This window comes from Vibrio sp. 397 (genome assembly GCF_033339395.1).
In the GTDB taxonomy this organism is placed as follows: Bacteria; Pseudomonadota; Gammaproteobacteria; order Enterobacterales; family Vibrionaceae; genus Vibrio; species Vibrio alginolyticus.
On sequence record NZ_JAWOUN010000001.1, the window covers coordinates 461,228 to 691,913 of the forward strand.

Genomic DNA, 230,686 nt, shown 5'->3' on the forward strand with positions numbered 1-230,686 from the left:
AAGTTGAAAGCGGTAATATCGTTCTTCATACCGATCGCACTCTCGATGAAGTACTGGGTGACGATATGGGCGTAACGGGCGTCCGCATTAAAGACGTGAACAGCGGTGCGACAGAAGATATCGATGTAATGGGTGCATTCATCGCAATTGGTCACCAGCCAAACACACAAATCTTTGAAGGCCAAGTAGACATGAAAGATGGCTACATCATCGTTCAATCAGGTCTTGAAGGCAACGCAACACAAACTAGTATCGAAGGTGTATTTGCAGCTGGCGACGTAATGGACCACAACTACCGTCAAGCGATCACCTCTGCAGGTACAGGTTGTATGGCTGCATTAGATGCTGAACGTTTCTTAGACTCACTTGGTGACAAATAACTTTTCACATTTGTGTCATATCCTTAAAGCCCAGCGGTATTCCCGCTGGGTTTTCTTTTGTATACTACCGCCTCATTAAAACAATTATCATTAAGCCTTCACGATGGATAAGAAAAAGCAAAGCAGCTTGAATAAGTGGCTGAAGCAACAAAGTAAGTTAGCCAAGCGCTGGCTTATGATTGCGATAGGCCTAGGCGTACTTTCAAGCGTGTTTTTATTGGCTCAAGCAGCCCTGCTCGCCTCCATTCTGCACCAGTTAATCATTGACCAAGTCGACAAAGCCGAGCTCATTTGGCATTTTGTTGGGCTCGGTGGCACGGTTATCGGTCGAGCTGCTTGTACCTGGGGTCGAGAGCTTGCCGGTTACCGTTGCGGGGAGCAAATTCGAGTTTATATTCGCCAACTCATTTTAGATAAAGTTCATAAGCTTGGGCCAGCTTACATCAAAGGCAAACCTGCTGGCAGTTGGGCAACGCTCATCTTAGAGCAGGTAGAAGATATGCAAGATTTCTTCTCACGCTACTTGCCTCAAATGTCATTATCGGTACTAGTGCCTTTCATCATTTTGGTTGTCGTATTCCCAGTAAACTGGGCAGCAGGCTTGATCTTCCTGGTCACTGCACCACTAGTGCCTATTTTCATGGCACTGGTTGGGATGAAAGCCGCAGAAGCAAACCGTAAAAACTTTAAAGCGATGCAGCGTTTGTCGGGTCACTTTTATGACCGCTTGCAAGCAATGACAACCATTCGCTTATTCGATAGAACAAAATCTGAAACTGAGACGCTAAAGGGTGCTTCAGAAGTCTTTCGTACTCGTACCATGGACGTTCTGAAAATCGCGTTTCTGTCTTCTGCGGTGTTAGAGTTTTTCACTTCCATTTCTATCGCAATTACCGCTGTCTACTTTGGCTTTAGTTATATCGGGGAGCTGGACTTCGGCTACTACGGCACAGGTGTTACGCTCTTTGCTGGTTTGTTCATTCTGATTCTTGCTCCAGAGTTTTATCAGCCATTACGTGATTTGGGCACGTTCTATCATGCGAAACAGCAAGCGGTTGGGGCAGCAGAAAGCATTGTCGAGTTTCTGGATTTGGAAGTCGATCAAATCAAAGATGGTACCCAAGCGTTAGATAAAAACAGCCCTATCCATATTGAAGCGAACCAGTTAACCATTTTTAGTCCGGAAGGTAAGCAGCTCGCAGGTCCCCTATCCTTCTCTCTTGAAGCCAACAAAAGTACGGCTTTAGTTGGACCAAGTGGCGCAGGTAAAACAAGCTTGGTAAACACCATCCTCGGTTTCATGCCTTATCAAGGTAGCTTGAAGATTAATGGTTGTGAATTGTCGCAACTGGATCTAGCCACATGGCGAGAGGCAGTAAGCTGGATTGGTCAAAACCCGATGCTATTACACGGTAGCATTCGAGATAACATCACACTAGGTAAGCACAATGTTCAGGATGCAGACGTACATTCTGTGTTGAATGACTCTCACGCTGCTGAATTTGTTGAAATGCATGGGTTGGATTATCCGATATCTGATCGTTCTGGTGGTTTATCTGTCGGCCAAGCGCAGCGTTTAGCACTGGCTCGCGCCATGCTACAAAATGGTCGTTTTTGGTTATTAGATGAACCAACCGCAAGCTTAGATGCTCGCAGTGAAAAACTCGTGATGGAAGGCATTAACAAGTATGCGCATGCCACAACGAATTTGATGATTACTCACCAACTTGCGCCTTTACAAAACGTATCGCAAATTCTTGTTATGCAGGACGGCCAGATTGTTCAACGTGGTGATTACGCCACACTGTCGACAGAAGATGGCTTATTTAAAGACATGTTGGAAGCGAACCTCGCACAACGTGAAACAGACAAGGGGAACTTAGATGCGTGATTTACTCCCTTATCTAAAACTCTATAAGAAACACTGGTTTGGTCTTTCGCTAGGTATGCTACTGGCATTTCTGACCTTAGCGGCATCTATTGGCTTATTAACGCTATCAGGTTGGTTTATTTCAGCCGCAGCGGTGGCAGGCTTGACGGTTGCTCGTGAGACCTTCAACTACATGTTACCAGGTGCCGGGGTACGCGGCGCTGCAATGGCTCGAACCGCAGGTCGATGGGGAGAACGTGTCGTTAGCCACAATGCAACGTTCAAGCTGCTTACCGATCTACGTATCTTCTTCTTTAAGAAACTTGCACCACTGATTCCGGGTCGTGTTTCTACGATGCGTGATGCTGATCTGCTCAACCGCCTAGTGGCGGACGTTGACGCGATGGATCACGTTTATCTTCGACTTATCAGCCCTGTCGTGATTGGCATTTTTGGCATATTGAGTTTAACGGCTGTCCTGGCGTTCTTTGATTGGCATCTCGCGCTGCTGCTTGGCTCGATTCTTACCGTCATGTTGTTTGTATGGCCAGTGTTGTTCTATAAACTTGGTAAAAGTAATGGCGAGAATCTCACTCATCATAAAGCGCAATTGCGAGTGGCGACTCTGGACTGGCTTCAAGGCTACAGCGAACTGAGTATCTTTGGAGCAGAAGAGCGTTATCGCAATCTCATTCTAGAGAAGCAAAAGCAGCTTTTGTCTAATCAGTTTGTGAACGCGAATTTAACGGGCATGGCTTCAGGCCTGCTTATGCTTGTGAACGGTCTTACACTGGTTGTGATGCTTTGGTTTGCTGCAGACGGCGTAGGAGGTCGTGCTCCTGATCCTTGGATTGCGTTGTTTGCATTTGCAACGATGGCAAGTTTTGAAATTTTGATGCCTATTGCGGGCGCGTTCCAGTACCTGGGTCAAACGTTGACTTCTGCTCGTCGTTTAAATGAAGTAATTTTGGCTGAACCTGACGTTGTCTTCCCTGAGCAATCAAAATATAAAGACACAACGTTAGACATTGAATTCGACAACATTGACTTCACTTACCCTGACGGTCAGCAAAAGGTGCTGAAAGACTTGTCACTCTCACTACCGTTGGGCACTAAAACAGCGATTGTAGGTCAAACAGGTTCAGGTAAATCAACACTGATTCAGCTTCTTTGTCGCTACTGGGATGTAAACCAAGGTGAAGTTCGAATCGGTGGTACAAAGCTACAAGATTGGAGCGAGTCTGACCTGCGAGAAGCAATGACAGTGGTAAGTCAACGCGTTGATGTACTGAATGGAACACTGCGTGACAACTTACTTATGGCCGCTCCAGAAGCAAGTGATGAGCGACTGTCTGAGATTCTTCAAAAAGTCGAACTTGGTGGCCTTCTTGAGGCTCCAGGGTTAGATGCTTGGTTAGGCGACGGTGGTCGTCAGTTATCTGGTGGTGAGAAACGCCGAATCGGTATCGCTCGCGCATTGCTACGTGATGCCCCAATCCTACTCTTAGATGAACCGACTGAAGGCCTCGATAAGCGTACGGAACAAAAAGTGATGGCGCTTTTCAATGAACACTTTGCTAATAAGACAGTAGTATTCATTACACACCGACTGATAGAGTTAGAAAGTATGGATAGCATCTGTTTGATGGAACAAGGTGAGATCATCGAACAAGGCGACCATCCAACGCTACTCGCTCAAAAAGGTCGTTACTACCAGCTATTACAATCTCTATAATTCGATTTTCAGTGACGAGAAGGGCTCATCAAACGATGAGCCCTTTTGTTATTCCTGTATTAATTAGTTACCTAATTAAGCACGTATACAGTGCTGATTTACCGACCAGATTTTTTGAGATAAGCCGCCATTTCATCTTCCGGAACCATGCCCCCACCAGTTGCCCAAACAAGATGTGTTGCGTTTTTGAGTTTTTCTTCGTCAAATTTCATTCGAGACTGATAAGCATGGTTATTCGAGACGTGCACTGCCCCAATCATACCGGCTAATGCAGAAGGCTCTAGATTAATACCTTCCAGTTCACTTAACTCACCCAAGTGGTGATACATACGAGCGTCATCAATGGTGTAAAAACCATCAAGTAGCCTTTCCATCGCTCTTCCGACAAATCCCGAGGCACGCCCGACTGCCAAACCATCAGCGGCGGTGATGTTATCGATACCCAAATCTTGTACCGAAATATCGTCATGCAAGCCTGTATGTACGCCCAACAGCATGCACGGTGAGTGCGTTGGCTCTGCGAAAATACAGTGGACATGCTCGCCAAATGCTACCTTCAAGCCAAATGCCACCCCACCAGGTCCACCGCCAACACCACAAGGAAGATAAACAAACAATGGATGATGCCCATCAACCACGATTCCCAAGTCATCAAATTGCTGCTTAAGACGCTCACCCGCAACAGAGTAACCTAGAAACAACGTCCGTGAGTTTTCATCATCGATAAAGAAACAGTTGGGATCTTTTTCTGCCTCTTTACGACCTTGCTCGACAGCAATACCATAATCTTCTTGGTGCTCTACGACATTAACACCATGTGACCGGAGCTTATTTTTCTTCCATTCCCGCGCATCCGCAGACATGTGGACTGAAACTGAAAAACCCAGCTTCGCACTCATGATGCCGATGGACATACCAAGATTGCCGGTTGAGCCAACCGCAATACTGTACTGCTTAAAAAACTGCCGAAACTCATTGCTGAACAATTTGCTGTAATCATCGCTTTCACAGAGCAAGCCGGCATCAAACGCCAACTTTTCTGCATGAGTGAGCACTTCATAAATACCACCTCTCGCTTTGATCGAACCAGAAATTGGCAAATGACTGTCTTTTTTGAGCATTAAATGGCCCAATATTGGCGTGTCGTATTGCTGCTCCAAACGCACTTTCATATTGGGAATATCCACCACTGCGGACTCAATAACGCCACGCGACGTTTCCGTTTCGGGAAACGCTTTCATCAAATAAGGCGCAAATCGTGTTAGCCGTTCACTCGCCGCTTGAATATCTTTTTCATCTAACCCGACATGAGGTAAGCCTTCCTCCAAGGAAGTGATATGGGGGTTGAACCAACAAACCTCTTCAAGATCAATAAGTGCTGCCAAGAGTGGGAACTGCTTAGTCAGCACTTCAATATTTGCCTTGGTCATTTTACCTTCCTGGAATGATGTGAGTTGAAATAAACAAAAGCGCCGCAATAGCGACGCTTTGGAGAACAACTATCAGTTTGAGCTTACGCGTAGGTTTTCTCAAACTCTTGCATGAAGTCTACTAACGCTTGAACACCTTCTAGCGGCATTGCGTTATAAATGGATGCTCGCATACCACCAACTGCTCGATGACCTTTTAGCGCTTTCAGCCCTTTAGAGTCTGCTAGCTCAAGGAAGGTTGCATCCAGTTCAGGCTTAGCAAGTTGAAATGGCACGTTCATCAAAGAACGGTTTGCTGAGTGCACGCCATTACGGTAGAAATCAGACTGATCGATGTAATCATACAGTAGCGCGGCTTTAGCGCGGTTCACTTGCTCAATCGCTTTTACTCCACCCTGTGCCTTCAGCCATTTGAAAACAAGACCAGACAGGTACCATGCAAAGGTTGGTGGCGTGTTGAACATTGATTCTTTTTCTGCCAAAACAGTGTAATCCAAGATACTTGGTAGTACCTGCTTCGCCATACCTAATAAATCATCGCGCACGATAGCAATAGCAATGCCGGAAGGACCAATATTTTTCTGAGCGCCCGCGTAAATCACACCGTATTTAGACACATCGATTTCACGAGAAAGAATTGTCGAAGACATGTCAGCAACAATCGGTTTGTCGGTGATAGGAAGATCGTTAATCTCAATACCATCAATGGTCTCATTTGGACAGAAGTGAACGTAAGCCGCTTCGGGAGCAATTTTCCATTCACTTGCAGGTAGAACCGCGACTTTCCCGTTGATTTCTGTTTTTGCATCAAACACGTCTGGTTCGCAGTATTTTTTCGCTTCAGCTACCGCGCTTTCAGCCCAATAACCACCATCGATGTAAGTTGCCGTATCGGCATCACCAAGTAAGTTTAGAGGAACAGCAGCAAACTGAGCACGAGCACCACCTTGGCAGAACAGCACTTTATAGTTGTCCGGAATATTCAGAAGGTCACGTAAATCCTGCTCGGCTTCTTCTGCAACTTTGATGAACTCTTTGCTTCGGTGGCTGATTTCCATGACCGAAGTGCCAAGACCTTGCCAATCGATTAGTTCCTGTTGTGCTTGCTGCATAACTGCTTTAGGCAGACCTGCTGGCCCTGCACTGAAGTTAAATACGTTGTCCGTATTTTGTTCCATGATGCTCATTGCTCCTGCTATGTAAATATTACGAAATTAATATCACGTTTTCGCAGTGATAAAAACAAGAAAAGAGGTCTTACGACCTCTTTTTAAAGACTAAGCGTTGAATTGGAACAAATTCGCAACAATACGAATTACTGTTGTTGCATCAAAGCAGGCATAAGTAGAGCCACCAATGGGAACTCATGCCCATTTTCGAACTTCAATTTGCCTTCACCAATTTCTGCTTTTAATTGATAACCGCCCTCTACTTTTTCGATCAACTCCATTATAAGGAGCTCATCAATCCCTTCTTGAATAAATGGGTAATGCGTTACTAATTCATCAGAGAAGTAAGTGCTAAGTTCACCAGTAGTGGCCGTCACCAACTTCATTGGATCTTGAGTAATATGCTCAGTACCTTCAGGGATGGATAGTTGCCACTCGTTGTGGAACTTGCCGTCACCGAATGCGAGTGAAAGCTCGTTCACGGATAAATCAAAACCTTTGCTAAACAGCGTATCGACATGCGGCAATAAATTCGCAATTTCCTGCTCATCTAACATAGGAGAGCCTTGATAGATAGACATAATTTGATCAAAAGACTGGCTATCCACATCTGCAATTGAGAAATCCAACTTAAAGTTATCGACATCCGTCCCATCAGTTAAACGCAGTTTCTTAGCATCTAGGTTCAGCTGACTGTTCAGCTTATCACCAGACTCATTCATCGTAGTGTTGCCACGGTAACTCGCATTCTCAATCAAAAAGACAGGCGTTAAGTTCGAATCAACCACATCCAGCTTCTCTAGAGAAAAAGATTGCTCACCCAGCCAATAGCCTTTTGCTTGCTTACCTTTACCCTGACCTGTCAATGCATTCAGATGAAGCTCTTCACCGTTTTCAAAATCCACTTGAACAGAAGGAACAGAAACTTGGTAATTGAGATCACCCAATACCGTCACATCCCCTGTCACTTTTGCAGGGCTTGTAGAAACAGAAACACCTTGCGCTTCGTTACGATAATGCCAACTGTCTAGGTCAAGGGTGAATGCCGTATTGCCATTTAGTTGAGTCTGACTATGCATCGTGAGAGGCAAAAAGTCATTGTCCACCAATTTTGAATCTGCTGTTAGGCTTGTTAGACCGTGGCTAACATCACTGGTTACGTCAAACGTCGTTGGCATACCATCACGCTCTAGCTGCGTTTTAAGCTCAGGGTCAACAACTGAATAACGAGTCAGCACGACTGAAGACAAATAGCCACGCTGATACTCGACCACTTCGCCTTTAATCATTTCATCATTCATATTGGTAATACCATCTTCAATGATGGACTGACCAATTTGTCCGACAGCCAATGGCCAACACAGCGCTAATGAGATAGCACCACCAATGGCGCCGATTTTTTTAAGATTTTGCATAACGTCACTTATTAGGTATTTTCGGTCAGTCTACCCCAAACCACCTGCGGAGAAAACATTGAGACAAATCAGACTATTGATGCTTATTCTAGTCCATTAATCAGGAATCATACTTGGCTCCCACTCATCATGTCCTTTTATTGTTAAAGTTTGCGTGGCGAAGTTTTAACCGGAGCTAAAACATCTGTGAATCGTTATGCTGTGTTGTGTCTCGACAACAACCCAATCAGTGCTGAACAGTTTCGATTGGAGCTGTCTGCCTTCTCAAGTAAGTTTGATATTTTTTCTGTCGAATCGATAGAAGAGGCTCAAAGCGCTTTAGAGTATCTGGAAGAAAGAGAACAGACTGTTGCTTTAGTCATAGCGAGCCATCACGCTCATTTTAATGGCGTGGATTTTCTTATTGGTTTAGACCGGATGCCGCATACCGAGCAAGCAAGAAAAATTCTTATTAGCTGCTCGTCTGATATAGAGGCAATTCTCACTGCCGTTAATGAGGGCAGGCTCGACCACTGCCTCACTAAACCTTTGCCAGATCACGTCTTATTTAACACAGTGCAAAAAGAGCTAACCCAATTTATATTGCGAAACGGTAAAGAAGACCTGCTAAGTTACAGTCAGATATTGGATCATCACAGCTTGTTGCGAGCGCACATCAATAATCAGATGAGCCATTATCAAGCGGGCTTTTTACACGACTACCACTCGATGTCTGATGCTGAGTTGGCCGAGCAAGTGATCTCAGCTCTCCAACAGTTTTTTAAAGACAATGACGAAACAAGAGCCTGCCGCACCTATTCAACTGAACACCTATTAACCGTAGAAGGCGAGCCAAATAGCTTCTTGTGGTTTATCACCGATGGTGAAGTGGCTCTGTACAAGCGCGATGAGCAAGGCATGCAGCGAGAGGTTGTACGCCATAACAAAGGTAATATTGTCGGAGGCATGTCGTTTGTTACTGGAGAATGTTCTTTCTCGACAGCCCTAACGCTGACAAAGACAGAGGTCATCAAACTCGATCGCAACGTATTCAATAAAGTGATGCAAAGCGACTCAAACTTGCTGCCTCTTTTTACAAACTTGCTCTTACGCCACTTCAACCGCCGATTACAAAGAAGCATCAATACCAAGTTGCAACTTCAAAAAACGCTCGAATCGCTGGAGTCTGCCCACCAGCAACTCATTGAAAGAGAAAAAATGGCGATGCTCGGCCAGTTGGTTGCGGGCGTGGCGCATGAACTAAATAATCCGATAGCAGCGATATTGAGGGGCGTAGAGAATTTAACGCATACGCTAGAAAGATTACTTAACGAAGTACCCAGTTCCGATATACAAACCAAAGGCATTGAGTTGTTGAGCAAAGCTCAAACCGCAAAACCCGCATCAACCGCAGAGCTCAGATCACGCGTTAAAGCACTTAATCATGCCCTTCCAGACCGAACACTGGCTAAGAAAGTGGTGAACCTTGGGCTAGAGTCAGATCACGAGTTACTCACTCAACTAACGAAAAAACAGCAAGTGTCTTCTCATGTTCTCGATACTCTTGAGCAATACCACAAAGCAGGTTCCACTCTTCGCTCGATTAACGTCTGTGCTGCGCGAATTGCAGATATGGTGAAAAGCCTTAAAGGTTACGCACGCTCAGATGATGAGACCCAGCACTATGCTGATATTCATGAAGGTATTGAAGACACCTTGGTGATCTTCGAAAACAAACTAAAAATGCATCAGGTTTCCACTAATTACGCGGATTTACCTCCTATCCTTTGTCAACCAATCGCACTCCAACAGGTATGGACGAATTTGGTCTCTAACGCCATTGATGCATTTCCGGAAAAAGGCGTTTTAAAAATACAAACACGTCTTGCAGAAAAAGATCATACACATTACGCCGTTATCTCGTTTGAAGATAATGGGTGTGGCATTCCTGAATCGCAAAGAGAAGCCATTTTCGAGCTCAACTTCACGACGAAAAAAGAAGGCAACTTTGGTTTAGGCATTGGGCTGTCCATCTGCCAGCAAATCGTGACAGCACATAAGGGATGGATTGACGTCGAATCAGAGCTCGACAAGTTCACACGAATGACAGTCTGGTTACCAGTCATCGAAAAAGGAGATGAAATATGACCAAGTATTTAATTTTATGTGTCGATGACGAACGAGAAGTCTTGGATAGCGTGCTCCAGGATCTCGCTCCCTTCGAGGAGAACTTTGTCGTCGAAGGAGCGGAATCAGTGACTGAAGCTCGGCAAGTGATTGAGGAGATGGCGGAAGAAGAAGTTCAGCTTGCGCTCATTTTATGTGACCACATTATGCCGGAACAAACTGGGATCAGCTTCTTAATCGAACTCAGTCAAAATGGTGACACAAAAGCAGCGCGCAAAGTTTTACTCACAGGACAAGCCGGTTTGGAAGACACCGTAGAAGCCGTAAATAACGCGAGTCTCGATTATTACATTGCCAAACCTTGGAAAGGCGAAGCATTGAGAAAGGCAATCGTGTCTCAGCTTACCGCGTTTGTGATTGAGAATGATGATAACCTGCTATCCTGGACTCAAATCCTTGATTCTGAGGCAATCCTCAACGCCATGGCAGATAGAAGAGCAAGCTTTGGCGAGTAATAAAGTGTTTGGTTCTAACTTGAACTCAACGATGCTCATTGAACCACCTAACCTCGATAGTCGAACGAGGTTAGAAAAATATCGTTACTTGTCCGAGTGAAATTCTCGGACACTAAGTATATGGCGTAGTTTTTGCTTAACCCAAGGAACTATTAAGTTAATTGACAAAACATCGACACATTTTTGTTGGTCGTCGACCTTCCTTTTTATTATGATGTCGGACAAATCAGATTACGGTTCAAGTGGTTGCTTGAATCCATGGAAATAATGAACAAGGTTTATCGTTAGTTATGCGTAAAACACTATTAGCCGCTGCCTTACTAGTGGCATCAAGCCATGCCCTAGCTGCAAACGATCGCAATGCGCCAGCAACTATGAGCAACTTTAGCTACGACTATTTCGAAGCACGTATTGGCGCAAGTCCTGTGACATTTGGTGCTGGATTCAGCAAATCAATTCACCCGAACGCGCATGTTATTGCTCGTATTGACTCTGAGTTTGAAAGTGATTTTGACTCAGCTGCAGGCTTTGGCTTCCATTCTCCGCTAAACAACTGGGCAGATCTTACTGGTGAAATGCTAATGCGCGTTGTACAACCTTCGAATGAGAGCAGCACAGATGTTGGTATGGAGCTTAACTTAGGTGTTCGCCAATGGTTAGGCCCTCAATTAGAAGTAGGCGGCAAAGTCGGCTACGTTTCTATCGATAACGATGACGATTGGACTGGCTCTGCCTACGCTCGATTCCACTCAACAGAGCTTTTCTCTTTGGGTGCTGAAGCACGTATCAACGATTTTTACGGTGATCAGGTAATGTTCACTACGCGTTTTAAGTTTTAAGATTTGTGCTGTAAGAAAAGAGCAAATTAAAAAACAAAAACCGAGGTCTTTGCCTCGGTTTTTTTGTCTAATTTAATGACTAACTCAATGAAGTGGTAAAAAACTTCAACGTCCTTTTTCCGCTTTTCACACTTGCCTTTACGACCCGCTAACTCCATCGAAACGAGTCAATCATTGTGCGATCAGCTTCGCTTAGTCACACAGTGCCAATAACTGTTTTTTACGCGGCTCTTGGATCAGTTTCCAATGTACGCCATCAGTTGCACCAGCAAATTTCCACAGTAGCTTTACATCAACATCATTACCGTAAGCCGTTTTAACTTTGTTGAAGACTTTTACAGGTCCAAGTTCTAAAAAGGTTTCTACGTCATCAACACCGGCTTTCTTGACCATACGTTCAAGGGTTAGTTGCATGTTGGGTAAGTCTCTTAAGCGTCTACTGGCAGAGGACTTTTGATATTTCCGTTCCTTAATTGAGTATTCAATTGATTTCTGTACCAGTTCATCAAGCCCTACATATCCGGATTCGAATAAATCGGTTACATCATAATAATTTACGGTTGCCGTCGTCTGTTTTTTGACGTGCTTATACTTCTCACAGCTCAGTTGAGTAAACACTTCATCTAGCCCATTACCACCACGTAAGTAGCAGCAATCATTGCTGACAAGCGCAAACATAGCATCATCGGTGAATAAACCAATACCACCGAACATAGAACGTTTTTGGTACTCACTGAAGGTGCGTACATATTTAAAAAAAGCTTGGTCTGTCATGTCCATTGACCTCTTTAATCTGAATAAATTACCCCGATTAGCGATGTCACCAGATAAACAGCAGCTTATAGCGAATTATAAATGTCGATTTGTTGGCGATATTTTTGTGAGTTGTGCTCACCAACTTGCTTAATCATACTTAACGTTGAAAAATAAGTTAGGACATAGGTCACATATAAAAAAGTATAAATTCTGCATACGTGATTAGTTTCACACTTATTGTTCGTGTGGTGATATTTTTTTGACGCATAGCATGCCTAAAACGCGCCATCATTATGATCTCGCTGGCAATTACGGGCACATAATACGCATTTAATTGATAAAGAATACGCTGTAAGGGTACACTGTACGAAAGATCTCAAGTACAGCGTCACAATGGAACATTTATCATTTTTTTGGCTGCCAAATAATAAAGATAAGCTTATAAACGCACTGGAATCCGAGTTTGCTCAGCTGGTAGAACAGTCCATCTCCACGGGTAAGATTTCGTTACCTCCTATTCCTGATGTCGTGCTTAAAATTCAGCAGTTATGTGTCGAAGAACACACCACGATTGCCGATGTTGCTAACTGTTTATTGGAAGATCCCGGATTAGCAGCGGTCGTTTTACGAGTCGCTAACTCTGTGATTTTCAATCGCAGAAATATCACCTGCAACGACTTAACTACAGCGGTATCTCGTCTCGGAATACTTCGTGTACGTGATATTGTTACCGCACAAGCGATTGAGCAACTTAAACACTCAGTTAATCTCACTAAAGAATGCAATGCCATCTTGGTGAAGAGTGCCGCGATATCTCGTGAGCTCGGTGCCGTCATGGTGATGTTGGTTCAATCGTTTCGTAGCCACGAGCCAGGCACTTATGGCCATCTAGAGCAAGAAAAGGCGTTATTGGTCGGTCTATTAGCCGATATTGGGTTATTTTGCCTAATTAATGAGTACCACTTGTACTTAGATAGGGGCAATTACTTAGACCCAGATATTGCATTGCAGATCTTCCAAACACGTTGTTCTGCCACAAGTAAACTGGTACTTGAGCGTTGGGGGTTTGACAACGACTTCAGAGAAGTATCCTCAAATGAAAAATACGAGTTAACGCGACCAGAAGTGAGTTATCTCGACATCGCTAGAATTGCGCATCATTTATTGATGTTCCGCAATCACGATGAACGCATTGACGAACATGAAGTTGAATTCAACTTAACTGGTGCAGAAGTCTTGTATGAACTTAGTAACATGAGTGATACTGACTTCAATGATCAAATCCGTGCTGTACTCAATGCTAGCGGTTTGTAATTTATCGTTTTCTGATAATACCTTATCCGTGATAAAACGATTCGCTCAAGGCTGAGCTGTATGTGGTGAAATGTCTCTAATTTCAACCGATAGATAATTTGATTTATGCGTGTTGATGTTATCTCAAAAAGGAATCATTGAGCTTTATGTTTTCAGGGATGCTATTTATTTTCGCTCCGCTTGTGGTGGGGTATCTAATTCCTATATCTCGATCTTCGTTATTGGAGAAGATCAATCAGTCAACGTCCTACCTTATTTACGTCATTTTGTCGTTGATGGGTCTTAGTTTGGCGGCGCTCGATAATTTAAGCAGCAACTTACAAAGTATTCTCCTCTATGCGAGTACGTTTTTTTTGTGTCTAAGTGCCTGCAACCTGTTGGCTCTGCCTATTATTGATAAAATTATTCCACTCCAGACCAATCAGAATCAAAAGAAACTACCGTTATCTTCGATGGCTTTAGAGTCTGTTAAGCTTATCGTGGTCGTTGGCGGAGGGTTAGTGGTTGGCCTGCTGTTACCCATTGATTTGAGTTGGGTAGATACAGCAAGCGAATGGATACTCTTTCTACTTCTATTTTTTATTGGTATTCAGCTGCGCAATAGTGGACTTACTCTGCGTCAAATCCTATTAAATAAACAAGGAATGGCCATTGCGGCTGTTGTCATCGCAACATGTATGCTTGGTGGCGTTCTTGCAGCGTTGCTTTTGGATCTTCCTCTTTATCAAGCACTCGCAATGGCTTCAGGTTTTGGCTGGTATTCACTCGCAGGTATTTTAATGGGTGACGCTTTTGGTCCGGTATTTGGTGGCGCGTCGTTCTTGATTGAATTGATGAGAGAGTTAGTCGCACTGGTTGCCATTCCTCTCTTTATTCGTAGCTATCCGTGCACCGCAATTGGTTACGCCGGTGCAACAGCAATGGACTTCACCCTACCCGTTATTCAAACCACCGGTGGTGTGCGTTGTGTTCCTGTTGCTATCGTTAGCGGCTTTATTTTGAGTTTATTGGTACCAGTTATGATGCTTTTCTTTGTATCACTTGCTAGCTAGATCTCAGGTTTTCGCTTTAACATCCATTACAATACGGCAAAAATTTAAATACCCAGTTAACGTCAAAGTGGTCAATATTTTTTGGCAAGACCCCTCTTTCTTTTCGTCATTCAGCCCAACGATTTGTCACGACCAAATAGAAAGAAGGGAGAAACATCAACTGATGTGCATTGCGTTAATAAAGGGATAACAACCAGAAGGAAGAAGAATGAAACGCTTTGTCGTTGCAGCGCTCCTCGCTACAAGCTCAACTTTTACGATTGCCGCAGATCAACAATGTCTTGCTAGCAAATACGATGGCTACGTCGATGCCTCACTACAGTGGTATCAAGATCTTGTTGATTTGACGGTTACCCAATATCCAGATCTGAAAGAAGTTAGTCAATGGTTCTTGGATGGACGTAAACATCACTTTGAATTAAACCGCGAAGCGGTTCACTACTTTTTAGAGAACGACCCTAGCCGCGTTGCGACGGAACAGCCAATCGAAGCATGGTTAAAACTAGAGCAACATGACGTTAAGCAGTTAGCGACCCGAAGCGATAAGTTAGGTGAAGTTGCAAAACAGACATTTAGCGACCGTCAATCAACTAACCACCCCAAAAACTACGAGCTTCGTTCAGCATTCGCTGATCTGCTTAGTCATCCCCAACAAATTGATACCGCACTTAATAAGTACAATCAGTCAATAGAAAAGATTGAAAAGCAGAAATGTGACTAAGGTTGCTCGCATTAGTCGTTGATTAGCATTCGAAAACACTAGAATGTTTTAACGTACTCAATCTAGAATTTTTTAATGTGAATATCGTAACCTTCACCTAAAATTTTCATTTCTACAACTTGGGTTTCAACAATTAAAACGGGACTTTGAGCCCGTTTTAGTTTAGATTGTGCCGCTCGCATTACCAAAATAACTACAAAGATTCTTTGCTATGGTTAAGGAACAAAAAACCGCTGATGTTAGCTTTGAGAGCTTGCTAAAGATCTTCACTGTCCCAGAAGGTCCGGACTCAACGTTAACTAAAATTGACGAGAGCCTCTCGCGAAATCTAAATCAATTTCTTCGTGAACACATCGTGGCAGAAGAAAAGCCTTTACGCGAAATCGAAAAAGACTTTTCTTCTGCTCAGATTCCTGAGCAGCCAGAGTTCGTGTCAGATCATACAGAGCACTTACTCGACACTTTGGTGTCGCACTCAGTTCACACATCTTCACCAAGCTTCATTGGTCATATGACATCGGCACTGCCTTATTTCTTGATGCCACTGTCAAAGATCATGATCGCCTTAAACCAAAACCTGGTAAAAATAGAGACTTCCAAAGCCTTTACGCCACTTGAGCGTCAAGTTTTGGGTATGCTGCATCGCTTGATATATGGTCAGAATGATACTTTTTACAATCAGTGGATGCACAGTGCAAACCACTCATTAGGCGCATTTTGTTCCGGCGGCACCATTGCCAATATCACTGCGCTTTGGGTAGCACGTAACAAAGCGTTAAGAGCCAATGGCTCATTTAAAGGCGTTGAGAAGGAAGGCCTTTTTAAAGCCATGAAGCACTATGGCTATGATGGCTTAGCGGTGCTAGTGTCTGAGCGTGGTCACTACTCCCTTAAGAAAGCAGCCGATGTATTAGGGCTAGGCCAAGAGGGTTTGGTTGCGGTTAAAACCGATACCAACAACCGTATTGTTATCGACGACCTGAAAGCGAAAATTGTTGAGCTCGAAAAACAAAACATCAAGCCTATTGCTGTTATTGGTGTGGCTGGCACAACAGAGACAGGTAATGTTGATCCATTGCCTGAAATCGCTGAAGTCTGCCAAGCTCACGGCTGTCACTTCCATGTGGATGCCGCATGGGGTGGCGCAACACTTATGTCTAACCATCACCGTCACCTTCTCAAAGGTGTGGAAATGGCAGACTCAGTAACTATTGATGCGCATAAGCAGCTCTACATCCCGATGGGCGCTGGTATGGTTCTGTTCAAAGACCCTGACGCAATGAAATCCATAGAGCATCACGCTCAATATATATTGCGCAAAGGTTCAAAAGACCTAGGCAGCCATACATTAGAAGGTTCACGTTCGGGTATGGCGATGTTGGTCTACGCCGCAATGCACATCATAAGTCGCCCAGGTTACGAGCTTCTGATTGACCAAAGCATTGAAAAAGCTCGATACTTTGCGGATTTAATCAAACAGCAAGATGATTTCGAGTTAGTTTCTGAACCAGAGCTTTGTCTGCTCACATACCGTTATTTGCCGCCATTCATCCGTGAAGCATTAGCACAAGCAGAAGGCTCACAAAAAGAACAACTGAATGAGCTGATCAATGAGTTAACACAGTTTATTCAAAAGCGTCAGCGCGAAACGGGCAAATCGTTCGTTTCACGTACAAGACTGAACCCAGACCAATGGCAACGCATGAATACGATAGTGTTTAGAGTGGTTTTGGCAAATCCACTGACCACAAAAGAAATTTTGAGCTCAGTGCTTGATGAACAACGCGAAATCGCCAAGCAAGCACCAAATTTGATGAAAAGAATTCAACAGCTGGTTGTCGATATTCAATCGTCTTAACAGCCAGATCGAGTTACATCAATTTGAAATTTTTTTTCGTTTTGATGTAACTCAAACATCATTATCGTGCGACTAGCGCAACAAAACTTCGTTTACACATCCAATTCTGTAGTTTTTACAACATTTTGTTTGAGGCCTGTCAAATTCTCACTAAATAGTACCCGTTATTGGTTTAGACTGATTGAAGATCAGGTTTATACTGATTCTATGGCGCTGGTTGTTTTCGTTAACGCCCCACTCTACTCCGGAATCTTCGTGTTTCCTTTCGTTAGCAGAGCCAGCGAGTTGTTCTCTATACCCTCGTGAACACTATGAATACATTAGAAAAAATTCAAAAAAACCTGGAGAATTTCAGTAAGTCAGAGCGCAAAGTTGCGGAAGTAATTATGGCGTCTCCACAAACTGCAATTCATTCAAGCATTGCAACGCTGGCTAAAATGGCCGACGTTAGTGAGCCCACTGTAAACCGCTTCTGTCGTCGTCTGGACACCAAGGGCTTTCCAGATTTTAAGCTTCACTTGGCACAGAGCCTAGCCAACGGCACCCCTTACGTTAACCGTAATGTGGAAGAAGACGATGGCCCAGACGCGTACACCCATAAGATTTTCGAATCGACGATGGCGTGTTTAGATGTCGCGAAAAATAGCCTAGATCCAATGCAAGTGAACCGTGCGGTCGATTTGCTAACGCAAGCGAAGCGCATTTCATTCTTTGGCCTTGGTGCATCATCTTCTGTTGCCCGAGACGCACAAAACAAGTTTATTCGCTTTAATATTCCAATTACTTGTTTTGAAGATATTGTTATGCAGCGCATGAGTTGTATCAACTGCAGTGATAATGATGTTGTGGTTCTTATTTCTCATACCGGTCGAACAAAGAGTCAGGTAGAAATAGCGAACCTTGCTCGTGAAAATGGCGCAACGGTTATTGCGATTACAGCGAAGGATTCTCCTCTAGAAAAGGCAAGCTCGCTGGCCATCACGCTCGATATTCCAGAAGATACCGACGTTTACATGCCAATGGCAAGCCGAGTTGTACAAATGACAGTGATTGATGTGCTAGCAACTGGCTTCACTCTTCGCCGTGGTACAGGTTTCCGTGAGAACCTAAAACGCGTAAAAGATGCGTTGAAAGACAGTCGCTATGACAAATTAAGCCAGTACTAAGCACTAAAGCTTAGTCAATACTTTATCTAGGGGAGCTCAAGGCTCCCCTTTTGTTTTAATGCTGCTAAGGGAGCAATCACCCTAAGTCGTTGACACTCGATAAGTCCGTTCTTGATTCCAGTACTTCAACAGAACTGACATGTTGTGCACTCTCAGCTGCGCACTCTCCGCTACAATCACAGACTTGCTGCAATATGTAAATCAAACGTTCCTGATTCAGGGGTAAAGGATTCCCTTTGATTGCCATTGACTTAAGCGCATCGTTCGCCACTTGCTCAAAAGAGGTTTGGCATACTCCAAATTGAGCCAGTAGCGGTAACGCTAACTTATCTAGCACCATATTGACCCAAAGAATTCCATCGTGTTCGTTAGCGTTTACTCGCTCGGTGACTAATTGGGCCAGCTTGCGATAACGACTTATCACATCATTCCTACCCGCGAGTTTAGCGGCGTTAATGTTCTCCTGCATCACGTGCGGAGCTAAGCGAGCCGTAATAACGCTATGGGGGGCGTCTAACTTGCCTCCTAACGCCGATGCTAACCCATGAGCGGCACCTAATTTGGCATTAGTAATCGCCATACCACCAAGCAATGCAGCGAACGATAAATCAGAGCGCGCCTTATGATTATCTTGCTTACAAGCGGCAATCACTGAACGGCTTAAACGACGTAGCCCCTCTTCGCAGACCATATCAGTAAGAGGGTTTGGCTCACCACACACATACGCTTCCATTAAATGAGTGAACGCATCCATTGCGCCACGTCCAGATGTGTATTGGTCGGTCCCGTAAGTAAGTGTCGGGTCTACAATGGCAACGTCTGCGAGCATATCAGGGCTTCGAAGACTCACTTTCACTTTATCTTGTCCAGATTTCAGCACAGCATTTCTGGTCACTTCTGAACCGGTGCTTGCTGTCGTAGGAATTGCAATAAAATGAAGAGGCTTTGCTTTTAAAGGGACGCTTCTTCCTACCACTTCTACGTAATCGTAAACATTGCCTTGATTGGGAATAATGGCAGCTAAGGCTTTGCCCATATCGATGACGCTGCCACCACCTATCGCAACCACCATATCAGGTTGGAATTTTCTACCGAGCACTGCGGTCTCTTCTACCATCGTGATGTATGGTTCTCCAACGATAGCTACGTGCTGGTAACGCATATTTTGAGCTTTAAGATATTGGATAATGGGGGCGGCTCGTTGGGTATCCTGCCCAGTAACCAGCAAAACACTGTAGCCAAATTGGTTAATAACGGATAATGAAGATTGAAGTGCACCTTCACCAAATATAATCCTTGTTGCAGTCATAAACTGAAACATACACACCCTCCCAAAAGAATATACCCAAATAACCTCTCGCCCTCTGATTTAACGCTTATGTAAGAGTTGAAGTTATTTGCGTATAGCCAAAATAGATTGCTATTTTTTTAAACAAAAAAAATTGACCAATTCCACCTTGCCATCATTAACCCTTTAGAATGTATGTTTTTTATGCGTCACTTCACATACTTCAGAGCCGTAAAATAAGCACGTGCGTTTAGTTTTTATTCGATAGATTTCACCTATAGAACCAAGAGGTAATTGCCGCTTTATTTCCGTATCTGGATCGGGCATAGTTACTCCAGCAAAAGAAAGCGCACTCAGCCGCTATGTTTTGTACGCTTTCAAAAAAGAATAGATTTAGGAGAAATAAGATTATGTTCGTTGTTATCTTTGGTCGCCCTGCATGTCCTTTCTGTGTTCGTGCAAAAGAGCACGCAGAAACGCTAAAAGCAAAACGTGATGACTTCAACTACCGTTACGTTGATATTCACGCTGAAGGTATTTCTAAAGCAGATCTTGAGAAAACAGTTGGTAAACCAGTTGAAACCGTTCCTCAGATCTTTATCGACCAAGAGCACATCGGTGGCTGCGACGAGTTCGAAGCATACGCGAAAGAGCACCTAGGTCTATTTGACGAGTAATAAAGACTGTTTTCAAAAAAGCCGCTTCATGCGGCTTTTTTATTATTTTTCAGCTGGTTATTACGTTAAGTCAACTAATGGTAAAACCTAAAAAAATTCACTTATCTTTTTGCTATATTTAGTTACAATTCACAGTTCTTAATCTTTTTTGGCACACACTCTACCGAGCCACACAGTGAACATAGACGTCGTATACCTTCTCGAGCAAAACCCTATCCTTCTAATCTTCGTCGTATTAGCCATTGGCCTTGCCATCGGAAAAATTCGATTTGGCAAATTACAATTAGGCAACTCTATTGGCGTTCTTATTACCTCTTTGGTAATGGGCCACCTTGGTTTCTCATTTAATGCAGAAGCTTTAACCATTGGCTTTATGCTGTTTATCTACTGCGTTGGCATTGAAGCTGGACCAAACTTTTTTGGTATATTCTTCAGAGATGGTAAGCATTATTTTATTTTAAGCATGACTGTTCTCGTGTCTGCGGTCAGCTTAACGTATGGCTTGAGTCACTATTTCGGCCTCGATTTTGGCTTATCCGCAGGTATGATGGCAGGCGCATTGACCGCAACGCCAGTACTGGTTGGTGCACAAGATGCTCTTAACTCTGGCCTTGCGACTATACCGCGGAATATGGAATTTTCTCTGGTATTAGAAAATCTATCCGTAGGCTACGCGATGGCTTATCTGGTCGGCTTAATTAGCATGATCATGTTTGCTAAATTGTTGCCAAAACTGCAAAAACAAAACCTTTCTGATTCCGCGCAGCAAATCGCACAAGAGCGTGGCCTTGGAAATTCAAGCCAGAGAAAAGTGTATTTACCCATTATTCGAGCTTACCGAGTGGGCCCAGAGCTAATTGACTGGACTGATGGTAAAAACTTGCGAGAACTGGGTATTTATCGTCAAACTGGCTGTTACATTGAACGAATCCGTCGCAATGGTATTCTCGCCCACCCAGATGGTGATGCTATCTTGCAAGAGGGAGATGAAATTGCACTGGTTGGCTTCCCTGACAGCCATGCTCGCTTAGACCCTAGCTTCCGTAATGGTAAAGAAGTATTCGACCGTAACTTGCTTGATTTGCGCATCGTTGAAGAAGAAATCGTCGTAAAAAGTGACGCTATCGCTGGTAAGCGTTTATCGGATTTGAATTTGTCTGAGTTTGGCTGTTTCTTAAACCGCGTAGTTCGCGCTCAGATTGAAATGCCTATGGACTTAGACATTGTGCTCGCTAAAGGGGACGTCCTTCAAGTGAGCGGCGAGAAAAGCCGAGTACATGGACTGGCGGAAAAAATCGGTTTCATCTCGATCCACAGTCAAATGGCCGATTTGCTCGCTTTTTGTAGCTTCTTTATTTTGGGTATTCTGTTTGGCCTCATCACAATGACATTCGGTCAGGTGTCTTTCAGTTTGGGTAATGCGGTGGGTCTTCTGTTATCCGGTATTACGCTTGGTTTTTTACGAGCAAATCACCCTACTTTCGGTTATGTCCCACAAGGGGCGCTGAATATGGTCAAAGATCTAGGGTTAATGTTCTTTATGGTGGGAATTGGTCTAAGTGCAGGTGGAAAGATGTTCGAGCACCTAACGCAAGTAGGTCCAAAAGTCATTGGTTTGGCATTTATTGTCAGTGTCGTGCCTGTAGTTCTGGCTTACTTAGTTGGCGCACACGTACTCAAGATGAACCGTGCCCTGCTCTTCGGTGCCATTATTGGCGCCCGTACTTGCGCTCCAGCTATGGATGTCGTTAACGACTACGCTAAGTCCACCATCCCAGCCCTTGGTTATGCGGGTACCTATGCGATTGCGAATATTTTAATGACGCTAGCTGGTACGATACTGATAATACTAAGTTAATACTCACTTTGGCTATGAAATACAAAAAGGCGCTCAATGAGCGCCTTTTGTTTATTGGTTATCTAGTCTGTGATTAGATTTGAATGAAGTCTGCTTCAACTGCTGGATTCACATCCGCTTCGTAATCTACGCCTTCAACGCCGAAACCAAATAGTTTCAAGAACTCTTCTTTGTACTCAACGTAGTCAGTCAGCTCTTTTAGGTTCTCAGTCGTAATTTGAGGCCATAGCTCACGACAGTGCTGCTGAATGTCGTCACGAAGTTCCCAGTCATCCAGACGTAGGCGGTTCATCTCATCAACTTCTGCCGCGCTACCGTCTTCTTTGTATAAACGTTGGCTGAACATACGGTAGATTTGTTCCATACAGCCTTCGTGTACACCTTCTTCGCGCATTTTCTTGAATACCATTGCGATGTACAGTGGCATAACAGGAATTGCAGAACTCGCCTGAGTTACAACAGATTTAAGTACCGCAACATTGGCACTGCCGCCTGTTGCTGCTAACTTGTCGTTTAGCGCTTTCGCTGCACGGTCTAGGTCCATTTTTGCTTTACCTAGTGCACCATCCCAATAAATTGGCCAAGTTAACTCAGTACCAATGTAGCTGTACGCGACGGTCTTACAACCTTCAGCAAGAACACCAGCATCAGACAACGCATTGATCCAAAGTTCCCAATCTTCACCGCCCATTACAGTGACAGTGTCTTTGATTTCTTCTTCTGTTGCAGGCTCAACGCTAGCTTCGATGATCACATCTTTGTTGGTATCAACAGCCGTTGATGTGTAAGTTTCACCGATAGGTTTAAGAGATGAACGAACTAATTCACCAGTTTCTGGCATTTTACGTACTGGAGATGCCAGTGAGTAAACCACCATATCGATTTGACCTAAGTCTTCTTTGATCAGCTCGATAGTTTTCTGTTTCGCTTCATTTGAGAAAGCGTCGCCGTTTAAGCTTTTTGCGTACAGACCTTCTTCACGCGCTAGCTTTTCAAAAGCAGCGGCATTGTAAAAACCTGCTGTACCTGGCTTCTTCTCAGTACCTTCTTTTTCGAAGAAAACACCGATAGTTGATGCACCGCCACCAAATGCCGCAGCGATACGAGAAGATAGACCGTAGCCACTTGATGCACCAACAACAAGAACACGCTTAGGTGCGTTTTTGATTGGACCTTGCGCTTTGGTGTACGCAATTTGTTCTTTTACGTTAGCTTCACAACCAACAGGGTGCGTTGTAGTACAGATAAATCCACGAATTCTAGGTTTGATGATCATATTCAACTTCCTTTAAAAAACCTTGTTAGGATAAAAGTTTCGTTGGGATTTCGCATCTAATTTCTGTAAAAATGCTCTTAAAAGGCAAGTGGTTGGAGCACTATCCCACCATCCACTCCCCAAGAATACAAAAAAGCACCTCATTGAGGTGCTTTTCTTAACATTAGTTGTCTATTATGCCGCCGGATTCAACTGCGACTTTTTTGGGCTATGAGTTCGCACTTCAGAAAAGTCATGACTAAAGTGGTCAACTTGAATCGCCTTGTAGCGCAATTTATCTGCAGCCATGATTTGATCAATTTCTTGCTCAGTTAACACGCCTGCTTCAAATGCTTGCTGCAAACGGTCATGCAGCAAACCTTTACGAGCCACTTTACCATCCTTCGCAGCCTTCATAAGTTTACGCTCCAAAGGTTTAATGTCGTACATTGCAAGGAATGCATTCTCCATTAAGCCTACGCTGTCATCCTCTGATTTTCCGATGTAGCACAGATGCGTGAGGCGATCACGTTGCGCGCCTGGTGTCATCATCGCTTCAGCCAAATTCACACACAGCTCATCACTTGGCTTATTGAAATGATTACCAAGCGGGAACAATAGCCCCTTAAGCACACCGCCAACGTATTTCACAGGGAAGTTGGTGTAAGCCTCATTTAATGACTTAGAAGCGTTATACAAACAGTGTTGAACAGCGTAATGAACGAAGTCTAGATCGCCTTGTTGACGGCCTTCATCTTCATACTTTTTCAAGGCAGCAGATGCCATGTATAGATAGCTTAATCCATCACCCAAACGTGCGGAGATCATTTCTTTACGCTTCAAGTCTCCACCTAAGGTTAACATCGCAAAGTCTGCACTTACTGCAAGTGCACGACTGAGACGAGTAATGTCTTTGTAGTATTGCTGCGTTGGGCCACTCATGTGCGCGTTAACAAATCGAGAACCAGTTAGTGCTGCACCAAATGCACCGAATGTATTACCGAGCGCGTGCTTGATGTGTTTAAAGAGTAAGTTGTCAAATTCTTTCGCACCTTGTTCAGAATCTGGATTCGCCGCGGCTTCCATTTCTTTTAGAACATATGGGTGACATCGAGTCGCACCTTGACCAAAAATCATCAGGTTACGAGTCAGGATATTCGCGCCTTCAACGGTGATAGCAACCGGGATACCAAGGTAATGTTTAGCAAGATAGTTCATTGGGCCATCTTGAATCGCACGACCCGCATGGATATCAAACGAATCATTTAGAATGGTACGCGCGATTTCTGTCATGTGGTACTTGGCAATCGCGGTTACAATCCCAGGTTTTTCTTTCATATCGAGAGAAGTCGTCGTTAGCGTACGCGTCGCTTCTAGTAGGTAAGTAAGACCACCAATGCGCCCCATCGCTTCTGCGACGCCTTCAAACTTACCGATCGACATTCCAAACTGTTTACGCACGTAAGCATAAGCACCTGTTGTACGTGTAGTAAGGTGACCAATCGCTGTGCCAAGCGCTGGAAGAGAGATACCACGACCAGCAGAAAGACACTCAACCAGCATACGCCAACCTTTACCTGCGTAATCAGCGCCACCGATCAACCAGTCCATAGGGATGAAGACATCTTCACCACGAGTTGGGCCATTCATGAACGCAGACCCCAGAGGATCATGGCGCTCGCCTATCTCGACACCTTCATGGTCAGCGGGAATCAACGCACATGTAATGCCAACCTCTTTCTTGTCACCAAGTAGCCCTTCAGGATCCTGCAGTTTAAATGCTAACCCGAGCACTGTCGCAACTGGCGCAAGCGTGATGTAGCGTTTATTCCAACTAACTCGCACGCCAAGCACTTCTTTGCCTTCATGGGTGCCGTAACAAACCACGCCTTGATCAGGTATGCCACCTGCATCAGAACCCGCTTCAGGGCCAGTTAGGGCGAAACAAGGGATGTCTGTACCATCAGCTAAACGAGGCAACCAGTAATCTTTTTGCTCTTGCGTACCATAGTGCGATAGCAGCTCACCAGGGCCAAGAGAGTTCGGTACCATTACCGATACCGCGGTACTGATACTTCGAGTCGCAATACGAGAAACAATGGTTGAGTTCGCCAAAGCGGAAAATTCACGACCACCATATGCTTTCGAGATGATCAAAGAGAAAAATCGCTCTTTACGTAGGTACTCCCATACTTCAGGCGGTAAATCCCTGTCTTCTTTGACAATCTTCTGGTCATCAAGCATTTCTAGCAGGGTCTCAAGCTCATTATCCATAAATGACTGCTCTTCTGCCGTCAGTGTAGGCGTTGGATAATGATGCAATGTTGTGAAGTTTGGCTTGCCTGAGAATAGTTCGGCATCCCACCATACACTACCCGCTTCCATCGCCTCTTTCTCGGTGCTAGACAGAGGTGGCAATACTTTTTTGAACACTTTAAAAGCCGGGTCACTAATCCATTTTCTTCGTAGAGAGCTCATAGTTCAGATCCTTTTGTTCACGTAACCGCTCGGGGTATAATCTTATTATTGGTTTAACTTTCTTATTTGTCTTATGCCAACTGCTTTGCTGACATTCCTGCTGACAAATATGGAATCAGTAAATCGACGACAGATTTCACATCGACTTCCTTTTCAAACTTACTTTCTGCCAGCTCCGAAAGAGCTTGGCTTGAAGCCATCGTAAATACACAGGTTCCTAACGTGAAGTGCAGTCGCCAAAACAACTGTTCTTCACATAGTTCCGGGTTCGCCTTCATTATCGAGAAAGTGAAAAGGTTCAGTACCTCTTCGTATCTGGTGGTAATGAACCAGCGTAGATGACCTTGAACGTCTGTATAACCGCGGCCAATTAACAACATAAATAGCGCAGTACCATTTGGGCGTACATCATTTAATGTACGTAAAGGTAATCGCAATGACTCAAAGACATCGTCCATGTTGTAGCTATCGCGCGTGTTTAACTCAATTAATGAAGTCTTAATGCTCGGCATTAGTGCTTCTAAATACCTATCTAAAACCGCTCTAACCAGCGTTTTTTTATCGCCAAAGTGATAGTTTACCGATGCTAAGTTAACGTTAGCTTTACCTGTTATCGTTCTTAGCGAAGTATCATTAAAGCCATGTTCAGCAAAGAGTCCTTCTGCGACATCGAGTATTTTTTCTTTTGTTGATGTTCTCGGGGCCATTTTAATCACTCGTATTAAACAACTGTTTGAAAATATACTCCCGAAACTTAAGATTAACAAATGATTAACATCACACTTTAACCAATTGGTCTGACCAGGCAGTAAAAGGTGTGATCTAATCTTTTGAAATTCAATCGAATACTCCAGTGAAGCTTGTCAGAAGAAAACGATCAAATTTCTCAGTCCATCGCAATTGAAACGCTAACAATAGCCATGGCGGCTCGGAGTGAGCGACGAGAGTATGAAATACATCTTCGGTTCTAGGGAAGATAAAATTAGAAACACAGAAGTTAGTAACTTCGCCAAGTTGGTAATCCATCTCGATTTTTCTATTACTTTCGGGTGTGTAAGAAGCTAGAAAGCATTAAGTAGAAATTTTTTGAAAAAAAATGGAACTGTTTGGAAAAGGCTCGGTCTGAATATACGTAACAGTTAGGGCATTTGAAGTTTCACTGGCCGTCAAACTTGTTTCCATCTAATTGTTACGTTGCTGCTTTTTTCTTATTAACTCCTATGTTTGTATCCGCCCAGTCAAATTTTCGGCTGGGCTTTTTTTCGCCTATAGATTTACCAAGCGCCTCTTTCGAAGATTTGCCCTAACTCCATAAGCTAGACCTTAGTTGGTCACAAAAGTAATCACCCTGAAGTGGTTGATGTGCCGATCTGCAGATATAAAAAAGCCTCCCGAATGGGAGGCTTTATTAAACAGTGTCTGTATCTTACGCTTGCGCTTTCTTAGGCAAAGAAAAGTGCAGTAACGCGTAGCCAAGTAACGCGGCTGTCGTCGAGCCCATTAAGATACCTAGTCGAGCATAGGTATCAAACTCAGGGCTTACATTTCCAAACGCTAAAGAGGAAATGAATATAGACATTGTAAAACCGATACCACACAACACAGATACCGCAAAGATATGCTTGAAGTTAATGCCTTCCGGTAGCTTAGCTACACCCATTTTCACAGCAGCCCAACTAAAGGTGAAGATACCTAGAGGCTTACCAACCAGTAGCCCCAAAGCAATACCTAATGGCAGCATTGAAGTTAGGCCTGACATCGATACGCCTTCTAGCGAAATCCCCGCATTTGCAAATGCGAATAGAGGTAAGATACCAAATGCCACATATGGATGAAGTGCGTGCTCCATGTGCTTAAGTGGGGAATGTTCGCCCTGTTTACCCTTAAGAGGAATAGCAAAGCCGATCACTACGCCTGCAAGTGTTGCGTGAACACCAGATTTAAGTACCGCAAACCATAAGATCGCGCCGACTATCATGTATGGCGTCAGTTTCGTTACTTCCTTCGCATTCAACATGAACAGGACACCAGTCATGATGAAGCCAACAAGCAGCGCCATGCTAGAAAGATCACCTGTGTAAAACAGTGCAATAATAACAACCACGCCTAAATCGTCGATGATAGCGAGAGCTAACAAAAACACTTTAAGGCTTACTGGTACGCGCTTACCTAGTAGCGCCATGATGCCTAGAGCAAATGCAATATCCGTCGCAGCTGGAATGGCCCAGCCAGAAACCGCCTCTGGGTCGTTAGCATTAAACGCAACGTAAATAAGAGCAGGGGCTAACATACCACCAACCGCTGCAATCGCAGGGAAAATTGCGGTTTCTTTTGATTTTAGCGCTCCTTCAAGTAGCTCTCGCTTCACTTCAAGGCCAATAAGTAAGAAGAAAACAGCCATTAGGCCGTCATTAATCCAGTGAGAAACTGACATACCGAATACATAAGTATGCAGTACAGATTGATAAGTTTCGCCCAGCGGTGAGTTAGCAATGGTCATCGCAATTGCCGCTGCAATTACGAGAAGAATACCACCTGCTGATTCCATTTTGAAAAAGTCACGAATGACATCGTTCATGGTTTCGTCCTTATATTTATTATCTTAATAAACGATTAACAAAGAGTGATAAGAGTGTATAGCTGTCGAAAACTTTAGAATAATCGCTTCTTCAGAGTATAAACTTCGGTTTTTTCGATGTTAAGTTTACTATACATCGTATTTTCCAACATGACACTCAATTTTGATCGGAGATCGTATTTGTTTTTGTCGCACCAAATATTTATCAAGATGATGAGAAAATCAGCATAACACGGCTTGTACCATCATGATAACCCCGTACTTTTGAGAAAAAGCTAGGAAGCTTCGCGCACTAAAAAACCACCCGTAGGAGGTGGTTTTCTTCACAACTCAATAGCCTGTCAGCTGCATAAAGCCCCAAGCCTCATTGGAGCCGGAAGCTAAAGTAGGCCCTTCCCAGTAAGGTATTACAAAGGGTAGCCACATATCTGACTTGATAATGCGGGTAGTCAAATTAATTTGATGCTTCGGAATATTGATAATCCACTGCAAAGGTAACCTTCTTCCATTGGATAAACTGGTCACTTGCATTGGTTTAATACTGATATCGTCGTCTGAGAGGTTGATGACTTTACCTGAGCGTGTCGACAACGTGCCAAACACGTGCTGTGTTTGCCCATGGTGACGATAACGGCTAACAGTTAATGCTCGACCATCATCTAAATTGAAAACAAACCAATCCCAGCCTTGTTGCCCCTCACCAATTAAGCCGCTGCCCCACTCTTTTTGCGCCCAAGCAGAACCCGTCACTGAGAATCGCTTACCATTTAAGCTTAAGCTGCCTTTTACTTTTAAAAATGGAGCACTGAAGCTGAAAGAAGCAACAGATTGCAACGCATGTTTAACTTGGAAGCCTTTGTCTCCATTCACGACAAAGGGGCCGCTTGTCATGGTATTGAGCTCAAGTCCAAACGTATCAGTATTCACATTCAAGTTGCCCGGGAAAGGCGTCGCACCGAGTGATCGCCAAGTCCAATTATCAATCCATAACCTGAAAGGACGATTGATCATACCAGCTTGGCCTATCCCACCTCTAGCTACCCGTTGCTCTTTCCATACATGCGAGCCATGACTGACGACAACATGTGAAATGTACAATTGAGGGTTCTGCCAACCGCTGGTTTCTCGCTCGTCCGTCGCAACCCTAAAATAGCTCCATTGAACATTGTAGATCTTGCCTTGCTCATCTTTTAGTTTCGCAAAGTAGTGCCACCATTCATGCTGATACTCGGGATGAAAGCGAAAGTCTGAGGGTAAAGAGACATGCTCATTAGGTAGTACAGGCTCGAAAATCGTTTGATTTTCACGCGTTAAGATAGAATCAAGTTCGCTTTCTCGTGTTGCTGTCGCCTCTAACCAAAAAGTTGAGTAAAAAGCAGCCCCAGTCAGAAAAGCGAACGTAACAACAATGAGCGTTGAAACCAACAAGCGTTTTTTAGAGCCCATTTTTTTCATTACAACGCGTCCCTTAATGACTTCATCGGTGTACTTTTGATCATTCTAATAACTGGCAATGCGCCAGCAACCATGATGGCAAGCATCGCCCAAGCAATGGTTTGAGCATACTCCCATGGAATCGTTTGAAGCTCTAGAGACCAGCCAAATGATTGCTTAATGATAATATCAACGATCAAATGTGCGAGCGCCAAGCCGAGCGGCACTGCAATAATCGCAGAAATGGCTCCGAAGACGAATAGCTGCAAACCACCTAATACGACAAGTTCTTTTCCGGACACACCCATGCACCTTAATAAGGAAAAATGCCGCTGCCGTGAAAGTTCTCCTGCCAACGTCGCAAAGAATAAACCAAACACGGCAATAATCAGCGTGATATTGCCCAAGGTTCCTGCTATCGCAAAGGTATGATCAAACACTCTCATTGCTTGGCTATAAATATTACCGTTATCAAACACACGATCTTGCGGGAGACGGAATACATTCTCTAAGCGATTTTTCAGCCCTTCTCCATTGACGTTATCTTTTAATACTACGCCAAGACCAACATTACCCGTACCTGCAAATGCATACAGCCAATTCCGGTGCGACATCATCACCTGGTTATATGGGTTTCCATAATCGTAGTAAACGCCTACGACTTGCCAATCACCACCAAGCGGTTCTTGCAAGTTAATGAAATCGCCAGGGCGGATATCCAGCTTCAAGGCCATCGACTCACTGACCATTAAGCTCTTGGTAGCGTGCAGTTGATACCAGTAATTTGGGACACCTAACTTGACGGTAAGTGAGTCTAACTCACCTTCAGAAGAGCCCGTACTCACAACTTGCAGAGCACCATGCTCGGTCGGCATATCTTTTTCCCAGCGCCACCAAACCGAGTTCACCTCTGGCTGATTCTGGAGCCATGCGCTCATCCTAGCGGCTGAATTGTTGGTCGGATAGATGTACACATCAGCCGCTAATCGCTGATTTAGCCACTTATCGGTTGTATCTCGAAAGCTTCCGACCATTGTTTCTACACCAATGTTTGCCGCCAGCGCTAACATAAACGCCATCGTAGCCACACCGCGATAGCTCATGCTCGCTGCTGCATCAGCAAAAAACCAACGGACACGAACCCATCGCATGGTATAAGAAAAACTTTGGAACATATGCCACATAATAAATGGCATAAACAACGCCACACTAACCAACATCAGAGCAATAATAGCAAAGCCGGTTTCTTGTGTTTTCGGGGCCTGATATACCGCTATTGCAGCGACACAAAACGCACACGCCGCAAGCGCCTGCCAAGAGAACTCTCTTCCAGCAAATCGCATTAGCGACAGTCGAGAAGAAAGGCGGATTGGTTGTGACTTCAGCAAACGGATTAATGGCCACAGACACGATATCAACGCACCCATCGCTGCCATGATTAGGCTATATAAGCTAGATTGCCATGACCATCCTATGGTTAAACCTACGTTGGCATCATACAAATCACTCAGGCTCGAAGACACTGCTGGGATAAGTTCATTCGCTAAGATCAAGCCAAAAAAGTTACCACACGCCCACGCAATAAAGACGAGCAAAGACAACTCTAGCAATAAGGCTTGCGCTAACTGTGTTCCGTTAACACCAGTCTGTCTCAAAATACCGACCAAACGTTGTCTCTGAATGAAAGACAGAGACATCGCTTGATAAAAAATAAACAACCCAACCAAAAACGACAGCATTCCCATCGCGGTGAGATTCATATGGAATGCGTTAGTTAGCGACTCAAGCTCAGTACGCGTATTCCTAACAAGCGTCATTCCATTTGGCAGCATGTTTTTCAGTGCTATTAGCTTTTCCTCTGGCATTTCACCACAAGAAATCGCAGACAAACCTGAGCTCCGCTTGAGCATACGCAACAACGATATATCAGTAACCAGCCGAGTACCCGAAAGCATCTTGTCCTTATCTACTTGAATAGGCCCAAGACGGCTTCCGTCATTCATCTCAATGAAGTCCCCATCTTGCCAACCCATGTAAGCGGCCAAATCTTGACTAACAAGAATAGGATAAGGAGGCTTCATTAGTGATAAAACAGGCATCTCACCTAGCGATTTTCCTTGTTGTAGTGGGATCATCGCGACAGGATCTATCCCCACCAACATCAGGCTCATATCGGTCTTGGCATCTAGATGAAGCACGTCAAACGGTGCACATTGGTTAAACCCAGCTCGACGTAACTGAATATAGAAACCTTGAGGAATTTTATTGGCAGAGTGCTTCGTTCGGATTCGGTATGGCAAAGGATTAGAGAAAAGTTTTTCCCCAGTAGCATAACTTTGTTTTGCATGCTGGTTGATAGAAGTAACACCAACAAGGAGGGACACGCCTAAAGTTAATCCCAGCCAGACAAGAATAATTTGTAGAGGGTAACGACGGTAATGACCGAGTAGTGCCTTAACTACGGGCCATAACATGTAACTGCCCTCCTTGAAGTCGAATCTTTCCTTCCATATGGGCGGCCACTTTTTCACTGTGCGTCACTAACAGCAAAGTACACTCCAATTGGCGAGCGAGACTCGTTAATAAGCGCATTACTGCTTCTGCATTTCGCTCGTCTAGGCTACCAGTTGGCTCATCAGCAAGCAGGATTTTGGGTTCCATATAAAGGGCGCGAGCAATCGCCGCACGTTGTTGCTGACCACCAGACGCCTCTTCCGGATAACGTCCTAGCAATGGCATTAAGTCCAAAGCAGAAAGAATTTGACGCCACAACTCTTTATCTTCCGGCAGACCTTTTAACTGACGACAAAAACGAATATTGTCGGCAATATTAAGTGTAGGAAGCAGGTTGAATTGTTGGAAGATATTACCAATATTGTTGCGGCGATAAAGGGTTCTTAAATGCTCCGGTGCTTCATGCATAGCAAAATTTGGAAACTGCACTTCACCAGAGTCGGCAGTATCTAATCCGGCGATTAAATTCAGCAGAGTACTTTTACCCGAACCACTTTCTCCCATCAGAGCGACTTGGTCACCTTGCTGCAATGTTAATTCTGCCCCTTGTAATACAGGGTGAAACTCTCCCCCGTCTACATAGCCTTTACATAGGTCTGACAGTTTTAACATTGATTATGCCGCTCGGATGGTGTTTAAAAATTGGGATCAGAATCTACACTAAAATCCTGTTAGTAGAAAGTATTTTGAATGCTTGATCACACTATGGAAGTACAAATGCAACTCGATTCACTTTCTGTTGCTAATTTTGTTGACGTTTTGAGCAGATTTTTGCAGCCAAAATAAACTCTGTTCCTCTTTACTGGCCAATCAGGTTTCTCATCCATTTTCGGCTAACCATTCTTGGCAAGCAAATCGCCCACTTCACAACTTCTTCCGTCAGAAAGAGTAAGTAAACCCATTGTGGGTCCCAATTGAGATAAATCGCTGCAAATGCTGCGAGTGGAATCCCGATCACCCACTGTGCCAAGATGTCTTGATACAAACAAAACTTAACATCACCGCCCGCACGTAATACACCAACAATCGCCATCATCGGCACCGAGCGTAGCACAACACCCAACGCAAGAATCACCATAAACTGTTCAGCTAGCTCGCGAGTGTCTGTTGTCAGTGCACTAAACGCATTAAGGATCCATTGATTTGACACTATCAACAAGACGGCGACCACAAATGCGATAAGCACATTCAAAATGACCGTAGCCCATGCTTGATAATAAACGGGTTCAAAATTACGAGCGCCGAGCTGGTTCCCGACTAGAACTGCAGCCGCATTCGATAAACCAATCATCATCGCCAATGCGATCGACTCAACAGGTGTCATTACGGAAAGTGCCGCCAAACCTTGTACGCCTGCTTGCCCCATGATGGCGTGATAAGCAAACAGCCCACCAGCCCACGCCAAGAAGTTAAATGTGGTTGGCAAAGAGAGGCTCAAGAAACGCGTAATTTTATCTAAGACCAATCCTGCGCGTATATCATCCCAACCAAATGCGATTATGTGTTTTTTCAACCATAGATAACCAAACAGGCAACCTACTTCGATCGCGCCACTGATTACCGTTGCGATCGCTGCTCCCGTAATACCCAGAGCAGGAAAGCCTAATTGACCAAAAATTAAAACCCAGTTAAGAAACACATTAGATAAAATGCCTATACCACTAAAAAAAGTGCTTAAGCCTGGTTGGTGCATCGCCCTTAGGCCCACCGACATACTGGCCACACATGCAACAGCAAACATGCTAACCGACGAAATAATGAGATAGCTGGCCCCTAGCTCAATCACTTCTTGTGAATCGGTAGTCAAACTCATGATGGGCTGTGGAAAAACAACAAACAAAGCAACAGCAATCGCAGCAAACATCATTGCGATCATCCATGTTAAAGCGGTACTGCGACGCACCCCAACTTTATCGCCAGCCCCCCAATATTGAGCGGTTAACAATGCACCACCCGTTGTCACCCCAACTAACATAATGGTGGTGACGAAAGTCGCGCGCGCAGCAACTCCAACTGCGGCAATTTCTGCTTCACCAAGTTGACCAAGCATAAGAACATCGACGAGGCTTCGGCTTGAAAACATCATGCTTTGCAGTGTAATTGGTAACGCGATTGCAAATAAACGACGTAAGAATGCTTTATCTGCGTGTATTGAGAGTTGAGAAAGAAAAGTCACAAGCGCTCCAACGACAACTTATTGATAGAATGGGGAAAGTGTCTCATGATTATACTCTGTGGTGTTTATTCCACCAACGATAAAAGGACAGATAATGAAAAAGGTGTTGGTGCTAGGCGCCTCGGGTTACATTGGCTCTCAACTTCTTCCGTTACTTTTAGATAAAGGTTACGCCGTCACAGCAGCGGCGCGACATATTGATTATTTAGAGTCAAGAACTCAGCCTCACCCTAATTTAACGTTAAGGTATCTCGACTTGGCTGACGCAGAGACCACGAAGGCTGTAGTGAGCGATTTTGATTTAGTATTTTTTCTCGTGCACGGGATGGCTCAAGGTGATGACTTTGTTGAGTACGAACTAAACCTTGCTTTGAACTTCAAATATGCGTTGGAACAAAGCTCCGTCGAGCATGTTATCTATTTGAGTGCCATTCAACCTCAAACCGGAAACTCTCGCCATTTAGCCGCTCGTAAAGCCACGGGAAAAATAATTCGACAGTCTGGTGTTCCAGTAACTGAATTGCGTGCTGGCGTTATCATCGGCCCCGGCTCTGCCGCTTTCGAAATCATGCGTGACTTTGTCTACAACTTACCTATTTTGATCGCGCCTAAATGGGTCGACTCAAAAGCGAACCCTATTGCCTTGCCCAATCTCAACCACTATTTGTTGAAGTTAGCAGAAGCCCCCTCTCCAGAAGAAAGTCAAATTTATGAAGTTGGTGGGCCAGATACACTTAGCTACCGCGAACAGTTCAAAGTCATTTGCCGAATCACGAACAAGCCGTATCGACTGTGGTCGACCCCGCTACTTACTCCGAAAATGGCATCGTACTGGCTAGGTTTAGTTACCTCAGTGCCAACTAGTATCGGTAAAGCATTACTTGCGGGCTTAGAGCACGACTACATTGCAAACTCCAAAGCGATTGAAGAACGATTTCCTCAAACGCTGATCAGCTACGAGCAAGCGGTAACTGATACCATTCAAGATGAAGGCACATTTGTACGCAGTAATGTCTGGGGGTTTGAACCCGCAGCGCTTCGTCGATGGCAACCAGGATATGGTTATTACCCAAAACAAGCTGGAGCGAGCATTAAAACTCATGCCTCCGCTGCGGAATTATGGAAAGTGGCGCAAAAGATCGGGAGTCGCGAAAAAGGCTATTACTTTGCCAACATCTTGTGGCGTACACGTGAATGGCTCGATATCTTTTTTGGTGGCGGAAAACCGATTCGCGTTTCTCCTCCTGGACCAGAGCTTAAAGTCGGTGATTTTATTGACTCTTGGAAAGTGATTCGCTGCGATAATAATCAGTTTCTTTCACTGTTTTTTGGTATGAAAGGCCCAGGCCTTGGGCGTTTAGAAATTACCATCAAAGATCTCGGTGACGAACGAGAGCTGGATATTACCGCCTGGTGGCACCCGCAAGGGTTTCTTGGGCTGCTTTATTGGTTTGCAATGATGCCAGCCCATCTTTTCATATTTAAAGGCATGGTCAAAGCCATCGCGAAAGAAGCAAACCGTTTAGAAAACAAAAAGCCCCAATAACAGGGGCTTCTAAACACTCAAAATGTCACTTTAGTCAGCTTTGAACGAGAGTGGAATTTCGGCTAACTGGTTACCTTCGTTTGCAGGAAAGATAAAGTACTCGCCGTGGTATTTCACCATCGATTTGTAGTCCGTCACTTTATGCACCATAAAGCCCGCTTGCGCTGCTTTCTCAACAAACTCAGCATGGTTGCCACGTACAAACCAGCTCATTGGTTTGACGAGCAGCTCGCCGTCGAAGCAGCTTTCGCATTGATCTGCACATAGCGCCAAAGAGTTTTGACCTTCCGTGAAGATTTGGATTTTGCCACAACCAACAAGTTGCTCAGACGTTGATACTTCCCAGCCAGCTTGCTCCATCAAATCAAGAAATGATTCAATATCGGAGTCTTTTATCACTTTGGACTCTTCACCTTCAGGAAAAAACTGAGCGTAAAAAGCGGAAATACGCTTGAAGATAAACAACAAACCAGCGTCATTACCCTTTGAACGACCCGCTTTTTGCCAACGTGTTAAGTCATCGCCTACGGCTCGACCGAAACGCTGAGATTTAAGTGCTTTGGTAACCCAGCGCACTAAATAATGGTTATTCGCAACAGGGGCATTGGCTAACTTACCTGAGCGATGCTCTTGATCTAACTCTTCAAGTGCTGAGTTAACTAAGTTTTGAATTTCTTTGGTGTAATTCGACATTACGCCTTTCTTCCTAAAGTCCAATAAAACAGTGCTGAAAGCACAGAACAAGCAAACATCACAATGATCATCGGCCACGCCACATTACCTGGTAGTGATGCCACCAGCGCGCCAACCAATGAGCCGATACCGAATCTTAACGTCCCCGCCAGAGACGATGCTGTACCCGCCATTGATGGGTAGCCACTTAAAAGCAGCGCCATCGCGTTACTACCTATCGTCGACAATGTACCGATAAACAGCACAACAAAAGGTACGATGCCCCATAATCCGAAGTCCATTAACCAACTTACGAATAAACCAATCCCCGCCAAAAGTTGCACTAACAACCCAAAACGAAGCATGGCATGAGAGCCAACTTTCTTCACCAAGCGACCATTAATACTGGTCATGATGATCATCGCAACAATGTTCAAACCAAATAAATAACCAAAGTGGTCTGGTCGAACACCATATAAATCAATGTAAACAAACGAACCCGCGGTCAGAAATGCAAACATTCCGGAAAATGAAAACGCTCCAGAAAGCATCAAACCTATCGCTTCAGGGTTGGAGCATAATTTGGCGTAGTTTCTCATCGTAGTGCGAAAACGAAGCGGCTGACGATTTTCTGGTTTCAGCGTCTCTGGAATTTTCCAAAGTACCAGTAGAATTACCACCACAGCGAAAATGGCTAATACCCAAAAAATAGAACGCCAGCCAAACCAGATCGCTAAGTGACCACCTATCATAGGCGCAACCAAGGGTGCCATGGTGATCACTAAGGTAACGAAAGACATTGCACGGGCAAAGTCTTCACGGTCAAACATGTCACGCACGACGGCTTGGATAATAACCGCCGCTGCCGCGCCAGCAAAACCTTGCGCTGTTCGCACATAAGTCAATGCATCAATGCCGTTTGTGGTCGCACTCACTACCGCCGCTAATCCAAAGAAAAGCACACCCAAAATCAGTACAGGTCTGCGGCCAAAACTATCGGCAAGCGGCCCATGAATTAACTGGCCAATCGCAAAACCTGCCGTATAAGCCGTCAACGTAATCTGAACCGCGCCAGGCGCAACACCCAAATCTTTCGCGATGGTTGGCATAGCAGGCAAATACATGTCGATCGCCAAAGGCGTCAAAGCACCAATCGCTCCTAATACAAGAAACAATAGAAAACTGATTTGGGATTGCGGAGCGCTTTGAGCTTTTTCTGTCATTCTTTTACCTCTTGTTGGAGCCCTTTCGTCAATACTTTCAGAGCAAAGTGAACGTAACGGACGGTTCTCATATCGCTGAATCTAGAAGCCAAAGGCCTGTTCTATCAACGTTCGAGAATCATAAGGGCAAATATGTACCAAGGTGTGACCTTGACGAACTCGACATAGAAAAGCGTGTGAAAGCGAAGTGTGTTTATGAGAAATAGACACAATGCAATGGAATTGATTCCACCATTTACTCACCACAGCCGAAGGCTTTGCAATAAGAGTATGCATGGCTCAGCTAAATGCAAAGGCATATCACTCAGATGAGTAAGCACACCGGAATTGTCTAGGCACTAATTTTGGTAGGAAAATTAATTTTGAGCCAATTCCTACCAAAAAACTAGTTCCAATTGGGAACTAAAGAATTTCCCATGCCGATAATTAATTCCAAATAGAATCAATTTCTTCCTGCGTGAGGTAGCGATAATCACCAGGTTCTAGTGCCTCATCGAGTTCAATCGAACCAATACGCTCACGATGTAAGTACTCAACTTTATTTCCTAACGCCGCAAACATGCGTTTCACTTGGTGATACTTACCTTCCACAATAGTTAATAATACTTCATTCTCTGCCTCGTTCACGATCTCCAAACGAGCAGGTAATGTTGCTTCTGATTCATTGCGCAAAATAATGCCTTGTTCGAGCTTTTCCGCGTAATCTGGCTGAATAGCATCGACGAGCCAAACACGGTACGTTTTCTCACACTTATGCTTAGGTGAGGTAATACGGTGAGACCACTTACCATCATCCGTAATCAACACCAAGCCAGTTGTGTCGACGTCTAATCGGCCCGCAAAGTGAAGGTTTTCAATTTTAGGCTCATCAAGCAATGCGAATGCAGTTTGGTTGTAGCCATCTTCATGTGAGCAAACAAAGTCAGCAGGCTTATACAACATAATGTAACGAGGACCAGGAGCACCAATAACGCGGTCTTCCCACATTACTTCTGCACCTTCAGGTACTTTAAATGCACCACTTTTTTGAACCTCACTGTCAACGGTGATGTCTCCACTTTTGATGATCTTTGTTGCCTGTTTGCGTGTTGCACCCAGAGCGTCACACAAATATTTATCTAAACGCATGAATACCTCATTGAATTATACCCAAGTAACCTCCAAATCTCGGTTTAAAGGTCACTTGGGTATAAAAGTCAGGTATTATAGCGTTCCTCGTTCGAATAGTTGAGCAATTTCACATATTTTCATGTACACACTTCGCCCTTATCAAGCCGACTCGGTTAAAGCAGTCATTCACTACTTTCGTAAACACTCGACACCAGCAGTGATCGTACTGCCTACTGGTGCCGGAAAAAGCTTGGTGATCGCAGAGCTTGCTCGCCTTGCGAAAGGGAGAGTGTTAGTCCTCGCTCACGTTAAAGAGCTGGTCGAGCAAAACCACGCGAAGTATGAAGGTTATGGTTTAAAAGGTTCCATCTTCTCAGCAGGATTGGGGCGAAAAGAAACTGACCAGCAAGTCGTGTTTGCTTCGGTTCAATCGGTCGTACGTAACTTAGATTCGTTCAAAAACCAGTTTTCTCTGCTCGTTATTGATGAGTGCCATCGTGTGCCGGATGACAAAAACAGCAGCTACCAAAAAGTTATTACTCACTTACGAGAACTGAACCCAGGCATTAAGGTGCTGGGACTAACTGCAACGCCCTATCGTTTAGGAATGGGCTGGATTTATCAGTACCATACCCGAGGTCAAGTACGCACCGAAGAGCCGCGATTCTTCCGCGATTGTATTTTCGAACTGCCGATCCGTTACTTGCTCGACGAAAACTTCCTCACTCCGGCCCGCATGATGGACGCGCCCGTTTTGTCTTACGACTTCTCGCAACTGAAACCCGCAAACACCGGACGCTACAAAGAAGCAGAAATGGACATGGTGATCGATAAAGCCAAGCGCGCCACTCCGCAAATTGTTGAGCAAATCATGCAATATGCGAGAGAACGTCAAGGTGTCATGATCTTCGCCGCGACTGTCCGACACGCACAAGAGATCCACAGTTTACTGCCTGAAGGCGAAACTGAAATCGTCATTGGTGATACACCTACGCCGGAGCGCGATGCGATCATCCAAGCGTTCAAGAATCGTCAAATAAAATATTTGGTCAATGTTTCGGTACTGACTACCGGGTTTGATGCGCCGCATGTCGATTTAATCGCGATTTTGCGACCAACAGAGTCAGTCAGTCTATACCAGCAGATTGTAGGGCGAGGATTACGCTTATCAGACGGAAAATCAGAATGTTTAGTGCTTGATTACGCAGGCAACAGCTACGATTTATACCAACCTGAAGTCGGTGACCCCAAACCAGACTCTGACAGTGAAATTATCACAATTCCCTGCCCGGCTTGCGGATTCAATAACAACTTCTGGGGGAAATTGGATAGTAACGGTTTCTTGGTTGAACACTTTGGCAGACGTTGCCAAGGTTACTTTGAAGATGAAGACACAGGCGAACGTGAACACTGTGGATACCGTTTTCGTGCCAAATACTGTGGTGAATGTGGTGCCGACAACGATATCGCTGCGCGCATTTGTCATGAGTGTGACGCAACGCTTGTTGATCCAGATAAAAAATTAAAAGAAGCCCTTAATCTAAAAGATGCATTGATATTTGAATGCACAGAAATGGACCTGTCAGTATTTAAGTCCAGTGACGGTAAATCTCAACTCAAGGTGACGTATTCTGGTGAACCATACCAAGGCGAAGGCAATGCGTTAGTTCATGAGTTTTGGTCATTGAGTACCAAAAAACAAAAACAAACGTTTAAAGACCAATTTGTGCGCCCTCACTTGGCAGACAAGCATCGCCCTTTTGAAGAGGCTTCACCGACACGTGTTGTTGCCAATCAACATCGTTTCCGTTTACCTCAGTTTGTTATTGCAAGGAAATCCGGTCGCTTTTGGAAATTGCGAGACAAAATTTTTGAAGACGAGTTGAAATAACGTCTGCAACATTTAGTAAAACTGAACTCGATGATTCACTCTCTGTTCATCTATATCCGATATACTGCGGCTAACGTTCTAGAAAAGGTTTGACTATGTATAAAGCAACGACTTCTCAACATTCTGCGTTACTTTTCGGCCTTATCACGACATTGATGTGTGCACCAAGTTTCGCCAAGCATGACGACTACTATGCCTCACAAAATGGTCACGCCATCGTGCAAGATGTCGAAAAGCCTGGAACACGTATTGAATTCGATGAAGATCAAGATGAGGTCTATCGCGCGGTTCAACAAGGATATATACGACCATTTTCGGACCTTTACGCCGCAGTAGAAAACGACCTATACGGCCGTATCATCAAGGTCGAGCTTGAAGAAGATGATGATGCTTGGGTGTATGAATTGAAAATTCTGTACAACAATAGCGTCCTGAAAGTTGAGTACGACGCCGCCACGCTGGAAATGCTTGAGATCAAAGGTCGCAGCTTTAATAAAGCGTTAAAGCCACAAAACAACTAAACTGGTCTAATGCGTAATCCCGACTCAATGCGTAGCTTACTTCGATAACACTCCAAACATAATAAGAATCACCAATATGAAAATACTTGTCGTTGAAGATGACCCTCGTTTAGGCGAGCAAATCATCGAAACATTAGAAAGTACCGGCTGGGTACCAGAATTATCTCAAGATGGCATAGACGCTCTGTATCGCGCGACATCGGAAGAATGGGACGCTATTGTTCTTGATCTAGGACTGCCGAAATTGGATGGCCTCACCGTGCTAAAAGGCATTCGAGATGAAAACATCAATACCCCTGTCGTTATCCTGAGTGCTCGCGATACCCTAACGCAGCGAGTTGAAGGTCTAAACGCAGGTGCAGACGATTACCTAACTAAGCCGTTTGAAATGGTTGAGCTTATCGCTCGTATTCGCGCGCAACTGCGAAGAGCATCAGGTAACGCCTCTCCTGTGATGCAAATTGGCGACTTGAGCTTGGATACGCGCACTTCTAAAGTAATGTGGCAAGGGCAAGCAGTAAGCTTAACGGCGCTGGAATATAAAGTGGTCGCTTACTTTATGCATAACCCAGAAAAAGTAATTTCTCGCACCGAACTCGTCGAGCACATTTACAAACAAGACTTTGATCGTGACTCCAACACAATCGAAGTTTTTATCGGCCGAATTCGCAAAAAAATCGCGCCAAAGATCATAAAAACTGTCCGAGGGTTGGGATACCAATTAAATGCCGAATAAGAACAGGCTACCGTTGAACGCAATAAAACGACTGAGTATCAAAAGTCGCCTCGTTTTAGCGGCGATCGTTTGGTTGACGGCAATGATCCTCGCAGCTGGTGTGACGATACCGACCCAAGTGTACAACTATATGGTTGACGACACTCGCTCACAGCTGAGCATTTTTATGGATGAAATCGCCGCTCAGTTAGAAGTCGATGAGACTGGGCACCTCTCACTCGCTGCTCTGCTCTCAGATCCTCGATTTAACCGACCTTACAGTGGTTTATATTGGAGTGCCTCTACCGAGACGAGTCTCGAGCGTTCTCGTTCTTTGTGGGACAAAAAAATCGAATACAAAGGTCTGGATAACGATGCTTACGGCGCGAGAGGCGAAAGGCTGATTACCATCGAAAAAGCTCTGTACTTACCAGATTACGATGGGCCTATTCATATCATTATTGGTATTGACGAAGAGCCTATCAAAAGCACCCTGCAAACGCTAATCGGTCAACTCTGGCTTATTTTAGGCTTATTATTCGCAGGGGTTCTTGCCGTCATTTTGTTGCAAATTGCATGGTCATTGAGTCCGCTTACGAAGTTACAAAAAGAGTTGGCCGAGCTGAAGTCTGGTAACAAAAAGAGTCTAGAAGAAACCTATCCGAAAGAGATTTCTCCTCTTATCTTCGACCTCAACGCTCTGCTTTTCCATTATCAGGAGTTGTTAGAACGAGCTAGGAATCATGCTGGCAATCTCTCACATGCACTAAAAACCCCACTTTCTGTCCTAAAAAATGAAGTACAGACGTTAGAACCTGATACGCAATCCCGTCTGCGTCCTCCGATCAATCAAATACAAGATCATATCGATTACCATCTGGGCCGTGCCCGCATGGCGGGGTCTATGAATATTTTATCAGTGAAATCGAACCCAGCAGAGCGTGTGGATGCTATCTCAATGGCGTTTGATAAAGTGTATGCGAGCCGAGATATCTCCTTAATTAATGAACTTGATTCAGAGCTGAATGTAGCGGTAGAGCAGACCGATCTCGACGAAATGCTGGGTAACTTGCTTGAAAATGCCTATAAGTGGGCCAACAACATGATTCGTGTGCACTCCTCTCAGGATAAAGACAATATACACATCATCATTGAAGATGACGGACCAGGCATCCCTAAAGAGAAACTGAGTCAAGTAATCAAGAGAGGCGTTAGATTGGATGAAGCAACCCCTGGGTCAGGTCTTGGTCTAAATATAGTTAGTGAAATGGCACACAGTTACCGAGGTCAATTAACACTGGAAGCGAGCGCTTTAGGTGGCTTAAAAGCATCTTTAGTCTTACACCTAAGCCGAACATAAAGCATATAACGCATAAACTTTGTTCTTCGGACCATGATTAGTAAACCGATGAAAATGAAGCCGATGTGAACAAAATCCAAGCAAAGCGTTAAAAGGGATAGCCTTCCACCCAGCTAAATCATACCTTTTTGTTGATTTGGATACGATTTGGGTTGCCCATTTATAAGTGGAATGATAGTATCCGCGCTCGCTTGAACAGTTCCTGTTTCAAGCTTTACCACGAACAACAAGGTCGCATTGTTGATTGTGAACATTTGATTTTTACTAATTTGAGAGTAAATACTATGAAATTCGAAGCAGTAGTACGTACTGAACTAGGTAAAGGTGCGAGCCGCCGCCTACGTCACGCTGGCAAATTCCCTGCAGTTGTATACGGCGGTGAAGAAGCAGCAGTAGCTATCGTTCTTAACCACGACGACATCGTAAACCAAATGGACAAGCCTGAATTCTACGAAGGCCTAGTTCTAGTTATCGATGGCAAAGAAGTTAAAGTTAAGCCACAAGACGTTCAACGTCACGCGTTCAAGCCAAAAGTTGAACACATGGACTTCATCCGTATCTAATTCCCTACCAAGGAATTAATCGGATTAAATCCAAACCTTTTGCATTAAAGATAATCGGACTTACCAACCGAGACATCTAAAAAATTTCAAAACCCCGGAGTCTTACCACCTCCGGGGTTTTACTATATGTGGCATATAACAATTGATTTACGAACGGGCAATATACTTCACTAAAGTAAGATCCGTCAGCGTCATACGGTCAATGATTTCCGCCTCTTCCTCTCCAGTACGCACAAAACCACACTTCTTGTAAAAGTTAAGCCCCTGTTTATTGGTATCCAGTGCTTTCAGGCTTATCTGCATAACGGGCGTAGAGAGTAGACTCGTTTCTAGTTCATCTAACAATGCACTCCCTGCCCCTTGCCCATAATGCAAAGGAGAGACATAGCAACATGTTACCCACGCCGTTTTATCTTCACAGCTGTGGTTAGGTAGTTCGTAACTTAAAAAGCCGACGATTTCCTCTTGTCTCTCAACGACGATCAATTGGGCCAGTTGCTCAGTCATGACTCGCGTCCACATCCTTTCTCGGCGCTCAATCGTAAACTGATCGATGTAGCTCTGTGGCATTAACCCTGTGTATGCTACCTGCCACGAATCAACATGTATCTTGGCGATTTGAGTTGCTTCCTCTCTGACTGCGTTCCTTACTGTGTATCTCATTACTATCCTTTCTTAAAATTCACCACTTACAAATTCTTTCAACCCTACTCTTTGAATCGAAGCTCAAAGCGAGCAGCCACAGATGCACGCTTTACATTACTCCATTTCATTTTCATTAATTCAATGATAGTGCACATCGTAATATTCGAAGAAAACTCCACGTTATTTACGTTTCACTTTCGCTCATTAGATTGAATCTATTTGTTTTAACATCCGGGTATCGAAAGCGGGATAAACACGGTAAGGTATCGAATAAGAATAAATAAACGATATCTAAGGCATAAGATTTCTAAACGGTCGCAATTATAGTAAAGAGAGAAATACCATTTCTGGTTGTATTAAACAGAGTAAGCCAAGCTCAAACGAGTTTGGGTTTTACAATGATCATTTTATATACAAAACATTTCCCTCATCATCAGAGCGAAAATTTATAACGATTTGTGTCATAGCTGCTAAGAAAAACATGAACTTGGCAAAATAATCACCAAAATCAGCGCTATACTTCGCAAAAATGCGCATTGATTCACACAAACCACATTCATTCAATTGGCCACTTCACAAAATAACCCCCTCCCTCTAATTTCAATTTACTAAAAACTATTTCTGTTTAATTGGAGACGTAGTTTGCAGGCTTATTAATTCATGTCTCCGATAGAAGTATAAATAAGAGATAGATCACTAAAGTTTCACATTAATTCCGTATATTTCACGCCGTAACAATAACAAAATCACAAAGAAAGGATCCCTTATGAAGTTTTCCAAATCTCTTTTGGTAATGGCAGTGGGCGCTGCGCTAGCAGGATGCGGCTCAGACAGCGATAATTCTCCAGTAACCTGCGAGACTGCAGATTCTTGCACTAAGTTCACCGTTCTCCACACTAACGATAACCACGGTCGCTTTTGGCATAACAGCGACGGCGAATATGGCATGGCTGCGCGTCACACTTTAATCGAATCTATTCGCGCAGAAGTCGAAGCAAAAGGCGGTGAAACCATTCTGCTGTCTGGCGGTGATATTAATACCGGCGTACCAGAATCAGACATGCAAGATGCGGTTCCAGACTTCGTAGGGATGAACCTACTTGGTTACGATGCAATGGCTGTCGGTAACCACGAGTTTGATAACTCACTAGATATTCTCGATATGCAAGCTGAGCTAGCTGACTTCCCTATGCTGGCTGCGAATATCTATAAGAAAGATACCAATGAGCGTTACTTCGACCCTTACAAAGTATTTACTATCAACGGCCTTAAGATCGCTGTTATTGGTCTAACCACCCAGGACACGGCGAAGCTAGTTAATCCAGACAACGTATCAAACATCCACTTCGAAGACCCTCAAGTTGAAATCAAAAAAGTACTTAAGGAAATCGAAGAAAACGAAAAAGTAGACCTAGTATTTGCAACGACGCACATGGGTCACTACCAAGATGGTAATAATGGTAGTGAAGCACCAGGGGACGTGAAGCTCGCTCGCTCTCTTGAAGAGGGACAACTAGACGCTATCATCGGTGGTCACTCACAAAACCCAGTGTGTATGGAGCCAGGTACCAATGAGTATGCTGATTTCAAACCTGGTGATGATTGCGCGCCAGACCAACAAAAAGGCACTTGGATTATGCAAGCGCATGAGTGGGGTAAATATGTGGGTCGTGCGGACTTCGAATATTACGACGGCAAGCTTCACTTAGCGAACTATGCACTGATTCCTGTAAACCTTTTGGACGACAACGATGAAGTTATCGGTGAACGCATTCAACAAGATGCGACGGTAAAAGCGTTACTACTGCCATACCAACAGCAAGGTCAAGAGTTATTAGATGAGAAGATTTCTAATACAACGGGTAAGTTAGAAGGTGATCGTAACGTAGTTCGCTCTCAGCAAACTAACCTAGGTCATCTGCTGGGCGAGGCATACCGTACTTACAAAACGGTAGGTGCTGACTTTGGTGTGATGAACTCTGGCGGCGTGCGTGATTCAATCCAAGATGGTGACATCACTTACCGTGACGTACTTACAGTCCAGCCGTTCGGTAACTTCGTGACTAAAGCGACAATGACTGGTCAAGAAGTAAAAGAGTACCTTGATGTCGTAGCAACGAAATCTGCAGGCTCTGGTGCTTACGCTCAACTGGATAACATCACTTTAGATGTAGATTGTGATGCTGGCTCAGTAACCATTACCGACATTAACGATAAAGGCTTCGATCTAGACGCAACGTACACATTCTCTGTAATCAGCTTCAGTGCTGCTGGTGGCGATAACTACCCAATCATCGATGTTCAATCTACCCAGCTAACCGATGCATACGTTTTACGTGAGTTCTTCGTAAATAACCCACAGATCTCTGCGGATAGCTACAACAAGAACTTAGAAAACATCAAGTACTTCAGTAACGGTCAAGCAGTGAAAGGTTGCCCTGCAACTAATAGCTAAAAACACCTTACACTCTGACGTGAAGAGCTTTTAGAAGTTGTTCCGTCAGAGCCACCCTAAAAACCGAAGCGTGACGCTTCGGTTTTTTTATTTTCGTTAAAGTGCTGAAAATTATCGCCCTTCATAAAGTGTTCAAAAATTATTCATTTGTGTTGTTGACGCCCATGTGCTGGGCTTCTATGTTTGATAAGGTCTTTCGAAAATACAGATTCATCAACTAACTTTTCGCTATGAAGTTTCGTAGCTTAGTGGATGATTCTAGGAAAGATGTGAATGGCGTTACAAACACTGCTCTCAAACAATTTGTCTTTTTGACCTAAAACGAAGGTGATTCGCCGCCAAGCGTTCACCAATGAGCAGCGATCTGGACGTCAATATGTTCAAACTGCTGCCATCGAGTTCAGGAGGTCAAAAATGAAACGAGCCAGCAATAGCTACAGACTTCAAATGATCAAAGAAGTGGTTACCCGTAGAGAGCGCGAAGCTTGCACGGATCCTATGGCGAGATACATTCATCAGCTGATGGATGAACGCCCGACAAGTAAATTAGATGTTGAATTCAATCATCGATTTTCAGGAAGCCACTTTGACGAACATGCTGGGGGATGGGTCAGTGACCGTTGGTCAATGAAGTAGCGCTAATTTAACGAGTTTGCCTTACACGCACCGCATAGTAAGAGCTAATACAGTCCCGGCTCATCATTGATTATTGCCGAGCCGGGATAATTCGAAATTTAAAAGAGATTTTGCTGTGGTGATAATTCTTCTTGAGACTCTTCTGCCTTTCCCTTCCCTGCCAATACCTTTCTTCTATAGCGCTGACGGCATAGCTTAATTACATGCAACTGTTGAGCAGGCGTATAAGTGAGCCAGTTAAATCGCTCTTCTCTTTTACGCATACATCCTTTGCAATACCCTTTTTCGTCCACACTACAAATACCAACGCAAGGGTTTGGGACGGTAAAAAACTCTAGTTGCTCCATGCTCTAACCGTTTTTTGCTCGCTGTGCTGTAATGATATTATAACGACTTCAATATACGCTCCCAACAGTGCTATACATCTTGCACCTTGAAGCCGTTTGAGTATATAAACTGGACTCTGTCACAGTAATACGAAACTATTACCTTATGCTGACAAAAACAGTGTTTTATTACCTATACTTACCACGTTTTCTAAAAACGGAGTCTATAAAATGAAGCTTAGCCTAAAAACGTTAGTTACAGCAATCTCTCTTCCTGTTCTTATGACTGCATGTGCTAGCAACGGTGACAATGTGAAAGAAATTACGGCTCAAGATTTACAGCACCATAATTGGGAGCTGGTTCAGATTGATGGTAAAAACATCGAATTAAAAGAACGTCAGCAAGCGCCTCGCTTAGAAATCGGTGAAAATCTAACCGCGAACGGCAACGCAGGTTGTAACAACTTCTTTGGTCAAGCTGAACTAAAAAACAATCAACTACGCATCGAAAAAATGGGAATGACCATGAAGATGTGTATGGATGACCAAATGAAAATTGAGCAAGCGATGTCTGAAACTCTTACTGAATGGAGTGATATAACGCTAACCAAAGAAGGGCTAATGCTTAAAAATGACGATCACGAACTAACGTTTCAGCTGCGTGATTGGGTAAACTAAGTCCCATTTCATATTCTAAGAGCAGCCATAAAATGGCTGCTTTTTTTATGCCTCCTAATCCATATCAAAGCAGGCAGGATGTCTGTTTCGCACGTTTCGGTTAGCAAAATCGTTCAAAACGACAAACTCTTTCCCTCTTTACGCCCTCAACGCGACGTCTACGACGCGGGTTAAGTCTTCCAAATCAACATATCGAAGTTGCTTGAGGACAATAATTTTCAATTACTTGAAAGAATATCGTCAAACAAGCGGTCCGATCTTGTATACCTAAAACGACACCAGAATTGTCCTTTCTTCGTTTTGCTTCACATTGAGAATAATTCTTTGAATCAATGAGTGATTCCGTTTGGGATTGCCATTGATAATAGAGAGAGATGGATTACTATCCTTGTAACAAAACGGAGCGACTTGTTTAGACGTCAATAACGCCGGAAACGAGAATAAAAAGACATAACACGGAATAGATATGAAAAAGCTACTCAGTACCGTTGGCATTTTAGCCACCACTTTCGCGACATCTTCTTTTGCCAACTCATCGGTTGCTAGTGAATGGCAAAAAATCGAACAACAAGCCGACGGACAATCCGTCTACTTTCATGCTTGGGGCGGAAGCCAAGAAATTAATCGCTACATCCAGTGGGCGAGTAGAGAGCTAAAATCGCGTTATAACGTGACGCTAAACCACGTTAAAGTCACCGATATTTCTGAGACCACCACTCGACTTATCGCAGAAAAAGCCGCAGGTAAAAACAGCGGTGGCAGTGTTGATATGGTTTGGATCAATGGCGAAAACTTCAAATCAATGAAGGATAACCAATTGCTGTTTGGTCCTTTTGTTGAAGGTTTGCCAAGCTGGCAATACGTCGATAAATCATTGCCAATTGATGTGGATTTTTCAGAGCCGACTGAAGGTCTGGAAGCACCTTGGGGTGTGGGGCAATTAGTGTTTATCCATGATGAGCAAACCCTGCATAACCCTCCTCGATCATTTGCTGAAATGCTGAGTTACGCAAAGGCGTTTCCAAATCGCCTAACTTACCCTCGCCCACCAGAGTTTCATGGCACAAGCTTTATTAAAGCATTACTCATTGAACTGTCTAACAACGCCCCTGCTCTGCAACAACCAGTTACCGATGACACGTTTGAACAAGTTACTCAACCGCTATGGGCTTACCTAGATGAGTTCCATAAAGTCGCTTGGCGCGGTGGTAAACAGTTTCCAGGCGGTACAGCAGAAACCCTTCAACTACTGGATGATGGTCAGACTGACCTGGCAATTACCTTTAACCCGAACGCGGTTTTCTCTGCGCAGTCGAGCGGTAATCTTGCAGAAAGTACCAAAGCGTATGCGATGGACGCAGGTGCACTCTCAAACATTCACTTCTTAGCGATTCCTTGGAACGCAAATGCCAGTGCTGGTGCGCAAGTTGCGATAAACTTTTTATTGAGCCCTGAAGCACAATCTCGCAAAGGTAACCTTAACATCTGGGGCGATCCTTCAGTGCTAAGCAGCCAATACCTAACAGGTTCGGCTAAACATACTCAACAATTCAAATCTATCGCTGAGCCGCATCCAAGTTGGCAATCTGCCTTAGAAAAAGAATGGTTGAAACGCTACGGGAATTAATAAAAGCCCATGTTAAGAGCGCTATATTTAGTCATTATCGCAGTTTGTATTTTACCTACCATTCCGGGACTACTCGGAGTGGTGGTCTCTGCGCTCGGTTATGTGCCTCCTATCGGCTTGCACCACTTTTCTTTAGATGGCTTTAACGCTGTTTTTGATTGGGAGGGTGTTTGGACATCCATCGGGCTGACTTTCTACTCTGCCATTTTCAGTAGCTACTTGGCTTGCTTGATCACATTTGCGATTTTGCAAGCATCGTGGGGCAGCAAGTTTTGGCGAAAAATTGAAGTAAGCCTCTCGCCACTTCTTGCCATGCCGCACGTAGCGTTTGCGATTGGCTTTGCGTTCTTGTTTGCCCCAACTGGTATGGGCGTTAGGGTTCTCAACCAACTGTTTGGTTACGATCCCAATGCGCAAACGGTGAATGACTTAGCATTGCTGATTAAAGATCCGCATGCACTCGGTTTGATCATCATGCTTGCGATTAAAGAAGTGCCGTTTTTATTGTTGATGAGTATTCCAATTCTTCAGCAATTGAAAGTCGATAAGATTGAAAAAGTCAGTCACTCAATGGGCTACAGTTCGGCGCAAGCGTGGTGGAAATGCGTGTTCCCACAGTGGATAGCAAAACTGCGCTTTCCAATGCTGGCGGTATTGGCTTACAGCTTGTCGGTTGTCGATGTTGCATTGATTATTGGCCCTACCAACCCACCAACGTTTGCGGTTTTAGTGTGGCAGTGGTTTAACGACCCTGATTTATCGCTACTACCAAGAGCTGCCGCAGGCGCGGTCGTGTTGTTTGCGATCGCTAGCCTTTTGATTGGATTTGCACGCTTAATAGAATGGTGTATTACCAAAGGCTTCAAACGCTGGCAGTACTCTGGTCGAAACGGGTTTCGTTTACCCGGTAAGACCCTGTTTTCACTGATTGCGCTACTCGCACTTCTAATGATTCCACTCATGGTGGTATGGAGCTTTGCTCAACGCTGGCGCTTTCCAGATTTACTACCGAGCCGCTATAGCCTGCGTTTTTGGGAATACGAATGGCACAGCATTCTTGGCACGCTGGAGCAGAGCATGCTGATTGCCGTTATCAGCGCGACCGTCGCTCTAGCCCTTGCCTTGATCGCACACGAGTATCGCCTTCGTTATCGCTGGCAGGTGCCCGGTTACATTATCGCCATCCCAATGCTGATTCCTCAGCTATCGGTGCTATTCGGTATGCAAGTAGTGACACTGTATTTTAACAGTAACGCGTATTTCTTTTGGGTATGCTGGGCGCATGTGTTCTTCGCATTCCCATTTATTTACCTCTCGCTAGACGGTCCGTGGCGCAGCTTCGACAATGGGTTAACTCGAGTCGCACTCAGCTTAGGCAAATCACCAATGCAAGCTTGGTTAAAAGTGAAACTGCCAATTTTACTACCTGCGATTGCATTCGCATGGGCGGTCGGTATTAGCGTAAGTCTGGCGCAATACCTGCCGACATTGGTGCTAGGTGCTGGGCGCATTAGCACCATCACAACCGAAGCCGTTGCGCTATCCAGTGGTTTTGACCGACGTGTCACCGCGATTTACGCCATTTGGCAAGCACTCTTGCCGTTCTTGTTCTTCTCTTTTGCGATACTACTAAGCCGCTTACACGTGAAGTATCGCCGCTTGTCTATAAAAGGTTTACTACTGAATGAGTCTTTGTCTCGAAAACCTCGCCATCCGTAAAACCAATGGCGACACGCTTTTCTCAGCGTTCAACATGACCGTAGAGAAAGGTGAAATTGTTACTCTGATGGGACCAAGCGGTTGTGGTAAATCCACTTTGTTGGATGCTATTGCTGGACATCTCTCCGCCGAGTTCAGCTACTCTGGATCCATTACGCTTGATAACGAAAAGTTGGATGCCCTCCCTGCCCATAAACGTCAGGTCGGTATTCTGTTCCAAGACGATTTGCTCTTCCCTCACTTAACGGTGTGGGAGAATCTTGCATTCGCGCTGCCAAACTCAATCAAAGGTGAGGAGCGTAAAGCACACGCCATGCAAGCACTGAAGAACATTGCATTGACCAAACTTGCCGAATCCTTCCCAGATCAAATCTCCGGAGGACAACGTGCCCGTATTGCTTTGACTCGTATGCTGTTGGCAAAGCCGAAAGTTGCGCTACTCGATGAGCCCTACAGCAAGTTAGATAAAGATCTGCGCGTGCAATTCCGTAGTTGGGTGGTCGAGCAATTGCAGCAAGCGAACATCCCTACTTTGATGGTAACGCACGATGAAGACGATATCCCCAATGGCAGCCGCTGCCTAAACTGGCCGTGGGAGACAAATCATGCTTGATAGCCTGAGTATAAAGCTCATCCGCAAACCGCTGGCACTCAGTGCGACATACCTCAACAAATGTAGCATCACCGCAAATCAAACGACAGTATTTGGTTTTGTGCTTGGCTGCTTTGCCCTACCGGCTTTGATCACCGAACAGTACTTGCTGGCGTTGCTTTTTATTTTGCTGAACAGAATCTGTGATGGATTAGACGGCGCACTGGCGAGAATTCAAGGCATTACCGATGCGGGTGGTTTTCTCGATATCAGCTTGGATTTTCTGTTCTATTCCCTGATTCCTTTTGGTTTTGTGTTGGCAAATCCAGAACAAAATGCCATTGCAGGGGCATTTTTGATTTTTTCCTTTGTCGGGACGGGAAGCAGCTTTTTGGCTTTTGCCATCATGGCAGGCAAACAAAGCATCGATAATCCAGTGTATAAACACAAATCTCTCTACTACATGAGCGGTTTAACCGAAGGTACTGAAACCATTGGTTGTTTGGTGCTATTTTGTTTGTTACCGCAACACTTTGCCGTCATTGCTTATATCTTTGGTGCAGCATGTTGGTTTACCACATTCACACGTATTTACTCTGGGTTTCATACGCTTAAAGGCCATTAAACCACTGAGAAGTTCACGTTTCCTTGAGAGAACAGCCGCTAAGCACCTGTTTTATATAACACTAAAGCATATATTAAATTGGGGTATATACTCTTTGGATGGAGAGAAATCATTCGGAGGCTATATGAAAAAATACGTCAAGCTAGGTATGCTGCTCATCATGTCTTGTATTGTTATGCTTAGCGGCTGTACCTCACCTAACCCGTACGGAGATGCATACGGCTCTTCAGACACGCGCAAAGTTCAGCAGGTTTACTACGGAACGATTGAAAAAGTTGAACCAGTAACCATTGATGCCTCTACCCAATCCAACGCCATAGGCACAATCGCTGGTGCCGCCGTGGGTGGCATATTAGGCTCAAAAGTCGGGGGCGGCTCTGGCTCGGATATCGCAGCTATTGGTGGTGGTCTGCTGGGTGGTTATGCCGGCAGTAAAGCCGCTGAAGCAACCGCGAAACGAAATGGTGTGAATCTGACCATTCGCTTAGAGGATGGAAAAATAATCTCTGTCGTTCAAGAAGCAAACCCAAACATGATTTTTCAGCCAGGCCAAGCGGTTCAAATCAACATGTCTGGTAATGACGCAAGGGTTGTACCTCGCTAATTTGAACACGATGACTCCGTTCCATTGGTCTGCTGTTTTGTTTCAAAGAGCTTAATCCGCGCAAGCGTACATTGCTTACTTATCGGCTTGCGCGATTCTATTTGTATCAAGTTTGATCGTCGTCAATGGAACATCAATCTCCCACACCTTTCGATGTTCAAATGACATCAAGTTGCTAGCATGAGCCCATTCCAGATAACTTTGGGCTTGTTATGACTCCGACTGTTGACCACGTACTCCTTAATATCGCGCTAAACCTCAGCTCTAATCGCTCTCACGAACAGCAATATCAAAACCTCATTGATGGGGTCGCGCAAGTATTCCCATGTGATGCTAGTTGCCTGTTTATCTTCGATGAGGATGGGTTTCTGACTCCTGTCGCGGTAAAAGGCTTATCCAGCTCGGTCTTAGGTCGTCGCTATTTCCCCAAAGCGCATCCACGCTTAGATGCCATTATTCATAGCCGCGAACCGGTGCGTTTCGATGCCGATTGTTCACTGCCTGATCCTTTTGACGGCACACTATTAACCGAAGACCAGTGCATTGATGTTCACGATTGCATGGGCTTTAGCTTGTATGTAGAAGGCCAACTTGTTGGCGCACTAACTATGGATGCTCTAACGGTGGGCGCGTTTGATGACATTGACCCTGTCGCTATCGAAACCTTTGCGGCTTTGACCGCTGCGACATTGCGTAACATTGCTCAATTAAAAGCACTCAAAGCGCAAAACCAGAAGCAAAAAAGCGTCACTCAAACCCTTATCCAGCAAGCCCGTTCTCAACATGGCGAAATGGTGGGTTTGAGTCCGCAGATTAACCAGTTACGAAACAACATTGCGACCGTTGCTCAATCAGATTACGCGGTACTTATCACAGGAGAGACCGGTACTGGTAAAGAACTGGTTGCGCACTCGGTGCACGCGCAATCTCATCGTAGCGATAAGCCGATGATTTACGTCAACTGTGCGGCCCTGCCTGAAGGTCTGGCTGAAAGTGAACTGTTTGGCCATGTCAAAGGCGCATTTACAGGTGCTAATAGCCACCGTGCCGGTAAGTTTGAACTGGCAGACGGTGGAACGATTTTCCTTGATGAAGTAGGCGAACTGCCTTTGATTTTGCAAGCAAAATTGCTGCGCGTAATTCAGCAAGGCGAGCTGCAACGTGTAGGTAGCGATCAGCATTTGATGGTCAATGTGCGCATCATCGCCGCGACCAATCGACAATTAGAAAAAGAGGTCGAATCTGGCACGTTTCGAGCAGACCTTTTCCACCGTTTGAACGTGTTCCCAATCCAAGTCCCCCCACTGCGTGCCCGTGACGGGGATATTCCCGTTTTAGCAGGATATTTGTTGGAAAAAGTACGCCAACAATTCAATGCACCCAATCTTCACGTTCATCCTAAAGTGTTGACTCAATTGGAATCTTTACCTTGGTACGGAAACGTGCGCGAGCTCGAACACACTTTAACTCGCGCGGCTTTACACGCCATTCAACAAGGCGCAAGCACGATCATGCTTAACCATTTCGACACCTCATTGGCTCTCGATGATGTAAAAAACACATCGCATTATCTGCCTAAAGAAAGCCAACCAATGCGGGAGCTGATAGAAAGCTATCAGCGTGATTTAATTGAACATGCTTTGAGCCAAACTGGTGGCGTTTGGGCAAAAGCAGCGGAGTTTTTACAAATGGATCGCGGGAACTTATATCGAATGGGTAAAAAGCTCGGGATCAATAAATAACCAACCACAAGAAGCCGATGTAATTAAGACATCAACTGCGTTGTCTTAATTACATCAACCACTCATCTAAAAACGATAAAATTAAATATAAATCAATAAGATAACAATTGGCACGCATTCTGCTCTCTAGTGCTCAACATCACGACTATTAAAATAATCACTGGAGAACCCAATATGTTCTGTATTCAATGTGAACAGACAATTCAAACCCCTGCTGTTAAAGGTTGTTCTTTTGCACAAGGCATGTGTGGCAAAACTTCTGAAGTATCAGACCTACAAGACGTGTTGGTTTACACACTGCAAGGGGTTTCTTTTTGGGCATCAAAAGCACTTGAATTCAATATCATTAACGATGAAATCAACCAATGGGCACCAAAAGCATTTTTCTCTACATTGACGAACGTAAACTTCGACCCTGAACGCATCTTAGAGTTAACTTCTCAAGCTGCAACGTACAAAGCATTGCTAAAAGAACAAGTGATGTCTGCCGCCACGCTCGCCGATACCGAAGTTGCTGACATTCCTGCGGTTGCTCACTTTGAGCTACCAAACAGCGCAGAAGCAATCTTAACTTTTGCTCCGCAAGTCGCGGTTAACCGTGGTAAAGACCAAGTACATGAAGATGTTATTGGCCTACGCCTACTTTGCCTATACGGACTTAAAGGTGCAGCCGCGTACATGGAGCACGCACACGTTCTTGAGCAAACCAACAACGATATCTATGCCGAATACCATGAAATCATGGCGTGGTTGGGCACAGATCCTGAAGATCTTGGCGAACTACTTGATTGCTCAATGCGCATTGGCTTGATGAACTACAAAGTGATGGAAATGCTCGACCAAGGCGAAACAACGACCTTCGGCCATCCAGAACCAACCACGGTGAACGTCAAACCAGTAAAAGGCAAATGTATTCTTGTCTCTGGCCATGATTTGCATGACCTAGAAAAAATCCTGCAACAGACCGAAGGCAAAGGCATCAACGTTTACACCAACGGTGAAATGCTGCCTGCACACGGCTACCCAGAGCTGAAGAAATACCCTCATCTTGTCGGTAACTACGGCAGCGCATGGCAAAACCAGCAGAAAGAATTCGCAAACTTCCCTGGCGCAATCGTAATGACGTCAAACTGTTTGTTGAATCCAAATGTGGGTCAATACGCAGACCGTCTATTCACCCGCAGTATTGTTGGCTGGCCTGGAGTGGCTCACATCGAAGGCGATGATTTTAGCCAAGTGATTGAATGTGCTCTAGCGCAAGACGGTTTCCAACACGATGAAATCGAACACCACATCACGGTTGGTTTTGGTCGCAATGCACTGATGAACGCCGCCCCTGCGGTTATCGACCAAGTGAAGCAAGGCAACATCAAACACTTCTTCCTAGTCGGCGGTTGTGATGGTGATAAAGCGGAACGCAGCTACTACACCGATTTTACGGCTGAAGCACCAGAAGACACGCTAATCCTGACGTTGGCGTGTGGTAAGTTCCGCTTCAACAAGAATACGTTCGGCGATATCAACGGTATCCCTCGCCTATTGGATGTGGGCCAATGTAACGATGCTTACTCTGCAATCCAGCTTGCACTTGCACTGGCGAAAGAGTTTGACTGTGACATCAATGAACTGCCACTCACGCTTGTGCTTTCTTGGTTCGAGCAAAAAGCGATCGTTATCTTGCTAACGCTATTTGCATTGGGCGTGAAAGGCATTTACACAGGCCCTACTGCACCGGCATTCCTAACGCCAAACCTAATCGCCATCATCCAAGAGAAGTTCGATATGCGCAGTATTGGCAATGTTCAGGATGATCTAAAAGCCATCCTAGCAGCCTAATAAACCTGCTTGTTACGCGCCTCCTTACGTGGAGGCGCTATCTATTTCGAACTAAAAATAGCCACAACCAAAGAGATTGTTATGTTTTTTGAATGGCAAGGTAACCAACCCGTCACACTCCGTTGCATCGACAAATACTTCGAAACACACGACACCGTCAGCATCAAATTGGCCGAACTAACCGAATCACTTCTGTTTCAGTTTAAACCTGGCCAGTTTATTAACTTGGGCGTCGAAATTGATGGAAAAATGGAGTTTCGTGCCTATTCAATCAGCTCGATCAATGAAGACGATCACCTTCAACTCACCATCAAACGAGTATCTGGCGGTAAAGTATCGAACTATATCGTTGACTCGCTGCTGCTCGGAGATACCGTTCAAGCATTACCACCAGCGGGCGAATTTAACTGCATTGACCACCCACCCGTTTTACGTGATGGCGAAACAAAAGCTTTGCTTATCAGTGCAGGTTGCGGCGTCACGCCCGTATTTTCGATAGCAAAACACTGGCTGAGTAATCACGATGAAAACGACAACGATGTGGACATCGCATTTCTTCATATCGCGCGCAGCCCAGAAGAGACGATTTACTACGATCAGCTAGAAACGTTCGACGCTGTGTATCCAAACTTCCATTTTAAGTTGTTGCTGAAAAACCGCGAAGGAACGTCACACCCACAAGGTCGTTTGAATGCCGACTGGCTTAAAGAGCTTGTTCCTGATTTCAAACAGCGCACCGTTTACCTGTGTGGTCCAAGCCAGTTTATGCAAGATGTTCACGGCTATTTGAATGACCTTGGTTTTGACATGACGAACTTCTACCAAGAGAGTTTTACGCCAGCGACTGGCGAAGAAACATCGGTCTCCGATGAAGTTGTTCGTGTTTCTGTTCCTGACTTTGCTCAAACTATCGATGCGCAAAAAGGTCAAGTATTGGCCGATGTGCTCGAAGGCGCAGGTTTACCATTAATCGTCGCTTGTCGAAGCGGCATTTGTGGCTCGTGCAAATGCAAGGTTCGTCAAGGCAACGTCTCTTCCACCAGCATAGAAACATTAACGCCAGAAGAAATTGAACAAGGCTATGTACTCGCCTGCTCATCAACCATCGAAGCGGATCTTGAAGTGCAGATCGGTTAATGCTGCTGGTATCGATCTTTTATTGTTTCCCGTCATTCCGACGAGCCTAGGCGAGATCAGAAACCTAATATCAGCGTGTTAGGAATAACTCATTCTGATAATAGACTCTGAATCACACTCGCGTCTCGCTATTCAGATTGACGGGGTATCGCGGAGATGCCAGCCGTACTCAAACGGCTGGTATTATAGATAGGTACAACTTTCGTTTCGTCGTCATTGCTTCTGGCTAAACAGCAACACTTTCAATGCTGCTTCGCTGTCTACGTCCATAAACTCTGGTGGGTTATCCAGACGCTCACGGAATGTCAACTCTGGCGCTTCTTCTTTCATGCTTTCAATCAAGAAGTCGCTTGTCACAGATGGCGAGTTCACACATGCCATCACTTGACCGCCTTCTGCCAACAAATCCGGCAATCGACGCAGAATCTTTTTGTAATCTTTAGTCAGCGCAAAGCTGCCTTTCTGGAATGAAGGCGGATCGATGATAATCAAGTCATACTGACCAGATTTTTTAATCTTACCCCACGATTTAAAGATATCGTGCCCCATAAAGCTTACCTGGTTGATGTTATGACCATTTAGCTTGTGGTTCTCACGACCTTTAGACAGCGACGCTTTTGCCATGTCGACGTTAACCACTTTATCTGCACCACCCGCAATGGCAGCGACAGAAAAGCCACACGTGTAAGCAAACAAGTTAAGCACGTTTTTATGCTTCGAATTTTCGCGAACCCAATCACGACCGTAGCGCATGTCCAAAAACAGACCGAAGTTTTGGTTGCGGCCAATATCCAATTGGTATTTCAAACCGCTTTCTTCAACGACTGGGCGAGCGTCTAATTCACCGACAAGCACTTCTGAAGGCGCACCATCGGCATAACGGTGCTGAAGAACCATAGTGCGGCCTTGCTTATTTGCCCACAGTTGTGATTGTGCCAACGCATTGAGGCCGCTTTTCAGCTCAGCGAGAAACGCGTCGTCGACTTCTTTAAACAAGTTGATAATCAACTGACCTTGTAACCAATCACAGGTGATTTGCTCTAAGCCCTCAAAACGGCGGCCACGACCATGAAACAGTCGACGAATTTCATTCGGAGCTTGCGCGAGCTCGGTTTCTAGATGCTGAAAGAACAGCGGAAGTTGTGATGCTTGCATCGAGTTCTCTTATTAGTTTTCTTTGTGACGGTTATTTGATCGTAGGCCAGTTCAGTTCCCAAGGGGAAAGCCAAGTATCCAAACCCTGAGAGACGATTTCACTGTGCCATTTGCTACCTAGCACTTGGTATTCTCGTGGATCGCAAACAAAGCGATATTGCTCATCTCGGTATTGGAAGCAAAGTGAAAATGCATGCAGATAACCGCGATCAGCCTCATTGCCTGCATTGTAAATAGGGTCACCAACAATACCTGAGCCAACCGATTTTAATGCCACGCGGATTTGATGCGTTTTACCAGTGTGCGGCTTACATAAAAATAGGCGTTCTCCGGGCTCTGCCGCAAGAGAGAAAAACTGGGTAACGGCTGGGTTATTTTTGTTGTTGACCAGCTTCCATGATGAACGGCGCGAACGCTCCATATCACCAACGACCAAACCTTGTTTCTTTTTCGGCTTTTTAGAGCCAATCGCCAGATAGAACTTTTCCACTTGGCGGTCAGCAAAGGCTTGCGATAACGCACTGGCCGCTTTGGCGTTGCGTCCGAGGAGCAGAATACCCGATGTCATTTTATCCAAGCGATGGATAAGATAGAGCTGCTCATCACCACTCTGCTTAGCCACTTCTTGCAGCAGCATTGTGTCGCCATCGTCTTTATGAACAGAGACGTTGGGATGCTTATTGATGATCAGAAAATCGGGATGGGTATGTAGAATATCGAACATAAAAAAACTGGCTCCACGTTTGGAGCCAGCAGTATACATAAGTTATCGGACAAAGCTATCGAGGCTTGCCCCAAGGCCTGAGCTAGAGCTTTCTAGAGAAAATACCAGCAAGACCAATGATTGCGATACCCAGCAGCATGATTTCACCTTTGCCACTGTCAAAGCCCGACTTAATCCCCATGAAGGCAACAATAGCAATCGCAACAGGAATCAGGTATTTAACTAGGTTGTACCACAATCCAAATAGCGGGAAGGATACTTCGCCGTCATTAGTGATCTCTTTTTCTAGCTCAGCACGGCTTAGGCGCCATCCTGCAAAGATACAAACCAACATACCACCAACCGCTAGGAAGATTTTGTCCGTTAGCAAGTCGAAGATATCAAAGGCACCGGTACCAAACAGCGTTGGTCCCATTCCACCTAACGATAGTGACGCAAAAATACATAATGCCGCCATAACTGCACTTGCAGACAGAACAGCGTTAGAGCGCTTCATGCCTTTCTCATCGATTAGGTAAGACACGACAACTTCCAATAGTGATACTGAAGAAGTTAATGCCGCCACCGTCAAGCCGATGAAAAATAGCAACGCGAATAGCAACCCAATCACACCGCCCATTTCAGCAAATAGTTGAGGAACGACAACGAATACAAGACCAGGGCCTGCTGCAGGCTCCATGCCAAAGGCAAACATAGCTGGGAACATAGCAACACCAGCAAGAATCGCGACACCTGTATCCATCGCAGTAACCATACCGGTTGTTTGAACTAGGTTCTCTTTCTTCTTCAGGTAAGAACCGTACGTCATCATACAACCCATACCTAAGCTAAGTGAGAAGAACGCTTGCCCTAGTGCAGCAAGAACCACGTTGCTGTCGACTTTAGAAAAGTCCGGCATGAATAAGAACTCAAGGCCAGCCATTGCACCTGGCAGCATTAAGCCCTTAACAGAAACAACGATTAGGATTAAGAACAGAAGCGGCATCAGAACCTTACCGGCTTTCTCAATACCACCCGAGATCCCTTTCATCACAATCATGACGTTAAGGAACAGGTAAACACCCATCCACATGAGAGGCTGAATCGGATCTGAGATGAAAGCGCCAAAGCTGTCGCCAATTGCTTCTGGCGCGCTGAGTAGACCACCGCCCACTTTAAAGATGTAGGCCAATGCCCAACCACCAACCACTGGGTAGAAGCCCATGATCAAAAGACCACTGAAGACTCCCATAACGCCAGTGAACGTCCAGCGTCGGTCAGTTGTTTTGAATGCACCTACGGCAGAAAGACCTGTCTTACGACCAATAGCGAACTCTGTCAGCATCACGCTAAAGCCGATAAAAATTACAAAGATAAGATAGATAGCAACGAATGCACCGCCGCCACTCTCACCCGCTGTGTAAGGGAATTTCCATATATTGCCTAAACCGACAGCGGAACCCGCTGCTGCCATTACGAAGCCTAGTTTAGACCCCCACGTATCACGTGGTGCTGCTGTATTAGTTGTAGCCACGCTTTTTCTCCAAAATTAGTTTGTTGTGTATGCATAGAGATAGGCGTCTAAAAAGTTTATGTAAAAATTATTGTACACTTATAAAATAAGCGTTCGACGCACTATATCTAGAAAGTAAAGCAGCTCCCCTTTAAAATTGGAACCCCAAAAAAGTACATTTATCGCACAAGTGTCGAGTTACGCAGGTTAAATGCTGCTTTTTTGTTCAAAAGTTAAAGAATGGCCTTATTTTTCACATTAAAATAACAGAATCAGCTGTTATGAAATTCGTTCCTCATATAAGGTCAATCCCACGTCTAAATGGGAAATCTATTCCCCTAACCCACTTTTATGCTTAATATCCTAGAAGGGCATATTACTCTGAGCGTATATGGACAAGTTTTATCACTTTCTTACTTTAGCTGGCATCGGGCTATATTGGTTACTGGTCGCAGGTGTGACCATTCGTGTCGTTTTAAAGCGCCGTGCAGTGAGCGTGTCTTTAGCTTGGCTAATGATCATTTATATCCTTCCCGTTCTGGGTGTCGCATGTTATTTCCTCTTCGGTGAACTGAACTTAGGCAGAAAGCGAGCCGAACGTGCGAAAGAGATGTTTACACCATTCGAGAAGTGGTTCAGTCAGCTTAACGACTGTAACGCGCACAACCCAGAAACGATGGGAAGGCACATCTACCGAATTGATGAACTTTGTAACAACCGCCTTGGTCTTCCCGCATTGAGCGGTAATACATTGTCGCTGCAACAGTCACCTAATGAGATTTTGCATTCCATTATTGAAGACATCGAAAACGCGCAGAGCAGTATTCGAATGGTATTCTACATTTGGCATCCGGGTGGTTTGGCTGACTCTGTCGCTTCTGCGCTTATTCAAGCGGCTAAACGCGGCGTAGATGTCAAACTATTGCTCGATTCAGCAGGTAGTCCACGTTTTTTCAGAAGTCCTTGGTATCGAATGATGCAGGATGCTGGAATTGAAGTTATTCAAGCGCTAGAAGTGAAGATGTGGCGTATTTTCTTACGTCGTCTTGATCTTCGCCAACATCGCAAGATCATCGTAATTGATGATGAAATTGCTTATACAGGTTCAATGAACTTGGTTGACCCGGCTTACTTCAAGCAAAATAGTGGCGTTGGGCATTGGGTGGATATCATGGTTCGCATTACAGGACCAACGGTAAACGTATTGAGTGCCATCCACTGTTGGGATTGGGAAGTCGAAACTGGCGAACGTCATTTACCAAGACTACCTGAATGCAAGATCGATGAGAGTGAATTCCAACACCCTATTCAGGTTGTGCCTTCTGGCCCAGGTATGCCGGAATATCTGATCTATCAAGTATTAACATTGGCAATAAACCAAGCCAATCGCTCGGTACGAATCACAACACCATATTTCGTGCCCAATGCTGATTTACTCGAAACGTTAAAGATGACAGCACAACGAGGCATTAACGTTGAACTCATTATTCCCCATAAAAATGACTCTATGATGGTGCAATGGGCGTCACGCGCTTTTTATAGTGAGCTCTTGAGTGCAGGGGTCAAGATTTATGAGTTTTATGGTGGTTTGCTGCATACAAAATCTGTCGTAATTGACGACCAATTCTGTTTAGTTGGCACCGTAAACATGGATATGCGCAGCTTGTGGCTGAACTTCGAAGTGACCCTCGCCGTTGATGACGAAGAGTTCACCAAGCAAATGTCTTGGTTACAAGATAGCTATATTAAGCAATCTCACACTGTTGTATTGGAAGAATGGGAGAAAAGGAGCCTATTTTCTCGGTTCTTAGAGCGAGTGTTCTATCTCTTCAACCCACTCCTCTAATACCTCAAATACACAGGCTAAAAAACCTCCAGCGCTACATGCATCCTGCTGGAGGTTTGTTCTTTTAGCTCCCTATCTACACGATACCTCTCGACATCATTACCTGTTCATCTTGGCTGTTATTGGCTGATAGTTGACTTTTCCCTTGCATAACCTACGTCGTCCATGTTTTAAATATTCAAAACCGCAATATTTAAGACAGGGAACTTTTATGTCAGAGGGAAAAAAAACCAAACTCATTACCGCTGGCCGCGATAAAAAGTGGACAAATGGTGTTGTAAACCCACCCGTTCAACGCGCTTCAACCGTGGTATTCAATACCGTTGCAGAAAAGAACCAAGCCACCATTAATCGTGCAAACAAAACGTTGTTTTATGGTCGCCGAGGCACCAACACGCACTTTGCTTTCCAAGACGCAATGGTTGAGATTGAAGGTGGAGCTGGTTGCGCGCTTTACCCTTGTGGAACGGCAGCAATTTCAAACGCCATCCTCTCTTTCGTTGAAACTGGCGATCACATTCTAATGGTGGACACTTGTTACGAACCAACTCGTGACTTTTGTAACACCATAATGAAGAAAATGGGCATCGAAACCACCTATTATGACCCAATGATCGGTGAAGGTATCCGAGACTTGATTCAGCCGAATACCAAAGTCCTTTTCTTGGAGTCTCCTGGTTCAATAACCATGGAAGTCCAAGATGTACCTACATTAGCGCGCATTGCCCACGAGCAAGATATCATCGTGATGCTTGACAACACATGGGGAGCAGGCGTGAACTTCTCTCCTTTCGAGCATGGCGTAGACATTTCCATTCAAGCGGCAACTAAGTATATTGTTGGACATTCAGATGTCATGCTAGGTACTGCTGTGGCTTCTGAAAAGTATTGGGATCAGCTTCGTGAACAAAGCTACCTGATGGGTCAGTGCGTTTCTCCTGACGACGCATACCTAGGTCTTCGAGGTATTCGCACGTTGGATGTTCGCCTAAGACAGCACGCAGAAAGCAGTTTAAAAGTCGCTCAGTGGCTCGCTTCTCGCCCAGAAGTTGATCATGTCCGCCATCCAGCTTTAGAAACAAGCCCTGGCCATGAGTTTTTCAAACGAGACTTCACAGGTGGAAACGGCTTGTTTTCATTTGTTCTCAAAACGTCTTATCCAAAAGCGACGACGGCTCTGCTTGATGGTATGAAACACTTCAGTATGGGTTACTCTTGGGGCGGTTATGAAAGCCTCATTCTAGCTAACGAACCTAAGAGCTTTAACAGCCTGAGAACCGTAGCTCACCCACACTTTGAAGGTACTTTGGTTCGTATTCATATTGGCTTAGAAGACGTAAATGACTTGATCGCTGATTTAGAGGCTGGTTTTGCGCGTTATAATGCCTTAATGCTTGAAAAAGAAGCCTCCCTATAACAATGATTGAATCGCCCTGCATTGCGGGGCGTTTTTATAACCCTCTGACTTAATTAGAATTAACTAACATTCGCCCGAACCATTAATTAATGTTAATCATTTGTGTTGTTTTTCAATTGAGCAGTCACAGAATGAAATAATGTGCCATAAATAGGCTTTTCAAATTTAGAGTTTCTCTCCTACTTTTTATCATTCATAAGAGGTCATACCACAAGGAGATAGTTTTGAAACTCAAATTTATAGCGCTAATGCTTTTTACCTTAGTTACCGTCCCAATAACCTCCGTATACGCTGCAACAGGTTATACCCAAACCAAGTATCCGATTGTCTTGGTTCACGGTTTGTTTGGTTTTGATACCCTGGCAGGCGTTGATTACTTTTTCGGAATACCACATTCCTTAACAAAAGATGGTGCTAAAGTTTATGTTGCACAGGTATCCGCGACCAATAGCAGCGAAGTTCGAGGGGAGCAACTGCTTGCTCAAGTAGAAACCTTACTTGCAGCTACAGGCGCAGAGAAAGTCAATCTCATTGGTCACAGTCATGGTGGTCCAACAACGCGCTATGTTGCCTCTGTCCGTCCTGACCTAGTCGCATCAGTTACGAGTATAGGAGGCGTTAATAAAGGGTCTAAAGTAGCCGATTTAGTTCGTGGCACCGTATCTGAGGGTTCGGGGAGTGAGCAGCTCGCGGTAAAACTGGCGCAAGGTTTAACCACTCTTGTTAATCTTCTATCAGGTGGTTCTGATCTCGACCAAGACCCTTTAGCCTCATTAGCAGCCTTGACCACGGAAGGATCATTGGCGTTTAACCAGCACTACCCAGAGGGAGTCCCTACCAGTGAATGTGGTAATGGCGACTTGCTAGCTTCAAATGGCGTTTATTACTACTCATGGACCGGATCATCCACTTTTACAAACGTTTTCGATCCGACTGACGCTGCCATGATGGTACTTGGCTTAGCCTTTGATGGGCCGAATGATGGCTTAGTTGGTGCGTGCAGCACACATTTAGGCAAAGTCATACGTGATGATTATCAAATGAACCATTTGGATGAAATTAACGGTCTACTCGGTATTCATCATCTTTTTGAAACCGATCCAGTCACGCTTTATCGCCAACATGCAAATCGTCTCAAACTTCAAGGTTTATAAGAGGTCATCACAATGAAGAAAGTCGCTCTCACCACTTTTATCCTGCTCTCGATATTTGGCGTGGGAGCGCTTTCTCTGTTGCAAAGCGACAAACAACAAGAGATAACCTCTAACCATTCGCCATCTCAGCAAGATATAGCCGCCGATGTCTCTTCCCCAAAAGATTTCTTCGAATATTCTCTTAGCCGGCTGGGCGAAGAAGATCTCGATACGATCAAAGCGGAAGTCAATGATGACACTTTAGCAAAGCAAACTCTGAATATTGATGCCAAACTTTTTCAAACCTACCTTTCCTACAAGCAAGCACTCTCTGCATTAGAGCCTTTTGAGCACAATCACCTAACGCTTGAACAGTTAACCATGCTGAATGAAGCAATACTGAACTTACAGCTTCAATACTTTAGCGAGGCGCAGATAACCCAATTGTTTGACGAAGAAAACCGACTTCACCAACTTGCTTTAGAAAAGCTGACGATTAAAACACAGGCATCGGATATCGAGAGTCAAGAACACCTTCTCAATCAAGCGTTATCAGAACAACCGGATTACATACGAGAAAGTGAACGCAATAACGCATTAGCAAAGCAGCTCGAGCAAGCTTCTCAGCTTGATTCACAAGACAAGTACATCGCCCGTGTTGCTCTGGTAGGAGATGCCGGAGCGCAGAGGCTGCAAAAACTTGATGAGCAAAGAGAATCATTTGAGACTCAACTCGCCACTTACTTAAAGCAGCGTCAAAATATTCTGAATAGAGATTTTCTAGGGCAAGACGAAAAACAGTCAGAAATCATTGCTTTAAGAAAACAAAGCTTCGATGCCACTCAATGGCGTCGAATCGAAGCTTTGGAACGTATTCATGATAGCCAGAACTAACAACATTAGCTTAATAGCCAAACGTTACTTATTCTGCTTTTTAGGACATCCAACGATATGGTCATCCACCATGCCGACGGCTTGCATGAAAGCATAACAGATGGTTTCACCGACAAACTTGAAGCCTTTCTTTTTTAGGAATTTACTCATGGCTTTGGATTGCTCTGTCGAAACTGGCACGTCACTCATATGTTGCCATTGATTAATGATTGGTTCGCCGTCCACGAACTGCCACAACGCGTCTGATAAACTTCCGTATTCAGCAATTAACGCTTTGGCCGCTTTGGCATTACTGAAAACCGAGTTAATCTTTCCGCGATGCCTTACAACATCGAAGTTTTCCACGATGTATTCAGCGCGTTCTTCATTTCTTTGTTCCAACGCATCTAGATCGTAATTCTCGAACGCTTCTCTGTAACCTTCGCGCTTTTTAAGGATGGTGATCCAACTAAGACCAGCTTGCGCACCTTCCAAAGTAATAAATTCAAACAGGACTTGGTCGTCATATACTGGCACGCCCCATTCGGAATCATGATATTCGCGCTCTAATGGGTGATTCATCGCCCACGCACACGTTTTTTGTTCTGTCATTATTCTTCCTTAAAAAGCGCCTCTAACTGATGAGCTAGAGGCGCGATATTTTTCATCGTTATATCAGTAGCACTAAGCCTGTTTCGGTACTGCCACTTTATGGAACAAACGATACAACACTGGCACGACAATCAGTGTCAGGACTGTCGCAAAACCCAAACCAAACATAATCGTAACCGCCATTGGTTTGAAGAAAATATCTGGCAACAGTGGGATCATACCAAGGATCGTCGTGATAGCAGCCATACAAACGGGACGGACGCGACTTACCGCAGCATCAACGACCGCGTCATAAGCCTCTTTACCGGACTTCATTTCAATTTCAATTTGGTCCAGTAATACGATGCCATTTTTGAGCACCATTCCCGATAAGCTTAAGAAGCCGAGCAATGCCATAAAACCAAACGGCGTGTTGAGTGCCAACAAACCAGTGGTGACGCCAATTAACGCCAGCGGTACGGTAAGCCAAACAATGAGTGGCTCTTTGATAGAGTTAAATAGGAATACAGTGATCAAGAACATGAACAAGTACCCCATTGGCATAGTAGTAAACAGTGACTCTTGAGCATCACCTGAAGATTCGTATTCACCACCCCACTCTAAGGAATAACCTGGTGGTAATTGAATCGCTTCGATTTGGGGCTGTAAGCGTTTTTGCAATGTCGATGCGGTTTCTTCACCTAGAATATCAGGGTCTGCCATCACAGTGAGCATACGCTTACGGTTCTTACGTACGATGATAGGATCCTCCCAACGCATGTCGTAACCCATTGTGACTTGTTGAAGTGGGATAAACTCACTCTGTGCTGGACTCCATATTTTCATGCCTTCAATGTTACGAATATCAATACGTTCATCTTCAGGTAAACGAGCCACGATAGGCATGAGCGTCGTGCCGTCTCGGTAAAGGCCTATCGTCATTCCAGAGAATGACATGGACAAGAAGTCATCGACATCTGATTTGGTAATGCCATAGCGACGTGCCTGACTCTCGTTAAACTGAGGTTCAAGAACTTGGGTTCGTTCACGCCAATCATGCCTGATATTTGTTGCCTGAGGGTCGGCGTACATGATGTCCTTGACCTGAGCGGCTATCGTACGAAGGACGGTTGGATCTGAGCCAATAATGCGAGCTTCAATTTTTGCACCACCACCAGGGCCTAACTCAATCTGTTTGAGCTTGTAATTGATTTCTGGGTAGTTGGCTTTTAAATACTCTCGAAACTTCGCCATTAATGGTTTTAACGCTTCGTAGTTTTCCATGCGAGTGGTTATCTCACCATAAGCCGCATAACTTTTCTCTGGCGCGTACGTTAACATGAAGCGCTGTAAGCCTTTACCCGCGGTCGTCGTGATATGGTCAACATGCTCTTGCTTAGCTAACCAACTTTCTAACTCTTTAAGCGTTGTGTTGGTTGCTCGAATATCAGTTCCTTCTGGCATCCATACATCTAACTGAAAAATAGGCGTTGTCGACGATGGAAAAAACGCTTGCTTCACAAAGGTGAACCCGTAAACACTTGCCGCTAATCCCGCAATCAGCACCACAACGGTAAACCAAGCACGACGCATACAAAACTGAAGAAACTTTTTATAAATAACGAAAATAACCCCGTTATATGGATCATTTTCTTCCCCTTCACCTTGTTTAATCTTCTGGCCTTTAAAGAAGATGTCAGCAAAGAATGGTGTCAACGAGATAGCGGTAAACCAGCTCAACATTAAAGAGATCAGCAGAACCGTAAATAAAGTGCCACAGTATTCGCCCGTCGAGTCTTCAGACAGTCCAATTGGCGCAAATGCAGTTACCGCAATCACAGTTGCCCCAAGTAATGGCCACTTGGTTTGGGTAACAATGTCGGTCGCTGCTTGGAGTCGAGTTCGCCCTTTTTGAGTACCAATCAAAATCCCCTCAACCACAACGATGGCATTGTCCACCAGCATACCCAATGCGATAACCAAGGCACCTAATGAAATCCGCTGTAAATCTATCGCGAGATACTTCATGAAAATGAACGTACCCAGCACCGTCAGCAGCAAGATTAAACCGATAAGTAGCCCAGAACGTAGCCCCATAAAGAACAGAAGTACGATAATGACGATACCGACAGCTTGAGCCAAGCTGACAACAAAACCGCTAACCGATTTATCCACCTCTTTAGGCTGACTGTAAATTTCCGAGATTTCGATACCGACAGGTTGTTGGTACTTTAGCTCGGCAAGGCGATGATCAAACGCTTTTCCGACTTCAACCACATTGACGCCTTCAGCAAAAGAAACACCCACGTTCAGTGCAAGGCTGCCGTTAAAATTAATAACATTACTCGGTACTTCTACATACCCGCGTTTTATTTCCGCCACATCTTTCAAGAAAATGAGCCCCTGAGCGCCCGACTCAGTAATTAACAAATCACCCAGCTCCTCCACACTCTGGAACTCGCCAGTCGGCTGAATTCTGATGTACTCGTCACCAATTCTGATCGCTCCTGCGTCAGAAACCACGTTTTGCGTCGAAAGAAGATTAAACACGGTATCCGGAGCAAGACCTATACTGCTCAGCTTTTTCATCGATACTTCGATGAAAACTTGTTCTTGCTGTTGCCCGGATACCGAAACTTTACTCACGCCATCAACCAGTTCGAGCTCTCGGCGTAAGTAATCGACGTAATCCAGTAGCTCTTTATAGCTATAACCGTCGCCAGTCACCGCTAACAAAATCCCGTAAACATCACCAAAATCATCGATCACTTGAGGTTCATTCACACCTGGAGGCAACGTCCCTTTAAGGTCGTTCACTTTACGGCGCAACTCATCCCAAATTTGTGGTAGATCATCAGGGCCATAATTGTTCTTCATCGTGACCGTGATTTGAGATAATCCCCGGCTAGAAATCGAATTTACTTCATCAACATAAGTAAGCTGCTGAATCGCTTTTTCGATTGGGTACGTCACTTCTTCTTCGACTTGTTGCGGTGTCGCACCAGGGTAAGAGGTCACTACCATCGCATCTTTAATAGTAAAAGCAGGGTCCTCAAGACGCCCTAAACCAAAGAATGCGGCGATACCACCAATCAAAAATATCAGTGCGACCATCCAACTGATGACGCGATTTCGGATGAAGTACGCAGCAATACCGGTCACATCATCATCACTTTGAGGCACTGATTTATTAAGATCGCTCATAGACCGACCTCCTGCGTAGCCATTTCCTGTATCACTTCCACTTTCATGCCATCCCTTAATCGAGAAACACCGGCAATCACGACTTTGTCTTTGAGCATGAGACCATCAAGGATTTGAATGGACGTTTTAGATGCCTTACCTGCTCGCACCTGTTTGCGCGATACCGTATTGTCGTCATTCAGTACCCAAACAAATTTGTTTTCGCGCCCCAGCTCGTCACCATCCGCATTAAAAATGGCTTCGATAGGAACATTAATTCCTAGGTTGAGATCAAGCCCAACATTCTCGTCTTTAGAAGTTACCTCAACAGCCATACCATCTAGGATGTACTCTTCTTCCGGCATAGGAAGCGACAGTGTGACAGTAAACGTACCTGTTGTTGGGTCGGGTTCGGTTGTAAATTCTTTTACCGTCGCGTTATATTCGTTACCACTGGGCACGCGCACTAATGCTTTGATCGCGGTAAGCCTTTCTTCCGTTGGCGGTTGGTTCACATAGAGGCGGTCAGGAAGCTGAATCAACACTTCGACTCGCTCCAAGCTGTGAATATTAACGATATGCTGTCCGACTTGAACATTTTCGAATTGGTCGATATTAACTCGCGAAATAATCCCATCCACGGGCGCTTTTAAGGCAGTAAATGATAGACGAAGTTTGGCTAACTGAAGCTCAACTAAGGCGATTTGTCGTTGTGCTGCAATTTCATCAAACTGAGACTTAGCTAATAGGCCTTTATCAACCAAAGGGCGTGAGCGGCGATACTGACTGTCGACAACAGAAAAACGCGCACTCGCATTATCTACATCCAACTCATAGTCAGTGGGATCTAGTGTTGCAATAACATCACCCTTCGTGACTTTGTCGCCCTCTTTTACCATGATGCTGCTGACTTCTCCTGCCACTCTAAAGCTCAAATGAGAGCGATCCGCTGCATTCGCAACCGCAGGGAAGTACAAGTTGTCGTCCACCTTGTTTCCCGCTAATGACGTAACCCTAACTCGTGGCGTTTCGAGCTCTTTTTCTGGCGCCTTATCCCCACAGCCGACGAGAAAAAGCGTTGAAAGTAAAGTCGCTAGAGAGATGATTCCTTTCATATTACAACCCTCTTTCCTTAATCCACGCTCTTACCTTAATTCCGGGTTCAATTACACTGACACCCGAGATAATGATTTGGTCGCCATCGTTAAGCCCAGCTAACACTTGATTTTTGTCATTCATCTCAATTGCGGCTTTGGACACAATGCCTTGCTCATCGACACGCCAAACGTATGTTTTGCCGTTCTCTACTAGCAGCGCAGAGTTAGGAATCTTTGTCGCTCCTGCACTTTTGGACAGGAGGTAAGCATTGCCAGACATTCCCGGCAAAAGGCCTATTTCTGCTGGCCGTTCCATGACCATCGTGACTTTGTAACTGCCCGTTTTAGGATCGGCTTCTGTATCGATTTCCTGAAAGGTTAAATCAAAGGCTCGCTCGGGGAACGCATCAAATATCATTCTGGCAGAGACATCGCTCCCCTGCGTGTAACGATTTAGAAGATAGTCTGGGATTTGGAATATCACTTTGAGGAGTTGGTTGGACTGAATATTCATCACCCCTTCTTTCGCGGCAACATATTCATGGTTTTCTGCTGGAATGTACGAAATGGTGCCATCATATGGCGCGACAAGTTTGGTATACCTTAAGTTTGCCTTTGCTTGATTCCATTGAGCTTTTGCCGAGTTGTGATTCGCTTTTGCCTCATCAAAATCTTGCTCAGATACTACTTGGTCTTTACGTAGCTTTTGGTATCGCTTGTATTGCACATCTGCGAGCAAAAAATTTGCCCGAGCTTGCTGTTCGAGCAGAGAATATTCATCTGGGTTTAATGACGCCAAAACATCACCTTTACTGACGACTTGACCTTCATTCACTTCTATCGTTTGAAGAAGCCCAGGAACTCGAAATGTCAGTACTGCTCTATCGCCAGCTTCCGTCGTGGCAGGAAAATGTCGCTCAAACTGGGCATTGCCAACAGATACTGTAAATAGCTTCGCAGGGCGCGATTCAGGTTCAGGAACAGGAGGAAGTTCTTTACCGCACCCCGACAAGACAGCCGAGATGGCAATAGGAATGAGCAATTTTCTCATTACATTCATCCATAAAAATTGGGGGATTATTTTTAAAGTAGATGAATTTTGAACGAACTTCCAGAGCAGAAAAGATTAATAGTGCTTTAAAATTAGTAATTTGTGATAAAAAAGCAGGCTTTATGCCTGCTTCAGTTAAATCTTCTTTGGATACAAAATGCCTAGAGCTTACTGAATTCTCTGTTCACCCTATATGTATCAGACGTAACATAAGCTTCCATGTTACGAATTTTGCCATCAAGACGGTCAAAATCCCTTTCCAACACACTGAGCAGTTGATCAGGGCTTTGCCCTTTCTGCCAAGGCTTACTTTTGAGCGTATGCTCTTGCTGAGCTCTGATATTTTCAGAATACGTTACTGGTTGCTTTTCTAACATAAACGCCATCGCGATGTACGCTAACAATACCAAAAACGTACCACCTAACAGCGCTGCAGAAATCACTACAATACGAATCAACCAAACTTCTGCACCAAAGTAGTTGGCAATTCCGGCGCAAACACCGGAGATTTTGCCATTTACTGGATCACGATACAGTTCTCGATTATTCATACTTTCGTCTCCATGTTGGTGACTCAGCATCCAAGATGCGCTCCAATGTATCAACTCGGGACTGCATCGCTTCCGCTTTTTCAGATAGTACCTGAAGGCGCTCTAAATCTTGGCTCGACAGTGCACTATCTGTTTTGCGTTTGCTGCGATAGTGTAAGAAGAGCCATAGTGGAGCGACAAAGATTAAAAAGACAATCACTGGTCCTGCTATAAAAAATGCCGACATAAATGGCTCCTTTCTTATTTATCTTTCGATGACATCTGTTCTTTCAGTTTTGCCAACTCTTTTTCAATTTCGTCTTGTGCCTGCAACTCTGCAAACTCTTGTTCTAGCGATTTAGCATTACCAGTTTGAGCATACAGGTCTGCTTCCGCTTCCATTTCATCCACTTTACGTGAGTACTGCTCAAATTTCGCCATCGCTTCATTAGTACGGCTAGTGTGCAGGTGTTTTTGCACATCACGACGGTTAGATGCAGTTTGGTTACGAATTGCTAGTGCTTGCTGTTTTGCGCGCGTTTCAGCAATTTTGCTTTCCAACTTACCAATCTCGCCAGTAAGCTTATCGATCGTTTCTTCCACTAAGGTTTGCTCAGTGTGGAGGCCCTTAATCACTTGCTCTAGCTTTTGCTTTTCAATTAACGCTGCACGAGCTAGATCTTCACGCTCTTTAACTAATGCTAAGCTCGCTTTTTGGCCCCATTCGCCAATTTGCTCTTCTAACGTTTCAACCTTACGAGCCAACTCTTTCTTGTCTGCAATCGCTTTAGCCGAGTTAGTACGCACTTCAACAAGTGTGTCTTCCATTTCTTGAATGATAAGACGGATCATTTTTTCAGGATCTTCCGCCTTGTCCAGTAATGCACTGATGTTTGAGTTAACGATATCTGCAAATCGAGAAAAAATACCCATAACGGAACTCCTCTTTTTTCCTATTAAAACTCGACAAGGTGGTGATTAACCTTGTGTCTCCCTGAATATATAACAAGTAACGTGCCAACTTATAATTTTCTTTTAAATCAGATTGTTATTCATTTTGTTGTCGTTACACACTATTGTGCTATGATGTTTTTCACCAACTGTTGGTGAAATTTACCAACTCTATCTCTAAATCATGGCTCGGCTGTTAAATAAGAAGGACTTTATGAAGCAAAACCTGATTGGTGAATCACCTGCTTTTCTCGCTGTACTAGATAAAGTATCACAACTTGCACCCATTGAGCGCCCTGTCCTCATCATTGGTGAACGAGGTACGGGTAAAGAACTCATCGCTCAGCGTTTGCATTATTTATCAAGACGTTGGGATAAACCACTACTATCACTCAACTGTGCGACATTAAGCGAAGGGCTAATAGATTCCGAATTGTTTGGACATGAATCCGGCTCCTTCACGGGCTCTAAAGGTAAACATAAAGGGCGTTTCGAGCGTGCCGAGGGCGGTACTTTGTTTCTTGACGAACTGGCAACCGCACCACTTTTAGTTCAAGAAAAGCTATTACGTGTCATTGAATATGGTGAATATGAGCGAGTTGGCGGTCATACCGCTCTAAATGCGGATGTTCGACTTGTTTGTGCAACCAATGCCGACCTACCAAAATTGGCAGAGCAAGGTGATTTTCGTGCAGATCTGCTCGACAGGCTAGCCTTCGATGTCATTATGTTGCCGCCTCTTCGCGAGCGCAAAGAAGACATTCTCTCTTTAGCAGAGCACTACGCGATGAAAATGTGTCGTGAACTGCAACTGGAATACTTTGTCGGTTTTACCCCAAAAGCGCAGCAGTCGCTTATTGAATATGAATGGCCCGGTAACGTCCGCGAACTAAAAAACGTGATTGAACGTGCGATTTACCAACATGGTCTGAATGCTCACCCAATTGATGAACTGGTTTTCAATCCCTTTGAAACGGTTTGGCACAGCGCGCTTGGCCATAGTGCAAAACAAGCAGAACAACAAGAAGAGGAAGCATCAAGCAACACCATCCAATTCCCTCTAGACTATAAACAATGGCAAGAGGAACAAGATATCCATTTACTCAATCGTGCATTGGAAGAAGCCAAGTTTAATCAACGACAAGCAGCCGAGCTACTTGGCTTGAGCTATCACCAATTACGAGGGATGGTTAGAAAATATGGTTTGGTCGGACAAAGCTAACTTGACCGAGAGTACTCAATCAATACACGAGCTCGTGACTGCGCTCTAATTCGCATGCATTTATGGCATAACACCTTACAGTGTATGGATTTTATGTTTGGAGCGAGTTCACAAAGGTGATAAATTAGCGAGATCATTTTCGCTTGTTAGCTTTGAAAGAGTAAGATCAAACGAAACGAGCAAGATCCAATGAACATTTCATATTATGAATGCTTTTATAAGATTATCGCTGAGCCTTATTGGGATTAGCCTACTGACCGCTTGTGGCGATGAAATTGACCACAATGATATTCGCAAAGCTGGCTTTGTGTTTTGCGGACAAGGTAAGCCGACCACGTTTAACCCTCAGCTTATTGATAGCGGTATTACCGCAGAGGCTCTGAGCCCGCAGCTGTACGATACGCTGCTCACGCTCGATCCTAAATCACATCAGCCCGTGGCAAGCATCGCCGAGAGTTGGTCAGTAAATGAATCAGGGACGGAATACACGTTTAAGCTTAAACGTGGTGTTAAATTCCAAACCACGCCTTGGTTCACACCCACTCGCCCATTGAATGCAAAAGATGTGGTATTTAGCTTCAAGCGAATCATCGATGTAGACCATCCTTTTCACCAAGTAGGTGGTGGTTTTTATCCATGGTTTGCAGGGTTAGATTTTCAAAACCTACTCCAAGACGTGGTTGCAATAGATGAGCATACGGTAAGGTTTACGTTATCTCAGCCAAACTTTTCTTTCTTGGCCAATATTGCCACCAGCCATGCGGTTATCTTGTCTGCGGAGTATGGACAGCAATTGGCAGCAAAAGATCATAAAGAAGAAATCGACCAACTTCCTATCGGTACCGGCCCTTATCAATTAAAAGAGTACCAAGTGAACGATTTGATTCGATTAGAGCGTCATTCTAATTACTGGAAGTCACCAGCAAAAATGGAACAAGTGGTGTTCGATATCTCTCACAGAGGCACGGGTACATTAGCTAAACTTTTAAGAAACGAGTGTGACGTACTCTCTTCACCTATTTCGAGCCAAATACCTGTCATTCAAGAAAATGACAACCTTGAGCTGACGGCTACACCAGCTAACAACGTTTCCTTTATTGCGATAAACACAGAAACCACCGCGCTGAGTGATGCTCGAGTTCGCCAAGCTCTTAACTTAGCGATCAACCGTCAAAATATTTTAGATTCGGTTTACTACGGAACTGGCTCCCAAGCTTATACCTTGCTACCACCAAATTCATGGGCTTATCAAAAAGACAGCGTAAAAATTCGTTATGACCGGAATTATGCATTGGCACTACTTCGAGATGCAGGCTACGAAGACGGCCTAGAATTGACCATGTGGGTACCACTTGAACCACGTGCTTTTAACCCAAGCCCTCGCAAGACTGCGGAGTTAATCCAAGCGAATTTTGCCGATATTGGGGTTAAATTAACGCTACTGACCGATGATAGGTTTGAACGTGTGGATTTGGAGAACATCAACGATATCGATTTACTTTTAACAGGTTGGATTGGTGATACCGGGGATCCTGACAACTTTTTCCGCCCTTTATTATCTTGCGAGTCTGACCGCGTTGGCCTTAACGTGTCCATGTGGTGTAACGATGACTTCGATTTCTTGCTCGATTTGGCGTTAGAAACTCAAGAACCGCGTTACCGTTTGAACCTATATCGCCAAGCACAGAACATTTTGAATCAAGAGTTCCCGGTTATTCCTCTGGCGCATGGCGTGCAGTTCCGTGTGCACGACAAATCGCTGACAGGCTTCAAATCAAGCCCTTTCAATGCCCAACCGTTTGATAGAGTTGAGAGAATTCACTGATGTTTTGGTATACCGTTCGACGCTTTAACCTATTTATCATCACTTTGATGATCCTTACATTAGTGGGTTTTTCTCTGCTTCGCCTTGACCCTCTCTCGCACTGGGCAAACGTTGATTTTTGGTCTGGTTGGCAAACTTACTTAATCAACCTTTCTCAGCTTGATTTTGGCATAAGTAAAAACGGCAACGCGATTTATGACGAGCTCGCCGTCGTATTCCCTGCCACTTTGGAACTGTGCTTTTTTGCCTTTTTGGTGTCCCTTTTGATCGGTATTCCACTTGGAACCGTGGCTGGGATGAAGCAAGGTAAATGGCTCGACACCAGCATTTCATTCATGTCGATGTCTGGTTATTCCGCCCCAATTTTTTGGGTGGCTCTGTTACTTATCATGGTTTTTTCATTAGAGTACCAACTCTTTCCCGTGGCAGGACGGTATGATTTACTTTACGAAATTGATCATGTAACCGGATTTGCCATTATCGACGCATTCATGGCGAAAGGTGAATACCGCGCTCACGCACTGCAAAGCGTCATTGAGCATATGGTGCTGCCATGTTTGGTGCTTGCTTTGGCTCCAACCACCCAGGTTGTCGGACTAATGCGCTCCTCGGTAGCGGAAGTGATGAGCCAAAACTACATCCGTGCAGCGAGAATCAAAGGTCTTTCTAACCGCGAAATCGTAACTCAACATGTATTGCGGAATGCGATACCGCCTATCATTCCCAAGGTTGGTGTTCAACTTTCGAGTATGATTACCTTAGCTATCATCACGGAGTCTATTTTTAACTGGCCAGGTATTGGTCGTTGGCTTTTAGATGCGCTAGCAAGCCAAGACTATGCATCTATCCAAGCTGGCGTGATGGTACTTGCGACTTTGGTTCTTACCGCTAACATACTCTCGGATTTGATTGGCGCGATGATTAACCCTTTAGTTCGAAAGGAATGGTATGCTAACAAATAACGTTTATCAGGAAGAGCGCATTCCAACACAGTTTGAGCGTTTTTGGCGAAGCTACCGCGCCAACGGACTAGCCATGTTTGGCTTGTGGTGCTTGGTGTTTATCGTCCTTATTACCATTTTTGCCCCCCTACTTGCACCATTTGACGCCCAAGCACAGTCAGGTGAGTTGCTTGTGCCGCCATCATGGGCTCCAGCAGGAACGGTTGATTACTTTTTGGGGACCGATGACTTAGGTAGAGATATTCTTTCGCGCCTGATTATGGGCTCTCAGCTGACATTTGGCGCTGCTGTCGCCATCACCGCAATTGCTGCCGTTGTAGGCTGTTTAATTGGCGTATTAGCAGGTATGACGAAAGGCTTACTGTCGAGTACTCTCAACCACTTGCTCGATACCGTCATGTCGATCCCGTCGCTCTTATTAGCAATCATTTTTGTGGCATTTCTAGGCTTTGGTGGGTTCAATATTTTACTCGCAATCTGCTTGGCTTTGATTCCGCGTTTTATTCGCTCCGTTTATATCGCAGTCCACACCGAAGTTGAAAAAGACTACATAATGGCAGCACGCCTTGATGGCGCTAATGATTTCTACTTACTGTGGAGTTCAATTCTTCCTAACATTCTGACGGTCATTGCCGCTGAAATCACACTCGCGCTCTCTGCTGCGATTTTAGATATTACGGCACTGGGTTTTCTTGGCCTAGGCGCACAGGCCCCAAGCACCGAGTGGGGAGCAATATTAGGTGACTCTGTCGAGCTTATTTATATTGCACCTTGGACAGTGACCCTACCCGGCCTGACCATCATGTTTACTGTTATTACCCTAAACTTAGTAGGTGAAGGTGTACGTCAAGCGCTTAATGCGGGGATCGAATAATGCCGTTGTTAGATATTCGACATTTGACCATTGAGATCGAAACACCTCAAGGGTTGGTCAAAGCCGTTGACCGAATGAGCCTAACTTTGAACGAAGGCGAAATTCGTGGTCTTGTAGGTGAGTCTGGTTCAGGGAAAAGCTTAGTTGCAAAAGCGATTGTCGGGGTAAGTAAAGATAACTGGCGCATCACCGCAGACCGTATGCGCCTTGGCAATATTGACTTGCTTCAGCTTACACCAAAAGAGCGTCGGCGCGTCATTGCTCGTGATATTGCGATGATTTTCCAAGAACCTTCAACTTGTCTTGACCCTTCAGAGGAAGTCGGGCGTCAATTGATTGAATCCATTCCATCTCGCGCATTTGAAGGGAAATGGTGGGAGCGATTTAAATGGCGTAAAAAACAGGCCATCGCGCTTTTGCATAAAGTGGGTATTAAAGATCACAAGCGTTTAATGGGTAGCTATCCTTATGAACTGACTGATGGTGAGTGTCAAAAAGTCATGATTGCCATGGCGATAGCGACCAAACCAAAGTTGCTGATCGCAGATGAGCCAACCAACGACTTAGACCCGATTACCCAATCGCAAATTTTGCGTCTGTTGAGCCGCATGAACCAACTTAATAACACAACCATTCTGCTTATCGGCCACGACTTAGCGACCATAACACAGTGGGCAGGACGTATTACGGTAATGTATTGTGGTCAGTCGGTGGAGTCTGCCGATACCAGTAAAATCATTGCGGCACCCAAGCACCCGTACACCGATGCCTTGCTTAAAGCGATGCCTGACTTTAATGATTGGGTACCACACAAGCAAAAACTCCAATCCCTACCGGGCTCGATTCCGCCATTGCAGCATCTACCTATCGGTTGTCGCCTCGGACCACGTTGCCCATATGCGCAGAAACAATGTGTAGAAATTCCACACACCAGACGAATTAAGAATCATAAATTTAACTGCCACTTTCCATTGAACACGGAGAAAAAGTCATGAGTGCGTTACTTGAAGTCGATAATTTATCGAAGCAATTTGTTACGCGCTCCCGTCTGTTCAAACGCCAGGTTAATGAGGCAGTAAAACCGGTAAGCTTTACTTTAGAGCCAGGGCAAACTATTGGTTTTATTGGTCAAAACGGGTCAGGAAAATCCACACTAGCTCGTATGCTTGCTGGCGTTGTTGAACCAAGCTCCGGAGAGATCCGTGTGAATGGCGAACGATTGGAGCACAAAGATTACGCGACACGCTGCAAGCTCATCCGCATGATTTTCCAAGATCCAAACACATCGTTAAACCCACGAATCCAGATTGGTCGTATTTTAGAAGGTCCGCTAAAGCGAAATACCAACATGCCGCCAGATGCGCGCATGCAGCGTGTAAAGAACACCCTGCTCCGCGTAGGATTGCTGCCTGAGCACGCCTATTTTTATCCACAAATGCTAGCTGCCGGTCAAAAACAGCGCGTGTGTTTGGCTCGTGCACTTATTCTTCAACCTTCCATCATTGTCGCTGATGAGGCGTTAAACGGTTTGGATATGGCAATGCGCTCGCAGATCATTAACTTATTCCTCGAGTTGCAAGAAGAGATGGGATTGTCATTTGTGTACGTGTCTCAGCATATTGGCATTGTTAAGCATATTACTGATAAAGTGATGGTGATGCATGAAGGTGAAGTGGTCGAGTTTGGCGAGACCAACCAAGTACTGACTCATCCCGAGCATCCTATTACTCAACGACTAGTCGAAAGCCACTTTTATAAAGCGCCAAGCCATCAAACAAAATAGCTTATCAAAGATGTAATCGTTCAAATGTAAAGAAGCCTGCTTTAACGCAGGCTTCTTTATTGCATGGGTACTAATCAAAGAACTAACGGCGGCTCGCTTGTTTGCGCAGTTCAAAATCAAACTCGTCAGGAAACAATACGACCCCTTCTTCATTTTGATTTGGGAATACAACAATCGATAGCTCGTCATCCTCTAGACCAGAGGTCCAACGGCTGTGCCACTTGTTTAAAGAGATCGCCTCAGGCTCGCAATCTTCCCAATCACCATTCGCCCATTGCAAAGCGAACTCTTCGTTTGGCCATACTGGTACACAATCATCATCTTCTGTATTTAACATGACACAGCCATGTTCGTCTTTCAGAATCCAAACCTTACGATTCGCCACAATCTCTTTTACGCAGTACTTTAAACGTTGCTCTTCGTTGTAGCGATTAATGGTATCCATCTGCTCTTGGGTCAGTTGCTCAGACATATTCGTCTCCTATTTCCCATAGAAAAATGCCCGCAGCTAGGCGGGCATTTAAAGTATATGCTAGAAAATTAAGCTAGCTCAGTTTGAAGCCAAGGCCAACCTTGCTTCTTACGGCTTAGCGTGTTTTCCATCATTAGCATGCCGTCTTTTTCGTGCTTAGCAAGCTTCTCAGCCCACTCACCTTTGTATAGAAGACGAGTTTGAGCAGTCGTGATGTCTGTTAGCATTACAGCAGCGAACGCTAGGTTATCTTTCTCACAACGAGATTCTAGGTCTGCTTCTAGTGCTTCGATCATACCGTCAACTTGCTCAAGAGTTGCAAGTTCAACTTGACCAACCACTACGTCACGACCGTTGAATGGGTAACCTTTAAGGTCTTTCTCAACAAGCTCAGCCGCTGATAGACCTTCGATGTTTGTTTTAGCAATTAGAAGATCTTTAGTGAACGCGTCAACATCTTGTACGTCTGCGATTGCCGCTAGTTCAGCAACGGCATCTTTGTCTTTTTGTGTACAAGTTGGAGAAGCAAAACCTACTGTGTCAGATAGAATTGCTGACATCATTAGCTTAGCAATTTGTGGAGTAATCGCGTGACCTTCAATCTTGAACATGTTGAATAGAACAGTGTTGGTACAACCAACAGGCCAGATCCATGCTTCCATTGGGTTTACTGTCATCACGTCACCTAGACGGTGGTGGTCAACAATACCCGCAATTTCAGCTTCTGCGATATCGTCTGGTGCTTGTGCTAGATCTGAGTAATCTACTAGCCAAACGGTCTCACCCGCAACTGATGTGCGAAGCTCAGGAACTTCAGCGCCAGCAACTTCTAGGATGTGCTGAGTTTCACGGTTGATTTCGCCTTGGCGAATTGGCATAGCTTCAACGCCACGCGCTTTTAGAAGTTCAGTTGCAACGAGTGCACTACAAATACTGTCACTGTCTGGGTTCTTATGACCTACAACTAGAATCATGTTTCTTCCTATTCAAGTCAATTTTATACGCCGCCTAATACAGTTAATTAGGGCGTGTTTGCTCACAAAGGCCGATACTTTACCTGATTTCAGAGAGTTTGACACGAAGAAAAATTCACAATGCTATTGCGAATAAATCTCATTTACATATAATGATAATTATTCCTATTTGCATTTGAGTAAACGATGAACGCGACCCAATTATTACACTCTGCACAACAGTTGTTTCAGCCTACTCAGTTTCGTTTAGCTTATAAGCGATTGCTGATCCCTATCGTCATGCTCATTTTGCTAGGCAATGAAAATACACGTGACGTAGCCGTACAGACGCTATCCGACTCATTCTGGGCAGTGTCATGCTATGTTGCTGCCACATTGGCTATTTATCATTATCTTTCAAACTTTATGTCGAAAACCAATCGAATTACCGAGCTATATCATCGCTCGCGTAATCATCAGGTTTTCTTTGCTTCTTTGTTGGGTGCTTTGCCTGGCTGTGGTGGCGCTATTGTTGTGACAACGCAATTTATTAGTGGCCGAGTGGGATTTGGTGCGATTGTCGCGGTACTTACTTCAACAATGGGTGACGCTGCCTTTTTACTTCTGGCCGCCAAACCAAGTGTTGGATTAGGCGTGGTTGGATTAGGCATTATCGTGGGTACTCTTTCAGGGTTAGTCGTTAATGCTTTTCATGCTGATAACTTTCTGCGACCAGAACCAAAAGAAGCACCTCAGACACATGCTTGTTGCCAACACCAGACAGACCGACACACGCCTCTTGAACAACGTGCAATCAATCTACAAGGCGCATTTTGGAAATGGCTTATTGTGCCTGCTAGTGTCGTTGCTGTGTTAATGTCTTTCCAAATAGATATTAATCAGTTGCTATCTTTGAAAGCCAACACCATTGAATGGCTGGGCGCTATCTTCGCGGTGATCACAATGTCATTATGGGCGATGACAAAAGAACTTGGCGATTATCAGTCAACGGTCTCTGAAGATGAAAAAATCGTGGACTCACACCCGATTCAAAAAGCAGCACAAGATACGAATTTCGTCAGTGCTTGGGTGATCGTTGCTTTTCTGGCGTTTGAGCTGACAACCTATTTTTCTGGACTCGACCTTGTAGAAACCTTTTCTCATTGGGGAATTTGGATGCCATTAGCTGGCCTAGCCATTGGTATGTTGCCTGGTTGCGGACCGCAAATTTTAGTCACTAGCCTATACATTTCTGGTGCAGCGCCACTTTCTGCGCAACTGGCCAATGCGATTTCTAACGATGGTGACGCCCTATTCCCCGCCATTGCTATGGCACCAAAAGCCGCTTTGGTCGCGACTATTTATTCGTCCATTCCTGCTTTTATCGTTGGATACGGGTATTACTTTTTATTCGAGTTCTAACGCTCAGAGCATCAAACGAGAAAGGAGCCGCAATAGGCTCCTTTCTTGTTCTTAGTATTGGGCGATTTGCTTCACGTTATGCCGTGACGATCGCTTTCGCATTTAGCCCTTTATCCACGCTCACCATTAATAACTGACAAGGTTCTTGGTTTAGCTTTTCCCCTGTCCAGTAATCATACCAGTCCACCGGTTGATCAGACGTCAGCGTAAATTCCATCGCTCCGTAACTCGCATAATTAAACAAACAATGGAGGTCATTCTTCGTCGTTAGTTTTAAAAACGCGTGATTTAAACTCAAAGCGGTAAACTTTGCAGATTGTTGGTTACGTTGTTGACGTAACATGAGCTTAGACAGTGTCTTCTTAGCAAACGGCGTAATCTCAGGGAGCGGGTCACCAGACAGCAGCAAACCACCACTCGCTAATAACACCGTGCGATGAAATTCATACTCTTCTCTGGATGCGGCTTGGTTAGCTAGTGAAGTGAATGTGGCGCAATCCGGGTCAATTTGCCACAGTTTTCGGTGCTGCCAACTACGGTAAAAGGTTTCTCTGGCTATCTGCTCGAATCGACGACTATGACGCTCTACATCGTCAGAAACACGCATTGCATCCACAAGTCCCAGAGATGGCCACATTGGCGCGTTACAGCCTAACAGCCATGCATCCCCTGCCCCTTTAGCGATCGCTTCCATACCCATGCGGTAGGCTTCTACACCGGTGACACCCGATTGGCTTCGTTTACCTTTTAACGTGCCCCAGTAGTTTGCGTCTAATTTGAATAGCTCAACACCCCACTCTTGACGCATAACAGAGACCACATGAGTTAGGTGCTCTTGCACTTCAGGGTTTGAAGTATCGAGAATGTACCAAGGCGTGCATCGCCAACCACCGTATGTGACATCTTCTGCTTTAAGTAAGCCATCATCCTTGTGGCGAACAAACCAATCTGGATGCTGTTTGAAGATCTCCGACTCAGGTTGAGCAATAAAGGGCGCCATCCAAATCGCCGGCTTTTTGCCTTTTGCACGGATACTATGAATGAGCTCTTTCACACCACCAGAAAACTTATCCGATGGGATTAACCAATCGCCCATAAAGGCTTGATAGCCATCATCCAGAAGTACCCACTCTAGGTCTTCGAGCTTATCTTGCATGCAATCAACGTTCTGCATGATGTTTTGCTCTGTCACGTCTGCGTAGTACGCATACCACGAACACCAACCAACAGGCGCATCTTGTGTCACACCTTGGCGAACAGGATGATGCTCTGCAATCATCTCGCCATAGGTTTGATAAAGCTCGGACAGCGATTGACCACAGAGTACCGCCACGGATTCAAGTTGATTACTTTCCCAATCCGCCACTTGAGTCAACTCACCATCAATTGCGGCTGATAAAACCCAATGCCCATCACGCAGTACAACATCAAAATAGCCAGCAAAGCGATGACATGATGTGAAGCCATACAATGTGTAGCCAGCCGAGCCTTCCACCACTAAATAGTTGTAATAACGCTTAGGGGCATCTTTAGGGTAGATTCGATAAGAAGGATTATTGTCTGGGCAGCGACCAATATCAACGGGGTGATTGATCGTTCCCGCCGTTTGCGCCAACATTTGAAAACCATCCCCAATTACGTTGGCCTCGTGCTCGTACAAAAACGGCATTTCGAGCAACACTTCACGGTCGGTAAAGGTTTTATTGTGAATACCAGCAAAAGAAAAATGTAATTGATTACCCTCGACTTCAACTTGGAAGTCATTGTTATTCACAGTGATCTCAGTGTGATTTGCTAATTGAATGCTCTGAGCCATAATGGGTCTACTCACTTAATTATTATTGTTTAGCTTGGCGCATTATCTCCTGCTTGTCTCACCCAATTCGTTACCATCATCACGAATACCAGTCTCGTTTAACGTTATGAAGTTACTATTGAGACAACGCTCACTGAAATTTTGATAAAAAATACCAGCCCTGAGGCTGGTATTTCGATTTATGCAAACTGCACTAATTAAGCAACTTCGATCGGACCACCAAATGAAGTGACTGGCGGCACTTTACCTGTGAACTTCTCGAAGTCTACGATACATGTGTTCGCAGAAGTCGCCTGTGCAAGCTCAGAAGAACCGATGTCTTGCGTTAGCGTGTTAGGATCACCGTAGGTACAGATTGCGCCTTCTTTCTCGTTTAGAGGACCGTACCATGCACCTTCTTCGATACGAATAACGCCACGTGGGTAGCTGTCAGTCAAAACAGCACCAGCTAATAGCTGACCACGACCGTTGAATACGCGTACCAAGTCACCGTCTTTGATGCCTTTTGCTTTTGCATCGATTGGGTTGATGTAAACAGGCTCACGACCTTGCACCGCGTATGTCGCGCGGAACTCTTCAGACTCACACATTTGAGAGTGCAGACGCTTGTCTGGGTGACAAGACTGCAACCAGAATGGGTATTTGTCTGAACCAGGGCCACCGTGTGAACGCTCTGATTTTTCGAACCACATTGGGTGCTCTTGACAGTGTTCGTAACCGTAACGGCCGATCTTACGTGATGTAATCTCGATGAAGCCAGACGGTGTACCTAGAGGGTTAAGCTCAGGGTCTTTACGGAAGTCCGCGTGACGAACCCAAGGTTTACCTTCACCGAAGTCTAGTACGCTCTTCTCCCAGAACTCATTGAATTCTGGCATTTCGAACTTACCTTCGTTCGCTTTCTTACAATCGTTGTATAGGCTTTCGATCCACTCCATCTCGCTCATACCACGAGTGTATTCTTCGCGGCGACCAAAACGCTGAGTTAGTTCACTCATGATTTGGAAGTCAGGCTTAGATTGGAACAATGGATCGACGAGACGATGCATCGCGATCAGACCTTTGTTCGAGTATGAACCGTACACGTCGATGTCGTTACGTTCCCATTGCGTACACGCAGGTAGAACGATGTCAGAGAAACGACATGTTGCAGTCCAAGCAAACTCGATCGTTACAACCGTTTGAAGTTTGCGGAACGCTTTCTTCATGCGGTTACGATCTTGATGGTGGTGCCATGGGTTACAACCCGAGATAACCATCATCTTGAAGTCTGGCAGTTTCACTTTACCGCCGTTGTAGTTGATCTCTTTGCCAGGTTCTAGCAGACAGTCGATCCAACGTGCAACTGGGATAGTACGACTGTAACCGTTAAAGTCGTTGTTGTCCCACTTCGGTTTCATACCTTGGTCAAGGTTACGAGGGAAACCACCAGGGCCCGCGAAACCAGTAGAAGGCACACCGATACTTGAGTAATGGTGACCGTAAGAGATACCACCGCCAGGTAGACCGATTTGACCAACCATTGCAGCAACCACAGCCGCTGCCCAGTATGGCTGCTCACCGTGCTCTTGACGCTGGATACACCAACCCATCAGGATCTGTGTACGACCGCTGACTAGCATGCGTGCGAATTCACGGATCTTGTCCGCTTTCACGCCACAAATCGCTGCTGCCCATTCAGGCGTCTTCTCTACTTTGTCTTTTGTCTTACCTTGAACGTATTGAATGAACTCTTCAAAGCCTAGACAGTAAGTATCAATGAACTTCTTATCGTACAGGTTTTCGTTGTACAACACGTGTGCCACAGCGAGCATGAACGCTACGTCTGTCAGCGGGTTGATGTACAAGTGATCGTTCTCTAAGTAGCGCTGAGTTTTGTTCTTCACTGGGTCTACAGATAGAACGTTGATCTCACCTTTCGCCACTTTTTCTTTTAGTTGTGCAAGGTACTTAAACGACTCATGCGTTTCACAGTTCCAACCTACTTGAAGGTTTTTCACTGGGTCGTTAGCCCAAAGAACGATGTTGTCAGAGTTTTCTAGGATCTCAGACCAAGACGTACCTTGTGCGTAAACTTCGGTTGAACCTAGCACGTAAGGCATAATGGTTTGGCCTGCACCCGTCGAGTAGTCACCTACTTTCGTGATGAAGTTGCCGTGCATACCCACTGCACGTTGCATGTGCGCGGTACAGTTGTTAAATGAACCCGTTTGGTTCCAACCTGTTTGACCTGCATGCAGCGCCCATGGGCCGTAGTCTTTTTGAATACGTTCTAGCTCACGGTAGAACAAGTCTAGCGCTTCATCCCAAGTTACTCGGATGAAACGGTTGTTACCGCGAGTATCTGCGCTGTATTTATGTTTCTTCAACCAATCTAGACGAACCATTGGATAACGAACACGTGAAGGGCTGTAGATAATACCCTTAATGCCGTTCAACATTTCTGTTGGGTTTTTGTCTAGCTCTAGCGGCTTGATCTCTTGAACTTTACCCGCGTAGATGTGGGCGCGGAACGCGCCCCAGTGAGAACCGGTTACTTTCCAAGTACCTGTCGTCTCAACGGCATTTGCAGAGGCGGACGCCAATAAGCTAGGACCAATTACTGACGCTGCACTTGTGGTTGCTACACCTTTAAGAAAACTTCTTCGTGTAATAGCCATTTAAAATTACTCCAATCCGACGCTTATTAGTGGTGACCTTCAGCATAATCTGAAGAGTGTTTCTGTAGATACTTCAAGATCAGTGCTTCACTGTCTGTATCTAGGTTAACGAACGCCAACATACCGTCGAACATACCTGGCCAGGTGTTCGCGTCGAAGTGCGCTTCCGCAGGTTGAGTGTGACATACAGAACAATTGGTCTTGTAGGCTTCACGAGATTTTTCCCAAACAGGATTGATGTCGTTCAGCATAGACTCTTTCTTAATCCATACTTTCGCCGCTACTTTTTCCCAAGGAAGGCCTGTTAACTCATCCACTTTTTTCTCACCAGTCGTCACAATGTTGCTGTCTGTTGCTGCTTCTTTCATCAGAGACGCAGTCGCAATGTTCTTACCGAAGTCTTCTTGAATTACACGACCAAAACCTTTTGCTTTGCGCCAACCGTCAATTTCGATCTCAACAAACTCGCCTTTGTCTTCAAGAACTTTAACGGTCGATGCAGGATTAAGAAGACCAGCTTCTTTACTGCCTTGCGCATCAAAGTAAATTGGTAGGTGACGAACGCTCACGAGTTGCTGACCAACGCCGTAATCAGTGTTAGAAGTCATACCCTCTAGATCACCCACGATACCGCCAATGCTGTCCATGCCTGCTGGTAGGTTGTGCGCAATACCCTTGTGACAGTCAACGCAGCTTTGATCTTTCTCAGCGGCTTGCTTCATTTGGATACGAGCCGTAGGAGACATTTGCTCGAAATCCATCGATTCGTAGTTGTGACAGTTTTTACACTCCAGAGATTTGTTTGCCGAGAAACGATCCCATTCGTGTTTAGCAAGTTCGATACGACGCTCTTCGAACACACCCGGTTCGTCGTAGTTGCCAAATACTTGTGCAAATACTTCTTTAGAAGCTTGCATCTTACGAGCGATCTTATCTGTCCAGTTATGTGGAACGTGACAATCAGGGCAGGTAGCACGAACACCAGAGTGGTTTTTCCAGTGCACCGTTTCTTGTAGCTCAACGTACACGTTGTCACGCATTGTGTGACAACTAATACAGAATTCTTCTGTGTTGGTTGCTTCTAGAGCGGTGTTAAAGCCACCCCAAAAGATAACACCAGCAATAAAGCCGCCCATAGTCAGCACACCTAGGCTGATATGTACAGCTGGGCGCGTCATAGTACGCCACAGTTTAATGATTAATGATTTCATTATTTGCTCTCTTAAAATCTTTTCAAAAGTGTGGTTATGAGCTCACTGGCTTACATGCCGTGCGCGCCTGGAGGTCCAAAGAAGAAGACTTGCAACATCCAAACGATGAACCCGTAGCCGCCAACAAAGGCCACACTCAGAATTGGGAAGAGAACAACTGCAATGAAGAGGAACGACTTCCACTCCAGGGAGCGTTTTTCACCACTCTCAATTTTATTAACATCACTCATACATTTGCCTATTTTGTATCTAGTGTTATTGAAAAGCCCGCGTAACCAAGCTTAAGTTTTTTACAATCTCTAATGGAAAATGTTAGACCATACTAATAGTAGGGTTCAATCAAATAAGCGACCTCAGACCTTGTAATTCAACACTTTTTTGAGCTCATCCAGAGATATGATGGATTGATGTTATTTATTAAAAAACATGAACAGATGTGACAAAATAAGTCTTTTAAGGAGTTGTTAAATAAACAACATTTAAGAAACATCGATCACATTTAAATCGTAATTACCATGCCATAAATCGACTTAAAAACTCCGAAAAAGATAACCACTTGTAAACAGAATGCTGCGTATTAATGTCTAAAATAGCACTCAAGGTTTACTTTAAGAACAGCAAAAAGTGCACATAGTGGTTCATATAAAGGGGAGGCTTAGATACAATTATTCGCGTATTTTCAAGGAGCGATTATGGATAACGTGGTGGATATAAGCTGGGTCAAACTGGCACTGTTTGGTTTGATTTTATTGGTCCCCTTCTTTATCAATGCCCGCTACAAATTAGGGATAGCAAAAGACACGATAATCAGTGTTATCCGAATGACATTTCAGCTCATATTGATTGGCGTGTATTTAGAATATCTTTTTCAATTAAACAGTTTACTTGTCAATATACTTTGGCTTGCCATCATGCTACTGATTGGTGCCAGCTCAATTGCGGGAAAAGCTCAGTTACCTAAAAAGCCACTTATGCGTCCGCTACTAACGGGCCTTACCTGTGGTCTAATACCACTTCTGATTGCAATTACAGCAGGCCTAGTGCAACCATCCCCTATTTACAATGCGCAGTACATGATCCCACTTGCTGGTATGTTATTGGGTAACAGCTTGAGTAGTAATATCATCGCTCTTCAGAACTTGTTTACGGCTTTTGAGCAGAGACAAGCAGAATATGAGGCTGCAATCTCACTTGGAGCCTCTCCTCGCTACGCATCCTTCCCCTTCATTCAGGAGGCTCTTAGAAAGTCCCTTGCCCCGACTTTAGCTTCTATGGCCACTACAGGGCTGGTTACCTTACCGGGTATGATGACCGGTCAAATTCTAGGTGGCGCGAGCCCGATGGTTGCGATTAAATACCAGTTAGTAATTATGCTGGCTATTTTCGTTATGTTGAGTGCCTCCGTAACCATAACGTTAGAAATGACATTGCGCTGGGTACAAACCAAAGAAGGCCGAATCAAGATAAAAATCGAGCAACCCGAATCGACCAAAACTCACGGTTAGTTGGCGCTTGTGGGTAAAGCCCGTTAAACAACTTATGGTGCCAAGTCGAACGTACTTATAACTGAATAACTCAACTATTCTTCGAGCACTCATCAAGACGCTTTCAGATGAAAAGTCAGGCAGAATTCTTTTTGATATAAGCCTCTAATTTTATGAAATTTTCTTTGCAAGTTTAGATACGCACGACCTTTGATACAGGTTATCCACAGAAAATGTGGATAAGCCCCCAAAACCCATACGCAACCAGAAACATAGCAACATAAGTGATCAATCGAATCGTCATGCATTGATCACGTGACTGACATGTTCTAATTTTAAAGTAAAGGCAGTGACCACAAACTTGGAGAGACGTACATGGATGTCTTAATGATCAAAGAAAATTACGATGAACTCCTGTCCGATGCACCTCTGGATTGGCTCGTTCAAGAACCAAAGGAAGTAACTTCTCATTGGCTCCCAACCGATTTTGGCATCAACGAAGAGTTGATTTAACATGACTCGACTTATTTGACATTTGCAGAGACAAATAAAAAGAAAGGCGAACCATCTGGTTCGCCTTTCTTGTGATCTTCTAAACTTATCGCAAATGGTTATCTTCATCGCGTAGATAAATCATCCAATACCACATGCCAACAAATACGCCACCACCAATAATGTTTCCTATCGTAACAGGAATTAGGTTGTTTACGATGAACCCCATCATGTTTAAGTCCGCGTAGTTTGCAATATCTGCCCCTGTCATTTGCCAAAACGCTTCTGGCGCAAAGTACTTAATACCAATCGCCATAGGTACTTGGAACATGTTCGCAATACAGTGCTCAAAACCTGCCGACACGAACATAGCCACAGGCAAAATCATGACCGCTATTTTATCTGTCAATGTTCGCCCACTAAACGTCATCCAAACTGCAATACAAACTAATACGTTACACATAATGCCAAGCGCAACAGCAGCAAAGAAACCATGATGTAATTTGTGTTGGGAGATCGCCATCGCGTTAAGACCAACTTGGCCATGATCAAACATATATTGCTTGGTAACTAGCATACAGGCCACGAGCAAAATGGCCCCAACCATATTGCCAAAGTAAACCACCAACCAGTTTTTGATAAGTGCTTGCCAAGAGATTTTTCCACTCGCACGCGCAACTAGTGTCAGCACAGAGCTAGTGAAAAGCTCGCCGCCAGTAACCACCACCAAAATCAAACCAAGGCTAAATGCCAGACCACCAATGAGTCGTGTAATGCCCCAAGGCAGCTCGCCTGCGCCTGTCGTTACCGTGGTATAGAAGATGAAAGCAATACCAATATGAAGCCCCGCAGAAATGGCGAGCAGAAAAGATTTGATTGGAGCTTTCGTTGCTTTGCCTACCCCCACTTCAGCCGCGCGTTCCGCAGCTTGTGGCGGTAATAGTGAGTCAAACTGATTAAAGTTCATTCTGGTGTAACATTTAGAAACATTTAAAGAGGCGCGGATAATCGCTCTATTTCCCTATTTTTTCAAGTGCTATTTGGCGTGTTTACTAAAATCGTTGTTATTGGGAGATCAAGCAATAAATAGCGCCTATCATTCGCTACCGTAAGTATCATTGATACTTAACAAGTATTCGGCCTTTCGAACAAAGATCCTGCGTTATATCAGCCTGATAGCGCCATACTTAACACTTCTTGTCGTTGAATGTTGCCCAACGCTACTTTTCAGACTAGCTTGGTAAAAAAAGCGCAAAGGAATCATTTATGAAATATTCAGCTGAACATATCGCCGAATTGAATCTACTTCTTCAGTTCGACCTAAGTAGTGCTGCAACTGGTATTAAAGTTCATACAGACGCGTCAGAAGAAATGCAGGCAGCCGTTGCTCGTCTATATAAGAAGCAACTTTGTACACAGCCTGACGGTGGTTATCTAACAGACGAAGGCATTGAAGTTGCAGAACATGCAGATAAGATTTTGAGAGTTCTGTCTGTGTAATTTGAACAAAAAACGCCACCGAACTCGGTGGCGTTTTTTAGTCCTATATTTTTCCTGTCGATGCCTGTGGCAATAATCGCTTTTTCATTTTGCTAAATGGTTGAACCTTGTCATACAACCAGTTAAAACCAGTGGCATAAAATAGGAAGAAAACGAGGAAGCCGGCTTCCAGCATCAGAGCTTGAAGAAGCGTAATTTCTAAGAACCAGGCAATCACAGGTAGAGAGATAAAGATTAATCCTCCCTCGAAACCAATAGTGTGTCCAAGCCGCATCGCTAAACTTCGCTCAGCTCGATTGTCACCAAACCACTTATCAAAATACAAGTTGTAGATGTAGTTCCATATCACGGTATACATGCTCAACCCGACCCCAACCAACGCGAGATCACTAGAACCCTTTCCAGTGATCAATGAAGCCGCTGGTACAATAATCGCGAGTGCGATTAACTCAAAAAGTACTGCATGAAAAATTCGTTCGTTACAAGTCATATTTCTCTGTCCAAATAGTTCTACTCAATGCTTAGAATTTTATCTATCATTTAGATAACCAAAAGTTAGATACCATCGGTTTAAGCGATATGTTTACCATCGAACAACTGCAAGCTTTCATTGCTACATCAGAAGCAGGATCATTTTCAGGAGCAGCTAGAAAACTGGGGCGAGCTCAATCTGTAGTGAGCCAGCACATCATGAATATGGAGATCGACTGTGGTGTTGAGCTTTTCGATCGATCAGGCAGGTACCCTAAATTAACTGAGAATGGCCTCGCGCTCGTACCTTATGCACAAGCAACAATCAGCCAACTCGACCGCCTAAACAATAGGGCATCGCAGCTCTTTTCCACGCCAACGAACAAATTAGTCTTAGCTATTGATGAAGGGATTCCTCTGACTCGCTTGCCGGATGTGCTAAAGAAGTTAGAGCAACGCTTTCCACACTTACAAGTTGAATGCTTAACGGCTTCAAGCCCTGATATCATTGAATTGGTTAAGTCGGAACGCGCCACGACTGGGATTATTTTGAGTGATTTACAAATGCCAAGACACATCGATTTCACCAATCTTGGCAATATTGCATTTGATGTCTATGTCTCTTCAACACATCCTTTAGCAAAGCAGCAAATCACTCACATTGATCAACTAAAACAACATCGTCAATTGGTCATACGATCCAAAAGTGCAGAGCCATGTGGTCTCAATCAAGCATTTAGCCCAGATATCTGGTACGCTGATAACTACTATATTTTGTTGGAATTGGCGAATAAAGGGTTTGGTTGGTGCTTTCTACCACAGCATTTAGTCGCGTATTCACCTAATACATTAAAAAAGGTTGGGGATGATTTCACAAAACTGGCTTGGCAAGTCAATGTTGACCTTATTCAGCACCAGAAATGGCATTCAGATCCCCTCCATCAACAAGCCAAAGCAGAACTGCTCAACCTATTCGGGCAGACATAAGTAAGTAGGAAGACCCAAATGGCAAATACATTGATCGTAGGTGCAGGCTGGCTCGGAACTCCGCTAGCAGAAACATTGATGAAAGATGGACACTATGTTGTCGTCACTCGTCGTAGCCAAACTCGATTAAAAGAGTTACCCACCTCATTAACTCACTCCGCATTGTTCGATTTCAATCAATTGAACGCCACAGCACGGCTAGATGAGTTGCTCAAACAGCATCAAATTACGCACGTTATCGGTGCTTTTCCTCCAGGGTTTCGTAAAGGACGCGGTCAAGAATATGCCCAGCAATGGCAAATACTTGCCAACGCAGCTAAGCAAAACAACGTTGAAAAACTTCTCATGATCAGCTCTACCACGGTTTACCCTAACCTTGCTTCCGATATGGAAGAAGCTGACGCGTCACTCTCTTTAGCAGCCGAAAGCCCTTATTTCTCTGATAATGCACGTATTATGCTTCAAGCAGAGCAGCATGTTATCGACTCGAATATTAGCTTTGTTATTCTACGTTGTAGCGGATTAATCGGGCCAGATAGACACCCATCTCGCTTTGCAGCAAGGCTTCAACAAGTTAGTCGTAAAGCACCAGCTAATATGCTTCATCAAGATGATGCTGTCTCGGCTGCGAAATTTGCCTTAGGCAATTTAAGCAACCAAGTCATTAATGTGACGACACCTCATACTGTCAGCAAGGCTGAGTTCTACCAAGCTGCCATAAACAAAATCGGAAGTGAGATACCTCTTCCACCCGTCACAGAGCAAGCTGACAAGCGTATTCTTGCTGACAAACTACTCTCACTTGGTTATCGATTTCACTTCAATTCAACTTTGGATGCGCTATGAGACTCTATAGACATATAGAAACGCTTTGGGATTACATGCAACTCAAACATAAACTGAAGCCTGCGGACTGTTTGTTTGTGATGTGCAGTAATGATGTGCGTGTAGCGGAGCACGCTGCCAAGCTCTACCACCAAAAGTTGGCACCTTTGATTGTATTTTCAGGGGGTGAAGGTCGCTTCACAGATGGACTGTTTGAAAAAAGCGAAGCAGAAACCTTTGCCGAGATTGCAAAGATGTCGGGCGTTCCAAGTGAAGCAATTTTGCTCGAAACTGAATCCACAAACAGTGGAGAAAATGTTCGCTTTACTGAGCAACGATTAAAAGAGGAAGGAAAACAGTGTTTCTCGTTTATTCTGGTACAAAAACCGTTTATGGAGCGTAGAGCAATCGCGACATTTGAAAAACAGTGGCAGTCACCCTACACTCAGCTCCAAGTAAGCTCTGCGGCTCTTCCATTTTTTGAATACATTAATGAAGACATGCCATTAATGATGGTGCTAGAAGCACTAATGGAAGATTTCTCTCGCGTAAAAAGCTATCCAGAGAAAGGATTTCAAACCAAGCAGAACATCCCTCATCAAGTTGAATCTTCTTACCAGGTTTTACTCGAGCGGTTTGGTTTTGACTTAGGCTAGCTTTTTCTAACCGACAACAAAAAGCCACCAAGTACGGTGGCTTTTCTGTATCAATACGGCTTATTTACCGAGCGCTTCTTTGTAATGTTGGCGGCATACGGAGACATACTTATCGTTACCGCCGATCGCAACTTGATCGCCTTCTTTAATTGCCACGCCGTGTTCATCGGTACGAATAACCATATTCGCTTTGCGGCCACAATGGCAGATTGTTTTGAGCTCAACCAGCTTGTCTGCCCAAGATAATAGATACTTACTGCCTTCAAAAAGTTCGCCTAGAAAATCGGTGCGAAGGCCGTAACACAATACTGGAATATGCAACTTATCAACGACTTCAGTAAGTTGATAAACTTGTTCTTTCGACAAGAACTGACACTCATCAACAAGAATACAGTGACGTTTTTCAACCTCATTCAGACCTGCGATCTCTTGATACAAATTGGTATCCTGACGAAATAAATGTGCGTCAGATTGAAGACCAATACGAGAGCTCACTTTACCGACACCAAAACGATCATCTAGCGCAGCCGTAAAAATAACTGGCGTCATGCCGCGTTCTTGATAGTTGAAAGAGGATTGAAGAAGCGTTGTTGATTTACCCGCATTCATTGCTGAGTAATAGAAATACATCTGAGCCACAGAGCATTACCTAAAGTTAAAGTTTTAATTTATGGAAATGGAAAATAAAAGGGCTGAATTATCAGCCCTTTAAAAATGAAAATTCAATTACTTACGACGCCACGTTGTGCCTTCTGGACCATCTTCCAGAACAATGCCCATTTCGGTCAGCTTGTCACGAGCCATATCTGCATTCGCCCAATCTTTCGCAGCGCGAGAGTCATTACGTAGCTTGATCAGAGCTTCGATTTCAGCCACTTCATCATCGTTACCCGCATCACCTTTTAGGAAGGCTTCAGGATCTTGGTGAAGAATACCGATCACGTCAGCCAGTTCACGCATTAGCGCACCGAGTTCGCTCGCTTTCTCTAGGTTTTCTGTCTTCAGGCGGTTAACTTCTCGCGCCATATCGAACAGTACTGAGTACGCTTCTGGTGTATTGAAGTCATCGTTCATCGCTGCTGTAAAGCGAGATACGTACTCTTCACCACCAGCAGGAGCAGCATTTAGATCCAAACCACGTAGAGATGTGTACAGGCGCTCAAGCGAAGCACGTGCTTGGTTTAGGTTATCTTCGCTGTAGTTTAACTGGCTACGGTAGTGACCAGACATTAGGAAGTAACGAACTGTTTCAGCATCGTAGTGACCAAGAACGTCACGGATAGTAAAGAAGTTACCTAGAGATTTAGACATCTTCTCACGATCTACCATTACCATGCCGCTGTGCATCCATGTGTTCACGTATTGTGTATCGTGTGCACAGCATGATTGTGCGATTTCATTTTCATGGTGTGGGAACTGAAGGTCAGAACCACCGCCGTGAATGTCGAAGTGGTTACCTAGGATTGAAGAGTTCATTGCTGAACACTCAATGTGCCAACCTGGACGACCTGGACCCCATGGTGACTCCCACGTTGGTTCACCCGGCTTTGACATCTTCCAAAGTACAAAGTCTAGAGGGCTGCGTTTTGCTGTTTCGATATCAACGCGCGCGCCAGCTTGAAGCTGATCAAGGTCTTGCTTAGAAAGCTTGCCGTATTCGTTGAATTTACCTACCTCAAACATTACGTCACCGTTATCTGCAACGTATGCAAAACCGCGCTCGATTAGCTTCTCAACCAATTCGATGATTTCAGCAATAAACTGTGTCGCACGAGGTTCAACGTCCGGACGTTTCATGTTCAGCGCATCAAAATCAGCGTGCATTTCACCAATCAAACGCTCAGTCAATGAATCGCAAGACTCACCATTTTCTGCGGCACGTTTGATGATCTTATCGTCGATATCTGTGATGTTACGTACAAACGTCAGATCGTAGCCCAAGTAGCGAAGGTAACGTGATACAACGTCAAAAGAGACGAAAGTGCGACCGTGACCAATGTGACAGAGATCGTAGATGGTAACTCCACAGACATACATACCGACTTTGCCAGCTGTAATTGGTTTGAATTCCTCTTTCTGTCTTGTGAGTGTGTTATATATCTTTAACATGATCTCTATCTATGATTGTGAATGAATAAAAGAAGATGAGTATATCAACTCCAACCTAGTTAGGTAATAGCAATTAACCGATAAAACGATAATCGGCTAAACTTCAAGCACAAAACGAAGAATTTCCTCTTCCTGAGTTTTTAAAGCACTAGAACTTAGGCTAGAATCTCGGGCTCAACACAACACAGTAAAGGAAAGTAGCATGATCACCCTTCACACTAATTTTGGTGACATCAAGATTCAACTAAACGAAGAGAAAGCGCCAGAGACAAGCGCAAACTTCCTTCAGTACTGCCGCGACGGTTTCTACGACAACACGCTTTTCCACCGTGTTATTGACGGCTTCATGATCCAAGGTGGTGGTATGGAGTCTGGTCTACGTGAAAAAGCGACTCGTGCACCTATCAAGAACGAAGCAAACAATGGCCTTAGCAACAAAGTGGGTACACTTGCTATGGCACGTACTATGGAGCCGCATTCAGCAAGCTCTCAGTTCTTCATCAACGTAAACAACAACACATTCCTAGACTTCCGTAGCGAAAGCCTAGATGGTTGGGGTTACTGTGTGTTCGGTGAAGTAATCGAAGGCATGGACATCGTAAATAAGATCAAAGGCGTTAGCACTGGTTCTTACGGCATGCACCAAGACGTACCTCTAGAAGACGTAGTAATCACTGGTACAACAATTGAAGAGTAATTCTTAGGAATTATTTTTAAAAGATAAGTTAATGGGGAGGCATAGCTTCCCCTTATTTCTATGACGACATTATTTATTTCCGATCTTCACCTTACCCCATCACGTCCTGATATCACGGAATGTTTTGTGACGTTCATGCGAACAGAAGCAACAAAAGCTGATGCACTTTATGTACTCGGCGATCTGTTTGAGTTCTGGATTGGTGACGATGACAACACCCCTTTTGCAGACCAAATCCGCGCAGAATTTAAAGCACTGACGGATGCGGGTGTGCCAACTTTTTTCATCCAAGGCAATCGAGATTTTTTACTCGGCAAACGCTTTTGCAAAGAAACCGGTATGACATTACTCGACGATGTCTGCACGATTGATCTTTATGGTCAAAAAGCCGTAATCCTACATGGCGATACGCTCTGCATTGACGATGTGAAATACCAAGAGTTTAGAAAAACCGTTCACAAGCCATGGCTACAATGGTTGTTTAACCGTATTCCTTGGTTCATTAAGAAGAAAATTGTCTCAAAAGTTCAATCCGATATTCGTGATGATAAAATGAGCAAGTCATTAGATATCATGGACGTCAACCAAAATGAGGTCGAGAAAGTAATGTCTCAGAACTGCGTCAACTTAATGATTCATGGTCACACACATCGCCCGAACACACATTTTTTTGACGTTGATGGCGTTAAAAAGACCCGAATTGTTTTAGGGGATTGGTATACGCAAGGCTCAGTTTTAAAAGTAAATTCTGATAGTTTTGACCTACAAACGAGACCGTTCATACAGAATTTGCGTTAAGCATGTAGAGCGTGTAGAAGATTCACGCTCAAGTCGTAGATATTTTGTAAAAAATCGCTATTATCATAATACTAAGTTAAACAGAACGAAGTACCTAATTGAAGTATTCTTACGTAGCTCGCCAACCGATTCTGGATAGAGAAAAACGAACCATAGGTTACGAACTCCTCTTTCGAGACGGCCCTAAAAATACCTTCCCTGAAGTAGAACCAGAGCTGGCTACTAGTCGACTGCTATCCGATCATTTTTTATCGACGCATTACAACACATTAGGAAACAAACTTGGCTTTGTTAACTTTCCGCATCAAAGCTTGGTGAACTTGGTCCCAACTTTGTTTCCTAAAGAATCTCTCGTCATTGAAGTCCTTGAAGACTGCGAACCGACAGAAGAACTGTTAGAAGCCATCAAGCACCTTCATGAGTGCGGATACAAAATTGCTCTGGATGATTTTGTTCCGACGAAAGCTTGGAAGCGTTTTCTTCCATACGTTTCCATGATCAAGTTTGATATTAGACTTGTGCCGATCAAGAAAGCTGCCATTTTTATTCAGGCGTTGAGCCCATTTAAAATCGACTTTCTTGCGGAAAAGGTAGAGACCTATGAAGAGTTTGAGCAAGCTCTAGAAGCCGGTTTTAACTATTTTCAAGGGTATTTTTTTAGCAAACCTGAGATGATCCAGAAAAAACGGTTGAACCCCGCGTTTCTTACCGTCATCCAACTTTGTAAAGAGATTGCAGATAAGCCCATCGACTTCAATGAGGTTGAACGTCTGTTTTCGATTGATGTGACGCTGTCATACAAGCTGCTTACTTACGTAAATTCAGGATATACATTAACGACTAAGATCAAATCGTTCAGACAGGCGCTTATTTATCTGGGTGAAGAGCGACTACGACGCTTTATTTCCTTAGTTGCAATTGCCTCCGTTCAAGAAGATAAACCTGACTCTCTTTACTCTTTAGCGATTCAGCGTGCACGAATGTGTGAACTGCTACTTAGTCAAATGAACACTAGGTATGACCCTGGGCAGGCTTTTTTGACAGGCATGTTTTCTTTGCTCGGATCTTTGCTCGATCAACCGCTCTCGGATGTCATTGAAGATATCCCCGTTGACGAAGATATAAAACTCGCATTAACCAGTCGAAAAGGCGTACTTGGTCACTTACTTTCGATGACGATCGCCTACGAACAAGCGGACTGGGAGTTAGCCGAGCGATATTGCACCGTTCTTAAATTAACCGAACCTCAATTAGCAGACGCTTTTAATCAATCGACGGAATGGGCTCAAGAACTGCTGTCTCAAACGCCCTAAATGGCTATAATGCCCCAAAGAATACCTGCGACCTCACTTATGTGGGGTTGTTTGTTTTTACCGCTTAATTAATCGAGATTTCATTTTATGGCTTCTTCTTGTCCTTGCGGCTCTAACCGCACCTACCAACAGTGTTGTGAAATTGCCCACAATAACCACGCTGACGTCACCACTCCGGAGCAGCTAATGCGCTCTCGTTACAGCGCGCATGTGTTAGGTCTAGTGGATTACGTGGTGAACACATACCACCCAAGCTGTAATGCAGAAGAGCAACGTGAAGGCATTGCCCAATCTATCGACAGCGATTGGTGCAAGCTTGAGGTAGTGAAAGCTGAAGCGGGTTGTAACGAGAATGAAGGTTTTGTTGAATTCAACGCTTACTTTGACGAAGACGGCAAACGCTACTGCATGACAGAGCGTTCTCGCTTTGTAAAAGAAAATGGGCTTTGGTACTACATTGACGGCACGTTTCCAGAAGAAGAGCTAGAAGAAGAACCAGAACAAGATCCTCGCCTAAACCAACCAGTGAGTAGCCTAAAAGTAGGTCGTAACGACCCGTGTATCTGTGGAAGTGGTAAGAAATTTAAGAAGTGTTGTGGGTAAGATCATCCACTCCTAGCTTATTGAGCTCGATTTAATTGGATTCTTGACTTCGCCTAGGTTCGTTGGAGTGACGTGAATATATGTACCTATTTGAAGTAAATAACTCTACTGCAAGTACCATTAGAAAATATACCGTCATTCTGAACAGCGAGGGACGAGCGTGATTCAGAATCTAATCGCCACCAGCACTATTGCCGGTTTTTGCCCCGAATCAAGAACACTAAAGTAAAAAGCCCCTAGGCTCGAGAGCATAGGGGCTTTCACTTATCGCAAGCTTACTTATGACGCTCTTTCAGTTTATTCACTACGTCATTCATCGATAAGCCTTGGTCTTGAAGCAATACCATTAAGTGATAAATCAAATCTGCAGATTCACACACTAACTCCGCCTTATCGCCCGACGTCGCCGCAAGCGCGACTTCAACGCCTTCTTCGCCCACTTTTTGCGAAATACGCTTGGTGCCACGGGCATAAAGACTGGCAGTATAAGAGGAATCTGGGTCGGCACTCTTGCGGGCAGCCAATAGCTGCTCAAGTTGATGAAGCCACACCATTTGTGACTCCTCTTGAGGGTCCACATCCCAGCAAGTTGTGTTACCCAAGTGACACGTAGGACCAATGGGATTCACTTTCACCAGTAGCGTATCGTTGTCGCAATCGAGCTGCATGTTCACTAGTTGCAATACGTTGCCGGAGGTCTCACCTTTCGTCCAAAGACGCTGCTTGGTACGAGAGAAAAACGTCACTTGACCTGTTTCGCCCGTTTTTGCCAACGCATCTTGGTTCATGTAACCCATCATCAGCACTTGGCTTGATTGGAAATCTTGTACGATGGCAGGTACCAGACCATCCACCTTTTCCCAGTTGATTCGCTCAGCTAGCGAACTTACTTCGGCGGCTTTCACACTCATAGTCGTACCTCAATGCCTTGTTGTTTCAAATACTGCTTTAGTTCACCAATATTGATGACTTGTTTGTGGAATACCGATGCGGCAAGCGCGCCATCCACATTTGCTTTTTGGTAGGCTTCTGCGAAATGCTCCATAGCACCTGCCCCACCCGATGCAATCAATGGCACGTTACACACTTCACGCACCATGTTAAGTTGTTCAATATCGTAGCCGTTACGTACGCCGTCTTGGTTCATCATGTTCAGTACGATTTCACCAGCGCCACGCTTTTGTACTTCTTGCACCCAATCACGTGTTTCCCATTGAGTTGCTTTGGTGCGTTCTTCATCGCCAGTAAACTGGTAAACCTGATACTTGCCTGTCTCTTTGTCGTAGTATGAATCGATACCAACGACGATACATTGCACACCAAACTTATCAGCAAGGTCAGTAATCAGTTGCGGGTTAGCCAATGCAGGTGAGTTAATAGACACTTTGTCTGCACCAAACTCAAGAATGCGCGCTGCATCTTCCGCTGATTTAATACCACCAGCGACACAGAAGGGAATATCAATCACTTCAGCAACGCGAGCGACCCAACTTTTGTCAACGACACGCCCATCACTTGAAGCGGTAATATCGTAGAACACAAGCTCGTCAGCGCCTTCTTCCGCATAACGCTGTGCCAGAGGAACGATGTCGCCAATGATTTCGTGGTTGCGGAACTGAACGCCCTTTACCACTTGTCCATCACGGACATCAAGACATGGAATTATTCGCTTTGCCAGCATGCAAATGCCTCCTCTGCTGTGAACTTACCATCTAACAGCGCGCGACCAACAATCACGCCAGCCACACCGCTGCCTTTTAGTGCTTCGATATCCGCTAATGAGCCGATGCCGCCTGAAGATTGGAACTGCACTTGTGGGTACTGTTTACATAGGTCGACATAAAGCTCTACGTTTGAGCCTTCTAGCGTACCGTCACGAGAAATGTCTGTACAAAGCACATGCTGCAAACCTACCGTCAGGTAATCGTTGATCAGAGCTTCGATAGTCACGCCTGAATCCTCTTGCCAACCAGAGATCGCTACTTTACGTGTGCCGTCTTGGTCGATGTTGATGTCTAGCGCGAGAACGATTTTCTCCGAGCCGTATTTTTCCATCCAACCTTTCACAAGCTCTGGCTGTTTTACTGCTGTAGAGCCAACCACAACGCGCTGAGCACCCGCTTCTAGCAGATCAATCACGTCTTGCTCGGTACGCACTCCGCCACCGATTTGGATGTTCGCTGGCGTGCTTGCTAGTAGCGTTGCAATCAAATCAAGTTGGCGTGCTGTCGTGTCTTTCGCGCCAGTTAAATCCACCAAGTGCAGCCAGTTAGCACCCGCTTGGTGATACAAGTTGAATTGCTCTGCTGGGTCGACTTTGTACTCGGTTACTTGGCCGTAATCACCTTGATAAAGGCGAACCACCTGTCCTTCAATTAAATCAAGAGCTGGAATAATCACACTAAATCCCTTTTATAATTCTAAGAAGTTTTGAATAAGCTTCGCGCCCGCTTTTGAAGAACGCTCAGGGTGGAATTGCACGCCGTAGTAGTTACCGCTTTGTACTGCTGCTGTGAACGGGTTGCCGTACTCGCATTCCGCAATCGTGTAATCCCCAACTGGCATCGCAAAGCTGTGCACGAAGTAGAAATACTCTCCTTCTTCAATACCTTTGAAAAGTGGATTACCTGCTTTTGCAGAGACCGTGTTCCAACCCATGTGCGGCAGCGGCAAATCGCCAGTTTGTAGTAGCTTCACTTCGCCATCACAAAGCCCAAGACACTCAACCAACTCGTCGGCTTTCTGCCCTTTCTCTTGAGACACTTTGCCCAACAGTTGCATGCCTAAACAGATACCTAACAGCGGCTTTTCTACTTGTTTTACCAAGCTGATCAGATCGCGCTCTTCTAGGTTTTTCATCGCTTCGCTGGCGGTTCCCACCCCCGGTAGGAATAGCTTATCTGCCGACAATACGACTTGCGGATCTTTTGAAATAGTTACGTCATAGCCTAGGCGTTCAATAGCAAACTTCACCGAAGATACGTTGGCACAGCCAGTATCGATAATGACAACTTTCTGTTCTGTCACTGTTTTTCTCCTTGCTAAGGTTAACCTTAAAGCACGCCTTTACTACTTGGTAGCTCAGTGCCTTCTACTTTGATTGCTTGGCGCAAAGTACGACCAAACGCTTTAAACAAGCTTTCAATGATGTGGTGATCATTGTTGCCCGCAGAAGACAGGTGCAGCGTACACGCTAGGGTGTCAGTCAGAGAGCGGAAGAAGTGAACTACCATCTCTGTTGAAAGATCACCCACTTGCTCACGGCTGAATTGCGCGTCGAACTTAAGGTAAGGACGACCAGATAGGTCTAGTGCGCATTGTGCCAAACACTCATCCATTGGAAGGCTAAAGCCAAAGCGACCAATACCACGCTTGTCACCCAGTGCTTCTTTCAACGCTTGACCCAACGCAAGAGCGGTATCTTCTACCGTGTGGTGATCATCAATGTGCAGGTCACCTTCCACTTTGCACACCATTTGGAATCCACCGTGCGTCGCGATTTGATCCAGCATGTGGTCGAAGAAACCAAGACCAGTTGAGATGTCATTGCCGCCATGCTCATCAAGGTTAACTAATACTTTGATGTCTGTTTCTTTTGTGGTGCGGACCACTTCAGCCACGCGCGCTTTCACCGTCAGATCTTTCAAGATCTGTTTCCAACCCATGGTTTCTGGGTTGTATTGAATGCCACGAATTGCCATGTTTTCTGCAAGTTGAAGATCGGTTTTACGATCGCCAATCACAACAGAGTTTTGGAAATCAACTTTGCCGTCTTGAAGGTACTCTTTTACTAAGCCCAATTTAGGCTTACGGCAAGAGCAGTTGTCTTCATCAAAGTGAGGACAAATCAGCACATCATCGAACTTCACACCTTGAGATTCAAAGATCTCCATCATCATGTTGTGTGGCGCATCAAAGTCTGCTTGTGGGTAGCTGTCGGTACCTAAACCATCTTGGTTCGTTACCATCACTAGGCGGTATCCTGCATCCTGCAACGACAACAGGCTTGGGATAACAAATGGTTCCAGTTTTAGTTTATCTAAACGGTCTACTTGAAAATCAATCGGCGGCTCGACAATTAAGGTGCCATCACGATCAATAAAAAGGATTTTTTGTTGTTTGCTCACTCGAACTTCCTTATTGCTATTCTTTTGGCGCTCCCGCTATTGAGCGAGAGCGATAAATTCTGTCTCTATTTATGCGTAGTAGTTTCTGATAAATCCAAGCGTTTTTTCGCACTCGTCACGGTTACCCACACTGATACGCACACAGTTTTCAATTGGCGAGTTACGCAAAATAATGCCCGTATCCCAAGCCGCTTTGAAAAGGTCATCGCCATCTGGGAATTTCACCAATAGGTAGTTCCCCCACCCTTCAAACACTTCCAAACCCGGAATCATTGAAAGGCCAACTTGCAAGTAAGCACGGTTTGCATTCAAATCGAGAACTTGAAACTTCGCTCGTGCTAAACCAGCTTCCGAAAGCGCCTGAGTCGCAATTTCTGCCACTGGAACTGGGACTGGGTAAGGTGCGATAACTTTAAGAAGTACATTAATAAGCTCTTCGTTCGCAAGCGTAAATCCACAACGCAGACCTGCAAGCGCAAAAGCTTTCGACAGAGTACGCAGAATCGCAAGATTCGGGTATTGCGCCAGTAGGTCTACCGTTGACGCTTCTGGACAAAAATCGATGTACGCTTCATCCATCACCACAATTGCACGGTCTTTTGTCATCTCAAGCAGAGACACAATGTTTTCACGCTTAACCAAGTTACCCGTTGGGTTGTTTGGCGAACATACAAAAACCAGCTTCACGTTATCCAGATTAGCTTCGATGCCTGCAAGATCGAGTTGCCAATCTGAGGTTAGCGGCACGGTTTTGCGCTCAACACCAATGGTTTCAGCGCTGATGGCGTACATACCGTAAGTCGGTGGGCAGTAAAGAATCGCATCTTCACCCGGATCACAGAATGCACGAATTAACAACTCAATACCTTCGTCTGCGCCACGAGAAGTCAGTGTTTGTTCTGGTTTAACACCCGCATACGCTGCGTAAGCGGAAATCAGTTCTTTCGGTTGGCATTCGCTGTAACGATTAAGACGAGCAAAGTCTGTTTTGTATTCATTGTTAAATGGTGATTCGTTGGCATTTAGCCATACGTCACCCGTACCACCGATTCGGCGAGCCGACATATAAGGGGTAAGCTGTTGGACTTGTTTACGCGCTAGCTTTTCCATCTCATTACTCTCTTATTCTTACTTACTTGCTAATTTTTCTACGCGGATAGTAACAGCACGTTTGTGAGCGTCCAGACCTTCCGCTTCAGCCATCGTGACTACCGTTGGTGCAAGGTTCTTTAAACCATCAGCAGAAAGCTCCTGAACCGTCATTCGTTTAGAGAAATCCGCCAAACCTAAGCTTGAATAAGTACGTGTGTAACCGTAAGTAGGAAGGACGTGGTTAGTCCCCGATGCGTAATCTCCCGCAGATTCAGGCGACCAATCTCCAAGGAAGATAGAGCCTGCATTATCAAGTAGAGGTAGAAGCTCACGAGGGTTCTTAGTCTGAACAATCAAGTGCTCAGGACCGTAGTAATTGGAAATAGAAACTGACTGCGTCATCGACTCGGAAATAATGATCAAGCTTGATGCCAGAGCCTTTTCTGCGATGTCTGCACGAGATAGCTCCTTAAGCTGACGTTGAACCGCATCCGTCACTTGATCAGCAATCACAGGAGAAGGAGTCACAAGTACCACTTGAGAATCAGGACCGTGCTCTGCTTGGCTCAAAAGATCCGCAGCGATAAAGTCTGCATCTGCGGTTTCATCGGCAATCACAAGCACTTCAGACGGCCCTGCAGGCATATCAATCGCAGCACCGCGGAAATCATTACTTACCTGACGTTTTGCTTCTGTCACATAAGCGTTACCTGGACCAAAGATCTTATCAACTTTAGATACAGTCTCTGTGCCGTAAGCCATTGCAGCAACCGCTTGGCCACCGCCGACGTTATACACTTCATCAATACCGCACAGTTTCGCTACGTACAAAATCTCATCAGCGATTGGGGGTGGAGAACAAAGAACGACTTTACGACAACCTGCAATTTTTGCAGGAACGCCGAGCATCAAAACAGTCGATGGCAAAGGCGCACTGCCACCAGGAATGTACAAACCCACTTTTTGAATTGGGCGTGTTACTTGTTCACAAAGGACACCTGGCTGGGTTTCCACCTTGATCGGTTGCGGCTTTTGCGCTTTGTGGAACTTAGAAATATTGGCGTAAGCTTGCTCTAGTGCGCTCTTCATTGACTCTGACAAACGCTCTGACGCTGCCTTAATTTCCTGAGAAGAAACACGAATGGATTCAGGCTTAACACGGTCAAACTTTTCGGTCAGCTCAATAAGAGCAGAGTCACCTTCTTCTCGAACTTTAGCAATAACTTCGGCCACAGCAGTGGTGATATTGGCACCTTCTGCAATAGCAGGGCGCTCCAAAATAGAGTCTTGCTGATTCTCACTTAATGATTGCCAAACGACTGTTCTCATGATGCTTACTCCATCATTTTTTCAATTGGTAGAACGAGAATTGAACTTGCGCCCAACTCTTTCAGCTGTTCCATTGTTTCCCAGAACAGGTTTTCAGAACTCACCAAGTGAACAGCCATTTTCTGCTTATCTGCAGAAAGAGGAAGAACAGTTGGGTCTTCAGCACCTGGCAGTAGTGCTTTAATTTGATCTAACTTCTCTGCTGGGGCGTGAAGCATAATGTACTTAGATTCTTTCGCTTGCTGCACGCCTTGCATGCGAGTTAACAGCTTTTCGATTAGCGCCACTTTGTCTGCGTCGAACTCACCTGTGCGTTGAATCAATGTCGCTTTTGATTTAAAGATAATTTCAGCTTCTTTAAGGCCGTTCGCTTCCAGTGTTGCACCTGTAGAAACCAAATCAGCGATAGCATCAGCGAGACCCGCGCGAGGGGCAACTTCTACAGAGCCTGTCAGCATACATGTAGAGAATGGAACGCCGGCTTCATCCATGTACGCTTTTAGAAGTTGAGGATACGTTGTAGCAATACGCTTGCCAGCTAAGTCTTGTGGACCGTTGTACTCTTCGTCCTTGTCGATTGCGATAGATAAACGACAGCCACCAAAATCAAGTCGACGAAGCTGAACAAACTCGCAGGGTTCACCTAATGCTTTGCGGTCAAGGCGAACTTCTTCTAGTTCATTTTCGCCAATAAAGCCAAGGTCAACCACGCCATCCATAATTAAACCTGGGATGTCGTCGTCACGAACCAAGAGTAAATCAATTGGCATATTTTCAGAATGGACAACTAAACGCTCGCCCATTACGTTGAACTTTACGCCGCACTGTTTTAGTAGAGCTTGACTCTCTTTGCTAAGACGACCTTTTTTCTGAATTGCGATTCTTAAACGTTGTGTTTGCATTGCTTTGTCCCTATGCAAGATTTTGATATCTAAGTATTTTTCAAACTAATAAAACTAAAAAACCCTCGGGAGATTGAGGTCTCCCGAGGGTTTAAAATCTGCTTTTACTTTGATTTTACCTCCGGGAGTTTCCTGCCTCCCGGGTATGCGTACATCGCCCGAAAGACTAGATTGGGTGATGATGGTGATGAATGTTCATTACAAAATTACGCATACTTATTTCAAGGCTCTTCTCATTTGCTTTGTTACCAACAACACTAACCAAGCTGATTACTTTTTTCAACCCTTAATTTTAAAAAAATTCGAATTGTATAATACAAATAAAAAAGGAGGCCGAAGCCTCCTATAAATTTACTTTTTAAATCAGTGAATTACGCACTCTGGCAAGACGCTATTTTAGACTTTGAAAGCCATGACAAAATAGCGCAAACGATAATGAATGTTATCGACGCTGCAATGAACGAGAACGCTATTGAAGCAGTCATACCAAGGGCAATAAAGCCGACGCATGAAACAAGCGCGACTGATAATGCATAAGGTAGCTGTGTTGATACGTGATCAATGTGGTTACAACGTGCACCCGTCGATGACAAGATAGTCGTATCTGAGATTGGTGAACAATGGTCACCGAATACCGCACCAGCTAAAACCGCACTCAGCATCGGTAGCATTAGCGCTACGTCTGTTGCGCCAGCCATGTCTCCAGCGATTGGAAGCATGATGCCGAACGTACCCCATGAAGTACCTGTTGAGAACGCCATCAGGCCAGACAGCAGGAATAAGATAACTGGGAGCCAATGAGGGTTGATATTTCCCTGCGCCATTGTCGAAAGGTAAGTACCAGTCTTCATATCACCGATAACAGAGCCAATGGTCCAGGCAAATACTAAGATTAGAATCGCACCAAACATAGACTTAGCACCAATCCAAAGTGTACGTGCGATCTCAGCCATTGGTAGACCTTGCTTCACAACAGTAAACAGTGCAACTGCTAAGCCAAGCAAGCTACCGTAGATTAGTGATGTACCTACATCTGTATTTTCAAAAGCACCAAGAAGCGCAAACTCCTTACCATCAGCAGCCAATGCTTGGCCACCCGTGTAAAGCATTGAAGCGATAGTCGCGATAATCAGCGTCACGATAGGAAGTATCAAATCTGACACTTTACCCTTTTCACTTTCACGGATATCTAGCTCTTCGTTTAGGTCATGCGCTTCTTGCGAGTCATTTTCTTTGTCTTTATCAAAGCCACGACCTTGCGATGCAGAGATCTCATGCTCACGCATTTTACCAATATCAAGACCAAACCACGCAACAGCGAACACCATTAGCAGCGCAAAAACGGCGTAGAAGTTCATTGGGATAAGACGAACATATGCGCCAAGAGCCGAATACTCTGTGATCCCATGTGAGACTAAGATCCCGCCAATAATAGTAATAATGTAAGCACCCCAGCTAGAAGCAGGCATAATTACACACATTGGAGCAGCGGTTGAGTCTAGAATGTACGCAAGCTTAGCGCGAGACACATAAAAGCGATCGGTTACTGGGCGAGAGATCGCACCAACAGCAAGGCTATTAAAGTAATCATCGACAAAAATGAATACGCCTAAAAAGGCGGCAAGAAGTTTGGAGCCGCGTTTACTCTTCACTCGAGATTGTGCCCATTCAGCAAAAGCACGAGTACCGCCAGATAGCGTTAATAAAGCTGTTGTCATACCTAATAAGATTAGGAAACCAACAATGCTCATGTTCCAAGTGTTAATTCCGCCATCTTCAATAAAGACAGAAGAAACTTGAGAACTGACGTAACCTGCGGTGTCGCTGATAGACCAGCTATTAAGTAGCACCGCACCTAGCACGATACCTACACCCAAGGAAACTAATACACGTCGAGTCAAAATCGCCAAAGTCAAAGCGACAATAGGTGGCAATAATGAAACAGGAGAACTAGAAAAATCTATTAAATTCATGATCTTCAAAAACCAAAGTTTGGCTAGAGATCTACTGCAGACAAGTCACGTAGCATACGATACGTGCTCATGTTGAACTTAGCGACAGGGAAGCGAACACTCCACCCAACCCTACAGTAGCGCTCCATAGTTTAATGTGAATATATACTATGGCAGTGTTGTTCCTTTCAGATACAACCCCAGCAAGTAACTTTGATGAGTTACTTACTTCGGCAATCTTCGCCTTCCACTATTATTCATTGGCATCACCCCAATAATAGCTACTCTTCGAGACCGCGCCTCTACGGCAACAACAAACAATTAACCACTAACTGTACAAATTAACAACAAATTGTCTGCAATATTGCATCAGGTGGCAGCCATTGTACTTATGATGAGAGTCAATGCAACACATCAAACTAAATTAAACAAATAAATAATGACTGAGATAATTTATAAACCTTGCCTACTTCCATAAGTTTTGTGCAACTGAAATCACATCAATCATGTTATTTATGAAACATTATTACTACCTTAGAAATATCATGGTTTATCTTATATCAATAAATTAAGGATATATGACACACCATTAAAGATGGAGGCTTCATATTTTTAAGTAATAACTCAAATTTTTTTATAAAAAACCAAGCTGTCGCTCTCTCTATACAATAATGATTGTTGATTTTAGTTCTCATCTAATAATGATTTATTTCGAGTGTAATAATATTAATTGCTTTAAAAAATAGTCAAATTTAAACAAAATCTTGATTTAGCATTTGCACATAAGGAAAAGATAAAGTTAAATATAAGGACTCTTTGTTTATTTATAGATTGGCATTATTTAATCGTAACGATAAAAAGTGCCCAACACATTAACCTTTTAATAGGAATCGTTATGTCAGAGCTGACTAAAACCCTTCTAAATATCCGTAGCCTTCGTGCATTTTCTCGTGAGCTGACTCTAGAACAATTGGAAGAAGCTCTAGATAAACTCACTACTGTCGTAGATGAGCGTCGTGAAGCAGAAGAAGCAGAACGCGCAGCACAAGCAGAGCAAGAAGCTAAGCTTGCAGAGATTGCTGAGAAAATCGCTCAAGACGGTATTGACGTGGAAGCACTTATTACTGCGCTATCTGGCGAAACTAAGACGAAAGGCAAAGCGAAGCGCGCACCTCGCCCTGCTAAATACAAATACACAGATTCAAACGGTAATGAGAAAACTTGGACTGGCCAAGGTCGTACACCTTCGGCAATTCAAGAGCAACTTGATGCAGGTAAATCTCTGGATGAGTTTCTAATCTAGATCCGTGCTATTTTTAAAAGGCTCCCATAGGGAGCCTTTTTTATTTAAACCATTACAAATAAAAAAGGCACATTTCTTAATGCGCCTTTTACTTTAGTTACAGAATAGTTAATTAAACCGCTTCGTATTAACGTTCCCAGTATGCTTCTTCTAGGCTATCTTCTCGCTCAGGAAGTCCGCGCGACAATCGTGGTGAATGTTGCACGAGAACTTCGTAGCTCGCGCGGTTTGCGTATTTGCAGACTTGAGAAAAAGAAGAGTAAGTTAAATACTCGTTACTGTGCTTGCTTGAATTAGGCACATTTTCTTTATGGTATTTATTTGCTGCCATATCATGAAGAACCGCAGATAACGCGGCATCACCTGCGCCATTTGTATTCTTAATTTTTTCTGGGCCACCCATATATGGCGAGATATGCGAGTACACTTTTATTGGCGTCTCGCATGAGTCTTTTTTCGCCGGACGACTAAATTCATAACGATTAAATTCAGCAATTGACCCTGGAAGCAATGGCAAAGAAGTTTCGCGCTTCGCGCTATCTTCTGTATACCCAGCCATAAATAGACCTACAGGACCCGCCGTGCACAATACTAGATCAGCCCACTCCAATGTTTTATCAGACGCAGCAAGTGGATCAGATTCCCCCGTCAGTGCTTCTGCTTCATCTTCATTCATCGCAACGACTGAAACGTTATCTCGAATGAATTCTTGCCAATATTTAGGGTCATCTTGAATAACAAACTTTGTGCCTAAAGTCAGAACAACAGGCACATCATTCTTTTTCGCGTACTCAATTGCTTTCATTGTTGCTTCCGGCATTGGGTCGCCGTCTTTGCAACGTACTAGATATGACGTCAGTACAAGTGCTGATGCATTTTTAAAGATTTTCTCTGGAATGCTATCAGGATGGAGTTGGTTCATTTGCCCTTCGCTGATAGCAAAAGTACGTTCACCGTCTTCTGTGATAAGAGCAAAACAACGGCCAATTGCACCATCTACACCTTGTAGGTAGTTCAAGTCCATGCGGCTTGATGTATTACAAAGATAACGGTAACCGTAGCTGCCAATCTTAATATCCTGGCTCATCACTCCAAGTAGTGTGGAGCGGTCATCCGCTAGCACGGAGTAGTTATGTAGCGTGTTACCAATTGTACCGCCCGCATACTCATTGGTAATCAAGTTCTCTTCTTTCAGTTGCTGGTATAACTCTTCTGCTCTTTCGTCATCGATAACCAGAGAGTGACCTTTACTCAGACCGTACTTTTCAATCACATCCGTTGTAACTTTTGCTTCAATATCAACCAAGGTTTGGTCAATACCAATGATGTGAGTGCGCGTCATCTTCTTGCTTTCTTGTGCTTGGCTCACCAGCGGGTCACGAGCATGAACAGGAAAATAGTGCTTCGATTTGCGTTGTCCAGGAAATTTCATATTGTCAGTCTGAGTAAGGGGATGAAAAGGAGAGCGGATTCTATACCGCTAATAATAAAGCAGCAATAAAAGCGATTATAGCAAACGTTTGCTGACTACTTTTTTCTTTTAGGTGGCTTATTCACCTTCCATAAAGCTGAGATCTGGTAGTTGCTCAAGGTGCTCGCTATAACGCTTTAGGTTGAACTCACCTTCATTCTTCATCACATCAAAAATCTCAATTGACATCGCACATGCCATCATCGCAACCGCATCTTCACGTGGTGTGCCAGTCATCATTAAACGCATAAGGGTTTCTTTTACTTTAAGCGGGTTGCCATCTTCGAGCTGATTTTCAACAATTTCAATCAACTCACTTTCTTGCATAAATTGGTTTTCTTCTGTCATTTGGTGTTTCCTCTTGGATTTTGGCCAACTATGCCATATATACCTCTTCTATACTTGCGAAATTACTCGTTCGAATCTTTGTTGAAGAAAAATCCAGCGAAACGAATTGTGATTTCGATCTCGGATCTGTCACCGGTCTGTGGATTCTGATAGAATCTGCATCCCGTTTATTTAAGTGGTGTTTAGTAATGTCTGATAACAGCCAAAAGAAAGTCATCGTCGGTATGTCCGGCGGCGTTGATTCATCTGTTTCCGCGTATCTTCTAAAGCAGCAAGGCTACCAAGTAGAAGGCCTTTTCATGAAGAACTGGGAAGAAGATGACAACGAAGAATATTGTACAGCGGCAGAAGATCTTGCTGACGCTCAGGCAGTATGTGACAAGCTAGGCATCCACCTACACACTATCAACTTTGCTGCCGAATACTGGGATAACGTATTTGAGTACTTCCTTGCTGAATACAAAGCTGGCCGTACTCCGAACCCTGACATTCTTTGTAACAAAGAAATCAAGTTCAAAGCATTCCTAGAATTCGCTGATGAAGTACTTGATGCTGATTACATTGCAATGGGCCACTATGTGCGTCGCTCTTTCCCAGAAAACGGTGAAAAACCACAGATGCTACGTGGTCTAGATGGCAACAAAGATCAAAGCTACTTCCTGTACACATTAAGCAACGAGCAAATCGCACGTAGCCTATTCCCTGTTGGTGACCTAGAGAAGCCAGAAGTACGCCGCATCGCGGAAGAGCAAGATCTAATCACGGCGAAGAAGAAAGACTCTACGGGTATTTGTTTCATCGGCGAACGCAAGTTTACAGAATTCCTAGGTCGCTACCTTCCAGCTCAGCCTGGTAATATCGAGACTCCAGAAGGCGAAGTGATTGGTCAACACCAAGGCCTGATGTACCACACACTTGGTCAGCGTAAAGGTCTACACATTGGTGGCCGTAAAGGCGGCGGTGGTAACGAGGACCCATGGTTCGTTGGTGAGAAAGATCTAGAACGTAACGTTTTGATTGCCGTTCAAGGTAAAGACCATCCAATGTTGAAATCAGAAGGTCTACTTGCATCACAACTTCACTGGGTAGATCGTGAGCCAATTCGCGATGTTATGAAGTGCACAGTGAAAACTCGTTACCGTCAGGAAGATATTCCTTGTACAATCATCCCTATCGATGATGAAAACATTAAAGTTATCTTTGACGAGCCACAAATTGCTGTAACTCCAGGTCAATCAGCAGTGTTCTACAAAGGTGACGTGTGCCTAGGTGGCGGCATCATCGAGCAACGCATTAAATATTCTCAAGCTTAGGAGTCGTTACGTGGCGAATACACTTTATGACCGTACTATCGCTTTCGCTGGGATTTGCCAAGCTGTTGCTTTAGTTCAACAGGTAGCGAGAAACGGACATTGTGATCAAGATGCTTTTGAAACATCAATCAACGCTATTTTGAGCACTAACCCTGCTAACACAGTTGGCGTATTCGGTCGCGAAGCCGATCTAAAGCTCGGCCTAGAATGCTTGGTTAAAGGGATTGATAGCACACCATCAGGCAGTGAAATTACTCGTTACATTATTAGTTTAATGGCGTTAGAACGTAAGTTAAGCTCTCGAAACGATGCTATGTCTCAGCTTGGTGATCGTATTCAAATGGCCAAGCGTCAGTCAGAGCACTTTGAGCTACTAGACGATCAAATGATCAGCAATTTAGCGAGCATCTATCTGGATGTCGTTAGCCCTATTGGCCCACGCATTCAAGTAACGGGCACGCCATCTGTACTGCAGCAGACGGCAAGCCAACACAAAGTTCGTGCGCTGTTGTTATCTGGCATTCGTAGTGCAGTTCTTTGGCGTCAAGTTGGTGGTAAGCGTCGCCACCTAATCTTCGGGCGCAAGAAGATGGTAGAGCAAGCACAAATCCTTCTTGCTCGTCTGTAGTAAAATATCAAATAAGCAGCTCGCGTTTATCGCGAGCTCATTTTTTTCGACTAAAACAAATCTCGCGCAAACGTTTGCGCAATATTCGTGACAATTGCCACAGTTATTGGTATAAAGCTCACGAAATTTAGAAACCCAATTCAGGAGAACATCATGGAACTGTCAGCATTGACTGCTGTTTCACCAGTAGACGGCCGTTACGGAAGCAAGACAATTGCGTTACGCGAAATTTTCAGTGAATACGGTCTACTAAAGTACCGTACTATCGTTGAAATCCGCTGGCTACAAAAGCTTGCTGCTACTGCTGAAATTGCAGAAGTGCCAGCGTTTAGCGCAGAAGCAAACCAATTCCTAGACGACCTTGCTGCAAACTTCTCTGAAGAAGATGCACGCCGTATCAAAGAGATCGAGCGTACAACTAACCACGACGTAAAAGCGGTTGAGTACTTCCTAAAAGAGAAAGTAGCAGACGTTCCTGAACTGCACGCAGTAAACGAGTTCTTCCACTTCGCATGTACTTCTGAAGACATCAACAACACATCACACGCTCTAATGCTTAAAGAAGCGCGTGAGAACGTGATTCTTCCAGAAATCCGTAACCTAATCGACGCTATCAAAGCACTAGCAGTGGAATACCGCGACATTCCTCTTCTATCTCGTACACACGGTCAGCCTGCTTCTCCATCTACTATGGGTAAAGAAATGGCAAACGTGGCGTACCGTATGGAGCGTCAATTCAAGCAAATCGAAAACGTTGAGATCCTAGCGAAAATCAACGGTGCAGTAGGTAACTACAATGCACACCTTTCTGCTTACCCAGAGCTAGATTGGCACAAGTTCTCTGAAGAGTTCATCACAGAGTCTCTAGGCGTAACTTGGAACCCTTACACAACTCAAATCGAACCGCACGATTACATCGCTGAGCTGTTCGACGCTATCGCTCGTTTCAACACTATCCTGATTGACTTCGACCGTGACGTTTGGGGTTACATTGCACTAGGCCACTTCAAGCAAAAAACTATTGCTGGTGAGATCGGTTCTTCAACAATGCCTCACAAAGTTAACCCAATCGACTTTGAAAACTCAGAAGGTAACCTAGGTCTTGCGAACGCTGTATTCGGCCACCTAGCACAGAAACTGCCTATCTCTCGTTGGCAACGTGACCTAACTGACTCAACGGTTCTACGTAACCTTGGTGTTGGTGTTGGCTACGCTATCATCGCTTACACTTCGACACTTAAAGGCATCAGCAAGCTAGAAGTAAACCGTGAAGCGCTTCTTGCTGAACTAGACAAGAACTGGGAAGTACTAGCTGAGCCAGTACAAACCGTTATGCGTCGTTACGGCATCGAGAAGCCATACGAGAAGCTGAAAGAGCTAACTCGTGGTAAGCGTGTAGACGGCGAAGCAATGCGTAACTTCATCGACGGTCTTGAGCTTCCTGAGCACGAGAAAGCACGTCTGAAAGAGATGACACCAGCGAACTATATCGGTCAAGCAATCGAGCTGACAGATAAGCTGTAATACTCCTGTAACGACCAGATACTTAAAAGGTTGACGCGAAAGCGTCAACCTTTTTTAGTTAGGAGAGTTAGGTCGGGAGAAAATAATTTTAGTTATATGGAATGGATTATTAATTGAAGATCAGCCCCATTTGTTATGGCAGCTTTTGGAAGAACAAGGTTATTGTTCCTACTTCCACACCAAACTTTTTTATTTTCGTTAGATTGAAAACGTGTCTGTCATCCTGACGATAAAGCCAATCATCAAAAGCAACCGTCACTGATGAATCCTCCATTTGTAGCTCAAAGTCATATTGCCACTGTAGCGCATTGCCCTGCTCTTCCCCTGTTGCCACACCTATAATATCGTCTGCCTTACCTTCATAACGACCATCTTCTAATCTAGTGATAACCCAAATTCGCTGGTCCACCTCTCCGTCATCAAACACGAAGTCTTCCACCAGCGTCAGCGTATCACCCGCTACAGTACCCACTATATCGACTTCAAAGCGACGCGTTTGCTGTCCGGTATAATCTTGCACCATCCCCCACGCCTTTATGTCGCCTTCGAAATAACCGAATACGTCAAAAGTCGGTTTAGAAGAGCGGTAATTATCAATGTCTGCGGAACATGCCGAAAGAAAAACAGCTGCCACTAAAGTCGCTGATTTAAAAATTCGTTTAAACACTATCTAACCTGCCCTATCAATTGTTTTCGGAGTTTCGGAAATTCTGTGTTGGGTGATAACCATATAGCCAAAAATGCATCGTTCATTCGTTCGTCTTCAATGATGCCAACGTTCTTTACTTGCACGTCCCCAACCTGCTTATAAAAAAGCTGACCAGATTTTCCATCTGTTAGATAAGTAAGCTCGTCACCTTTTTGAATATCAGGAAACATACGATCGAGCTCGCTGATCCAAGCTTTTCGATATGAGTCCGTAAAACCCAATTTCGCCCACTGCTCATCCGTCACATCAAGCAGCTGTTGCTTACTGATGTCTCTCTTGTAATTAATTTCCAACGCAAGGGGATGTGGCGATACGTCATCGCTTACGATGAACTTTCCATCAGGCGCTTTTAATCTTGAGTGATAAATATCGAAGATGAACCAAGTAAGTTGGGCTTCTCCAACAGTTTTCCATCCCTTCCAATTCGCAATGTTGCTAGCAGCTTCGCTGTTTCCAACAGGTTGAGCTTGCAGAGCAAAAGAGCCAGTTACTATTACCAACGCAAGCAGCCTAGTCAGTCTCTGAGTTAAGTCTCTCTTCAAGCTTTTCATTTCCGTACACCTTGAGTATCAAGAGCATCATGACGCACCATTCGACAAACAACATTGCCAGTGTAGCGCCAGTGCTAAATCCAAATTCAACGGCTTGGAGCTTATAGCCAGCAAAGTAGCTCGCCGTTCCTCCGAGTCCGCCTACTATTGATACGTAGGTTTTTGGGAAACGGTACAAAATTGACTTGAGTTGATAGGCATACCAGGCGAACAGAATCCAAAGGCACAAAAGCCAAAGGGGTAACCATTGAGTGGCAAACATGAAAATTGAAAATTGCTGATTTAATGTATCAAGCACGAGACCAATCGTGGCGATAACACCAATACTTTTGAGCGAAGATGCGTCAGTTTTCAAACAATATAGTAGGGTTGCCAAAGTAAGGAATAACGTCACCCATTGCCATTGATAGGTTCCAAGCACCGCTGCAAACCAGCAGAGTTGGAACCATGTCGAAGCAAGAAACACCTTCATAACGAACTACGGGCGTTGAAACGTCATGTGAACGGCACTGATCGTGCGAGCCAAAAAGCCACCTTCACAGTAGCTCAAATAGTAGCGCCACATACGCACAAAGCGGTCGTCGTAGCCAAACGAGCGCACTTCATTCTCTGCTCGATTAAAACGTAAGTGCCATTCGTTCAGCGTCTTGGCGTAGTCCAAACCAATATCGAACAAGTCTCGCGTCACTAAGTCACTGTACTTTGTTGTTGCTTGGGTTAGTGAGGTTACCGACGGTAAAAAACCACCCGGGAAAATGTACTTTTGGATAAAGTCGACGTTGTTACTGTAGTAATCGTAACGCTGATCGGCAATCGTAATCGCTTGAATCGCCATCAAGCCACCAGACTTCAATAAAGACTCACAGACCTTAATGTACGAAGGCAGGAATTGTTTGCCCACAGCTTCAATCATTTCAATAGAAACGAGCTTGTCATAAGTGCCGGTTAGGTTTCGGTAATCTTCTTTGAGTAGAGTGATTTTGTCTTCTAAGCCACGCTCTTTGATTTTTTGCTCCGCGTACGCGTGTTGCTCTTCAGATATCGTTGTTGTGGTGACCTGACAACCGTATTGTTCAGCCATGTAAATCGCCATAGCGCCCCACCCAGTGCCAATTTCAACAACATGATCAGTGGGCTTCAGCTCAAGTTGCTGACATAGACGATCCATTTTGTTGATTTGAGCCTGCTCTAGAGAGTCATCCGCATGATTGTAAAGCGCCGACGAGTACAGCATATTGGTATCAAGGAACGCTTCGTATAGGTTGTTACCCAAGTCGTAATGCGCATGGATATTTTTACGTGAGTTCTCTTCAGAGTTTCTGTTTGACCAATGACTGAACTTGTACAGTATTTTAGTCAACCAACTGCCTTGCTCTTCGAGTTTATCTAGAGCACGCATGTTAAGGGCCATCAGTTTCATTAATGAGGTTAAATCGGGGCTATCCCACCACCCATCCATATAAGCCTCACCAGCAGCAATACTGCCGCCCTGCAAGATCCGTGAATAAAAGCCTGGATGTTTTACCTCTATAATAGCGACAACAGGTTGACCACTGTACTCCCCATTTGGCGCACTAAAACGCTCGCTTCGCTCTGTCGTTTCCGTCTTAAAACTTTCAATAACTGTTAAGCAGCCGATTTCCATTTTTTGCAGACATTGAAAAATAACTCCGCGAGCCGCTTTTTGCGTTGTCGTCAATTTACGCGGCAATGTCATAGAACTAGTATTTAACATGCAGAATTCTCCTTATGCTTTTTATTTTTTTTGTCTGTTTTTTCAGTATCGGCTTCTATTTCTTCATGCGTTGAATATTTAGGATGAGAATAAAAAGGTGCGCCTTTCACCCAAAGTTTTAATGCGTGCCAATAAATACCAACCATTACTTTTACCGTTTGTATTGGTGTAACGATCAAACACCTCAATAAGGTTTTGCTTGAAAGTGGCTTGGCTTTCATAACCATGGTGGCATCAAAGTGTTTCTCTCCTTTGTGACATTCAAGATGAATATTCAACTTGTCTGTCAAAGGTTTAATTCTCCAGCGGTAGAGTTGGTCAATCGGGTTGAATGGTGAAACATGGAATGCTTTATCTTGTTCCCAACCAAACTTTTCTTCTTCTTTATCTGCTGACACCACGTAGTAATGTCGTTCATTCCAAGGAGTGTTACTCACCTCTGCGAGGAGATACTTCCATTCTCCTTCCGCGTTATAAACGTAGTAGAAATTAACGGGACTGAAATAAAGTCCTAGATAACGCAAGTGACAGACTGCGATTACCTTGCCGGTACAGCGGACACCTGTCAGTTCTTCAATTTTGCTGTGCACTGCCGACTTGACGCTACCTTCACCAATGTAATCACTGCGCTTGAAGCGAGCCCAATGCCACCAACGCGAACCAAAACCCCATACTTTTTTCTCTAAAGCATCGATCTCGTCTACATCAATGGCGGGCATAAATAAAGAGTAGTTCAACTCATGATTCACAGGCGTGAATCGACGGTGACGAACGTTGCCTATAAACAATCGGCTGTTCATTTGGCTATCCATATCACGCTGCGCCTTTTTCGAAAGGAACCACATTTTGTTCGCGGTACTTTTCTTCTAGTTCTTTCACAACATCAAGCGCGCTACGCACGCCATCTTCATGAAAACCGTTGTACCAATAAGCGCCGCAGAACCAGGTACTTTGTTTACCCTGTATCTCATTTTTGCGCTGCTGCGCTGCAATAGACTCAGTGGTGAATACTGGATGATGATAAGTGAACGAACGCAAGACTTTATTTGAGTTAATTTGCTCAGTACTATTCAACGTTACACAAAACGTGTGTTCTGATTGAATATGCTGAAGAATGTTCATGTTATAAGTGAGCGAAGGGAGGCGTTGCTGTTCCTCCTCACTGCCTTCCAATAGGTAGTTCCATGATGCCCATGCTGCCTTACGTTTTGGTAGTACGGCAGAGTCGGTATGAAGAACAACTTCATTTGCTTGGTATGTCATATCCCCCAAGATTTCCTGCTCAATTGGGCTGATATCCTCTAGCATTCTCATTGCTTGATCACTGTGACAAGCAAAGATAACGTCATCAAACCAATGCGTTTCTCCGCGAACTTGAACGCCAACCCCTTTTTCGTTGCGAACCACTTTTTCGACAGGACTATTAAGACGAATATTCTCCGCAAAGCCTTTGGTCAATGGTGGAATGTATGAACGTGAACCACCTTTAATCACATACCATTGTGGTCGGTTAGTCACATCTAGCAGACCGTGGTTGAGGAAGAAACGTAAGAAGAACATAAGAGGGAATGCGCGCATGTCAGCTAAAGTCGACGACCAAATCGCAGCACCCATCGGTAATATGTAGTTATCGGTAAAGAAAGCACTGAATTTGTGTTCATCAAGGAACTCACCTAACGTCTGAGAGTGCGAGGATTGCTCGCTAGCGAAGCGCTTGGCAAGTTTATTGAAACGAAGTATCTCGAAGATAAATCGATAAAATTTAGGGTTTGCCCAGTTGCGTTTTTGAGCAAACAATGTCGACACTGTGTGGCCGTTGTACTCTAGTCCGTTCCCATCGTTTCTGACACTGAAGCTCATTTGAGTCGGCAGACCTTCAACGCCAATCTCGCTCATCATTTTAATGAAATTAGGGTACGTACGGTCGTTATAGACGATGAACCCAGTATCTATCGCGTATTCTTTACCATCAAGGCTCACATCAACGGTTGCAGTATGGCCACCGATGTAATCGTTCGCTTCAAACAGCGTTACATCATGTTCTTTATGCAAGTAATAACCACAAGTAAGGCCAGAGATTCCCGTTCCCACAATCGCTATCTTCTTTCTTCCTGCTGTTTTCATTTTTATTCCTTCTTATGATACGAGTTTAGCAGTTAGGCGAGCTTGCCAACTGTATGGAAGTAACGAGATAAAACGTAAAATACTGGTAAATCTCGCTGGGAAATAGATATAGGTCTTGTTGGCGGCTAACTGCTTCCTGATAGAGTCCGACGCTTGCTGAGTAGAAATGATCATTGGCATTTCGAAGTCGTTTTTGTCAGTCAACGGCGTTTCAACAAAACCAGGAAACACCGTTACCACTTTGATCCCTTTCTTTTTCAAGTCGACGGCGAGCGTGCGTGCAAAATAACTGACTGCCGCTTTGGATGCGCCGTAAGCTTCAGCACGAGGCAGTGCCACTTCTGATGCGATAGAGCCAACAATAACAATGCGGTGCCCTCTCTCTAAATGCACTTGGCAGCCTTCGACGCAGTTAGCAACACCGACAACATTTACGTTCATCACACGCGCCATGAGTTTCGCGTCGACCACTCCCTCATCCATGTACTCACAATCGCCTGCGTTAAAAACCCATGTGTTTGGCGTAAAGGGCAAATTAGAGAGCGCCTGCTGAGTTTCCTCATAATTTGTCACATCAAACTGCAATGTATGAATTTTGGAGGAAACTGCCTCCAGTTCTGCAAGAACATCTTGATTCCGACCACAAGCAATCACATTCCATTCTGAGTTCGCGTAATCTAGGGCAAGCTGTCTTCCTATTCCGGAGGTGGCGCCTGTGATTAAGATGGTGTAGTTCATTGTCCTAACCTCTGCTTGATGGTTTTAACGACTGAACCAAGTAACGGTAAATGCTCATAGAGCATCTCTCCGAGATCAAAATAGTCTCGGTGATAAATGACCTGACCTTCGCTAAATTTGAGGTGCGAAACACCATTGACGAGAATAGGCGCCCCCTTCTGAAGTTTGGGATGCTGAAGGTCCATTGTCCAAGTTAGGAAGCCTGTATCTCCGACTTGTTGATGCTCATGGATTACAAAATCACAACTGATGACGTTGGCATATAATGAGGTGAAATAATCCGAAAGTGCTGGCCATCCTTCTAAACGATGCGCTGCGTCCTCAAATACTACATCTTGGTGATATATATCCTTAAGTAGATGTAAGTTCGCTTTGTTGAGCTTTTGATAGATATTGCCAACAGACTGTATGTCCATTTTTTACTCCTACACGCCCATTAAGTTGTACAAAATTATTATATGTACAAGATAGTTCATTCCACCAAAGTTGTACAAAAATAATTTTGTATAACTTTATTTCTGTAAGTAGTACGTGATGAAGTTCGCACGCGATCAATCGGCGAAAAAAAAGGCTTGGTCAAAACCAAGCCTTTTCAGCAGATTAACAATTATTTAAGTAGGAACAATTAGTATTGCTGGCCTCGCAACGCTGCAATACGTTTATCTAGCGGAGGGTGGCTCATTAATAGCTCAGTCAGCGACTGCTTGCCATTGATACCAAACGCCATCATGGTGCCATCCAGTTGAGATTCATGACTCACCTTCAAACGCTCTAGAGCCGCAATCATTTTTTCTTTGCCAACGAGGCGCGCAGCACCTGCGTCCGCGTGGAATTCGCGATGACGGCTGTACCACATAGTCAAGAAGCTAGCTAGGAAACCAAATACCAGTTCAAGCACCATGGATACGCCAAAGTAAACCATCATATTTGTACCTTGGCCTTCTTCATCATCGTTCGATGCCACGATATTGGCAATAAAGCGTGATAGGAAGATAACAAACGTGTTCACGACACCTTGCATCAACGTCATCGTGACCATATCACCATTTGCAATATGGCTCACTTCGTGTGCAAGTACTGCCTCTGCCTCATCACGAGTCATATTGTGTAAAAGACCAGTAGAAACGGCGACAAGAGAGTCATCTCGTTTTGCACCTGTCGCAAATGCATTGATATCTGGTGAATCATAAATAGCCACCGTTGGCATACCAATACCCACTTGTTGAGCTTGACGACCCACAGTTTCGACTAACCAATGCTCCGTTTCGTTGCGCGGGCTTTCAATGACCATACCACCAACCGAGCGTAGCGCCATACCCTTTGACATCATCAACGAAATAAATGCGCCACCAAAACCAAATACAGCAGCCATTACAAGTAAACCTGACAGACTGCCTGGTTGCATTCCAGTTACAGCGTAAACAATATTCAGAACAACACTAAGCACTAGCACGACAGCTAGGTTAGTTGCTAGGAATAACATAATTCGCTTCATTACTTTTCTCCGAGGAAGCTTATCGTTTTTTTAAAACGGATTGTTATAAGGAACAAATGGTAATCGCTATAAAAGCCAATTCCGTTGATTTTCATGTTCCGTGCGTTATAGATATAGTCTATCCGCGATAAAAACAAGGTTAAGCAATAAATTGCAACATTTGTTTTCGGGACTGAAATATTTGATTCAAGCGATTTCAAAACATGCTTTGGTAGGAGCCGGAACCTCCGTTCATATACATTTATCAAAATGATAAAATAAGCTCTGAGCTACCCATCATCTATTGATAGATGATCTTGGTGTTAAATCTATCACCTCTTAGCAACTTAGCTAGAAATTTTTTAATAGACCAAAAACAGTACGTTAGCTCTGCTATAGACTTTGGTCTTATTGTGCGGCTACATGGACATGCTAAATTCGAATGAGATGAACAAAACAGAGCCACTCTAAGTACATTGCAAAAAGTGCATTGGGTGAGCTCAAAAACTCCATGTATTGAGGGAAAAACCATGGTAGAAACTAACGACTATCAAATGGCTATTGATTTACTGCGTTGTCACCTAGGCATCTCAGAGGACGAGGCAAAGCAACAACTTGGTATTTCAACCGATCATCATATGTCTCAGCGTGTTGCAGAAACACAACAAGCATTGATGGGGCTCAGCCAAGATAAGTAATCTGACTTTTTAGGTTACACCAACAAGAAAGGGCTGCATTGCGCAGCCCTTTGGTTTTTTAGTCTTTTACCCTAAACACCATTAGTCAGTGTTTAGCAACGGCTCTACATTAATGTACTTGCCTAGCTCTTTACGTTTAGCACTTGGAATATATGGAATTTCCCCAAGCTTAGGTGCATCGATACGTGCTTCTAGCATCTCGATAATGTCAGCGTAGTGCTCTGTGCCTGGGTTGACGCGGTTTGCCACCCAGCCAACAAGATTCAAACCATCCGCTTTAATACTCTCTGCTGTGAGTAAAGCGTGGCTCAAACAGCCTAATTTAATGCCAACCACCAGTACAACAGGTAACTGCTCTTCTTTTACCCATGTAGATAAACAGTCCGTATCGGATACTGGCACACGCCAGCCTCCAGCACCTTCAACGAGAACAACATCGGCTTGCTGCTTATGTTGAGCCAGTTTTTGACTCAGAACATCGTAACTTATTTCGACATATTCATGCTTCGCTGCAATGTGGGGAGAAGCAGGCAACTCTAAAGCGTATGGGTTCACATCATCATAGGCCACATCGAGTGTTGCGGCGTCTTGTAAGTGTAAAGCATCAGAGTTACGCCATCCGGCTTCAGTCTTGTCACTCCCTGCTGCCACTGGCTTATAACCAATAGTGTTTAGTCCTTTTGCGGCGATCGCTTGCAAAATGGCTTTAGACGCTACCGTCTTTCCAACATCAGTATCCGTACCAGCAATAAAAAAAGCATCAATCATAGATGTATTACTCCAAAACAAACCTGATAACTTGCAGGTAGAAGACCTTGATCGTTTTTAAACGCTTGGTACGCATGCTCAACTTTTAACAAAGTCTCGCGACTAGTTAAACCGTGTGAGCGCCCGCTTACGTGATTTGCACCTATACCTTTGAGGTCACGCATAACTGAAAATGCAGAGTCGTACCAAACTGTGATGGTGGTCAAGTCTAGTTGATGGCTGTCACATCGAGATTGCGCTAACGCAATTTTTACCTGATTGAGCGTTAGAAAGTTATTGACGTGTTGATATGCATCAATTTTTTCCCATGATGCACGCAGCTCATACAGTGATCCATCAACCAGTGTAGAGAACCACGCTTTCCCACCATTTTTTAGCACGCGGCGCACTTCTTTTAGTGGGTAACTTAAATCTGTACACCATTGCAGCGCTAAACTTGAAAACACGTAATCGAAGCTATCATCGTCAAATGGTAAGTTTTCAGCATCAGCAACTTGGTAATGCATTCGTACTGCACCACAACGCTGCTCTGCTTTATCTAACATGGCTTGAGAGATATCGCCGCAGACGACTTCCGCACCGCGTTGTTGAAGTAGTTGGGAGAAATAACCCGTGCCACAACCTAAATCCAATACACGTTTTCCCGTCAAGTTTTCAGGAAGTTTATCAAGCAGCTGATGCCCGACATCACGTTGAAAAGCCGCATGTTTATCGTATGTTTCTGCTGCTTTACCAAACGAAGAGGCAATCGCGTCTTTATCTTGATGGAAACTCTCTAACGCGAGCGTTTGCGCTAATGCGGTAGTTGCATTATCCATTACAGCGCTCCTAATGCTTGCTTCAATGCGATTGAAAGCGTTTTAACTTGTTCATTAGTGTGATTGGCAGTGAGTGTGATTCGAAGACGAGACGTTCCTTTAGGCACCGTCGGAGGGCGAATAGCAGTCACCCAAATACCGTTTTGGCGACAAGCACCTGCTACTCGCAAAGCCAATTCAGATTCACCAATCAAAAAGGGCTTAATCGAAGTTTGAGTCTCAACAAACCCCTCAAGGTCGCTAAGGCTATCTCGATACACTTCACTAAGCTCAGAGAGCTTTTCACGTCGCCAAGACTGCTCTTGAACCATCGAGACTGCATGAGTCAACGCATACGCTTGTGCTGGCGGTATCGCCGTGGAATACACATGGTGACGAGCAAACTGAGTTAAAAAGTCCCCCGTTGCGTGGTCACATAAAATAGCCGCGCCAGACATACCAAACGCTTTACCGAAGGTAATGACCAATAACTCAGGCTTAACCGTTGCCAACTCGCAAGAACCACCACCGGATTGACCGAGAACACCAATTCCATGAGCGTCATCGACAGCAAACCATGCATTGTGGCTATCAACGACAGCAGCGATATCAGCGAGTGGTGCACAGTCACCGTCCATGCTGAATACCCCTTCAGTCACAACTAGATGGTTGCCTTCGCTATTAATCAGCGACTTCAGGTGCTCGATGTCATTGTGCTTGAAACGCTTCATCTTAGCTGGTGACAACATCCCCGCTTCCATCAGTGAAGCATGATTCAAACGATCTTGGATCAATACGTCTGTTTTTTCTAACAAGGTGAACAACAAGGCTTGATTAGCACTGAATCCAGAACCAAACAGAATTGCTCTGTCGTAGCTCAACCATTCAGTTAGTGCGGCTTCTAAATTGCTGTGTGCTGCACTAAAGCCAGTCACCATTGGTGATGCCCCACTGCCACTGCCGTATACGCTTAAACCTTGCTGCCAAGCCCGAACAAGCGCTTGGTCATTGGCCAAGCCCAAATAATCATTACTTGAGAAATTAATGTAGCGTCTGCCTTCGTGTTCCAAAACGGACTGGTTACCGGCAAACACCACATTCATAGAACGATTCAACCCTTGCGTTTTACGCTCAGCAAGGGCGGACTCGATACGAGATTTAAACGCTGGCATCGTAGAAAAGGTCGTCTTTTGTTGGACGAGCAGCAACGCGCTCTACGACGCGATCGAGTAACTCGTTTTCTTCGATTTCATCAGGTTTTTGAGACACCTCTTGGCTGTTAATACCGAGCTTGTTGAACAGCATCATGTCCTTATCTTCAGAAGGATTTGGAGTCGTCAGAAGTTTGCAGCCATAGAAGACTGAGTTTGCACCCGCCATAAAACACAGCGCTTGCATTTGTTCGTTCATGTTTTCACGGCCAGCCGATAGACGAACCGCTGATTGAGGCATCATGATGCGCGCAATCGCAATCAAGCGAATGAAATCGAATGGCTCAACATCGTCCACCTCTTCCAGTGGTGTGCCTTTCACCTTCACGAGCATGTTGATTGGCACACTTTCAGGATGCACTGGCAAGTTAGCTAATTCAACCAACAAACCTGCTCGGTCGTTAGCACTTTCACCCATACCGATGATGCCACCGGAACAGATCTTCATGCCAGCATCACGAACATGAGACAAAGTATCTAAACGGTCTTGATAAGTACGTGTGGTAATGATGTTGCCGTAAAATTCAGGAGACGTATCTAGGTTGTGGTTGTAGTAATCCAAACCTGCGGTTGCCAGTTGTTTTGCTTGATCTGGTGTCAACATGCCTAATGTCATACACGTTTCTAAACCCATGCCCTTCACGCCTTTGATCATGTCGGTCAAATGCGGCATGTCACGCTCTTTTGGATTTTTCCATGCTGCGCCCATACAGAATCGAGTAGAACCAGCATTTTTGGCTTTTTGCGCAGCATCGAGTACGCGTTCTACTTCCATCAGACGCTCTTTCTCGATGTCTGTGGTGTAACGAGCACTCTGAGGACAGTACTTACAATCTTCTGGACAAGCACCTGTCTTAATCGACAGAAGCGTGCTTACTTGAACATGGTTGGTTTGTTGATATTGACGATGTACAAGCTGCGCTTCGAATAGGAGATCCATGAATGGTTTTTCCATGAGATCGCGCACTTCAGCATGCGTCCAGTTATGACGAACTTCCACGTGTATTCCTTTAGTCACTTTTGTTGTTGTGTTGACAGTCTACTGAGTCTCGATAAACTGTCAACACAACGCAAAAGATCAAAGTTTACACCTGTCTGTTTTTTAACCTCAATTATTATTGGAATCGCACATGGATCTCGCCTTCGACCGCCAGCATATCTGGCATCCTTACACTTCGACATTGACACCTCTGACCTGCTACCCAGTGGCATCGGCAAATGGTGTTCATATTAAATTGGAAGACGGTACTGAGCTGGTCGATGGCATGTCTTCTTGGTGGTCGACGATCCACGGCTACAACCATCCGCATTTAAATCAAGCCGCTCACCAGCAAATCGATCAGGTCTCTCACGTGATGTTTGGCGGGATTACCCACCAGCCAGCAATCAGTTTGTGTAAAAAGCTATTGTCCCTTGCACCAAATAACCTTGAACATGTATTCCTTGCCGATTCAGGCTCCGTTGCCGTAGAAGTCAGCTTAAAAATGGCACTGCAATATTGGCATGCAAAAGGCGAACGCCGACCGAAGTTTCTTACTTTGCGACACGGTTATCACGGCGACACCTTTGCGGCTATGTCGGTTACCGATCCTGATAACTCAATGCACTCTCTTTACAAAGGCTTTTTGCCTGAGCATATCTTTGCGGAGTCAGCAACTTGTGGTTATTGGGATGAATGGAAGCCAGAGGACCTTACCGACTTCGAGCACAAGATTGAAACGCACCATGAAGAACTTGCTGCGGTGATCCTAGAACCTATTGTTCAAGGCGCAGGCGGCATGCGCATCTACCATCCAGAATTTCTCAAAGGCGTGCGTAGGCTTTGCGACAAATACGGCTTGTTATTGATTGCAGATGAGATCGCTACCGGATTTGGTCGTACCGGTAAGTTGTTTGCCTGCGAACATGCAGACATTCAACCAGACATTCTGTGTGTCGGGAAAGCACTCACTGGAGGCTACATGACCCTCTCTGCGACCCTGGCGAGCAAACACGTAGCAGACACCGTTTGTGGTGGTGATGCAGGCTGTTTTATGCACGGTCCAACCTTTATGGGGAATCCACTCGCCTGTGCTGTTGCCACCGCAAGTTTGGAATTGATTGAGCAAGGTAATTGGCAGCAACAAACCCAACAAATTGAAACGCTGTTTTCTGAGTTACTACCAAAACTTGAAGAATACGAGTTGGTGAAAAACACCCGTTGGCTAGGTGCCATTGGCGTAGTGGAGACGCATCGCCCTGTGAATATGGAAACCATCCAAGCCTTGTTTGTTGAACACGGAGTTTGGATTCGTCCATTTGGCAAACTGATTTATATGATGCCGCCGTTCATCAGCAAGCCGGAAGATATTGAGAAGCTAGTTAACGCGATTGATGCGGCGTTGCAACGTAAAGACTGCTTCGCTTCATAGTCCAATTCAATACGAAAACGGTTTGAGTATGAGACTCAAACCGTCTCATTATTTATTAGAACAGTAAAGTTATCGGAGTTGACTGTCTTTACTCGCTCGTCGATTGAACAATGCTTGGCGTTGAGACACCAATTCGATTGTTGACTGACATTCGATACACAAACGAACGCCTTTCATAGCAAAACGACGTGCTTCTGGGATCTCATCACCACACTCATCGCAATAATGGGCGCTTTCACCCCTTGTGATACTGCCACGAACACGGGAAATCTCGTCGTCTATTGTGTTTTGAATTTGTTGGCTGACGCTATCGTCATTTGCCCACCCTACGGCCATAAGCCCTCCTCGTTACTTGAATGAGAAAATCTACTTACCGTGGTAGGGTGGATGATTATATCGATTACAAATAACAAGATAATTAGGGTAAATTCGAAAACACTATTGCAGCTTAGTAATAATCAATTTTCACTCGACGCAGATAACAAAAAACCCAGCACTAAGGCTGGGTTTTGGTGTTCTAGTGGTTAATGAATTAACCGATGTGCGTTGCGCCCGCCATGTACTTCTGAAGTACTGTAGGGATTGCAATGCGGCCGTCTGCTTCTTGGTTGTTTTCTAGGATAGCAACCATTGTACGACCTACAGCAAGACCAGAACCGTTTAGCGTGTGTACAAGCTCAGGTTTCTTCTCGCCTTTACGACGGAAACGTGCTTGCATACGACGAGCTTGGAAATCCCACATGTTAGAACATGAAGAAATTTCACGGTAAGTTTCTTGAGCAGGAACCCAAACTTCTAGGTCGTAAGTCTTACGAGCGCCGAAGCCCATGTCACCTGTACATAGAACCACTTTACGGTAAGGAAGCTCTAGAAGTTGTAGAACTTTCTCAGCGTGACCTGTTAGCTCTTCTAGTGCGTTCATTGAATCTTCTGGCTTAGTGATTTGTACTAGCTCAACTTTGTCGAACTGGTGCATACGAATCAAACCACGAGTATCACGACCGTAAGAACCTGCTTCTGAACGGAAACATGGCGTGTGAGCTGTCATCTTAATTGGTAGATCCGCTTCGTCAGAAATCGTGTCACGAACTAGGTTCGTTACAGGTACTTCTGCAGTAGGGATTAGAGACAGTTTACGTGGCTCTTCGTCGTTTACTTTTTCTACTAGCGGCTCAGTGTGGAAAAGATCTTTACCAAACTTAGGAAGCTGACCAGTACCGAATAGGCTGTCAGAGTTTACTAGGTAAGGTACGTACATTTCTGTGTAGCCGTGCTCTTCAGTGTGAAGATCCAGCATGAACTGAGCGATTGCACGGTGTAGACGAGCAAATTGGCCTTTCATCACGATGAAACGTGCGCCAGTGATCTTAACTGCACTTGCGAAGTCTAGACCGTCGCCCATTTCGCCTAGGTCAACGTGATCTTTCAGTTCGAAGTCGTAAGACTTTGGCTCACCCCAACGAGAGATTTCAACGTTGTCGTTTTCATCTTTGCCATCTGGCACTTCATCTGCTGGGATGTTTGGTACAGAAAGCGTGAATTCGTCTAGTTGAGCCATTACTTGCTCAAGTTCAACTTTCTTCGCATCAAGATCGCTACCTAGCGTACCGATTTGTTTCTTGATCTCTTCTGCGCCTTCTTTGTCGCCAGCCGCCATTTTTTGGCCGATTTGCTTGGAGATGGAGTTACGCGTGGATTGTAAATTTTCTACTTCTACTTGAATGGACTTACGTTGTTCTTCAAGTTTACGAATAGTATCTACGTCTAGCTTAAAGCCACGACGCGCCAGTTTAGCAGCTGTTTCATCCAGCTCTGTACGAAGTAATTTAGAATCCAGCATTGTTAATCCTATGCTTTTTGTTGTGAAATCACGCGCACTTTCCAAGCGTACGCGTTAAAAAAATTTACTAAACAAATGTATCCAAAAACGCCTACTTTTCATAGCGCTTTTGTGGGCTATTTGCGTCTAAAGTAGCCAAGTAATCTAACTTTTCGCCGATTTTGGTCTCCAGACCACGATTTGTCGGCTGATAGTACCTACGATCGCCCATTTCAGGCGGCAAATATTGCTCACCTGCTGCGTAAGCACCAGGCTCATCGTGAGCATAACGATACTCAGCCCCATAACCCATGTCTTTCATCAAACTGGTTGGCGAATTTCGAAGGTGATGCGGCACTTCATATTCAGGTAAGTTATGAGCGTCCGCTAGCGCTTGTTTCCACGCCACGTAAACAGCATTACTTTTTGGCGCACATGCTAAGTACACGATCGCCTGTGCAATCGCACGTTCACCTTCTGCTGGGCCAACGCGTGTAAAACAGTCCCACGCGGAGAGTGCCACTTGCATGGCTCTAGGGTCCGCATTGCCGACATCTTCTGATGCTATCGCAAGTAATCGACGGGCAATATAAAGAGGATCACAACCCGCAGCAATCATACGTGCAGCCCAGTAAAGCGCCGCATCTGGGTTAGAGCCACGAATGGATTTGTGGACCGCAGAGATTAAGTCATACCAGATATCACCTTTGTTATCGAAGCGAGAGACTTTCTCCCCTGCCACTTCAGCCAGCAACTTAAGCGTGATCTCTTTTTCACCTTGCGCATTGTCTTCTGCCATGTCGTAGAGCAGCTCAAGATAATTGAGAGACATGCGAGCATCACCGTTTACCAGTTCTGCTAGGCGGTCTAATACGTTATCAGCGAAGTGTGCGGGTGTATTGCCCAAGCCACGCTCTTTGTCACTGATCGCTTGATTCAGCGCCAGTGAGATTTCATCTTTATCGAGAGACGTTAGCTTGTAGACACGTGCACGTGACAGCAATGCGTTGTTTAACTCAAACGATGGGTTTTCTGTCGTCGCACCAATAAAGGTAACCGTGCCATCTTCGATATGCGGTAAAAACGCGTCTTGTTGAGATTTGTTGAAGCGATGCACCTCATCCACAAATAAGATGGTGCGGCGGCCCGCCATTTTGTTCTCACGTGCTTTCTCGATTGCAGCACGGATTTCTTTCACACCAGACGTTACCGCAGACACACGTTCTACTTCAGCATTGGCATAGTTTGCAGCCACTTCCGCTAATGTCGTTTTGCCTGTGCCTGGTGGTCCCCAAAGGATCATAGAGTGAATGTGACCCGCCTCTAGCGCACGGCGCAGTGGCTTACCGGGGCCTAAAATGTGCTGCTGTCCGATGTATTGTTCGATCGTTTCCGGTCTCATACGAGCAGCAAGGGGACGAAAATCTTCGTCCCCCGAGAAATCTAATGTGTAATTACTCACTACCAATTAATTCCTTTGGTCATCCACTTCCACACCTTTTGGAATTGTGAATGTGAATCTGTCTGCTTTTGGTTTACCCAGCTTCACGTTGTTAAAGGTGAACAAACCTTTTTGACCGTCTTGCTCAACCACGTTGAAGCCTTTCACCACACCTTTGGCATCAATATTAATCTGGAATTGACCTTGTGTGGAGTCTACTGCGGTAGGAATGAGAGTGAACTGGTCACCTTTTTGAGATATTTTGTAGTTATTCCAATCACTTGCTCGGTTACGCGTTAGCAAAACAAATGGCGTTTGCTCTGTTGCTTGCTCTTGCCAGTAGATGCTCACTTGCTCGATGAATGGGCTGTAGTACCACAATGTCTTACCGTCAGAGACCAATAGGTTCTCATCGGGGAATGTTGTACTCCAACGGAACAGGCTTGGGCGAGCGATTTCAACCGTACCTTCTCCTTCCATCACCGTTTCGCCTTCAGGGCTGATAACCTGCTGAGAGAAATCCGCACTGAAGCCATCATTCATAGAAAGGCGTTTGTTTAATTCATCTTTAGGAGATGCTGCGTGTGCGGTAGAAAAGAGGGAAAAGCTTAAAACAAGCGCAGAGAAAAGTTTCGCTGAAAATAGTTTTTTCATTCAGATACCTATTATTAGAACCACTCACCTCAGTTGGACTGAGGTGAGTAACACAAGTTCATTAATCTTTTGGTGGCGCAGGTGCCAGTACTTCACGGTTACCGTTATGACCCGGAGCACTTACGATGCCCTGCGCTTCAAGCTGCTCTACAATACGGGCGGCACGGTTGTAACCTATCTTAAATCGGCGCTGAACACCGGAAACCGAACCTCGACGTGATTGAACCACGTGCTCAACAACTTGATCGAAGAGTGGGTCTACATCTTCATCCGCTTCCATTTGCTCACCTGGCAATAGACTTTCTGGAGTTTGATCTCCACTGATGATCTCTTCAATGTAGCTCGGTTTACCACGCGCTTTCCAGTTGTTTACAACAGCATGAACATCATCATCTGATGCAAATGCACCGTGAACACGAGTTGTATGACTTGATCCCGGCGGTAGATACAACATATCACCCATACCAAGTAGTGATTCTGCGCCGCCTTGATCTAGGATTGTACGAGAGTCCGTTTTAGTCGATACCGTAAACGCAACACGAGTTGGAATGTTCGCTTTAATTAGACCGGTAATAACATCAACCGATGGACGCTGAGTCGCAAGAATTAAGTGAATACCTGCCGCGCGCGCTTTTTGCGCCAAGCGAGCAATCAGTTCTTCAACTTTCTTACCTACCACCATCATCAGGTCAGCAAATTCGTCAACAACAACGACGATGTAAGGCAGCTTTTCTAGCAATGGCGGTTCAGTATCCATGCTGTCGCCTTCCTGCCAGAACGGGTCATGGATTGGGTGGCCCGCTTCTGCTGCCATCTTCAATTTTTCGTTGAAGCCCTTCACATTACGTACACCTAATGCCGACATCAATTTGTAACGACGTTCCATCTCGCCCACACACCAACGTAGAGCGTTTGATGCGTCTTTCATATCAGTCACAACTTCAGAAAGAAGATGAGGGATACCTTCATAAATAGAAAGCTCTAGCATTTTCGGGTCAATCATGATGAAGCGTACATCTTCTGGGCCTGCTTTATACAGCATGCTCAAAATCATCACGTTCACACCCACCGACTTACCAGAACCTGTTGTACCTGCTACTAGCACGTGAGGCATCTTCGCAAGATCTGCCACCACAGCTTCGCCCGCAATGTCTTGACCTAACACAACCGTTGTTGGTGACGTTGCTTGCTCAAACTGAGGGCTACTGATGACATCAGATAAATAGACCGTCTGACGACTCATGTTTGGCAGTTCCAAACCGATGTAAGGCTTGCCAGGGATTACTTCCACAACACGTACCGCCATCGCAGACAATGCACGCGCTAAGTCAGTTGAAAGACCAGAAATACGACTTACTTTCACCCCCGGCGCCAAATCAAGCTCAAAACGAGTGATCACTGGACCAGGATAAATACCAACCACATCGGCTTTGATTTTGTAGTCAGCGAGTTTGCTCTCTACCAATCGAGCGACCTGCTCTAGCGCATCACGGTCGATAAAGTTTTCACGTTTTTCTGGATGATAAAGCAACTCGAGCGTTGGGAGTGGCTCTTCCGGAACTGGCAAGTTTTCTTCTTTCTGTACCAAAAATGGGTTCTGTGTTGCAGCGACTTTGGCTTGTGCATTGGAAACCATATCTTGGAATGCGGTAACGTCTTGGTCGTTGTCTTGGACCTCTTCTACTTCCACTTTTTGAGGAGCAGGTTCAAATGTTGTTGAAGGTGTTGCTGCTTGCTGATGAGGCGTTGTTGGCTGTACTTGCTGCGCAGGCTGAGACTCCACTTCGTCTTCATCATCTAACACATCAAAGTCAGAGATCGTAGGCTCAATATGTTGGCTCGACTCTGTTTGCGCCGTGATGCTATCTAATACAGCAGAATCAATTGCAGGCTCTTCATGTACAGGATGCTCAATACTTGGCTGCTGTACTTGCTCTGCTTCAAATTGTTCGTACTGCGCATAATCTGGTTCAACACTGATCGGTTCTTCTGTAGCTGTATGTTGCTCTACATAGGAAGAGTAAGTGTCTGCAAGTGATGGGGCTGCCTGCTCTTCAGTTCCCCAGTCATCTGCTTGTTGCGCCGCTGCTTCAAGCTCTTCTATCGTAACATTCAGTTGCTTGGTGCGTTCCAAGAGCGGATCAACGTTATCAGTGTTAACCGTATGGATAGGTTGTATTTGAGGCTCAGGTTCAGAATAAACTGGCGCAGCATTAACCGTAGCCTTGCGTTGTGGTGACGTCGGTTCTACCATCGCCTGTTCCGCAGGCTTATCAGGTTTAGCTTGCGGCATATAAATAGGATACTCATGCGCTGGCGCTGGCGCCGGCTCTTTCGGTTCATCGACATCGTACGCCGTTAAATGAGGAAGCGGCTCATCATCAATTTCATGGTCTACATTATGTTTAGGCGTAGAGACTTTATCTTCTACAAACTCATCAAGCTGAGGTTCTAAAACTTCCTGCTCTGAACCTCTTGCCTTATTTGCAAGCGCGGCAATTAGTGCTAACGCACGATCACCAAGCCATTCCACGATGTTAAGCCATGAGATGCCAGTGAAGAGCGTAAAGCCCGCTCCCCACAAGAACAGCAGTACCAATGTGGTACCGAGTACATTCAATGTAGGTAAAGCGAGGCTAGACAACACATCCCCGACCACACCTCCGGATGAAAAATACCAAATGTCATCAAAATTAATATCGGCAAGACCGCAACTGGTCATAATAAGGACGACAAGACCGAGCAGCCTTGTACCCCATAGCATGAAATCAATGGGCTCATCTTCTCCTCGTTTACGGCAAATCACCCATGCAGCCGCCGCTAGCAAGAAAGGGATTGGGTAAGCGAGAGAGCCAAATGTGAAGAATAGAGTATCGGCTAGCCAAGCGCCGAAAAGGCCACCAGCATTATCGATATCCCCTCCCCATGCGGTTTGGGACCAAGAAGGATCGGCCGGGCTGAAGGTAAATAGTGCAACCGCAAGCAATACCGAGCTAAGAACGCCAACGATAAAGCAGCACTCTTTTAAGCGTTGGAAGCCATTTAGGCGTGAAGACTGGGGCTCTTCACTGGTTTTGATAATGGTTTCGACTTTCTTTGCGTTCTCTTTGAACATAAATCAACTTGAATATGGAAATGAAATAGGAAATTGCAAAACATTCCGAGCGGCATCAAGCCGCTCGGTAAATTGATTTAACCATATCAAGGAGAAAAACCCAATTACTCTCTGGCGAAAGCGGAAGCATATACCGCTTTCTTTGCAAGAAATTAACGAGTTTTGATCACAAGCTGGTTAGATTGTTTCACTTCTTCCATAACAACGTATGTGCGAGTGTCATTTACGCCAGGTAGACGTAGTAACGTATCGCCCAATAGTCGGCGGTAAGCACCCATATCTGATACACGGGTTTTAAGAAGATAGTCAAAGTCACCTGAAACAAGATGACACTCTTGTATGTCGTCTAGCTTTTGAACAGCTGAGTTAAACTGCTCAAACACATCCGGCGCACCACGGTTTAGCGTAATCTCAACGAATACTAATAGTGATGCATCCAGGAACTGCGGATTCAATAATGCAGTATACCCTGTGATATAACCCTGACGCTCTAAGCGACGTACACGCTCCAAACATGGCGTTGGAGAAAGTCCCACACGTTTTGAAAGCTCAACGTTTGAAATACGACCGTCTTTCTGCAGCTCATTAAGAATGTTGCGGTCGATACGGTCTAGTTCCTTGGACGGCTTTTTATAGTTGTCTGCCATTTTTTATTCCACCTTATTACTTCCTTGCAAAAAAATATACTACAACTTTTTAATATTTGGTGCCAAATTTTACAAATCTATAACTATACTAGTTATTAATTCGACAATAACACCCTACTAACAGTTAATACAACCATTATAGAAAGAGGATACAGGATGATCATTGGCGTACCTAAGGAAATCAAGAATCACGAATATCGTGTTGGTATGATCCCAGCTAGCGTGAGAGAACTCATCTCACATGGTCACCAAGTTTTAGTTGAGACCAATGCAGGTGCCGGCATTGGTTTTTCAGACGATGATTACATCGCTGTCGGCGCATCCATTCTCCCTCATGCTGCTGACGTATTTGCGCAAGCAGACATGATTGTAAAAGTAAAAGAACCCCAAGCAGTAGAGAGAGCAATGCTCCGCGAAGGGCAAATTTTATTTACTTATTTACACCTAGCACCAGATTTTCCACAAACTGATGAGCTAATCAAGAGCAAAGCTGTCTGTATAGCCTATGAGACTGTAACAGATAATATGGGTCGTTTGCCACTGTTAGCACCAATGTCAGAAGTGGCAGGTCGGATGTCTATCCAAGCTGGTGCGCAAACGTTGGAAAAATCGCATGGCGGTCGTGGTCTACTCCTAGGCGGCGTACCTGGTGTTGAACCTGCAAAAGTCGTTATCGTTGGTGGTGGCGTTGTTGGTGCAAACGCCGCTCGTATGGCGGTTGGCCTTCGCGCTGACGTCACTATTCTAGACCGTAACGTAGACACACTTCGTAAGCTTGACGAAGAATTCCAAGGTCGCGCAAAAGTGGTTTATTCTACTGAAGACGCTATCGAGAAGCATGTTCTAGAAGCGGACCTTGTTATCGGTGCCGTTCTAATTCCTGGCGCAGCAGCACCTAAACTGGTCACTAAAGAGCATATTGCTAAGATGAAGCCTGGTGCGGCAGTGGTTGACGTGGCAATTGACCAAGGCGGTTGTTTCGAAACTTCACACGCGACAACTCACGCAGATCCAACTTACATCGTTGATGAAGTGGTTCACTACTGTGTAGCAAATATGCCTGGCGCAGTTGCTCGCACTTCAACATTTGCACTCAACAACGCTACACTTCCATACATCGTGAAGTTAGCAAATAAAGGCTACCGCGAAGCACTTCTAGAAGATAAAGGCTTCCTTGAAGGTCTAAACGTTATTCACGGAAAAGTAACATGTAAAGAAGTAGCAGAAAGCTTTGACTTGGAATACGTTGAACCAACTCAAGCTATCGCTATGTTTAATTAATGACAAAATAAAACATAACTTGTCACGTTTTGTTTACAAAAGCCCACTCATAAGTGGGCTTTTTCATATAGAGCGTTTGGCTATAAAGAATAACTAAATCTTATATGCACAAATTAAAATATTTCTAGGTGTGACCGATTTAGGGCAAAACTCTGACAATCTAACACGGTAACCACGTTCTTCAAGATAAAGCACTTTATCTAATGCGAGCCAGATCTCCAACGGACGTTGAAAAACAAGTTGCACTAAGCTCATTCTCTCCATTTGCCAGAAGCGTTGTTCGCTTAACTTTTCAAAATGAGAGAAATCGATTTCTTGAGGAAGAACAATGCCTTTTTGCTCCGCTGCCCAGCGACAGAACGATTCAAAACCATCACTTAATTGCGACTTACGGATACTCGGCACAGGCTGATACTCTGCCATTCCCAAAGCTTGTCGCGTGATCAAATCAAACCCAAGACGAAACATCATTTCCTGCTGACGATGACGACGCACGCGCTCTCCTCCCGTCACCGTTTGTTGTAATGGGATACGCAGTTCTTGCTTAGACAATGAGAGAGAAGAAGCCCTGCCCGATTCCGACATCGGCTGGTATTGTTCCGACTGAATCAAGTGGTAACAACAAGGTGATATGGTCATCGCAGCAATCCCATTTTCACTGCCGTACTGCATTAGACGAACGTGAAGGTCACCGCATGCATGCAGTGCTACTGCGTGTTGCGTTGGCTTAAACACGGCTTTCGCTTTGCTATCAAACGCGTCGCCTTGAATAAACGTCATCTTCCAATGATGTTCATTGGCTGCTTGTTGTCCCGAATCGCACAGTGCTTGTTGGTATTCAAAGCTGGTTACAGGCTGATCGGTTTGCGTGGTCAGGATTCGCCCCAAGTAACCTTTACCTGAGCACCATTCTAGCCATTCTTCGCCACAGTGTTGTTGAATTGCAGCTTCACCCATCGAGCTAATTTGCTCCAACTTACGTCCCGGAATACCGTTATCTAAACCACGAGCGAGTTCCAAGCCGTTTAACGACAAAAGCTCTAAATGAGTCAGTTTTGCGAGTTGTTCAAGCTCAGGCAAAAACGGACTAAGTGCTTTTAACGCGAGTTCTGGTGCTGCTTTGTATTCTTCGATTTGAGAGGGAGTAAGAGACGCTAGCCATTGGCACAGTCGAGGATGTTGCTCCTGCCAAGGTAATGATGTGTGAATGCTGCTTTTAAAAGGCTCGAATCGCCACAAAGATTGGTTTTCGATTAAGCAGTCATTAATAAATTGAAATTGCGTTTTCATAGCTCCCCCTACAACGAGCGCATTGTAGAGGGAATCGAAACATCAATGAAGTGTTATCTCACCGGAAGCTCGATGTCTTTAAACATCTCTTCGATTTCTGCATTAGACTTCAACGAAATCGCCTGCTCAACCACTGGACGCGTTAAGTGCGGTGCAAAACGCTCCATAAAATCGAACATGTAAGAGCGTAAGAATGTACCACGGCGGAAGCCGATGCTCGTGGTGCTCGCACCAAACAAATGGCTCGCATCTATTGCAACCAAGTCACCGTCCTGCTCTTCATCCACAGCCATGCTTGCAATCACACCCACACCAATACCCATACGAACGTAAGTTTTAATGACGTCTGCATCAGTTGCAGTGAACACCACTCGCGGGGTTAAACCTTCGCGGTTGAATGCTGTATCCAGCTCTGAACGGCCAGTAAAACCGAACACGTAAGTGACTAATGGGTAAGCGGCAAGATCACTGATCGTTACTTTGTCTTTCTTCGCTAGTGGGTGGTCTTTAGGCACAACTATTGAACGATTCCAGTGATAACAAGGCAGCATGATGGCATCTTGATATAAGTGAAGCGCTTCTGTCGCAATCGCAAAATTCGCTGTGCCTTTAGCTATCGCCTCAGACATTTGTGACGGTGTACCTTGGTGCATGTGTAACGACACTTTTGGATAACGAGAAGTAAAACCTTTGATGACATCTGGCAGTGCATAACGAGCCTGCGTATGTGTCGTGGTGATATTCAGCGTCCCCATTTCTGGATGGGTGTGCTCTCCAGCCACCGCTTTGATACTTTCTACACGAGCGAGAATTTCTTGAGAGATACGTACAATTTCTTCACCAGCTGGCGTCACTTGCGTTAAGTGCTTACCGCTACGTTCAAAAATCTGAATGCCTAACTCATCTTCCAGCAACCGAACCTGTTTACTGATACCTGGCTGAGAGGTATATAAGCTTTCCGCCGTTGCAGATACATTCAGATTATGGTTTACAACCTCAACAATATACTTCAGCTGCTGCAGTTTCATCGTAATCCCTTACTTATTCATGAGAGAGTTTATTGGCCACTCAAGCGAGCGATATAATAATTAGTTATAACGCGTTCAAATCGAAATGAACAGCAATTTCTAACTTATACCTCAATCACATACTAATAATCTTCAAGAAAGAAACAATATGCACAAAGTTGAGCCAATAAATGACCGAAGTTTTATGATGTGACTTCTATCAGTAACTAAAACGTGGGAGAGACAAAATAATCAAACAAATAAGGTGCCGAGTAAGATAAGATTCATGTATTCTTTAACGCTAGCCGCAGAAAAGTAAAGCAGACGCAAAGATATGAATATTGGTTTAATAATCGCTTTGGTAGCCATCCTACTGGTGTTAATCCTAGGCTATAACATTATGTTGCAATATAAGGTTAAAGTTGAAACCGCAAAAAGGCAGGAATCAGCGCGATATGTAGCCTTGATAGATGGTACTGAAGAGTTGATTGGTCATGCGCACCATATCCCTTTTAGTAAAGAGCTGTTGCTGTGTCTAAACAATCGTATTCTTGACGCGCTAGAGAGCATGCATGAGCTGGATCCGAAGAACAAGCAACTTGCTCAACGTATCGAAAATATGAAGCAGCAGATTACGCAGCTAAAAGAGAATGGTCCTACTGGCGAGAGTACCACTTTCAAGATGCCGAGTAGTGATAAACAAGCTATCATCATGCTTAAGCTGGTTAAACGACTTCGCGACACTATCCGTAACGAGCACAACAAAGGCCGATTGGATACCCAGACTTACGTCACCGAAAATGCGCGCTTGGAAACGATGCAAATTCGCATCAACATTGAAAATGTCATCAAAAGAGCAAACGACTCTATCGCTCGTGGCCAACCAGGCACCGCGCTTCAACTGCTGCGTAAAGGTATCGATGCTTTGAGCACTAAGAGCGATCCTTATTCTATTCAAGCGAAACAAAAGCTTGAAGAGATGTTAGGTGACTTAGATAAAAAGCGCCAAGATAAAAGCGATGCCGAAATGCAGCAGATTGCTGACAAAGAGCGTGACAATGACATGGAAGCTCTCTTCGGCGAGAAGAAAAAGTGGTAACATTCACTTCAGGTCAAAAAAGGCTGCAATTGCAGCCTTTTTTCTATCCGCAAGACAACGGATATGCCCAATAAAAATGTGAAGTACTAAAACTAAAATGATGAATCTAGACGCCTATCAAGATCTTCTTGCTCCCATTAACCAATTTCTGCAATGCAGTACACCTGATGAATGGGTAGAGGAAGCAAAGAAACCAGAGAACCTTCAAACCATTTTGTTAGACCACCTACTGTGCGAACTAAAAGCTGGCCAATCTGCCATGTTTTTAATTCGTAAGTATGCCGTTGATCAATCCAGTTCACATGCTCTACTTGACTGGTTTAAGCCCTACGAAGATTTTGCTTACCGTAACGTAGGCTCATTGGAAACTTTAAAAGGCAAGAGCAATATTTCTAAGGCAATCATGGCTAAGTCCGACTCACCATATAGCCAAGATTTGATCGATAAGATGGTGCTTTTGATAAAAGAGGAGTTACACCACTTTTATCAAGTTTTAGAGATCATGGAAAGTCGTGGAATTGAGTACAAAAATATTCCAGCAAGTCGTTATGCTAAAGGACTGATTTCGCATATGAAGACTCATGAGCCGGAAACGCTGATCGATAAACTCATCATTGGTGCGTACATCGAAGCTCGATCTTGTGAGCGTTTTGCCAAACTAGCACCACATATGGATGACGATATCGCAAAGTTCTACATTTCTTTATTACGTTCAGAAGCACGCCATTACCAGGATTATCTTGTATTAGCGGAGCAAATCGCAGGCAAAGATATCAGCGAGCGCATCGCCTACTTTGGACGTATAGAGGCAGATTTAATTTCTACGCCAGATACAGATTTTAAGTTTCACAGTGGTATCCCAGCCTAGCGAGCATATTCTCCCAAGGTTGAGCATACTCTGAACTTATATAGACAGAGAATAAATAAGCCGGACATTTCGTCCGGCTTATTTATTGTAGCAATGAGGTTAGGAATAAAGCTGAAACACAACAACTAGAGCTGGAATGAACCCATTCGAGTTTTCAAGTTGTGCGCCAGGCTACTAATCTGCTGACAAGCCACAGCCGTTTGTGAAGCTCCCTCAGCCATCTCTGTTGAAGCACTATTAATATGCTCCACACTGCGATTCAGCTCTTCGGATACAGAATTCTGCTCACTGCACGCCGTTGCGATTTGTGTGCTCATTTGCGCTATGTTATCGACAGAATGTTCAATTTCTTTTATCTGGCTATCAGCGTCATTAACTTGCTCAACACACTGAGAAATACCCTCCTGACAATCACGGCTTGAATGCCCTATTTTACTGCTGCTCTCTTGTAGCTGATTAACAATTTCCACAATTTGTGAAGTGGAGTCTTGAGTGCGTTGCGCCAGAGAACGAACCTCATCTGCCACAACAGCAAACCCACGTCCTTGTTCACCAGCCCGAGCGGCTTCAATTGCGGCGTTCAGTGCTAACAAGTTTGTTTGCTCGGCAATCCCGCGGATCACATCGACGACCACATTGATATTGTTTGAGCTCGATTCAAGCTCACGTGCCAGTTCATCTGATTCTTGGATCGTATGTGATACACGCTCAATTACTGCGATAGTTTGTTGTAACGTCGCCGTTCCTTGCTTTGCCACTTCCGCAGCCGAATAAGCAGAGGTTGCGCCAACTTCGGTATTTTGTGCCACTTCACTTACAGCAGCTTGCATCTCTGTCATCGCAGAAGCCACCGAGCTAAGTTCAATTTGTTGATTTTGCATACCAGAGGCGGTCTGAGAAGAAATAGCACTCACTTCCTCTACTGCTGCCGTTAGCTGAATCGTTGAGTCATTAATCTCAGAAACCAGCGAATGTAAGTTTGTTTGCATACCGACAAGCTCTTTAAGCAACGTTCCTAACTCGTCTTTGCTCAATTCACTTTCGTCGATTTGATTATTCAATTGACCCTTGGCGATTTTAGAAGCGAATTCCAATGCTCGATCAACAGGCCCGCAAATGACTCGAGAAAGCAGCATGGCAGACATTACCATGACCAATGCGACGACGAGCGCACCAACAGCAGCGCTGTATTGTGTAAATGCCGCTTCACTTTGTACTTCTTCACCAATCAAATTCACCAACTCATCGTTCAACGCGAGGGTATCATCCAAGCTGCTCAACGCTTTTGAGTAGGTATCGAAACTCGATAAAATCACATCATTTGCACTTTCAGCATCACCTTGGCTTAGCAGTGCGTTGTAAGTCTTCGTTTCTTTGATGTATTGATTCCAAGTTTCTTTAAAAACGCTAAAAGACTGCGTTTCACGCTTATTAAGGTCGAGCTTTTCGTATTCTGCAATACCAGCCTGCACATCAGAACGCCATTGGTCGAGGCCTTTTAACCACTCACCAATTTTGGGGTGATTTGCGTTTGGCAATAAAGAGAACTCATCTTTACGCACTTTAGTAATATCAACTTGGATACCTTTCAAAATCTCAACAGAAGGTAAACTTTTATCTGTTAACACTGAGATGTCTTTATTCAGTGTTAACAAACCTTGCACCAACATTACTGACACTAAACCAAACACGGCAAAAACGGTTAAATAACTAACCGATATTTTCTTTACGACACTTAAGTCTTTAATACGCATGCACTTTCTCCCCGCAGCCTTTCCAAACCTCTCACTTAAGTGAAAGCTTAACCTCTAAAACACACTGTTTTTTCGCTCGATATCATTGAACGCTCTTATATACATCGGCTTGAGAGATCAAATCTTGACCAGTAATTGATAGTTTTATCACATGCTATTTTAGAGATAGGCTCGTATGCTCCTTATTGTGTCTACATCTTTTCATGAGCGCTTCTCGGCGCAGATCCAAGATCTCATCGATGAGCTTTTCTTTCGCGTTTATCCCAAAATGCTGGGCATAATTTTTTACTTTTGCTATCTCATTAGGCTGCAAGCGGTACACCTCTTTCTTTAAACGCGCTTCTGCTTCACTTCTAATCAGACCTTGCTCTTGTAACAATTTAATGATGGTTTCATCGGTTGGATTTACTGCTCTAGCCATGGTGCTCCATCTATCAATTTGAGTTCTAGCCATATGGCTAGATGAATGACGCCGCACAACTTATAGAGCAAAGATGACAGCTTGATTGCAGTGAATGCAATTCGTTGACTGTTGGTATTATTTTCCACCGCTTCAACGGCAACACACTCAATACCTCCACCCTCACCATTGAATAAAGATCACATTCTGATAACAATTTTCAACACTGGCTTAGATGTCATCCATATTTAACATGCAAGTAACATTTATAAACAAGAATGATTACTCTAGTTCAAATGATGGAAAAATAAGATGAAACTTTCGCAGTGGAGCCTTTTATTAAGTAGCTTGATAGCGTTACCCAGCATTGCAGATACCGACGTTTACCTAACGAATAACTCTGATCAACCGTTAACTATTCAAGTAAAACATGAAGGTAGTGATTTGCTTCAATACGGAGACGAGTGGCAACAACATGTGCAGGTACTTGGTCCGTGGGAAACTAAATCTGTATTAAGCTTCAACCGCTGGGAGGGCGTGAAATCAAATCAAACTTACCGTTTTGAAACGGTGGTTTCTAGCCCCGAAGGTGAAAGCATAACACTCAATCAAATAATGGAAGGCCATTGGTACAATTCGACCATTGAATACGGCTTATCCGCAGCCGATGTCGAGTTATCTCTCAAAGATGATCGTAACATTCATCGTGCCAACACTAACGCTTTTGGTACGAGAGAAACCGAACTGGCATTTAAGTCAGACAGTACCGCTCGATATGATGATCTTTACTACACCATCACGCCAAGCAAGGTAGCGAAGTCTGTCGACAACGAAGAACAAAACCTTAAGTTGATGACTTATAACATCTGGGCGTTGACGGCTATTGCATCGCACATTGGAGATCGTTACGAACTGATTCCTCAACATGTAAAAGGTTACGATGTTTTGGCGCTGCAAGAGGTGTTTGCCAGCGGTCGTGAAGCATTCTTACGTGAGTTAGCCAAGGAATATCCTTACCAAACAAAGATGTTAGATAAAGAAGGCGTTAATATTCATGATGGTGGCGTAATCATAGTTAGTCGCTACCCTATCGTGAACGAAGCGCAATATGTCTTTCCCGATTGCTCTGGTACAGACTGCTTTGCCGATAAAGGCGTAAATTATGCGGAAATAATTAAAGGTGGTCAGGCTTACCATGTGTTTGCTACCCATACCGCATCTTTCGATACAGACACCGCCCGTGAGTATCGTCAGCGCCAGTTCAAACAAATCCGCGCACTCGCCCAATCTCTTGACATTCCTTCAAGCGAAACTGTGGTATACAGCGGCGACTTTAACGTCAACAAAAGAAAGTTCCCTGGTGACTACCAACAAATGATCGCTAACTTAAGTGCCATAGAGCCTCACTACTCTGGTTACACGGAGTCAACCTTTGATCCCCGTATCAATAACTTCGCAGGTGAAGCGTTATCAGGTGGCGAAAACGTGGAATACCTTGACTATGTTATGGTGAGTAGTGAATACGGGGTGAAATCATTCAATGACAACCGTGTAGACGTGCCGCGCACAACCGCAGAGAGTTTATGGAAACACTATAACCTTTCTGACCATTTCCCAGTAAGCGCAACAATCAAGCCATGAAGAAAATCGCTTTGATAATCATGTCCGCCATTATGGCGGGCATGATATTTTTAACTTTCAGTCACGATGTTCAAAAAGAAGAGCTCGCTTCCTCTCCTTCCCCTAAGACAAAAAATCAGAGTGTCTCCAGTACATCACCACAAACAAGCAGCATCGTTCCCGATACAGATACTTCACCACAAACAGCTAAGCTCCCTTCCACAGTTCAAATAACGACTGAGCGATTAACTCAACTCAAAGGCAGGAAACTTGTCGCTGAACTTGAGACGTTTTGGCATGAGTGTATGTTGAACCGTAGTTGTGAAGAGCAGATCGCCTTGTTTGAGGCGCATTTATCTTTAGCTCGATTCCAGCTTTTGGCGAACTACCCTCAGCTCAGCAGCCAATGGCAAGAGAGTGTAGGAAATTTGTTATTTGATGAGCAACAATCACTGGCATCGCGTATTGCACAGCTGAAGAACGAAGCAAGAAGCATCTGGGGAGAATTGGCTGATGTTGTTTTCGCGGATGAGTTCGCGCTGTACGATTTCAACTTAGAAGCCCAAAAGCTGGACACTCAAAGCCCAGATAACTTTTTGCGAGCTTTCGAGCAACTCACCATTGACTGGCAAGAACATGCAGGTGCTATCGGGCTAACAAGCGACCAGGAAAAATATGAGCGTGCGGTCACCCTGATTCCTAATAGTATAAGCCTACCAGATCGCTTGGCGCTCATCGCAGAGCTAGAACGAACTTACTTAACGAAAGAAGAAACTAAAAACATTCATGCTCGTCAGCAGCAAATTACAGAACAAAAAAAACAAGTCAAAGATTACCAACAAGCATTACAACAACTTGAGTCCAAGCTAAGAACGCAAAGAGCTTCTAGCCATTCAAATTTGTCAGAACCGGAATGGCAAAGCTATTACCAACAAGAAGTCGCGGATTTTCGTCGTGAATTTTTTTCTTCTTAACAATGCGCTTTGACTGACTGGGAACTTAAAAAGGCACGTTGCTAACCAGCCGTCGTGCCTTATGTTCAACTCTCTACTTTTAATTCAGAACAAATTTAAACCAAATACATCTTTCACATCAAATAGCACTTTTTCGGTTTTCTCGCGAGAACGCTCACTACCTTGTTTTAAAATATCAATCAGCTGCGCTTTATCATTCAAATACATAGCGCGCTTTTCTCGAATAGGGCGAAGCATCTCTTGTAAGCATTCTTCTAACACTTTCTTGGTCAAACCATCACCTAATCCACCTCGTCGATAATGGTCTTTTAGCTGTTCGACATAATTTTTATCAGGATGAAAAGCATCGAGGTAGATGAATACAATATTCCCTTCGACTTGGCCAGGGTCCTCAATTTTCAGATGATTGGGATCGGTATACATAGATTTCACTGCCAAAGAAATCTCCTTTTCGGAGGCCCCTAAGTTGATTGCGTTCCCCATGCTTTTAGACATCTTATTTTTACCGTCAGTACTCGGCAAACGAGGTGCATCGCTGAGTAATGGACGGCATTCTCTAAGAACCTCTTTTCCACCCAGATGGTTTATTTTTCTCACGATTTCATTAGTTTGCTCCAACATCGGCAGCTGGTCATCACCCACTGGTACTAGCGTCGCATGAAACCCCGTAATATCAGCAGCTTGAGAAATTGGATACGTTAAAAAGCCTGCGGGAATAGAGCGTTCAAAGCCTTTACTTTGAATCTCATTTTTAACCGTGGGGTTTCGCTCTAATCGTGCGATAGAAACAAGATTACTGTAATACATTGTCAACTCGGCTAACGCTGGAATTTGGGACTGCAACGTGATCGTAGTTTGAGCGGGGTTGATACCAACAGCCAAATAATCTGCAACGACATTGAGAATATTAGAGGATACCTTTGATGGATTATGCGCGTTATCCGTCAACCCTTGCATGTCCGCGACCAAGATCGTTTGCTCGTGCTCCGTTTGCAATTTGACTCGTTGTTGCAATGAACCAATATAGTGCCCGAGGTGTAATGGACCTGTTGCTCGATCTCCGGTAAGTATAATTTCACGCTGAGATGTATTTTTATGGGTATTCATATTTGTCTCCAAGTATTTAATAGATCGCTACTGGAGATAAAAAGACCAAACACTCTTAGCTACCATCCAGCAGCTTAAGAATGTAAGTATTCCGCGCCGCTCTATTTAGAGCGCCACCAAGAGAAGGTTGTTAATGAAGGGCGAACGTGTATTTTCATGTTTTTTAAACTAACAGCACATACCGCAGAACTCAATCTGTTTTGTACTGAATTAGAGTGAGTGTTCCAACAGCCAATTAAGAGGATTACATTGGTAAAGACATCGCAATGACCAAAACCGCACCAAATACCGAACCAGAGACAAACGCACACAGTACAGTTTTGTTGTGTTTCCTTTTCATTGATGAACTCCTATCCATAACTACGATGACCAGCCCTCACATCTAATACGCATGTGGATGCATCACGACAACGAGTTAACCAACATATCTCACGTAGGACCAGTACCGCTTTGTTAAATTGGGACCTCGTCCATAACTTGGAGTGTAAATGACTCCGGAACCTACAACAGAAGAAAATTTCATCACGTTACTGTCCTACCCTCCGGGTTTGTGGCTTAATAGGCAACAGGAACACTTTTTTCTTTTGCTGCGGATACTTACATGGAAGCTGTTTTACATCAGTTGCAATTCTCTTTGTCGATAACCGGACCTATCTGTTTGATGTTGGTACTTGGCGTTCTTTTTAAGCGCTTTGGTCTAATCAACGATAATTTTATCGAAGTAGGATCTAAACTGGTGTTTCAAGTTACCTTGCCTGCAATGTTATTTGTCAGCATTGTGGCTTCAGAACACGACTTTTCCGCGGCAAGTGGATTCGTCAATTTCGGCGTCATCGCTAGTATTTCGTTTTTCATTTTCACCTACCTTTCCGTCAAACTTCTGTTCAAAGCATCGCCTGACCAAGGCGTTCTCATCCAAGGTGGGTTCCGAGCAAATACAGGTATTATTGGTATCGCTTACGTTGCCAATGCGTATGGTTCTCAAGGTGTGGCGCTAGCAGCGCTCTATGTCGCGGTCACCACATTTATTTATAACGTCCAAGCGGTAATTTGCTTATCGCCCAAGGGGGCAACGTCTGCCTCGCAAGCAGCAAAGATGATGGGCCGAACACTGACTAGGAATCCGCTCATAATCTCCATTGTTCTAGGAATGGCTTTTTATTTACTCGCTATTCCAGTACCGAATGTGGTTATTGACGCAGGAGACTACTTGTCCAAAATGACATTGCCTTTGGCGCTGTTGTGTACGGGTGGCTCACTTGACTTTAGCTTGATGAGAAAAGAGAAAGGTCCATCTTGGTTTGCGAGCAGTTACAAGCTCATCGTAGCGCCAGTCATCATCACCATGGGAGCTTACTTAGTAGGATTTCGAGGAATTGATCTAGGTATTCTTTTCTTTATGAACGCCTCTCCAGTCGCTGCTGCCAGCTATGTCATGGCGCGTTCCATGGGAGGCAATGCCACGTTAGCTGCAAATATCATCGCACTCACTACGGTGCTTTCTACCGTGACCTGTACGTTGGGCATCCTATTTCTTAAGTTCTACAACTTAATATAATTGGCCAGCGATAAAATAAAGACGCTAGACGGCATTGATGTAAGTTACTGGTCGTGATTCGCAAAAGTGAGCTTTCTTACCAGACGAAAAAATTCACTCGCTTCAGATTCCGACAAACAAGAAAAAAACTCTTTCTGTAAATTCGTCATGATTTGATGAACTTGCTTTAAAGCATTTGCCCCCTCTTTTGTCATGCTTAGCATTTTAAGGCGCTGATTCGATTTACTTTTAGAAACTTGAACAAACCCTCTCTTTTCCAGATTGTCCACCATCCGCTTTGCTACACTTCGCTCAGTTCGAACCGCATCAGCCAACGCTTGCTGGCTCATAGGTTGAAATTCTTCTAAAGCGGCCAGTGCACTTGCCATTTCTAGTGTCATCAAATTTTGCCGAGAGAGCTCGGCTTGGGCACGATTGCGGTACATGCGCTGCATCACACCGCAGACAAACATAGGGCTTTGATCCAAAACGGAAATTGGGGAAATTTTCTGATCTTTCATCGTCGTTTTTCTTCTTTAGGCTTTCATTCGGTCGAAAAGGCTGTGCTGATACTGCACACAACACGCCGTCTTTCAGGCTCGCGTCATAGACGGTAACCACCAAGTGAAAACATAAAATAAAGAGCGCCGAAGCGCCCTTTAATCGTGTTAATTATCACTAGTATAACTCAGTTAAAACAACCAAGTCCTACTCGCTTTGCTGAGTGGGTTTAGTGCTGGTCTCAGACAACTCTGCCTCCGACTCTTTTCTCGCACGTCGATCAAACAATCGCTCAACCACTACAAAGAAGATTGGGACGAAGAATATACCCAATATCGTGGCACTGATCATGCCACCAAGTACGCCGGTACCTACTGCGTTTTGACCTGCCGATCCCACACCTGAACTGATAGCAAGTGGTACCACACCCAAACCAAAAGCAAGCGATGTCATGATAATTGGGCGCAGACGAACACGAACGGCATGCAGGGTTGCTTCGATAAGCCCAGCGCCTTTCTCATAGTAGTCCTTTGCAAACTCAACAATCAGAATCGCGTTTTTGGTTGCCAAGCCGACCGTCGTTAATAAACTCACCTGGAAGAATACATCGTTGTCCATACTTCGCGTCATTACCGCGAGCACAGCACCGAGCACACCAAGAGGCACAACTAACACCACGGCGAAAGGTACTGACCAACTTTCATACAAAGCGGCGAGAACTAAGAATACGACGAGGATAGACAGCGCATATAACATCGGCGCTTGGTTTCCGGAAAGGCGCTCTTCATACGAAATACCATTCCAGTTCACCGTGAAACCTTCTGGTAGCTTTTCTACCATTGCTTCAATTTCTTCCATGGCTTCACCAGTACTTACACCAGGAGCTGCACCGCCTTGAATATTCATTGCTGGCAAACCATCAAAGCGCTGCAAAAGAGGAGACCCATAGGTCCACTCGCCACTCGCAAAAGCAGAGAAAGGCACCATCTCTCCTTTAGCGTTGCGTACGTACCATGAATCGAAGTCTTTTGGCTGCATGCGGTATTCCGCATCACTTTGCACCATCACTTTCTTCACACGACCGCGATCAATATAATCGTTAATGTAAGCTCCGCCCCATGCAGCTGACAGGATTTGGTTTACGTCATTGATACTGACATCCAAAGCACGAAGTTTGACGTGGTCAATGTTCACTTTGTACATTGGCGCATCTGCCTGACCGTTTGGACGAACACCGACAAGTTTCGGGTTTTGTGCTGCCATGCCCAGAAGTTGTCCTTGAGCCGCAACTAATGCATCGTGCCCTTTATTCAACGAGTCTTGGAGATAGAAATCGAAACCTGTCGAGTTACCTAGCTCTTGAATCGCTGGAGGGGCGAACGCAAACACCAAAGCTTCTTTAATGGTAGAGAAGTACCCCATCGCTCGGCCCGTAATGGAAGCCGCATCAGCGCCAGGCGCTTCACGCTCAGACCAATCTTTCAGGCCGATAAATGCCATCCCCATGTTTTGGCCTTGACCTGCGAAACTAAATCCAGCAACGGAGAAGACAGATTTTACATTGTCTTTTTCGTCTACTAGGTAAAAGTCACGCATTTTCTCAAGTGTTTTTTCCGTCTGTTCTTGTGTTGAGTTAGGCGGCAAAATGGCCATTGAGAATACCGTGCCTTGGTCTTCATCTGGCAAAAATGACGTCGGAAGGTTCATAAATAACCAGCCAGCACCTGCACTCATTGCCAAAAATACAACCAACATGCGACCTGTGCGTTTTAGAAGTTTAGCAACACCGGTTTCATAGCCAGCTGTCATCGCATCAAACTTGCGGTTAAACCAGCCAAAGAAGCCTCTCTTTTCTAGAAGCTCAGCATCGCCTTTTTTCAGCAACGTAGCACACAATGCTGGAGTCAGAATTATCGCAACCAAAACGGAAAGCGTCATAGCCGCCACAATAGTTATCGAAAACTGACGGTAAATAACCCCGGTAGAACCAGACATAAACGCCATAGGGACGAATACCGCTGAAAGCGTCAATCCCACACCAATCAGGGCACCAGTGATCTGCCCCATCGATTTTTTGGTCGCTTCTTTGGGCTCCAACCCATCTTCATGCATCACACGCTCGACGTTTTCCACCACAACGATGGCATCATCCACCAGCAAACCGATAGCCAGAACCATCGCGAACATGGTTAACGTGTTTACGCTAAATCCAGTCGCGTACAAAATAGCGAAGGTTCCGAGCAATACGACAGGCACTGCGATCGTTGGAATGATCGTCGCACGGAAGTTCTGCAAGAACAGGTACATGATTAAGAACACAAGAAGAATAGCTTCTAATAGCGTTTTAACCACTTCTTGAATCGAGGCTTTGACGAATGGCGTTGTTTCAAATGGGTAAGCAATCTGCAACCCTTCTGGGAACGTTGCACTCAGTTGTTCTAAGCGCTCTTTTACCGCATTGGCTGTCTCAAGCGCGTTTGCGCCAGTACCTAATGAAATACCTAACCCCGATGCTGGGAAGCCATTATATTGGCCTCGAATATCATAACTTTCTGCACCACGCTCAACGCGAGCTACATCTTTCAAATAAACATTCGAACCACTGGCGTCGGACTTAAGAATGATGTCTTGGAACTCTTCTACACTGCTCAAACGACTTGCAGAAGAAATCGTAGCATTCAACAACTGACCCTCCTGCGCAGGTGCCGCACCAAGTTGACCTGAAGAAACTTGCGCGTTCTGTTCACTGATTGCATTTGCTACGTCGATCGCGGTCAAGTTGAACTGCGTAAGCTTAAAAGGGTCCAGCCAAACTCGCATTGCATACTGCGCACCAAACGCCTGCACTTGTCCTACGCCAGTTACACGACTTATCGGGTCTTGAATATTCGTTACAACAAAGTCGCCGATATCGTTTTCTGTAAAGTCAGGATCTTCAGAATAAACTGCGACAACCATGAGAAATGCCGTATTGGATTTATTGACGACAATACCTTGGTTTTGTACCTCCATCGGCAATGAAGTCAATGCCAATTGCAGTTTGTTCTGCACCTGTACTTGCGCGATATCAGGGTCAGCTTCGCTATCAAACGTCAGGGTAATTGTCGCATTACCAAATGCATCACTGCTCGATGATAGGTAGCGAAGGTAATCTAATCCTGTCATGTTTTGCTCGATAACCTGCGTTACCGAGTCTTCAACGGTTTTTGCTGATGCACCTGGATAGCGAGCACTGATGGTGATCGTCGTCGGTGAAATCGTTGGGTATTGCGAGACGGGTAAATTGAATAATGACATTACCCCCGCCAACATCGTTAGAATCGCGAGAACCCAAGCAAATACCGGACGATCGATAAAAAATCGTGCCATGATTACTCCTGTTCACCGTTTTGGATAGTTACCGAACTGCCTGGCCCTACCTTTTGTAAACCGGCGGTAATGACTTTATCACCCGCGTTCAAACCATCAATAATGCGCCATTGGCTATTGATCGCTTCGGCAGTCTTCACTGGTTTAGCTTCCACTTTGTTCTCGCCATTAACCGTCATCACTGTCGCTTTACCTGTCGCATCACGAGATACCGTATTTTGTGGTATTAGAATCGCATCAGGGTCGACACCAGTAATGACCGTCGCACGAACAAACATTCCAGGTAGCAACAAACCGTCAGGGTTTGGGAATTCGGCACGAAGCGTCACGCTGCCCGTACTTTCGTTCACATTGACCTCAGTAAATTTCATTGTGCCTTTGTGTTCGTAAGTGCTGCCATCTTCAAGCATCAATGTAACTTGCGCAGAGTCATCTTCTTGCATATGGCCTTGGGAGAGTGATGCTTTCAAACGCAGCAGTTGCGCGGATGATTGCACAATATCAACATTGATAGGGTCAAGCTGCTGAATGGTCGCTAATTTGGCAGCTTGGTTAGCCGTAACCAACGCACCCGCTGTCACACTCGATTTACCGATCACCCCGCTAATCGGAGCTTTGACTTGCGTATAATCTAAGTTGATTTTTGCTGTGTTGATCTTGGCTTTTGCGACTAGGACCTGCGCTTTCGCTTCTTTGTATGCCGCTTCTGCTTCATCCAAGTCTTGTTGGCTGATGGATTTTTTGGTGATCAAGGTTCTGTAACGCTTCACCGTGGCATAGGTCGACTCTGCCGCAGCTTGCGCACGGATTAATTCCGCTTCAGCGCTCAGCAAATCCGCCTGAAATGATGAATCATCAATTTGATATAGCGACTGTCCTTGTTCAACAAGGCCACCTTCAACAAAATTTCGCTCCGAAATAATGCCAGTGACTTGCGGACGAACTTCTGCTTCTTTGAATGCTCTGCTACGACCCGGCAACTCTACTGTCAATGCTTGGCGCGTTGGCTGCACTGTTAACACTTCTACTTCGGTTACGGGCGCAGGCCCCCCACCTTGGCTCGATCCTTCTTCGCTAGGTTGACATCCAACCACAAAAAGGCTCGACGCAATCAGCAGAGATAGCGTGGTTTTACGTCTCATTAATTTTTCTCTCTTATCTACCGACAAGCCTTCAAGATTCCTTATTAAAAGCTTCTAGAATGACTTAATAATGACTAATGGATGTATATCCAGAACAAATTAATTAGGATGATAAATACCCAGTGTTGTACATACAACAAAATTTACAGTTCTATACGCTTACGAAAAACGTTTATGGTAAAGGTGTTATGAAGTTCTCAAATTTGAAGATTTTGGGTTGGAAATCACATTTTCCTGTGTGCAATTGCAATGGTTAAAAAGCAGCAAAAGTGATGATAAAAGCATCATCACGCTGTACAGAGTTTGTTACCGCTGTCTAGGGTTATTTGCCCACTCTGGTATACGAACTAAAGTGAGAAAGGAATGTAAATATAGTCGAAATTTCACAAGTCAGGTTCGCCACTTATCTAAAAAATAACCCGCTAAGAAGCGGGTTATTTCGTCAGTGAGATTGCTGTTCTCAAGCTTATACTTTGAACTGACTGACCTGATGATCTAAACGTTGAGTTTGCTCTGACAACATGGCTAAAGAAGCTTGCGCTTGGTTTACGATTTCCACAATTGAAGTGCTACTGTCTGCAATGCCTTGTACGTTGCTATTTACTTCGTCACTTACTGTACTTTGCTGGCTCGCAGCCGTTGCAATGTGTGTATTCATCTCGTTCATACGTGAAATCGCGTTCAAGATTTCAGAAAGGGATTCACTCGCTCGGCCAGCGGACTTGATCGTTTCATCACTGCTATTTTGGCTACCGCGCATCACTTCTACAGCTTGTCCTGCACCAGATTGTAGCTTTTCAATCATGGTTTGGATTTCTCCCGTACTCTGTTGCGTACGACTGGCTAAAGAACGAACCTCGTCCGCTACCACAGCAAAGCCTCGCCCTTGCTCTCCAGCGCGAGCCGCTTCAATGGCTGCGTTAAGCGCTAATAAGTTTGTTTGCTCGGCAATACCACGAATTACATCCAGTACGGACGCAATGTTACTCACATCATGATCCAATGTGTTAATGACGTGGCTTGCGCTTTCGATTTCACTTGCGAGGCTACGAATTGAGCTAACCGTTTGATCCAAAATAACATTGGTATTGGTAAGTTCATCATTCGCTGTTTGGCTCGCAACCGCAGCTTCGTTAGCGCTATCGCTTACATTTCTGCTGGTGACTTGCATTTCATGCACTGCCGCCGCTACCGCCTCGCTATCTTTTTGCTGAGAAACGGTCGAATTCGCGATGGTCGTGGTCAACGAGCTAAGATTTGCCATTTCGTTACGTAAGGTATTTGAGCTTTCAATTACCTGAGCGACTGTCATTTGAATTTTGGACACAAACTGGTTAAATGCGTCTGCTAAATTGCCAATTTCGTCTTGTGTTTTTACATCGATTCGCTGACTTAGATCACCTTCACCGGACGCAATTTCTATCATCGCATTTTTAATATCATTGATAGGCTTCACAACCGTTTGCAACAACAAAAACGCCATCGCAATAGCGGCCAGAATAACAATCACAATGCCCGCTTCAAGAATGAGTTCTGCTCTTGTTGCAGCCGCTGATATTTCGTCCTTCAATTGGCTTTGCTTTTCTTCTATTGCATCTTTTACAACGTTAAGCTGCGCTCTAACCTCGATAAATTGGTCTTCAAAGGTATGTTTGTGCTCATTGTAGTAACCACGCCATTGAGATTGAGGTAAACGTAGCATCGCCTCATAACTTGCTAACCATTTTTCACCCAAAGAGACAAGCGTTCGAACTTCATTACCATGTGTAGAAGGCGTCACACCGGCTTGCGATAGCTCAATCATTTGTTCCATACGCGGCAGCGCTTTGTATGCGTTGTCTTTGTATTCACCGATGTGGTGATCAATATCGGTTTGAGTATCAGAAAGAGCAACACCTTGGATTGCAGATGTAGCTTGGTAAAGATCGCGGTAAGCATCCTCAATCGTTAATAAGTTCGGCACGATCTGTTCGTTGAGTGTCTCACTCAATTCAGATTGCTTCCAACTTGTCATAACGTTTAATACAGAGCTCACAATAAACAATCCAATAATCAATGACAGCGGAATCACTATCTTCTGCTTGATCGTTAAGTTCTGGAACATGAATAGACTCTCTTTATTTATGGTATACAAACTGCCGGAAATTATATCAAACAAATAGAGTATACTATTAGGTAAAAGAGGCTATTCAACATGAAATCTAATGACTTTTTGACAAGGGTTCTAATTTCAACAATTAGTTGATTTTATACAAAATTTAACAAAGAGATCTTTTCAAAAGATGCAAATTAAAATGCTCTTTCAAAACGAAAAATATGTAACAGAAAGTGAATTAAAAGGGACCACATTTTGAAGAATAGATCGACTCAATGATTTACTGAGAACACATACAAAACACAGTTCTTGGATTGAGCACCACCGCGGAATATGCAAAGGTCCGAACATTTCTTCTAAAGCTCAAAAAAACCATTGTTTATCTGACGTATTTAAGGGTACTCCTTGATGATGTTAGTCGTGATGTTGGCAGACAGGATGCTTACAAGTTTTCGAAGTTAACCAGTAGCACAGTGAACGATTCAGATTTTCTTGAGCGCCAAGGCAATAAAAAAGTTTGCTATTTTCCTCTCAAGAGACGCATTAAAGAAAATAATGCAACCTAGTCACAAAGTCTTGCTACATCTTCAGAAAAGAATGATGTTGCTAAACAAATCTGGTGCAGCATACACATTGAAGCTAAACTCGTTTAAGGAACTTTTTCATATCAATATGAGAAAACATAGATTTCTCAAAGTTACACCGACCATTCAACGATTAAACTAATGTTAGCGTACCGGTACGTCCAAAAACTCCATGCATGAACCATTTGAAAGAGCCAAAATGTTCCAACCCAACTTCGCCTCAGTGGAGTGGCGAGTAGTTTCGCTCGCTCTCCTACTCTCTCTTCCTAACACAGCTCAAGCGGATCCACTAGATAAGGAAATTAGCAACCTTCTCCAACAACGTTTTTCTATCGCGGTTTTGCTGTCCGACACTGACGCAATTGCGTTTGGTATTGGCGACTTTGATCCGAATGCATTATTTGATACCGCCAACCCAGAGTTCGGGACTGACGAGTCAATCAATGAACGTCGAAGCAAATCCGTATATGTTCTCCCTTACACGACTAACTTTGACATAGAGGGCAGCGAGGACTTACATGAGCTGTCGTTTAAGGCATTTACGATACAAACAGAGAATGATCTCAAACTATTCGGCACAAGTAAGGATCTTCTCAAGGAAAGGACATACGGTGCATCGATTGGTTATGGGTATCTATACAAAGCAAGTGAAAACGTCACCCTTAGCACCAGAACGACGACTCACCTTATGCGTTATAAAAACTCATTCTCTACCGATAATAAACTTTCATCCATCATTGGAAGAATCCTAGACGGCCGTGCCGTTAACGTTTCAGCATGGGCGGCAATAGTTCAACCATCCATTAAAGCCAAATACACGTCTCCCACAATTTGGGGGAAATGGCATGCCAGTTCGACATTGAATTCATTCATTGGGCACAGCTGGGGAAGCGCAAATAACGGCAATATAGGCAACCCTAAAGGTTGGTACCTATCTAATGAAATCACCGGTTACTACAATATTTATCACGGTGAGCAGGCTTTATTTACCGGGATTAAAAGAGTCGACCTTTCGCATGATTTAAGCGATGAACTGGGAAGTCCGCATTACTACGAAGCTTCTATAGGATGGCTATTTTATGCACCAAAGCCCTTTGATTGGTTGGACAATTTCGGCATAGGCGTTAACTTCAACTACGGCTCGACTCTCAGAGGCGGCAGCATTCAGCTTTACTACAACAAACAATAAAGCCGTCAATACAGGAACCAGTTGGTAGCATATATAACAAGAAGAACGAGAAGACACAAAAGGAATGGCAGAGTTAGCGTCTTCGCAAACTTTTTCATGAGACTTGGGTTATCAAACACCACACCTTCCGCTTCTCTTACCCTTCGCTCTTCGTCAAAATGCCATTTAATGGCTAAGTAGGCTCCTATCCCTAATACAATAAGCTTAAAAGCTCCAGCAAAGTAAGGAAAGAAATTAGCCCAACTGTCATTCATTATCCATCTCCATCAAATTCAATATCAGCTTTGCGGTGGCAGAATCCAAAATTCATGTAGAATGCCCCCCTCAAAGTCAGACTCTCTGGCTAGCGCCAGTCTACTGCTCGAGATAGCTGTCCACAACTCTCTTTACCATATCGGCATCTATTAATTATTTAATAAATAATAAGAAAGACACTAGCACACTTGCTGAAAAGTAAGTGTCAGTTTGGATTGAAACTCATCAGAAATCGAAAATGCTCCGCAGTCGACTTGTTGGTCTAGTGAAAGCCGAATTACCTAGCGCCAAATCGTTCGCTAGTATAAAAATGTAGCCTATCGCACTTCTGGTCGAGTGCTAACGAACTTATGATGCATATGTCATTAGCAGTGCAATTTTAAGTTTATCAATTAGCTAAAGTTTCCCACCTTAACTGCCAGTAAGTTTGCTGTGTTTGAGATGATCTCGACATGACTAGTGTATAAATAGTATGGAGGTTCAAAGTGAAGGCAAGGCAATTTTCCTTACTAAAAATATTGTTTTTGTAATTTTATTTCAGGATTATCGAAACCATCATAAGGATAATTCGAACTAATCTTAATCCATGCTCCTTCAGTTACATTTGCTTTCTTTTACTCACTTCTCGCGACTATTAGTGGCATTTTGAGACAATTTCCTACACTCCTTTCTTTCCCTTAGTTGATATAAATCATGGTTAGAAGAAAACAGAATCACCTGTATTTCTCGATACATGAATCCAAACTGCCCGACTTTTCGTAACTAAATTACAGATAGACACGATTTTTAGTATGGCACGTTTTTGAGGAACCAAGATGTTAGATACCCTCATGCTGTCGCGGATCCAGTTCGCGGCCAATATCAGCTTTCACATTCTCTTCCCGACCATAACCATCGCGTTGGCATGGATGTTGGTGTTTTTCAAGTGGCGATATAACCGCACCCAAGCCCCCGTATGGCTCGATGTTTATTACTTCTGGGTCAAGATATTCGCTCTTACTTTCGCCTTAGGTGTGGTATCCGGCATTACGATGAGTTTCCAGTTTGGTACCAACTGGCCAGGCTTTATGGAACGAGTCGGTAACGTAGCAGGACCATTGCTCGGATACGAAGTGATGACCGCCTTCTTTATGGAAGCCACCTTCCTTGGCGTGATGCTTTTTGGACGAGGAAGAGTGCCGGAATGGGTTCATACTCTCGCCACCGTTCTGGTTGCTGTTGGGACAAGTATGTCCGCGTTTTGGATTCTAGTGCTTAACAGCTGGATGCACACACCAAGTGGCTATGAAGTGATTGACGGAATTGTACATGTAACCAGTTGGAAGGAAGTTATTTTCAATCCTTCTTTACCTTACCGTCTTCTGCACACGCTATTAGCATCGGCGCTGACTGCCAGCTTCTTGATTGCGGGTATCTCAGCTTATCAAATAATGAAAAAGCCAGATCACCGCTCAGCCATACTTGGCCTAAAAGTCGCGCTGTTCGCGGCGGCTGGATTCATCCCAATTCAAATCTTTGTCGGTGACCTTCACGGGTTAAACACGCTTGAACATCAACCTGCAAAAATCGCAGCGATGGAAGGCGTGTGGGAGACCGAGCAAGGCGCGCCTCTTCTTCTGTTTGCGATGCCAAATGAAGAAACTCGCAGCAATGATTTTGAAGTGGGCATCCCAAAGCTGGCGAGTTTGATTCTTACGCATGACTTAGATGGGGAAATCCAAGGACTTAACGAGTTTGCACCTGACCACCCGCCAGTGAAGCCCTTGTTCTTTGGTTTCCGCGTGATGGTTGGTGTTGGTGTCCTTATGTTGCTTGTTAGCTGGTATGGCGCGGTGAAGCTAGCACGTAAAAAAGCGCTACCTAAACCTTACCTGTACACGGTATTAGCCATGACGTTCTCTGGTTGGATAGCCACACTGGCGGGTTGGTATGTTACTGAGATTGGTCGACAACCTTGGTTGGTCAGCGGTGTATTGCGAACATCCGAAGCCGTCACCACGGTTGCGAGCAGTAGCGTGATGACTTCGCTCATTATGTACTTAGCCATTTATGCTGCATTGCTGGTTGCGTACATCCATACCCTATTCTATTTGGCGCGCAAAGACGTTGCAGCCCATGAAGTCCCACTGACACAACAAGAGGCCTAATCATGCTCGACTATCTACCAGAAATTTATCTTCTGCTGCTTGGCTTCTCGGTCTTTATGTATGCCGTGCTCGACGGCTACGATCTTGGCGTCGGTATCCTTTTACCGAGTGATAATGAAGCGCAACGTGACCGAATGATAGCGTCTATCGGCCCTTTCTGGGATGCGAATGAAACGTGGTTGGTGTTAGCCGTCGGTATTCTGCTGATTGCCTTTCCTACTGCTCATAGCTTGATTTTGACGGAACTTTATATGCCGACCGCGATTATGCTTATCGCACTGATCATGCGTGGCGTGGCGTTCGACTTCCGAGCCAAAGCGAACTCGGATCATAAACCTCACTGGGATTGGTGCTTCAGAATTGGCTCGTTAGTCACCGCGCTAACCCAAGGCTACATGGTGGGTCGTTACATCATGGGATTTGAACAATCAACCGAAGCATTTGGCTTTGCTTGGTTAAGCGCACTTTGTGTAGCGGCGGCGTACGTTTACATCGGTGGCGCATGGTTAGTACTAAAAACGGAAGGTGATTTGCAAATACGCTCGGCCCGTTGGTCTCGCCGTGCTGGTTGGTTAGCAGCCTTAGGAATCTTGGTGGTTAGCGTTGTAAACCCAATTGTAAATCAACAAGTTGCCTTGCGTTGGCTCAGCTTCCCAGAAATCTTGTTGCTTGCCCCAGTTCCGTTAATTGTATTGGCAACCATCTTCCTAGTTGATCGCTATTTGCGTCAGGTTCCAATGGTGAATGATCTGGGTGTGCGCTGGCCTTTCTTTGGTGTCACTGTCATTTTCGCGTTGAGCTTTCTCGGGCTTGCGTATAGCTTCTTCCCAGAAGTTGTGCCGGGATTAATGACCGCACAACAAGCTGCCTCCTCGCCTGCGACGTTAATAATCGTGGGCTACGGTGTGATGATTGTTATGCCGGTGATATTGCTTTACACCTTTGTGGTATACCGGATCTTCAAAGGCAAAGCGACAGAACTTAGCTACAAGTAGGAAAGGGAATTCCTCAACAAAGCGCCGCTGCTCATGCGGCGTTTTTTTGCAGTACTCAACGACTAAAGTATCTACCCAAGGCGACTGAGTGGGAACGCTGAGAGAATGTAGCGGCAGCCAGTAGTTTGTTCCTAACTAGAACGAGATAACCGTTTCTCAACTATAGCGATACAGGCACAAAACAGAAAGAATATTTGATGTTACAAAAGGTAGACCGCCACTTTAAAACGCTTTGAGTATTTTTTGCGCTCAATGAGGTGCAAGTATACTTATGCTTTTTATGACTTGTGAACACTCAATTGCATGTTATGTTGCTGTTGAAATCGTACATGAAATAAGGACAAGAACATGAAGATAAGATGCAAAACGACGCAAAGCATTGAAAAATTTAACCCTGATGACCTCAATCTAAACACAGATCTCTTTGGTATGATTGCTGTTGTATTCGTGTTCATGGCTGTTTTGCTTAGCATCTAGTAGCACTACGTTCATTCTTGTGGCCGTATTCATACCTCATGTGATATGGGTGCTAAATTCTAGATTAAAGCGGATGTGCTAACCCGCACCAATCAGATTATGGCTGCCTCTGTATAGCATCTTCAATTTTGGCGTTGTATAGAGGTGAGATGTGAATAGTTGGCTTGTAGATAGAATGGCGCTTGCACCTTGAGCACTCTTGTGTACTTTCAATGACGCATTACTTTAGTGTAGATACGAAAAAATGCCTAATAAATCAGACCTTTTATAATGTGGCGGTGAGTGAGAAATTCGAACTCTCGATTGCTAGCTACCAAGTTTAAAACAATTAAAATCAACAAGTTAACAATACACCACTTTAAGAATTTGTACCAGTTTTTTGTACCATCCCTTATCAAGTTGAAGGGGCACACTTGGTAACTCGACCCCTTATAATACAGGCTATATTCTACTACTCATCCAACCATGGATTTCCATTACATCGCCTATTAATGGCTAGTTAAATAGATTTCTCCATCTTGCAGGCCTATACCAAACAGTTCTGTAGTCTATCTGGTCTACATCGGGATAATAGATGGAGTAGCTATCTCCTCGATACAATCGGTTATGTGGGTAGATTAACACTGTACTCTTCATGTCATTATCAAAGAGCAAAACACTCAGATAATCAATGAAGGAAAGAGCTGAGCGAAGGTTGTCAATTTCACTTTGTACTTCTGCTTCATACTTGTCTTGAAGCTCATCTAGGTTTTGAGATGAGATAGCGCTAATATCTAAATCATAGTCTTGTAGTTCTGATGAACTTGAACTTACACTTACCTTGACATTTATCGAGTACGCCACTCTATATGTAACTGTTGCATGACCCTCAACCTCAACACTTTCAACCACTTCAGTTTCATACAAAATGAATGGCTCATCTATTCCTAATGTTACAGAAGGGTTGATGACTGGGATATTGTATGTCACATAATCTGCTGCACCAGCGCTACTGAACTTCCTCGAAAAGGCACCATCTACAATCGCTCCAACAGCTTTAAATTCAAGGTATTCTAGATTTTCTCTATCTAGTATTTTGTTGTACCGAAAGGTTATATAAGTATTTTCTAATTTGTCATCACCTGCGTTTTCTATACCTATAGTATATGGAGCAATCACTAAACCACTCTCTACCTCATCTTTCTTGACCCCAAATACAATTTGTTGACGCCTGTTAGGTAACAACTCAGCTTGACCTAGAAATACATGAATGTCTGCTTTCTTCAAAGAGCCCGATTCAACAGCAATAGACCTGCTCTGGCTTAACGCTGCCAAACTGAGAACTGTTGATATCACTATCCCTAAAGCAGATATGACTATTCCTGCAACTGCTAGTTTTCCACTAAATTTCACAATATTTCCTTTAATACTCAATTTGATCCACATTATTTATTAAAACACTAATTTTTATAGAAATTAATACTGTATAGAGTTTTAAGAAAGAGAATTTCAATAACTGCATATTGTTAAACTCTCAGGCACAACGAAACTGTCAGCCTAACTAGTTATGGTTAGCTAACCGTGTAGTTGTTAGGTATACCCAAACGACTACGGTCAAACCTTGATCAAACAGTACCCAATAGGGTTGAATTTGCATTGTGACCACAATAAAATTTCTAACATCTAAGAGTTAAACGGGTACACCTAATGGCACACATAGCTTATCTGCGAGTTTCGACCACAGACCAAAATACAGACCGTCAACTTACAGATTCTGGTATCACCTTTGATAAGAGCTTTACAGATAAATGCAGTGGTGGCTCAACTAAACGGCCAGCGTTAGAAGCTCTTAAAGACTACGTTCGAGAAGGAGATACAATCCACGTTCATAGCATCGACCGCCTAGCGCGTAATTTGGTTGATTTAAAGCAGCTAATAAACGACTGGACTAACCAAGGTGTTAGCGTGAGATTCCACAAGGAAAACCTAAGCTTTAATGCTGGTGGAAGCGATCATATGTCTGAGCTCATGCTGAACATGCTAGGAGCTGTAGCTCAATTCGAGTTAGCAATGATTCAGGAAAGACGTCAGGAAGGCATTGAGAAAGCTAAAGCAGCAGGGAAGTATAAAGGTAGACCAACTAACACAACTAACCACCAGCGTATCGCTGAGCTACGTTCACAAGGAATGTCTTTAAGAAAGATCGCCTCCGAAGTGGGAGTCTCCTTATCCACAGTCCAAAGAGCCTTGGTAAAAGCTTAAAATACCGTAATCACAAAAAAATGAAAAAACGATCCGCTCATTTGGTGTAAAGATTACTACTAGCCGCAATCATATTCGATATGTATTACCCCGAACCCTCCCCCCTCCTAGGGTTCCAATCAAACCAAAAAGAGAAACATTAATAATCAGTCATAGACCTACAGGTACATAACACACTATGAATCAATTCATGGCAGATAGCAGATTTGCGTATTTAGACCCTCGAACTCTCATACTCGATCCCGCGATGCAAGCCCGTGACGTTGAGCTCATTAAAGACAAACGAGTACGTTCAGCGCAAGAGATTAAGCAAGAGAGTCAAAGCAAGGAGATTCTTGAAGACCTTCGTAATGGACAGCCTATAAGGCAGCCTATCACTGTTTTTGTGGTTGATGATAAGTATTACGTAGTGGATGGTTTCCACCGCACTGGAGCTTGTTTGAAGTACCTTGAAGAAAACCCTGATGCTGAATTGATGATTAACTCGTTGATCATAGAAAACCGTACTTACGCTGAGGCATTCTCAGCAGCCCAAGATGTCAATCAAGCGCATGGGGTTGGAGTTACTAAGGATGAAGTAATGCAAGCTCAGTTTCGCAAGCTAATTGTTAACCGAGAGTTTGACCTGAGCGTCTCTCAAGTATGTGAGCTTGTTGGATGTAGTCGTGGTCAGGCTGCACACATTGCTAACGGCTTAAAAGCTTGTAAAGAAGCATTAGGGACTGACATCGAGATGAACGACTTAGAGAGCTTTGTTGAAGGCCTCCAGTTTGGCTTGGAGTCACGTTATTACCTACCCCAAAGCTGCTGGGACTCTAAGGGGTTTCCGAAGATTAGACGCCTCTCAGATGCTTTTAAGGGCAAAGATAATATATCTGACAAAGATGATGAGCAGTGGGAGCAAAAGCAAATTAAAGACGTCTCAAATAGCATCAGCCGCCTCATTGAGTTCTTTGGAGAGGATATCTTCAGGGAAGGTTTAAGAAAGGTCACTAGGGGATCTCAATTAGGTATCTCGATATCTCAACGGAGTAAGTGGCTGGAACAAGCTGGGACTATCGAAGGGAGTATTCAAGATAAAAATAGTGGAAATAAAGCTCCTAACGTAACCGAAAACTACGACTTTTAGAAATGACATTGCGAGCTCGTAAGCCTTATACCACAAGGCCTACGGGCTATTTAAGACCAAAGTGTACACGTGTGAACAGTGGGGAGACTTTAGGTGTACACAACAGTGTAAATACATTAACGAAAAGCTACCAAAGACGTGGGACAGCCAACCTAGGCAAACAGTCTATTGCTTTCTTCTTAGCCTTCATATCAACCGTACCGTATGCTGCACCGATATTAGCCGGAGCGTGACCAGTGATAGCATCACTAACAGAATCAACCACTCCTAGACCACGCAAAACTGTTCTCAAAGAGTGCCTAAACGAGTGTGATGGCTGCTTGGTTATGCCTACCGTCTTGACCTGTTTACTCCACCATTTACCAATAGCACCAGACCTTTTACCGTGTTTGTTTGGCTTGTGCTCAGGGAATAGAAACTCTCCACAGGACGCCACATAATCCAAAAAGCCTAAATCAATGAGGTGCTCATGAATCGGTACTTGTCGAACAGACTTAACGTTTTTTACGTTCTGCTCTTCACCCTCACGAACATAAATAAAGTGAATATCTTCGTCTGATCGTTGTATATCTGAACTTCTAAGTTGAACCATTTCTTCAATCCGAGAACCCGTATACCTGCATAGAAGAGGCACCCAATAACAAGCCATGCCATAAGGCTTACTAGCAGTGACATCAGTGAATATATCTAGCTTAAATAACTGATTGATCTCACTAGGAGTAAAACCTTTAGCTTCCGCTACCGCAGACTTATTCTGTACTTTAGGAAGTGTTACGCCTTTGTACGGGTTGACGTCTATCAGACCAAGCTCAACAGCATAGCCAAATACAGGAGAAGTCTTTCTGAGAATAGTCTTAACGGTTGAAGGAGAGATTGTCTCAAGCCCTTTTGTTTTAACAAGCTCAAGCTGCTCAGGTACTGATTTGTTTCTAATCTCTTTAGCTTTAGACTTAGGCAATTGTAACAGGGTATCTTTGTATTTTGAGATATGACCTCTCGTTACATCAGCAACATCTAGATCCCCTATTATCTCTATAAGACGCTCTATCTGAGACTCAACCTCTGCCAAGGATTGAGAAGCTTTGCCATTAATAGATGCAGACTCAAGGTAACGCTTCAATAGGCTCGAAATGGAGTTCTGAGATGGTTTCAAAGCCCTAGACGGTATCTTATCAGGCTTAGACACTGAAAGGGACTCACTAGCGATTGGAGTGGTCACTGGCTCATACCCAAAGTCTCGCTTGTGACGAGCCAAACAGAGAGACTCAACTCGACGGGCGTAATCGTAAAAAGCGTAAACCAAACGTCTATATGAAGCGCTTGTCTCACATACAACTAAACCTTCTATCTTTAGCTGTTCTTCAATGAAATCTTTCAAGCCTTCCAAAAGCTCTTGGTATTCCTCTTCAGTAGCTTTTGACGCATCTAGACCACTAAACTCAAATGTGTCAGATAAGCCGAATACGTGGAGACGCTTATCGCCCTCAACGCCATACCATTCATATCGAAGATAGCAATCATAGTTACCATTACCATCAACCTCATCTTTGACACGCAGATACCAACGCTCGGCAATGATCGCGCAATCACGGACATTAAGCTCAATATCAGATGAATTAGATAGCTTTAAATTAGCGAAGTCGATTTGCTTGAGCGCATCATCAAGATGCTGAGGAAATCGCTGCTTTGCTTCAGAAAGGTTTTTCGTTTGAAGAGATTTCTTGAAGACTGTCTTACCGATTATAGGAACCAGCTTTTTGGGGACAGCCATTCTAAAGTAGTAAACACCAGTTTGAGGATGCTTATAAGGACTTGCCATGATGTTCGACATTGTACCTACTCTTTGTACCAGTAGGCAGCTTACATTAAAACACCAAACCCCTGTATTATAAGAAGTTCTTACACGACAAGGGCTTATAGAATGTGGCGGTGAGTGAGAGATTCGAACTCTCGATACGTTGCCGTATACACACTTTCCAGGCGTGCTCCTTCAGCCACTCGGACAACTCACCGAATCAAATTTTGGTTAGCGTCATTGGCTAACGAGGCGCTAATTTAATGATTATGTGCCTGATGGTCAAGGCTAAACATAAAAAAAAGCGCCCTTTTCGAATCGATTGCTCACTAAGTAACTAAATTGAGCAAAACTGGGGCATTTACATGCTTTGAGAATAACCGGGAACACGGAACCAACGGCGGCACATGTCCAAGAAGTACCCATACAACACACCCATGCCACAAGAAATAACAGCGTTACTTGCCACTGCGGTCACAATTTGATCTGTAGACGCGCCAACTGCGAATAAAATACCCGCATAAACTGGAGATTGAAATAGTACATAAGCGACCAGATCAGAGATGTTCTTCATAAAGGAAGACGGTGACACCTTACTACCTTGATGCAGCATCCAATCACGAAAAACCCCATACGGCCAAGCAATGGCGATATTCACTGGAATCGATAGCGTACGCGATGCTAGAGATTGCTCAAATGTCATCCCTGAAATCAAAATCTCGACAATCATCCCTGTGATAAAGCAAAAAACAACCATAGCAAAGGTATCCGCTGCGGCGTGACGAATACAAAATGGTCCACGAGACTTCATTTACAAAACCCTTAAAATCAAACACTGCAATTAATAAAGATAATAAAACTATTAACCACTAAAAAGACATCAAGCCAGTTAATGATGCAATTAGAACACACAAAAACTAGCTTATGGCTCTGTATTTAAAATTAAGTTGTAAATTTATAACCAACTTTTAAAGTAAAAGTAGTTTTTTTCACCAATGGCGAGTAAAAACGCCTAAAATTACGTAAAAATGGTACAAAAACACGGATTTCACTTACATAAAAAGGGGTTACGATAATTATTTTGACGTAAAGTTAGAACAAAACTCGGACTGTAAACAGTCACTCCTATAGCTTATGCTACCAAGCTGCGAAAATTCAGAGTATTACCGATATAATCACAGTAGAAGGTCTTGCTGCTTTACTCGTAAAAGTAAAACTGCAAGCCTGTTCATTGCAGGTTAGAAGAGTTTGTGACGACGCTGGATGACGTATGAATAGTAAGAACAATTCACAGTTGCGCCATATTGATTCAGTTATGGTGAGGCCAGCAAAATCGTTAATGTATCGATATCATCTTGGTCCGGGGATTGCTGACGCTTTAAGTTACTTCTTATCCGTTCGGCGACTGAAGAAACGTCGCCACTGAGTTCAAGGGGAGCCTCCGCAATGATCGCTGAAATAGCCTCAAGTGCTTCATTAAGATGTCCATTATCTAGAGCGACATAGAAGTTGAGTAACCACTTTTCAGCATTAAAGCTATCTGCTGCATTTCCATCAAAGTCCGATTGGTACTGATATAACTGTGTCGCATGAAGATACAGTGCATCATTTAATTCAGACTCCACTATTGGTTTCGCTATTATGTGGTCTGCTCCTACATTAATCATACGCTCTTGTGTTTCTTTGAACACATCCGCTGTACAGCCAAAAATCAGTACCGACTTAGCAGGTGAACTCATTGCTCGAATGGCTGATATGGCCCCAACGCCATCTAGAACAGGCATATGATTATCCATCAGTATCAAATCAAATGGTTTGATCGCAACCTCATCGACTGCAAGCTGACCATTTTCGACACTTGTGCACTCAAAGCCCTTGGCTCGGAGGAAAGTTTCCATAATGATCGCATTTGTTCGGTTGTCTTCAACAATGAGTGCTTTCAACCCTTTACAGTTCAATTTATGTGTATTGATTGACTCTACTTTACCCTGCTTGCAAGGTGTAAGGGCAATTTCGACAGTAAAAGTCGTTCCAGCGTCCTCCTGACTCTCTACAACCACTTGCCCACCCATATGTTCCGCGATTTCTTTGACTATTGCTAAACCAAGCCCTGTACCACCAAACCGTCTAGTCGTTGATGACTCTGCTTGCTCAAAAGGACGAAAAATGCGTTTTTGTGCCTCTTTTGAAATACCAATCCCTGTATCTTTTACCTTTAGTATCAGCTTGGTGCCAGCCTTACTCGATTTCTCGGCTAGCTCTACCTCTACGATGCCACGATCGGTGAACTTAACAGCGTTATTGAGTAGATTGAACAGTACTTGACGCAAACGGGCTTTGTCATTGTTGTACCAACGACCCGTTGGTAAATGCGAGACTACTCTAAAGCGAAGACCTTTTTCTGCACATAGCGTTTGATAAACACTCTTGATACTGCCGATAATCGACTCAATTGGGAAAGGCTTATTTTCAAACTCAACATGCCCTTGTTCAATTTTTGAGTAATCTAAAATCTCATTGAGTAATGTCATCATGTGATCACCTGAATCATAAAGTGTTCTCAGGTGCTTACGCTGCTCATCGGTAAGTGGTGTTTTTAACAGTATCTGGGCAGTTCCTAGTACACCGTTCATTGGTGTGCGAATCTCGTGGGACAATGTGGCTAAGAATGCCGTTTTAGCGTTTGTCGAAGCCTGAGCTTTTATTCTCTCCTGCTCTAAATAGATCGTCTTTTCATTGAACTTCTCGATAAGCTGTCCGATTTCGTCATCGCTATCGTAGTCAATATCTATGATCCCACCAGTTTTCGAGTCATCAATCTTAGCGGCAATGCGAACAATTGGTTCAACAATATAGCGATTCAGTAAGTAGTAACCGACCAAGACACACAAGAGCAAAAATGGAATGATCCTCCCCTCAACGCTCATCACTTGTTCAAACACTTGATCGGCGACTTTAGCTTTTGCGTTGACAACTTCCATGCGCCAATCGAACTCTCCGAAATCAAGCTCGCTGACATAAATTTCGTCCGTCAGTTGAAAGTTGTGTTCAATAATCACGTTTGAGTCAGCATCGCGAACCACTACCCCCAAAGAATGCTGGTTCGTGTGCTCTCGAATAAACTGAAAAAGTGCATCAAGTGATAGGTCTACCGTTACAACTCCAGCGAATCGACCGTTTTGGTAGTACGGAGAAGACGCGGTAATCATCTGGACCTGAGTAAAGGTATCGATGTAAACCGTAGACCAACTAACAGAACCTACCGGAGCATCGGCGGCAGCGACATACCAGGCTTCATTATCATAACCGCCAGATTCGGGGTTATTGTAGGAGTGAATTTGGTCAATACCACTATCACTGTTTTTATTGAAGAATAGACTTTTATATCTCCATTGTTCTGCTTTGAGTTCGGGTTTAGGCCATACGCCACCACTAACAAGCATCTTGTCACTCAATTGAAGTATATGTGGAATTATTGTGTTGAGAGATTGAATATTTTCAGTCCCTTGGGCTAGCCCTACTAAGCTGCTCAATACACCTGTAGAACTGAGGAGGGGCTCTTTTATCTCAAGAGCCAGGAGTTGGGTACGTAACTCTAGGTTTTGCTCTAGCTTTTGTCTAACCGGTGGCTCAACAACCAAATAGGCGACAGAACCGATAGTGGCGATAAAGAAGCACAGGTAAAGTGTTAGGGCGAGAATGCTTTTTTTTCTAAGTGATGAGCGAATTTCCATAGATGTGTGAATCATTCCCTAATATCGATTTATCACTAATTGATTGGTAAGATGAGCGCAATCAACCAGCCCATTAACAAATGGTATTCTATTTTGAAACTACAAGACATCCTTTCTCTCCCAGAACTTGACGGTAAACTACTAAACCTAGCAAAAACTCAAGGCTTTGTAACAGCGATGGCTGCAGCGCCAAACGTATTAATGCCTCAAGAGTGGTTGCCATTCTTATGGGGTGGAGAAGAAACAGCGCCATTTACTGACGGTGAACAACTAGAGCAGTACATTGACGAGATTGTACAAATGTGGAACCAAACTCGTCCCGCTCTCCTAGAAGGCACTTGGCAGTGGCCTGCAGGGTGCGCGCTAGATGAGCAAGACATTGTAACAAGTCAGGCTCGCGATTTCTGTGAAGGTGTATTACAAGGCTGGCAACTTGCGCGTGATGACTGGGAAACGTTGATGCCTGAGGATAGCGAAGATAATGCCCTACTCGGTGGTGTTTTACTTTCTCTTACTATGCTTTACGACCCAGAAACAACCATTGAAACATTGGCCGAACAAGGTATGGAAGGCTTAGAGCAGTTTGAAGAGATCTTCAATGCAATGCCAGTGATGTTATGTGGTCTTACCCAGCGCGGTGTTGCATTAGCTGAAGAACAATAGACGCAACGCTGTCGACCATCAAGATTGAACGGCTGAATAGACAAAAAGCTCTCCAAATGGAGAGCTTTTTTGATCATGTTAAAATTACATGTGGAATATACCGCGCCATATCTTGAGTCACTAAGCTACTGTCTTCCCTAATCGAAATACCGGCAGCTCTATCATTGACCAACCAACTGCCAATTAACGTATGGTTTTGCCCAAACTTAGGTAGTGGATGGTATTGCTGGACGATATTGAATTTAGATTCATAAGGCCCTGACGTTTTAACAAAACGTTTTCCATCGATGACGATCTCGATGTTCGCGCCCTCTCGAGAAAATAGTGGCTTGATGACACAATCTCTCATAGTGTTCGCTTTTGAATCGTTAGCAAAATAAGCGGGCAAAAGGTTCGGGTGATTAGGAAAGCGCTCCCACAATAACGGTAAAAGTGCTTTATTGGATAGAATCGACTTCCACATCGGTTCTAACCAGTTTACGTTCGCAGTCGCTAAGTACTTCGCATATTCCTCTTCAAACATAAACTCCCAAGGGTAAAGCTTAAACATCCAACGAATCGCTCTGTCGTCAGCATCCACAAACAGACCATCTTCCGCCACTCCAATATCTTCGACATGCACGAATGCCGTTGCTAACCCTGCCTCTCGCGCGCAATCCTCTAAATACTGGACAGTCCCTTTATCTTCTTCAGTGTACTTGCAGCAGCTAAAGTGAAGTGTTTGTCCTGGTTGGTATTTTGCTATTTCGGCAAAGCGCTCGATCAAAAAGTCTTGAAGAATATTGAATTGATCCGCGCTCTGGTGAACTCGACCTTTATTTACAACATCTTCTAGCCACACCCACTGCCAAAAGCCAGTTTCAAACAAGCTGGTTGGCGTATCCGCATTGTTTTCCAGTAATTTTGCAGGCGAGGTCCCGTTGTACGCGAAATCCAGCCGCGAATAAAGCGAAGGTTCGCTTCGTCTCCATGAAGAAGCGACCTGCTCCCACATAGATTCAGGGATCGCACATTGCGTCAGCAACCGCTCACTCCGAACGACTTCATCCACAATAGCCAGGCACATCTGATGCAGCTCTTCAGTGGGCGCTTCTATATCGCGCTCAATTTGCTCCAGCGTGAATTGATAGTAAGCACTCTCATCCCAATACGGTTGGTCATACATGGTATGGAAACCAAAACCAAACTGGCGTGCTAATTCACGCCAGTTTTCGCGCTCTTGTATTTCTCGTCGAAACATAGTTCTTTTTAACCGCCTCGACTGACCGACACCGCTTTACCAAACCCGCCTCGAGACATCGCCCTGCCAATGGTGCCGCCACCACGTTTATTAAGGCTATTCGTCGCAACTTTGGTCGGCTGATTTCGGTAGGAGCCAAAGAATTGTCCTGCTCCATTATAGAATTTGGATTTATAACGGTACATCGGCTCTGAGTAATAGCTCTTGTTATAACCTTTCAACCCGCTTAATGAGCGACTGTAAAAAAAACCGCCAAAGTTAGGTACATAAGCTCGGGAACTGGAACTGTAGTAACAATCATCCTCGTAGAAATCATTCTCGCATTCGAACTCGCTGCGGTAGCGAGGGGCATTTTGTTCGGCACGAGCTAAAGCTTCTTGGTATGCAATGTCACACTGTTCACTAAACTCAGGCGAGTTAGATTTACACTCATCGGCATCAGAAAAAATGTACCCTTCTGTTTTTGACTCGTACGTAGCAAAGAAGAAAATACCACCAAAGGCAGCAAAGGGAAGAATTTTCCCAAGCTTTAAGCTTTTGTCCATGGAAGAACGTTTAACGTTAGAACTCCGCTTCATCGTTCCTCCTAGTAGGTCATGCACGCGGCATTCAATACGCCAACCGAAACAGAAACTGCTGCTAATACGATACCGGCTGGCAGTTCATCTTTTTCGATACGCTCTGCCACTTTCGGAAGTAAAATAAAGCGTACAATTGCAAATGCGATAATTTGAGCAAGCATTGCAACAACGCCCCACACCATAAAATCGACGATATTGACCGAGTTTTTTGCCGCCCCCGAAATCGCGAGACAGTAACCAAGGAAAGCCCCACTTAGCGCAATCGCTGCTGCTGTATTTTGTTTTTCTTTAATCAGATGCCACTCATCGTATGGCGTCAACTTGACGTAGATGAACTTAAACGCCAATACAAAAATAATAGAAACAGAGAAATAGAGTAAAAAGTTTGGGAAGCCTGCTAACAGGCCGGCAATCATGTGCATTATTGTTCCTTGTTCATTTCTTTCCAGGCAAAATCTTCAATACGTTCATCTGCAATGTAAAACAGCTTGGTACTCGCGGGTACTTCAGCATCTAAATCTGGGTTGAGTTGAATACCATCGCCAATATCAAAAGCAATCAGCGTGGCATGATGGCGTCTTTTGAGAAAAACGAAGAGATTCTCAATAGTGGTGGCAGACTGACCCTCAGGATAAATAACTGAGTATTGCGTCATACCTCGTGTTGAAGCCAAAAGCTCCTGATGAAGCGCACTTGAGCCCGGGTCAACCGCCGCTTTTGCCAACATTTCTGCGCCAACAGCAGGTATGCATTCCGCTTTCGGGCAATGCTGACTTAGAAGTCGGCCTAGCGCTTCATCTTTAAAGTAAGCGACCAAATGAGCGGAAGGGTTTACAGATGCGCAGTATAGAGCGGCTGACAAGGTAATGTCGTCCGAGAGATTATCCACAATAATGCAAGCGGCTTCGGCAATATTGGCGTTTTTCATTTCTTGCGAATCGGTATAACTGGTCACTTTGATAAAACTGATTTCGCCAGGTAACGGGTTCTCTATTTCTGAACGGCTGCATAAAACAATCGGACGCTTTCCCTCTTCTTCATGTTGTAACATGCGAATAAGGTGCATCGTTCTCGATCCATTCCAGCCCAACAATACAATATGGTTTTCCACTCTTACTCTCCGTTTTCCTAAAATACCCGCTCGCCAATAGTCCATCGCTGCTCCAGCGACACGCCCCAATAATGCGGCGAATAAGCTCAAACCGCCGGGGATTACAAATAGTACGACAACCCATTTACCCAAATCTGTTACTGGAGAATGGTCGCCATAACCCACCGTACTCGCCGTAACCATGAGGTAATAGATAAAGTTAGCGAAACTGTCTGTTAATGCGGTTTCACCAGCGAGAACCAGCAGCCACCATGAAAGGCTCACATATAAGCCACTAAAGATGAGAAGGCTTCGGTTGCTCAATTTAAAAAGGTGTGAACTAAGCCACTTTTTAACTACTAACCACACCGCCATAAATTTATGACCTCGATATTCATTGATTGCATCAATAGTAACTCATTGATAGTAAGACACAAAAAAACCAGCCATATTCGGCTGGTTTTTGAGATTTACTTTCAGTTACGCCTACTTTTTAAGCATTACCTTTCACTTGCATATTTAGCTGCTCAGCAAAATCTAGCATGCGGTTAAGCGGTATAAGGGATTTAACACGCAGTTCTTCGTCAACAAAAATCTCGTGCTCTTCACCACCTTCACTAAGCGCTTTCTCAATTGCTTTCAAACCGTTCATTGCCATCCAAGGACAGTGTGCACAGCTGCGACATGTTGCGCCTGCACCTGCGGTTGGCGCTTCGATAAGTTCTTTCTCTGGCACAAGTTGCTGCATTTTAAAGAAAATGCCTTTGTCTGTCGCAACGATCATTTGTTTGTGAGGAAGCTCTTTCGCTGCTTTGATCAGCTGACTCGTTGATCCAACGGCATCGGCAAGTTCTACGACGCTTGCTGGTGACTCAGGGTGAACCAAAATAGCCGCATCTGGATACACGCTCTTCATTTTTCGTAGCGCATCAGCAGAGAACTCATCATGAACCACACACTCACCCTGCCAAAGCAGCATATCTGCGCCAGTTTTGTTAGCGATGTACGATCCTAGGTGACGGTCTGGTCCCCAAATAATTGGCTTATCTTCAGCGTCTAAGTGTTCCACGATTTCAAGCGCAATGCTCGATGTAACGACCCAGTCAGCACGGGCTTTAACCGCTGCTGAAGTATTTGCGTAAACTACAACCGTATGATCAGGGTGAGCATCACAAAACTCGCTGAACTTATCCGCAGGACAGCCAAGGTCGAGCGAACATTCCGCTTCCAACGTTGGCATTAGAATGCGCTTTTCTGGTGTCAGAATTTTGGCCGACTCGCCCATAAAGCGAACACCACCAATAATCAATGTACTTGCAGGGTGACGATTACCAAACTTCGCCATTTCCAACGAGTCACCAACAAACCCGCCAGTGTCTTCAGCTAGGGCTTGAATCTCAGGGTCGGTATAATAGTGCGCGATAAGTACCGCATCTTTTTCTTTGAGTAACTTTTTAATACGCTCAATGTAAGATGCTTTTTCTTCTTCGCTTAATGGAACTGGTTTCGGTGGGAATGGGTAAACAGTGTCGATTTTATCTAATATATGGCTCATTGCTCTTACTCTACGCAACTTCCTTTAATCCGAGTATTGTAACCTCGTTAATTTTCAAAAACCAACTTGTCGCGGGGATTTCTAGCGGTCTAGCCGTATATCTTTGTTACAGGTAGCATTTCCGAGTAGCGAAATTCGGTGCAACACAAGGTCAGAGGCTCTGCATCATTGCTATCGACTTAGCCGTTCTGCACCAACAGAAAATGGAAAAGAAAAAGGAAGCCGAAGCTTCCTTTTCAAAACATAACGTCTTACAGCTTAGAGCTGGCAAGTTTTGCAGATGCACTACCTGGGTATTCATCAACCACTTGTTGGTAGTACTTTTTCGCTTGAGCTGCATTGTTATTACGCTCAGCGATTTCGCCTAATTTAAGCAACGCATCGGCTCGCTTATTGGAGTCTTTGTAAGACACCACAGCGGCAAAACTTTTCACTGCATCCTCATCCTGCTTTTTAGCGAAGTACAACTGACCTAGCCAGTAGTGAGAATTCGCTGAATATGTAGAATCAGGATAATCTTTCTGGAACTGCTGGAACGCTGCAATTGCGCCAGTGTAGTCACGTTTCTTGAGGATGAGGTCGACTGCATTTTGGTATGCCGTTTGCTCATCAACATTTGGTGTGTACTGACCACCTGTTTTAGCCGGTTTCGCTTCTTGCGCAGGCGCGGATTTTATCTCTCCACGAACACGATCCAGCTCGACAAACAACTCTCGTTGACGTTGCAACATTTGCTTCATTTCGTAGCTATTTCGCTCTAATTGACCACGTAATTCACTGATCTCTTGTGACATTTGGTCAATTTGCTGTTGCATTTGGAGCTGAACGCGATTGCGGTTTTGTAGCAAGCGCTCTAGACGCTCTACTTCCGTTTCAGATGAACGGCTCTTAGAGACGGATGATGTGCTGTTGAGATCGGATACTGGAGCTGGTGCAGCGAACGCAAAGTTCGCTGCACTTGCCAGTAACGTAAGCGCAACAGCGCGCTTAGTGTTACTGAACATGAGGATTACCTCGAATTAGTATACTAGAACCGCGCGACGGTTTTTAGCGTAAACTTCATCTGATTGACCTAGAAGAAGTGGCTTCTCTTCACCGTAGCTAACGATTGAGATTTGGTCAGCTTGAACACCTAGTGCTTGTAGGTAGTTCGCTACTGCTTGTGCACGACGCTCACCTAGAGCGATGTTGTACTCAGGAGTACCACGCTCATCAGCGTGACCTTCGATAGTTACGTTAAGTGCTGGGTTCTTGCTTAGGTAAGAAGCGTGAGCCGCTAGCATCTCTTCGTAATCTGCTGCAATTGTTGAGTTGTCAAAAGCAAAGTAGATTGTTTGAGTTTCACGTAGCGCTTGCTCTTTTAGCTCTTGCTCTGTCAACTGACCGCTTTGATCAATTGGCGTAGCTACTGTTGTTTCCACTGCGCCATTGTTGTTTGTTGCTGCACCAGTGTTAGAAGCAGCGTCGTCGCTTGAACTACACGCTGTAACAGCCATTACAGGAAGCGCGATTAGTAGCCCTTTTAGAACCTTGTTCAGTTGCATCTTATTTTCCTTTATTAATCAAACTTATTACTACAAAAACGGTGACCATGCAGGCGCTCGAACACGCCCATTTGTTGCCGGTAATCTAGCTTTGAATCGACCATCAATTGACACCATCGATAGTACGTTTTTCTTGTTGTAAATCGAGCTATACACAACCATGCCACCGTTTGGGGCAATACTAGGAGACTCATCAAGCAAGGTCTTAGTTAAGACTTGAAGAGCACCAGTTTCCAAATCTTGTTTCGCCAAATTAAATCCTGCGTTGCTGCGGTTCACCATAACTAGGAATCGCCCATCAGGAGTAATCTGACCACCCAAATTTTGGCTGCCTTGCCAAGTCAAACGGTCAATAGAACCGCTGCCCAAATTTACTTGATAAATCTGTGGTTTACCACCCCTATCCGATGTGAAAATCAACGATTTTCCATCCGGATGCCAGAACGGTTCCGTATTATTTGATCTGCCACGCGTAATTTGCGTCAGCTTACGAGTGTTAAGGTCAAACGTATAAACATGAAGCGAGCCTGTTTTAGAAAGAACAATCGCTAACTTATTGCCATCTGGCGAAAATCTTGGCGCACCATTGTGACGTGGGTATGAAGTAATTTTCTCACGTTCACCGGTGTAGATGTTCATGATGAAGATTTCTGCTTGGCCATTTTGGAAGCTAACATATGCAAGCTTTTTACCATCGGGGGACCACGCTGGTGACATTAATGGTTGTTTAGAGCGTAAAACCAGACGCTCATTGTAGCCATCGTAATCAGCGACTCGAAGTTGGTAAGGGAAACGGTCTTTATCGTTCACTACCACATATGCGATACGAGTCATGAAAGCGCCACGGTCGCCAGTTAACTGCTCATACACCAAATCAGAGATACGGTGAGCGTACTCACGCATACGAGGCCCTTGAACAGTGGCTACTTTATTGAACAGCACATGATCTTTTGACAGGACTAATTCACCGTCACTACCAAGCGCCTTACTCTTCCCACCTGTTAACTGACCACGCACAATATCAACAAGTTGATAGTTGATAACGTAGTCACCTTGGTCGTTTTGCTTGATTGAACCAGTCAATAGCGCATCCACACCTAAATTGGTCCAAGCATCAAAATTAACTTCTGATTCACTGAACGGTGTTTGTGGCATTTTGCTCGTTGGAACTGGGCTGAATTTACCACTACGTTGTAAATCCGAGGCGATAACAGCAGAAACATCCGTTGGAAGCGCTTGTGTGCCCTCCCACTTAAACGGAACAACAGCAATTGGTCGTGCTGAATCAATACCATCGGTAATGACCAACTCTAATGCGGCATTCGCCACATTTGTCATACTGCTAAACAGTACAAACATTCCTAGTAAAAGGCGTCTAATCACGTCTTATTCCTTATTCTAGTATTCAACGGTTAAGTTGATATCTCTAACTTTATCAATAACATCTCTATCTTTAGGCATCGGAAAGTTGCCAACTTGGGCTACTGCACTTTTGGCTGCACTACAAAGACGAGAGTCACCGTTTAACACAGTAACATTACTCACAATACCATCAGTCCCAGTTGGAACTAGCTTCACATTAAGCCTACACGACTTTCCCACAAGATAATCGTCCTTAATGATACGACTCTCTATTAATTGTTTGTAAATTGCACCATAGCGGTCAACTTCAGATTGCACATGTTGATTTTTCGCTTGCTGATTCTGTTCTGACTCACTCTCGAGACCCGCAAAAATATCATCTAACGCGGCTTCTTGAGCTTTACGCTCACGCTCGGCACGCTCAGCTGCTTCTCTCGCTTTACGCTCTCGCTCCGCTGCCTCTTTTGCCGCTTTCTCTTTTGCAATGCGCTCTTGTTCAGCTTTTTCAGCAGCTTCACGCTCACGACGTGCTTTTTCTTCCGCTTCTTTTGCTGCTTTTTCACGAGCTAAACGTTCTTGCTCAGCTTTTGCTATAGCCGCTTCTTTTGCTAAACGCTCCTGCTCAGCTTTACGCACGGCTTCTTCTTTTGCCTTGCGCTCTTTTTCTAGCTTAGCAGCTCGCTCTTTTTCTTTGCGAACACGTTCTTCTTCCTGCTTGCGCTCTTGCTCTTTTTTCTTACGTGCAGCTTCTGCTTCTCGTGCCGCTTGAGCATCTTTCGCTTGCTGCTCTTTCAACTTGCGAATTTGCTCTTCTTCAGCTTTGCGGTTTTTTTCTAGCTGCTCTGCTTCGCGTCTCAGTTTATCAAGACGCTCTTGTTCTTTTTTCGCTGCCTTTTCGCGTTGCTGGCGAATTTCTTTCGCTTGTTGCTGCACAAGTTTTGGATCGATGACAACAGCTTGAACCATTTGCCCTGTAGGCTCTGGTTTAGACATGTTGAAGTCCGTCCCCCAAAGCAGGGCTGCAACTAGAATTGCATGCAAACCAACCGATATTGCTATCGGTTTGGCGTATTGGTTGGGTTTCTTCTTGTGATCTTTCATAGATAATTGATGTCTATTCCCTGATATCGGTCATTAGACCTACCTTAGGGATACCAGCTCGACTTAGTTCATCTAGCAATAGAACAACATCGGCATATGGTGTTGCCGCGTCGCCACCTACCGCAACTGGTGAATCCGGCTTAACCTCTCGCTCCGCTTTCACTCGCACAATAACATCTTGCAACGACAAACCTCGCTGAACTTCTTCATCATTTACGCTTAGGCCTAAATTACCCTCGCTATCAATTTCGATGATAATAAAGCTACTGTCAGTCTCGCCAGCAAGGTCTTGCATAGATTCTGCGGTCGATGTTTTCGGAAGATCAACGTCGACGCCTTGAGTCACAAATGGAGCGGTCGCCATAAAAATGATCAACAGTACGAGCATTACGTCGATATACGGAACAACGTTGATCTCCGCTGTCATTTTTCGCTTTTTAGGTTGATAACCCGCCATGCTTTATTCCTTATCCGCGCTGTCTCGGCCAGCCATCGCTTGACGATGAAGGATGCTGTGGAATTCTTCAGAAAATGTTGCGTAAGTGTGCTCTAGTTTACTCACTTTATTGCTTAGGCGGTTGTACGCCATTACTGCCGGAATAGCCGCAAATAGCCCCATCGCTGTCGCGATAAGTGCCTCGGCGATACCCGGTGCAACCATAGACAACGTAGCTTGCTTTACTTCACCCAGCGCAATAAAGGCGTGCATGATGCCCCAAACGGTACCAAATAGGCCGATATAAGGGCTTATAGAACCGACTGTTGCCAAAAACGGTAAGCTTGTTTCTAGCTCATCTACTTCACGAGAAACAGCAACGCGCATTGCGCGGCCAGTGCCTTCCATGATGTAAGCTGGTGAATTTGCGTTGCTCTTACGTAGGCGAGCAAACTCTGTAAAACCTGCGTAGAAGATTTCTTCTGTGCCTTCAATTTCGTCTTTACGCGCTTTTACTTTTTGGTAAAGCTGAGAAAGATCAGTACCCGACCAAAATTTGTCTTCAAACTGCTCTGCATTTTTTGATGCTTGAGAAAGCACTTTGCTGCGCTTGATGATCATTGCCCATGACACAATTGACATGCCAAGCAACGTCAGCATCACAAGCTTTACCAACAGACTGGCCTGAAGAAAGAGATCTAAAATGGAAATATCAGCAGTCACTATTTGTTAGCTCCGAATTTATAAAGGTTGGAATAGCTATTGGTTTCATTTTCTTATTATCGATACATGCTACCTTAACCGAGGCCTTGCACAATATCTTGCCTTGATCATTGACCAACTCTTGACAGAATTGCAGAGAAGCACGTTTTATTTCTGACACTCGGGTTACGACTGTCAGATGCTCGTCCAGCCTAGCCCCTTGGTTGAAATCGATATCCATGTGTCGGACAACAAAGCCGATATTTTGTTCCAGTAACACATGTTGAGAAATGCCTTTAGCACGTAACATCTCTGTCCGTGCGCGCTCAAAGAATTTTAGATAATTAGAATGATATACAACACCGCCCGCATCAGTGTCTTCATAGTACACGGTGATCGGCCAGTGAAAGAGATTTGATGTGCCTTGCAAGGGAGTACCAATATATTCAATTCTTTAAAGTAATTACTATAACTGAAGCGACAGCAATTGGTACCGAGCTAAGGAAATATTTTTGAAATTTGTAGAAAAAATAAAAGCTAGGCGAGATACCTAGCTTTTATTCGATGATTTAGTAACCGACTTTATTACAGCATATTTCAGCCTAAATGAAATAAAGTGCCGTTAGATAAATTAAGATAGCTAACGAGAAATAAGGACTAAACAAAACTTGCCAGTACCAGTTTCTTGGCTTGAAGCCCACCCCATACACCATGCTTGAACATACAGACCAAATCAGTGCTGGTGCGATGATTGAGTTAAAACCACCAATTGCTTGATGGTAGGCTTCAGGGTCCCACATCACCAATCCTACGTGCATAAAGCCAAGGATGAGAGATAAGACTCGTAGCAGAGTCTTATCCATTGGTGCGTGAAGTTTCGCTACCTTATCAGCGAGGTTACTCACTGTCTTTATCCATCATTTCTGAGTGCTCTAGCCAAAGAGCGTTGATGATACCGAATGCACAAGCAAGTAGTACACCTAGAATCCATGCGAAATACCACATAGTAAATGCTCCTTAGTAAAGTGAGTTTTTGTTGTCTTCAATGTACTGGTCATCAAGGCGACCAAACATCTTGTAGTAAGTCCAAGATGTGTAACCAAGGATGATTGGCACCATAACAAACGCAACGCCTGTCATTAGGTTCAGAGTCAGCTCAGATGACGTTGCATCCCACATTGTTAAGCTGTGGCTTGGCATTAAGTCTGAAGGCATGATGAATGGGAACATCGCAAAACCTGCAGTAAAGATAACACCAGCAACACCCAAGCTTGAAGTAATGAACGAAATCGCACATTTTTCAAGACGAGATGCCAATACAGCGAGAAGCGGCATTGCAACACCTAGTACAGGAGCAGCCCATAGTAATGGGTAGTTTTCAAAATTCTTCATCCACGCACCAGCTTCACGGATAACCTCTTTGTTTAGAGGGTTAGAAGCAGCGTTAGTGTCGATACCGCCAACAATGACGTAGCCATCGATATTTTGGATCCAGAAACCAGCCGCTACAAACGCAGCAACCGTCAGTAAACCAGCCAACTGAGCAACGTTGCGCGCACGCACATGCACTTCGCCTGTTGTTTTCATTTGTAGCCAAGTAGAACCTTGCATCAAAATCATGAACAAGCTTACTAGACCACACAACAGTGCAAATGGGTTTAGTAGACCAAAGAATGAGCCATGGTATGTTGGCATCAAGAACTCACTCAATTGGAATGGTACACCTTGTAGAAGGTTGCCAAACGCTACACCAAAGATGATTGGCGGAACAAAACCACTGATTGAGATACAGATATCCCAGCTATTGCGCCATTTTGGATCTTCGATTTTAGAGCGGTAGTCTAGGCCCAGAGGACGAAGCCATAGCGCTGCTAGTGTCAAAATCATCGCTAAGTAGAAGCCTGAAAATGACGTTGCGTAAACCAAAGGCCAAGCTGCGAACAGTGCACCACCAGCAGTGATAAGCCAAACTTGGTTACCATCCCAGTGAGGAGCAATTGAGTTAATCATGACACGGCGTTGCGTGTCGTTTTTACCGATGATAGGTACAAGCGCGCCTACACCCATATCGAAGCCGTCTGTTACTGCAAAACCAACTAGTAGAACACCGATTAGTACCCACCAGATGAGTCGCAAGATTTCGTAATCAAACATCTTGTTATCTCCTTACCTTACGCTTCTACTTGGCGACTAACTTTGTCTTCAACAGAGTCAGCATTTTGCTCGAAGTGGTAGCGACCCGTTTTCAGGCTACTTGGGCCTTTACGAGCGAATTTCAACATTAGGTAGACTTCTGCAATCAGGAATACCGTGTATAGCGCCAGAATTGCGAAGAGTGAAGTCCAGATTTCACCTGCAGTTAGCGTAGAAGCAGCAACATGCACTGGTAGAATTTCACCTACAGCCCAAGGCTGACGGCCGTACTCAGCGACGAACCAACCCGCTTCAATTGCAATCCAAGGTAGTGGAATGCTAAATAGTGCAGCTTGTAGAATCCATTGTTTCTGTTCAATCTTCTGACGACACGTTTGGATAAACGCCGCACCAAAGACAAACAACATGATGAAGCCACAAGCAACCATGATACGGAATGACCAGAATAGCGGCCATACTGTTGGGATTGAGTCGTCCGCAGCAGCTTGGATTTGCTCTTCTGTTGCATCAACAACATTGTCTGTGTAGCGCTTTAGAAGTAGGCCGTAACCTAGGTCACCTTTCACTTCATCAAACGCAGTCATGTTTTCTTCTGACTTGTCGCCCGCACGAAGCTTCTCTAGAAGTTCATAAGCGTACATGCCGTCACGAATACGATCGACGTGTTCATCACGTAAATCACGAAGACCTGTTACTTGCTCATCAAAAGAGCGTGTCGCGATAATACCCATTACGTAAGGGATCTTAATTGCGTAATCGGTATGCATCGTTTCCTGGTTAGGAACACCAAATAACGTAAATGCGGCAGGTGCAGGTTCAGTGTGCCACTCTGCTTCAATTGCAGCGAGTTTCACTTTTTGAACTTCACCAAGCTCGTAGCCAGATTCGTCACCAAGAACGATGGTAGATAAGATAGCTGCAATACCGAAAGAAGCAGCAATAGCAAACGAACGACGAGCAAACGCAATGTCACGACCTTTTAATAGGTAGTATGAACTGATGCCTAGAATAAACATTGCGCCACAAGTGTAACCAGAAGCAACCGTATGCACGAACTTAACCTGAGCAACTGGGTTTAGTACAACTTCAGAGAAGCTTACCATTTCCATACGCATGGTTTCGAAGTTGAAGTCCGCGCCTACTGGGTTTTGCATCCAGCCGTTTGCGATAAGAATCCAAAGAGCAGAGAAGTTAGAGCCCAGCGCCACAAGCCAAGTAACAGCTAAGTGTTGGCGTTTAGATAGACGATCCCACCCGAAGAAGAATAGACCAACAAAAGTTGACTCCAGGAAGAATGCGACAAGTGCTTCGATCGCTAGCGGTGCACCGAAGATATCACCTACATAGTGGGAGTAGTAAGACCAGTTCGTACCAAACTGGAACTCCATGGTAAGGCCAGTCGCCACACCAAGTGCAAAGTTAATACCGAATAGCTTACCCCAGAACTTGGTCATGTCCTTATAGATTTGCTTGTTCGTCATTACGTACATCGATTCCATAATGGCCAGAAGGAAGGCCATACCAAGGGTCAATGGTACGAATAGGAAGTGATACATCGCTGTCAGTGCAAACTGCAACCGCGATAGATCAACTACGTCAATCATGGTAACTCCTATGTGTCGGCTGAATGACACTCTCTACATATTGCAATCCATATTCAGGTGTTATTTACACTTGAAAAATGTTGAATTATCACAACTCATTGTTGCAAAAATGTGCTTCATTGGTTAGTTAATTGTTAAGCATCAGCTAATATAGCTGGGGCTAATATTACTTGTAAAAACAGATTGTTTCAAAAGGTTTATAGCCGTAACGCGCTTTGATATACATCAATGTTTATGCGCGGAATTTGCACAAAAATCCATCACATTGATCTAGATCAACCAGTATTGGATACGGATGTTAAGAGAGAGTAATCAGGAGAGAAATTAACCAGTTGCAAGCAAACATCGAGTTAACAATCAATGCTTTTTACTTACTAAACCAGTATGAGAAAAAATTCAAAAAATGTGAGTTTGGTCAACTTTAATGAAGCGCTGGGCAACAAAGGCCCAGCGAGGGAATCTTATTTTTCAATTCCGAAATGCAAATACGCACGATCTGTCGCGATTCTTCCACGCGGAGTGCGTTGTAAATAACCTTGCTGAATAAGATAAGGTTCAAGAACGTCTTCAATAGTGTCCTTTTCTTCACCTATCGCCGCTGCCATGTTGTCGAGCCCGACCGGACCACCACCAAATTTTTCCATAATCGCGAGTAGTAGCTTACGGTCCATGTAATCGAAGCCTTCGGCGTCCACATCAAGCATATTCAACGCCTTATCGGCAACATCGGCACAAATGTGACCATTGCCTTTTACTTCCGCATAATCACGAACACGGCGTAGCAAACGGTTAGCAATACGTGGTGTGCCACGCGCACGTCTTGCCACTTCCAATGCACCTTCAGGTTCCATTGATAAACCTAAACAATCCGCGCTTCGCTGCACAATATCTTGGAGGTCTTTTATCTTATAAAACTCAAGGCGCTGAGTAATACCAAAGCGATCGCGCAATGGTGACGTCAAAGAGCCCGCTCGGGTCGTCGCACCAATTAACGTAAACGGTGGTAAATCGATCTTAATAGAACGAGCGGCCGGACCTTCACCGATCATAATATCCAGTTGATAATCTTCCATCGCCGGATACAGCACCTCTTCAACCATCGGGCTCAAGCGGTGAATCTCATCGATGAACAACACATCGTTTTCTTCGAGGTTGGTTAACAGCGCGGCCAAATCGCCTGCTTTCTCAAGTACAGGGCCTGAAGTAGTGCGAATGTTCACTTCCATTTCATTGGCAACGATGTTCGCAAGTGTGGTTTTACCCAAACCTGGGGGACCAAAAATCAAAAGGTGATCAAGTGCTTCGCTACGTAACTGAGCAGCTTTAATGAAGATCTCCATTTGGTCACGGACATGGTCCTGACCTTGGTAATCCGCTAATTTTTTTGGCCGAATAGCACGATCAATGACATCTTCATCACGAAAGGCAGGGTTTTCTGGCGCGATTAAACGATCGGCTTCAATCATCTTTTTACCTTGAAAAATGGTTACCTGAGAGAATAATGCCGCTCGTTTAACAGCAAGTGGCATATTTCTATATCTCGTCATCCTGTACAGCGACGAAGGAGCGTGATACAGGATCTTCTATCCGAGCGATTTATGGTCAAATTGTTTCATTAACCGCTCAGCGTGCTGCTATTAGATTCTCAGTCTCGCCAGGCTCGCTGGAATGACACAAAAAACATCGTTAAGCGATTGGCATTAACCTTAGAGAATGAGTTATCTTGAACAAATGTTCACTGTGCAACCAGCGTTACACCATTGATTTTAGAGCTTCACGGATCATTTGCTCACTGCTCATGTCCGGTTTAGCGATCTGAGATACCACTTTCGACGCTTGAGTCGGCTTGTAACCTAGAGCTAGAAGCGCACTGATTGCTTCTTCTTCCGCGTTGTTGGATGTCGCACTAGAATCCGCAGGAGCAGCATCCGTAAATGGTGTAAATAGATCGCCAGCGCCCCACCCTTTCAAGCGGTCTTTCATTTCAACAACCAATCGCTCTGCGGTTTTCTTGCCAACGCCTGGAAGCTTAACCAGCGTAGAAACGTCTTCATGTTCCACACAAGTAACAAATTGCGTTGCTGTCATACCAGAGAGAATACCAAGACCGAGTTTAGGACCAACGCCATTGGCTTTGATCACTTCACGGAAAAGTGCTCGTTCTTTTACCGTGTTGAAACCGTATAGCAATTGCGCATCTTCACGGACAACAAAGTGAGTATAAATAATGGCTTCTTCGCCAACATTTGGCAGTTCGTAAAAACAGCTCATTGGCATCTGGACTTCATAGCCAATGCCATTAACTTCAATTAATACTTCAGGTGGTTGCTTTTCAATCAGTATGCCACGAAGACGTCCAATCACTATAAATACTCTTTGGAAATGAATTTGCGACAGGATAATAAAGAACTGGATAGACATCCAGTTAATTTTAACGGTAGCGCCCTTTTCTAGCACTGGTTGCTTTGCCCGCTAATGCAACGAGAGTCTTGTTAGTATTGGCATGACAAATCGCCACACCTAAAGCATCGGCTGCATCCGCTTGAGGCTTGGCGGGCAATTTAAGCATCTGCTGAACCATATGCTGAACTTGCGCTTTGTCCGCGCCACCAGTGCCGACGACAGCTTGCTTAATAAGACGAGCCGCGTATTCAAATACCGGCAACTCCGCATTCACCGCAGCAACAATTGCACTGCCACGAGCTTGGCCAAGTTTTAGCGCTGAATCCGCGTTTTTGGCCATAAACACTTGCTCGATCGCGAAAACGTCCGGTTGAAACTGGGTAATGATTTCCGTGACGCCTGCATAAATCTGTTTAAGCCGACCCGGAAGTTCTTTTTCTGAAGTACGAATGCAGCCACTACCAAGGTATTGCAAGTGGCGTCCATTTTGACGAATGACCCCATAGCCGGTAATGCGCGAACCTGGGTCAATGCCCAAAATAATTGACATGAATGTTCCTAAAAATGAGGCCTAATTCGGCCTCAGTCTTTTTATTATTACTTGCTAACTTCGGAGCAAATACCGCTCTCGACACCTTGAGTTTAATCTAGCGTAGCCGCAACGTCGTCAGAGATATCACCATTGTGATAAACCTCTTGAACGTCGTCCAGATCTTCCAAAGCGTCAATCAAACGAAGTAGTTTTGGCGCAGTATCCGCGTCCAAATCTGCTTTCGTAGATGGGATCAGCGACACCTCCGCGTTCTCTGCCTCAAACCCTGCGGCATCAAGAGCATCTTTTACGAGTCCAAAATCGCCTGGGGCCGTGTAGACATCAATCGAGCCATCTTCTGCCGTTTCAATGTCATCAGCACCACTTTCTAATGCTACTTCCATTACCGCATCCTCATCTAAACCTGGGCCATATGAAATCACGCCTTTCTTGTCGAAAAGATAGTTGACGCTACCATCCGTCCCCAGATTACCGCCTGACTTTGAGAATGCATGGCGTACGCCAGATACCGTACGATTTCGGTTATCCGTCATACATTCAACCATGACCGCCGTACCACCTGGACCATAACCTTCATAGATCACGGTTTCCATGTTGTCGTCGCCTTCACCACCAGCACCTCGGCTGACAGCGCGGTTGACAGTGTCACGTGTCATGTTGTTAGACAGTGCTTTATCAATTGCTGCTCGCAAACGTGGGTTATTTTCTGGCTCACCGCCCCCCTCTTTTGCCGCAACAACGATTTCACGGATTAATTTAGTAAAAATTTTGCCGCGCTTCGCATCTTGCGCTGCTTTACGGTGACGAATATTCGCCCATTTACTATGACCAGCCATAATTCACCTTTTAATGTATTTTGACGCTTAATAACAAAACATGTTCTAAAAGCGTTGCTTGGGAAATTGCTTTGGAAGTTTCTTGGGTTTATTTAAACAAAAACTCCCGCAGTTGCGGGAGTTTTCTTCAAATGTTGTGCGCTTATTCTGCGTCTTTTTCTTTCGCTGCAGTTACTGCGATTGCTAGCTCTTCTAGCGCTGCTGGGTTCGCAATACTTGGTGCGTCTGTTAGTAGACACGCCGCTGCTGTTGTTTTAGGGAACGCGATAACATCACGGATGTTCTCTGTACCACATAGCAGCATTACTAGACGGTCTAGACCAAATGCAAGACCAGCATGTGGAGGCGTACCGAATTTCAGCGCATCAAGCAGGAAGCCGAACTTAAGCTGTTGCTCTTCAGGTGTGATGCCTAGAATATCAAATACGGCTTCTTGCATATCTGCGTTGTGGATACGAACAGAGCCGCCGCCCACTTCGTAGCCATTTAGAACCATATCGTAAGCGTTAGAATTTGCCGCAGCTGGGTTTGCTTTTAGCTCTTCTGCAGTCACACCTAGAGGCGATGTGAATGGGTGGTGCATCGCGTGTAGGTTGCCTTCGTCATCTTCTTCGAACATTGGGAAGTCTACAACCCATAGTGGAGCCCATGCAGACTCATCCGTTAGCTCTAGGTCTTTACCTAGTTTCAAACGTAGCGCACCCATTGCTTCTGCAACGATGCCCGCTTTATCAGCGCCAAATAGGATAATGTCACCAGATTCCGCTTGAGTACGATCTAGAATGCCGTTGATCACGTCTTCATTTAGGAACTTAGCGACTGGAGATTGGATACCTTCCATGCCCGCTGCACGGTCGTTAACCTTCATCCAAGCTAGACCTTTCGCACCGTAGATGCCAACGAATTCACCGTAGCCATCAATTTGCTTACGAGTCAGAGAAGCACCACCTGGAACGCGAATAACGGCAACGCGGCCTTTTTCGTCGTTTGCTGGACCTGAGAATACTTTGAACTCAACGTCTTTCACTAGGTCAGCAACGTCTACTAGTTCCAGTGGGTTACGTAGGTCTGGCTTGTCAGAACCGAAACGACGAATCGCTTCGCTGAACGGCATTACTGGGAATTCACCTAGGTCAACGTTTAGTAGCTCTTGCCACATTTCACGAACCATTTTCTCAGTCGTTGCACGAACTTGGTCAGCCGTCATGAATGACGTTTCGATATCGATCTGAGTGAATTCTGGTTGACGGTCAGCACGCAAGTCTTCATCACGGAAACACTTAACGATTTGGTAGTAACGGTCAAAACCAGACATCATTAGAAGTTGTTTGAATAGCTGTGGAGACTGAGGAAGCGCGTAGAAGCTGCCTTTGTGAACACGGCTAGGTACTAGGTAGTCACGAGCGCCTTCTGGAGTCGCTTTTGTTAGGACTGGTGTTTCGATGTCTAGGAAACCGTTGTCATCTAGGAAACGACGAACAAAGCTAGACGCTTTAGCTCGTAGCTTGATGCGGTCGCTCATTTCTGGACGACGTAGATCTAGGTAACGGTACTTCAGGCGCTGCTCTTCAGAGTTCTTTTGGTTGAAGTCTAGAGGCAGAACATCAGAACGGTTGATGATTTCAAGACCTTTCGCAAGGATCTCAACTTCACCTGTTGCCATGTCTTTGTTTGCTTGGCTCTCTGGGCGAACGCGCACTTCACCCGTTAGTTTGATACAGAATTCATTACGAAGTGTGTTCGCCACTTCATACGCATCCGCCATATCTGGATCAACAACTACCTGAACGATACCTTCGCGATCTCGCATATCAATAAAAATAAGACCGCCTAAATCACGACGACGGTTAACCCAGCCGCAAAGTTCTACAGTTTGTCCTGCAAGGGACTTGTTCAGGTGACCACAGTAATGGGTACGCATAATGAAATTCCCAATCTCTCAAATGTTGTTAACTACGCTCTGTCAGCCTCATTGCTAAGCAGAGTAAAGATTCAGTTATACGCTGAATGTCCACGAAAATCGACTACTCAACATACAATTACGTGTGTTTTATCATTCACTGGTGCTTTTTAGTACAACAAATGTTCAAAAGCGCACCAAAGCGAAAAAATTGGGGAGGATTATAGCGTGAAATTACCTATTTCAGCAAAACTCTCGTAAAGTATTCACACGAGTAGCAAGCAGTAAAGAATAATGGATAACTTACCTCTTCGACTTGGATTGACGATGTGGTCGCACAATCAATGGCAACAAAGTTTTTACGGCAGCGGGACAAAGCCCGCTGAACGTTTAGAAAGGTATGCGCAAGTGTTTCATACCGTGGAAGGCAACACGACATTTTATGCCACACCGACGCTCAATACAGTGCAAAACTGGAGAGCCGCAACCCACGATGATTTTCGCTTTACTTTCAAACTTCCTAAAGCCATTACTCATGAGCAAATGCTAAGAGGTTGCAGCGAACAACTGAGAGACTTCATGAAAGTCATGGAGCCTTTGCATGACCGTGTAGGCCAATGGACAATTCAATTACCAGCCGCATTTGGTCCTGAGCACCTTGATCGACTGAAAAAGTTCTGCGCGAGCTTTCCACCTAACTTCCCTCTCGGTGTTGAGGTTCGCCATATGGCATTTTTCTCCAAAGGCGAAGAAGAGCGAGCACTTAACCAATGGTTAGTAGAGAATAATATTGACCGCATTATTATGGATAGCCGCCCAGTCTTTGCCGCTAAGCCCGACAATGAGGCGATTATTGATGCACAAATGAAAAAACCACGAGTCCCTGTTCACGCCATTGCTACCGCTTCACATCCTTTGATTCGCTTTATTGGTCATCCAGAAGAACAACAAAATTACGAGTTTTTTAAACCATGGCTCAACAAGTTGCCACAATGGATTGCCGAAGGTAAACAGCCATATGTCATGATCCATACCGCAGACAATATAATTGCGCCAGAGTTGGCCGCAAACCTATATAAAGACATACAAAAGCGTATCACACTCCCTGAGTTATCACCTTTCCCAGCTGACGATGGCAACTCGCAGTTACAGATGTTCTAACGCAACACATGACAGAGGCGCGAAATTCCCATAAAATACGCGCCTTTTTTGGTGCCTGACATTTTCAGGCGGCTTGTATGCAGAGACTTAGTTATGAACCCTAAGAGCAATCCAGATACTATTTTTTCGGCTCCAATCGATAAAATTGGGGATTTCACGTTCGATGAACGCGTAGCGGAAGTATTTCCTGACATGATTCAACGATCGGTACCGGGTTACAGCAATATCATTTCTGCAATCGGTATGCTGGCAGAGCGTTTTGTAAAACCTCACTCAAACATCTATGACCTTGGCTGTTCTTTGGGTGCTGCAACATTGTCTATGCGTCGCCATATCAAACAAGAAGGTTGCCAAATCATCGCAGTGGACAACTCTCCTGCAATGGTTGAGCGTTGTAAACTTCACGTCAACGCTTACCGCAGTGACACTCCTGTGGATGTAGTAGAAGCAGACATTCGCAATATCGAAATTGAAAACGCGTCAGTGGTGGTGTTGAACTTCACTTTGCAATTCCTCTCTCCAGAAGATCGTTACTCCTTGCTCGAAAAAATTTACGCTGGCCTTCGTCCGGGCGGCATTTTGATTCTATCTGAGAAATTCGTCTTCGAAGATGAAGTGTCGAATGAACTATTAATTGACCTTCACCACGACTTTAAACGTGCGAATGGTTATAGCGAACTAGAAATCAGCCAAAAGCGCAGCGCGATAGAAAATGTAATGCGCCCAGATTCAAAGAAAGAGCATAAAGAGCGTTTCGCTAAAATTGGCTTTTCTAGCTACGATGTTTGGTTCCAATGCTTTAACTTCGGCTCCATGTTCGCGATTAAATAGACCATGCATACAAAGCCTGAACCATGCCGATTTCGGCTTTTGTTAATAATTTATACCCATCAACTCAGCGATTAACTAACTATGTTTAACTTTGCAAATTTCTACCAATTGATTGCACAAGACACCCGTCTTCAACCTTGGCTTAATGTGCTTCCACAACAGCTAACGGATTGGCAAAATGCAGAGCACGGTGACTTTGGTCGCTGGTTGAAAGCCCTGAACAAAATCCCAGCGGGTAGACCGGACAACATCGACATTGTTGATTCTGTCACGATTTCAAACAATGAGCCGATGCCTCAAGGGGAACTTAAAAAGCTAGAAAGCTTACTTCGTACATTCCATCCTTGGCGCAAAGGCCCATACCACGTACACGGCATCCATATTGATACTGAGTGGCGCAGTGATTGGAAATGGGACCGCGTGCTTCCGCATATTTCACCATTAAAGAATCGCAGCGTACTCGATGTAGGTTGTGGTAACGGCTACCACATGTGGCGCATGCTAGGCGAAGGTGCACGCTTAACTGTCGGTATCGATCCATCTCACCTGTTCCTGATTCAGTTCGAAGCAATTCGTAAACTAATGGGCGATGACCAACGTGCACACCTACTGCCATTGGGCATTGAACAACTACCTAAGTTAGAAGCGTTCGATACGGTATTCAGCATGGGCGTGCTTTACCATCGCCGCTCGCCTCTCGATCATTTAGTGCAACTAAAAGATCAATTGGTATCTGGTGGTGAACTCGTATTGGAAACACTCGTGATTGAAGGTGATGAGAATGCAGTACTGGTCCCGACTTCTCGTTACGCGCAAATGCGTAATGTCTATTTCTTCCCTTCAGCAAAAGCCCTAAAAGTGTGGCTAGAATTGGTCGGTTTTGAAGATGTTCGTATCGTTGATGAAAACATCACGTCCGTAGACGAACAACGTACCACAGATTGGATGACGCATAACTCTCTACCTGACTACTTAGATCCGAACGACCCAAGCAAAACTGTAGAAGGCTATCCTGCCCCTCGCCGCGCGGTTCTTGTCGCTCGCAAATCATAATTCGCTGAGATTCCTGACATTGTCTTAACTCATTTTACGAGTTAAGACATTACCCTCTTTCCTCGTAATGAGCGAGTTTGTTTTTTGAATCCATTTTTCACGTCAAAATATAAGCACGCTCTAAATAAGGATGCGCTTTTATGTCCTTGATTTTTGGCTTTTCATCACTATTCCTCAAACAATAAGTAATAGAGAAACATTCTTACTTGTGAGGCTTTATCGATATAAGCTAAACTCCTAAAAAATAAACAACTTAATCCAATCCCAAGGTTTTCAATGTTATTACGATTGACCCCGATTGTTGCCATCGCCTTACTATCTGGATGCTCACTAACCAAAGGCGAACAGTACCACCAAGAAACGTTAGCGGCGATTCAAAATTCAGAAGCGAATGTCAATAATCGCATTACCAACCTAGAGCTACAGCTCAGCAACCAATCGGACTATATCGACAGCCTTGAAGAACAAGTCGATAAACTACAGGTTGAACTTCTTACATTTCGCGATGAAGCAATGGCAGAAGTAAAAAAACCGAAAGAGCCGATTATTGTCCAATCTCCCGCTCCTGTGGAACCAACCCCAACTCACGATATTGTCCTTGGCTCTATCGAAAAGGTCACTGTAGAGTCGATTAAGCAAACTTTTGATGCACGTATCGACACTGGTGCCGCGACGTCGTCTTTAAATGCCGTTGATATTGAAGAGTTCGAAAGAAATGGCAAAAAATGGGTCCGATTCCACTTAGCAGACACCAGTAAATCCGAAGAAGAGAAAAGTACTTGGATCGAAGCTCCTGTCATTCGCTACGTCAAAATCCGCCAGGTTACCAGTGAAGAGTTAGAACGCCGCGCTGTGGTAGAACTTTGGGTGCGCGTTGGAAAAATTCATGAAAAAGCGCAATTTACGTTGGCAGATCGCTCACATATGAACCATCCTATTTTACTGGGTAGAGAATTTATGCGCGACATAGCACTTGTCGATGTAAGTCGTACCTATATCCAAACGGACGAAGATAAAAAATAATAAGGTAGATTATGACGTCAAAAATACCGTTTTACCTTTCTATCATCTTATTGGTGATTGCGGGCATTGCTCTGAGTGTTTTCAGACATGAAAACTACGGCGTGCCTTGGACGCCAGGCGAAACTCGCCAGGTATGGGATGTAGAAGCTCGTATTGAGTTCAATGCTAACGGCAACGAAGTAAAAGCGTCACTTGCAGCACCTCATACACAAAGTGGTTACACACTTATCGGTGAATCTGCTTCCTCATCAGGTTATGGCGTTTCCTACATCAATGACGATTCAGGCCGTCGTGCAGAATGGTCAATTCGCCAAGCTCAAGGGCCACAAACCATATACTACAAAGCCCAGTTCTTAGTAGACCCTCAGGCTAAAGTCACTCCTTTACCGCCAACGGAAGACATTACGCCACCAACGCTTTCAGCGCCACAAGCAGCAGCGGCAAATGCCCTTATCGAACGTGCGATGAGTCGCTCAGCCGATAATGTGACGTTTACTCGTGAGCTTATCAAAGCGCTTAATGACCCTGATAGCCAAAACTCGTCGCTACTACTGAACGATTTCAGCCGTACTGATGCACTGCATAACATTTTGCTTACCGCAGGTATACAGAGCAAAACCGTCGGTGTTATCGAACTAGAAGATGGTCGTCGACGCCAAACAATTCAACCAATGGTTCAGGTTTGGTCAGGTAAAGATTGGGTACTGTTTTCGCCAAAATCCGAACAAAAAGCAGTGAAACCCAACTTGTTAGTGTGGGATGAATCAAACGTATCCTTACTTGACCTTGTTGGTGGTAAAAATAGCCAAGTGCATTTCTCGATGATTAAGCAAGAAATGACACCACAACAAGCTACAAACAACAAAATAGAAGCAGATGGATTACTGAATATTTCAATTCATAGCCTACCTTTGGAAGAGCAAGCTATGTTCAAAACCATCATGCTCATCCCTATTGGTGCTCTGATCGTTGTGTTCTTGCGTGTGATTATCGGCCTGAAAACATCCGGTACCTTTATGCCTGTGTTGATTGCCGTTGCTTTTGTTCAAACTCAACTATTAACGGGTATTGTCGGTTTCTTGCTAATTGTAGGTACAGGCCTGATTATTCGAAGCTATTTGTCTAGGTTGAACTTATTGCTGGTAGCAAGGATATCTGCGGTCATTATTACCGTTATTATGATCATCTCGGTGTTCACCGTTGTTGCGTTTAAAATGGGCTTAACAGAAGGCCTAACAATTACCTTCTTCCCTATGATCATCTTGTCTTGGACGATTGAACGTATGTCAATCCTATGGGAAGAAGAAGGTGCGAAGGAAGTTGCTCTGCAAGGTGGTGGTTCATTGCTGACAGCGGTATTAGTTTACCTTGCAATGACGAACTCATACATTCAACACTTAACCTTTAACTTCATTGGTCTACAGTTGATTGTTCTGGCCGGTATTCTATTACTAGGTACTTACACAGGTTACCGCCTCACTGAGCTACGACGCTTCAAACCACTAGCGGAGGACTAAACGATGTTCGAAAGTTTTACTTCGCCGTCTAAGCTTCGCCATAAAGGCATTATGGGGATGAACAAGCGTAACCACAGCTATATTGGCCGTTACAATGATCGTTCTAAATACCCACTTGTCGATGACAAGCTAAAGACCAAAATTATTGCACAGGCAGCAGGAGCAACAGTTCCTGCCCTGATCGGTGTCATTCATAACCAAGCTGAAGTTAAGACTATCCACAAAATGGTTGAGAACTGGCCTGGTTTTGTAATCAAACCTGCACAAGGTAGTGGCGGTAAAGGCATTCTGGTTGTTACGTCTCACAAAAACGGGGTATATACCAAACCCTCCGGCTCTACAATTGGTAGGGATGAGGTCGAGCGTCACATTAGTAATGCGCTTGCTGGCCTTTTCTCTCTTGGTGGTAAAAATGACGTTGCTGTGGTTGAAAACTTAATCAAGTTTGATGACTGTTTTGATGGCTTCAGTTATGAAGGCGTACCAGATGTTCGGATCATCGTATTTAAAGGTTATCCAGTTATGGCGATGATGCGCTGTTCTACAGCGGCTTCCGACGGCAAAGCAAACCTTCACCAAGGTGCGGTAGGAGTAGGCATTGACATCGCGACAGGTAAAGCCGTCAGAGCGGTGCAGTTCGATCATCCAGTGACTCATCACCCTGATACAGGTAAAGACCTTTCGACCCTTCAAGTACCGCATTGGGAGCGCTTGCTGGAGCTTGCGTCAAGTGCCTGGGAAATGACAGGTTTGGGATACATGGGTACGGATATGGTGCTGGATAAAGATGAAGGGCCTATGGTTTTAGAGCTTAACGCTCGCCCTGGTCTGGCAATCCAAATCGCTAATGGTGCAGGCTTGCTTCCTCGTTTGAAACACATAGAGAGCCTTGGCACACCTGCTGAGTATCCAAAACCGATTGAACGCGTCGCTTACGCGGCAGAGCAGTTCGGTGTGAAGCCGTTGTTCTAACCCTTCGACATAATGTTCGTTATTACTCGCCAGTAATTGTCATGATTACTGGCGTTTTTGTTCCCGCATCCAAAAACCTTGCACTTGCTCTCCTTATTAAACACATCCTTCTCATATATAAGTTGAATCAATGATCGAGCTAACAAAATCAACATAGATCGTTTCTTTTCTACTTTGCCTTTTGAGTATGATGAGAGCTCCCCTTACTCAACTTGAGAGGTTGAGAAATGCTAATAAAAGAAACAAATAATGATGAACCAGAGCTTGAAGAACAAGAGAGCTTAGACCAACACCTACAACGCTTGTCTGAGCTTTCTGTCCAAGCACTTGAAGAGCTTGCTGAAATGATCGAAGTCAGGGACGATATTCCAGAGGAATAAACGTCGCTTCCTCATTAAGTTCCGCTAATAAGCCGAGACTGCCGTCCTACAGTCTCGGCTTGTCTTATGTTGTTCGAAGCCTGCCTCGCAAACAGATACAAAAACGCCCGCGTTCATTGCGGGCGTTTTGTTAGATTCGAAGTTTACGATTCAAACTCTTCAATCATCTCTTGTGCTTCAGTCTTAGGCTTATCCGTTTGACCAAAACCACGCAGACCAACCACGTGTACGTGTTCGTGATCTTTAAACACCTTACGCACCAGTTTGTAGGTCGTACCTTTCTCTGGGCTGATGTTTTCAGGCGCCGCGATAAGAAGCTGCATATCCAGACGGTCACACAATTCGAACAATGTCGCGATCGATTTCGCATCCAGACGCGCTGCTTCATCCAAGAAAAGCAAACGACAAGGCACAATGTCTTTGCTGCGTAGACGACGAGACTCTTCTTCCCAGCTTTGAACAACCATCAGAAGGATTGACTGACCGGTACCGATCGCTTCACCTGTTGATAGCGCGCCAGACTCAGCCTGTAGCCAACCATCTGTACCACGGTTCACTTCTACACTTAGCTCTAGGTAGTTACGGTAATCCAGTAGCTCTTCACCCAGAACCTGAGGAGAACGTTGACCCATATCGATGTGTGGGTTCACGCGTTGGAACAGCTTCGCCATTGCTTCAGAGAAGGTAAAGCGAGTCGATTCAAACAGATCTTTATGCTGCTCTTGTTGTGTCGCTAGGCCGTTCAGTAGCACTTCGTGACTTTCGCGGATCTTCACGTTTAGACGTACGCCCTTCACCTGACCAAACGAAATGTTCGACAGGCCTTGGTTCAGCATACGAATACGGTTTTGCTCACGCTGAATCGTCTTCTTGATGATGCTCGCTACCGACTCAGAGCTGATCGCTAGGCGGTTTTCACGTTGCGTTAGCTCTTCTGTTAGACGCGCTAGCTCCACTTCCATCTCTTCGATCGCTTCAACTGGATCATCAGTACGGATGATATCCTGACGAATGCGCTCGCGAAGATGTTGGTAAACCGCGATGTAGAACAGAACTTTACGCTCTGGACGTGCATTGTCTTCTGATAGACGCAGCGCATCACGCAGGTCGTCATTGTTCGCAACAGCTAGACGCAGCGCACCCAATGATTTATCCGACATTGAACGCAGTTCATCCGCAGACATGTAAGCCAGTTCACGCTTGTGTAGACGACGCTCAACATCGTTCTCGCGCGCCAGACGAAGTACTGAACACCAGCCAGCTTTCGCAGCAACCACGAACGTACGCAGCTCAACGTATTCTTTCTGAACTTTCTTCAGACGTTTTGCCAAGCCTTTCATCTCTAGTTCAGTAGAGGTGATCGTGCGCTCGTATTCGCTCTTACGGCTGCGAGACGTGTGTAGACGCTCGTGCAATTCGTCACGACGACGCATTGCGCGCTCTTCTGCACCTTCGTCAGCGTTCACGCCAAACTCTTGAAGCTCTTGTTTGAACTCTTGAACCGTTTCCAGTTTCGCTTGGTGTGAACTCTTCAGAGAAGCCAATACTTGGTTGTATTGGTTCATTTGACCTTGCGATTGCTTCAACTCTTCACGAGAGCGAGTACGCATTTGTTCAGCTTGAACCAGTTTAGCTTTTAGCTGCTCACTCAGTTCGCTACTCTTGTTCAGTAGGTCTACTGAATCTGAGTAAGCGAAGTAGTGACGACGTTCAACGAGATCCGAGAGTGCAAAGATTTGCTTCTTAAGATCTTGTAGCCGCTCGTCTGCCGCTTTGTATTCTGCTTCTAGTGCATCGAATTGCTCTGGGTCAGCATCAAGCGCAGACGCAATATTCTCTAATTGCGTGACGGCTTTTGCATGGTTGTTTAAGAAGTTCTTTGCCTCTGCAAGCTGAGCGATTTTCTCTTCTAGCTCATCAAAACGCGCTTGCAATGACTCATCTTCAACAAGCACCATGTGTGACGCTAGCTTGTCCAGAGAAGACAACGCTTGCTTGCTGGTTTGAAGCTGAGAACGTTGTTGTTGCTCTTTCGCATCCAGATCCGCCAACACGCGAGCAATTTGGTTACGCTTATCACGAATAGTTGCCAGTGCTTGTTCTGGATCGGCGTCAAAAGCAACCTGAATGTGGTTAGACACAAATAGGTTAAACGCTTGGTACAAGCGCTGCATTTTCTGAGAATCAAACGCCGCTTTCGCGTGTTTCTCTACCACTTCTTCTCGTTCGTTACGCAGCAACTCTAGACGCTGCTCACGTGCCGCACGGCCAAACAATGGGATCTCAGGCAAGCGAGAGTAACGCATTTGGCGATCGTTCATACGAACGCAAACCGCGCCCTCTAACTCTTCTGCATCGAACGAGCTGTCATCAAAGGCATCGATGTCACCTTCAATGATGTACAAGTCTTCTGGACAGTCGTCTAGCTCTACCAGTTTTTCTTCGATGCCTGACAAGTCAGAAACAACGATAGCGTGACGAGCCGGACCGTACATCGCACTGAAGTAAGGCGCGTCATCAATCGTGATGTCATCGTAGATCTCAGACAGCAATACACCGCCCAGCGTATCTGCCAAACCTTTCAGGCGAGGGTCGTTTGAACCACCAGGAGAAGCTAGGCGCTCAATCTCAGCGTCTAGCTGGCTACGGCGCTCAGCAAGCTTATCTTTAGCTAAAGACAGCTCCCTTTCTTGTTCAAGGACAACTTGCATGTGGTTCATTACCGCATGGCGATCCTCAAGCTCTTCACCGCTCTGCTCTCTCAGTTTCTCTAGCGCATCGTTCGCCGCAATCCAAGCCGGTGCTATTGCTTCAAGCTTACTGATTTCTGCCGCCGCGTTTTGCTCTAGACGGCGCTGTTCACCACGCTGATCACGAACTTCTTCTTGAGCTATCTCTAGTGATTCGATTTGCGTCGCATGACGTTCACGTTCTTGTTCAAACGTAACCTCATCGGTTAGTTCAACGTGATATTGCTTTTTGTATTCAGCAACCAGTTCACGTGCTTGACGCTGTTGGTTAAGGCTGCGTTCGAGATCACGGTGTTGTGCTCGCCATTGTTGTTCGCTTTGTGCAATTTGTTGTGACTCACGCGCTTTCGCAATTGCGGTTTTCGCATGTTCAGACGCGTCTTTGCGCTCAACTTGACCAACGATGCTTTGTACTAGTTTAAGCGCGGTTTCAAACTGCTCTGCCGCTGCAGAAGACATGTCCAGCTTGTGCTTAACCGATAGCAACGCATTGGTGTTTTCTGATTCTTTGCTCTTAAGCTCAGAGACAAGCGCTTGAGCCGATTCCGCCGTTAGGCTGTCATCGCCAAGTAGCTTCTTCGCTTTCTCCAGCGCTTGAACTGCTTGTTGATATTGAAGGGCGCGAGTTTGCTGAACGTCAAGAGCTTGCTGGTAATCAGCAAGTTGCGTCTTAAGGCTATCCACCTCTTCTTCTGCAACGGTAGCTTGCTCTTCAGCCATCATCACGCGTTCTTGCGCTTCTTCCACTACCATCATTTGTTCTTCAAGACGCTCGCTCAGCTCTTCAAGATCTTCTTGGTAGCGTTCGATCTTCTCTTGCTGACGCAGCGCGTTTTGCACCAGTTGCAAGTGATCAGAAGCCGCTTGGTAGTCTTGCTCTAAAGAAGATTCTGATTCGATCAGCAGTTCCAGCTCTTCTTGAACGCGGTTAAGCAGATTGTTTTGCTCAATCAAGGTCTCGCGAGAACCAAATAACTCTGAACGCAAAGACAATGTCTGTTCTAGTTTTTTACGGCGCTCGTTGGCATGGCGCATATAGTCCGCTGCCACGTAGTTGGTCGACTCTGTAATCAAATGTTTGAACAAGTCACGGTCTGCTTGCGTGGTTTTGATCGCTTCTAGCGTCATGCGGTTTTCACGCAGCGCCGATTCCATATCTTGGAACGCTTTCTTCACGCCGCCGTTTTGTGGCAGAAGGTAGTCACGTAGCGAACGGGTAATCGCACTTGAGATACCACCGTAAAGCGATGCTTCGATCAGGCGGTAGAATTTAGAACGGTCACCAGAGTTACGCAGTTTCTTCGGAATCACACCGAATTCAAACATTTGTGCGTGGTAATCCACGATAGAAGAGAACGCTTTGAACTGAACGCCTTCAAATTCCGCGATCGATTCTTTTACTTCGTTGATTTGACGTACACGAGCTTGAGTCGCAGATACGCTTTCAACCAAGATATCCGTTGGTTTCACATGGCTTGGAAGACCTTGGATCACAAACGGTTTGATGTCTACTTTCTTATCACGACCCGCAACTTGCTGTAGTTTTACTGCAAACAATAGGCGTTGGTTACGTGAGTTCACCACGTCTAGCGCCGCATAACATGCGCCCGGCTGTAGCTTACCGTACAAACCTTTGTCGCGAGACGATTGGCTGCTGCCTGCTTCTGTCGTGTTACGGAAGTGCAGCAGCGTTTGGTCAGGAATCAATGCGGTGATGAACGCCGCCATTGTGGTTGATTTACCTGCACCGTTACCACCTGATAGCGTGGTGACCAGACCATCGATGTCAAACGTACGGGCAAAGAAGCCGTTCCAGTTGACCATGGTCAGCGATTGGTATTTACCGCGTTCAATCATGCTCATGCTTCACCCTCTTCTGTTGTTTCTTCTTGGGCTTGGTCGTCTTGATCTTCTTCAGACAATAGGCTGCCTTGGCTTGGCTCTTTGGTGTGCACTACCGCTTCACCATCACGGATCAGACGCAATTGCGCTTCACGCATATCATCGCCAATACGTACATCGGCACCAAAGCGGAATACCGCTTCACTGATGCTGAATTTACCGGTCTCACCGATGTTGATGATCATGCCTAGGCGACGCAGACGACGAAGTGACGTACGTACTTTTTCAAACAGCTTTTCTTTATCAAGGTCAGAACCGGTAGCACGGTTCGTCACTAGCTTCATCAGCTTATTTTCATCTGCTAGAGCAAGCAGTTCGTCGTACAGCTCTTGGTTAGTGAAGATGCCTTCGTGCGCAAGACGCTCTGGGCTTAGGTAAAGGAAACACAGTACCTTACCCACCAGCATATCCAGTTCAGAAAGAACACTACGGCCAATCAGAGATGTTGAACGTGGACGAAGGTAGAAGAAACCTTCTGGCGCTTTCACCAATTCGGTGTTGTAGCGTTGGTAGAAAGAAGAAAGCTCAAGTTCGAAATCCGACAACAACGCGTGGTTGTCTAGATCTTCACTTGAGATATGACGCCCTGCTCGAAGCATGCTGTCTAGCGCTGGGAACAGAGGGTTAGAAATTGCTTTTGCCAGATTCTCTGACATGTATTCATTAGTATCGGTCGATGACATTCGCTTGTACCTTTGCCCCAAATTCGTTGATTGCTTTCCAGTCTGGTTGAATCGCTTGGTAATCCGATTCTGAATACCCTAGACGTACAGCTTGATCGACGATAATGCGAGCTAAATCAAAATGATGAGTGTAAGGGTGCTGTGCAAGGTAATCTCGCAGTACCACACTCAAGTCGATTGGTGTGCCTTGATCTTTATGCGCTTTTAGCATGTCACCAATTCGTTCAGACAGCTCATCATTGACTTGTTGAAACTCTTCGTATTCTACTTCCATCGGAACTTGACCCGTTACCTCGTCATCACGCAGTACTAGGGCCTCATCACGAAGGTCAGAAAGCCTCTCCGCATCTGCATAAGTCAGATACCAAGGCGCATCGAAGTAATCTTTGACGGATTGACGCAGACGCGAGCTAAACGCACGGTTCTTATCCATATCGATTGCAGTACGAATAAACTTATGCACGTGTCGGTCATAACCAATCCAAAGGTCGATCGCTTGCTGGCCCCAGCTTGTGATTCGGTCTAGTTTCATTTGCAGACCAAACAAGGCTTCTTCGATAAACTCCAGCTCAGGGTCACCGTAAACAATTTCTTGAATATCGAGGATCTGAGTTTGCAGTTCATCACTGGCGGCTTGCAGCGTATCTTGAAGTTCACGCAACGTGCTTGATGTTTCTGACAGAAGTGCTTCACAGTTGTTGATCGCTTCACGCCAGTCTTTGTTAAGCAGGTCAGCAATCTGTTGTTTCACTGACTGTTGCTGCTCATCCATAACACGTTGGTTGAGATCAATTTGATCGAAGATTTCGCCTACAGAATATTTTAAAACACCGTATACGTTTTTCTTCCAGTGACCCGGTGTGCCACCTTTTTGTGCTGCCTCAATTGCTTTCGCCATTTCATCCGCTACCATGGATAGCTGGATAGATAGACGCAGTTTTGAGAACTCACGGTGACGCACGTAGTAGTCGGTTATTCCTATCGCTAATGGCGACAAGCGGTAAATGCTCGCTCCGTCAGTAATCTCACTGACAAAACGGCTCATAAGACGCTGCTTAACCATCTCGTTGATCGCATTGTTCGCACGAAAAGCGGAGGCTTCGCCGGTCTCATCAAATAGTCGAGTGACGATGGCAAATGCATCATGCAGTTCACCTTCACCCAGTTCTTCATCGAACCTTTCATTACTCAGTACGGCAATGGCTATCAAAAATGCCAATCGCTCTGTGGTCAGGTTCAACGAGAAATCGTGCTGCTTAACCCAGCCAACCAGCTCATCGATTGGTTGCTCTGCAGCATTGAGAGTCATCTCACTCATTGTTATTCCTGTTTATCGTTCTTTTTAGCCCACACATGAATGTAGCGGCCTAATGAGAGGTATGGCTCTTGTCGACAAAGTTGTTTTTCTAGCGCCAACACATCTTCAAACTCGTAATCACCCATGTATTCCATATTGCCTATGTAATCACTAAATGAGCGAATACCAGATTTGCCACAAATATTAAAACCTGAATTTTCTATCCACTGGTAGACTTCTTCAGGTTTTAAGCCTTTTTGCGGCTGTAGTTTAAATCTTTTTCGGTGAGGCATGCCGTCTAATATATGAGGAATGTTGCCACAAACCACGTTTTTATAGACTAAACCGTGGTGGTTGTAGAACATGACTGATGCGATGCCTCCCGGTTTTACTTGTTCTAGAACTGTTTCAAGTGCGGCCTTAGGATCAACCAGCCACTCCATCACAGCGTGGAACATAACCAGATCGACCCGTCCATCCATATGTTCACCGATGGATTGGACAGGCGAATGAATCAGGCGATACTGCTCAAGCAAACCGTTTTTTTCAATATCCTGCTTAGCCAACTGCAGCATTTCCGAAGATAGATCACATAAAGCGATTCGATGTCCGAGCTTAGCAAGCTTTTGCGACATTTGTGCCAAACCACCACCAGCGTCCAACACTTCTAGGGGTTGCTGGTCAGCATCTAATTCACTTAGAATCTGTAGAAAATCTTCCCACACAATGATTTGGCGGATCTCCCCTTTATCGGAGCCGTAAATATTTTTTGCAAATTTGTGGGCGATATCGTCGAAATTGCGGTCTTCTGTCACTTCTGCTGAGTTATCATAACGGATTGTGCCGCTATTCTGGCACAAGGAAAGCAGGAATAAAGAGGGATACCCTCATTTTTATTATCAATTGATGTTTTTTCGGACTATTTATGTATGTTTGAGCTGAAAAAAGTAGTGTCAGCCGTGCTTATGCCCCTTCCGGCATTGCTGCTGATAGGCTTGTTGGGTCTTGCTCTCATTAGTTTTACTACAAAACGTAAAACTGGCTGCTTCGTTGTTCTATTCTCTTTTGTTGGCATTTTTCTTGTTGCCTTCCAACCTGTTTCAACCAAGCTTCTTATGCCGTTAGAGCGAGAGCATAAAGCCTTTTTGCCAGTTTCTGGCACCATCGACTACGTGATGGTTTTAGGGAATGGTCATGTTATCGATGACGAAATTCCACCCACCTCGCAGTTAAGCCGTGCAGCATTAATGCGCTTAACTGAGGGCATTCGTATTTTAAGAATGTATCCAGGCGCGAAATTAATCTTATCCGGCTATGCTGGCGGATCTGAAATTAGCCACGCGCGAATGATGGCGAACGTTGCCCTTGCGTTGGGAGTCGCGAAATCCGATATCATTTTATTAGAAGATGCGAAAGATACGTGGGAAGAGGCGCGTCAAGCGGCTGCATTCGTTCAACAAAAGGAGATTGTGTTAGTCACTTCTGCGAGTCACATGAGCCGTGCATTGTATGAGTTCAACGCAGCAGGCATTAAACCAATCCCAGCCCCGACCAACTTCTTAGCTATTAGCGAGATAAGTCAACCTTGGGATAAATACTCACCTAAAGCGCGTTACTTAGAACAAACAGAGCTTTATTGGCATGAGTACTTGGGCAGTATTTGGCAAAGGTTGCGTGATACTGTCGGCCAAACACCAATGGTTGAAGCAAACTAGTATTATCTTGAAGCCACAAAAAAGGAGAGCCGAAGCTCTCCTTTTCTTTTTACGATTGAGTTATGTTCAAACTAGTCACCAGCAAACATATAGCCTTCGCCGTGCACCGTTACAAAAATCTGTGGGTTCTTAGGATCGAACTCCATTTTTGCGCGCATACGTCGAATAAGAACATCAATGGTGCGGTCATTCGGCGCATCCACTCGATGGCTGATCATGTTCAAAATACGCTCACGACTTAACACCTGGTTAGGGTAAGACGATAATGCCACCAAAAGTTCATACTCTGCTTTAGTTAGTTTTACTGGCTCACCGTTGCGGCTAAGTGCGCGACGTTGAATGTCGAATGTCCACTCCCCAAAGCGCACAATGTGCTCTTCACTGGTTTCATTCGCTTTCGAGCTGCCACTGCGCGCTGCTGAAATACGCCACAGCAAGTTTTTAACGCGAACTAACAGCTCTCTCAGTTCAAAAGGTTTTGTCACATAATCGTCAGCACCCATTTCTAGGCCTACGATTTTATCAATGCTATCCGTGCGTCCTGTTACTAATATGATACCAATATCCGATTGGCTACGTAACTCACGAGTAAGCATCAGGCCGTCTTCACCAGGCAGGTTAATATCCAGCATGATCAGGTCTACATCGCCCGCTTGCAAAACTTCACGCATTTCTGCGCCACTCTCTGCTTCGCTGACTTGGTAGCCCTCATTTTGGAAATATCCCGCAAGCTTACTACGAGTTACAACATCATCTTCTACGACTAATACGTGATAGCTCATTTACACCACTTTTCTGTCTTCTTATTATCCAAGACGTATTCTATTCATAACTAGTAACATTTCTAGTCATAGATACATTAAAACGCAAGATTTAGCGTTTTTATTGATTCAAAACAAGCTTGCCCATTGCTATTAATAAACGGTCATTTTTGACCATAAAACATAACAATTATAGTTACTGCTATTCATTTTAATTGATTACACTTAGGGGATATCCCTAATTGACTTTGTGATGCATGACTTGAAGCATCATTCAGGAGCCCAAAATGCAAGAAGTGAAAGCTTTTAATGAAAAACGCGCTGAAATTTACTGGTGGTTTTCGAGCTTGTTCGCAAAAGAACTAACAGAGAAAGAATTGGAAGCCTATCACAGTGTTGAAATTCGCAGTTTTCTCGCAGGTTTAGGTGAAAATGAGTCGCTAAAACCAGCCGTTGATAGCCTAGTTGATGCGCTGAATCGGTTACAAGATCGTGAAGATGCACAACTAGAGCTTGCAGCTGACTTTTGTGAACTGTTTTTGAAGACAGAAAAATACGGCGCTCTTCCTTACGCATCCATGTACATTGGTGAATCAGGTTTACTGAATGACAAGCCAGCTGAGGAAATGGAAAAGTTGATGGCTGAATTTGGCGTTCAAGTAGACGAAAACCTAAAGGAACCTGCGGATCACTTAGCCGTTGAGCTCGACTTTCTCGGGAACATGATTATCCGCTCAAACGAGCTTGAACAAGAAAAACACATGGAAGAAGCCTTCGTTAAACAAAACAACTTTATCCAGCAACAATTGATGTCTTGGTTACCTCAGTTTTCAGACAAATGTAAACAATTCGACGAATTTGGATTTTACTCGAGTGTCGCGAAACTATTAGTTGCATTTTGTAAGCTAGACAGCGCCTACCTTCTTGGTGAATAATTGCCGCCTATTTTTAGGGAGCCTGCCTATCGGGCTTCCTGTATGCCTGAAAGTGACCGATTGTAAGTAACTTGGGTATAATATTCGTTTGCCTTAACTTAGCGCAAAGACGCTTGGTTATTTAGCAGTCAAAATGTGACTTCAAATACACAAATCTCTTGCTGAAAACATTGCTAGTCAGTCCACATAGGGCTAAAATGTGAGCGCAAACGATTAAATATGATTTATATGTAAACCGCTGAAATATAGCGGTTTTTGTGTTTTCTTAACAGGTTGATGGCAATTTCTCATCAGATAGAAAAAAGATAAAATTCATCGACCGATGCTGCTACGCACCCTTTTGTCGCACTTGGATCAACCGCTGCCGAGACACTTAGCGCCAATTTTAGATTGCTAGGTGTGAAACCATTAGAGCATCAGGTACATCCAATACGACATATTTCAGTAGCTCGATACAGGACACCATTTATGGCCACGATAAAAGACGTTGCTCGCTTAGCCGGCGTTTCCACTACGACAGTTTCGCACGTTATCAATAAAACGCGTTTCGTTGCAGAAGCAACGCAAGAAAAAGTAATGAAAGCCGTTGACGAGCTAAATTACGCGCCAAGTGCCGTTGCACGCAGCCTAAAATGCAACTCAACTCGTACGATTGGCATGTTAGTAACTCAATCAACTAACCTATTTTTCTCAGAAGTGATTGATGGCGTTGAGAGCTACTGTTACCGCCAAGGCTATACTCTGATTTTATGTAACACAGGCGGGATTTACGAAAAACAACGCGATTACATTCGTATGCTGGCTGAAAAGCGCGTTGATGGCATCCTAGTGATGTGTTCTGACTTAACCGAAGAACTAAAAGAGATGCTTGACCGTCATGCGGACATTCCTAAAGTGGTCATGGATTGGGGCCCAGAGAGCTCACAAGCAGACAAGATCATGGATAACTCAGAAGAAGGTGGCTACATTGCAACCAAACATCTGATTGACAATGGCCATACGGATATCGCTTGTCTAAGCGGTCATTTTGAAAAGCTTGCTTGCCAAGAGCGCATTGCAGGTTTCCGTCGCGCAATGAGCGAAGCGAACCTAGCTGTAAATGAAGACTGGATCCTTGAAGGTAACTTTGAATGTGATACGGCCGTATTAGTTGCAGATAAAATTACCGCAATGGACAAGCGCCCGACGGCGGTATTCTGTTTTAACGACACAATGGCTCTAGGCCTAATGAGCCGCTTGCAACAAAACGGGATCAAAATTCCTGAAGATATTTCAGTGATCGGCTACGACAACATCGAGCTTGCAGAATACTTCTCTCCACCGCTAACGACTATCCACCAACCTAAACGTCGTGTTGGTAAAAATGCATTCGAAATTCTACTTGAGCGTATCAAAGATAAAGAACACGAAAAACGAATTTTCGAAATGCAACCTGAGCTTGTAATTCGAAATACTGTGAAAAAAATGAACTAAATTTTACTGTATTTAACCGTGTTAAATAAGCGCTCTACAGGGGCGCTTATTTTTTTTGGAAAAATTAAGCATTCTCTAATACTTCACACCGCTCTAATAACAATTGACTAACGTTAACTCCCTGTTTTATATAAATGTAATATATATTAAGAACTCCTTTTCAAAGGCCAATTTGCACCTTTCCATATGCAAAATAGAGCATTCAATCTATCATTTTTATTGAACCAAAATCACATTTTTAACGCTAAACCGTGATGTTAATTCAATATAAGAAGTATGCTCATTGTGTCACGCACAGGGCAAACCATTCGAAAGAGTGGGACGCAAAGCCTCCGGCCTGAACCATATTACGATATGGAAGGTAGCGGGGTTACCGATGGCAAGTGTGTAAGCAATGACTTTACTCTGTAATGACATTGTTTTTACGCATGTTTGCTACTCTCTCGGACCTGACTTTTGGTGGCGTAATATTAATTACACCGAGATAACAAAACATGGATAAACCGATACTCAAAGACTCTATGAAGCTATTTGAGGCACTTGGTAATATCAAGTCGCGCTCAATGTTTGGTGGCTTCGGACTATTCGCTGATGAAACAATGTTTGCACTAGTGGTAAACAATCAGCTTCATATCAGAGCAGACCAAAAAACTTCATCTGACTTCGAGAAACAAGGGCTAAAGCCTTACGTTTATAAAAAACGTGGCTTCCCAGTCGTTACAAAGTACTACGCTATTTCCAGCGATTTATGGGAATCAAGCGAACGCTTAATCGAAGTAGCGAATCAATCATTGAAAAAGGCAAAGCTTGAGAAAGAACAGCAAGCAAGTACAAAGCCTAACCGTTTGAAAGATTTGCCTAACTTACGACTGGCTACCGAGCGCATGCTAAAAAAAGCCGGCATCGAATCCGTAGAGAAGCTTGAAGAGGAAGGTGCGCTTAACGCCTATAAAGCGATAAGAGATACGCACTCTGCAACCGTCAACATTGAGTTGCTATGGGCACTAGAAGGTGCTATCAACGGCACTCATTGGAGTGTGGTACCTCAAGCTCGCCGAGATGAGTTGATGAACGGCCTCCAATAAAAGTCGGCCTAAAAACTATCTTGTAAAACCGCAGTCTAATCTGCGGTTTTTTTGTGAAATTTTTTCGGTTTTCCTACTGTCTTATTACATATATCCCAAATTGGAATCAAAATTATGAATAAGAAACTGATATTAGGTCTCATCCTACTAGCGGCTATCGTCTTTTTAGGTATTAACTTTGGCCAGTATTTAACCTTAGAGAATGCAAAAGCCCAACAAGAAGCACTAACTACATATATCGATCAGAATTTTGTATTCTCGGCTGCGATTTACTTTTTTACCTACATTGCAATTACCGCTTTTTCTATCCCAGGAGCGGCAGTAGTCACCTTACTTGGTGCAGCCTTATTTGGTTTTTGGACAAGCTTGCTACTTGTTTCTTTCGCTAGCACTATGGGGGCAACACTGGCCTTCTTGAGCAGCCGATACTTATTGCGTGACTGGGTACAAAACAAATTCGGAAATAAACTCAACGCAATTAATCAAGGTGTCGAAAAAGACGGAGCTTTTTATCTATTTTCCTTGCGTCTAATCCCTGTATTCCCTTTCTTTCTAATCAACTTACTGATGGGCTTAACACCGATGTCTATAGGTAGATTTTATCTCACTAGCCAAATAGGTATGCTGCCAGGCACAGCCGTATATCTGAATGCAGGTACTCAATTAGCAACAATTGAAAGCCTATCGGGCATTGTTTCACCCGCAGTATTAGCGTCTTTTGCGCTATTGGGACTATTTCCAATCATCACTAAATGGGTTATGAATAAAGTAAGGCCGACACCAAGTCAGCAAAACTCGTAATTGGTGAAGTGGGTATTTTGATGAAAATATTTATCGCTAAAAACCCAGCAGAAGCACACATTGTATGTGAGCTGCTTAAAGTGGAAGAAATTTACTGTGAAGTTCGTGGAGAAGGTATTTTCGGCTTAAAAGGAGAACTGCCGTTTGGTGATGATACCGATCCTTATGTGTGGCTTTTTGACACGGCACAAAAGATGAAAGCTGAAGAAATAGTAAAAGCATATCGAAAACAATCCGATAGGCATGAGTATCAAGATTGGCAATGCCCAAAATGTCATGAAATAAACGAAGGGCAATTTGGTGCATGTTGGCAATGTGGATATCAACTAGGAGAGCTATAGCGGCTCTCCTATTCAGTGGATGTACTCAGTTCTAAGCACATACAGCTTGCTGTTTAATAAACTCGATGGAGTGTTGATTGAAGTCTTCTGGACGCTCTACATTGCATACATGACCACAATTCGGGATTTCTCGTAGAATGCTGAGTTTATGTGCTGCAACCATTTCTTTGACAGGTTTAATAAACATGTAATCCCTGTCGCCCATTAAGTAGAGAGTCGGAATGGGTAACTCTCGATCTTTAAAATATTTCATTAACGGATTTACATCAGCAGCAAGAATAAACCAACGTTTAAATTCTTTTTGGCAAAGCTTCTTGGCTTCGCGAATAAAAAGGTGGCGAGATTCTCGTTGGCTTCTTTGAGGCATAACAATATAAGCGAACAGTTTGTAGAGCCACATGTACGGTAGGATATGCTTACAAAAATTACCTAATTTCACTAATATCTGAGAACGAGTGTTAAGCCTTGTGACAGCACCGCCGAGCACCATCGAACGTACGCGCTCTGATGACAATTCAGCAAGGTTTCGAACAATAATAGTACCAAGCGACATACCGACAAAATGAGCGGATTGGATCTTTAAATGGTCCAATACTTTCAAAATATCTTGGGTAACTTCCGTAAAGGTATAACGACTAGCAATGAGCTCTTTAAGTAACTGATTTGACTTTCCATGACCTCTTAAATCGATCAGCAATAAGTTAAAGTGTTGCTTGTAAGCTTTAATTTGCTTGAACCAGATAGAAGAGCTACCACCAGCACCGTGCACAAATACAACCCACTCATTACTAGTAGGGTGCAAATAGGTTTTATGAAAAAGTAGCGGCTGGGTCATATTGAGTATCAAAAAGATCGTGCTATTGAGTAAAAAGCCATCCTACCACACTCCCCTTACTCAAGATAATAAAGGCACCTCATTCGGTGCCTTTCGTTACAATTTTAAGTCAAACTAACGCTGAGTGGTAAAGCTGCAAATAAGATTCTGCGGCCTTTTGCCAACAAAAGTCTTGTTGCATCGCGTGCAACTGTACTTTATTCACTTCAGGCTCGTTTTGAGCGTAGAGCAACAGTGCCCTTAGCATCGTTAACAACAATGCCTGCGGTGTCGGTTCGAAAAAAACAAACCCCGTTGCTTCAGATGGGTTTACATCATAATCGCTAACGCTGTCCTTTAAGCCACCAACACCGCGTACTATCGGTAATGTCCCATAAGCCATACTATAGATTTGGTTTAAGCCACATGGTTCAAACTCAGAAGGCATCAAGAAGAAATCAGAACCAGCTTCAACGATATGCGCAAGTTCATTGTCATACGCTTCTACAAAGGCAAATTTGCTAGAAAACTGCGCGGCAACCTCTCGTAACTGAGCGGCAAGAACAGGGTCTCCGGTCCCAACGACAACTAGCTGAACATCGTGCTTCAAAAAATCGGCCAAAGCAGGCAACAAGTAATGAACGCCTTTCTGCTGGGTCAACCGACAAACCATACCGAACATAGCTACATTTTTTTCGGGCAAATTTAGTCGTTGTTGTAATGCTTTTTTACAAGCTTTCTTCCCTTGCGACATACTTTGCTGGTCGGCGCAGTAATTAACCGGCAAGTAGGTATCAGTTTCCGGATTCCAAGCGCTGTAATCACAACCATTCAAGATGCCGACTAAGTCCTGCGCACGTTGCTGAAACTCCCAAGCCATGCCGTGACTGCCAAGCTCTGTTTTTAGTTCCTCTGCGTACGTAGGGCTAACCGCGTTTATCTTATCTGCATTCATTACACCAGCTTTAAGCATCGTAATATGCGTTGCACTCACCGCAGCATCGGGAACGTTTCTACAATGAAACTCTGGCAAACACTGCACGTCTTCATAACTAAATACGCCTTTAAAGACCGCATTGTGAATTGAAATGACGCTTTTAGTATGAGCAAAAAACGGATCATTGCCATACCTGTGCTTGAGCAAAAATGGAACAAGACCTGTGTGCCAATCGTTCGCGTGTATGATATTAGGTTGAAAGGCGAGCTTGGGTAACATATCGAGACATGCTGCACTAAAAAACGCAAAGCGCTCGCCGTTATCAGTATACGCTTGGTTGTTCTCCGCATACATTGATGGTCGATTGAAATACGGCGGACAATCAATCAGGTAAACAGGATTTTGACCTAACATGAGCCGCAAAACTCGATACTCCGTATGCGGCCATGATGTTAATTCTGTTTCTAATACAACTTCTGCGTCTGCGAGTTTATCAATACTGCTGTACGCAGGGATGGTAATTCTTACGTCTTGCTGTAGGTTTTGAAGGGCTTCCGGTAGTGCCTTGGCAACATCTGCCAAGCCACCACTTTTAATGAGGCCTTCAACCTCAGAAGCTACAAACAGAATAGATAAGTTGTTAGTAGCCAACTCGAGCTCCTTTCGGAATAACAACAATGCCCTCCTCAGACACGTGGAAGTGTTTTTTATCTTCTTGAAGATTCACACCAATCTGAGCACCAGGAGCAATATCGGCATCCTTGTCGACAATCACACGACGTAAAACACAGCCTTCGCCAATTTTTACGTCACCAAGAAGTATACATTCGCTGATATCGCAAGCAGAAGCAATATTACTGCGAAAACCAAGCACCGACTTTTCGATTCTTGAGCCTCTAACATAGCTGCCATTACACACTAAACTATCGATTATCTGCACACGACCATTATCAGAGTCGGTAAATGTCGCAGGTGGCAATGGTGGGTAGTAGGTGTGCAATGGCCATTTACGGTTGTACAGCGAAAATGGTGCATCTTTTTCTAGCAGATCCATATGCGCTTGCCAGTACGCATCAATAGTTCCGACATCACGCCAGTACACCTCTTCTTTTTCGCCACTGATTTTGTTGGTACTGAAGTCATACACGAACACATCACCTCTAGGGAAAATCTTTGGAATGATGTCCTTTCCAAAATCATGTGATGAAGCTTCATTATCCGCATCTTCGACCAACTCTGAGAACAGTACCTGAGCTTCAAAAACATAGTTACCCATTGAAACTAAAGCGTAATCTGGGTCCCCAGGAATCGATTTCGGATTTGCTGGTTTTTCTTCAAAGCCAATCATACGACCTTCGCTATCCACTTCGATAACCCCAAATTGCGACGCCTCTTTTAGTGGCATGCGCAATGCAGATACCGTCAGAGAAGCCTTCTTTTCTGAGTGGAAGTTCAGCATTTGTTTGATATCCATCTTGTAGATATGGTCAGAGCCAAAAATACAAACTTGCTCTGGTTCCTCTAATTCCATAAAACGCAGGTTTTGATAGATCGCGTCCGCCGTCCCTTCGTACCAACGTTTACCAGTACGCATTTGAGCGGGAATAGGATCGATAAAGCGGTCTGTAATGCCGTTGATGTTCCACCCCTTTTTTAAGTGATGGAATAAAGATTGAGATTTAAATTGGGTTAGGACGTAAATGCGCATCAGATCCGCATTAACAAAATTGTTTAGAGCAAAATCGATCAATCGATAACTACCACCAAACGGTACCGAAGGTTTACTGCGAGATTCCGTTAAAGGTCTCAAACGAGAGCCTTCACCGCCAGCAAGAATCATTCCCAAAACACCAGCCATTTGTTGTTCTCCATATCGTTATAGCTTGGATTTGGTACTCGCTTGAATGAGTCATACTCGGGGAGTCAAGCGAATACATTTAGCAACCGTCTCTGAGTTTCTGTGAACTCTTACAACACGGATAAAAAAGCTACGGCACTTCCAGTATGCAACGTCCACTCTTTCCTTATTTTTTGACGCAAACAATGCACACAGTTGCACTAATTTTTGTAATAAATTATCTAAGCGGGTTCTAAATTACAATTTTTAATACGCCATTCTGTGTACCATACAGCTCTTGCGTACTCAAGACGATATCTAGATCACACATGGAAAAGCAAACGATTACATTGTGAAAACAATTTACGAACGGATTCACTACACCGCCGATTTTTTAGCCCAATGTATAACAAATATGTGAATGCAAAATGAAAGTTACAACGAATATTTTTTACATAAAAAATACATCAGCGACTACGAAATATTGATACTGGGATCTTCTCGCGTCAGCAAAACTCAGTCAAAGCAGCAAAGATCTATACGAACAACACAGTGGCCTTTACGCAAAAACAAAACGCAAAAAAGGCAGCGATATCGCTGCCTTTTTACATTACTTAGATCGTACGTTTTTATGCTTTCGCTTTTTTACGCTTATCAGTGACTTCCCACTTACCGTCAACAAAGAGCGCTGTCCAACCAGATGGTTTGCCATTCTCTTCCGAACGAACGTAGTTCTCTTTTGTTTTACGGCTAAAGCGTACAACAGCAGGACGACCATCAGGATCTTCTTGCGGCGCAGTTGCTAGGTATTTGAACTTCTCAGGTAAACGCTCTTCAAAACGCGCCAGTTCAGCAACCAAAGGAGCACGTGTCTCGCGCGATTTAGGGAAGTTGCTTGCCGCCATAAATAGCCCCGAAGCACCATCACGAAGCACAAAATACGCATCTGAGTTTTCACAAGGTAACTCAGGAAAATGAACAGGATCTTCTTTCGGTGGCGCGACTTCGCCATTCTTAAGAATCTTACGAGTGTTCTTACACGTTTCGCTCGTACAATCCATGTATTTACCAAAGCGACCGTTCTTAAGCACCATATCAGAGCCACATTTGTCACATTCAACAACTGGACCATCGTAGCCTTTTACTTTGAACTCGCCGTATTCAACAAGGTAGCCTTCACAGTTCGGGTTATTACCACAAACATGCATCTTACGCTTGTCATCAATCAGGTATGCGTCCATCGCTGTTTCACAGATCGGACAACGCTTTTTAGCACGAAGAGCTGCGGTTTCAACGTCTTCTTCTAGAACGTTAATAATACCTTCTTCGTCACCCAAGTTGATGGTTGTCTTACAACGCTCTTTTGGTGGTAACGCGTAACCTGAACAGCCTAAGAACACACCTGTCGAAGCAGTACGGATGCCCATTGGACGGCTACACGTCGGACACTCGATATCCGTCATGACAATGTGATTTAACTTCATACCGCCTTCTGACTCATCTAGCTCCGCTTTTTCAAGATCGCCAGTAAAATCAGCAAAGAAGTTGTCTAACACAGCTTTCCAGTTCACTTCACCTTCAGCGATTTGGTCCAATTTCTGTTCCATACGCGCAGTAAAGTCGTAGTTCATCAAATCGTTAAAGCTGTCATCAAGGCGGTCAGTAACAATTTCACCCATTTTTTCAGCGTAGAAACGGCGCTGATCAACTTTCACGTAGCCACGATCTTGAATCGTAGAAATGATCGATGCGTAAGTCGACGGACGACCAATGCCTCGTTTCTCCAGCTCTTTAACCAGTGCTGCTTCAGTGTAGCGCGCAGGTGGCTTTGTAAAGTGCTGTTTAGGGTCAAGTGACTCTAAGCTTAGCTTATCGCCAAGTTGTACCGCTGGAAGGATTGTATCCTCGTTTTTGCCCATTGGACGCTGTACACGAGTCCAGCCGTCAAATTTAAGGATACGGCCTTTCGCTTTAAGCGTGTATTCTGCCGCTTTTACGCTAATGGTTGTTGAATCGTATTCTGCTGGCGTCATTTGACACGCTACAAACTGATTCCAAATCAAAGCGTAAAGTTTGTGCGCATCAGCATCGACACCTTGCAGGTCTTCCGCCTTAACACCCACATTTGAAGGACGGATCGCTTCGTGCGCTTCCTGTGCTCCTTCTTTGCTACCGTACGTCAATGGTTTCGCTGGTAGGTACTTATCACCAAACTCAGAACCAATAAAGTCACGTACAGCGTCCACAGCCTCGGCACTTAGGTTAGTCGAGTCAGTACGCATATAAGTGATGTAACCGGCCTCATAGAGGCGCTGAGCTAGCATCATGGTCTTTTTCACGCCGTAGCCCAGACGTGTACTTGCTGCCTGTTGAAGCGTAGAGGTGATGTAAGGTGCTGAGGGCTTGCTCTTTGTAGGGCGGTCTTCACGCTTACATACTTCGTAACTTGCATTCTCAAGTACAGACATCGCTGCTTTGGTTTCTGCCTCATTAACTGGCTTAAACGCAGAACCGTCTTTCTGAGCAACAAGCAGTTTAAAGTCCGCTTTGTCTTTCGTTTTCGTATTCGCATGAATGTCCCAGAATTCTTCTGGTACAAACGCGTTAATCTCACGCTCGCGCTCAACTAACAGTTTCACCGCAACAGACTGCACGCGACCAGCAGATAAACCACGAGCCACTTTTTTCCAAAGTAAAGGTGAAACCATAAAACCAACGACACGGTCCATGAAGCGACGTGCTTGTTGGGCATTTACACCATCCATGTTCAGCTCGCCAGGTGTCTGGAAAGCTTGTTGGATCGCGTTTTTCGTAATTTCGTTAAAAACTACACGTTTGTATCGCTCTTCATCGCCACCGATGATCTCACGAAGGTGCCATGCGATTGCTTCCCCTTCGCGGTCCAAATCGGTTGCGAGATAAACGCAATCTGCGTCTTTGGCGAGTTTTTGTAGTTCGTTGACAACTTTTTCTTTGCCTGGAAGGATTTGGTAATTCGCTTCCCAGTCATGATATGGGTTAATCCCCATCTTTTTGATCAACGCTTTGCGGTCTTTCTCTTTTTTAACGCGCGCTTTCTCTTCCGGACTCATCCCTTTAGTTGAGATGGCTGCGGCTTTTTTCTCACCAGTGCTTTGACCGGCCGTAGGCAGATCACGCACATGACCAACACTAGACTTAACAATAAAGTCTTTACCAAGGTACTTATTTATCGTCTTTGCCTTGGCTGGTGACTCCACTATAACGAGTGATTTACCCATAACTGACTCTAACGTCCTTCATAATAATGCGGGTAGAAACCTTGTTTAAAGGCCACCCGCATAATGTTCTATTTCATTGCTTCTTTTTTTACTATTGTGCGAGATGAAAAGAAGATCAACTGCTTTTTTGAAATTCAGATCCGATTGGTTGACAATTCATCGTCTTTATACTTCAAAGAGACAGGGTTCTGAAAGGTATTGAGCGGCATATCTAAACAGGCAAACTTAGCATCCGCTAATCCAATGCAATAAATTTTGTTACCCATCACAAAATAGTTTGGTTCAATGCTCTGCCATCTTCCTCCGCATCATGCTTATACTCTAAAAATTGATCTGTTTAGTCTTACTGAACGATTGACTGAATTAATCATGCAAACCCATTTTAGTTGTAGGTATACTCAGCGTTCTTAACTGAATAGGATGGTAGAAAGAATATGTCTGATAGAACGTTTATCGAAGAGTTCGACCTTCTTTTGATCGCTAACCAAATCATCCAAGAGCACGATGATTACATCGAGGGGATGCGAGCAACAAGCGTAGAAGAAAAAGAAGGTGTTTTAGTTTTTAAAGGTGAATACTTCCTTGATGACAAAGGTTTACCAACTTCAAATACGACTGCAGTATTCAATATGTTCAAATACTTAGCGCATCACCTTTCTAAGGAATTTACGCTGGTTAAATAGTATTGGGAAACAAAAAAGCCAGAGTGTTATCCACTCTGGCTTTCCTGTTTTAGGTCAGAATATTTAGCAACTTAAAGCCTTAAGTTTGTCGAAGTAGTCAGGGAACGTTTTCGACGTACACTTTGGATCGTTAATCGTCACAGGCGTATCACTAAGTGCCACCAGCGAAAAACACATCGCCATACGATGATCATCGTAAGTATCAATCGCTGCATGCTTTAACTGAGAAACAGGTTTGACGATGATGTAGTCTTCCCCTTCTTCCACTTCCGCACCAACTTTACGTAACTCAGTCGCCATAGCTGACAAACGGTCTGTTTCTTTTACACGCCAGTTATAAACGTTACGAATAGCGGTAGTGCCTTCGGCAAATAACGCTGTTGTCGCGATGGTCATTGCAGCATCAGGGATATGGTTGTAATCCATATCAATGCCTTTTAATTGACCAACACGTGAAATTACGTAGTCATCACCCCATTCAATTTCTGCACCCATTTTTTCAAGCGCATCAGCAAATTGAATATCACCTTGAATGCTGTTTTTACCGATACCCGTTACTTTAACTTCTCCACCTTTGATGGCTGCCGCCGCCAAGAAGTAAGAAGCAGAAGACGCGTCACCTTCAACCAAGAAATCACCTGGAGCGATGTATTGCTGACCGGCTGGAATCACAAACTCTTGATAGTCGTTGTTGATCACATCGACCCCAAACTGCTTCATAATATGCAGGGTGATATCGATATAAGGCTTAGAAACCAAATCGCCTTCGATGTTGATGCGAATTTCACCTTCAGCCAATGGCGCAGACATTAAGAAAGCGGTCAAGAACTGACTTGAAATGGACCCATCGATAGAAACTGTACCTGCTTTTAGGCCAGTACCAATTATTTTGAGAGGTGGAAAGTTCTCGTTTTCCATGTACTCAACGTTCGCACCAGCATCTTTCAGTGCCGTGACAAGGTGACCAATTGGACGCTCTTTCATACGAGGTTCGCCCGTCAGTACATACTCCCCTTCTCCAAGACAAAGAGCCGCAGCTAATGGTCGCATCGCAGTGCCAGCATTGCCGAGAAATAATTCTACTGGTTCTGAGACAGAAAACGGACGCCCAAGGCCTTCAACGAGACATTCTGTTTTATCTTCGGAAAGTTGGTATTGAACGCCTAGTTTAGTCAGCGCATTCAGCATATGACGAATATCATCACTGTCGAGGAGATTAGTAAGGCGAGTTCTGCCTTTAGCAAGAGCAGCAAGTAAAAGAGCTCGATTAGAAACGCTTTTAGAGCCAGGAAGGTTCACTTCCCCTTGAATTTTATTGATAGGTTGTAACGTTAGGCTTTCCATTAAAAGTTGATAATCCTTTGTGCCCTCAACATACGATTTTTTATGAGGGCTAAACAATTCTTCGTGAATTCAGACTACCCAAAAAAACACGACAAAACCAGAGTAAATCGGCGCTAATTTATGAATATCCTCAAGCAGCCTAAAGATACAGAATTAAAGGCATTGCCAGCGATGTAAATAAGAGCGAAAGAAGTACGGCGAAACAGCAAACTATTTCGACTTTATTTGACGATAAGCCAGCCCGACTGTACATGCCTGATTAAGCTTCGTTAGGCTAAAACAACCTAGGGTTAATAAGTGATATCAACCCTGACTCCATCATCAAAATATAAGATACGAACTTCATCCCCTCGACTAAATAACATATTTTTATCAACATCTTGGATGACATTAATTAGCTTATCACCCTTCACTTTGATGAGTAGCTCAACTAACTTATATTCAACCGTGTATTGGTAATTACTTTGGTTTTGAGCAACTGCGGCACCTGCAAGCGCACCCACTGCCGTCGCGACTTCTCTTCCCGTACCGCCACCAAATTGATTACCGACTAAACCACCGATAGTGGCACCAAGTAGTGTCTTCCAACCGTTACTTTTCGATTGAACAACCTCTTGTTGAGTAATATAACGGACAGAGTCAATCTTCCCGTAAACTACTTCATTAACTGGCTTGGCAACATTTCTTTCATAGGCTGCGTTGGCGACAAGTGGTAAAAACAGTATGATCCCAAGCCATACTTTTACGATATTTCTTAACCAGGTCATCATAAACTCCTCTGACTCCAATGTTGGTAACGACTTCTTATGGCTATTTATTTAACTGAACTCGATGAAACGTTCAACTTTCCCTCACCCTATAAAGCACTCAGCGACCCCAATGGTTTGCTGGCTTTTGGTGGTGACTTAAACCCCATGAGAATCCTCAATGGTTACTATCAAGGCATTTTCCCTTGGTATGGTCCTGGTGAACCTATTTTATGGTGGAGCCCTTCTCCGCGCGCTGTGTTTGACCCATTGCAGTTTAAGCCATCTAAAAGTCTCAAAAAATTTCAGCGTAAACATAACTATAAAGTAACACTCAATTTCGCGACAGAAGAAGTGATTAGACTATGTTCTTCAACACGCCCTGCAGAGGAAACATGGCTCAACGAGGAAATGCAAGCTTCCTACATTGAGTTAGCCAAACTTGGTCACTGTCACTCTGTAGAAGTATGGCATGACAACAACCTGATTGGCGGACTATATGGCATCTGCGTGGGCCAACTTTTTTGCGGGGAGTCGATGTTTAGCCTAAAAGATAACGCATCCAAAATTGCATTGTGGTACTTATGCAACCATTTGGCGTCAAAGCAAGGTCAATTAATCGATTGCCAAGTTATGAATTCTCACTTGGCATCACTTGGCGCATTTGAACTTGAGCGTGACGAATTTATGCAAAAACTACTATCTTTAAGAGAAAAGCAAACACTATTTGATGCCTATCAGCCCCAAGTTTTGCAGGATTCAGTATGAGTACGGATATACAACATATTCGAATAGGGTTGACGAATAATCACCCTTGTAGTTATTTGCCTGAACGGCAAGAGCGGGTTGCGGTGGCGCTTGATGAAAGGCTGCATACTGAAGAAAATTACCAGTTGCTCATGGCTAACGGTTTTCGTCGTAGCGGAGATACCATATATAAACCGCATTGCGAGCATTGCACCGCTTGCCAGCCAATTCGAGTCTCGATTCCAGACGTTAGACTATCAAAAAGTCAGAAGAGGCTGCTTAATAAAGCACTGTCTTTACGCTGGGAAATGAAACCTGAAATGGATGAGGAATGGTTTGAGCTTTACAGTCGGTACATCTGCAAACGGCATAAAAACGGCACTATGTACCCACCAAAGCGTGATGAGTTTGCTCGATTTGCTCAAACCAGCTGGCTGACAACGTCGTTTTTACACATTTACGATGAATCAGATCAATTGCTCGCCATAGCAGTGACAGATTTGATGCCACAATGCTCGAGTGCTTTTTATACTTTCTTTGACCCTGACTACGAGTTATCTCTTGGGACATTAGCGGTGCTTTATCAAATTAAATACTGCCAAGAAAACAAACAACAGTGGCTATATTTGGGATATCAGATTGATGAGAGCCCAGCAATGAGCTACAAAACACGCTTTCAACGCCACCAAAGGCTAGTAAATCAGCGTTGGCGAGGGTAGAATACGCCTCAACTTTACATAATTACTATTTAGCGGCAGAATATAGCCCGCTAATATTGCCTAATTTCTAAAGAGGATTAAATGGCTAAAGAAGACGTAATCGAGATGCAAGGCACAGTCCTTGACACTCTACCAAACACTATGTTCCGTGTTGAACTTGAAAACGGTCACGTTGTGACTGCTCACATCTCTGGCAAGATGCGTAAGAACTACATCCGTATCCTAACGGGTGACAAAGTAACTGTAGAGATGACTCCATACGACCTGTCAAAAGGCCGCATCGTCTTCCGCGCTCGTTAATCTCTGATTTTCGGATGCAATAAAAAACGGAGCAAGCTGCTCCGTTTTTTATTGCACAATTTTTTCCGATTTAGTTCAGATAACAAAGCGCACGATCTTCTCGTGCGCTTTTGCGTTTGTTACCGACTAACGATTAATGCATCGCTGTCTCTTTCTCACTTAAGTATTCAAACTCAAGCGTATCGTTGACCAGCGTTACTTTCACTGTACCGCCGTCAACTAAAGATCCAAACAACAGTTCGTTAGCCAAAGGCTTCTTAAGCTGTTCTTGGATAACACGCCCCATTGGGCGAGCCCCCATAGCTTTGTCATAACCTTTATGTGCTAACCAATGGCGAGCGTCTTGAGATACTTCCATTGAAACGCCTCTCGCATCAAGTTGCACTTGCAGTTCAACAATGAACTTATCAACCACTTGATGGATAACGCTTTCATCAAGGCTGTTAAACCAGATGATGTTATCAAGACGGTTACGGAACTCAGGAGTAAACACCTTCTTAATTTCCGCCATTGCATCGTGACTGTTGTCTTGTTGAATCAAACCAATTGATTTCTTCTCGGTTTCCGCCACACCTGCGTTAGTTGTCATAACAAGAATGACATTACGGAAGTCTGCTTTGCGACCATTGTTGTCCGTTAGCGTACCGTTATCCATGACTTGCAACAACAGGTTAAAGATATCAGGGTGCGCTTTTTCAATCTCATCAAGTAATACGACTGAGTGTGGGTGCTTAATAACAGCATCGGTTAGCAAACCACCTTGGTCATAACCGACATAACCAGGAGGCGCACCAATTAAGCGACTTACGGAGTGACGCTCACCATACTCAGACATATCAAAACGAAGTAGCTCGATACCTAGAAGCTTAGATAACTGCACCGTCACCTCTGTTTTACCAACCCCTGTTGGGCCTGCAAACAAGAATGAACCAACAGGTTTGTTGTCTACACCTAAACCTGCACGTGTCAGCTTAATCGCCTCGGACAATGCATCAATCGCATTATCTTGACCAAATACCAACATCTTCATTTTGCTATCTAAGTTTTTCAAAATGTCTTTATCTGAAGAAGAAACCGACTTCTCTGGAATTCGCGCCATTTTGGCAACCATTGATTCGATATCAGCCACTCCGACCGTTTTTTTACGACGGCTTGCAGGAGCAAGACGACTACGCGCACCAGCTTCATCAATGACATCAATAGCCTTATCTGGTAGATGGCGTTCATTAATGTATTTAGCCGACAGTTCTACCGCGGCACGCAGTGCTTTATTGGTATAACGTACTTCATGGTGAGCTTCGTACTTCGGCTTCAAGCCCATCAAGATTTTAGTTGTATCATCCAATGAAGGCTCTACAACGTCTATCTTTTGGAAACGGCGAGACAACGCACGCTCTTTCTCGAAAATGTTGCTGTATTCTTGGTATGTCGTCGAACCAATACAACGCAACTTACCGCTACTTAAAAGAGGCTTAATAAGATTTGCTGCATCGACTTGACCACCAGATGCCGCGCCTGCACCGATGATGGTATGTATTTCATCGATGAACAAAATGGCATCCTCTTCTTTTTCAAGTTGTTTCAAAATCGCCTTGAAGCGCTTTTCAAAATCACCGCGATATTTGGTACCAGCGAGCAAAGAGCCAATATCTAGTGAATAAATCACGCTGTTTTGAATAACCTCAGGGACCTGCCCTTCGACAATTCTCCATGCAAGACCTTCCGCAATAGCTGTTTTACCAACCCCTGCCTCACCCACTAGTAGTGGATTATTCTTGCGGCGTCGACAAAGCACCTGAATAGTGCGCTCTAACTCTTTATCACGTCCAATGAGTGGGTCGATGTTTCCATCTTTAGCGACTTGATTAAGATTCGTCGCAAAGCTTTCTAGGCGTTCTTCAGAATTAGGCTCTTCAACACTTTCTGAGCTAAACGAGTCTGATGATGAATCCTCACCTGCACCTGATGCTTTAGTAATACCGTGGGAGATGAAGTTAACAATATCTAATCGGGAGATGTCATTTTTCTTCAGTAGGTAAGCGGCATGCGACTCTTGCTCACTGAAGATAGCAACAAGCACGTTGGCGCCTGTTACTTCATTACGACCAGACGACTGTACATGAAAGACGGCGCGTTGTAGTACACGTTGAAAACTCAAAGTCGGCTGCGTTTCACGCGTCTCATCACTATCTGGGATAAGAGGCGTAGTTTGATCGATGAAAATATCGAGTTCGTTGCGTAAAGCGTCAAGATCCGCCTTACAAGCTAGCAGGGCTTCCTTAGCTGCATCATTTTCCAACAATGCAAGTAGGAGGTGTTCGACAGTCATAAACTCGTGGCGTTTGTCGCGCGCCCGAGCAAATGCACCGTTAAGGCTTGACTCTAGTTCTTTATTTAGCATAAGTACCTCCCGAAAAAACAACTGGGGTTGTTCGAGCAAGTCTTCTTTGTTTACGCTTGCTCCATAGTGCAAAGTAGCGGATGTTCATTTTCCCTTGCGTACATCGTAACTTGCGCTACTTTTGTTTCGGCAATTTCTGCGCTGTATGTGCCGCAAATTGCCTTTCCTTCATAGTGGACCTGAAGCATGATTTGAGTTGCTTTATCAATATCATGTGAGAAAAATCGCTCAAGCACCTCTATGACGAAATCCATAGGTGTATAGTCATCATTATTGAGTACGACATTGTACAGCTTAGGAGGCTGGACTTTCGTACTTTCTCGCTCCAGAAGATCAGAGTCCGGAGTGACCCATTCAAAATTTTTACTCATGGCAATCTAAAGATATCGTATCAAAGGGTTGATGTTTTCGACCTATAAAAACAATCTACCACAAGCGTGCAGCGCGGTGTAGTGAGTTATGGCACCGAATTCGATCTTTGATCGATAAAAGTTGCTACCTAATATAGAGACTAATGCACGTCTTGATACGGCGCAAATAAAAGATGCTTGTCGATAAGTTACACATTTTTTCTTATAAAAGAACTTTCTATTTATTGCTTTCGGACTATTGCAAACCACCCCATCATCTTCTATCTGGATCACACTTCCTCATTGAGAATACGGTAATTATCACGAAAACTTCATTTTTTATTCAGTCAGAGGATTCTTCTCCCATAGGCAACACGGACAGTATGGCTTTTTCAGTATGAGCCACCTCATAGTCAAATTGACTAAACTTCTGCGTATATACGAAAAACTGTTTGCAAATTTGTTAATCTCAAAAGTGATTTGTTTTCAATTATGTTTCTGTTTGTTGCTCACTGCTATTGACTGTCGAAATTCATTGACTACAGTGGAAAGTGTCGATGCATAAATCATCATTTTGAAACCTCTCTTCTTTAAGTGGTTTGATGAATGTGACTTATCATTGATTTGACGTTTGTTGGCATTCGCTGACAACGGTAGTACCAAGTTAAAGGTATAACTTGGTTGCAGTAACAACATCAGTAAAAAATGCATGAGGGATGTAAAGCATGGCTACAGGTACAGTAAAGTGGTTTAACAATGCCAAAGGATTTGGGTTTATTTGTTCAGATGAAGAAGAGGGAGATATCTTTGCCCACTACTCAACTATCCAGATGGACGGTTATCGTACACTGAAAGCAGGCCAACAAGTCTCTTACGAGATTGAAAAAGGTCCCAAAGGCTGTCACGCGAGTAGCGTCGTGCCTCTTGAAGGCCAAGCCAAATAATTAGAGCGCTGTCGAAATATAAAAATATTGCTCTCGAAACGCCACGTTGATGTTTTGAAGAGAAAAATAAACCCGCCAAGATAGCGGGTTTCTTACTATTTAGAGCACGTGTTACAAAAGGAACACTTACAACGCACTTATAGGATAGGAAACACGCCGAAAACGACGTGTTTTTTAACACGAACTTACTTGTTAATGATTGCGTTAAAGGTTTCGCTTGGACGCATCAATTTAGAAACCAATGCATCGTCTAGTAAGTAGTAACCTCCTAGCTCACCTTTCACGCCTTGCGCATTATTTAGCTCAGCAACGATCGTTTCTTCCTGCTCTGACAGCGCTTTTGCAATTGGTGCAAATTCAGCAGCAAGATCCGCATCATCCGTTTGCTCTGAAAGCGCTTTCGCCCAGTAAAGTGCAAGATAGAAGTGGCTTCCACGGTTATCTAGCTCACCCACTTTGCGTGACGGAGATTTGTTGGTGTCTAAAAACTCACCGGTCGCTTTATCTAGTGTATCTGCTAGAACCTGAGCCTTAGGATTGTTTGTCGCTACACTTAAATGCTCTAACGAAGCAGCAAGCGCTAGGAACTCGCCCAAAGAATCCCAACGAAGGTGATTCTCTTTTTCTACTTGTTGAACGTGCTTAGGAGCAGAACCACCAGCGCCTGTTTCAAATAGACCACCACCATTCATCAATGGAACAATAGATAGCATCTTAGCAGACGTACCTAACTCTAGAATTGGGAACAAGTCTGTTAGGTAGTCACGAAGAACATTACCTGTAACAGAGATAGTATCTAGGCCCGCTTTCATACGCTCTAGTGAGTACTTACAAGCTTCAACAGGAGATAGGATCTTAATCTCTAGACCGTCAGTATCGTGATCTGGTAGGTAGGCGTTTACTTTCTTGATGAGCTCAGCATCGTGCGCGCGGTTTTCATCTAGCCAGAATACAGCTGGAACACCTGTTGCACGTGCGCGAGTCACTGCTAGTTTAACCCAATCTTGGATTGGTGCGTCTTTAACCTGACACATACGGAAGATATCACCTTCTTCAACCGCTTGCTCTAACAGTACGTTACCTGAAGCATCAACAACGCGAACAGTACCCGCAGCGTCTAGAATGAATGTCTTGTCGTGAGAACCATACTCTTCAGCTTTCTGAGCCATTAGACCAACGTTAGGTACGCTACCCATAGTGGTTGGATCAAATGCGCCGTGCTCTTTACAGAAATCAATAACCGCTTGGTAAATACCTGCGTAGCTACGATCTGGAATCATCGCTTTGGTGTCTTTTTGTTTACCATCTGGTCCCCACATTTGACCCGAAGAGCGAAGCATTGCTGGCATAGAAGCATCTACAATAATGTCACTTGGTACATGTAAGTTTGTGATACCACGATCAGAGTCAACCATCGCAAGTTCTGGTTGAGTTTGGTAAACCGCTTGAATGGCCGCTTCAATTTCTGCTTTTTGCGCTTCAGGTAGAGACTCAATTTTTGAGTAAACATCACCGATGCCATTGTTTACATCAACGCCTAGCTCTTCAAACAGCTTACCGTACTTATCGAAAACGTCTTTGTAGTAAACTTTTACGGCATGGCCGAAAATGACAGGGTCAGAAACTTTCATCATCGTCGCTTTCATATGAAGAGACAGCAGCACGTCTTGTGCTTTCGCTTCAGCAATCTCTTTCTCGAAAAATTCAACCAACGCCTTCTTCTTCATTACTGAAGTATCAATGA

General features: G+C 44.5%; 205 protein-coding genes, 1 tRNA gene, 2 riboswitches and 1 other annotated feature (2 of these 209 cut by a window edge). Of the genes, 88 read left to right on the forward strand and 118 right to left on the reverse strand.

Annotation, left to right across the window (positions count from 1 at the left end; all coding sequences use genetic code 11):
- The 3 genes from trxB to cydC all read left to right on the forward strand — a co-directional run.
- A protein-coding gene (gene trxB, locus R7P36_RS02070) for a thioredoxin-disulfide reductase (protein WP_005377991.1) crosses the window boundary here: on the forward strand, positions 1-380 show its 3' portion. 580 nt of this gene lie to the left of the window's left edge; the window shows 380 of its 960 coding nt (coding positions 581-960); its start codon lies beyond the left edge, outside the window; it ends in the stop codon at positions 378-380.
- 103 nt (positions 381-483) lie between these two features.
- Entirely contained in the window at positions 484-2,271 is a 1,788-nt protein-coding gene (cydD, locus tag R7P36_RS02075; protein ID WP_042521981.1) for a heme ABC transporter permease/ATP-binding protein CydD, read from the forward strand.
- Positions 2,264-3,985 (forward strand): heme ABC transporter ATP-binding protein/permease CydC, encoded by a 1,722-nt coding sequence (gene cydC, locus R7P36_RS02080; RefSeq protein ID WP_213899650.1) that lies wholly within the window; start codon positions 2,264-2,266, stop codon positions 3,983-3,985. Before cydD ends, cydC begins: the two co-directional genes overlap by 8 nt.
- A 98-nt stretch (positions 3,986-4,083) precedes the next feature.
- On the opposite strand, the gene R7P36_RS02085 is transcribed toward cydC, so the two are convergent.
- From R7P36_RS02085 to R7P36_RS02095, 3 genes are all read right to left on the reverse strand, one after another.
- A complete protein-coding gene (locus R7P36_RS02085) occupies positions 4,084-5,415 on the reverse strand; it encodes a D-serine ammonia-lyase (RefSeq protein WP_213899651.1) in 1,332 nt (443 codons plus the stop codon).
- A gap of 83 nt (positions 5,416-5,498) precedes the next feature.
- Positions 5,499-6,593 carry a 3-phosphoserine/phosphohydroxythreonine transaminase gene (gene serC / locus R7P36_RS02090; protein WP_017634869.1) on the reverse strand — a complete coding sequence of 365 codons (1,095 nt, stop codon included), beginning with the start codon at positions 6,591-6,593 and terminating at the stop codon, positions 5,499-5,501.
- A gap of 137 nt (positions 6,594-6,730) precedes the next feature.
- Positions 6,731-7,999, reverse strand: coding sequence for a DUF945 family protein (locus R7P36_RS02095; protein WP_318121997.1), 1,269 nt, complete (start codon positions 7,997-7,999; stop codon positions 6,731-6,733).
- Between the two features lie 186 nt (positions 8,000-8,185).
- Between R7P36_RS02095 and R7P36_RS02100 the strand changes: the two genes are divergently transcribed.
- The 3 genes from R7P36_RS02100 to R7P36_RS02110 all read left to right on the forward strand — a co-directional run bounded on the left by R7P36_RS02100 (position 8,186) and on the right by R7P36_RS02110 (position 11,459).
- Positions 8,186-10,126 (forward strand): ATP-binding protein, encoded by a 1,941-nt coding sequence (locus R7P36_RS02100; protein WP_074191312.1) that lies wholly within the window; start codon positions 8,186-8,188, stop codon positions 10,124-10,126.
- Complete coding sequence (locus R7P36_RS02105) at positions 10,123-10,620, forward strand: response regulator (RefSeq protein ID WP_017820839.1); 498 nt, start codon at positions 10,123-10,125, stop codon at positions 10,618-10,620. The genes R7P36_RS02100 and R7P36_RS02105 overlap by 4 nt, the downstream gene beginning before the upstream one ends.
- Positions 10,621-10,910: 290 nt before the next feature.
- Positions 10,911-11,459, forward strand: a complete 549-nt coding sequence (locus R7P36_RS02110) for a hypothetical protein (RefSeq protein WP_005378006.1) — start codon at positions 10,911-10,913, stop codon at positions 11,457-11,459.
- A gap of 192 nt (positions 11,460-11,651) precedes the next feature.
- On the opposite strand, the gene R7P36_RS02115 is transcribed toward R7P36_RS02110, so the two are convergent.
- Positions 11,652-12,239 carry a TfoX/Sxy family DNA transformation protein gene (locus R7P36_RS02115; RefSeq protein ID WP_005378007.1) on the reverse strand — a complete coding sequence of 196 codons (588 nt, stop codon included), beginning with the start codon at positions 12,237-12,239 and terminating at the stop codon, positions 11,652-11,654.
- 369 nt (positions 12,240-12,608) lie between these two features.
- Between R7P36_RS02115 and R7P36_RS02120 the strand changes: the two genes are divergently transcribed.
- The 5 genes from R7P36_RS02120 to R7P36_RS02140 all read left to right on the forward strand — a co-directional run bounded on the left by R7P36_RS02120 (position 12,609) and on the right by R7P36_RS02140 (position 18,326).
- A complete protein-coding gene (locus tag R7P36_RS02120) occupies positions 12,609-13,529 on the forward strand; it encodes an HDOD domain-containing protein (protein WP_025766846.1) in 921 nt (306 codons plus the stop codon).
- 146 nt (positions 13,530-13,675) lie between these two features.
- Positions 13,676-14,581: a lysine exporter LysO family protein gene (locus R7P36_RS02125; RefSeq protein WP_213899654.1), complete on the forward strand. Its 906-nt coding sequence runs from the start codon at positions 13,676-13,678 to the stop codon at positions 14,579-14,581.
- Positions 14,582-14,789: 208 nt separating this feature from the next.
- Positions 14,790-15,302, forward strand: coding sequence for a hypothetical protein (locus tag R7P36_RS02130; protein ID WP_025766848.1), 513 nt, complete (start codon positions 14,790-14,792; stop codon positions 15,300-15,302).
- A gap of 211 nt (positions 15,303-15,513) precedes the next feature.
- Positions 15,514-17,160, forward strand: coding sequence for a pyridoxal-dependent aspartate 1-decarboxylase PanP (panP, locus tag R7P36_RS02135; RefSeq protein ID WP_104975246.1), 1,647 nt, complete (start codon positions 15,514-15,516; stop codon positions 17,158-17,160).
- A 311-nt stretch (positions 17,161-17,471) separates the two neighbouring features.
- Entirely contained in the window at positions 17,472-18,326 is an 855-nt protein-coding gene (locus tag R7P36_RS02140; protein WP_005378021.1) for a MurR/RpiR family transcriptional regulator, read from the forward strand.
- A 76-nt stretch (positions 18,327-18,402) separates the two neighbouring features.
- Here the strand turns inward: R7P36_RS02140 and R7P36_RS02145 are convergent, their stop codons facing one another.
- Entirely contained in the window at positions 18,403-19,647 is a 1,245-nt protein-coding gene (locus R7P36_RS02145) for an iron-containing alcohol dehydrogenase (protein ID WP_005388646.1), read from the reverse strand.
- Between the two features lie 377 nt (positions 19,648-20,024).
- On the opposite strand from R7P36_RS02145, the gene R7P36_RS02150 reads away from it, so the two are divergent.
- Positions 20,025-20,291 carry a GrxA family glutaredoxin gene (locus R7P36_RS02150; RefSeq protein ID WP_005378026.1) on the forward strand — a complete coding sequence of 89 codons (267 nt, stop codon included), beginning with the start codon at positions 20,025-20,027 and terminating at the stop codon, positions 20,289-20,291.
- Positions 20,292-20,466: 175 nt separating this feature from the next.
- Positions 20,467-22,149 (forward strand): aspartate:alanine antiporter, encoded by a 1,683-nt coding sequence (locus R7P36_RS02155; protein WP_005378028.1) that lies wholly within the window; start codon positions 20,467-20,469, stop codon positions 22,147-22,149.
- A gap of 73 nt (positions 22,150-22,222) precedes the next feature.
- Here R7P36_RS02155 and fabV read toward each other — a convergent pair whose 3' ends face one another.
- The 8 genes from fabV to R7P36_RS02195 form a co-directional block, all read right to left on the reverse strand.
- On the reverse strand, positions 22,223-23,425 hold the full coding sequence (gene fabV / locus R7P36_RS02160; RefSeq protein WP_005388648.1) for an enoyl-ACP reductase FabV: 1,203 nt from the start codon (positions 23,423-23,425) through the stop codon (positions 22,223-22,225).
- 174 nt (positions 23,426-23,599) lie between these two features.
- The gene (locus tag R7P36_RS02165; RefSeq protein WP_017634878.1) at positions 23,600-25,882 is read right to left on the reverse strand and encodes an acyl-CoA dehydrogenase; all 2,283 of its coding nucleotides are present in this window, start codon (positions 25,880-25,882) and stop codon (positions 23,600-23,602) included.
- 71 nt (positions 25,883-25,953) lie between these two features.
- Positions 25,954-26,589, reverse strand: a complete 636-nt coding sequence (locus tag R7P36_RS02170) for a TetR/AcrR family transcriptional regulator (RefSeq protein ID WP_005378033.1) — start codon at positions 26,587-26,589, stop codon at positions 25,954-25,956.
- 719 nt (positions 26,590-27,308) lie between these two features.
- Positions 27,309-28,460: a Na+/H+ antiporter NhaA gene (nhaA, locus tag R7P36_RS02175; protein ID WP_005378034.1), complete on the reverse strand. Its 1,152-nt coding sequence runs from the start codon at positions 28,458-28,460 to the stop codon at positions 27,309-27,311.
- A gap of 330 nt (positions 28,461-28,790) precedes the next feature.
- The gene (locus R7P36_RS02180) at positions 28,791-29,915 is read right to left on the reverse strand and encodes a lipocalin-like domain-containing protein (protein WP_213899655.1); all 1,125 of its coding nucleotides are present in this window, start codon (positions 29,913-29,915) and stop codon (positions 28,791-28,793) included.
- Positions 29,915-32,368, reverse strand: a complete 2,454-nt coding sequence (locus tag R7P36_RS02185; RefSeq protein ID WP_017820845.1) for an ABC transporter permease — start codon at positions 32,366-32,368, stop codon at positions 29,915-29,917. Before R7P36_RS02185 ends, R7P36_RS02180 begins: the two co-directional genes overlap by 1 nt.
- The gene (locus tag R7P36_RS02190; RefSeq protein WP_005378040.1) at positions 32,349-33,020 is read right to left on the reverse strand and encodes an ABC transporter ATP-binding protein; all 672 of its coding nucleotides are present in this window, start codon (positions 33,018-33,020) and stop codon (positions 32,349-32,351) included. Before R7P36_RS02190 ends, R7P36_RS02185 begins: the two co-directional genes overlap by 20 nt.
- A 187-nt stretch (positions 33,021-33,207) precedes the next feature.
- The gene (locus R7P36_RS02195) at positions 33,208-34,584 is read right to left on the reverse strand and encodes an MATE family efflux transporter (protein ID WP_033905119.1); all 1,377 of its coding nucleotides are present in this window, start codon (positions 34,582-34,584) and stop codon (positions 33,208-33,210) included.
- A gap of 94 nt (positions 34,585-34,678) precedes the next feature.
- Between R7P36_RS02195 and R7P36_RS02200 the strand changes: the two genes are divergently transcribed.
- Positions 34,679-36,130, forward strand: a complete 1,452-nt coding sequence (locus tag R7P36_RS02200) for a DUF2867 domain-containing protein (RefSeq protein ID WP_213899656.1) — start codon at positions 34,679-34,681, stop codon at positions 36,128-36,130.
- A 30-nt stretch (positions 36,131-36,160) separates the two neighbouring features.
- On the opposite strand, the gene R7P36_RS02205 is transcribed toward R7P36_RS02200, so the two are convergent.
- The 3 genes from R7P36_RS02205 to rsuA all read right to left on the reverse strand — a co-directional run bounded on the left by R7P36_RS02205 (position 36,161) and on the right by rsuA (position 39,153).
- Entirely contained in the window at positions 36,161-36,823 is a 663-nt protein-coding gene (locus R7P36_RS02205; RefSeq protein ID WP_318121999.1) for a DUF2913 family protein, read from the reverse strand.
- Positions 36,823-38,025 carry a Bcr/CflA family multidrug efflux MFS transporter gene (locus R7P36_RS02210; RefSeq protein ID WP_074191136.1) on the reverse strand — a complete coding sequence of 401 codons (1,203 nt, stop codon included), beginning with the start codon at positions 38,023-38,025 and terminating at the stop codon, positions 36,823-36,825. The genes R7P36_RS02205 and R7P36_RS02210 overlap by 1 nt, the downstream gene beginning before the upstream one ends.
- Positions 38,026-38,451: 426 nt before the next feature.
- The gene (rsuA, locus tag R7P36_RS02215) at positions 38,452-39,153 is read right to left on the reverse strand and encodes a 16S rRNA pseudouridine(516) synthase RsuA (RefSeq protein ID WP_318057992.1); all 702 of its coding nucleotides are present in this window, start codon (positions 39,151-39,153) and stop codon (positions 38,452-38,454) included.
- Between the two features lie 121 nt (positions 39,154-39,274).
- Here rsuA and R7P36_RS02220 point away from each other — a divergent pair, with 121 nt between their 5' ends.
- From R7P36_RS02220 to rplY, 5 genes are all read left to right on the forward strand, one after another.
- Positions 39,275-41,026 carry a DEAD/DEAH box helicase gene (locus tag R7P36_RS02220; protein WP_012841929.1) on the forward strand — a complete coding sequence of 584 codons (1,752 nt, stop codon included), beginning with the start codon at positions 39,275-39,277 and terminating at the stop codon, positions 41,024-41,026.
- 95 nt (positions 41,027-41,121) lie between these two features.
- The gene (locus R7P36_RS02225) at positions 41,122-41,547 is read left to right on the forward strand and encodes a PepSY domain-containing protein (protein WP_012841930.1); all 426 of its coding nucleotides are present in this window, start codon (positions 41,122-41,124) and stop codon (positions 41,545-41,547) included.
- Positions 41,548-41,623: 76 nt separating this feature from the next.
- A complete protein-coding gene (locus R7P36_RS02230) occupies positions 41,624-42,283 on the forward strand; it encodes a response regulator transcription factor (RefSeq protein WP_005378073.1) in 660 nt (219 codons plus the stop codon).
- Entirely contained in the window at positions 42,273-43,622 is a 1,350-nt protein-coding gene (locus tag R7P36_RS02235; protein ID WP_318122000.1) for an ATP-binding protein, read from the forward strand. Before R7P36_RS02230 ends, R7P36_RS02235 begins: the two co-directional genes overlap by 11 nt.
- A gap of 284 nt (positions 43,623-43,906) precedes the next feature.
- Complete coding sequence (rplY, locus tag R7P36_RS02240) at positions 43,907-44,185, forward strand: 50S ribosomal protein L25 (RefSeq protein WP_005393245.1); 279 nt, start codon at positions 43,907-43,909, stop codon at positions 44,183-44,185.
- A gap of 147 nt (positions 44,186-44,332) precedes the next feature.
- Here the strand turns inward: rplY and R7P36_RS02245 are convergent, their stop codons facing one another.
- A complete protein-coding gene (locus R7P36_RS02245; RefSeq protein ID WP_318122001.1) occupies positions 44,333-44,848 on the reverse strand; it encodes a GNAT family N-acetyltransferase in 516 nt (171 codons plus the stop codon).
- Positions 44,849-45,596: 748 nt separating this feature from the next.
- Between R7P36_RS02245 and ushA the strand changes: the two genes are divergently transcribed.
- Both ushA and R7P36_RS02255 read left to right on the forward strand, forming a co-directional pair.
- A complete protein-coding gene (gene ushA / locus R7P36_RS02250) occupies positions 45,597-47,285 on the forward strand; it encodes a bifunctional UDP-sugar hydrolase/5'-nucleotidase UshA (protein WP_104974244.1) in 1,689 nt (562 codons plus the stop codon).
- A 414-nt stretch (positions 47,286-47,699) separates the two neighbouring features.
- On the forward strand, positions 47,700-47,921 hold the full coding sequence (locus R7P36_RS02255; protein ID WP_005393249.1) for a hypothetical protein: 222 nt from the start codon (positions 47,700-47,702) through the stop codon (positions 47,919-47,921).
- A 98-nt stretch (positions 47,922-48,019) separates the two neighbouring features.
- Here R7P36_RS02255 and R7P36_RS02260 read toward each other — a convergent pair whose 3' ends face one another.
- A complete protein-coding gene (locus R7P36_RS02260; RefSeq protein WP_048626242.1) occupies positions 48,020-48,268 on the reverse strand; it encodes a DUF1289 domain-containing protein in 249 nt (82 codons plus the stop codon).
- A 210-nt stretch (positions 48,269-48,478) separates the two neighbouring features.
- On the opposite strand from R7P36_RS02260, the gene R7P36_RS02265 reads away from it, so the two are divergent.
- The 9 genes from R7P36_RS02265 (at position 48,479) to R7P36_RS02305 (ending at position 58,807) form a co-directional block, all read left to right on the forward strand.
- Complete coding sequence (locus R7P36_RS02265; RefSeq protein WP_005393252.1) at positions 48,479-48,925, forward strand: META domain-containing protein; 447 nt, start codon at positions 48,479-48,481, stop codon at positions 48,923-48,925.
- Positions 48,926-49,391: 466 nt separating this feature from the next.
- Positions 49,392-50,552 carry an ABC transporter substrate-binding protein gene (locus tag R7P36_RS02270; protein ID WP_047008619.1) on the forward strand — a complete coding sequence of 387 codons (1,161 nt, stop codon included), beginning with the start codon at positions 49,392-49,394 and terminating at the stop codon, positions 50,550-50,552.
- Between the two features lie 9 nt (positions 50,553-50,561).
- On the forward strand, positions 50,562-52,271 hold the full coding sequence (locus R7P36_RS02275) for an ABC transporter permease (protein WP_318122002.1): 1,710 nt from the start codon (positions 50,562-50,564) through the stop codon (positions 52,269-52,271).
- Positions 52,237-52,884 carry an ATP-binding cassette domain-containing protein gene (locus tag R7P36_RS02280; protein WP_269044121.1) on the forward strand — a complete coding sequence of 216 codons (648 nt, stop codon included), beginning with the start codon at positions 52,237-52,239 and terminating at the stop codon, positions 52,882-52,884. Before R7P36_RS02275 ends, R7P36_RS02280 begins: the two co-directional genes overlap by 35 nt.
- Positions 52,877-53,488 (forward strand): CDP-alcohol phosphatidyltransferase family protein, encoded by a 612-nt coding sequence (locus R7P36_RS02285; protein ID WP_318122003.1) that lies wholly within the window; start codon positions 52,877-52,879, stop codon positions 53,486-53,488. Before R7P36_RS02280 ends, R7P36_RS02285 begins: the two co-directional genes overlap by 8 nt.
- Positions 53,489-53,612: 124 nt before the next feature.
- A complete protein-coding gene (locus R7P36_RS02290) occupies positions 53,613-54,092 on the forward strand; it encodes a glycine zipper 2TM domain-containing protein (RefSeq protein ID WP_012841939.1) in 480 nt (159 codons plus the stop codon).
- Positions 54,093-54,304: 212 nt separating this feature from the next.
- Positions 54,305-55,834, forward strand: coding sequence for a nitric oxide reductase transcriptional regulator NorR (norR, locus tag R7P36_RS02295; protein ID WP_024699896.1), 1,530 nt, complete (start codon positions 54,305-54,307; stop codon positions 55,832-55,834).
- Positions 55,835-56,008: 174 nt separating this feature from the next.
- Positions 56,009-57,670, forward strand: coding sequence for a hydroxylamine reductase (gene hcp, locus R7P36_RS02300; protein WP_074191130.1), 1,662 nt, complete (start codon positions 56,009-56,011; stop codon positions 57,668-57,670).
- An 81-nt stretch (positions 57,671-57,751) separates the two neighbouring features.
- Positions 57,752-58,807: a hybrid-cluster NAD(P)-dependent oxidoreductase gene (locus R7P36_RS02305; protein WP_318122004.1), complete on the forward strand. Its 1,056-nt coding sequence runs from the start codon at positions 57,752-57,754 to the stop codon at positions 58,805-58,807.
- Between the two features lie 213 nt (positions 58,808-59,020).
- Here R7P36_RS02305 and R7P36_RS02310 read toward each other — a convergent pair whose 3' ends face one another.
- From R7P36_RS02310 to R7P36_RS02320, 3 genes are all read right to left on the reverse strand, one after another.
- Positions 59,021-59,962: a class I SAM-dependent methyltransferase gene (locus R7P36_RS02310; RefSeq protein ID WP_318122005.1), complete on the reverse strand. Its 942-nt coding sequence runs from the start codon at positions 59,960-59,962 to the stop codon at positions 59,021-59,023.
- A gap of 31 nt (positions 59,963-59,993) precedes the next feature.
- Positions 59,994-60,686, reverse strand: a complete 693-nt coding sequence (locus tag R7P36_RS02315; RefSeq protein WP_005393273.1) for a TIGR01621 family pseudouridine synthase — start codon at positions 60,684-60,686, stop codon at positions 59,994-59,996.
- 82 nt (positions 60,687-60,768) lie between these two features.
- Positions 60,769-62,139: a sodium-dependent transporter gene (locus R7P36_RS02320; protein WP_318122009.1), complete on the reverse strand. Its 1,371-nt coding sequence runs from the start codon at positions 62,137-62,139 to the stop codon at positions 60,769-60,771.
- Positions 62,140-62,569: 430 nt separating this feature from the next.
- Between R7P36_RS02320 and cls the strand changes: the two genes are divergently transcribed.
- The 4 genes from cls (at position 62,570) to R7P36_RS02340 (ending at position 67,468) form a co-directional block, all read left to right on the forward strand.
- On the forward strand, positions 62,570-64,024 hold the full coding sequence (gene cls / locus R7P36_RS02325; RefSeq protein ID WP_017820861.1) for a cardiolipin synthase: 1,455 nt from the start codon (positions 62,570-62,572) through the stop codon (positions 64,022-64,024).
- 211 nt (positions 64,025-64,235) lie between these two features.
- Positions 64,236-65,441: a cystathionine beta-lyase gene (locus tag R7P36_RS02330; RefSeq protein WP_042522027.1), complete on the forward strand. Its 1,206-nt coding sequence runs from the start codon at positions 64,236-64,238 to the stop codon at positions 65,439-65,441.
- A gap of 248 nt (positions 65,442-65,689) precedes the next feature.
- The gene (locus R7P36_RS02335) at positions 65,690-66,595 is read left to right on the forward strand and encodes an esterase/lipase family protein (protein ID WP_201273795.1); all 906 of its coding nucleotides are present in this window, start codon (positions 65,690-65,692) and stop codon (positions 66,593-66,595) included.
- 12 nt (positions 66,596-66,607) lie between these two features.
- The gene (locus R7P36_RS02340; protein WP_149191913.1) at positions 66,608-67,468 is read left to right on the forward strand and encodes a lipase secretion chaperone; all 861 of its coding nucleotides are present in this window, start codon (positions 66,608-66,610) and stop codon (positions 67,466-67,468) included.
- A gap of 24 nt (positions 67,469-67,492) precedes the next feature.
- Here the strand turns inward: R7P36_RS02340 and R7P36_RS02345 are convergent, their stop codons facing one another.
- The 7 genes from R7P36_RS02345 to pspA form a co-directional block, all read right to left on the reverse strand.
- Entirely contained in the window at positions 67,493-68,059 is a 567-nt protein-coding gene (locus tag R7P36_RS02345; protein WP_017634671.1) for a DNA-3-methyladenine glycosylase I, read from the reverse strand.
- A 72-nt stretch (positions 68,060-68,131) separates the two neighbouring features.
- The gene (gene vmeI / locus R7P36_RS02350; RefSeq protein ID WP_017634672.1) at positions 68,132-71,242 is read right to left on the reverse strand and encodes an efflux RND transporter permease subunit VmeI; all 3,111 of its coding nucleotides are present in this window, start codon (positions 71,240-71,242) and stop codon (positions 68,132-68,134) included.
- Entirely contained in the window at positions 71,239-72,336 is a 1,098-nt protein-coding gene (locus R7P36_RS02355) for an efflux RND transporter periplasmic adaptor subunit (RefSeq protein WP_149191914.1), read from the reverse strand. The genes vmeI and R7P36_RS02355 overlap by 4 nt, the downstream gene beginning before the upstream one ends.
- A gap of 1 nt (position 72,337) precedes the next feature.
- Entirely contained in the window at positions 72,338-73,369 is a 1,032-nt protein-coding gene (locus tag R7P36_RS02360; protein WP_054577943.1) for an efflux RND transporter periplasmic adaptor subunit, read from the reverse strand.
- A gap of 161 nt (positions 73,370-73,530) precedes the next feature.
- Positions 73,531-73,920 carry an envelope stress response membrane protein PspC gene (gene pspC / locus R7P36_RS02365; protein ID WP_025766867.1) on the reverse strand — a complete coding sequence of 130 codons (390 nt, stop codon included), beginning with the start codon at positions 73,918-73,920 and terminating at the stop codon, positions 73,531-73,533.
- Positions 73,913-74,146 carry an envelope stress response membrane protein PspB gene (gene pspB, locus R7P36_RS02370; RefSeq protein ID WP_005378117.1) on the reverse strand — a complete coding sequence of 78 codons (234 nt, stop codon included), beginning with the start codon at positions 74,144-74,146 and terminating at the stop codon, positions 73,913-73,915. The genes pspC and pspB overlap by 8 nt, the downstream gene beginning before the upstream one ends.
- 14 nt (positions 74,147-74,160) lie before the next feature.
- A complete protein-coding gene (gene pspA, locus R7P36_RS02375) occupies positions 74,161-74,832 on the reverse strand; it encodes a phage shock protein PspA (RefSeq protein ID WP_005378119.1) in 672 nt (223 codons plus the stop codon).
- 232 nt (positions 74,833-75,064) lie between these two features.
- Here pspA and pspF point away from each other — a divergent pair, with 232 nt between their 5' ends.
- The 6 genes from pspF to R7P36_RS02405 all read left to right on the forward strand — a co-directional run bounded on the left by pspF (position 75,065) and on the right by R7P36_RS02405 (position 81,516).
- On the forward strand, positions 75,065-76,072 hold the full coding sequence (gene pspF / locus R7P36_RS02380; protein ID WP_017820869.1) for a phage shock protein operon transcriptional activator: 1,008 nt from the start codon (positions 75,065-75,067) through the stop codon (positions 76,070-76,072).
- 205 nt (positions 76,073-76,277) lie between these two features.
- Positions 76,278-77,897 (forward strand): ABC transporter substrate-binding protein SapA, encoded by a 1,620-nt coding sequence (gene sapA / locus R7P36_RS02385; RefSeq protein WP_017820870.1) that lies wholly within the window; start codon positions 76,278-76,280, stop codon positions 77,895-77,897.
- A complete protein-coding gene (locus tag R7P36_RS02390) occupies positions 77,897-78,859 on the forward strand; it encodes an ABC transporter permease (RefSeq protein WP_005378122.1) in 963 nt (320 codons plus the stop codon). The genes sapA and R7P36_RS02390 overlap by 1 nt, the downstream gene beginning before the upstream one ends.
- Positions 78,846-79,733, forward strand: a complete 888-nt coding sequence (locus R7P36_RS02395; protein ID WP_005378123.1) for an ABC transporter permease subunit — start codon at positions 78,846-78,848, stop codon at positions 79,731-79,733. The genes R7P36_RS02390 and R7P36_RS02395 overlap by 14 nt, the downstream gene beginning before the upstream one ends.
- The gene (locus R7P36_RS02400; RefSeq protein WP_005378126.1) at positions 79,733-80,728 is read left to right on the forward strand and encodes an oligopeptide/dipeptide ABC transporter ATP-binding protein; all 996 of its coding nucleotides are present in this window, start codon (positions 79,733-79,735) and stop codon (positions 80,726-80,728) included. The genes R7P36_RS02395 and R7P36_RS02400 overlap by 1 nt, the downstream gene beginning before the upstream one ends.
- Positions 80,725-81,516: an ATP-binding cassette domain-containing protein gene (locus R7P36_RS02405; RefSeq protein ID WP_005393308.1), complete on the forward strand. Its 792-nt coding sequence runs from the start codon at positions 80,725-80,727 to the stop codon at positions 81,514-81,516. Before R7P36_RS02400 ends, R7P36_RS02405 begins: the two co-directional genes overlap by 4 nt.
- A gap of 82 nt (positions 81,517-81,598) precedes the next feature.
- On the opposite strand, the gene R7P36_RS02410 is transcribed toward R7P36_RS02405, so the two are convergent.
- Both R7P36_RS02410 and R7P36_RS02415 read right to left on the reverse strand, forming a co-directional pair.
- Positions 81,599-81,988, reverse strand: coding sequence for a DUF2750 domain-containing protein (locus R7P36_RS02410; RefSeq protein ID WP_005378129.1), 390 nt, complete (start codon positions 81,986-81,988; stop codon positions 81,599-81,601).
- A gap of 68 nt (positions 81,989-82,056) precedes the next feature.
- Positions 82,057-82,962, reverse strand: a complete 906-nt coding sequence (locus R7P36_RS02415) for a manganese-dependent inorganic pyrophosphatase (protein ID WP_213899660.1) — start codon at positions 82,960-82,962, stop codon at positions 82,057-82,059.
- A 186-nt stretch (positions 82,963-83,148) separates the two neighbouring features.
- On the opposite strand from R7P36_RS02415, the gene R7P36_RS02420 reads away from it, so the two are divergent.
- Positions 83,149-84,363: a putative manganese transporter gene (locus R7P36_RS02420; RefSeq protein WP_005378133.1), complete on the forward strand. Its 1,215-nt coding sequence runs from the start codon at positions 83,149-83,151 to the stop codon at positions 84,361-84,363.
- A gap of 76 nt (positions 84,364-84,439) precedes the next feature.
- Here R7P36_RS02420 and R7P36_RS02425 read toward each other — a convergent pair whose 3' ends face one another.
- The 4 genes from R7P36_RS02425 to torE all read right to left on the reverse strand — a co-directional run bounded on the left by R7P36_RS02425 (position 84,440) and on the right by torE (position 90,280).
- Positions 84,440-86,179: a glycoside hydrolase family 36 protein gene (locus R7P36_RS02425; RefSeq protein ID WP_213899661.1), complete on the reverse strand. Its 1,740-nt coding sequence runs from the start codon at positions 86,177-86,179 to the stop codon at positions 84,440-84,442.
- Positions 86,180-86,376: 197 nt separating this feature from the next.
- Complete coding sequence (gene torA / locus R7P36_RS02430) at positions 86,377-88,839, reverse strand: trimethylamine-N-oxide reductase TorA (protein ID WP_172563319.1); 2,463 nt, start codon at positions 88,837-88,839, stop codon at positions 86,377-86,379.
- A gap of 26 nt (positions 88,840-88,865) precedes the next feature.
- Complete coding sequence (torC, locus tag R7P36_RS02435) at positions 88,866-90,050, reverse strand: pentaheme c-type cytochrome TorC (RefSeq protein ID WP_005378139.1); 1,185 nt, start codon at positions 90,048-90,050, stop codon at positions 88,866-88,868.
- Positions 90,051-90,100: 50 nt separating this feature from the next.
- Positions 90,101-90,280 (reverse strand): trimethylamine N-oxide reductase system protein TorE, encoded by a 180-nt coding sequence (gene torE / locus R7P36_RS02440; RefSeq protein ID WP_005378141.1) that lies wholly within the window; start codon positions 90,278-90,280, stop codon positions 90,101-90,103.
- A gap of 462 nt (positions 90,281-90,742) precedes the next feature.
- Between torE and R7P36_RS02445 the strand changes: the two genes are divergently transcribed.
- Positions 90,743-91,555: an ABC transporter permease gene (locus tag R7P36_RS02445; protein ID WP_213899662.1), complete on the forward strand. Its 813-nt coding sequence runs from the start codon at positions 90,743-90,745 to the stop codon at positions 91,553-91,555.
- A 354-nt stretch (positions 91,556-91,909) separates the two neighbouring features.
- Positions 91,910-92,047 carry a hypothetical protein gene (locus R7P36_RS02450; RefSeq protein ID WP_005378145.1) on the forward strand — a complete coding sequence of 46 codons (138 nt, stop codon included), beginning with the start codon at positions 91,910-91,912 and terminating at the stop codon, positions 92,045-92,047.
- A gap of 85 nt (positions 92,048-92,132) precedes the next feature.
- On the opposite strand, the gene focA is transcribed toward R7P36_RS02450, so the two are convergent.
- Positions 92,133-92,993, reverse strand: a complete 861-nt coding sequence (gene focA, locus R7P36_RS02455; RefSeq protein ID WP_005378146.1) for a formate transporter FocA — start codon at positions 92,991-92,993, stop codon at positions 92,133-92,135.
- A gap of 299 nt (positions 92,994-93,292) precedes the next feature.
- On the opposite strand from focA, the gene R7P36_RS02460 reads away from it, so the two are divergent.
- Positions 93,293-93,526, forward strand: a complete 234-nt coding sequence (locus tag R7P36_RS02460) for a TIGR02647 family protein (RefSeq protein WP_005387662.1) — start codon at positions 93,293-93,295, stop codon at positions 93,524-93,526.
- A 43-nt stretch (positions 93,527-93,569) separates the two neighbouring features.
- Here the strand turns inward: R7P36_RS02460 and R7P36_RS02465 are convergent, their stop codons facing one another.
- Positions 93,570-94,016: a PACE efflux transporter gene (locus R7P36_RS02465; protein WP_213899663.1), complete on the reverse strand. Its 447-nt coding sequence runs from the start codon at positions 94,014-94,016 to the stop codon at positions 93,570-93,572.
- A gap of 89 nt (positions 94,017-94,105) precedes the next feature.
- On the opposite strand from R7P36_RS02465, the gene R7P36_RS02470 reads away from it, so the two are divergent.
- Genes R7P36_RS02470 through R7P36_RS02480 form a run of 3 tightly spaced genes read left to right on the forward strand, consistent with a single transcriptional unit; the run spans position 94,106 to position 96,465 of the window.
- Positions 94,106-94,984 (forward strand): LysR family transcriptional regulator, encoded by an 879-nt coding sequence (locus tag R7P36_RS02470; protein WP_005378151.1) that lies wholly within the window; start codon positions 94,106-94,108, stop codon positions 94,982-94,984.
- An 18-nt stretch (positions 94,985-95,002) separates the two neighbouring features.
- A complete protein-coding gene (locus R7P36_RS02475; RefSeq protein ID WP_064353801.1) occupies positions 95,003-95,830 on the forward strand; it encodes an NAD-dependent epimerase/dehydratase family protein in 828 nt (275 codons plus the stop codon).
- On the forward strand, positions 95,827-96,465 hold the full coding sequence (locus R7P36_RS02480; RefSeq protein ID WP_064353800.1) for a YdcF family protein: 639 nt from the start codon (positions 95,827-95,829) through the stop codon (positions 96,463-96,465). Before R7P36_RS02475 ends, R7P36_RS02480 begins: the two co-directional genes overlap by 4 nt.
- Positions 96,466-96,525: 60 nt before the next feature.
- Here R7P36_RS02480 and R7P36_RS02485 read toward each other — a convergent pair whose 3' ends face one another.
- Together R7P36_RS02485 and cysS are read right to left on the reverse strand one after the other, a co-directional pair.
- On the reverse strand, positions 96,526-97,104 hold the full coding sequence (locus tag R7P36_RS02485) for a thymidine kinase (protein ID WP_064353799.1): 579 nt from the start codon (positions 97,102-97,104) through the stop codon (positions 96,526-96,528).
- 87 nt (positions 97,105-97,191) lie between these two features.
- A complete protein-coding gene (cysS, locus tag R7P36_RS02490) occupies positions 97,192-98,574 on the reverse strand; it encodes a cysteine--tRNA ligase (protein WP_005378155.1) in 1,383 nt (460 codons plus the stop codon).
- 202 nt (positions 98,575-98,776) lie between these two features.
- On the opposite strand from cysS, the gene R7P36_RS02495 reads away from it, so the two are divergent.
- The 4 genes from R7P36_RS02495 (at position 98,777) to R7P36_RS02510 (ending at position 101,985) form a co-directional block, all read left to right on the forward strand.
- Positions 98,777-99,271 carry a peptidylprolyl isomerase gene (locus tag R7P36_RS02495; protein ID WP_005378156.1) on the forward strand — a complete coding sequence of 165 codons (495 nt, stop codon included), beginning with the start codon at positions 98,777-98,779 and terminating at the stop codon, positions 99,269-99,271.
- A gap of 60 nt (positions 99,272-99,331) precedes the next feature.
- The gene (gene lpxH / locus R7P36_RS02500; protein WP_005389817.1) at positions 99,332-100,069 is read left to right on the forward strand and encodes a UDP-2,3-diacylglucosamine diphosphatase; all 738 of its coding nucleotides are present in this window, start codon (positions 99,332-99,334) and stop codon (positions 100,067-100,069) included.
- A 98-nt stretch (positions 100,070-100,167) separates the two neighbouring features.
- Positions 100,168-101,382, forward strand: coding sequence for an EAL and HDOD domain-containing protein (locus R7P36_RS02505; protein WP_005378158.1), 1,215 nt, complete (start codon positions 100,168-100,170; stop codon positions 101,380-101,382).
- 87 nt (positions 101,383-101,469) lie between these two features.
- Positions 101,470-101,985 (forward strand): YchJ family protein, encoded by a 516-nt coding sequence (locus R7P36_RS02510; protein WP_005378159.1) that lies wholly within the window; start codon positions 101,470-101,472, stop codon positions 101,983-101,985.
- Between the two features lie 275 nt (positions 101,986-102,260).
- Here the strand turns inward: R7P36_RS02510 and hisIE are convergent, their stop codons facing one another.
- From hisIE to tet(35), 9 genes are all read right to left on the reverse strand, one after another.
- Positions 102,261-102,896 (reverse strand): bifunctional phosphoribosyl-AMP cyclohydrolase/phosphoribosyl-ATP diphosphatase HisIE, encoded by a 636-nt coding sequence (hisIE, locus tag R7P36_RS02515; RefSeq protein ID WP_005533681.1) that lies wholly within the window; start codon positions 102,894-102,896, stop codon positions 102,261-102,263.
- Complete coding sequence (gene hisF, locus R7P36_RS02520; protein WP_004749837.1) at positions 102,893-103,666, reverse strand: imidazole glycerol phosphate synthase subunit HisF; 774 nt, start codon at positions 103,664-103,666, stop codon at positions 102,893-102,895. The genes hisIE and hisF overlap by 4 nt, the downstream gene beginning before the upstream one ends.
- Positions 103,648-104,385, reverse strand: coding sequence for a 1-(5-phosphoribosyl)-5-[(5-phosphoribosylamino)methylideneamino]imidazole-4-carboxamide isomerase (hisA, locus tag R7P36_RS02525; protein ID WP_182038182.1), 738 nt, complete (start codon positions 104,383-104,385; stop codon positions 103,648-103,650). The genes hisF and hisA overlap by 19 nt, the downstream gene beginning before the upstream one ends.
- A 12-nt stretch (positions 104,386-104,397) precedes the next feature.
- On the reverse strand, positions 104,398-105,012 hold the full coding sequence (hisH, locus tag R7P36_RS02530) for an imidazole glycerol phosphate synthase subunit HisH (protein ID WP_005389830.1): 615 nt from the start codon (positions 105,010-105,012) through the stop codon (positions 104,398-104,400).
- A 26-nt stretch (positions 105,013-105,038) separates the two neighbouring features.
- The gene (hisB, locus tag R7P36_RS02535; protein WP_182038184.1) at positions 105,039-106,112 is read right to left on the reverse strand and encodes a bifunctional histidinol-phosphatase/imidazoleglycerol-phosphate dehydratase HisB; all 1,074 of its coding nucleotides are present in this window, start codon (positions 106,110-106,112) and stop codon (positions 105,039-105,041) included.
- A 69-nt stretch (positions 106,113-106,181) separates the two neighbouring features.
- Positions 106,182-107,222 carry a histidinol-phosphate transaminase gene (gene hisC / locus R7P36_RS02540; RefSeq protein WP_213899664.1) on the reverse strand — a complete coding sequence of 347 codons (1,041 nt, stop codon included), beginning with the start codon at positions 107,220-107,222 and terminating at the stop codon, positions 106,182-106,184.
- 18 nt (positions 107,223-107,240) lie between these two features.
- Complete coding sequence (hisD, locus tag R7P36_RS02545) at positions 107,241-108,533, reverse strand: histidinol dehydrogenase (RefSeq protein ID WP_033905089.1); 1,293 nt, start codon at positions 108,531-108,533, stop codon at positions 107,241-107,243.
- A 5-nt stretch (positions 108,534-108,538) separates the two neighbouring features.
- Positions 108,539-109,435, reverse strand: coding sequence for an ATP phosphoribosyltransferase (hisG, locus tag R7P36_RS02550; RefSeq protein WP_005378180.1), 897 nt, complete (start codon positions 109,433-109,435; stop codon positions 108,539-108,541).
- Between the two features lie 53 nt (positions 109,436-109,488).
- Positions 109,489-109,626: a sequence feature (His leader region), on the reverse strand.
- A 180-nt stretch (positions 109,627-109,806) separates the two neighbouring features.
- Positions 109,807-111,408: a tetracycline efflux Na+/H+ antiporter family transporter Tet(35) gene (gene tet(35), locus R7P36_RS02555; protein ID WP_017634691.1), complete on the reverse strand. Its 1,602-nt coding sequence runs from the start codon at positions 111,406-111,408 to the stop codon at positions 109,807-109,809.
- Between the two features lie 109 nt (positions 111,409-111,517).
- Positions 111,518-111,700, reverse strand: a riboswitch (Lysine riboswitch).
- A gap of 582 nt (positions 111,701-112,282) precedes the next feature.
- Here tet(35) and R7P36_RS02560 point away from each other — a divergent pair.
- Positions 112,283-112,690: an H-NS family nucleoid-associated regulatory protein gene (locus R7P36_RS02560; RefSeq protein WP_005378185.1), complete on the forward strand. Its 408-nt coding sequence runs from the start codon at positions 112,283-112,285 to the stop codon at positions 112,688-112,690.
- A 127-nt stretch (positions 112,691-112,817) separates the two neighbouring features.
- Here R7P36_RS02560 and R7P36_RS02565 read toward each other — a convergent pair whose 3' ends face one another.
- Both R7P36_RS02565 and R7P36_RS02570 read right to left on the reverse strand, forming a co-directional pair.
- Positions 112,818-114,122, reverse strand: coding sequence for an inosine/guanosine kinase (locus tag R7P36_RS02565; protein ID WP_005378187.1), 1,305 nt, complete (start codon positions 114,120-114,122; stop codon positions 112,818-112,820).
- A 117-nt stretch (positions 114,123-114,239) separates the two neighbouring features.
- Complete coding sequence (locus R7P36_RS02570; protein WP_005378190.1) at positions 114,240-114,509, reverse strand: hypothetical protein; 270 nt, start codon at positions 114,507-114,509, stop codon at positions 114,240-114,242.
- Between the two features lie 188 nt (positions 114,510-114,697).
- Between R7P36_RS02570 and mnmA the strand changes: the two genes are divergently transcribed.
- The 3 genes from mnmA (at position 114,698) to purB (ending at position 117,974) form a co-directional block, all read left to right on the forward strand.
- Entirely contained in the window at positions 114,698-115,822 is a 1,125-nt protein-coding gene (mnmA, locus tag R7P36_RS02575) for a tRNA 2-thiouridine(34) synthase MnmA (RefSeq protein ID WP_005378192.1), read from the forward strand.
- Between the two features lie 10 nt (positions 115,823-115,832).
- Positions 115,833-116,450 carry a high frequency lysogenization protein HflD gene (hflD, locus tag R7P36_RS02580; protein WP_005378194.1) on the forward strand — a complete coding sequence of 206 codons (618 nt, stop codon included), beginning with the start codon at positions 115,833-115,835 and terminating at the stop codon, positions 116,448-116,450.
- 153 nt (positions 116,451-116,603) lie between these two features.
- On the forward strand, positions 116,604-117,974 hold the full coding sequence (purB, locus tag R7P36_RS02585; protein WP_005378198.1) for an adenylosuccinate lyase: 1,371 nt from the start codon (positions 116,604-116,606) through the stop codon (positions 117,972-117,974).
- A gap of 133 nt (positions 117,975-118,107) precedes the next feature.
- Here the strand turns inward: purB and R7P36_RS02590 are convergent, their stop codons facing one another.
- The 9 genes from R7P36_RS02590 to htpX form a co-directional block, all read right to left on the reverse strand.
- Entirely contained in the window at positions 118,108-118,641 is a 534-nt protein-coding gene (locus R7P36_RS02590) for a DUF3833 domain-containing protein (protein ID WP_017821713.1), read from the reverse strand.
- Positions 118,641-119,234: a chalcone isomerase family protein gene (locus R7P36_RS02595; protein ID WP_017821712.1), complete on the reverse strand. Its 594-nt coding sequence runs from the start codon at positions 119,232-119,234 to the stop codon at positions 118,641-118,643. The genes R7P36_RS02590 and R7P36_RS02595 overlap by 1 nt, the downstream gene beginning before the upstream one ends.
- Positions 119,194-119,706, reverse strand: coding sequence for a DUF2878 domain-containing protein (locus tag R7P36_RS02600; RefSeq protein WP_042522066.1), 513 nt, complete (start codon positions 119,704-119,706; stop codon positions 119,194-119,196). Before R7P36_RS02600 ends, R7P36_RS02595 begins: the two co-directional genes overlap by 41 nt.
- Before the next feature lie 6 nt (positions 119,707-119,712).
- The gene (locus R7P36_RS02605; protein WP_171342736.1) at positions 119,713-120,969 is read right to left on the reverse strand and encodes an SAM-dependent methyltransferase; all 1,257 of its coding nucleotides are present in this window, start codon (positions 120,967-120,969) and stop codon (positions 119,713-119,715) included.
- Positions 120,963-121,781: a DUF1365 domain-containing protein gene (locus tag R7P36_RS02610; protein WP_047100784.1), complete on the reverse strand. Its 819-nt coding sequence runs from the start codon at positions 121,779-121,781 to the stop codon at positions 120,963-120,965. Before R7P36_RS02610 ends, R7P36_RS02605 begins: the two co-directional genes overlap by 7 nt.
- A 1-nt stretch (position 121,782) precedes the next feature.
- Positions 121,783-123,093, reverse strand: coding sequence for an NAD(P)/FAD-dependent oxidoreductase (locus R7P36_RS02615; RefSeq protein WP_171342737.1), 1,311 nt, complete (start codon positions 123,091-123,093; stop codon positions 121,783-121,785).
- A 12-nt stretch (positions 123,094-123,105) separates the two neighbouring features.
- Entirely contained in the window at positions 123,106-123,831 is a 726-nt protein-coding gene (locus R7P36_RS02620) for an SDR family oxidoreductase (RefSeq protein WP_054702694.1), read from the reverse strand.
- On the reverse strand, positions 123,828-124,247 hold the full coding sequence (locus R7P36_RS02625) for a nuclear transport factor 2 family protein (RefSeq protein WP_005378211.1): 420 nt from the start codon (positions 124,245-124,247) through the stop codon (positions 123,828-123,830). The genes R7P36_RS02620 and R7P36_RS02625 overlap by 4 nt, the downstream gene beginning before the upstream one ends.
- Positions 124,248-124,456: 209 nt before the next feature.
- Entirely contained in the window at positions 124,457-125,326 is an 870-nt protein-coding gene (gene htpX / locus R7P36_RS02630; RefSeq protein ID WP_005388085.1) for a protease HtpX, read from the reverse strand.
- A gap of 509 nt (positions 125,327-125,835) precedes the next feature.
- Between htpX and R7P36_RS02635 the strand changes: the two genes are divergently transcribed.
- On the forward strand, positions 125,836-126,003 hold the full coding sequence (locus tag R7P36_RS02635) for a hypothetical protein (protein WP_005378215.1): 168 nt from the start codon (positions 125,836-125,838) through the stop codon (positions 126,001-126,003).
- A gap of 81 nt (positions 126,004-126,084) precedes the next feature.
- Here the strand turns inward: R7P36_RS02635 and bioD are convergent, their stop codons facing one another.
- Genes bioD through bioB form a run of 4 tightly spaced genes read right to left on the reverse strand, consistent with a single transcriptional unit; the run spans position 126,085 to position 129,779 of the window.
- Complete coding sequence (bioD, locus tag R7P36_RS02640; RefSeq protein ID WP_171342738.1) at positions 126,085-126,771, reverse strand: dethiobiotin synthase; 687 nt, start codon at positions 126,769-126,771, stop codon at positions 126,085-126,087.
- A complete protein-coding gene (gene bioC, locus R7P36_RS02645) occupies positions 126,768-127,589 on the reverse strand; it encodes a malonyl-ACP O-methyltransferase BioC (protein ID WP_005388087.1) in 822 nt (273 codons plus the stop codon). Before bioC ends, bioD begins: the two co-directional genes overlap by 4 nt.
- Positions 127,589-128,740: an 8-amino-7-oxononanoate synthase gene (bioF, locus tag R7P36_RS02650; protein ID WP_171342739.1), complete on the reverse strand. Its 1,152-nt coding sequence runs from the start codon at positions 128,738-128,740 to the stop codon at positions 127,589-127,591. The genes bioC and bioF overlap by 1 nt, the downstream gene beginning before the upstream one ends.
- Positions 128,727-129,779 (reverse strand): biotin synthase BioB, encoded by a 1,053-nt coding sequence (gene bioB, locus R7P36_RS02655; protein WP_005378222.1) that lies wholly within the window; start codon positions 129,777-129,779, stop codon positions 128,727-128,729. Before bioB ends, bioF begins: the two co-directional genes overlap by 14 nt.
- Positions 129,780-129,909: 130 nt before the next feature.
- On the opposite strand from bioB, the gene bioA reads away from it, so the two are divergent.
- The gene (gene bioA / locus R7P36_RS02660; RefSeq protein ID WP_017821705.1) at positions 129,910-131,190 is read left to right on the forward strand and encodes an adenosylmethionine--8-amino-7-oxononanoate transaminase; all 1,281 of its coding nucleotides are present in this window, start codon (positions 129,910-129,912) and stop codon (positions 131,188-131,190) included.
- Between the two features lie 69 nt (positions 131,191-131,259).
- On the opposite strand, the gene R7P36_RS02665 is transcribed toward bioA, so the two are convergent.
- From R7P36_RS02665 to lrp, 6 genes are all read right to left on the reverse strand, one after another.
- A complete protein-coding gene (locus R7P36_RS02665) occupies positions 131,260-131,526 on the reverse strand; it encodes a DksA/TraR family C4-type zinc finger protein (RefSeq protein ID WP_132936554.1) in 267 nt (88 codons plus the stop codon).
- A gap of 196 nt (positions 131,527-131,722) precedes the next feature.
- Positions 131,723-133,030 carry a serine--tRNA ligase gene (gene serS, locus R7P36_RS02670; RefSeq protein WP_005437179.1) on the reverse strand — a complete coding sequence of 436 codons (1,308 nt, stop codon included), beginning with the start codon at positions 133,028-133,030 and terminating at the stop codon, positions 131,723-131,725.
- A gap of 91 nt (positions 133,031-133,121) precedes the next feature.
- Positions 133,122-134,477, reverse strand: a complete 1,356-nt coding sequence (locus R7P36_RS02675; protein WP_318122006.1) for a replication-associated recombination protein A — start codon at positions 134,475-134,477, stop codon at positions 133,122-133,124.
- Entirely contained in the window at positions 134,478-135,104 is a 627-nt protein-coding gene (gene lolA, locus R7P36_RS02680) for an outer membrane lipoprotein chaperone LolA (RefSeq protein WP_005388103.1), read from the reverse strand. It abuts the gene before it with no gap.
- Positions 135,105-135,165: 61 nt separating this feature from the next.
- Positions 135,166-138,219: a DNA translocase FtsK 4TM domain-containing protein gene (locus tag R7P36_RS02685; protein ID WP_213899665.1), complete on the reverse strand. Its 3,054-nt coding sequence runs from the start codon at positions 138,217-138,219 to the stop codon at positions 135,166-135,168.
- Positions 138,220-138,371: 152 nt separating this feature from the next.
- Positions 138,372-138,866 (reverse strand): leucine-responsive transcriptional regulator Lrp, encoded by a 495-nt coding sequence (gene lrp / locus R7P36_RS02690; protein ID WP_005378234.1) that lies wholly within the window; start codon positions 138,864-138,866, stop codon positions 138,372-138,374.
- Positions 138,867-139,022: 156 nt separating this feature from the next.
- Between lrp and ald the strand changes: the two genes are divergently transcribed.
- Positions 139,023-140,147, forward strand: coding sequence for an alanine dehydrogenase (gene ald, locus R7P36_RS02695; protein WP_005378241.1), 1,125 nt, complete (start codon positions 139,023-139,025; stop codon positions 140,145-140,147).
- A 93-nt stretch (positions 140,148-140,240) separates the two neighbouring features.
- Here ald and R7P36_RS02700 read toward each other — a convergent pair whose 3' ends face one another.
- Both R7P36_RS02700 and cysB read right to left on the reverse strand, forming a co-directional pair.
- The gene (locus R7P36_RS02700) at positions 140,241-141,437 is read right to left on the reverse strand and encodes a methyltransferase (RefSeq protein WP_025766893.1); all 1,197 of its coding nucleotides are present in this window, start codon (positions 141,435-141,437) and stop codon (positions 140,241-140,243) included.
- Between the two features lie 53 nt (positions 141,438-141,490).
- A complete protein-coding gene (cysB, locus tag R7P36_RS02705) occupies positions 141,491-142,465 on the reverse strand; it encodes an HTH-type transcriptional regulator CysB (RefSeq protein ID WP_005388967.1) in 975 nt (324 codons plus the stop codon).
- A gap of 313 nt (positions 142,466-142,778) precedes the next feature.
- On the opposite strand from cysB, the gene R7P36_RS02710 reads away from it, so the two are divergent.
- Together R7P36_RS02710 and miaE are read left to right on the forward strand one after the other, a co-directional pair.
- A complete protein-coding gene (locus R7P36_RS02710) occupies positions 142,779-143,543 on the forward strand; it encodes a DNA repair protein (protein ID WP_213899666.1) in 765 nt (254 codons plus the stop codon).
- A gap of 97 nt (positions 143,544-143,640) precedes the next feature.
- Entirely contained in the window at positions 143,641-144,411 is a 771-nt protein-coding gene (gene miaE, locus R7P36_RS02715) for a tRNA isopentenyl-2-thiomethyl-A-37 hydroxylase MiaE (protein ID WP_047100806.1), read from the forward strand.
- A 125-nt stretch (positions 144,412-144,536) separates the two neighbouring features.
- Here the strand turns inward: miaE and R7P36_RS02720 are convergent, their stop codons facing one another.
- Positions 144,537-146,165, reverse strand: a complete 1,629-nt coding sequence (locus R7P36_RS02720; RefSeq protein WP_213899667.1) for a methyl-accepting chemotaxis protein — start codon at positions 146,163-146,165, stop codon at positions 144,537-144,539.
- Positions 146,166-146,319: 154 nt separating this feature from the next.
- A complete protein-coding gene (locus R7P36_RS02725; RefSeq protein ID WP_025766895.1) occupies positions 146,320-146,586 on the reverse strand; it encodes a hypothetical protein in 267 nt (88 codons plus the stop codon).
- Positions 146,587-146,877: 291 nt separating this feature from the next.
- On the opposite strand from R7P36_RS02725, the gene R7P36_RS02730 reads away from it, so the two are divergent.
- Both R7P36_RS02730 and R7P36_RS02735 read left to right on the forward strand, forming a co-directional pair.
- Positions 146,878-148,206, forward strand: coding sequence for a sphingomyelin phosphodiesterase (locus R7P36_RS02730; protein ID WP_213899668.1), 1,329 nt, complete (start codon positions 146,878-146,880; stop codon positions 148,204-148,206).
- Positions 148,203-149,159 carry an ATP-dependent dsDNA exonuclease gene (locus R7P36_RS02735; protein ID WP_213868360.1) on the forward strand — a complete coding sequence of 319 codons (957 nt, stop codon included), beginning with the start codon at positions 148,203-148,205 and terminating at the stop codon, positions 149,157-149,159. Before R7P36_RS02730 ends, R7P36_RS02735 begins: the two co-directional genes overlap by 4 nt.
- Positions 149,160-149,243: 84 nt before the next feature.
- On the opposite strand, the gene trpS is transcribed toward R7P36_RS02735, so the two are convergent.
- Positions 149,244-150,266: a tryptophan--tRNA ligase gene (gene trpS, locus R7P36_RS02740; protein WP_213868359.1), complete on the reverse strand. Its 1,023-nt coding sequence runs from the start codon at positions 150,264-150,266 to the stop codon at positions 149,244-149,246.
- Positions 150,267-150,867: 601 nt separating this feature from the next.
- Here trpS and R7P36_RS02745 point away from each other — a divergent pair.
- Entirely contained in the window at positions 150,868-151,824 is a 957-nt protein-coding gene (locus R7P36_RS02745; RefSeq protein WP_213896146.1) for an AEC family transporter, read from the forward strand.
- 44 nt (positions 151,825-151,868) lie between these two features.
- Here the strand turns inward: R7P36_RS02745 and R7P36_RS02750 are convergent, their stop codons facing one another.
- The 4 genes from R7P36_RS02750 to R7P36_RS02765 all read right to left on the reverse strand — a co-directional run bounded on the left by R7P36_RS02750 (position 151,869) and on the right by R7P36_RS02765 (position 158,919).
- On the reverse strand, positions 151,869-152,324 hold the full coding sequence (locus tag R7P36_RS02750) for a MarR family winged helix-turn-helix transcriptional regulator (RefSeq protein ID WP_017635039.1): 456 nt from the start codon (positions 152,322-152,324) through the stop codon (positions 151,869-151,871).
- A gap of 187 nt (positions 152,325-152,511) precedes the next feature.
- Positions 152,512-155,673 (reverse strand): efflux RND transporter permease subunit, encoded by a 3,162-nt coding sequence (locus R7P36_RS02755; RefSeq protein ID WP_213899669.1) that lies wholly within the window; start codon positions 155,671-155,673, stop codon positions 152,512-152,514.
- Positions 155,674-155,675: 2 nt separating this feature from the next.
- Positions 155,676-156,815: an efflux RND transporter periplasmic adaptor subunit gene (locus R7P36_RS02760; protein ID WP_017635040.1), complete on the reverse strand. Its 1,140-nt coding sequence runs from the start codon at positions 156,813-156,815 to the stop codon at positions 155,676-155,678.
- A gap of 466 nt (positions 156,816-157,281) precedes the next feature.
- Positions 157,282-158,919 (reverse strand): methyl-accepting chemotaxis protein, encoded by a 1,638-nt coding sequence (locus tag R7P36_RS02765; RefSeq protein WP_213899670.1) that lies wholly within the window; start codon positions 158,917-158,919, stop codon positions 157,282-157,284.
- A 774-nt stretch (positions 158,920-159,693) separates the two neighbouring features.
- Between R7P36_RS02765 and R7P36_RS02770 the strand changes: the two genes are divergently transcribed.
- Entirely contained in the window at positions 159,694-160,683 is a 990-nt protein-coding gene (locus R7P36_RS02770; protein ID WP_017820055.1) for a Solitary outer membrane autotransporter beta-barrel domain, read from the forward strand.
- Positions 160,684-160,688: 5 nt separating this feature from the next.
- Here the strand turns inward: R7P36_RS02770 and R7P36_RS02775 are convergent, their stop codons facing one another.
- Positions 160,689-160,937, reverse strand: a complete 249-nt coding sequence (locus tag R7P36_RS02775; RefSeq protein WP_005378271.1) for a hypothetical protein — start codon at positions 160,935-160,937, stop codon at positions 160,689-160,691.
- 816 nt (positions 160,938-161,753) lie between these two features.
- On the opposite strand from R7P36_RS02775, the gene R7P36_RS02780 reads away from it, so the two are divergent.
- From R7P36_RS02780 to R7P36_RS02790, 3 genes are all read left to right on the forward strand, one after another.
- Positions 161,754-163,085, forward strand: coding sequence for a cytochrome ubiquinol oxidase subunit I (locus R7P36_RS02780; RefSeq protein WP_318122007.1), 1,332 nt, complete (start codon positions 161,754-161,756; stop codon positions 163,083-163,085).
- 2 nt (positions 163,086-163,087) lie between these two features.
- Positions 163,088-164,080 carry a cytochrome d ubiquinol oxidase subunit II gene (locus R7P36_RS02785; RefSeq protein ID WP_213899671.1) on the forward strand — a complete coding sequence of 331 codons (993 nt, stop codon included), beginning with the start codon at positions 163,088-163,090 and terminating at the stop codon, positions 164,078-164,080.
- A gap of 348 nt (positions 164,081-164,428) precedes the next feature.
- Entirely contained in the window at positions 164,429-164,557 is a 129-nt protein-coding gene (locus R7P36_RS02790; protein ID WP_005378275.1) for a hypothetical protein, read from the forward strand.
- A 495-nt stretch (positions 164,558-165,052) separates the two neighbouring features.
- Here R7P36_RS02790 and R7P36_RS02795 read toward each other — a convergent pair whose 3' ends face one another.
- A complete protein-coding gene (locus R7P36_RS02795; RefSeq protein WP_213899672.1) occupies positions 165,053-165,949 on the reverse strand; it encodes a hypothetical protein in 897 nt (298 codons plus the stop codon).
- A 294-nt stretch (positions 165,950-166,243) separates the two neighbouring features.
- Between R7P36_RS02795 and R7P36_RS02800 the strand changes: the two genes are divergently transcribed.
- Both R7P36_RS02800 and R7P36_RS02805 read left to right on the forward strand, forming a co-directional pair.
- Positions 166,244-166,798, forward strand: a complete 555-nt coding sequence (locus tag R7P36_RS02800) for a recombinase family protein (protein ID WP_069513722.1) — start codon at positions 166,244-166,246, stop codon at positions 166,796-166,798.
- 190 nt (positions 166,799-166,988) lie between these two features.
- Positions 166,989-167,927 (forward strand): hypothetical protein, encoded by a 939-nt coding sequence (locus tag R7P36_RS02805; protein WP_224723833.1) that lies wholly within the window; start codon positions 166,989-166,991, stop codon positions 167,925-167,927.
- Positions 167,928-168,054: 127 nt separating this feature from the next.
- Here the strand turns inward: R7P36_RS02805 and R7P36_RS02810 are convergent, their stop codons facing one another.
- The 4 genes from R7P36_RS02810 to R7P36_RS02825 form a co-directional block, all read right to left on the reverse strand.
- On the reverse strand, positions 168,055-169,758 hold the full coding sequence (locus R7P36_RS02810; RefSeq protein WP_069513720.1) for a site-specific integrase: 1,704 nt from the start codon (positions 169,756-169,758) through the stop codon (positions 168,055-168,057).
- 93 nt (positions 169,759-169,851) lie between these two features.
- Positions 169,852-169,939, reverse strand: a tRNA-Ser gene (locus R7P36_RS02815).
- Positions 169,940-170,083: 144 nt separating this feature from the next.
- Positions 170,084-170,533 (reverse strand): L-alanine exporter AlaE, encoded by a 450-nt coding sequence (locus R7P36_RS02820; RefSeq protein ID WP_025766903.1) that lies wholly within the window; start codon positions 170,531-170,533, stop codon positions 170,084-170,086.
- A gap of 502 nt (positions 170,534-171,035) precedes the next feature.
- Complete coding sequence (locus R7P36_RS02825) at positions 171,036-173,456, reverse strand: hybrid sensor histidine kinase/response regulator (protein ID WP_213899500.1); 2,421 nt, start codon at positions 173,454-173,456, stop codon at positions 171,036-171,038.
- A gap of 51 nt (positions 173,457-173,507) precedes the next feature.
- Between R7P36_RS02825 and R7P36_RS02830 the strand changes: the two genes are divergently transcribed.
- Positions 173,508-174,119 (forward strand): YecA family protein, encoded by a 612-nt coding sequence (locus R7P36_RS02830; protein ID WP_005378278.1) that lies wholly within the window; start codon positions 173,508-173,510, stop codon positions 174,117-174,119.
- A gap of 73 nt (positions 174,120-174,192) precedes the next feature.
- On the opposite strand, the gene R7P36_RS02835 is transcribed toward R7P36_RS02830, so the two are convergent.
- The 21 genes from R7P36_RS02835 to aspS all read right to left on the reverse strand — a co-directional run bounded on the left by R7P36_RS02835 (position 174,193) and on the right by aspS (position 193,201).
- Positions 174,193-175,359 (reverse strand): glutathionylspermidine synthase family protein, encoded by a 1,167-nt coding sequence (locus R7P36_RS02835; protein WP_213899461.1) that lies wholly within the window; start codon positions 175,357-175,359, stop codon positions 174,193-174,195.
- Positions 175,360-175,367: 8 nt separating this feature from the next.
- Positions 175,368-175,937, reverse strand: a complete 570-nt coding sequence (locus R7P36_RS02840) for a DUF1190 domain-containing protein (RefSeq protein ID WP_025766906.1) — start codon at positions 175,935-175,937, stop codon at positions 175,368-175,370.
- An 8-nt stretch (positions 175,938-175,945) separates the two neighbouring features.
- Positions 175,946-176,362, reverse strand: coding sequence for a DUF350 domain-containing protein (locus R7P36_RS02845; RefSeq protein ID WP_005378281.1), 417 nt, complete (start codon positions 176,360-176,362; stop codon positions 175,946-175,948).
- Complete coding sequence (locus R7P36_RS02850; protein WP_017635053.1) at positions 176,362-177,405, reverse strand: potassium channel protein; 1,044 nt, start codon at positions 177,403-177,405, stop codon at positions 176,362-176,364. Before R7P36_RS02850 ends, R7P36_RS02845 begins: the two co-directional genes overlap by 1 nt.
- A gap of 118 nt (positions 177,406-177,523) precedes the next feature.
- The gene (gene nadA, locus R7P36_RS02855; RefSeq protein WP_064367997.1) at positions 177,524-178,585 is read right to left on the reverse strand and encodes a quinolinate synthase NadA; all 1,062 of its coding nucleotides are present in this window, start codon (positions 178,583-178,585) and stop codon (positions 177,524-177,526) included.
- Between the two features lie 251 nt (positions 178,586-178,836).
- The gene (gene ybgF / locus R7P36_RS02860; RefSeq protein WP_005387926.1) at positions 178,837-179,589 is read right to left on the reverse strand and encodes a tol-pal system protein YbgF; all 753 of its coding nucleotides are present in this window, start codon (positions 179,587-179,589) and stop codon (positions 178,837-178,839) included.
- 15 nt (positions 179,590-179,604) lie between these two features.
- On the reverse strand, positions 179,605-180,129 hold the full coding sequence (gene pal / locus R7P36_RS02865) for a peptidoglycan-associated lipoprotein Pal (protein ID WP_005378293.1): 525 nt from the start codon (positions 180,127-180,129) through the stop codon (positions 179,605-179,607).
- Positions 180,130-180,159: 30 nt separating this feature from the next.
- Complete coding sequence (gene tolB / locus R7P36_RS02870; protein ID WP_005387925.1) at positions 180,160-181,512, reverse strand: Tol-Pal system beta propeller repeat protein TolB; 1,353 nt, start codon at positions 181,510-181,512, stop codon at positions 180,160-180,162.
- 15 nt (positions 181,513-181,527) lie between these two features.
- Positions 181,528-182,592, reverse strand: a complete 1,065-nt coding sequence (gene tolA, locus R7P36_RS02875) for a cell envelope integrity protein TolA (protein ID WP_053303231.1) — start codon at positions 182,590-182,592, stop codon at positions 181,528-181,530.
- 13 nt (positions 182,593-182,605) lie between these two features.
- Complete coding sequence (locus R7P36_RS02880) at positions 182,606-183,049, reverse strand: ExbD/TolR family protein (RefSeq protein WP_005378298.1); 444 nt, start codon at positions 183,047-183,049, stop codon at positions 182,606-182,608.
- A gap of 3 nt (positions 183,050-183,052) precedes the next feature.
- Positions 183,053-183,751 (reverse strand): protein TolQ, encoded by a 699-nt coding sequence (gene tolQ, locus R7P36_RS02885; protein WP_005378301.1) that lies wholly within the window; start codon positions 183,749-183,751, stop codon positions 183,053-183,055.
- The gene (gene ybgC / locus R7P36_RS02890) at positions 183,741-184,160 is read right to left on the reverse strand and encodes a tol-pal system-associated acyl-CoA thioesterase (protein ID WP_017820044.1); all 420 of its coding nucleotides are present in this window, start codon (positions 184,158-184,160) and stop codon (positions 183,741-183,743) included. Before ybgC ends, tolQ begins: the two co-directional genes overlap by 11 nt.
- A 172-nt stretch (positions 184,161-184,332) precedes the next feature.
- Entirely contained in the window at positions 184,333-184,635 is a 303-nt protein-coding gene (gene ybgE, locus R7P36_RS02895) for a cyd operon protein YbgE (protein WP_005378304.1), read from the reverse strand.
- Positions 184,628-184,735 (reverse strand): cytochrome bd-I oxidase subunit CydX, encoded by a 108-nt coding sequence (gene cydX, locus R7P36_RS02900; RefSeq protein WP_000270284.1) that lies wholly within the window; start codon positions 184,733-184,735, stop codon positions 184,628-184,630. Before cydX ends, ybgE begins: the two co-directional genes overlap by 8 nt.
- Positions 184,736-184,747: 12 nt before the next feature.
- Complete coding sequence (gene cydB, locus R7P36_RS02905) at positions 184,748-185,884, reverse strand: cytochrome d ubiquinol oxidase subunit II (RefSeq protein ID WP_005387923.1); 1,137 nt, start codon at positions 185,882-185,884, stop codon at positions 184,748-184,750.
- 17 nt (positions 185,885-185,901) lie between these two features.
- The gene (cydA, locus tag R7P36_RS02910) at positions 185,902-187,488 is read right to left on the reverse strand and encodes a cytochrome ubiquinol oxidase subunit I (protein WP_213899462.1); all 1,587 of its coding nucleotides are present in this window, start codon (positions 187,486-187,488) and stop codon (positions 185,902-185,904) included.
- A 461-nt stretch (positions 187,489-187,949) separates the two neighbouring features.
- The gene (gene ruvB / locus R7P36_RS02915; RefSeq protein ID WP_005378312.1) at positions 187,950-188,954 is read right to left on the reverse strand and encodes a Holliday junction branch migration DNA helicase RuvB; all 1,005 of its coding nucleotides are present in this window, start codon (positions 188,952-188,954) and stop codon (positions 187,950-187,952) included.
- Positions 188,955-189,240: 286 nt separating this feature from the next.
- Positions 189,241-189,852 carry a Holliday junction branch migration protein RuvA gene (ruvA, locus tag R7P36_RS02920; RefSeq protein ID WP_017820041.1) on the reverse strand — a complete coding sequence of 204 codons (612 nt, stop codon included), beginning with the start codon at positions 189,850-189,852 and terminating at the stop codon, positions 189,241-189,243.
- A 67-nt stretch (positions 189,853-189,919) separates the two neighbouring features.
- Positions 189,920-190,441: a crossover junction endodeoxyribonuclease RuvC gene (ruvC, locus tag R7P36_RS02925; RefSeq protein ID WP_005387909.1), complete on the reverse strand. Its 522-nt coding sequence runs from the start codon at positions 190,439-190,441 to the stop codon at positions 189,920-189,922.
- A 92-nt stretch (positions 190,442-190,533) separates the two neighbouring features.
- Entirely contained in the window at positions 190,534-191,280 is a 747-nt protein-coding gene (locus R7P36_RS02930) for a YebC/PmpR family DNA-binding transcriptional regulator (protein ID WP_005378402.1), read from the reverse strand.
- 142 nt (positions 191,281-191,422) lie between these two features.
- A complete protein-coding gene (gene aspS, locus R7P36_RS02935; protein ID WP_005378401.1) occupies positions 191,423-193,201 on the reverse strand; it encodes an aspartate--tRNA ligase in 1,779 nt (592 codons plus the stop codon).
- A 273-nt stretch (positions 193,202-193,474) separates the two neighbouring features.
- Here aspS and R7P36_RS02940 point away from each other — a divergent pair, with 273 nt between their 5' ends.
- The 7 genes from R7P36_RS02940 to R7P36_RS02970 all read left to right on the forward strand — a co-directional run bounded on the left by R7P36_RS02940 (position 193,475) and on the right by R7P36_RS02970 (position 200,117).
- Positions 193,475-194,341 carry a DUF72 domain-containing protein gene (locus R7P36_RS02940; RefSeq protein ID WP_064367988.1) on the forward strand — a complete coding sequence of 289 codons (867 nt, stop codon included), beginning with the start codon at positions 193,475-193,477 and terminating at the stop codon, positions 194,339-194,341.
- A 93-nt stretch (positions 194,342-194,434) separates the two neighbouring features.
- On the forward strand, positions 194,435-195,172 hold the full coding sequence (cmoA, locus tag R7P36_RS02945; protein ID WP_017635063.1) for a carboxy-S-adenosyl-L-methionine synthase CmoA: 738 nt from the start codon (positions 194,435-194,437) through the stop codon (positions 195,170-195,172).
- 81 nt (positions 195,173-195,253) lie between these two features.
- The gene (gene cmoB / locus R7P36_RS02950; protein WP_005387902.1) at positions 195,254-196,225 is read left to right on the forward strand and encodes a tRNA 5-methoxyuridine(34)/uridine 5-oxyacetic acid(34) synthase CmoB; all 972 of its coding nucleotides are present in this window, start codon (positions 195,254-195,256) and stop codon (positions 196,223-196,225) included.
- A 276-nt stretch (positions 196,226-196,501) separates the two neighbouring features.
- Positions 196,502-197,248: an ATP-dependent zinc protease gene (locus R7P36_RS02955; protein ID WP_005378391.1), complete on the forward strand. Its 747-nt coding sequence runs from the start codon at positions 196,502-196,504 to the stop codon at positions 197,246-197,248.
- Positions 197,249-197,259: 11 nt separating this feature from the next.
- Positions 197,260-198,765, forward strand: a complete 1,506-nt coding sequence (locus R7P36_RS02960; protein ID WP_005378389.1) for an inactive transglutaminase family protein — start codon at positions 197,260-197,262, stop codon at positions 198,763-198,765.
- 3 nt (positions 198,766-198,768) lie between these two features.
- The gene (locus R7P36_RS02965) at positions 198,769-199,737 is read left to right on the forward strand and encodes an alpha-L-glutamate ligase-like protein (RefSeq protein WP_005378387.1); all 969 of its coding nucleotides are present in this window, start codon (positions 198,769-198,771) and stop codon (positions 199,735-199,737) included.
- 227 nt (positions 199,738-199,964) lie between these two features.
- Entirely contained in the window at positions 199,965-200,117 is a 153-nt protein-coding gene (locus tag R7P36_RS02970) for a hypothetical protein (protein ID WP_005378381.1), read from the forward strand.
- A gap of 143 nt (positions 200,118-200,260) precedes the next feature.
- Here the strand turns inward: R7P36_RS02970 and mukB are convergent, their stop codons facing one another.
- The 4 genes from mukB to cmoM are packed head-to-tail and all read right to left on the reverse strand — an operon-like array spanning position 200,261 to position 207,564.
- Positions 200,261-204,724 (reverse strand): chromosome partition protein MukB, encoded by a 4,464-nt coding sequence (gene mukB, locus R7P36_RS02975; RefSeq protein WP_213899501.1) that lies wholly within the window; start codon positions 204,722-204,724, stop codon positions 200,261-200,263.
- Between the two features lie 2 nt (positions 204,725-204,726).
- A complete protein-coding gene (mukE, locus tag R7P36_RS02980) occupies positions 204,727-205,452 on the reverse strand; it encodes a chromosome partition protein MukE (RefSeq protein WP_005378379.1) in 726 nt (241 codons plus the stop codon).
- Positions 205,433-206,770 (reverse strand): chromosome partition protein MukF, encoded by a 1,338-nt coding sequence (mukF, locus tag R7P36_RS02985; RefSeq protein WP_017634722.1) that lies wholly within the window; start codon positions 206,768-206,770, stop codon positions 205,433-205,435. The genes mukE and mukF overlap by 20 nt, the downstream gene beginning before the upstream one ends.
- Before the next feature lie 2 nt (positions 206,771-206,772).
- Positions 206,773-207,564 carry a tRNA uridine 5-oxyacetic acid(34) methyltransferase CmoM gene (gene cmoM / locus R7P36_RS02990; protein ID WP_065275056.1) on the reverse strand — a complete coding sequence of 264 codons (792 nt, stop codon included), beginning with the start codon at positions 207,562-207,564 and terminating at the stop codon, positions 206,773-206,775.
- A 114-nt stretch (positions 207,565-207,678) separates the two neighbouring features.
- Between cmoM and elyC the strand changes: the two genes are divergently transcribed.
- Positions 207,679-208,464: an envelope biogenesis factor ElyC gene (gene elyC, locus R7P36_RS02995; protein ID WP_213899463.1), complete on the forward strand. Its 786-nt coding sequence runs from the start codon at positions 207,679-207,681 to the stop codon at positions 208,462-208,464.
- A gap of 71 nt (positions 208,465-208,535) precedes the next feature.
- Here the strand turns inward: elyC and torR are convergent, their stop codons facing one another.
- Positions 208,536-209,246 (reverse strand): two-component system response regulator TorR, encoded by a 711-nt coding sequence (torR, locus tag R7P36_RS03000; protein WP_005378370.1) that lies wholly within the window; start codon positions 209,244-209,246, stop codon positions 208,536-208,538.
- 266 nt (positions 209,247-209,512) lie between these two features.
- Here torR and torD point away from each other — a divergent pair, with 266 nt between their 5' ends.
- The 5 genes from torD to R7P36_RS03025 all read left to right on the forward strand — a co-directional run bounded on the left by torD (position 209,513) and on the right by R7P36_RS03025 (position 213,860).
- Entirely contained in the window at positions 209,513-210,160 is a 648-nt protein-coding gene (gene torD, locus R7P36_RS03005) for a molecular chaperone TorD (protein ID WP_170890551.1), read from the forward strand.
- 468 nt (positions 210,161-210,628) lie between these two features.
- A complete protein-coding gene (gene purR / locus R7P36_RS03010; RefSeq protein WP_005378368.1) occupies positions 210,629-211,633 on the forward strand; it encodes an HTH-type transcriptional repressor PurR in 1,005 nt (334 codons plus the stop codon).
- A 288-nt stretch (positions 211,634-211,921) separates the two neighbouring features.
- A riboswitch (cyclic di-GMP riboswitch) is annotated at positions 211,922-212,011 on the forward strand.
- Positions 212,012-212,127: 116 nt separating this feature from the next.
- Complete coding sequence (locus tag R7P36_RS03015; protein ID WP_005378367.1) at positions 212,128-212,718, forward strand: TfoX/Sxy family DNA transformation protein; 591 nt, start codon at positions 212,128-212,130, stop codon at positions 212,716-212,718.
- Between the two features lie 114 nt (positions 212,719-212,832).
- Complete coding sequence (locus R7P36_RS03020; protein ID WP_053303236.1) at positions 212,833-213,519, forward strand: TVP38/TMEM64 family protein; 687 nt, start codon at positions 212,833-212,835, stop codon at positions 213,517-213,519.
- A 20-nt stretch (positions 213,520-213,539) separates the two neighbouring features.
- A complete protein-coding gene (locus tag R7P36_RS03025) occupies positions 213,540-213,860 on the forward strand; it encodes a putative signal transducing protein (protein WP_132936540.1) in 321 nt (106 codons plus the stop codon).
- A 31-nt stretch (positions 213,861-213,891) separates the two neighbouring features.
- Here the strand turns inward: R7P36_RS03025 and R7P36_RS03030 are convergent, their stop codons facing one another.
- From R7P36_RS03030 to topA, 4 genes are all read right to left on the reverse strand, one after another.
- On the reverse strand, positions 213,892-214,695 hold the full coding sequence (locus R7P36_RS03030; protein ID WP_017820032.1) for an alpha/beta fold hydrolase: 804 nt from the start codon (positions 214,693-214,695) through the stop codon (positions 213,892-213,894).
- Between the two features lie 109 nt (positions 214,696-214,804).
- Complete coding sequence (gene glgA, locus R7P36_RS03035) at positions 214,805-216,262, reverse strand: glycogen synthase GlgA (protein ID WP_017820031.1); 1,458 nt, start codon at positions 216,260-216,262, stop codon at positions 214,805-214,807.
- Positions 216,252-217,469, reverse strand: a complete 1,218-nt coding sequence (glgC, locus tag R7P36_RS03040; protein WP_318122008.1) for a glucose-1-phosphate adenylyltransferase — start codon at positions 217,467-217,469, stop codon at positions 216,252-216,254. Before glgC ends, glgA begins: the two co-directional genes overlap by 11 nt.
- Positions 217,470-218,077: 608 nt before the next feature.
- Positions 218,078-220,708 carry a type I DNA topoisomerase gene (gene topA / locus R7P36_RS03045; RefSeq protein ID WP_005378351.1) on the reverse strand — a complete coding sequence of 877 codons (2,631 nt, stop codon included), beginning with the start codon at positions 220,706-220,708 and terminating at the stop codon, positions 218,078-218,080.
- Positions 220,709-221,142: 434 nt separating this feature from the next.
- On the opposite strand from topA, the gene R7P36_RS03050 reads away from it, so the two are divergent.
- A complete protein-coding gene (locus tag R7P36_RS03050; protein ID WP_005387884.1) occupies positions 221,143-221,391 on the forward strand; it encodes a YciN family protein in 249 nt (82 codons plus the stop codon).
- 63 nt (positions 221,392-221,454) lie between these two features.
- Here R7P36_RS03050 and aroA read toward each other — a convergent pair whose 3' ends face one another.
- Both aroA and R7P36_RS03060 read right to left on the reverse strand, forming a co-directional pair.
- A complete protein-coding gene (aroA, locus tag R7P36_RS03055; RefSeq protein WP_005387883.1) occupies positions 221,455-222,735 on the reverse strand; it encodes a 3-phosphoshikimate 1-carboxyvinyltransferase in 1,281 nt (426 codons plus the stop codon).
- Between the two features lie 290 nt (positions 222,736-223,025).
- Positions 223,026-223,502 (reverse strand): glycine zipper 2TM domain-containing protein, encoded by a 477-nt coding sequence (locus R7P36_RS03060; protein WP_005378348.1) that lies wholly within the window; start codon positions 223,500-223,502, stop codon positions 223,026-223,028.
- 39 nt (positions 223,503-223,541) lie between these two features.
- Between R7P36_RS03060 and aat the strand changes: the two genes are divergently transcribed.
- The 3 genes from aat (at position 223,542) to infA (ending at position 225,247) form a co-directional block, all read left to right on the forward strand.
- Positions 223,542-224,249, forward strand: coding sequence for a leucyl/phenylalanyl-tRNA--protein transferase (gene aat, locus R7P36_RS03065; protein WP_005387881.1), 708 nt, complete (start codon positions 223,542-223,544; stop codon positions 224,247-224,249).
- Positions 224,246-224,947, forward strand: a complete 702-nt coding sequence (locus tag R7P36_RS03070; RefSeq protein ID WP_213899464.1) for an arginyltransferase — start codon at positions 224,246-224,248, stop codon at positions 224,945-224,947. The genes aat and R7P36_RS03070 overlap by 4 nt, the downstream gene beginning before the upstream one ends.
- Before the next feature lie 81 nt (positions 224,948-225,028).
- Entirely contained in the window at positions 225,029-225,247 is a 219-nt protein-coding gene (gene infA / locus R7P36_RS03075) for a translation initiation factor IF-1 (RefSeq protein WP_001040192.1), read from the forward strand.
- A 133-nt stretch (positions 225,248-225,380) separates the two neighbouring features.
- On the opposite strand, the gene clpA is transcribed toward infA, so the two are convergent.
- Together clpA and clpS are read right to left on the reverse strand one after the other, a co-directional pair.
- Entirely contained in the window at positions 225,381-227,648 is a 2,268-nt protein-coding gene (gene clpA, locus R7P36_RS03080; protein WP_005387879.1) for an ATP-dependent Clp protease ATP-binding subunit ClpA, read from the reverse strand.
- A 50-nt stretch (positions 227,649-227,698) separates the two neighbouring features.
- Positions 227,699-228,019, reverse strand: coding sequence for an ATP-dependent Clp protease adapter ClpS (gene clpS / locus R7P36_RS03085; RefSeq protein ID WP_005378419.1), 321 nt, complete (start codon positions 228,017-228,019; stop codon positions 227,699-227,701).
- A gap of 704 nt (positions 228,020-228,723) precedes the next feature.
- Between clpS and cspD the strand changes: the two genes are divergently transcribed.
- The gene (gene cspD, locus R7P36_RS03090; RefSeq protein WP_005378407.1) at positions 228,724-228,942 is read left to right on the forward strand and encodes a cold shock domain-containing protein CspD; all 219 of its coding nucleotides are present in this window, start codon (positions 228,724-228,726) and stop codon (positions 228,940-228,942) included.
- Between the two features lie 185 nt (positions 228,943-229,127).
- On the opposite strand, the gene R7P36_RS03095 is transcribed toward cspD, so the two are convergent.
- A protein-coding gene (locus R7P36_RS03095; RefSeq protein WP_005378404.1) for an NADP-dependent isocitrate dehydrogenase crosses the window boundary here: on the reverse strand, positions 229,128-230,686 show its 3' portion. 667 nt of this gene lie beyond the right edge of the window; the window shows 1,559 of its 2,226 coding nt (coding positions 668-2,226); its start codon lies beyond the right edge, outside the window — the gene reads right to left on this strand; it ends in the stop codon at positions 229,128-229,130.

Coding starts and splice junctions, on each gene's coding strand:
- R7P36_RS02395 (WP_005378123.1), top strand. CDS start 78,846: ATGCTAACAAATAACGTTTATCAGGAAGAGCGCATTCCAACACAGTTT.
- R7P36_RS02765 (WP_213899670.1), bottom strand. CDS start 158,919: ATGTTCCAGAACTTAACGATCAAGCAGAAGATAGTGATTCCGCTGTCA.
- R7P36_RS02115 (WP_005378007.1), bottom strand. CDS start 12,239: ATGGACATGACAGACCAAGCTTTTTTTAAATATGTACGCACCTTCAGT.
- R7P36_RS02785 (WP_213899671.1), top strand. CDS start 163,088: ATGCTCGACTATCTACCAGAAATTTATCTTCTGCTGCTTGGCTTCTCG.
- R7P36_RS02970 (WP_005378381.1), top strand. CDS start 199,965: ATGCTAATAAAAGAAACAAATAATGATGAACCAGAGCTTGAAGAACAA.
- lpxH (WP_005389817.1), top strand. CDS start 99,332: ATGACGACATTATTTATTTCCGATCTTCACCTTACCCCATCACGTCCT.
- R7P36_RS02770 (WP_017820055.1), top strand. CDS start 159,694: ATGTTCCAACCCAACTTCGCCTCAGTGGAGTGGCGAGTAGTTTCGCTC.
- R7P36_RS02710 (WP_213899666.1), top strand. CDS start 142,779: ATGAATATTGGTTTAATAATCGCTTTGGTAGCCATCCTACTGGTGTTA.
- lrp (WP_005378234.1), bottom strand. CDS start 138,866: ATGGCAGACAACTATAAAAAGCCGTCCAAGGAACTAGACCGTATCGAC.
- cydX (WP_000270284.1), bottom strand. CDS start 184,735: ATGTGGTATTTCGCATGGATTCTAGGTGTACTACTTGCTTGTGCATTC.
- R7P36_RS02830 (WP_005378278.1), top strand. CDS start 173,508: ATGAGCGCAATCAACCAGCCCATTAACAAATGGTATTCTATTTTGAAA.
- R7P36_RS02390 (WP_005378122.1), top strand. CDS start 77,897: ATGTTTTGGTATACCGTTCGACGCTTTAACCTATTTATCATCACTTTG.
- R7P36_RS02805 (WP_224723833.1), top strand. CDS start 166,989: ATGGCAGATAGCAGATTTGCGTATTTAGACCCTCGAACTCTCATACTC.
- topA (WP_005378351.1), bottom strand. CDS start 220,708: ATGGGTAAATCACTCGTTATAGTGGAGTCACCAGCCAAGGCAAAGACG.
- R7P36_RS02840 (WP_025766906.1), bottom strand. CDS start 175,937: ATGAAGCGGAGTTCTAACGTTAAACGTTCTTCCATGGACAAAAGCTTA.
- R7P36_RS02625 (WP_005378211.1), bottom strand. CDS start 124,247: ATGGACATACAGTCTGTTGGCAATATCTATCAAAAGCTCAACAAAGCG.
- R7P36_RS02275 (WP_318122002.1), top strand. CDS start 50,562: ATGTTAAGAGCGCTATATTTAGTCATTATCGCAGTTTGTATTTTACCT.
- mukB (WP_213899501.1), bottom strand. CDS start 204,724: ATGATTGAACGCGGTAAATACCAATCGCTGACCATGGTCAACTGGAAC.
- cydB (WP_005387923.1), bottom strand. CDS start 185,884: ATGTTTGATTACGAAATCTTGCGACTCATCTGGTGGGTACTAATCGGT.
- R7P36_RS02420 (WP_005378133.1), top strand. CDS start 83,149: ATGAACGCGACCCAATTATTACACTCTGCACAACAGTTGTTTCAGCCT.
- R7P36_RS02735 (WP_213868360.1), top strand. CDS start 148,203: ATGAAGAAAATCGCTTTGATAATCATGTCCGCCATTATGGCGGGCATG.
- R7P36_RS02755 (WP_213899669.1), bottom strand. CDS start 155,673: ATGGCACGATTTTTTATCGATCGTCCGGTATTTGCTTGGGTTCTCGCG.
- R7P36_RS02600 (WP_042522066.1), bottom strand. CDS start 119,706: ATGAAGGTGTTTCTTGCTTCGACATGGTTCCAACTCTGCTGGTTTGCA.
- R7P36_RS02495 (WP_005378156.1), top strand. CDS start 98,777: ATGATCACCCTTCACACTAATTTTGGTGACATCAAGATTCAACTAAAC.
- R7P36_RS02570 (WP_005378190.1), bottom strand. CDS start 114,509: ATGACAGAAGAAAACCAATTTATGCAAGAAAGTGAGTTGATTGAAATT.
- glgC (WP_318122008.1), bottom strand. CDS start 217,469: ATGGCTGGTGTTTTGGGAATGATTCTTGCTGGCGGTGAAGGCTCTCGT.
- R7P36_RS02965 (WP_005378387.1), top strand. CDS start 198,769: ATGTTCGAAAGTTTTACTTCGCCGTCTAAGCTTCGCCATAAAGGCATT.
- R7P36_RS02610 (WP_047100784.1), bottom strand. CDS start 121,781: ATGGATAGCCAAATGAACAGCCGATTGTTTATAGGCAACGTTCGTCAC.
- R7P36_RS02205 (WP_318121999.1), bottom strand. CDS start 36,823: ATGTCGAATTACACCAAAGAAATTCAAAACTTAGTTAACTCAGCACTT.
- R7P36_RS02760 (WP_017635040.1), bottom strand. CDS start 156,815: ATGAGACGTAAAACCACGCTATCTCTGCTGATTGCGTCGAGCCTTTTT.
- R7P36_RS02150 (WP_005378026.1), top strand. CDS start 20,025: ATGTTCGTTGTTATCTTTGGTCGCCCTGCATGTCCTTTCTGTGTTCGT.
- R7P36_RS02140 (WP_005378021.1), top strand. CDS start 17,472: ATGAATACATTAGAAAAAATTCAAAAAAACCTGGAGAATTTCAGTAAG.
- R7P36_RS02290 (WP_012841939.1), top strand. CDS start 53,613: ATGAAAAAATACGTCAAGCTAGGTATGCTGCTCATCATGTCTTGTATT.
- cmoA (WP_017635063.1), top strand. CDS start 194,435: ATGAACCCTAAGAGCAATCCAGATACTATTTTTTCGGCTCCAATCGAT.
- R7P36_RS02425 (WP_213899661.1), bottom strand. CDS start 86,179: ATGGCTCAGAGCATTCAATTAGCAAATCACACTGAGATCACTGTGAAT.
- bioA (WP_017821705.1), top strand. CDS start 129,910: ATGGATCTCGCCTTCGACCGCCAGCATATCTGGCATCCTTACACTTCG.
- cysS (WP_005378155.1), bottom strand. CDS start 98,574: ATGTTAAAGATATATAACACACTCACAAGACAGAAAGAGGAATTCAAA.
- miaE (WP_047100806.1), top strand. CDS start 143,641: ATGATGAATCTAGACGCCTATCAAGATCTTCTTGCTCCCATTAACCAA.
- torR (WP_005378370.1), bottom strand. CDS start 209,246: ATGAGCTATCACGTATTAGTCGTAGAAGATGATGTTGTAACTCGTAGT.
- R7P36_RS02340 (WP_149191913.1), top strand. CDS start 66,608: ATGAAGAAAGTCGCTCTCACCACTTTTATCCTGCTCTCGATATTTGGC.
- cydC (WP_213899650.1), top strand. CDS start 2,264: ATGCGTGATTTACTCCCTTATCTAAAACTCTATAAGAAACACTGGTTT.
- R7P36_RS03020 (WP_053303236.1), top strand. CDS start 212,833: ATGAATAAGAAACTGATATTAGGTCTCATCCTACTAGCGGCTATCGTC.
- R7P36_RS02480 (WP_064353800.1), top strand. CDS start 95,827: ATGAGACTCTATAGACATATAGAAACGCTTTGGGATTACATGCAACTC.
- R7P36_RS02835 (WP_213899461.1), bottom strand. CDS start 175,359: ATGTTTCGACGAGAAATACAAGAGCGCGAAAACTGGCGTGAATTAGCA.
- R7P36_RS02415 (WP_213899660.1), bottom strand. CDS start 82,962: ATGATTCTAGTTGTAGGTCATAAGAACCCAGACAGTGACAGTATTTGT.
- elyC (WP_213899463.1), top strand. CDS start 207,679: ATGTTTGAGCTGAAAAAAGTAGTGTCAGCCGTGCTTATGCCCCTTCCG.
- cydA (WP_213899462.1), bottom strand. CDS start 187,488: ATGATTGACGTAGTTGATCTATCGCGGTTGCAGTTTGCACTGACAGCG.
- vmeI (WP_017634672.1), bottom strand. CDS start 71,242: ATGAGCGATCTTAATAAATCAGTGCCTCAAAGTGATGATGATGTGACC.
- aat (WP_005387881.1), top strand. CDS start 223,542: ATGGCTATTTATTTAACTGAACTCGATGAAACGTTCAACTTTCCCTCA.
- R7P36_RS02110 (WP_005378006.1), top strand. CDS start 10,911: ATGCGTAAAACACTATTAGCCGCTGCCTTACTAGTGGCATCAAGCCAT.
- R7P36_RS03060 (WP_005378348.1), bottom strand. CDS start 223,502: ATGACCTGGTTAAGAAATATCGTAAAAGTATGGCTTGGGATCATACTG.
- R7P36_RS02170 (WP_005378033.1), bottom strand. CDS start 26,589: ATGGCCCCGAGAACATCAACAAAAGAAAAAATACTCGATGTCGCAGAA.
- R7P36_RS02405 (WP_005393308.1), top strand. CDS start 80,725: ATGAGTGCGTTACTTGAAGTCGATAATTTATCGAAGCAATTTGTTACG.
- nhaA (WP_005378034.1), bottom strand. CDS start 28,460: ATGAACGATGTCATTCGTGACTTTTTCAAAATGGAATCAGCAGGTGGT.
- sapA (WP_017820870.1), top strand. CDS start 76,278: ATGAATGCTTTTATAAGATTATCGCTGAGCCTTATTGGGATTAGCCTA.
- R7P36_RS02775 (WP_005378271.1), bottom strand. CDS start 160,937: ATGAATGACAGTTGGGCTAATTTCTTTCCTTACTTTGCTGGAGCTTTT.
- clpS (WP_005378419.1), bottom strand. CDS start 228,019: ATGAGTAAAAATTTTGAATGGGTCACTCCGGACTCTGATCTTCTGGAG.
- mukE (WP_005378379.1), bottom strand. CDS start 205,452: ATGTCATCGACCGATACTAATGAATACATGTCAGAGAATCTGGCAAAA.
- R7P36_RS02255 (WP_005393249.1), top strand. CDS start 47,700: ATGAAACGAGCCAGCAATAGCTACAGACTTCAAATGATCAAAGAAGTG.
- R7P36_RS02685 (WP_213899665.1), bottom strand. CDS start 138,219: ATGTTCAAAGAGAACGCAAAGAAAGTCGAAACCATTATCAAAACCAGT.
- R7P36_RS02355 (WP_149191914.1), bottom strand. CDS start 72,336: ATGAAAGGAATCATCTCTCTAGCGACTTTACTTTCAACGCTTTTTCTC.
- ruvC (WP_005387909.1), bottom strand. CDS start 190,441: ATGTCAATTATTTTGGGCATTGACCCAGGTTCGCGCATTACCGGCTAT.
- R7P36_RS02725 (WP_025766895.1), bottom strand. CDS start 146,586: ATGGCTAGAGCAGTAAATCCAACCGATGAAACCATCATTAAATTGTTA.
- rsuA (WP_318057992.1), bottom strand. CDS start 39,153: ATGCGTTTAGATAAATATTTGTGTGACGCTCTGGGTGCAACACGCAAA.
- cls (WP_017820861.1), top strand. CDS start 62,570: ATGGACAAGTTTTATCACTTTCTTACTTTAGCTGGCATCGGGCTATAT.
- serS (WP_005437179.1), bottom strand. CDS start 133,030: ATGCTGGATTCTAAATTACTTCGTACAGAGCTGGATGAAACAGCTGCT.
- trpS (WP_213868359.1), bottom strand. CDS start 150,266: ATGAATACCCATAAAAATACATCTCAGCGTGAAATTATACTTACCGGA.
- R7P36_RS02310 (WP_318122005.1), bottom strand. CDS start 59,962: ATGCAAGCATCACAACTTCCGCTGTTCTTTCAGCATCTAGAAACCGAG.
- hisIE (WP_005533681.1), bottom strand. CDS start 102,896: ATGAGTGTGAAAGCCGCCGAAGTAAGTTCGCTAGCTGAGCGAATCAAC.
- R7P36_RS02470 (WP_005378151.1), top strand. CDS start 94,106: ATGTTTACCATCGAACAACTGCAAGCTTTCATTGCTACATCAGAAGCA.
- hcp (WP_074191130.1), top strand. CDS start 56,009: ATGTTCTGTATTCAATGTGAACAGACAATTCAAACCCCTGCTGTTAAA.
- R7P36_RS02635 (WP_005378215.1), top strand. CDS start 125,836: ATGGTAGAAACTAACGACTATCAAATGGCTATTGATTTACTGCGTTGT.
- R7P36_RS02745 (WP_213896146.1), top strand. CDS start 150,868: ATGGAAGCTGTTTTACATCAGTTGCAATTCTCTTTGTCGATAACCGGA.
- R7P36_RS02315 (WP_005393273.1), bottom strand. CDS start 60,686: ATGTTCGATATTCTACATACCCATCCCGATTTTCTGATCATCAATAAG.
- R7P36_RS02200 (WP_213899656.1), top strand. CDS start 34,679: ATGAAAAAGGTGTTGGTGCTAGGCGCCTCGGGTTACATTGGCTCTCAA.
- R7P36_RS02400 (WP_005378126.1), top strand. CDS start 79,733: ATGCCGTTGTTAGATATTCGACATTTGACCATTGAGATCGAAACACCT.
- R7P36_RS02235 (WP_318122000.1), top strand. CDS start 42,273: ATGCCGAATAAGAACAGGCTACCGTTGAACGCAATAAAACGACTGAGT.
- R7P36_RS02665 (WP_132936554.1), bottom strand. CDS start 131,526: ATGGCCGTAGGGTGGGCAAATGACGATAGCGTCAGCCAACAAATTCAA.
- ald (WP_005378241.1), top strand. CDS start 139,023: ATGATCATTGGCGTACCTAAGGAAATCAAGAATCACGAATATCGTGTT.
- R7P36_RS02185 (WP_017820845.1), bottom strand. CDS start 32,368: ATGTTATGGCCCGTAGTTAAGGCACTACTCGGTCATTACCGTCGTTAC.
- hisF (WP_004749837.1), bottom strand. CDS start 103,666: ATGCTGGCAAAGCGAATAATTCCATGTCTTGATGTCCGTGATGGACAA.
- cmoB (WP_005387902.1), top strand. CDS start 195,254: ATGTTTAACTTTGCAAATTTCTACCAATTGATTGCACAAGACACCCGT.
- bioD (WP_171342738.1), bottom strand. CDS start 126,771: ATGATTGATGCTTTTTTTATTGCTGGTACGGATACTGATGTTGGAAAG.
- clpA (WP_005387879.1), bottom strand. CDS start 227,648: ATGCTAAATAAAGAACTAGAGTCAAGCCTTAACGGTGCATTTGCTCGG.
- R7P36_RS02955 (WP_005378391.1), top strand. CDS start 196,502: ATGTTATTACGATTGACCCCGATTGTTGCCATCGCCTTACTATCTGGA.
- R7P36_RS02465 (WP_213899663.1), bottom strand. CDS start 94,016: ATGACTTGTAACGAACGAATTTTTCATGCAGTACTTTTTGAGTTAATC.
- pspB (WP_005378117.1), bottom strand. CDS start 74,146: ATGTCGGCATTTTTTATAGCAGGACCAGTGATTGTCTTTTTAATCTTT.
- cysB (WP_005388967.1), bottom strand. CDS start 142,465: ATGAAACTGCAGCAGCTGAAGTATATTGTTGAGGTTGTAAACCATAAT.
- R7P36_RS02305 (WP_318122004.1), top strand. CDS start 57,752: ATGTTTTTTGAATGGCAAGGTAACCAACCCGTCACACTCCGTTGCATC.
- R7P36_RS02130 (WP_025766848.1), top strand. CDS start 14,790: ATGAAACGCTTTGTCGTTGCAGCGCTCCTCGCTACAAGCTCAACTTTT.
- tolA (WP_053303231.1), bottom strand. CDS start 182,592: ATGAAAGATCACAAGAAGAAACCCAACCAATACGCCAAACCGATAGCA.
- R7P36_RS02750 (WP_017635039.1), bottom strand. CDS start 152,324: ATGAAAGATCAGAAAATTTCCCCAATTTCCGTTTTGGATCAAAGCCCT.
- R7P36_RS02330 (WP_042522027.1), top strand. CDS start 64,236: ATGTCAGAGGGAAAAAAAACCAAACTCATTACCGCTGGCCGCGATAAA.
- purB (WP_005378198.1), top strand. CDS start 116,604: ATGGAACTGTCAGCATTGACTGCTGTTTCACCAGTAGACGGCCGTTAC.
- R7P36_RS02960 (WP_005378389.1), top strand. CDS start 197,260: ATGACGTCAAAAATACCGTTTTACCTTTCTATCATCTTATTGGTGATT.
- R7P36_RS02085 (WP_213899651.1), bottom strand. CDS start 5,415: ATGACCAAGGCAAATATTGAAGTGCTGACTAAGCAGTTCCCACTCTTG.
- fabV (WP_005388648.1), bottom strand. CDS start 23,425: ATGATCATCAAACCTAGAATTCGTGGATTTATCTGTACTACAACGCAC.
- cspD (WP_005378407.1), top strand. CDS start 228,724: ATGGCTACAGGTACAGTAAAGTGGTTTAACAATGCCAAAGGATTTGGG.
- R7P36_RS02940 (WP_064367988.1), top strand. CDS start 193,475: ATGGATAACTTACCTCTTCGACTTGGATTGACGATGTGGTCGCACAAT.
- pspA (WP_005378119.1), bottom strand. CDS start 74,832: ATGGGTATTTTTTCTCGATTTGCAGATATCGTTAACTCAAACATCAGT.
- R7P36_RS02820 (WP_025766903.1), bottom strand. CDS start 170,533: ATGAAGTCTCGTGGACCATTTTGTATTCGTCACGCCGCAGCGGATACC.
- torE (WP_005378141.1), bottom strand. CDS start 90,280: ATGAGTGATGTTAATAAAATTGAGAGTGGTGAAAAACGCTCCCTGGAG.
- R7P36_RS02145 (WP_005388646.1), bottom strand. CDS start 19,647: ATGTTTCAGTTTATGACTGCAACAAGGATTATATTTGGTGAAGGTGCA.
- aroA (WP_005387883.1), bottom strand. CDS start 222,735: ATGGAAAGCCTAACGTTACAACCTATCAATAAAATTCAAGGGGAAGTG.
- R7P36_RS02475 (WP_064353801.1), top strand. CDS start 95,003: ATGGCAAATACATTGATCGTAGGTGCAGGCTGGCTCGGAACTCCGCTA.
- torC (WP_005378139.1), bottom strand. CDS start 90,050: ATGAAATCATTAATCATTAAACTGTGGCGTACTATGACGCGCCCAGCT.
- R7P36_RS02595 (WP_017821712.1), bottom strand. CDS start 119,234: ATGAAAAGCTTGAAGAGAGACTTAACTCAGAGACTGACTAGGCTGCTT.
- cydD (WP_042521981.1), top strand. CDS start 484: ATGGATAAGAAAAAGCAAAGCAGCTTGAATAAGTGGCTGAAGCAACAA.
- R7P36_RS02720 (WP_213899667.1), bottom strand. CDS start 146,165: ATGCGTATTAAAGACTTAAGTGTCGTAAAGAAAATATCGGTTAGTTAT.
- pal (WP_005378293.1), bottom strand. CDS start 180,129: ATGCAACTGAACAAGGTTCTAAAAGGGCTACTAATCGCGCTTCCTGTA.
- mukF (WP_017634722.1), bottom strand. CDS start 206,770: ATGAGTGAGATGACTCTCAATGCTGCAGAGCAACCAATCGATGAGCTG.
- R7P36_RS03015 (WP_005378367.1), top strand. CDS start 212,128: ATGGATAAACCGATACTCAAAGACTCTATGAAGCTATTTGAGGCACTT.
- focA (WP_005378146.1), bottom strand. CDS start 92,993: ATGAACTTTAATCAGTTTGACTCACTATTACCGCCACAAGCTGCGGAA.
- R7P36_RS02930 (WP_005378402.1), bottom strand. CDS start 191,280: ATGGCTGGTCATAGTAAATGGGCGAATATTCGTCACCGTAAAGCAGCG.
- ruvB (WP_005378312.1), bottom strand. CDS start 188,954: ATGATTGAAGCCGATCGTTTAATCGCGCCAGAAAACCCTGCCTTTCGT.
- hisC (WP_213899664.1), bottom strand. CDS start 107,222: ATGGAAAAGCTAGCGCGTAAACAAGTCCAACAGCTTACCCCTTATATG.
- R7P36_RS02245 (WP_318122001.1), bottom strand. CDS start 44,848: ATGAGATACACAGTAAGGAACGCAGTCAGAGAGGAAGCAACTCAAATC.
- R7P36_RS02105 (WP_017820839.1), top strand. CDS start 10,123: ATGACCAAGTATTTAATTTTATGTGTCGATGACGAACGAGAAGTCTTG.
- nadA (WP_064367997.1), bottom strand. CDS start 178,585: ATGAGCCATATATTAGATAAAATCGACACTGTTTACCCATTCCCACCG.
- R7P36_RS02880 (WP_005378298.1), bottom strand. CDS start 183,049: ATGGCGGGTTATCAACCTAAAAAGCGAAAAATGACAGCGGAGATCAAC.
- R7P36_RS03070 (WP_213899464.1), top strand. CDS start 224,246: ATGAGTACGGATATACAACATATTCGAATAGGGTTGACGAATAATCAC.
- torD (WP_170890551.1), top strand. CDS start 209,513: ATGCAAGAAGTGAAAGCTTTTAATGAAAAACGCGCTGAAATTTACTGG.
- R7P36_RS03025 (WP_132936540.1), top strand. CDS start 213,540: ATGAAAATATTTATCGCTAAAAACCCAGCAGAAGCACACATTGTATGT.
- R7P36_RS02615 (WP_171342737.1), bottom strand. CDS start 123,093: ATGAAAACAGCAGGAAGAAAGAAGATAGCGATTGTGGGAACGGGAATC.
- serC (WP_017634869.1), bottom strand. CDS start 6,593: ATGGAACAAAATACGGACAACGTATTTAACTTCAGTGCAGGGCCAGCA.
- R7P36_RS02285 (WP_318122003.1), top strand. CDS start 52,877: ATGCTTGATAGCCTGAGTATAAAGCTCATCCGCAAACCGCTGGCACTC.
- norR (WP_024699896.1), top strand. CDS start 54,305: ATGACTCCGACTGTTGACCACGTACTCCTTAATATCGCGCTAAACCTC.
- R7P36_RS02270 (WP_047008619.1), top strand. CDS start 49,392: ATGAAAAAGCTACTCAGTACCGTTGGCATTTTAGCCACCACTTTCGCG.
- aspS (WP_005378401.1), bottom strand. CDS start 193,201: ATGCGTACCCATTACTGTGGTCACCTGAACAAGTCCCTTGCAGGACAA.
- R7P36_RS02850 (WP_017635053.1), bottom strand. CDS start 177,405: ATGGCGGTGTGGTTAGTAGTTAAAAAGTGGCTTAGTTCACACCTTTTT.
- R7P36_RS02120 (WP_025766846.1), top strand. CDS start 12,609: ATGGAACATTTATCATTTTTTTGGCTGCCAAATAATAAAGATAAGCTT.
- R7P36_RS02730 (WP_213899668.1), top strand. CDS start 146,878: ATGAAACTTTCGCAGTGGAGCCTTTTATTAAGTAGCTTGATAGCGTTA.
- bioC (WP_005388087.1), bottom strand. CDS start 127,589: ATGGATAATGCAACTACCGCATTAGCGCAAACGCTCGCGTTAGAGAGT.
- R7P36_RS02510 (WP_005378159.1), top strand. CDS start 101,470: ATGGCTTCTTCTTGTCCTTGCGGCTCTAACCGCACCTACCAACAGTGT.
- ushA (WP_104974244.1), top strand. CDS start 45,597: ATGAAGTTTTCCAAATCTCTTTTGGTAATGGCAGTGGGCGCTGCGCTA.
- R7P36_RS02280 (WP_269044121.1), top strand. CDS start 52,237: ATGAGTCTTTGTCTCGAAAACCTCGCCATCCGTAAAACCAATGGCGAC.
- R7P36_RS02450 (WP_005378145.1), top strand. CDS start 91,910: ATGGATGTCTTAATGATCAAAGAAAATTACGATGAACTCCTGTCCGAT.
- ybgF (WP_005387926.1), bottom strand. CDS start 179,589: ATGTTCAGTAACACTAAGCGCGCTGTTGCGCTTACGTTACTGGCAAGT.
- R7P36_RS02230 (WP_005378073.1), top strand. CDS start 41,624: ATGAAAATACTTGTCGTTGAAGATGACCCTCGTTTAGGCGAGCAAATC.
- hisG (WP_005378180.1), bottom strand. CDS start 109,435: ATGCAAACACAACGTTTAAGAATCGCAATTCAGAAAAAAGGTCGTCTT.
- R7P36_RS02210 (WP_074191136.1), bottom strand. CDS start 38,025: ATGACAGAAAAAGCTCAAAGCGCTCCGCAATCCCAAATCAGTTTTCTA.
- R7P36_RS02460 (WP_005387662.1), top strand. CDS start 93,293: ATGAAATATTCAGCTGAACATATCGCCGAATTGAATCTACTTCTTCAG.
- R7P36_RS02125 (WP_213899654.1), top strand. CDS start 13,676: ATGTTTTCAGGGATGCTATTTATTTTCGCTCCGCTTGTGGTGGGGTAT.
- R7P36_RS02360 (WP_054577943.1), bottom strand. CDS start 73,369: ATGAGAAAATTGCTCATTCCTATTGCCATCTCGGCTGTCTTGTCGGGG.
- R7P36_RS02800 (WP_069513722.1), top strand. CDS start 166,244: ATGGCACACATAGCTTATCTGCGAGTTTCGACCACAGACCAAAATACA.
- R7P36_RS02845 (WP_005378281.1), bottom strand. CDS start 176,362: ATGCACATGATTGCCGGCCTGTTAGCAGGCTTCCCAAACTTTTTACTC.
- panP (WP_104975246.1), top strand. CDS start 15,514: ATGGTTAAGGAACAAAAAACCGCTGATGTTAGCTTTGAGAGCTTGCTA.
- pspF (WP_017820869.1), top strand. CDS start 75,065: ATGAAGCAAAACCTGATTGGTGAATCACCTGCTTTTCTCGCTGTACTA.
- htpX (WP_005388085.1), bottom strand. CDS start 125,326: ATGAAGCGAATTATGTTATTCCTAGCAACTAACCTAGCTGTCGTGCTA.
- R7P36_RS03050 (WP_005387884.1), top strand. CDS start 221,143: ATGTCTGATAGAACGTTTATCGAAGAGTTCGACCTTCTTTTGATCGCT.
- R7P36_RS02445 (WP_213899662.1), top strand. CDS start 90,743: ATGGATAACGTGGTGGATATAAGCTGGGTCAAACTGGCACTGTTTGGT.
- R7P36_RS02260 (WP_048626242.1), bottom strand. CDS start 48,268: ATGGAGCAACTAGAGTTTTTTACCGTCCCAAACCCTTGCGTTGGTATT.
- lolA (WP_005388103.1), bottom strand. CDS start 135,104: ATGAAAAAACTATTTTCAGCGAAACTTTTCTCTGCGCTTGTTTTAAGC.
- R7P36_RS02180 (WP_213899655.1), bottom strand. CDS start 29,915: ATGAAAAAAATGGGCTCTAAAAAACGCTTGTTGGTTTCAACGCTCATT.
- R7P36_RS03030 (WP_017820032.1), bottom strand. CDS start 214,695: ATGACCCAGCCGCTACTTTTTCATAAAACCTATTTGCACCCTACTAGT.
- R7P36_RS02225 (WP_012841930.1), top strand. CDS start 41,122: ATGTATAAAGCAACGACTTCTCAACATTCTGCGTTACTTTTCGGCCTT.
- R7P36_RS02320 (WP_318122009.1), bottom strand. CDS start 62,139: ATGGCAGCAGCGGGTTCCGCTGTCGGTTTAGGCAATATATGGAAATTC.
- R7P36_RS02095 (WP_318121997.1), bottom strand. CDS start 7,999: ATGCAAAATCTTAAAAAAATCGGCGCCATTGGTGGTGCTATCTCATTA.
- pspC (WP_025766867.1), bottom strand. CDS start 73,920: ATGAATAATCGAGAACTGTATCGTGATCCAGTAAATGGCAAAATCTCC.
- R7P36_RS02220 (WP_012841929.1), top strand. CDS start 39,275: ATGTACACACTTCGCCCTTATCAAGCCGACTCGGTTAAAGCAGTCATT.
- R7P36_RS02265 (WP_005393252.1), top strand. CDS start 48,479: ATGAAGCTTAGCCTAAAAACGTTAGTTACAGCAATCTCTCTTCCTGTT.
- R7P36_RS02620 (WP_054702694.1), bottom strand. CDS start 123,831: ATGAACTACACCATCTTAATCACAGGCGCCACCTCCGGAATAGGAAGA.
- R7P36_RS02810 (WP_069513720.1), bottom strand. CDS start 169,758: ATGTCGAACATCATGGCAAGTCCTTATAAGCATCCTCAAACTGGTGTT.
- R7P36_RS02410 (WP_005378129.1), bottom strand. CDS start 81,988: ATGTCTGAGCAACTGACCCAAGAGCAGATGGATACCATTAATCGCTAC.
- mnmA (WP_005378192.1), top strand. CDS start 114,698: ATGTCTGATAACAGCCAAAAGAAAGTCATCGTCGGTATGTCCGGCGGC.
- R7P36_RS02700 (WP_025766893.1), bottom strand. CDS start 141,437: ATGAAAACGCAATTTCAATTTATTAATGACTGCTTAATCGAAAACCAA.
- R7P36_RS02605 (WP_171342736.1), bottom strand. CDS start 120,969: ATGTTAAATACTAGTTCTATGACATTGCCGCGTAAATTGACGACAACG.
- R7P36_RS02560 (WP_005378185.1), top strand. CDS start 112,283: ATGTCAGAGCTGACTAAAACCCTTCTAAATATCCGTAGCCTTCGTGCA.
- R7P36_RS02345 (WP_017634671.1), bottom strand. CDS start 68,059: ATGACAGAACAAAAAACGTGTGCGTGGGCGATGAATCACCCATTAGAG.
- R7P36_RS02565 (WP_005378187.1), bottom strand. CDS start 114,122: ATGAAATTTCCTGGACAACGCAAATCGAAGCACTATTTTCCTGTTCAT.
- R7P36_RS02190 (WP_005378040.1), bottom strand. CDS start 33,020: ATGTTAAAACTGTCAGACCTATGTAAAGGCTATGTAGACGGGGGAGAG.
- rplY (WP_005393245.1), top strand. CDS start 43,907: ATGAAATTCGAAGCAGTAGTACGTACTGAACTAGGTAAAGGTGCGAGC.
- infA (WP_001040192.1), top strand. CDS start 225,029: ATGGCTAAAGAAGACGTAATCGAGATGCAAGGCACAGTCCTTGACACT.
- R7P36_RS02335 (WP_201273795.1), top strand. CDS start 65,690: ATGCTTTTTACCTTAGTTACCGTCCCAATAACCTCCGTATACGCTGCA.
- R7P36_RS02790 (WP_005378275.1), top strand. CDS start 164,429: ATGAAGATAAGATGCAAAACGACGCAAAGCATTGAAAAATTTAACCCT.
- R7P36_RS02780 (WP_318122007.1), top strand. CDS start 161,754: ATGTTAGATACCCTCATGCTGTCGCGGATCCAGTTCGCGGCCAATATC.
- hisD (WP_033905089.1), bottom strand. CDS start 108,533: ATGAGAACAGTCGTTTGGCAATCATTAAGTGAGAATCAGCAAGACTCT.
- R7P36_RS02165 (WP_017634878.1), bottom strand. CDS start 25,882: ATGAGCTCTCTACGAAGAAAATGGATTAGTGACCCGGCTTTTAAAGTG.
- bioF (WP_171342739.1), bottom strand. CDS start 128,740: ATGCCAGCGTTTAAATCTCGTATCGAGTCCGCCCTTGCTGAGCGTAAA.
- torA (WP_172563319.1), bottom strand. CDS start 88,839: ATGGCTATTACACGAAGAAGTTTTCTTAAAGGTGTAGCAACCACAAGT.
- purR (WP_005378368.1), top strand. CDS start 210,629: ATGGCCACGATAAAAGACGTTGCTCGCTTAGCCGGCGTTTCCACTACG.
- R7P36_RS02825 (WP_213899500.1), bottom strand. CDS start 173,456: ATGGAAATTCGCTCATCACTTAGAAAAAAAAGCATTCTCGCCCTAACA.